The sequence below is a fragment of the Kitasatospora sp. NPDC001132 genome (assembly GCF_053598415.1).
Genome location: NZ_JBSFKF010000014.1, coordinates 1 through 190,258, shown reverse-complemented (window position 1 = coordinate 190,258; position 190,258 = coordinate 1). Strand labels below are relative to the sequence as shown.

Genomic DNA, 190,258 nt, shown 5'->3' with positions numbered 1-190,258 from the left:
GTTACATTCCGAACCCGGAAGCTAAGCCTCACAGCGCCGATGGTACTGCAGGGGGGACCCTGTGGGAGAGTAGGACGCCGCCGAACAATTCTTCTAGAGAAGCCCCCGCCGGGCGAACCGGTCGGGGGCTTCTCTGTTGTAGGGTCAACATGCAATTGTCGTCACACGGGACAGGAGGCCCCCGGGTGGAGGTCCAGGAGACGCGGGTCCAGACCGATCGCGTCCTCACCATCCCCAACATGCTGAGCATGGGCCGGCTGGTCGGTGTTCCGCTGTTTCTCTGGCTCATCCTGTGGCCGGTGTTCGACGGTCCCAACAACGATGGCTGGGCGCTGCTGATCCTGGCGTTGAGCGGGGTCAGCGACTACCTGGACGGAAAGCTCGCCAGGCGGTGGGGGCAGATCAGCCGGGTGGGGCAGCTGCTCGATCCGCTGGCCGACCGGCTCTATGTGCTCTCCACGCTGGTCGGACTGACCTGGCGTGAGATTCTGCCGTGGTGGCTCACCGCGATCCTGTTGGCCCGTGAGGTATTCATCGCGGCGCTGCTGCCGATTCTGAACCGGCACGGCTACGGCCCGCTCCAGGTGAGTTTCCTGGGGAAGGCCGCGACGTTCAATCTGATGTACGCGTTTCCGCTTCTGCTGCTCGGCAGTGTGGACAGCTGGATCGCGCGGCCGGCCGAGGTGGTGAGCTGGGCGTTCATCTGGTGGGGGACGACGCTGTACTGGTGGGCCGCGATTCTTTACGCGGTTCAGGCGAGGCGGATCGTCCGGGCGAGCGTCGCGGGTTCCGCGTCCGCAGTCTGAGACATGATCTGAGAGAAGCCCCACGCCTCATCGGTGCGTCGGACGATGCCTTCCGGGTAGAGAACCTTCTGGAACGCTTTGATGGACCTGCTGGTCCACCACCGCGAAGGAGGACGCACCCGTAATGAAAGCCGTTGTAATGGCAGGGGGCGAGGGCACCCGACTCCGCCCGATGACCTCCAGCATGCCGAAGCCGCTGCTTCCGGTCGCCAACAGGCCGATCATGGAGCACGTGCTTCGGCTGCTGAAGCGGCACGGTCTCTCCGACACCGTCGTCACCGTGCAGTTCCTGGCGTCGCTGGTCAAGAACTATTTCGGCGACGGCGAAGAGCTGGGCATGCATCTGACCTATGCCCACGAGGAGACGCCACTGGGCACTGCGGGGAGTGTCAAGAACGCAGAGGACGCGCTCAAGGACGATTCCTTTCTGGTGATCTCCGGTGACGCGCTGACCGACTTCGACCTCTCGGAATTGATCGACTTTCACCGCAGCAAGAACGCTCTGGTCACCGTCTGTCTCACGAGGGTGCCGAATCCACTGGAGTTCGGCATCACGATCACGGACGACGAGGGCAGGGTCGAACGTTTCCTGGAGAAGCCGACCTGGGGGCAGGTCTTCTCCGACACCGTGAACACCGGTATCTACGTGATGGAGCCCGAGGTCTTCGACTACGTCGCGGCGGGTGAGTCCGTCGACTGGTCGAGCGATGTCTTCCCGCAGCTGTTGAAGGAGGGCAAGCGGGTCTACGGCTACGTCGCCGAGGGTTACTGGGAGGACGTGGGCACCCACGAGAGCTACGGCAAGGCCCAGGCGGACGTCCTGGAGGGCAAGGTCGACGTCGAGCTCGACGGGTTCGAGATCTCCCCTGGCGTCTGGGTCGCCGAGGGTGCCGAGGTGGACCCGGAGGCGGTGCTGCGCGGGCCGCTGTACATCGGGGACTACGCCAAGGTCGAGGCCGGCGTGGAGATCCGCGAGCACACCGTGCTGGGCAGCAACGTGGTCGTCAAGCGCGGCGCGTTCCTCCACAAGGCGGTGGTGCACGACAACGTGTACGTCGGGCCGCAGAGCAATCTGCGGGGCTGCGTGGTCGGCAAGAACACCGACGTGATGCGGGCCGCGCGGATCGAGGACGGCGCGGTGATCGGGGACGAGTGCCTGGTCGGCGAGGAGTCGATCATCGGGGCGAACGTCCGGGTCTACCCGTTCAAGACCATCGAGGCCGGCGCCGTCGTCAACACCTCGGTGATCTGGGAGTCGCGCGGCCAGGAGCACCTCTTCGGGGTCCGCGGCGTCTCGGGCGTCCTGAACGTCGAGATCACCCCGGAGCTGGCTGTGCGGCTCGCCGGGGCGTACGCGACGACGCTCAAGAAGGGCGCCACCGTCACCATCGCGCGTGACCACTCGCGTGGCGCGCGTGCGCTCAAACGGGCGATGATCTCGGCGCTCCAGACCTCCGCGATCGACGTCCGGGACCTCGAGAACGTGCCCATGCCGGTGGCCCGGCAGCACACGGCACGGGGGAGCGCGGGCGGGATCTTCCTGCGGACCACGCCCGGTGTGCCGGACTCGCTGGACATCCTCTTCTTCGACGAGCGCGGGGCGGACCTCTCGCAGGCCGGCCAGCGGAAGCTCGACCGGGTCTACGCGCGCCAGGAGTACCGGCGGGCCTTTCCCGGTGAGATCGGGGACCTCACCTTCCCGTCCAGCGTCTTCGACTCCTACGCCGGCAACCTGCTGCGGACGGTGGACACATCCGGGGTCCGGGAGGCCGGGCTGAAGGTGGTCGTGGACACCGCGCACGGCAGCGCGGGCCTCGTTCTGCCGAGCATCCTCGGCCGGCTCGGGGTCGAGGCGCTCACCGTCTCCACCGGGCTGGACGAGGCGCGGCCGACCGAGGACGCGGAGGAGCGCCGGGCCGGCCTGGCCAGGCTCGGCGAGCTGGTCGCCTCCTCGCGGGCGGCCTTCGGGGTGCGGTTCGACCCGGTGGGCGAGCGCGTCGCGTTCGTGGACGAGCTCGGTCGGGTGATCGACGACGACCGGGCGCTGCTGGTGCTGCTGGACCTGGTCGCGGCCGAGCGGCGCAGCGGGCAGGTGGCACTGCCGGTGACCACCACGCGGATCGCCGAGCAGGTCGCCGCGTACCACGGAACCCAGGTCATCTGGACCACGACGACACCGGACGACCTCGCGAAGGCGGCCTCCGCCGAGGGCACGGTGTTCGGCGGGGACGGGCGCGGCGGCTTCGTGGTGCCCGAGTTCAGCGGGGTGCTGGACGGCGCCGCGGCGTTCGTCCGGCTGGTCGGCCTGGTGGCGCGGACCCAGCTCACGCTGAGCCAGATCGACGCGCGGATCCCGCAGGCGCACATCCGTCGCCGGGACATCGCGACGCCGTGGGCGGCCAAGGGCATGGTCATGCGCTCGGTGGTGGAGGCGGCCGGAAGCCGTCGGCTGGACACCACCGACGGCGTCCGGGTGGTCGAGGCGGACGGGCGTTGGACGCTGGTGCTGCCGGACCCGGCCGAGGCGGTCACCCACCTGTGGGCGGAGGGCCCCGACGACGAGGCCACTGAGGCGCTGCTGGACGAGTGGGCGGCCGTGGTCGACGGGGCGGGGCGGTGACGGCCCCGGCCGGGCCGAGGACCTGAGCCGGGCCCGGTCAAGAACCGGGCTCGGAACTGCCTCGAACGGCGGGGCGCACGGTGTGATCCGTGCGCCCCGCTGTCCGTTTTCACATCATTCGGAACAATCCGTCACTTTCCGTCATGTGTGCAGCGTGTGTGCAGCTCAGGGGCCGTGCAATGGCCCTCTCGGCGACGTGGGACGATGGTCTCCATGCCAGCGACGCCGACACCGAGTGCCCCGAACGGACGGTACAACCGTCCGGATGCCTCGATGTCCTTGCTGACCAACGTGATGGATCACAGCCTGGACGAGGGCTACGCGGAGGCGGCCGCCGCCCGCGGCGGTGCCCGCGACAGTCGGATACCCGGCACCTGGCAGGGGCTGCTCACGCTGGGCGTCGGACTGTCACTGGTCGGCGCGGTGGTGACGGTGGGCGCGGTGAACGCGCACAAGGCCGAGCCCTCGCTGGCCAAGGAGCGGGACGCGTTGATCCACCGGATCAACGACAGCAACACCTCGGCCGACCGGCTGCAGAAGCAGGTGCAGGAGCTGCGGCTCAAGGTCGACACGACGCAGCAGCAGGCGCTCGCGTCGGGGGCGGGCGACACCGGGGGGATGGCCGAGGCGGTGGGCCTGGGCCAGGTCACCGGGCCGGGCGTGAAGCTCGTCCTGGAGGACGCCGCCGGTACGGGCCTCGGCGGCAACGTCGACCCGCGGGCCGGGCAGGGCTTCTCCAACAGCGGCCGGCTGCGGGACCGTGACCTCCAGCTGGTGGTGAACGGCCTCTGGGGATCCGGGGCCGAGGCGATCGCGATCAACGGCCAGCGGCTGACCGCGCTGTCCGCGATCCGGGCCGCGGGCGAGGCGGTGCTGGTGGACAACCGGCCGCTGGTGCCGCCGTACAACATCCAGGCGATCGGGGACGGCTCGAAGCTCCTCACGGCCTTCGAGAAGGACATGGCCGGGCAGTACCTGCGGCTGCTCCAGGAGCAGTACGGCATCAAGTCGACGCTCTCGGTCCAGAAGAACCTGACGCTGCCGGCCGCGGTCGGGCTCACGCTGCGGACCGCGCAGCCGGTGACGCCCGAGGCTTCGCCCCCGGCGGCGCCGGTCGGTACGCCCTCGGCCGGAGCCGGAACCCAGGAGAGCCCCGGCGCGTCCGTCTCACCATCGGCCTCGCCTTCCGCCTCCGGGTCGCCGGCCGCCTCCGGCGGTACCCCCACCGCCAAACGGCGTCCGACGACCGGAGGCACCAAGACCACGACAGGGACAGGAGCAGCCAGACCGTGATTGCCGTACTGGGTCTTGTGATCGGGGTGGTCGTCGGCCTCTTCGTCCAACCCGAGGTGCCGGACGCCGTCGTGCCCTACCTGCCGATCGCGGTGGTGGCGGCGCTGGACGCCGTGTTCGGCGGCGTCCGGGCGATGCTCGACGGGATCTTCAACGACAAGGTGTTCATCGTCTCGTTCCTGTCGAACGTGGTGGTCGCGGCACTGATCGTCTTCCTCGGCGACCAGCTGGGGGTCGGCTCGCAGCTGTCCACCGGCGTGGTCGTCGTCCTCGGCATCCGCATCTTCTCCAACGCGGCCGCGATCCGGCGCCATGTCTTCCGCGCCTGAGCCGGGCCGCGGGGCGGCGGAGGAGAAGCGGGAGGCGGTGGCGGCGGAGCCGACCGCCGGAAAGCCGCGCGAGGAGTCGGTCGAGAAGCCTGTCGAGCAGGCCGTCGAGAAGTCTGTCGAGAAGGCCGCGAACGGACCCGAGCCGGAGCCGGACGCGGGGTCCGGGGCGGCGGACGAGGCTGTCGGGACGGCCGGGGAGGCCGCCGAGTCCGAGGAGTCAGGGGAGGCGTCGGAGGGGAAGCCCGACACCGAGGCCGAGCCTGACGCCGGTGCGGGGCCCGAGCCGACGCTGCGGCTCACGAAGCCCGCCGAGCCGGCGCCCGAGGCCGAGCCGGACGCCGAGTCCGTGGCCGAGCCCGCGGCGAAGTCCGCGCCGGCACCCGTGCCTGCCGCCGAGCCCGAGCACAAGCCGGAAGCATCGTCGGAGTCGGAGTCGGAGCCGGAGCCGGAAGCGGCAGTCGAGCCCGACCCCGCCGCGGACCGGAACGCCGGCCGACGGCGGCTGAAGGCGGCGATCTGGCCGCCGCGGCTGTCGCGCGGGCAGCTGGTGGTGGCGCTGCTGCTGTTCTCGCTCGGTCTGGGGCTGGCGATCCAGGTGCGGTCGACCAACGACCACCACAGTCAGCTGCGCGGGGCCCGACAGGAGGACCTGGTGCGGATCCTCGACGAACTGGACAGCCGGCAGCAGCGTCTCCAGCAGGAGAAGGCGGAGCTGGAGCAGTCCCTGGCGAAGTTGGAGAACAGCTCCAACCAGGCCAAGGAGGCCCAGGAGCAGACCAGGAAGAAGATGACGGAGCTCGGTGTGCTCGCCGGCACCGCCAAAGCCACTGGTCCGGGCATCGTACTCACGGTCGATGATCCCCAAGGGCAGGTGAAGGCGGATATGCTGCTGGACACCCTGCAAGAACTTCGAGCGGCGGGGGCGGAGGCGATTCAGATCAACGATGTGCGCGTGGTGGTCAACACCTACTTCACCGACCTGTCGGCCGGTGGGGTGCAGATCGACGGGAAGAAGGTCTCGCAGCCCTACCGCTTCACGGTCGTGGGGAACCCGCAGGACCTGACACCCGCGCTGAACATCCCGGGAGGTGTCGTCCGCACGCTGGAGAGCCACCAGGCGCGGGCGACGATCGCCCAGCAGCAGAAGGTGGTCGTCGACGCCCTCGTGGACCCGAAGTCGCCGCAGTACGCCAAGCCGGCTTCGAAGTGACGGGGCGCCCGACGAACGGCCCGTCAAGGGCGGGCGGCACCCGCTGCGGGGTGCCGCCGTCACATGGGCGAGACTGGTTCGCACCAGTACGCTCCGGAGCAACAACCGCAGCACCAACCGACGAAGTACCACTCCGGCGAGCCGCAAGGATCGGGCTCGCAGCATGTCCGAGGTTCTCACCCTGCCCCGCGGGCGGGTCTGTCACACGCAAGGGGATTCGCCCGTGAGTTTCTTCTCGAAGTTGTTCGGTCGCAACAAGGGCCGTGACGCGGCCGCCGTCGAGGCGCCCACCGCGCGTCACCGCCGGCCGGAGGACGAGCCCGCGGTGCCGGGCATGCGTCCGGCCCCCGAGGCCGCGCCGTACGGCCAGCAGCTCTACCGGGACGGCGGCGCCGCCCAGTTTGCGGCCAATCCGGCGGCCCACGGCGCGTCGGTTGACCCCTCCGGCGAGCCGCGCATAGGTTTCCCGTCAGGACCCTCAACCTCCGGTGGAGGGTTTGCCCCGGATCCGTACGCCGGGCACAACCCGTCAGGTGTGCCCCGCCAGGAGGCTGTGAACATGGCTGGCCCCACTCCGTGCCCCAGGTGCGGCAACCAGAACCCGGCCTCGGCCCGGTTCTGTTCAAACTGCGGCACGGCGCTGCGCGGCGGCCTGCTCCCGGAGGGGGCAGCGGAGACCACGTCGACCATCTCCATCTCCGGCCTGGAGTCGTACGACCCCAGCGCCACGACCGGCACCGGCGCCACGCCGGCCCTGTCGGCCGAGGTGCTGTCGGCGATCGACGCGCTGCCGCCGGGCTCGGCCCTGCTGATCGTGCAGCGCGGCCCGAACTCCGGCAGCCGCTTCCTGCTGGACTCGGACATCACCACGGCGGGTCGTCACCCGCAGGGTGACATCTTCCTGGACGACGTCACGGTCTCGCGCCGGCACGTGGAGTTCCGCCGCACCCCGGCCGGCTTCAGTGTCGCGGACGTGGGCAGCCTCAACGGCACCTACGTGAACCGGGAGCGGATCGACGAGGTGTCGCTGAACAACGGCGACGAGGTGCAGATCGGGAAGTACCGGCTGGTGTTCTTCGCCGGCCACCACCGGGGGTACTGAAAACGACGTCGGCGGGAGCCCGAGTGAATACGAATACCCCTTCCTCTTCTCTCGGGGCGGCCACCCCAACCCCGTCCGGTCCGCAGGCGGACCGCGGCGGGCGCGGGCTGGTCGCGGGCCCGCGGCAGCCGGTCCGGGCCGAACGGCCCGTCGGCCGCCGGCGCGGCGGTGACGAGCTGCTGAGCATCGGCGCGGTGCTGGCCTTCCTGCGCGACGACTTCCCCGAGGTCACCATCTCCAAGATCCGCTTCCTGGAGACGGAGGGACTGGTCGAGCCGCAGCGCACGCCCTCGGGGTACCGCAAGTTCAGCCCGGCCGACGTCGAGCGGCTGGCCTACGTCCTGCGCATGCAGCGGGACCACTACCTGCCGCTGCGGGTGATCCGGGAGCACCTGGACGCCATCGAGCGCGGCGAGAACCCGCCCGCGCTGCCCTCCGCCGCCGACACCCGGCCCGGACCGCTGGAGGAGGCGGACCGGGAGCTGGTGGCCGCCGGCGAGGTGCCCTCCGGCGTCCGGCTGGGGCGCGCCGAGTTGCTGGCGGCGGCCGAGGCCGGGGAGTCGGAGCTGGCGGAGTGGGAGTCCTACGGGCTGGTCGCCCCGGGCCCGGACGGCGGCTACGACGGCGAGGCGCTCCAGGTGGCCCGGTTGGTCGCGGAACTCGGGCGGTACGGGCTTGAGCCCCGCCACCTGCGGGCCATGAAGGCCGCGGCGGACCGCGAGATCGCGCTGGTGGAGCAGGTGGTGGCGCCGCTGCGCCGGCACCGGAACCCACAGACCAGGGCGCACGCGGAGGCCACCGCCCGGGAGCTCGCGACGCTGTCCGTACGGCTGCACGCGGCGATGGTCCAGGCCGGCCTGCGGGCCCGGGGATAGCGGCCTCCCGACGCGGCGGGGCGCGTCCGACACGCCCTGCGGCACCGGCCGCACCTCGCTGACCAGCGGCGTCGGCTCTGCGCTTTCATATCCGGGAGCGGAGCCATAGGGTTGCCTGTGTGAATGAGCTCGACGTCGTGGGTGTCCGAGTGGAGATGCCTTCCAACCAGCCGATCGTGCTGCTGCGGGAGGTCGGGGGAGATCGCTACCTGCCGATCTGGATCGGCCCCGGCGAGGCGACCGCGATCGCCTTCGCCCAGCAGGGCATGACCCCGGTGCGCCCGCTGACGCACGACCTGTTCAAGGACGTCCTGGAGGCGCTCGGCCAGCAGCTCACCGAGGTCCGGATCACCGACCTGCGGGAGGGCGTGTTCTACGCCGAGCTGGTGTTCGCCGGCGGGGTCGAGGTGAGCGCCCGGCCGTCCGACGCCATAGCGCTGGCGCTGCGCACCGGCACGCCGATCTACGGGAGCGAGGAGGTGCTCGCCGAGGCGGGCATCGCGATCCCGGACGAGCAGGAGGACGAGGTCGAGAAGTTCCGCGAGTTCCTCGACCAGGTCTCGCCCGAGGACTTCGGGGGCAGCGGCCCGCAGTAGCGGGGGCCGGGCGCACGGCCGTTTGGCCTTCCGTTTTGCCAAAAACCGTCCATCTACCCACACTAGGGGCACGAAAAACCACTCTCCTGAGTGATGTGGTTTGTCCGGTCCGGCGTGGCGATCGTTGACGGGTCATAGGGGACTGCCTACCGTCAGGAGTGGCTGTCCGGGTGGCCGATGCCCGTAGTCGGGTTGCCCGCAGCACAAGTGGACGGAGGCAGGCATGAGCAGCACCGGCGATGACGCGGCCGTGGGAGGCCGGTGCGCCGTGCACATGCCGCGCACCGCTCGCACCGTCACGGATATCCCGCGGATGGGCAGGTTCCCGGCCGTACAGCCGGGCCAGCCGAGCATCGAACGGCTTGCACCGACGTCCGAGCTGCTCGGCTTCCGCGGCCCGACCGCCTGCGCGGCGGCCGGCATCACCTACCGCCAGCTGGACTACTGGGCCCGCACCGGACTGCTGGAGCCCAGCGTCCGCACGGCGTACCCGTCGACCAGCCAGCGGCTCTACAGCTTCCGCGACATCCTGCTGCTGAAGATCGTGAAGCGGCTGCTCGACGCGGGTGTCTCGCTGCAGAACATCCGGGTGGCGGTCGCCCACCTGCAGGCCGCCGCCCAGGCCGACCTGGCCGGGATGACGCTGATGTGCGACGGCGCGACGGTGTACGAGTGCACCACGCCGCAGCAGGTGGTGGACCTGCTGAAGGGTGGTCAGGGGATCTTCGGCATCGCGGTCGGAGCGGTCTGGCAGGAGCTGGAGCTCACCCTCGGGAGGCTGCACGCGGAGCGCACCGACACCGGCGAGACGCTGGTCGGGCACGACCCGGCCGACGAGTTGGCGCAGCGGCGCAACCGGGCGGTCTGAGCAGGAGTTCGACGGGGCCGCGGGCCCGGACGGGGAACCGTTCGGACCCGCGGCCCCGTCGTGTTCCCTGAACTGGCGTGATCGAGGGAGGGCACGTGGGAGACGGCACCGGGATATCGGGGCTGCTGCGGCGCAGGGCCGGGCTGCTGGGGGCGCGGCTGCGGCAGCGGCGGACGCAGCGCAGGGTGTTCCAGCTCGGGACGGTGCTCTGCTCGCTCGCGCTGGCGCCGAGCGCCTGGGTGTGGTTCTCCGCGGGCGACCGGGTGGGCACGGTGGAGAGCGCGCCCGCGGCGCCGGTCGCGGTGGTGTTCGGCGCCGGGCTGGACGAGGGCAAGCCCTCGCCGTACCTGGAGCACCGGCTGGTCGCGGCGCTGGACCTGTACCGGGAGGGGAAGGTGCAGGCGATCCTGGTGACCGGGGACAACGGGCGGGTCGAGTACGACGAGCCCGACGCGATGTACACGTACCTGACCCGGCACGGGGTGCCCGAGGACCGGGTGGTCCGGGACTACGCCGGCTTCGACACCTGGGACTCCTGCACCCGGGCGCGCCGGATCTTCGGGGTGGACCACGCGGTGCTGGTCAGCCAGGACTTCCACGTCCGCAGGGCGCTGGCGCTGTGCGAGGCGGCGGGCATCCGCTCGTACGCGGTCGGGGTGCCGGAGTGGCACGACGCGACCTGGCTGTACGGCGGGCTGCGGGAGGTCGCCGGGGCGGCCAAGGCGGCGGCCAACGCCTGGCTGCGGCCGGACCCGTTGTTCCTCGGGCCCAAGGAGGACGGCATTCCGAAGGCGCTGGCGGAGGCGGCGGGGAAGTAGCGCACGTCCCGTGCCGCCGGTGGCCCGTCGCGGGCCGTCCGGCCCGGGTCGTACGCACTGTCGGACCCGTGCGCGATGATCGGCGGGTGCGATCTCTGCCGAGCATCATCCACCTCGACATGGACGCCTTCTTCGCGGCGGTGGAGCAGGCGGCCAAGCCGAGCCTGCGCGGCAAGCCGGTCGTCGTCGGCGGGCTCGGCGGGCGCGGGGTGGTCTCCACGGCCTCGTACGAGGCGCGGAGGTTCGGGGTGCACTCGGCGATGCCGATGGCGCAGGCGCGCCGGCTCTGCCCGAACGCCGCCTTCCTGTCGGGGCGGTTCGAGGCCTACCGGCAGAACAGCGAGATCGTGATGGGGTTGCTGCGGCAGCTGTCCCCGCTGGTGCAGCCGCTGAGCCTGGACGAGGCCTTCGTGGACCTGGAGGCAGGTGCGTACGGCCCCGCGCTGCTGGAGGCGGACCACGAGACCGGCGAGCGGCTGGTCCTGGCGCTGGCCGAGGACCTGCGGGCGGACATCCGGCGGCTGACCGGGCTGACCGGCTCGGTCGGGGCGGCCGGGTCCAAGCTGATGGCCAAGATCGCCTCCGAGCGGGCCAAGCCGGACGGGCTGGTCATGATCGAGCCCGGGCAGGAGCGGGCCGTGCTGGGGCCGATGCCGGTGCGGGCGCTGCCCGGGATCGGGCCGGCCACCGAGCAGGTGCTGCGCCGGGCCGGGCTGAACACGGTGGCCGACCTCGCGGAGGCGGGGGAGGCGGAGCTGGTGCAGCTGGTCGGACGGGCGCACGGGGCCGGGATCTTCCAGATGTCCACAGGCGTGGACGACCGGCCGGTGATCGCCGACCAGGACGCCAAGTCGGTGTCGGTGGAGGACACCTACGAGGTCGACCTGGCCGACCGGGAGCGGGTGCTGCGCGAGGTCGAGGCGCTGGCCGGCCGGTGCGTGCGGCGGCTGCGGGCGGCCGGGCGCTCGGGGCGGACGGTGGTGCTCAAGGTCCGGCGGTTCGACTTCTCGACGCTGACCCGCTCGGAGACGCTCGGCGGGCCCACCGACGACGAGGCGGTGATCACCGCGACCGCGCGCCGGCTGGCCGAGCAGGTGGACATCACCGGCGGGGTCCGGCTGCTCGGCGTGGGCGTCGCCCAGCTCGCCGACTACACCCAGGAGGACCTGTTCGCCCAGGCGCTGCGGGAGGAGGCCGCCGAGCACGCCGAGGTGGCGGCCGCGGCGCAGCAGGCCGAGGAGGAGCCCGAGGTCGTCGTGGTGCGGCGCTGGATGCCCGGACAGGACGTCCGGCACGAGGAGTTCGGGCCGGGCTGGGTGCAGGGCAGTGGCGTCGGGCGGGTCACCGTGCGGTTCGAGACGCCGTGGAGCGGGCCGGGGCGGGTGCGGACCTTCGCGGTGGACGACCCGGCGCTCGAACCCTCCCGGCCGCTGCCGCTGCGCCGGGAGGAGGGCGGGGACGAGGGCGGGGACGGCGCGTCGGACGGGGGTGGCTGAGCGGATGGGGAGGCGGGCCCGCGGAGCGGGCCCGGAACGCGAAGCGGCCCCACCCGGTGGGGGAGTACCGGGTGGGGCCGATCACCGTGCCGGACCCCGTACGTTCGTGATGCCCTCGCGACGTACGGGGACCGGGGCCCCGCGCCCTGTCCCTGGGCGCGGGGGCCGGACGCCTCGTCAGGCGTCGGTCTTGACCAGCGCGGGGCTGGAGTCCTGCTGGGCCGAGCCGCCGAGGGCGGTCGGGGTGGCGGCCGACTTGGCGCCGCGGATCAGGAAGGGGACGACGCCGGCGACGATGCAGACGACGGCCGCGGTCCAGAACGCGTGCTTGTAGGCGTCCAGGGTGGGCAGGGAGAGCGGGATCTGCGGCGGCAGCTTCATGGTGTCGCCGGTCAGGATGGCGGCCATGACGGCGGTGCCGATCGCGCCGCCGACCGTGCGCAGCACGGAGTTCATGCCGTTGGCGATGCCGCTCTGCTCGGCCGGGACGGCGCCGTTGATGTAGGCCGGCATCGCGGCGAAGGCGAGGCCGACGCCGAGACCGAAGATCGCCGAGGCGGTGTAGATGTCGCCCTCGCGGCCGTGGCGCACGGCGAGGTAGGCCATCGCGACGGCGCCGAGGACGCCACCGAGGACCAGCGGCAGGCGCGGGCCGCGCCGGGCGATCAGCAGGGCGCCGACCGGGGCGGCGACCATCGAGCCGATCGCGGACGGCAGCAGCATGATGCCGGCGTGCAGCACGGTGGCGGTGAAGCCGTAGTGGGTCAGCTTCTCCGGGGTCTGGGCGAAGTTGCTGATGACCATGAAGGAGCCGTACATGCCGAAGCCGATGAGCAGGCCGGCCACGTTGGTGAAGGCGACGGCCGGACGGGCCATCATCTTCATGTCCACCAGGGGGTGCGCGACCTTGGTCTCGATGATCCCCCAGACCAGGGCGACCACGGCGGCGACGGCGAAGAGGCCGAGCGTCTTGTTGGAGGTCCAGCCCCAGTGGTTGCCCTGGCTGACCGCGACCAGCAGCGCGGAGAGCCAGCCGGCCAGGGTGAGGGCGCCCAGCGGGTCGGCGCCGCCCTCCTTGTCGGTGACCGGGTCGGTCGGCACGCGGAAGGCGACCAGGGCGACGGCGATCAGGCCGAAGACCAGGCCCATCCAGAAGATCGACTTGTAGTCCCAGTGCTCCAGCAGGAGACCGGTGGCGACCAGGCCGAGGCCGGAGCCGACGCCCATCGAGGCGCTGATGGCGGCGACGCCGCCGGTCACCTTCTGCTTGGGCAGCTCGTCACGGACGATGCTGATCGCCAGCGGCAGGACACCGCCGCCGGCGCCCTGGAGGACACGGGCGACGACCAGCCAGGTGAAGGAGTGGGTGCTGACCGCCAGCGCCGAACCGGCGACCAGGCCGGCCAGCGAGATCAGCAGCATCGGCTTGCGGCCCCGGAGGTCGCCGAAACGGCCCAGGAGGGGAGTCAGCACGGCTGCGGAGAGCAGGTTGGCGGTCATCAGCCAGGTGATGCTGGAGGCGGAGACGTTCAGTTCCTTGGCCAGCGAGGGCAGGATCGGGACGACCGCGGTCTGCACCACGCTGAACGACAGCATCGCCAGGATGAGGGCCGGCAGGACCCGGGCGCTGCTCTGCTTCTCGGCCGCGGTGGTGGGCTGTGGTGCCTCACTCACGGTTGCTTCCTCCCGTACATAGTGAATGAACTGAAGTAATCCTGCAAGGAGATACTTCAGAGTGTCAAATATCGAGCGGTTAAGCTTTGGCAAAGTCGAAGGGTCGGGTGCGCGACAAGGGCCCCGGACGGTGTCCGGGGCCCTTGCTGGTGGGGGCCGGTCGGGCTGGTGGGGGCGGTCAGGCGAGTGGGCGTGCTGGGGCCGGGCGGGGCGCGTCGGGAGTGAGGGTGGACGGCGGGGTGTGGGGGGTCGTGGTGTCGTGGACCTCGACGTGCTCGCGGCGGAGTTCCTCCCGGATCACCTCCTCGGTCGTGTACCGCTCGACGACCAGGCGGATCCGCTCGACGGGCGCGAGGTACTTGCGGGCCACCGCGCGTTCCTCACGGAGAGTGACCTCCTCGACGGTCTCGGCGATCTCCTTGTCGGTGAGCGTGGCGCGCTCGGCCTCGCTGATCGGCGTCCGCTCGACCCGGACGCGCTCGCGGACCACCGGAACGCGGCGCTCGACCTGTTCGGTCGTCACGTACTTGCGCAGCTTCGCGGTGCCGAGGACGCGCCACTCGGTGGTGACGTCCAGCCGCTCCTCGCGGCAGGTGATCTCGACCGGGCTGCTCGGGGCGGCCGTGGGGGTGCCCGAATGCGCGGTGGCGGTCCTGGTGGCCGCCGCCGGGGCGGGCGTGGGGGCGGGGGCGGGGGCGGGCTGCGACTGCTTCGGTTCCGTGGGGGGCGCGGTGGGGGCGGGCGCCGCCGCCGGCGGGGTGGTGGCCGCGGGGGTGCCGGGGATCCGGGTGTCGGCCTCCGGGGCGGTCCTGGTGCTGGCGGGGGTGACGGGCGCGGCGGCGGCAGCGGGGGTCCTCGCCGGGGCGTGCCCGGGGGAGCGCTCGGAGCTGTGGAAGGTGAGCGGCTTGGCGGGGGCCGCGGCGGTCGTCGTGGCGGCGGCAGTGGCCGCCGTGGTGCCGAAGTCGAGGTCGGGCTGCTTGGTCCGGTTCCCGTTCTCGCCGTTCGGACGGCTGTCCATCGGGGTGTCGAGCCCGTAGTAGCGGTAGAGCTGCAGCTCCTGGGCGGGGGACAGGTGCTGGCCGACGCCGAAGTCCGGTGACTCCTTCACCAGCGACTTGTCGTACGGCACCCGCAGTTCGTCGCCCGCGAACTCGCTGGTGGTCAGCGGGACGAAGGCGTCCCGGCCGAAGATGCCGGTCCGGACCGCGGCCCACTCGGGCCGGCCGGTGGCGTCGTCCAGGTAGACCTCGTCGACCGTGCCGATCTTGTCTCCGTTGCGGTCGACGGCCTTGTGACCGATGAGGTCCCGGGGGTCGATGTCGGTCTGCACTTCTTTCCTCCCGCGCGGTGGGCCTGCGGAACTCCCGCAGCAGGGCGGCCGGAGCACCTGTCACGTCCGCCACTTCACACCAAATGCCATGAATCGGACGGGCGCGAGCGGGGTGCGCCGGACGGGGGCGCGCGATCGACCGTCCGGGGGACGCGCGTAGACCTCGAGTGACCCGACGCACCCGTGATCGGGCGGCCTCCCGCTGGTACCCTGGGCGGCGACCGCAGAGCCCGCTCGGGAGAGTCTCCGACAACGAAAACCGCTGGTCGGGGCGCCGAAGGAGCAACTCCTCCCCGGAATCTCTCAGGCATCCGTACCGTGTGGGGTAGGTCACTCTGGAAAGCAGGGCAGGAGCGTCGGCACGGAAGCCGGCGATCACCACCCTCACCGACGGTGCAAGCCGGCGGAGCGCCCACAGCGCCCCGTGCGGGTGAAGCTCTCAGGTCCCGATGACAGAGGGGGAGGCCTGTCGGGTCCGCCCGCCCAGGCTTGTCCGCCGCCCGCAGCGGCGAGGCCGGCCGGCGTGCGTACCCCCGCCGGTCCGTGACCAGGAGGCCTCGACCACCATGAACGCCCAGCCGAACGCGGGACGCCCCACCGGCGCCTCGACCCTCACCGAGCTTGAGCTGGCCAGTCCCTTCGAGAACCGCCACATCGGCCCCGACGCCGCCGCGCAGGAGAAGATGCTGGCGTCCGTCGGCTACGGCTCGCTGGACGAGCTCGCCGCCACCGCGGTGCCCGAGGCGATCCGTTCCATCACCGCCCTGGACCTGCCCGCGGGCCGGACCGAGGCCCAGGTCCTCGCCGAGCTGCGCGAGCTGGCCGGCCGCAACCAGGTGCTCCAGCCGATGATCGGCCTGGGCTACTACGGCACCTTCACCCCGCCGGTGATCCTGCGCAACGTCATGGAGAACCCGGCCTGGTACACCGCCTACACCCCGTACCAGCCGGAGATCTCGCAGGGCCGCCTGGAGGCGCTGCTCAACTTCCAGACCCTGGTCTCCGACCTGACCGGCCTGTCGACCTCCGGCGCCTCGCTGCTGGACGAGGGCACCGCGGCCGCCGAGGCGATGGCGCTCGCCCGCCGCGTCACCAAGGTCAAGGGCGGTGTCTTCCTGGTCGACGCCGAGACCCTGCCGCAGACCCTCGCGGTGATCAACACCCGCGCCGTGCCGACCGGTGTCGAGGTCGTCGTCGCCGACCTGTCCGAGGGCATCCCCGCCGAGATCGCCGAGCGCGGCGTCTTCGGCGTGCTGCTCCAGTACCCGGGTGCCACCGGTGTGGTTCGCGACCTCGCCCCGGTGATCGAGCAGGCGCACGGCCTGGGCGCGATCGTCGCCGTCGCCGCCGACCTGCTGGCGCTGACCCTGCTCAAGTCCCCGGGCTCGCTGGGCGCCGACATCGCCTGCGGCACCACGCAGCGCTTCGGCGTGCCGATGGGCTTCGGCGGCCCGCACGCCGGCTACCTGTCGGTGCGTACCGAGTACGCCCGCTCGCTGCCCGGCCGCCTGGTCGGCGTCTCCGTCGACGCCGACGGCAACCGCGCCTACCGCCTGGCGCTGCAGACCCGCGAGCAGCACATCCGCCGCGAGAAGGCCACCAGCAACATCTGCACCGCCCAGGTGCTGCTCGCCGTGATGGCCTCGATGTACGCCGTCTACCACGGCCCGGACGGCCTGGCCGACATCGCCCGCCGCACCCACCGCTACGCCGCCGCCCTCGCCGAGGGCCTGCGGGCCGGCGGCGTCGAGCTGCTGCACGGCGAGTTCTTCGACACCGTCACCGCCGTCGTCCCGGGCCGCGCCGCCGAGATCGCCGCCGCCGCCCGCGCCAACGGCATCAACGTGTACCAGGACGGCGAGGACCGGATCTCCGTCTCCACCGACGAGACCACCACCCGCGAGCACCTGGCCGGCGTCTGGGCCGCGTTCGGCGTTCCCGCCGGCGAGGTCGCCGAGGGCGCCGAGACGCTGCCCGCCGCGCTGCTGCGCGAGGACGAGTACCTGACCCACCCGGTCTTCCACAGCCACCGCTCGGAGACCGCCATGCTGCGCTACCTGCGCCGCCTGTCGGACCGGGACTACGCGCTGGACCGCGGCATGATCCCGCTGGGCTCCTGCACCATGAAGCTCAACGCGACCACCGAGATGGAGGCGGTGACCTGGCCGGAGTTCGGCCAGCTGCACCCCTTCGCGCCGATCGACCAGGCCCAGGGCTTCCTGACCCTGATCCGCCAGCTGGAGCAGCAGCTGGTCGAGGTGACCGGCTACGACGCCGTGTCGATCCAGCCGAACGCGGGTTCCCAGGGCGAGTTCGCCGGTCTGCTGGCCGTGCGCGCCTACCACCACGCCAACGGCGACACCCAGCGCGACGTCTGCCTGATCCCGTCCTCGGCGCACGGCACCAACGCGGCCTCCGCGGTGATGGCCGGCATGCGCGTGGTCGTGGTGAAGACCCTGGCCGACGGCGACGTGGACGTCGAGGACCTGAAGGCCAAGATCGAGCAGCACCGCGACAACCTCGCCGTGCTGATGGTCACCTACCCGTCCACCCACGGCGTGTACGAGACCCAGATCACCGACATCTGCGCCCTGGTGCACGAGGCCGGCGGCCAGGTCTACGTGGACGGCGCCAATCTGAACGCCCTGGTCGGCCTGGCCAAGCCGGGCAAGTTCGGCGCGGACGTCTCGCACCTGAACCTGCACAAGACCTTCTGCATCCCGCACGGCGGCGGCGGCCCGGGCGTCGGCCCGGTCGCGGTGCGCGCCCACCTGGCGCCGTACCTGCCGAACCACCCGCTGCAGGCGGAGGCCGGCCCGGCCACCGGCGTCGGCCCGGTCTCGGCCGCGCCGTGGGGCTCGGCGGCCATCCTGCCGATCTCCTGGGCGTACGTCCGGCTTATGGGCGGCGAGGGCCTCAAGCACGCGACCCAGGTCGCGGTGCTGAACGCCAACTACATCGCCAAGCGTCTGGCGCCGCACTTCCCGGTGCTCTACACCGGCCCGGGCGGGCTGGTCGCGCACGAGTGCATCATCGACCTGCGTCCGCTGACCAAGGAGACGGGCGTGACGGTGGACGACATCGCCAAGCGCCTGATCGACTACGGCTTCCACGCGCCGACGATGTCCTTCCCGGTGGCCGGCACGCTGATGATCGAGCCGACCGAGTCCGAGGACCTGCACGAGATCGACCGGTTCTGCGACGCGATGATCACCATCCGCGCCGAGATCGACAAGGTCGGCTCGGGCGAGTGGGCGGCCGACGACAACCCGCTGCGCAACGCCCCGCACACCGCCGCCACGCTGGCCGGCGACTGGGCGCACGGCTACTCGCGGCAGGAGGCCGTCTTCCCGGCGGGCGTGAACCCGGCGGACAAGTACTGGCCGCCGGTCAGCCGGATCGACGGCGCGTACGGCGACCGCAACCTGGTCTGCTCCTGCCCGCCGCTGGACGAGTACGGCGTCTGACCGGACCGGGCCCGCAGGCCCGATCGGACGGCAGGGCCCCGGCGGAGTCTTCCGCCGGGGCCCTGCCCGTTTCGCCGGCCGAGTCGGCGGCTGCCCCCGCCGTCCGGCCGGACCGGCCGGACCGTTCGGTCAGGCCGCGTGGGCGACGGGACGGCGCGGGGCGATCACCCGGCCGTCGGGCAGCAGTTCTCCGGTGTCCTCGAACAGGACGACGCCGTTGCAGAGCAGGCTCCAGCCCTGCTCCGGGTGGCGGGCCACCGAGACGGCCGCCTCGCGGTCCTCGGACTCGGCCGACGGGCACTCAGGACGGTGCTGGCACATACGCGTACCCTCGCTTCGCTCTGCGATCCTCCCCGTGATGCGGTCGCCGGAGGTGGTGCCGTCCGGGACCGCTGCGGTGGTCGGATCCTGTCCGCACGCCGGCCAAGTGTGGACCGGCGCTCAAGTGGGTAGGACAGGGGGTCCTTCCACGCTGGTTCCCAGTGTCGGCATCCTGGGACCCGCGCGCAGGGATTTCGTGACATGCGCCACAACTCCCGGGTAGAGATCACCCGTTCAGGTGGGGCCGACGGGAAAGAGCACACCGGTGGGTCAGCCGGGGCATGACCCGATGGGGCCATGCCGGATGGTCCGGACGGGTGGTCGCCGTTCGGGTGAGGGCCCGCGGGCGCACGGGCGCGGGCACGGGTGGGGGCCGCCGGGGCGGGTGGGCCCGGCGGCCCGTGGGACACCGGCCGGGTCAGGAGGAGCCGAGCAGCAGCGGCCTGGCGAGCGGGGTGCGGGCGAGCAGCGGCAGCAGTTCGGCGGCCGGGCGGGCGCGGTGCGCGGTGACGCCGAGCGGGGCCGGGGCGAGGGGGATCAGCAGATCGGCGGCCGGGTCGCCGTCGGGGCTGTGCAGCCAGAGCGCCGTGGCGTACTGGCCGGGGAAGGTCAGCAGCCGGGGCTGCCGGCGGGTCCGGGAGTTCTGGGCGAGCTGCCAGGCCTCGCGCAGTGCCCGGACCGTCGAGTCGAGGTAGGGGCCCGCGGTGAAGTGGGAGAAGCTGTGGCCCTCGGCGCTCTGCACCACCTCGGCGGCGGCGGCCACCTCGGGCCCGTCCTTGATCAGGAAGCGCCAGCCGGTGCGGCGGGCGGCCGGGAGTTCCGGGCGCGGGCCGTTCAGGACGTGCACCGCGAGCGGGTGGGCGGGGAGCAGTGGGCCGGTCGGATGGCGCAGTGCTGCGGCGGCGGGCTGGCGCAGCGCGGTCTCCGAGTCGAGGGCGCCCAGGACCGCGCGCAGCGCGCTCGGCGGGGGCTGGGGGGTTTGCAGAGTCATGGCGGGTCCGCCTCTCCAAGCGAGATCGGCGTGCGAGTGCGTCATACCGGCGTGGCGAGGCGACGCGTCTTCGGTGACGGGGCCCGGCCGTGTCCGGTTGTGCAGGATCGCGGAGCCGGCACGGTCGCCGCCGTCGACGAGGGCTTCTGGGCGGGGCGGACCGGCCGGAGCGCTATGCCAATTCGAACAGGTGCGCAGGGTGATCTGTTTATCACAGGCTGTGGTGCCGGGCAAGTCCACAGTTCGTCTGATTTTCCGTCAGATGCCTTGCAATGCAAGCCAGTACACGTGTTCGGGTATCGATCTTCGAGGTGGGCATGATGCTTGCACGGTCGGTCGACCGGGTGCTCGACGGGGTGGCTCTGGAGGAGGGGACCGTGGGCGAGAAGGTCGTGGCTACTCGGGCGGAACTGGCGGACCGGCAGCAGTACCGGCGCAAGCTCCACACGTGTCTCGAAACACTCGGACGGATGATCCGGGAGGACCGCTTCGACCGTCCGCGGGCGGTGATGGGCCTGGAGATCGAGCTCAACCTGGCCGACGAGCAGGGCCTGCCGGCCATGAACAACGCGCAGGTGCTGAGCGCGATCGGCTCCAGCGACTTCCAGACCGAACTGGGCCGGTTCAACATCGAGGTCAACATCACGCCCCACCGGCTCTGCGGGCACGTCTTCGAGGAACTGCGCGAGGAGATCGACACCGGGCTGCGCTACGCCGACCGGCGGGCCGCCGAGGCGGGCGCCAGGATCGTCATGGTGGGCATCCTGCCGACCCTGGAGCACGCCCACACCGGGCTGGACGCGATGAGCCACAACCAGCGGTACAGCCTGCTCAGCGACCAGATCCTGGCCGCCCGCGGGGAGGACATCGCGCTGGACATCGAGGGGGTCGAGCACCTCCAGCTGGAGTCGATCACCATGGTGGCCGAGGCCGCCGCCACCTCGCTCCAGCTGCACCTCCAGGTGACCCCGGAACGGTTCTCCTCGGTCTGGAACGCCGCCCAGGCGATCTGCGGGCCGCAGCTCGCGCTCGGCGCCAACTCGCCGTTCCTGTTCGGGCGGGAGCTGTGGCGGGAGACCCGTCCGGTGCTCTTCCAGCAGGCCTGCGACACCCGGACGGCGGAGCTCAAGGCCCAGGGGGTGCGCCCGATCACCTGGTTCGGCGAGCGCTGGGTGGACTCCGCGTACGACCTGTTCGAGGAGAACCTGCGGTACTTCCCCGCGCTGCTGCCGATCTGCGACGACGAGGACCCGCTGAAGGTGCTGGCCTCCGGCGGTGCGCCCAGGCTCGCCGAGATGCGGCTGCACAACGGCACCATCTACCGGTGGAACCGCCCGGTGTACGACGTCGCGGGCGGGGTGGCGCACCTGCGGGTGGAGAACCGGGCGCTGCCGGCCGGGCCGACGGTGGCCGACACGCTGGCCAACGCCGCCTTCTACTACGGACTGGTGCGGGTGCTCGCCGCGCAGCCCCGGCCGATCTGGACCCGGCTGCCGTTCGAGCGGGCGGACGAGAACTTCCAGCAGGGCGCCCGGTACGGCATCGACGCGGTGTTCCAGTGGCCGCGCTCGGGGCGGGCCGGGCGCGGCGGCGGGCTGCAGACCGTGTCCGCGGTCGACCTGGTGCTGAACGAGCTGCTGCCGATGGCCTACCAGGGCCTCGACGAGTGGGGCGTGGAGCCCGCCGACCGGGACCGCTACCTGGGCATCATCGAGCAGCGCTGCCTGCGCCGCACCAACGGAGCGTCCTGGCAGACCGCGACCTTCCACCGGCTGCGCGAGCAGTACGGGATGGACCGGCCGGCCGCGCTCGCGGCGATGACCAGGCGCTACGCCGAACTCATGCGCGGCGGCGAGCCGGTGCACACCTGGCCGGTGGGCTGAGACCTCCCCTCCGGGGCGGCCGCGCGGCTGTGTCAGGATGATCGCTCCGGCGGTCGGCCGACGGCCGGAGCGACCGCCCCGTCCGCTGGAGCCCCCGTGACCACCGTCCCGACCGCGCCGGAGACCGCGAAGCCCACCCGTCGGCTGCTCGGCGTGGAACTGCTGATCGTCCTCGGCCTCTCGCTCGGGGCCAGCGGGATCGGCGCGCTGATCAGCTTCACCGGTTCGCTCACCGAACCGCTCAAGCTCGGCCAGCAGGTCGCCACCCTGAACGGTTCGCGGGCGCCCGGGCGGCCCTGGCTGGACCTGGTGTGGCAGCTGTACTACATCGGGCGCGGGCTGATGCCGGTGGTGCTGGTCGGCTACCTGCTGGTGCGCGAGGGCTTCACGCTGCGGGTGCTGGGCTTCGACCTCGGGCAGAAGCTGCGCGACCTGGGGCGGGGCGCCGCCGTCGCGGCCGCGATCGGCGGGTCGGGGCTGGCGCTCTACCTGGTCTCGCAGGCGGCCGGGTACAACCTGACGGTGGCGCCGTCAGGGCTGCCGGACGTGTGGTGGCGGGTGCCGGTGCTGGTGCTGTCGGCCTGCCAGAACGCCGTCCTGGAGGAGGTCGTCGTCCTGGGCTACCTGCTGCGCCGGGTGGAGCAGTCGGGGTGGTCCTGGCCGGCGGCGGTGGCGGCGAGCTCGGTGCTGCGCGGCTCGTACCACCTGTACCAGGGGGTCGGCGGGATGGTCGGCAACATGGTGATGGGCGTGGTGTTCTGCCTGCTGTACCGGCGCTGGGGGCGGGTGATGCCGCTGGTGGCGGCGCACGCCCTGATCGACACGGTGGCCTTCGTCGGGTACGCGCTGCTGGCCGGGCACGTCAGCTGGCTGCCGACCCCCTGACCGACGGCGCCCGGCCGCGCGGCGGACGGGCGAGCAGCCGGTCGACGTGCCGGCGCTCCAGGCCCTGGCCCGGATCGACGGGCAGCAGCAGGCGGTCCCGGCGCCACAGGGAGCGGCGGACCAGGCGCGGCGGGATGACGTCGTCCACCCAGGCGAAGGGCCGGCCCCCGGCGTAGCGCAGCAGTGGGGCCCACTTGGCGGCGGAGAACAGTTCCATCAGCGGGACGCGCGGGTCGCCGGGCTGCGGGGTGTAGCCGGCGAGGGCGACCACCGGCAGCGGGTCCAGGCCGATCGCCGGGGCGATGTGGGTGTTGGCGTTCTCCTCCCAGGTGGTGGCCCAGACCAGGTCGTACGTTCCGGCGAGCTCGCGCAGCCAGCTGCCGTGCCGGGTGGACAGCAGGACGGTGTAGCCGAACAGGGTGTGCGAGTCGAACCCGGTGTCCGGGTGCGGACGGACCGGGTTCAGGACGCCGTCGACGTCCAGGAACAGCAGTGGCTTCGGCACCGGTGGCCCCCAGAGACTCGTGGTGTTTCCCGACTGTCCGGACGACACTCGCGCACCTCCGGTTGCTCCCGGACGGGCGCACGCCGGGCGCGCGCGGCGCTCACGGGGTGGGTGCGGGCTCACCGGCGGGCACCGGTGCGTCCGCCGTGCTCCGACGGCTCAGCCGGCGCACCTGGGGGTCCAGCAGGACGACCGCGCTGAGCACCAGGCAGGCGGCGGCGCACGTCCAGAGCGCGCCGGACAGGCCGAGCGCCACGGCGGCGGGGCCGGCCAGGGCGGTGCCGACCGGGGCCAGCGAGTAGGAGCCGAGTTCGTCGTACGCGGTGACCCGGGAGAACATCTCCGCGGGTATCTCCTGCTGGAGCGCGACCATCCAGTTGACGCCGAAGACGGTGACGCCGACGCCGGACAGGAACATCGCGACGACCAGCAGCGGCAGCGGCACCTCGGCGGCGAGGGCCAGGGCGGGCACGCCGAACAGGAAGACCCCCCAGTTGCCGACCAGCAGGATCCGGCGCGGCCGCCACCGCGTCATCAGCACGCCGGTGGCCACCAGGCCGACCCCGTAGGCGGACATCGCCAGGCCCCAGGCGCCCGCGCCGCCGAGCCGTTCCTCGGCGGCCGTCGGCCCGTACACCGACTCGACCGCGTTGATGCAGGCGACCAGGACGGAGAACTGGAGCACGATCACCCAGAGCCAGCGGCGGGAGGCGAACTCCCGCCAGCCCTCGCGCAGGTCGCGCAGCATGCTGGCGCCGGAGGGCGCGGGGGCCTGCTCCGGCTCGAGGAAGAAGCGGAGGGCGGCGGCGACCAGGAAGCACAGGGCGTCCAGGGCGAGCACCCAGCCGGGGCCGACGACGGCGGTGAGCGCGCCGCCGAGGGCGGCGCCGCCGATCTGGGAGGCGTTGAGGCCCATCCGGAAGACCGCGAAGGCGCGGGCGGCGTGCTCCTGGGGGACGGCCTGCATGATCATGCCGCCGGAGGCCGGAGTGTAGAGCGCGTAGCCGGCTCCGCCGGCCGCGGAGAGCGCCAGCATCTGCCAGAGCCGTACGTCCCCGGTCAGCACCAGGGCTGCCAGGACGGCCTGGGAGACCCCGCTGAACACATTGGCGGCGACCATGATCAGGTGGCGCGGCAGCCGGTCGGCGAGGGTGCCGCCGACCACCAGGAGCAGCACGGTGGGCACCAGTCGGGCGGCGGTGACGTAGCCGACCTCGGCGGTGGTGCCGCCGGTGCCGAACACGGCGAAGGCGGTGGCGATGGGGGCGCCGGCGTTGCCGAGGCCGCTGATCACGGTGGCGGCGGTCTGGATGCGGAAGTTGCGGCTCGCCCAGGCGAAGCGGCGCGGAGGTGGGGTCGGCACCCGGAGACTATGCCGAAAGGTCGTACAGGTGTCCATCCCGTTTTCACACCGGAGCCCGGGGCGGGAGGGGAGTCAGCCGAGGTGGCCCCAGAGGAAGGTGAGGGTCCGGCGCCAGGCGATCCGGGCCTGGAGCGGGTCGTAGGTGCCGATCAGGTTCTCGTCGTTCATGAAGGCGTGCCCGGCCGGGTAGAAGTGGATCTCCGGGCGGACGTCGGTGGCCTCGCCGATCCGGATCGCCGCCTCGTCCACGGCGGCCATCGGGATCGAGCCGTCCAACTCGCCGAAGTGGCCGAGCACGTGGGCGGTCAGGCCGCGGTAGTCGAAGTCCGGATCGGTCGGCAGGCCGTAGAACGGGACCACGGCGGCCACCTTGTCGCCGGCCCGGGCGGCCAGCAGCAGGGCGAAGCCGCCGCCCATGCAGAAGCCGACCACCCCGACGGCGTCGCCGACCACGGCGTCCAGTGAGAGCAGGTGGTCGACGGCCCCGGCCAGGTCCTCCACCGCCCGCTCGACCGGGAGCTCGCGCATGAACCGGGCCGCCTCGGCGCGGTCGTGGGTGGTGGCGCCGCCGAACAGGTCGGGGGCGAGGACGGTGAAGCCCTCGGCGGCGAAGCGGTCGGCCATGTCGGCGATGTGCGAGGTGAGCCCCCACCACTCCTGGACCACCACCAGGCCGGGCCCGACGCCCTGCGGCGGCCGGGCCAGGTAGCCGTGCGCGGTGCGGCCGTGGCTCGGGAAGGTGACGTTCTGCCGGGAGCCGCCCTGGTCAGGCATGGCTTCCTCTCGGTGGGTCGGGCCGCGAGCGGCGGGGGGTCGGCGGTGCGGGCCGTCTGCGGCGGGGGCGGTGGACGGGGCCGGGTCAGCCCATCTCCTCCAGGGCGCGGCCCTTGGTCTCCTTGATGCAGAAGGCCACGAACGGGATGGAGAGCAGCGCGAAGGCCGCGTAGATGACGTACGTCGCGGAGAGGTTCCAGTCGGCGAGGTCCGGGAAGCTGACGGTGATCGCCCAGTTGGCGATCCACTGTGCCGAGGCGGCGACGGACAGCGCCAGCGCGCGGATCCGGTTGGGGAACATCTCGCCGAGCAGCACCCAGACCACCACGCCCCAGGAGAAGGCGAAGCAGAGCACGAAGACGTGCGCGGCGACCAGGGCGACGGTGGCGTGGGTGTTGTCCAGGGTGGCGGTGTCGCCGGTGCCCTCCCGGTAGGAGAACGCCCAGGCGGCGGTGCCGAGCGCGGCCGCCATGCCGATCGAGCCGGCCAGGGCCAGCGGCTTGCGGCCGATCCGGTCAACCAGGACCATCGCGATCACCGTGCCGATCACGTTGATGATCGAGGTGGAGAGGCTGATCAGCAGGGAGTTGGCCTCGTTGATGCCGACCGACTGCCACAGGAAGGACGAGTAGTAGAAGATCACGTTGATGCCGACGAACTGCTGGAACACCGAGGCGCCGATGCCGACCCAGACGATCGGCAGCAGGCCGAACCGGCCGCCCATCAGGTCCTTCGCCCGGGGCTTGCGGGCGGACTCCAGCACCGAGCGGATCTCCGCCACCCGGGCGTCCAGGTCCACGCCCTCGCCCTCGACCTCGACCAGCACCCTGCGGGCCTGCTCCTCGCGGTGGTCGGCGATCAGGTAGCGCGGCGACTCCGGGATGGCGAGCGCCATCAGCCCGTACACCAGGGCCGGGATGGCCTCGACGCCGAGCATCCACTGCCAGGCCTGGATGCCGCCGAGGTGGTTGGTGGACTCGCCGCCGGCGGCCTGGTTGATCGCCCAGTTGGCCAGCTGGGAGACGGTGATGCCGAGCACGATCGCCATCTGCTGGAAGGAGGCGAGCCGGCCGCGGTAGGCGGTCGGGGCGACCTCGGCGATGTACGTGGGGGCGATCACCGAGGCGATGCCGATCGCGATGCCGCCGATCACGCGCCAGACGGCGAGGGTCTCGATGTTCGGCGGGAACATCGAGCCGATGCCGCTGGCCGCGAACAGTGCGGCGGCCAGCAGCATCGTGCGGACCCGGCCGAGGTGGTCGGCGAGCCGGCCGGCGAGCACCGCGCCCACCGCCGAGCCGAGCAGCGCGATGGCCACCACGAACGCGGTGGTGCCGTGGCCGACCGCGAAGTGCTTCTGGATGCCCGTCACGGCACCGTTGATCACCGCGCTGTCGTAGCCGAACAGGAAACCGCCCATGGCGGCGGCCGCCGAGATGAACACCACGTGGCCGAGGTGGGCCTCGCCGGACGCCCGTTGGCTGTTGACTGAGGACACACGCGCTCCCGGGAGTGGACGGACCCGCTCTGACGGTGAGTGGGCAGGGCTCGTCTCACATTCGAGCAGCGCCGCGGCCGACCTGCCCGAGTTGGCGGCCGATTGGCGGCCGACCGGGTGACCCGGAGTCAGCCGACGGCGCGCCGGCCGACCGCTGCGCGAGTGGTCGACGCGCGGGGCGTGGCCCGGGGGGCCGTCGGTGCCCCGCGGCGTTCGCGGTGCCCGGCTAGGCGGTGCGCCGTCGGTGACGGCGGAGCAGCTGGGTACGGGCGGCGGCGTACTGGTCGTGGCCGCGCCCAGGGCCGTCGGCGCGCTCGGCGAGCCGGTCGGCGATGGCGTACTGCACCTCGGCGGGCTTCTTGTCGTCGTACTTGAACTTGGCCCGCACCTCGTTCACCGTCAGCCGGAGCCCGCGCAGCCCGGGCAGCTGCCGGGCCAAGGCGCCGTCGCCGGGCACCACCCGGACCTCCGGTGTCTCGGGCTGGAAGTGCGCCAGCTGGCGGTTGAGGATCTCCGCCTTGTCGGCTGCGGCCTCCACCACCTCGGCGGTGCAGTGGAAGTGGACCGAGGCGTAGAAGCTGGTGGGCGTGCCCGGTTCGCCGCGCCAGTGGCCGGGGGCGAACGCGTAGCCGTCGGTGACCGCGAGGGTGACCTGGGGGTCGGCCCGGACGGCGGCCAGCAGCGGGTTGGGCGCGGCGAGGTGGAGCAGGATCTCGCCGCGTTCGGCGTCCAGCAGGAAGTGCGTCGGGACGAGCACCGGGCCCTCGCCGGGGCCGCCGTTGGCGGCGAGCAGGCCGAAGTCGCGGCCCTCGGCCAGCCAGGCGCGCCACTCCTGCTCGTCGCCGCGGTCCCAGGATCTGATCAGCACGGGTGGTCCTCCCGTCAGCGCGGGTAGCCGCGCAGGTGCGCGGGGAGCGGGACGGCGGTGCCGGGGTGCGGCTCGGGGGTGCCGTGCACGGTGGTGACCGGGATCAGACCGGACCAGTGCGGCAGGTCGGCGTCCTCGGGGTCGTCGTCGGCGCCGTCCTCGCGGGTCTTGGCCGAGACCTCGTCCAGCTCCAGCCGGAGGACGGCGGTGGCGGCGAGCTCCTTGGCGTTGGCCGGACGGACCTCGGCGGAGCGCCCCGGAACCGCGTGGTCGACCAGGGCGGCGAGCGCGACGTCCAGCTCCTCGGGGTCGGTGACCTGGTGCGCGGTGCCGTGGGCGACCACCGAGCGGAAGTTCACCGAGTGGTTGAACGCGGACTTGGTCAGCACCAGCGCGTCGACCTGGGTGACGGTGACGCAGACCGGCATGCCCTGCTCGCCGGAGGCGTTGCGCATCGGGCGGCTGCCGGTGGAGCCGTGGACGTAGAGCCGGCTGCCGACCCGGGCGAAGATCGTGGGCAGGACCACGGGGGCGCCGTCGACGACGAAGCCGAGGTGGCAGATGTAGGCGCTGTCGAGGATGGCGTGGATCGCCTCCTGCTCCCAGGTGGCCCGGTCCCGGTAGCGGGTGGGGGTGGTCCTCGGGGTGCGGGAGTAGCTGGGCGAACCTTCCGCGGTGGCTGACATGACATCCTCTATGTACTAGTGCATAATTTGCTTTGTGCTAGGAGGCTATCCGCTGAAAGGGCGACGCGCCAGCGAAATCGCGGCCCACATCGAGCAGGGCGTGAGCAGCGGGCAGCTCGCCCCCGGAACCGCGCTGCCCCCGCTGCGCGACCTCGCCGCCGAACTGGGCGTCAACCCCAACACCGTCGCCGCCGCCTACCGGCTGCTGCGCGACCGCGGCGTGATCGAGACCGCCGGCCGCAAGGGCAGCCGCATCCTGCCCAGGCCCGCCCTCACCCCGCGTGACCAGATCCGCATCCCCGTCCCGCCGCACGCCCGCGACCTGTCCACCGGCAACCCCGACCCGGCCCTGCTGCCCGACCTCGCCCCGGCCCTCGCGGCCGCCGCCGAGGCCGCGCGCACCGACCCGGTGCTGTACGGGCACGCCGCCGTCGACCCGCTGCTGCTCGCGCTCGCCCGAGCGTCCTTCGAGGCCGACCGCCTGCCCGGCGGCCCGATCGCCGTCGCCTCCGGCTCGCTGGACACCGTCGAACGCATTCTCGGCGCCCGGCTGCGCCCCGGCGACGCGGTGGCAGTCGAGGATCCGGGCTGGGGCAGCCTGCTCGACCTGCTGCCCGCGCTGGGGCTGAAGCACGCGCCCGTCCGGCTGGACGACGAGGGTCCGCTGCCGCACGCGCTGGCCGCGGCGCTGGCCGAGGGCGCGCGGGCCGTGGTGGTCACCAGCCGGGCGCAGAACCCGACCGGGGCGGCGCTCACCGCACGGCGGGCCGAGGCGCTGAAGGCCGTACTGGCCGAGCACCCCGGGGTGCTGCTGATCGAGGACGACCACGGGCACGGCATGGTCGACCAGCCGTACCACTCGCTGGTCGGCGCCGACACCCGGCACTGGGCGGTGGTGCGCTCGGCGGCCAAGGCGTACGGGCCGGACCTGCGGGTCTCGGTGGCGGTCGGCGACCACGAGACGATCGGACGGGTGGCGGGCCGGCTGCGGCTGGGGGCCGGCTGGGTCAGCCACCTGCTGCAGCGCACCGTCGCGGAGCTGTGGGCTGGTGACGCCGCGCCGGCCGGCCGGGTGGCCGCCGTCTACCGGGCCCGGCGGGACGCCCTGCTGGGCGAGCTGGCGGCCCGTGGGATCGCCGCGCACGGGCGGAGCGGGCTGAACGTCTGGGTGCCGGTGCCGGACGAGACCTCGGTGCTGGCGGCGCTGGTGCAGCGCGGCTGGGTCGCGGCGCCGGGCGCGCGGTACCGGATCCAGTCGCCGCCCGGGCTGCGGTTCACCACGGCGCGGCTGGAGGCGGCGCAGGCGCGGGAGCTGGCGGAGGACCTGGCGGCGGTGCTGGGGGCGGGCGGCGGCGGGTCGCGGCTGGTGTGAGTCCGGGGCGGGCGTCGGGAGCGGGGCCTGCACAGCGCCGAGATGCGCTCCCCGGAGAGCGGCTGGACCCGCTCCGACACCGGCGGCCGCCCGTTCTGGGAGGGGGACGCCGACTGGGCCCGAGACTCGATGGTGCCGCGGATCTCCGGGGCGCCGGCGGGCGTCGCCGCCGCCAAGGGTGCGCAGTTCCTGGACCTGTCGGACATGCTGCAGGGCCGCGAGGTCTGCGCGACGGCTACCAGGCAGCCGACCGCGAACTCCGGCTCGTCCGCGACCACGGGCGAGTGGGCGCGCTTCCTGGACGGCGGGCTCGACTCCACGCAGGGCGCGCTGCGGGAGTCGATGCACCCCGACCACTACGGCCGGCAGGAGGTCGGGCCGTGCCTGACGCTGCTGTGGGCGCGCCCGAGCGGTGACTACGCGTGCCGCGACGCGGCCGGGCAGGACGCGAGCGGGATGTACCTGACCGCGCGGTGATCGCGGTGACGGCGCGGTTCGGCGCCCTCGCGGCCGGTTCCGGCGGGGGCGCCGTTGCGTCGGTCTGCCGTGCTCAGCCCTTGGCGAGCAGCGACTGGGCGTGCGCGCGTACCTGATCCCGCGTCAGATAGGCGTCGGTGTACTCGAAGTCCCGCAGTCGGGCGGGTTGGCGGGCGAGGAATCCGATGCGGACGAACTCGTCGCCGGCGGTCGCGTTGAGCAGCCAGTTGGTGCCCACCCGGAACTTGGCCACGTTGGTGCGCATCGCCATCAGGTGGTAGCCGCGCGCCACCAGCTGCGCGGGCACGCCGCGGAGTTCCACGCCGAGCGGCTTGGAGACCGCGTCCTTGCCGCCGAGGTCGACCACCAGGCCCAAGTCCTTGTGGTAGTACGGCTCCAGGGGCTGGTTGCGGAGCGAGGCGATCACGTTGTTCGCGACCGCGCGGCCCTGGCGGGCGGAGTGCTGGGCGGTCGGCGGGCAGACCGCGCCGTCGCCCTTGGCGAGGTCGGGGACGGCGGCGGCGTCGCCGAGCGCGAACACGCTCTCGAACTGCGGCACCCGCATCTCCGCCGTCACGGCGAGCCGGCCGCGGACCGTCTCGGCGTCCAGCGTGCCGATCAGCGGGCTCGCGGCCACGCCGGCCGTCCAGATCAGGGTGCGGCAGGGGAGCACCCGGCCGTCGGTGAACTTGACGGTCTCGGCGCCGACTTCGGCGACCGAGACGCCCAGCGACACCTCGATGCCGCGGTCGCGCAGCACCTCCAGGGCGGACTCGCCGAGCGGGTCGCCGAGTTCCGGCATCAGCTTCGGGGCGATGTCGATCAGGTGCCACTTGATCTGCCGGGCGTCCAGGCGCGGGTAGCGATGGGCGGCGGCGGTGGTCAGCCGCTGGAGGCAGGCGGCCGTCTCGGTGCCCGCGTAGCCGCCGCCGACCACCACGAACTGGAGCCGGGACTCGCGCTCCTTCTGGTCCAGGGTGGTGGAGGCGAGGTCGAGTTGGGCGATCACGTGGTCGCGGACGTAGGCCGCCTCGGCGAGCGTCTTCATGCCGCGGGCGTAGTCGGTGAGGCCGGGGATGTCGAAGGTGCGGGTGACGCTGCCCGGGGCGAGCACCAGGACGTCGTACCTCAGCGCGACCACCTCGTCGGTGATCTTGCGGACGACGCACACCTTGGAGGTCGGGTCCACGCCGATGGCGCCGCCCGGGACGATGTGGGTGCGGCGCAGCGTGCGGCGCAGCGAGACGGCCACGGACTGCGGGGTGAGGACGCCGGCCGCGACGTGGGGGAGCAGGGGGAGGTAGAGCTGGTAGCTGAACGGCGTGACCAGCGAGATCTCGGCCTCCGACGGTGACAGCTTGTGTTCGAGGCGGCGGGCGCACTCCAGACCGGCGAAGCCACCGCCCACGATCAGGATCCGAGGTCGTTCCATCGCTCATCCCTTTGCCGTGAAGGTCCCCACTTACTGTCCGCCACACTCGCACGGAGCAGCGGGGGCTGCCACCGGGGCGGGGCTATGGAGTGGGGAGGAAAGGGTGGTGCGGGGGAGGCGGGGGCTGCCACCGGGGCGGGGGCGTGGGGGAGGGGAGGGAGGTGCCGGGGGGAGGTGCGGAGGTGAAGGGAGAGGAAGGGGCGCAGACACCGATAGGCTGTCGGCCGTGCTACCCGAGGTGACGGCGATCCGGTACGTGACGCCACTGCGAGAAGGCGGCTCGATGCCGGGCCTGGTCGAGGCCGACGATCGGCGGCTGTACGCGCTGAAATGGGTCGGTGCGGCGCAGGGCCGCAAGGCGTTGGTCGCGGAGGTGCTGGCCGGGGAGCTCGGCCGGCGGCTCGGGCTGCCGGTGCCGGAGCTGGTGACGGTCGACCTGGACCCGGTGCTCGCGCGCAGCGAGCCGGACCACCAGATCCAGGACCAGATGCGGGCCAGCGGCGGGACCAACCTGGGGATGGCCTTCGTCAGCGGCGCGCTCAACTTCGACCCGCTCTGCTTCGAGGTGGACCCCGAGCTGGCCGGGCAGGTGCTCTGGTTCGACGCGCTGATCGGCAACGTCGACCGCTCCTGGCGCAACCCCAACCTGCTGGTGGCGACCGGCGGGCTGCGGCTGATCGACCACGGCGCGAGCCTGATCTTCCACCACAACTGGTCCGGCGCCGCCGCCTGGATCCGCCGTCCGTACGACGCCTCCGACCATGCGCTGCTGCGCGCCCGGCCGGACCTGGCGGCGGCCGACAAGGCGCTCGCGCCGCTCGCCGAGGCGGCGATCGAGGGCGCGGTGGCGCAGATCCCCGAGGTCTGGCTGGCGGACGAGTTCGGCTTCGACTCGCCCGACGAGGTGCGCGCCGCGTACCGCGCCCAGTTGACCCGACGACTGGCCGGTCCGCGCGACTGGCTGCCGGAGGTGCCCGCATGACCGAGCCCGTGCTGTCCATGCTGCCGGTCGCCGTAGAGCTGCACGACTACGAGTACGCCGTGATCCGCGCGGTGCCGAGGGTCGAGCGCGGCGAGTGCGTCAACGTCGGGGTGCTGCTGTACTGCAGGCAGAGCTCGCACCTGGCCGCCCGGACCCACCTGGACCAGGCCCGGCTGCTGGCACTGGACCCGGTCGCGGACGTCCATGGCGTGCGACGGGCGCTGCACGGGATCGAGGCGGTCTGTCAGGGCGGCCCGCAGGCCGGTCCGGCGGCGGGGGACAGCCCCGGGCAGCGGTTCCGCTGGCTGACCGCGCCGCGCAGCGCGATCGTCCAGCCGGGGCCCGTGCACACCGGGCTGACCGCGGACCCGGAGGCGGAGCTGCGGCGGCTGTTCGACCAGCTGGTGCTCTGACCCCGGGGCGGTGTGAGGCGGCTCGCCGACGGTTGCCGTGGTCAAAGCTTGAGTTACTGAAGCACCTGGTCGTACGCTGACCCCATGGGTTCGACAGCGACGACGACCGTACCGACCAACGCCGAATTGATGGAGGTGTTGGCCGCCGTCGGTGCCGCATACTTCCAGGACTTCGCGGCGGCCGCCGCCCGGCACGGCCTCTCCTCCTCGCAGGCCAAGGCGCTGGGCGCGGTGCAGGAGCCGGTGCCGATGCGGGCGCTGGCCGGGCGGCTGGGCTGCGACGCGTCGAACGTGACCGGGATCGTGGACCGGCTGGAGTCGCTGCGCCTGGCCAACCGGGAGGCGGCGGCCGGTGACCGCCGGGTGAAGATCGTGGTGATCACGGCCGAGGGCCGGGAGATCCTGAACCGCATCCGGGGCGAGATGGCCCGGACCCACCAGGCCTTCGAGGCGATGACCGACGAGCAGCGGATCGCGCTGCACTCGATCTGCTCCCAGGTGCTGCCGGTGCTGGCCCGTACGGGCGGCGCGCAGTAGGACCCCGCGCCGCCCGCGCCACTCGTGCCGCCGGTGCCGGTCGGGCCGCCCGTCGGTCGCGCCGGTCAGAGCAGCCCGGCGAGCTCCGGCGGCAGCGGCCGGTGGTGGAGCAGGGTGAGCGAGCGGGTGGCCCGGGTCAGGGCGACGTAGAGGTCGCGCGGTGCGAGTCCGGCCGGCTCGACCACCACGACCGCGTCGAACTCCAGCCCCTTGGCGTCCGCCACGGTGAGCGCGTCCAGTTCCGCGGTCAGGGCGTCCGGTGCGATCACGCCCAGGGTGCCGGGGCCGGCGGGCAGCCGGGCGAGCGCGGCGGCGAAGTCGCCCTCGGGCACGTGGACGGCGCGGGGCCGCTCGGTGCCGGGGCGGATGGAGTCGGGCGGCCGGTGGCCGGGTACGGCGGCGCGCAGCACGGCGGAGGCGATGGCCATGAAGGGTTGCGGCGTACGGTAGTTGACGGTCAGCCGCTCCTCGCGCCAGCGGCCGGGCAGGTGCGGGTCGAGCATCTCGGCCCAACTGCGGGCGCCGGCGGGCGATCCGGTCTGGGCGAGGTCGCCGACGATGGTGAGCGAGTTGGTCGGGACACGTCGCAGGACGGCGCGCCAGGCCATCGCGGACAGCTCCTGGGCCTCGTCCACGACGACGTGGCCGTAGGCCCAGGTGCGGTCGGCGGCGGCGCGTTCGGCGGTGGAGCGGTACGGGCCGTCGTCGCGGAATCGCCCGGCCAGCGCGGCGGAGTCCAGCAGGGCGTCGCCGGTCTGCCCGGTGATGGTCAACACGCCCTGGGCGAAGGCCAGTTCGTCCGGATCCTGGTCGGCAGCGGCGGATTCCCTTGCCGTGCCGAGAAGTTCGGCGGCCTCGTCGAGCAGCGGGACGTCCTCGACCGTCCACCCGGAGCCGGGCGGACGGAGCAGGGCGGCCGCGTGTTCGGGGGCCGCCGTGGTGAGCAACTCCCGGTCGGTGAGAAGCCTTTCGAGGAGTTGTTGCGGGGTGAGCCGGGGCCAGAGCGGGTCGAGGGCGGCGCGGACGTCCGTCCGCTCCCACAGCTCGCGCGGGGCGTAGTGCGCCTCCTCGTCGTCGTAGGGGCGGCCGAGGGTGAGCGCCTGGGCGATGGCGAGGGCGTCGAGCAGGGTGCCGAGGAAGAAGCCGCGGGCCCGGTTGTGGGGCAGCCGCAGGCCGCGGGCGGCGTCGCGGGCCTCGGCGCAGGCCCGGGCGGAGACCTTCAGCCCCTCGCCGAGGTCCAGGCCGTCGGCCGGGGCCGTCTGGTGGGCGGCCAGGGCGCGCCGGAGCACCCCGGCCATCCAGGGGCCGCCCTTGGCGAAGGCGGTGGCGGGGGCGTCGGTGCCGGTGGCGGTGACGCCGGGGAGGAGTTCGCCGACGGTGCGCAGCACCACCTCGGTCTCGCCGAGGGCGGGCAGCACCTCGTCGATGTACCGCAGGAAGCCGGGGTTGGGGCCGATCACCAGCACGCCGCGGCGCTCCAGCGCGGCGCGGTGGGTGAACAGCAGGTAGGCGGTGCGGTGCAGGGCGGCCAGCGTCTTGCCGGTGCCGGGGCCGCCCTGGACCACCAGGGCGCCGGGCAGCGGGGAGCGGATCACCCGGTCCTGCTCGGCCTGGATGGTGGCGACGGCGGTGCCCATCCGGCCGGTGCGTTCGCGGTCGAGGGCGGCGAGCAGGGCGGCCTCGCCGACCAGGCCGCGCCGGTCGGATTCGTCCAGTCCGGCGAGGTCGAGCGCCTCGTCGTCCAGCCCGGTGAGGGTGCGGCCCCGGGTGTGCAGGTGGCGGCGGCGGACCACCGGGCCGGGGTGGGCGGGGGTCGCGGTGTAGAAGGGGCGGGCGGCCGGGGTCCGCCAGTCGAGCAGCAGCGGTTCGTACGCCTCGTCGGTCAGGCCGGTGCGGCCGATGTAGTGGACGGTGCCGTCGCGCTCGTCGAGCCGGCCGAAACACAGGCCGCGCTCGACCGCGTCCAGCCGGGCGGCGTGACGGGCGGCCTCGCGGGCGCGCACCTCGCGTTCCAGCCGGGCCTGGTGGGTGCCGCCGGGTGCGGCCTGGTCGTGGGCGCCGTCGGCGGTGCGGCGGGCGCGTTCGCGGACGGCGTCCAGCCGGGCGTAGAGCCGGGTGAGGTGGGCCTGCTCGGTGCGCAGGGCCGCGGCGAGGGCATCGCCGGGGTTCCCCGTGGCCGCTGGTGCTTCGCTCATCGATGTGATATCCTTGCGGTGAGGAGGCTTTGGAGTGTCATCTGAATGGCGCTCAATTAACCCAGCCTACCCCATCCGCCGACGTCCGGCGTGACCTCGGCTGTTACCCTTGCGAAGCGTGAGCGCGAAGCCCCAGATCCCCAATGTCCTGGCCTCCCGGTACGCCTCGGCGACCCTGGCCCAGCTGTGGTCCCCCGAGCACAAGGTGGTCCTCGAGCGCCACCTGTGGCTGGCCGTCCTGAAGGCCCAGCAGGACCTCGGCGTCGAGGTGCCGGCGACGGCCGTCGCCGACTACGAGCGGGTGATCGACCAGGTCGACCTCGGCTCGATCGCCGCCCGTGAGCGGATCACCCGCCACGACGTGAAGGCCCGCATCGAGGAGTTCAGCGAGCTCGCCGGGCACGAGCAGATCCACAAGGGCATGACGTCCCGGGACCTGACCGAGAACGTCGAGCAGCTCCAGATCCGCCAGTCCCTGGAGCACGTGCGGGACCGCACGGTGGCCGTGCTGGTGCGTCTGGCCAAGCTGTCCGCCCAGCACTCCGAGCTGGTCATGGCCGGCCGCTCGCACAACGTGGCCGCTCAGGCCACCACCCTGGGCAAGCGGTTCGCCTCGATCACCGACGAGCTGCTGGTCGCCTTCCGCCGCCTGGAGGAGCTGATCGCCCGCTACCCGCTGCGCGGGATCAAGGGCCCGGTCGGCACCGCCCAGGACATGCTGGACCTCCTCGGTGGGGACACCGAGAAGCTCGCCGAGCTGGAGCGCCGGGTCGCCGGGCACCTCGGCTTCGACCACGTGCTGACCAGCGTCGGCCAGGTCTACCCGCGCTCGCTGGACTTCGAGGTGCTCACCGCCCTCGTCCAGCTGGCCGCCGCGCCGTCCAGCCTGGCCAAGACCATCCGCCTGATGGCCGGCCACGAGCTGGTGACGGAGGGCTTCAAGGAGGGCCAGGTCGGCTCCTCCGCGATGCCCCACAAGATGAACACCCGCTCCTGCGAGCGCGTCAACGGCCTGGCCGTCATCCTGCGCGGCTACGCCTCGATGACCGGCGAGCTGGCCGGCGACCAGTGGAACGAGGGCGACGTCTCCTGCTCGGTGGTGCGCCGGGTCGCGCTGCCGGACGCGTTCTTCGCCTTCGACGGCCTGCTGGAGACCTTCCTGACCGTCCTCGACGAGTTCGGCGCCTTCCCCGCCGTGATCGAGGCCGAGCTGGACCGCTACCTGCCGTTCCTCGCCACCACCAAGGTGCTGATGGGCGCGGTGCGCGCGGGCGTCGGCCGGGAGACCGGGCACGAGGTCATCAAGGAGCACGCCGTCGCCTCCGCGCTGGCGATGCGGGCCGGCGCCCGGGAGAACGAGCTGCTGGACCGGCTGGCCGCCGACGAGCGGATCCCGCTGGACCGGGCCGCCCTGGACGCGCTGCTGGCCGACAAGCTGTCCTTCACCGGCGCGGCCGGCGCCCAGGTCGCCGAGGTCGTCCGCCAGGTGGAGGCCGTCGCGGCCGCCTACCCGGAGGCCGCCGAGTACGCGCCCGGCGACATTCTCTGACGGGCGGCATTCCCTGACGGGAAGCGCCTTCTGACGTAGCGTCAGCCCTTGGGTGAGGGCCCCGCCGCCGGACCGGTGGCGGGGCCCTCGCGCGTCACGGGGACGTGGCCCGGGTCGAGCGGCGGGGCGGTGGGCCCGCACGGCCAGTCGCAGTTCGGCTCGGCCACCGGCTGCTCCTCGGGGGCGAGCACGTTGCCCCGTACGGTCGCGGAGGCGATCAGCCCGCCGGCGACCAGCAGGCCCGCGCAGATCAGCATGGCGGTGTGGAAGGCGGCGTCGACCGAGGAGGGTACCCGGTAGGCGTCGCCGCTCAGCCCGGCCAGCGCCGGCAGGGCGGCCACCGCGAGCAGGCCGGCCGCGCGGGCGGCGGCGTTGTTGACCCCGCTGGCGATGCCCGCGTGGCGGACCTCGACGGCGGCCAGCACGGTCGCCGTCAGCGGTGCGACCAGCAGCGTCATGCCGCAGCCCATCACCGTGACGGCGGGCAGCACGTCCACCCAGTACGAGGAGTCCGGGCCGATGCGCAGCATCAACAGCACCCCGGCGGCGCACAGCATCGGGCCGACGGTGAGCGGGATGCGCGGGCCGATCCGCTTGCCGAGGCGTCCGGCACGGGCGGACAGCAGCAGCATCAGCACGGTGATCGGCACCAGGGCGAAGCCCGAGACCAGCGGCGAGAACCCGGACACGATCTGGAGCTGCACCACCAGCAGGAAGAAGACGCCGCTGAACGCCGCGTACACGCACAGGGTGACCAGGTTCACCGCGGTGAACAGCCGGGAGGAGAAGAGGCCGAGCGGCAGCATCGGTTCGGGCGCGCGGCGCTCGACGGCCACGAAGGCGACGCCGAGCACCACCCCGATCACTCCGCTGACCCAGACGGCGGGGGACAGGCCCTCGCCGGCCGCGGTCAGCGCGTAGGTGATCGCGCCGAGGGCGAGGGCAGCGAGCACGGCGCCGAGCACGTCGAAGCGGCCGGAGGCGTCCTTGTCCCGGCTCTCCGGCACCGACCGGGTGGCGACGGCGATCACGGCGGCGGCGAGCGGCAGGTTCAGCAGGAAGATCCAGCGCCAGCCGGGGCCGTCCACCAGCCAGCCGCCTAGGAACGGGCCGACCGCCGCCGACACCCCGCCCAGGCCGGACCAGAGGCCGACCGCCGCCGAGCGGTCGTCAGGGTGGAAGACGGCCTGGAGCATGGCGAGCGAGCCGGGGGTGAGCAGTGCCCCGCCGATGCCCTGGACGGCGCGGGCGGCGATCAGCACGTGGATGTTCGGTGCGGCGGCGCAGGCGGCGGAGGCGATGGCGAACCAGACCACGCCGATCAGGAAGACCTTGCGCCGTCCGTACCGGTCGCCCAGCGCGCCGCCGAGCAGGATCAGGCCCGCCAGGGTGAGCAGATAGGCGTTCAGGGTCCATTGCAGGGACGCGAGGGAGGCGCCGAGGTCGGCGCCGATCCGGGGCAGGGCGACGTTCACCACGGTGCCGTCGAGCATCGCCATGCTGGAGCCGAGCACCGTCGCCAGTAGTACCCAGCGGCCCTGCGCGGTGCTCAGGCGCAGGGTGCCGGCCTCTGAGGTGGCCACGGGCGAATCCTGCGCTGCCGGGGCGCACGTGACAAGGGTCACCGGTGGGTGTGTTGACGGTGGGCGGGGTGTGAGTGGGCGGCTGCGCAGCGTCGCGGATCTCGGCGCAGGGTCGTGGATCAGTGGCGGGGGGTGAATGGATTGTGTGCGGAACGTGTGCTCCGGCCTGCGGAGGGTCACCGGGGAAGGGGGAATGGTTGCGCTTTCAAAGATCGACATTGCTTCACCCGAACGGATGGGTTTTAGTTCAGCGACCGCCCGGCCAGTCCGGACGGATCCGCCGGGTGGAACGCCGAGTCCTGCCGCTGCCCGGTGGTTCGAAACGAACTCTGTACGGCAGGAGCGGGGGACCCACAGGTAAGTCGCCGGACCGGAGTTCGCGCCTCAGGGCGCGGGCGTCCAGGACCGGCTAGGGGTGAAGCCGCGCATGCGGCCGGGCAACTCCAGCCCGAACCCGACAGCTCACCTCGCAGGCGTCGGAGAGGAAACTTCCATGCCTGCTCAGGCTCGTCGTATCGCCCTGCCCCGCGCCGCCCGCATCGGCATCGCCACCGCCGTCACCGGCGTCTCCTTCGCCCTCCCGCTCGTCACCGCGATGAGCGCCCAGGCCCACACCGCTCCGGCCGCCCCGGTCGCGCAGGCCGCCGCCTCCGCCCGCGCCGAGTCGGCTGCTCCGGCCGATGCTCCGGCCGCCCAGGCAGTGCAGGAGAGCTACCGCGTCGTCAGCGGTGACACCCTGTCCAAGATTGCCGAGGTCAAGAACGTCGAGGGCGGCTGGCACGCCCTGTACGAGCAGAACCGCTCGGTCGTCGGTGCCGACCCGAACCTGATCTTCGCGGGCCAGCGGCTCGCGCTGCCGGGCCACGCCGTCGCGCCGTCGGCCGACTCCGCTCCGGCGAAGGCCGCCGCCCCGGCCGAGTCGGCCGCTCCCGCGACCCAGGCCGCCAAGGCGCAGGACCGGGTCCAGGTGCGGACCGAGGCCGCCAAGCCGGCCACGCAGCTGCAGACCCAGCTGCAGGTCGCCACCCCGGCCCAGGCCGTGACCGCCACTCCGGTCGCCGCCGCCACCTCCGGCTTCGTCGCCCCGCTGGCCAACCCGAGGCTCGGCACCGCCTACGGTGTGGCCGGCTCGATGTGGGCCTCCGGCCACCACACCGGCCAGGACTTCGTCGCCTCCACCGGCACCCCGCTGCGCGCCATCGCCAACGGTGTCGTGGTCAAGGCCGGCAACGGCGGCGCCTACGGCAACGAGGTCGAGATCAAGCTCGCCGACGGCCACTACGCCGAGTACGCGCACCTCTCCTCGATCGGCGTGAGGATCGGTCAGGCCGTCACCGTCGGCCAGCAGATCGGCCTGTCCGGTGCCACTGGCAACGTGACCGGCCCGCACCTGCACTTCGAGGTCCGCAACGGCTCGGAGTACGGCTCGGACATCAACCCGGTCGCCTACCTGCGCGCGCACGGCGTCGCGCTCTGACCCACGGCTGAGCTCCGAGGGTTTCCGGAACCACCGTCGCTGCGGGGCGAAACGATCCTCCGGGATGGTCATGTCGGGTGACCGCTCGACCGGGTGATCGCCGCACGGCGGACATGGGCGCGGGACACGCCCAGGCCGGCCCGGCCGTACGAGGACTCCTCGTGCGGCCGGGCCGGCCACTGCCGTTTCCGTGCCGCCCGGCTGTTCCCGGGTTTCGTTCGGACGGGTCGAACGCGGCGTCAACTCCGGTGTGACGGAGGGGTTCGGTGGCGTCGCCGGGTGGCCGTGGCACGTCATGCTGGCGAACGGTCAGCGCCCGGTCGGTCCGGCCGGGCGGGCGGGTCCGGAGGCGAGGAGGGCGGATGGCGGTCCGCAGTGGGGGCGTGGCGGGGAGGACGGCCGGCCGGGAGCGGCCCGGGGAGGACGGGGTCGACCGGCTGAAGGCCGATTCGGTCGGCCTGGTCGGCGTGGTGTTCATGGCGCTCGCCACCGCCGCCCCGATCACCGCGATGACGGGCAACCTGCCGATCATCGTCGGGCAGGGCAACGGCGTCGGCGCGCCCGCCGCGTACGTCGTGGCGACCGTGGTGCTGACGGTGTTCTCGGTCGGCTACGTCGCGATGGCCCGGCACATCACCGCGGCCGGCGCGTTCTACGGCTACGTCTCGCACGGGCTGGGCCGGGTGGTCGGGATGGCCTCGGGACTGCTGGCGGTGCTCGCGTACGTCGTCACCGAGGCCTCGGCCCTCGGCTTCTTCGCGTACTCGCTGCGGGGACTGGTCCGTTCGCAGCTGGGGGTGGAGCTGGGCTGGGGCTGGTACGCGCTGTCCGGGGCGGCGGTGATCGGGGTGATGGCCTGGTTCGACCTGCACCTGACGGCCAAGGTGCTCGGCGTCGCGCTGGTGCTGGAGATCGGGGTGCTGAGTGCGGTCTCGTTCGCCGTGCTGTTCTCCGGCGGCGGCCCGGACGGGATCGTGCTCGCGGCCGTGAACCCGCTGAACGCGCTGAGGGGGGTGGGGAGTTCGGCGGCCGCGGCGGGGCTCGGCCTGTTCTTCGCGTTCTGGTCCTGGGTGGGGTTCGAGTCCACCGCGATGTACGGCGAGGAGTCCCGCGACCCGAAGCGGGTGGTGCCGCGGGCGACGCTGGTGTCGGTGATCGGGGTCGGGCTGCTCTACGTCTTCGTGTCCTGGATGATCGTCTCCGGCAACGGGGTCGAACGGGCGATCGCGGTGGCGAACGGCGCGGTGCCGGGCAAGGACGGCAACAGCCTGTTCTTCGACCCGCTCGGTGCGCACCTGGGGGCCTGGGCGGTGAAGGTGTTCCAATGGCTGGTCGTCACCGGCTCGTTCGCCTGCGCGATGGCCTTCCACCAGTGCGCGGCCCGCTACCTGTACGCGATCGGGCGGGAGGGTCTGCTGTACCGGGGGCTCGGCCGCACCCATCCGCGGCACGGCTCGCCGCACGTCGCCTCGGTGGTGCAGTCGGTGATCGCGGTGGGGCTGGTGGCGGGCTTCCTGGCGGCCGGGATGGACCCGTACGCGCACCTGTACACGCTGCTGGCGCTGCTCGGGACGATGGCGATCCTGGTCGTGCAGACGCTCTGCTCCTTCGCCGTGGTCGGGTACTTCCACGTGCGGGGGCGCCACCCGGAGACCGCCCACTGGTTCCGGACGCTGGTCGCGCCGCTGGTGGGCGGGGTGGCGATGGCCGGGGTGGTGGTGCTGCTGGTCCTCAACAAGGACGCCGCCGCCGGGGCGGCGGCGCACACGCTGCTGTTCCGGCTGATCCCGTACCTGGTGATCGGGGTGTTCGCGGGCGGGGTGGCGCTGGCGCTCGCGGTGCGCCGGTGGCGGCCGGAACTGTACGTGCGGATCGGGCGGGTGGTGCTGGAGGACGCGGTCGAGCGGTGACGGGACGGGGGGTCAGTGCCGGTGGACCGGCGAGCCGTACTGCGCGGCGGCCAGCAGCTCGTGCATCCGGTGGCCGAACTCCTCGGTGTCCCGGGCGGGTTCGGGGAAGACCAGGCGGACGTCGCGGTGGCCGTACGGGTGGTCCAGGCGCAGCACCAGGCCGTGGCTGTCCAGGGCGAGCGGGCGGACCTCCGGGCCGTGGCCCAGCACGGCCGGGTCGAGCAGGCGGGTGAGGACCTCGAGCGCCTCGGCGTGGTCGTCGGCGAGGTGGGTGAGCATCGCGGCCTCGTGCCGGGCCATCGGGTCGGGGACGGCGACGGCGAGGTCCGCGGCGGTGACCGCGCCGGTGCCGTACGGGGTGGCGAGGACGGCGTGGGCGACGTCCACCCGCAGGTGGACGCTGAGGCCGTCGTCGGCGAGGTGGGCCAGGTGAAGTCGGCCGGCCAGGGTCAGGCGGGCACGGACCCGGTCACGGACGGCGACGGGGGAGACGTCGGTGACGTCGAGGACGACGGCGAGGCCGTCGGTGGCGCCGGCGGCGGCCGCGGTGAGCGGGTCGTCCAGGGCGGTGCGCAGCCGCAGCCGGGAGCCGTGGACGGAGACCGGGGTGTCCAGGTGGTGCTGCTCGCCCAGGGCTCGGACGGTGAGCGAGGAGGTCGTGCTGAGCAGGCTGTGGATCCGTTCGGCGGTGGTGGGCTCGGGGGCCTCGGTGTCGCCGGTGGGCAGGCTCATGGGCGGACCTCCAGTTAGTTAGGTGAGCCTAACCTAATATTTGGCTGGAGGTGTGGCAAGCGGGCGGTCGGCGGCGTGGCAAGCGGGCGGTCGGCGGCGTGGCGGGTGGGCGGTCGGCGGCGTGGCGGGTGGGCGGTCGGCCGGACAGGTCGAAGGGCCCCGGGCGCGCGGCAGGCGTCCGGGCCCTTCGGGGGCGGGGGTGGTCAGCCGACCACGGCCTGGGCGTCGATCTCGACCAGCATCGGCTCCTGCGGAAGCTCGACGAAGACGGTGGTGCGGCACGGCTTCACGCCGCCGGGCTTGATGTTCTCGTCGATGAACTCGGCGTAGACCTCGTTCATCAGCGGGAAGTCGGCCCGCTTGGTGAGGTACACGCGGAACATCACCACGTCCTCGATGGTGGCGCCGCCGGCCTCGACGATGGCCTTGACGTTCTCCAGCGTGCGGCGGGTCTGCGCCTTCACGTCGCCGTGGTGGAGGTACTCGCCGGTGGTCGGGTCCTGCGGGCCCTGGCCGGAGACCTGGAGGATCGGGCCCTTGCGGACGCCCTGGGAGAACATCCAGGCGGGGGCGGGGGCGCCGTCGGTGCGGATCTCGACCTTCCCGTCGGTCCGGGAGTGCTCGTCGGTCTGCGGGTGCTCGGAGGGCATCGGGTTCCTTTGCTGTTCTTGACGGTTCGTCAGGTGTGGTCGGGGCGGCCGCAGTCGGCCGAGACGGCGCGGGTGGTGGCGAGCAGCTGGGGGAGCAGGTCCAGCACCTGCTCGTACGGCAGGACCATGTCCGGGACGGAGATCGAGGCGGCGGCGACCACCCGTCCGCTGGCGTCCCGGACGGGCGCGGCCACGCAGTTGATGAAGGCCTCGTGCTCGGCGTGGTCCTGCGCCCAGCCCTGGGCGGCGACCTTCTCCAGCTCGGCGAGCAGCGCCTCGGGCGTGGTCAGGGTGCGCTCGGTGTGCGGGGTGAAGTCGATCCCGGCCACCACCCGGCGCCGCTCGGGCAGCGGTAGGCCGGCCAGCAGCACCTTGGAGACGGCGGCGCTGTGCAGGGCGGCGCGCAGGCCGATCCGGGAGTACATCCTGACCGGGTGGCGGGAGTCGAACTTGTCGATGTAGACCACCTCGCCGCCCTCGTACGCGGCCAGGTGCACGGTCTGGCCGGTGGCGGCGTTCAGCTCGGCCAGGTGTGGGGCGGCGATCCGGCGCACGCCGCGCTGCTCCAGGGCCAGGCCGGAGAGTGCGAAGAGGCCGGCACCCAGGTGGTAGCGGTAGGCCGCGTCGCGATAGACGAATCGTTCCTCCTCGAGGCTTTGCAGCAGTCGGAGCACGGTCGTCTTGTGGACGCCGAGCACCTCGGCGAGCTGGTCGAGGGAGCGCTCGCCCTCGCCGAGTTCGGCGAGGATGCGCAGCGCGCGGGTGACGGTCTGGCTCATCGTGCTCCGCTTCGAGGGCTGGGGTTCCTGCTCATTGTGCCCGGGCCCGATCGGCGGACGGGGGCCGGTCGGTGGACTGGGGCCGCTCGGCGGACGGCGCCCGGTCGGTCCGGCGCCGGTGGCCGGCGGGCAGGGCCGGGCCGGTGATGCCCGCCGCGGTGACCCGGGTGGCGGCCCACTGGGCGGGGGTGGCGTCGAGCAGTGCCGTCACCACGGCGGCGTCCGGCAGCTCTGCCTGGTCGCCGTGGGCGGTCAGGGCGCAGGCGGCGCTCAGGTGGCCGAGCCGCAGCCGGCGCCGCTGGTCCAGGCCCCGGACGGTGCCGGCCAGGTAGCCGGCCGCGAAGGCGTCGCCCGCGCCGGTGGCCTCGACCACCTCGACCGCGAGGGCCGGCTCGGTGACCGCCGTCCCGTCCCGGTCCAGGACGGTCACCTGCCGGGCGGCCTCCTTGACCACGACGGTGGCCGGGCCGGGGAAGCGGCGGCGCAGGGCGGCCGGGTCGCCCGTGCCGAAGGCGGCCTCGGCCTCGTCGGCCCCGAGTAGCAGCAGGTCGGCGGCGTCCAGCAGTGGTGGCAGCACGGCCGGGTCGCGCTCGCGCCAGAGCGAGGGACGCCAGTTGAGGTCGAAGCTGATCGTTCGGTTCGGGCGGCGCTCGGCGAGCAGGCCGCGCAGCAGGGCCAGGCAGCCGTCGGAGAGGGCGGCGGTGATGCCGGACAGGTGCAGCAGCCGGGCGCCGGTCAGCAGCGGGGCGGCGGCGGGGTCGGTGAGCAGGTCCGGGGAGAGCGCGGCGGCCGCGGAGCCCCGCCGGTGGTAGTGCAGCCGGCTGCGGCCGGGCCCGAGGTCGTGGCGGTCGCCGGTGGTGCCGCCGACCTCCTTGACGTAGAGGCCGGTCGGGCGGTGCGGGTCGACCGCGACCGCCGAGACGTCCACGCCCCGGGCGGCGACCTCGGCGAGCAGCCGGCGGCCGAAGCCGTCGTCGCCGACCCGGCTGATCCAGGCGGTCGGCACGCCGTGCGCGGCCAGCGCGCCCGCCACGTTGGACTCCGCGCCGCCGACGGACAGCCGGAAGCTCTCCACCGACTCCAGTGGGCCCGGGCGGTCCGGCAGCAGGACGGCCATCGACTCGCCCACGCACACGGCCGTCGGGGGAGGACCGGGGCGGGTCGGGCCCTGGGTGTCCTGTCGCGGCATGTGCGGGGCTCCTCGTCTGCGGCCGTTCCGTCGAGAGCGGGCCCACCGGGCCGACTCGTCGCACGCCGGCGCCGTGTCGTCGGTGAGCGCCGGACGTGAGTCGACCCCGTTGACCGGGAGTCAGGTCCGTTGACCGTGATCCGGCGCCGATGCTAGAACCGTGTTGCCAGCATGTGCAACCCTCGTTGCACATGTTGCAACTTGGGCGGATGGAGGAAGACGGTGGAGCAGACCTTCGCAAGCAGCGGCACCGGGCCGGGCATCGCCCGCGGGGCGGTGGCCGCCCTGGCCGACGAGCCGCTCGACTGGCGGTTCAAAGCCGCTCCGCCGCAGTCGTGGGGCCGCACCACGCGGGAGTGGCTCGCCACCGGCCCCACCCTCTCCACGCTCGGCACCCCGCTGCTCACCCTCGACGGCGCCGCCCTCGACCACAACGTCCGCACCATGGCCGACTGGTGCGCCGACGCGGGCGTCGCGCTCGCCCCGCACGGCAAGACCACCATGGCGCCCGCCCTCTGGCAGGCCCAGCTCGACGCCGGTAGCCACGGCATCACCCTCGCCAACCTGCCCCAGGTGCGGATCGCCCGGGCCTTCGGGGTGCAGCGCATACTGCTCGCCAACGCCCTGCTCGAACCCGCCGGACTGGCCTGGCTCGCCGACGAACTCGCCGCCGACCCGGACTTCGCCCTCCTCTCCTGGGTCGACTCCGCCGAGAGCGTGCGGCTGATGGACGAGGCACTGCGCGCCGCCGGCGCCGAGCGGCCGGTCGAGGTGCTGGTCGAGCTGGGCGGCCCGGGCGGGCGGACCGGTGCCCGCGGCGTGGACGCCGCCGCCGAGGTCGCCGCCGCCGTGCTGCGCGCCCGCACCCTGCGCCTGGCGGGCGTCGGGGGGTACGAGGGCGCGCTCGCGCACGACGCCTCGGCCGAGGCGCTGGCCACCGTCCGCGGCTACCTGCGGGACCTCGGCGAGCTGCACGGCCGGCTGGCGGACGCCTACCCGCAGGACACCCGGCCGGTGGTCTCGGCCGGCGGCAGCGCCTACTTCGACCTGGTGGTCGAGGAGCTGGCGAAGCTGCCCGAGGCCTTCGTGGTGCTGCGCTCGGGCGCGTACATCGCCCACGACGACGGCTTCTACCGGGGCATCTCCCCGCTGGCCCGGCGCGGCGGGCGGACGCCGTTCCGCAGCGCGCTGCACGGCTGGGCCCGGGTGGTCTCCCGGCCCGAGCCGCAGCTCGCGCTGCTGGACGCCGGCAAGCGCGACCTACCCTTCGACGAGGGTCTGCCCGAGCCGCAACGGGTGCGCGGCGGAGCCGAGTTGACCGGCACGACGGCCCGGATCACCGCGCTCAACGACCAGCACGCCTTCCTCCGCGACGCGGGCGACCTCGCGCCGATCGGCGCGGTGCTGCGGCTGGGCGTCTCCCACCCGTGCACGGCCTTCGACAAGTGGACGGCGATTCCGGTGCTGGACTGCGCGGACGCGGCCGAGCCGAAGGTCACCGGCCTGGTCAGGACGTTCTTCTGATGCCCGGGGAGAGAACGGCCCGCCCGGACGCGGGGCGCGGCAGGGGAGCGACGGTCTTCCGCGGTGCCACCGTCGTGGACGGCACCGGCGCGGACCGGTACCGGGCGGACGTCCGGATCGCGGACGGCCTGATCACCGAGATCGGCGAGGGCCTCGACGCCCCCGAGGCGGTGGACGCCGACGGGCTGGTGCTGGCCCCCGGCTTCATCGACATGCACGCCCACTCCGACCTCGCCCTGCTGCTCGAACCGGAGCACCCGGCCAAGGTCACCCAGGGCGTCACCTGCGAGGTGCTCGGCCAGGACGGCCTGTCCTACGCCCCGGCGGACGACACCACGCTGCCCGCGCTGCGCCGCCAACTCGCGGGCTGGAACGGCGACCCGGACGGCTTCGACTGGGACTGGCGGGACGTCGCCGGCTACCTGGACCGGATCGACCGCACCGGTGTCGCCGTCAACGCCTGCTACCTCGTCCCGCACGGAACCCTGCGGATGCTCGCCATGGGCTGGGCCAACCGCCCGCCCACCTCCGGCGAACTCGACCGGATGCGGCAGGTGTTGGCGAAGAGTCTGCTGGACGGCGCGGTCGGCATGTCCAGCGGGCTCAGCTACACCCCCGGGATGTACGCGGGCACCGCCGAGCTGGTCGAGCTGTGCACCGTCGTCGCGGCCTACGGCGGCTTCCACGCGCCGCACCAACGCTCCTACGGTGCAAGGGCGTTGGAGGGATACGCGGAGATGGTGGAGATCGCCCGGCAGAGCGGGTGCGCGCTGCACCTGACCCACGCCACGATGAACTTCGGGCTCAACCGGGGCCGGGCCGGCGAACTGCTGGAGCTCCTCGACCGGGCGCTCGCCGACGGCGTCGACCTCACCCTGGACAGCTACCCCTACCTGCCCGGATCCACCACCCTGGCCGCGCTGCTGCCGAGTTGGGCCACCGAGGGCGGCCCGGCCGCGACGCTGGAGCGGCTCACCGACCCGGCGCAGTGCGCGAAGATCCGGTACGAGGTGGAGGAGAAGGGCAGCGACGGCTGCCACGGGGTGGTCACCGACTGGACGACGATCCAGATCTCCGGCGTGCGCGCGGCCTCGCTCGCCGGGGCGGTCGGCCGCACCGTCGCCGAACTGGCCGAGGAGGAGCAGCGGACCGGCACCGAGGTGTTCCTGGACCTGCTGCGCCGGGACGAGCTGGCCACCACGATCCTCCAGCACGTCGGGCACGAGGAGAACGTCCGGGCGATCATGCGCCACCGCGCGCACACCGTCGGCAGCGACGGGCTGCTGGTCGGCGCCCGGCCGCACCCGCGTGCCTGGGGCACCTTCCCGCGCTACCTCGGCCACTACAGCCGGGAGTTGGGCGTACTGACACTGGAGGAGGCGATCGCCCGGATGACCGGACGCCCCGCCGCCCGGCTGGGGCTGGACCGGCGCGGCCGGATCGCCCCCGGCCACCACGCCGACCTGGTGCTCCTCGACCCCGGGAGGGTCCGGGATGCCGCCACCTTCGAGCACCCCCGGCTGCCGGCCGAGGGCATCGAGTACGTGTACGTCAACGGCACCGCCGTCGTCCGGCAGGGTCGCACCACCGGCGCCCGGCCGGGGCGCGCCCTGCGTCGAACCGACCGAGGAACCCTGGCCATATGACCGAGCTCTCCGCCCCGACCGATCCCTCGCCGCTGCGCGAGCCGTCGAGCGAGTCGCTGCGCGAGCTGCTGCGCGCCGAACCGGTGATCGCGGTGGTCCGCGCGCCCCGGATCCCGGACGCCGCCGCCCTCTGCGACGCCCTCGCCGAAGGCGGCATCACCCTGACCGAATTCACCTACACCACACCGAATGTGACGGAGCATCTGCTCAGGGCGTCGAGGGCGGGCCGGCGGGTCGGCGTCGGGACGGTGCTGACCGCCGAGCAGGCCCGGCGCGGGGTCGAGGCCGGGGCGTCCTTCCTGGTCACCCCGGGCTGCCGCCCCGAGGTGGCCGAGGCGGCGGCCGTCGCCGGGGTGCCGGCGATGCTCGGAGCGCTCACCCCGACCGAGGTGGCGCACGCGGTGGACCTCGGCGCCGCCGCCGTGAAGATCTTCCCGGCCCGGTCGTTCGGCCCCGGCTACTTCAGGGACCTGCGCGGCCCGTACCCCGACGTCCCGCTGGTGGCCTCCGGCGGGGTGAACGCGGGCAACGCCGCCGAGTTCCTGGCGCACGGCGCGCTCGCGGTCTGCGCCGGGACGGACGTGGTGCCGCCGGACGTGGTCGCGGCGGGGGGCTGGGCGGAGGTCACCCGGCGGGCCCGGGCGTTCACGGCGGCCTGCGCGGGGGCGTTCTCGTAGGGGGCGGGCTCGCGACGGCCCGGTGCGGGCCTCGCCGCGGTGCGGGCCCCGAGGCGCGGGCTGCGGCGGGGCGAGGCGGGCTGTCGGGACGGCCGGGATTGGACGAGAATCGGGGGCGCCCCGGCTCGGCCCCGGCCGAGCCCGTCCCGGCTCAGCCCCGCCCGGCCAGGCCCCGGGCCCCCGGACCCCGGTAGGAGGAACCGCCCATGACCTCGACCCGCCCCGGCCCCGACTGGCTCGCCGACGCCGTGCTGTACCAGATCTACCCGCAGAGCTTCGCCGACTCCGACGGCGACGGCATCGGCGACTTCGCCGGCATCGCCGAGCACCTGGACCACCTCGCCTGGCTCGGCGTCGACACCGTCTGGCTCAACCCCTGCTTCGCCTCGCCGTTCCGCGACGCCGGGTACGACGTCACCGACTACCTCACCCCCGCCCCGCGCTACGGCAGCAGCGAGGACCTGACGGCCCTGGTCGAGGCCGCCCGCCGCAGGGGCATCCGGGTCCTACTGGACCTGGTGGCCGGGCACACCTCCGACCGCCACCCCTGGTTCCTGGCCTCCGCCAAGGATCCGTCCGACCACCGGTACATCTGGTCCGACCGCCCGGTGGACGGCTTCGTCGCCTCGCCCGGCAGCCGGCCCGGCTGGTACCGGCCGAACTTCTTCGACTTCCAGCCCGCGCTCAACTTCGGCTACGCGCGCAGTAGTTCGGAGGAGCCCTGGCGCCAGGCGGTGGACGCGGACGGCCCGCGCGCCAACCGGGCGGCGCTGCGCGCGATCATGGCGCACTGGCTCGGTCTCGGGGTGTCCGGCTTCCGGGTGGACATGGCCTACTCACTGGTCAAGGACGACCCGGGCAAGGCCGAGACCGCCAAGCTCTGGACCGAGGTGCGCGACTGGCTGGACCGCGCCCACCCCCAGGCCGTCCTGCTCGCCGAGTGGGGCGACCCGGCCGCCGCCGTCGCGGCCGGCTTCCACGCCGACTTCTTCCTGCACTTCGGCGGAGAGGACGACGGCCTGCCCCTGCGATCGCTCTGGAACAACAACGGCGGGACGGTCGAGGAGTTCTGGCACCAGGAGGCCTGCTACTTCGAGGCCGAGGGCCGGGGCACCCCGCAGCCCTTCCTGGACGCCTGGCGCTGCGCCGCCGAACTCACCGAGGGCAGCGGGCACGTGGTGCTGCCCACCGCCAACCACGACTTCTCCCGCCTGGCCACCGGCCCGCGCACCGCGGAGCAACTCGCTCCCGCCTTCGCGTTCCTGCTCACCTGGCCCACCCTCCCGGCCGTCTACTACGGCGACGAGATCGGCATGCGCTACCTGCCGGGCCTTCCCGACACCGAGGGCAGCGTGCTCGGACCGCGGTTCAACCGGGCCGGCTCACGCACCCCGATGCAGTGGATGCCCGGCCCCACCGCCGGCTTCTCCAGTGCCCCGCCCGAGCGGCTGTACCTGCCGGTGGACCCGGACCCGCACCGCCCGGACGTGCTCTCCCAGCGCGCCGACCCGACCTCGCTGCTGCACACCGTCCGGCGGCTGATCGCGCTGCGCCGGGCGCACCCGGGGCTGGGCTCGGCCGGCGGGGTGGAGGTCCGGCACGCCGGCTACCCGCTGGTGTACACCCGGGCCGGGCGGTACCTGGTGGCGGTCAACCCGTGCCGGGAGCCGGCTTCCGTGCGGCTGTCGGGCCCGTCGGGCTTGTCGGGCCCGTCGGGTCGGTCGGGGGGCCTCCGGCCGCTGGACGTCCAGGGCGTGCGGCTCGTGGACGGCGAGCTGCGGGCGGACGGGTTCTCGTACGGGGTGTTCGACCTGGGCTGAGTGCGGGTGAGGGAGCCGGGCCGCGTCGATCGGCGTGCGGGGCGCGGCTTCCGATCGCCGCCGGATGGTTGTAAGCTACATCGATAGTTGGTTGCATTGGCCATCTGTATTGGTTGTATTTGCCACCTTCTGTCATCGAGAGACACCACCGGAGGACGGTACGAACGCCATGAGCACACCCCGGAACCCCGCCGCAGCGCCCACCCTGGGGCACTCGCTCAAGCACCTGGCCATCCACCTGATCACCCCGCTGCTGATGTGCCTGGGCATGGCACTCGCCTACCTGGGCGCCTTCCACCAGCCCGAGCCGCACCACCTCGAGGTGGCCGTGGTGGGCACCACGCAGCAGGCGCAGGGCCTGGCGCAGGCGATCCAGAGCAAGGCCGGGGACGCGCTCGACGTCCGCACCGTGGACGACCGGGCCGCCGCCGAGCAGCAGCTGCGCGACCGGGGCCTGGTGGGCGCCTTCGTGCCGGACGCCAGGAACCCCGAACTGATCGTCGCCAAGGGCAACTCGGAGACCTCGGTGGTGGCCGCCACGGCGGTGTTCACCAACGTCACCGACCGGCAGGGCGTGCCGCTGCACGTCACCGACCTGACCACCCCGGCCGAGGGCGACCCGACCGGACAGGGCCTGTTCTTCCTGCTGGTCGCGCTGAGCATAGGCTCCTACGCCAGCGTCGCGGTGATCGGTGCCGCCGGCGCCGGGCTGAGCATGAAGGTCCGGGCGCTGGTCGGGTTGGCGGTCTCGCTGGCGGTCAGTGTGATCGGGATCGTCACCGCCGGGCCGGTCTTCCACGTGGTCGACCATGACCTCGCGGCGGTCTGGGCGCTGGGCTGGCTCTACTCGGCGGGCATCGTACTGATCGGCATCGGTCTGCACAGCTTCCTGCGGAAGTGGACCACGCTGGTCATGATGGTGCTCTTCGTGATGCTGAACTTCACCTCCTCCGGCGGCATCTACCGGCCCGAGCTGCAGAACGGGTTCTTCGGCGGCCTGCACGGCTTCTGGACGGGCGCCGGCTTCCTGGAGGGCGCGCGCAGCGTCCTGTACTTCGACGGCGGCGCGGGCCTCGGCGGGAACGTCGTGACCCTGCTGGTCTGGCTGCTGCTCGGCGGGGCGGCCGTGGCGGCCGCGGCGATGTACGAGGGCCGCGGGCGCCGTCCGGTGGAGACGCCGTCGGAGGCCGAGGAGGAGATGGAGGAGGCGGTCGCGGTCTGACCGCGCCCGCTTCCTCGGAGGAGCTCCACCCGGTGCCACGGGCATCGGCACCGACGGTGGGGATCGAAGGCCCGCGCCCGGCTCTGGACAAGCCGGACGCGGGCCTCGGCGCGTGTCCGGACGGGCCCGTCGACCGGGCGGCCGACCCGGCGACCGGCGGGGCGGGTCCTACCGGTAGGCGGCCTGCCCGGTGAGCGCCTGGCCGACCACCAGTGTGTGGATCTCGCTGGTGCCCTCGTAGGTCAGCACCGACTCCAGGTTGTTGGCGTGCCGGATCGGCGAGTACTCCAGCGAGATGCCGTTGGCCCCGAGGACCGTCCGGCACTCGCGGGCGATCGCCAGCGCCTCCCGCACGTTGTTGAGCTTGCCGACGCTGACCTGCTCGGGCCGCAGCCGCCCGCCGTCCTTGAGCCGGCCGAGGTGGACGGCCAGCAGCGCGGAGTTGCCGAGCGCGAGCGCCATGTCGGCGAACTTGCGCTGGGTCAGCTGGAAGCCGCTGATCGGCCGGTCGAACTGGATCCGCGAGTCCGCGTACCGCAGGGCCGCCTGGAGCGAGTCCCGGCCCGCGCCGACCGCGCCGAACAGGATGCCGAACCGCGCCTCGTTCAGACAGGACAGCGGACCGCGCAGGCCCTTCGCCCCCGGCAGCTGCGCCTCGGCGGGCAGTCGGACGCCCTCCAGGTGCAGTTCGGAGGTGACGGAGGCCCGCAGCGACAGCTTCTGCCCGATGTCGCGGGTGGTGAAGCCGGGCGTGCCGCGCGGCACCAGGAAGCCGCGCACGCCGTCCTCGGTGTTCGCCCAGACGGTGGCGACGTCCGCGATGCCGCCGTTGGTGATCCACATCTTGGTGCCGTCGAGGATCCAGTCCGAGCCGTCGCGCACCGCGCGGGTCCGCATCCCGGCCGGGTTGCTGCCGAAGTCCGGCTCGGTGAGCCCGAAGCAGCCGATCGCGGTGCCGGCGGCGAGCCGGGGCAGCCACTCCTGCTTCTGCTCCTCCGAGCCCCACTGGTGGATCGAGTACATCGAGAGGGAGCCCTGGACGGAGACGAAGCTGCGGAAGCCGGAGTCGGCGGCCTCCAGTTCGAGGCAGGCCAGGCCGTAGGAGACGGCGTTGGTGCCGGCGCAGCCGTAGCCTTCCAGGTGCATCCCGAGCAGGCCCAACGCGCCCAGTTCGGGGGCGAGTTCGCGGGCGAAGTGGGCGTTGTCGAACCACTCCGGCAGGTGCGGGCGGACCCGGTCGGCGAGGAACCTGGCGACGGTGGCCTGGATCTCGCGCTCCTCGTCGGTGAACAGGGTGGCGAAGTCGATCAGATCGAGCGGGTCGGCCAGGGCGGTGCCGGTGCTGTGCGGGGTGCTCATGGGCGGTCCTCGAGGTCCTTGTCGTGCGGGGGCTCGTTGTGCGGGGGCTCGTTGTGCGTGGGCCCGTCGTGCGTGGGCCCGTCGTACGGGGCGTCCAGCCAGGCGGTCAGCTCGGCGGTGTGCTCGCCGAGCCGGGGCGGGGGCAGCTGGTAGCGGGGCGGGGTGCGGGAGAGGCCGATCGGGTTGGCGACCAGGTCCAGCGGCCGTCCGTCCGGGCCGGGCAGCGGCGCCCGGGGGCGCAGGCCGAGTGAGTCGGCGAGGTCGAAGGCCTCGGCCAGGTCGTTGACCGGGCCGCAGGGCACGCCGAGCGGGGTGAGCACGGCGAACCACTCGGCGGCGGTGCGGCGTTCGAGCCTGGCGGTGAGCTCGCGGGCCAGCGCGGTCACGTGCGCGACCCGGTCGGAGTTGGTGGCGAAGCGCGGGTCGTCGGCCAGTTCGGGGGCGCCCACGCCCTGGCAGAGCGCGGCGAACTGCCGGTCGTTGCCGACCGCGACGACCAGCGGGCGGTCGGCGGCGGTGAACACCTCGTACGGGGCGATGGACGGGTGGCGGTTGCCGAGGATGCCCGGCACGGCGCCGGCCAGGGTGTAGCCGGCGGACTGGTTGACCAGGCCGGAGAGCAGCGTGGAGAGCAGGTTCAGCTCCACCAGCTGGCCCCGGCCGGTGCTCTCGCGCTCGCGCAGCGCGGCCAGCACGCCGACCGCCGCGTGCAGGCCGGTCAGCACGTCCACCATCGCGACGCCGGTCTTCACCGGCTCGCCGGGGGCCGGCCCGGTCACCGACATCAGGCCGCCGACCGCCTGCACCAGCAGGTCGTAGCCGGGCAGTTCGGCGCCCGTGCCGGAGCCGAAGCCGGTGATCGAGCAGTAGACCAGGCGCGGGTTGAGGGCCTGGGCGCGCTCCGGGCCGAGGCCGTGGCGGGCCATCGTGCCGGGGCGGAAGTTCTCCACCAGCACGTCGGCGCGGCGGACGAGTTCGACGGCGCGGGCGTGGTCGGCCGGGTCGCGCAGGTCGAGGGCGAGGGAGCGCTTGTTGCGGTTGACGGAGAGGAAGTAGGTGGCCTCGCCCTGGGCGTGCGGCGGGCCCCACGCGCGGGTGTCGTCGCCGGTGCCGGGCTGCTCGACCTTGACCACGTCGGCGCCGAGGTCGGCCAGCAGCATGGTCAGGTACGGCGCGGCGAGGACCCGGCCGAAGTCGGCGACCAGGACGCCGTCCAGCGGGAGCCCGGTCACGTCCGGCTCCCGGTCGCTCCGGCGGTGGCCGTCGCGCCGTCCGCGGCCGTGGCATCGCCCGAGGGGGCGTCGCCACGCAGGTGCGGGCGGGCCAGCAGCAGGTAGAGGCCGCCGGCCGCGAGCACCACCACCGCCGAGAGCAGCACCAGGTAGTTGTCGTACCAGGCGGCGTCGGGGGTGCGGCCCCAGCAGATGTTGACGATCGCGGCGACGCCGTAGACCAGCGCGCCGACGTTCACCGCCAGGCCCCAGCGGCCGAGCCGGAAGTCCCCGCTCGGGCGCCAGCCGCGCAGCCGGGCCCGCAGGGCGGCCAGCACCACCATCTGGAAGGCCAGGTAGATGCCGATGCTGGAGAAGGAGATGATCTTCGTGAGGGCGCCCTCGGAGAGCGCCGAGGCACCCACGATGATCACGCCCGGCAGCGCCGCGGCGAGCAGCAGCGCGTACGGCGGCACCCGCAGCCGGTCCGAGACCGTGGCCAGCAGTCGGCTGCCCACGATCATCCGGTCCCGGGCGAAGGAGTACGTGAGCCGGCTCGCCGCCGCCTGGAGGCTCAGCACGCAGGACAGGAAGGAGATCAGCACCACGCCGATCACCACCCGGGCGCCGGCCGCGCCGAAGGCCTCGTGCAGCACCGTGGCCACCGGGTCCGTGTCGTCGCCGGAGACCACCGCCCCGATGTCCCGGATCGACATCACCAGGGCCAGGCTGACGCCGATCGCGGCCGCGCCGCCGACGTAGATGGTGCGTCGCATCGACTTGGGGATCTGTCGACCCGGGTTGGGCACCTCCTCGGCGACGTCGCCGCAGGCCTCGAAGCCGAAGAAGAGGAAGACCGCGATCAGCCCTGCGGCCAGGAAGGCGTCGGCGTAGTCGCCGTCGCCGCCCGCGCCGAAGCGGTCGAAGACCACGCCGAGGCCGTGGTAGCGGTGGGTCAGCAGCAGCCAGACGCCGACCGCCAGGGCGCCGAGGAGCTCGGCGGCGAAGCCGATCATCGCCGCCGCCGACAGCACCCGGGTGCCCTTGAGGTTGATCACGGTGGCGAGGGCCAGCAGGCCGAGCGCGCACCAGACGGTCGTCGCGGTGCTCGGCTCGACGCCCAGCAGGACGGCCACGTAGGGGCCGGCGCCGTAGGAGACCGCCGCGATGGTGGACATCAGCGCCAGCAGGTAGACCCAGCCGGTCAGCCAGCCCCAGGTGCGGCCCCAGAGCCGGCGCGCCCACGGGTACACCCCGCCGGCCACCGGGAACTGGGCGACCACCTCGCTGAACACCAGGGCCACCAGCAGCTGGCCGAGGCCCGCGATCAGGAAGCTCCAGACCATCGGCGGCCCGGCGGTCCGCAGCGAGGAGGCGAAGAGTGTGTACACCCCGACGACGGGGGAGAGGTAGGTGAAGCCGAGCGAGAAGTTCGCCCAGAGGCTCATGTCGCGCTTGAACTCGGAGGTGTAGCCGAGGGCGGCCAGCCGTTCGGCGTCCGGGTCGGGGGAGTGGAGGGTGGCACGGGCACGGGCATCGGTCATGACCTGCTCCTGGGAACGTGTCGTGATGCGTGGGGAGTGCTGCGGGGGTGCGGGGTGCTGCGCGGGCCGAGGTTGCGGGAAAACATACGAGATTGGGTTTCTAGCGGCAAGAGTGCGCGCTCGACCGGGAGGTACCCTGCGGGAAACATCCGGTCGGACGGTGAACCGGCGGCGACTCGGTGGCGAGCCGGTGGCGAGCCGACAGCGACCCGGTGGCGAGCCGGGCGACGTGCCCGGTGACGACCGGGTGGCGGCTTGGCGGTGGCTTGGCGGCGGCTTGGCGGCGGTGAACGAGGAGGGGCAGGCATGACGACCATCGGCAGTGCGACCCCGCTGCTCAGCGCCGTCCTCGCGCCGCTCGCCGACCTCGGGCGCGCCGACGCGGTGGCCCGCCGGATCACCGAGGCGATCGCCCTCGGGCTGGTCGCCGACGGGGACCAACTGCCCAGCGAGAACGACCTGGCCGACCAACTCGGCGTCGCCAACGGCACCGTCCGCGAGGCCCTCGCGCTGCTCCGCGAGGCCGGACTGATCGAGACCCGGCGCGGCCGCAACGGCGGCAGCTTCGTCCGCACCCCCGTCGAGGGCTCCCAGCACCTCCGGCTCGCCCGGCTGCGCGACCTCGCCACCGTCGACCTGCGCGACCTCGGCGACGAGGAGCTGGCCGTCTTCGGCACCGCCGCCCGACTCGCCGCCGAACGCGCCCCGGCCGACCTCGGCCCCAGGCTCACCCGGCTGGTGCACGACCTGCGGGACGCCGCCGGGCCCGCCGAGCAGCGCCGGGCCGACGCCCGCTTCCACATCGAACTCGCCGTCGCCGCCCAGTCGGTGCGGCTCACCCAGCTCGCCGTCCGGCTGCAGGCCGAGCTCGGCCCGCTGCTCTGGCTGCCCGCCCCGTACGGGCCGGACCAGGAGCGGTTCGCCGAGCAGCACCGGGAGATCCTGGTCGCCGTGCTGGCCGGCGACGCGGCCGGCGCCCGGGCCGCCGCCGAGGCGCACGCGGTGGCCTGCGTGCACCATCTGGTCCGGCGGCACCTGGAGTTGGCGGACGACGGCTGAGCCGGGGGCCGTACCGCCGTCCCGGAACCCTCACCGCCGCCGGAGCCCCCGATGACCAGCGCGTCCAGCACCACCCTGCCCGCCGCCGGGCTCGCCGCCGTCCGGCGGTGCGCCCGGCAGGTCGCCGCCGCCGTCGACGCGGTACTCACCGAACTGGACGGCCTGCGGGCGGCCGCGGCCGACTGCTGGACCCGGGCGGCCGCCGCGGGGCGCCGGCCCGCGGCCGCCGAACTCGCCGCGGTGCACGGCGCGGTGAGCGAGCTGCTGGCGCGTCCAGGATCGCGCTGGTTCGGCTGCGGAGCGGTCGTGGCGCCCGGCGCGCTCGCCGACGCCGACCTGCACGTGGAGTGGTGGTACCGCGGCGCGCGAGGGACGGGGGAACGGCGGCTGCGGCTCGTGCTCGACCCGGCGGACGCCGAGTTCTACGACTACCGGGCGCAGCCCTGGTTCGCCCGGCCCCGGGACGAGGGGCGGGCCGCGGTGGCCGGGCCGCAGGTCGACCTGCTCTGCGCCGACCGGTACGTGCTGTGCTGCGCCCGGCCGGTGGTCGTCCCGGGCGCGGGCTTCGTCGGGGTGGCGGCCGGGGACGTCCCGCTGGCCGCGCTGGAGCGGCTGCTGGTGCCGCCGCTGCGGGCGCTGCCCGGTGAGGCCGCGCTGCTCGACGGCGAGGGACGGGTGCTGGCGGCCACCACCCCGGCCCTGCCGGTGGGTTCGCTGGCGCGCGGGCTGCGGGTGGATCCGGCGGCCGAGCGGGCCTCGGTGCCGTCGGCGGCGGTGGACTGGACAGTGGTGCGGGGCTGAGGTGAACCGGCTGACCGGCTGACCGGCTGACCGGCTGACCGGCTGACCGGCTGACCGGTGCCGACCGGTGCCGACCGGTGCGGGCTGACCGGTGTGGCCTCCTGGGGCCGATATGACCTTCATTTGTGAAAGTATTAGCCGTTCCGCTTCCCGCGCCCGGGCGGCGTGCTGAAGCAGCAGTCCCCGCAGAGCCCGGCGCCCGGTCCGACCCGGTAGTAGAGGCAGCAGCTGTTCCGCCGGAACGCCGTGCCGCGCGGCCCGGTGCGCAGGGTGCCCGCGCCGGCCAGCGGTGGACGCTCCAGCAGCTCCGCCGTCAACGCCCGTGCGGAGACCGGTGCGTGGGCGTCCAGCACCCGCAGCGTCCCGGCCAGCGCGGACGCGGCGTTGCCGAGCAGCAGGCGCGGGGAGAGCGGGGCGAAGGCCCGGACGGCCGCCGCCAGCGGCTCCAACTGGCCGAGCAGAACGGCCTCGTGGAGCTGGTCGACGAGCGTCCCGGGGGTCGGTCCGCCGGCCGGTCTGCCGGTCGGTCCGCTGCCTGGCCCGTCGCCGGGCCGGGCGGTCTCCGGCGGGATCCACAGGTCGAGCGGGCCCTGGTCCGGGATCCGTACCCAGGCGTCCTCCAACGTCGGGACCGTTCCCAACAGCACGGCCGAGCCCAGCCCCACCGACCAGAAGCGGGCGGCCAGCCCCAGGTGCAGGATCGAGGCCGCGACCCGCGGTTCGCCCGTGCCGAGCCGCCGAGCCACCACCGGCAGCCGCGCCGCCAAGGGCGCGTCGGGCCCGGTACCGTACAGCTCGGCCAGCGGCCGGAAGCCCTCGGGTGGCCGTCCGTCCGGCGAGGTGTCCAGTGCGAAGTACGGCCCGACGGCCGCGAGTCGGGCGTACTCGGGCGGTCGCCGGTCGGGAGCGGTGCTCAACGGCCGTCCCCTGTGCGGTCGTTGAGAACCGCTCCCGCGGGTGACGGGGCGGTCGGGCGGTCGAGGGACAACGGTGCCTCCAGGTCTGCGGGTGCTCGGACGGTGGCGCGCGGCCCCGTCGGCCCCGGTCGGATCCGAGAGGTCCTGGCGGGCCCGGTCGGCCGGGTGTCAGCCGCGCACGGAGAAGTCGCCACTGGTCGTGCGGATGAACGGTACCGTGCCCTGGCAGTCCGAGACCGGCTGGCCGAACACGCCCCAGACCCAGCCCATCCGGTCCCCGCGCCGTCCGTTGTCCTCCACCGAGAGCGCGACCTTCTGGCCGGTCAGCTCCAGGCCCGGGAACCACGGAGCCTCGCCCTTGGTGACCACCCCGGTGGCGATCGCCTCCCGACCGCCGACGGCCAGGCAGGTGATGTCGCCCTCGAAGTCGGCGACCAGCCGGCCGTCGGTGTGCACGTGGCGGACGTGGAAGTGGCCCGCGGTGCTGCGCGGGTCGGTGTTGGTGGTGGCTCGGGCGTCCACCGAGATCTGCACCGGGTCGCCCTCGAAGCCGTGGAACGAGGCGGTGAGGACGGTGTTGCCGGTGCCGCGCACGCTGACCGGCCCGAAGTCGGGTGCCGTGGCGGCCGGTTGTGCGGTCAATGGCGGTGCGGCGGGGGTCGGCGCGGCGACGGCGGCCGGTGCGGCGGTGGCGACCGTCGCAGCCAGGAGGAGCAGCGAGGCGGCGGTGGTGGCGAGGCGGCGGTTCATGGCGGTTCGTTTCCCCTTCGGTGCGGGCGTTCCGGCGCGGTTGGTCCCCGCGCTGTTGTTCCGACGCCACCGATCCTGCTCCCGTCCGACCTGCCGGACCTCCCGCTGCGGAGGGGAGTTGGCGGCGGACGGCTCCCTCCGGAGGAGGAGCCCGCCTCCCCCGGGAGAGCTGCCCGTAGGCTCGGCCGGGTGCGCACCGACTCTCCCTTCGCCCGCTCCGAGGCCACCGACCCCGCGCGGCCGCGGCCGGCCGGGATCCGCCGACCGCTCGCCGCCGTCTCCGCGCTCGTCCTGCTGCCGCCCGTCCTGCTGGCGCAGCCCGGTGCCCGGGGAGCGGCCGCGCTGCTCGCCCTGACGGCGGTGCTCGCCGCGGTGGCGGCGCTACTGCCGTGGCCGGTCGGGCGGATCACCCTCGGTCCGGCCGCCGCGGTGGTGGCCGGGGCCTCGCTGCTGGTCGACGTGGTCTACCCGGGGCCGTACCGGCTGCCCGCGTTCTGGCTGCCCTTCGAATGGCTTGCCCTGCTCGGGCTGCTCTTCCGGGCCGTCCGCCGGCTGCCCGACCGATCCGTCTGGGCGATCAGCGGGCTGCTCGGGCTCGCGGCCGTGCTGCTGCCGCTGCGGTTCGCCCTGCGCACGCCGCCGGGCGGCGCGGCCGGGCCGGTGGTCGGGGTGCTGCTCTCGCTGCTGCCGCTGCTCGGTGTCGCGGCGGCGGCCCTCTACCTGCGGGTCCTGGACGCCCGCCGGGAGCGTGCCGTCGCCCGGGCACGGCGCGAGCAGCGCCTGGAGGTGGCCCGGGGGCTGCACGACTTCGTCGCGCACGAGATCACCGGCATCGTGCTGGAGGCCCAGGCCGGCCGACTCCCCGGCCAGGAACCGGAGGAGACCACCGAGCTGCTGCGCCGACTGGAGGAGGCCGGGCTGCGGGCACTGGACTCGATGGACGAGATGGTCGGTGCCCTGCGCGAGCCCGACGGCCGGGGCGGCGAGCCGGGGCAGGCGGCGCGTTCCTCCGTGGCGACCACGCGCCGGCTGGGCCTGGCCGACCTCCCCGAGCTGGTCGCCCGCTTCGGAGCCACCGGAGCCACCGGAGCCCTGCGGGCCACCGCCGAGCTGGCACCCGGCACCGCCGGCCGGCTCTCCGCCGAGGCCGAGGCGACCGCGTACGCCGTCGTCCTGGAGGCCCTCACCAACATCCGCCGGCACGCCCCGCAGGCCACCGAGGTCACCGTCCGGGTAGCGCTCGGCGAGGACGGTGCCGTCGAGCTGACCGTCACCGACGACGGCGGCCCCGCCCGCAAGCCGCTGCTGCGCCGCCGCCCCGGCGCCGGTGGCACCGGCCTGGCCGGACTCACCGCCCGCGCCGCCGCCCACGGCGGAACGCTGACCGCCGGCCCGGGCACGCCCGCGGGCTGGCGGGTCAGCTGCTCCCTGCCGGGACGCTGAGGAGCGCACGGAAGCGGGGGGGGGGGGGGGGGGTGGTGGGGGGGGGGGCGGGGGGGGGGGGGGGGGGGGGGGGGGTGGGGGGGGCGCTCCCGCGGGGGCCCTCCCCCGCCCCCGCCGGGGGGGGGGGGGGCCCCCGGCCCCCCGCCCCCCCCACCCCTCTGCCGTGCGGTTGAGTCGCTCAGGACTTCTTCACCGGCGGGACACCGGTGGTGGCGGGCGTCAGCGGGCCGAGGCAGAGCACGTACCGCTTCTTGTTCCAGCGGCGGCCGCTCTTGCCCGAGACCGCGCTCGTGGTCTGTGGCGTCTGCTTGCAGCGGGTCACGTCCGTGGTGCCTTCGAACTTCGCCAGGACACGGTAATTCGCTTTGCTGTCAGTGCACTTGACGATCTCGACGTCGCGCGAGCCGCTCGCCCGCACGCAGTCGCCGGGCTTGGCGCTGCTGACGCTCGGCCCGGCCACGAAGTAGCCCACCGCCAGTGCGACGCAGCCGCCGACCAGCCCGACGACCCGCAGCTTGGAGCGGATGCCGCGCTTGGCGGCCGGTGCGGGCGCCGTGGGCGGCATAGCGGGGGCGGGCTGCGGGGGGCCGTACGGGTTGGGGCCCGGCTGCTGCCCGTACGGATTGGGGCCCGGCTGTCCGTACGGCTGCTGCCCGTAGGGCTGTTGGCCGTGCGGCGGCTGTCCGTAGGCCGGTGGCGGGCCGTAGCCGGGCGGGGCCGGCGGCGTGGGCTGCCCGTAGGCCGGCGGCGGTCCGTACGGCCCGGCCGGCGGGGGAACGGGTGCCCCGTACGGAGGTGCCGCGGGCGGCCCCACCGGGGCCGGTCCGTACGGATTGGGTGGTGTGCTCATCAGTTCGTCCCCCGAGACAGAGTTCTGTCGATCCGACAGGTCCGATACCTTAGCGAGTCGGTGGGGCACCTTCGGCCGCGAACCCCCGAGGGCTCCCGGGAGGGCCTGGTCAGTGGGGGAGCGGGCGCCGGCGGGCGGAGCGCAGGTAGAGCACCGCCGTCAGTGCGTATACCCCGGCGACCCCGATCACCACCCCGACCGAGCGGCCGGACAGCGGCAGCACCAGCGCCGTGACCAGGGCGGCGGCCACGAAGGCGACGTTGAACAGCACGTCGTAGATGGCGAAGACCCGGCCGCGGTACTCGTCCTCGACCGACTCCTGCACCACCGTGTCGGCGCAGATCTTGGTGCCCTGGGTGACCACCCCGAGCAGCAGGGCGGCGATCAGACAGGGCACCAGCGTGAAGCTCAGGCCCAGCGCCGGGACGAAGAGCACCGGGGCGACCAGACAGGCCGTCATCCACCCGGCCAGGCCCAGCCGGCGGGTGCACCAGGGGCTGACCAGAGCGGCGACGAAGAACCCGGCGGCGGACAGACCGACCGCCTGGCCGAGGGTGACCAGCCCGGCCGCGCTGTCGGTCGGGTCGTTGAAGGTGTAGCGGGCGAGCATCACCACGACCACGATCAGCACGCCGTAGCAGAACCGGGCCGCGGTGACGGCGGCCAGCGCGTGCACGGCGGGCCGGCAGTCCCGGACCAGGTGGCGCACCGCGGCGCCGAGTTCGACGGCTGCCCGGACCAGCGCCTGGCCGAGCCCGGGGCGGTCCTCGTGCCGGTCCGGGCCGAGCAGGTCGCGGTCCATCCGCCGGGCGGCCAGCGCGGCCGACAGGTAGAGCAGCGCGGCCACCGAGACCAGTGCGGCGTCGGCCTTCGGCCCGGGGGCCATCAGCTGGTGCAGCAGGAAGCCGATGCCTCCGCCCGAGGCGGCCGCGACCGTCCCGAGGGTGGGGGAGAGGGCGTTGGCGGTGACCAGCTGGTCCTGCTCCACCACCCGGGGCAGGGCGGCGGACAAGCCGGCCAGGATGAACCGGTTGAGCGCGGTGACCAGCAGGGCCGAGGCGAAGAACAGCCAGGTCGGCGCCTCGGCCAGCAGCAGCGCGCCGGTGCCCAGGCCCAGCCCGAAGCGGGCCAGGTTGCCGAAGTAGAGCACCTGGCGGCGGCGCCAGCGGTCCAGCAGCACGCCGGCGAACGGGCCGATCACCGAGAACGGCAGCAGCATCACGGCCAGCACCGAGGCGATGTCGGCGGGGGACGACTGCTTCTCGGGGGAGAAGACCACGTACGCGGCGAGCGAGACCTGGAAGACGCCGTCCGAGAGCTGGGAGAGCACCCGGGCGGTCAGCAGCCGCCGGAAGTCGCGGCCCTTCAACAGGTCGAGGAGCGTGGCCCGGTGCGCGGACCGGTGGGTGCTGCCGTTCTCGGTGATCGCCACCTGCCCAGGGTGCCACGGAACCGGTCGCCGTTTCACGTGAAACATTGGCTGCGAGAACGTGAAGGGCCCACGGTCCCCAGACCGTGGGCCCTTCCTGCGAGCTACGGGGCAGCTCAGATCTCAAACCTCGGACTTCGGACCGCCCCTCAGTGCTCGAGCGCTCAGCGCTCGACCTCGCCGCGGATGAACTTCTCGACGTTCTCCTTGGCCTCGTCGTCGAAGTACTGAACCGGCGGGGACTTCATGAAGTACGAGGAGGCCGAGAGGATCGGGCCGCCGATGCCGCGGTCCTTGGCGATCTTCGCGGCGCGGACGGCGTCGATGATGACACCGGCGGAGTTCGGGGAGTCCCAGACCTCCAGCTTGTACTCCAGGTTCAGCGGGACGTCGCCGAAGGCCTTGCCCTCGAGGCGGACGTAGGCCCACTTGCGGTCGTCCAGCCAGGCCACGTAGTCCGAGGGGCCGATGTGGACGTTCTTGGCGCCCAGCTCGCGGTCGCGGATCTGCGAGGTGACGGCCTGGGTCTTGGAGATCTTCTTGGACTCCAGGCGCTCGCGCTCGAGCATGTTCTTGAAGTCCATGTTGCCGCCGACGTTCAGCTGCATGGTGCGCTCGAGGATGACACCGCGGTCCTCGAACAGCTTGGCCATCACGCGGTGCGTGATGGTCGCGCCGACCTGGGACTTGATGTCGTCACCGACGATCGGCACGCCGGCCTCGGTGAACTTGTCCGCCCACTCCTTGGTGCCCGCGATGAACACCGGCAGGGCGTTCACGAAGGCGACCTTGGCGTCGATGGCGCACTGGGCGTAGAACTTGGCCGCGTCCTCGGAACCGACGGGCAGGTAGCAGACCAGGACGTCGACCTGGCGGTCCTTGAGGACCTGGACGACGTCGACCGGCGCCTCGTCCGACTCCTCGATGGTCTCCAGGTAGTACTTGCCCAGGCCGTCGAGGGTGTGGCCGCGCTGGACGGTCACGCCGGTCGGCGGCACGTCGCAGATCTTGATGGTGTTGTTCTCGCTGTTGCCGATGGCGTCGGCCAGGTCGAAGCCGACCTTCTTGGCGTCGACGTCGAAGGCGGCGACGAACTCCACGTCACCGACGTGGTAGTCACCGAACTGGACGTGCATCAGCCCGGGGACCTTGCCGGCCGGGTCGGCGTCCTTGTAGTACTCGACACCCTGCACCAGCGACGCGGCGCAGTTGCCCACGCCCACGATGGCTACGCGAACCGAACCCATTCCGGTTGCTCCCTGTGATCTCATGAGGACCGCCGGGGTCGGCGGAACTCGTCCTGCTTCTTCGATGACTGCATGTGCGGGCGCGAGGCGCCCGATCCTGCCGCGCGGCACAGGGCTGGCGCGGTGTCAGCGCTCCTGGGCGGAGCGCCCCGGGCGGTCGTACGGTGGACCGGACGGGTCCTGGGACCCGCCCTCCTGGCCACGGCCGTCCGAAGTCTTGTGGGGGCCGGCGGCATCGGGGCCGGTCCGGGCGGTGCGGTTGGACCGCTCGGTCTCGATCAGCTCGTTGAGCCAGCGGACCTCGCGCTCCACCGACTCGAGTCCGTGCCGCTGGAGTTCGACGGTGTAGTCGTCGAACCGCTCGCGGGCGCGGGCCAGCGAGCTGCGCATCCGCTCCAGCCGCTCCTCCAGCCGGCTGCGGCGACCCTCCAGGACGCGCATCCGCACGGCCCGGTCGGTCTGGCCGAAGAAGGCGAAGTGCACGCCGAAGTGCTCGTCCTCCCAGGCGTCCGGGCCGGAGTCGGCGAGCAGCTCCTCGAAGCGCTGCTTGCCCTCGGCGGAGAGCCGGTAGACGATCTTGGACCGCTTGCCGTTGAGCGCGGTGGCCGGGACGTACTCGACGTCCGGGTTGTCCTCTACCAGGAATCCCTGGGCGACCAGGTTCTTCAGGCAGGGGTAGAGCGTCCCGTAGGAGAGCGCGCGGAACGTCCCGAGCAGGATGTTCAGCCGCTTGCGCAGCTCGTAGCCGTGCATCGGGGCGTCATGGAGCAGTCCGAGCACGGCGAACTCCAGCACTCCTGAGCGCCTGCCCATTGCCGTCCTCCTCCCGCTCGACGTCCGTCCGGCCGTCGCATTCGGCGGTATTCCGCTTCGATGTATCGGCTCGATATATCGAGAACAGTAAACCCGCCTCCGGACGGGGGCAAGAGGGGCACGCGTGAATGTGATCACAAGCCGACGCGCGGGTGGGGTTGGCAACGGGCGTGTAATGATCTGTCGTTGTTTTGTGCCCATTGGCAACTGATGTCCGATTAGTTGTATTTCAGTGCTGCGTACGCTGTCGCGTGTGCACGAGGACCACCTCCGGGATCAGGGCGGTTTGCGGGCATCGGACGTGAACCCTGCCTTCAGGCTGGAAACGCCTGGCGAGGAGTAGCTGGAAGATGAGCGAGCGACGGCGAAGGACGCCCGACCCGGGCGGTGACGGGCAGCAGCCCCCGGGAGGCGGCGGCCGTCGGGGCGGTGGCCAGGGGCCCGACGAGCTGCGCTCGGACGGTGTCGGCCGGCGACGCCCCTCGGGGGTCAGGGAGACCGCACAGCAGCCCCGGATGACCCGTGCGGAGTTGCGCAAGGCTGCCCAGAAGAAGGGCAAGGGGGGCGGCAAGCGCGGTCCCGCCGCGGCCTCCGCCTCCGCGGCCGCGGCCGCCGGCCCCGGCAAGAAGCGCTTCATCGACTACCCGCGGTTCGGCAAGACCGGCGTCCGGCGCTGGCTGCCGTCCTGGAAGCAGTGGCTGAGCGGCTTCCTGCTGGTCTTCGGCTGCTTCGTGGGCCTGGTGTTCTACCTGTACCAGACCACCCAGGTCCCCGAGCTGAACGCCCTGGTGAACAACCAGAACACCATCTACTACTGGGCCGACAACACGGAGATGACCCGCAAGGGCCAGACCAACCGTCAGATCGTCGAGCTCAACGACATCAGCCCCAACCTCCAGAACGCCGTCATCGCCGCGGAGAACAAGAGCTTCCGGACCGACAGCGGCATCGACCCCAAGGGCATGCTCCGCGCCGTGTACAACATGGCGAAGGGCGGCGAGACCCAGGGCGCCTCGACGATCACCCAGCAGTACGTGAAGAACGCCTACCTGAGCCAGGAACAGACCCTCACCCGCAAGGTGCGGGAGTTCTTCATCACGCTGAAGATCAACCAGGACAAGGACAAGAACGAGATCCTCAAGGGCTACCTGAACACCAGCTGGTTCGGCCGCGGTGCGAACGGTGCCCAGGCGGCCGCCGAGGCGTACTACGGGGTCAACGCCAAGGACCTCAACGTCTGCCAGAGCGCCATGCTGGCCGGCCTGCTCAAGGGTGCGACGTACTACGACCCCACCAACCCGGCCAACAAGGAACGGGCCCAGGGCCGGTGGAACTGGATCCTGGACCAGATGGTGGACACCAAGGCCATCACCCCGGACGAGCGCGCCAAGTGCAACGTGTTCCCGGACCCGATCCCGCAGAAGCCCAGCTCCAACATGAACGGTGAGATCAGCTACCTGGTCGACACCGCCAACAAGTACGTGATGGCCACCGACAAGACGATCACCCAGCAGATGATCGACCGGGGCGGCCTGAAGATCTACACCACCTTCGAGAAGGACAAGGTCGACGCCCTGAAGAAGGCCGTCGACGACGTCAAGGCGGAGAACCTCAACCCGCAGAAGCGGCCGGACAACGACACCAACATCCAGTTCGGCTCCGCCAGCATCCGCCCCGGCGACGGTGCGATCGTCGCCCTCTACGGCGGCGACGGCGTGGAGAACGGCCACTTCGACAACAACGCCGACGCCACCGGCGTCCAGGTCGGCTCGACCTTCAAGCCCTTCGTGCTGGCCACCGCGATGCAGACCGGCGTGCTCACCGCGAAGGACGACAAGGGCAAGCCGAAGCGGATCAACGCCGACAGCCGCTACCTGGCCGACGACATGTCCGAGATCCGCAAGCCGGACGGCTCGCTGGTGATCGGCGACGACGGCAAGCCGTACCGGCAGAAGAACGAGGACTCCGGCAAGCGCGGCTACGTCTCGCTGCGCCAGGCCATGCAGTTCTCGTACAACGTGCCCTTCGTCCAGCTCAACCAGGACGTCGGCGGCCAGAACGTGGCCGACATCGCGGTGCAGATGGGCATCAAGAAGGAGAGCCTCGCCGACCCGAAGACGGCGACCTTCCCGCTCGGCACCTCCACCATCAGCCCGATCCGGATGGCCACCGCCTACGGCACCCTGGCGGCCAGCGGCAAGGAGTCCGAGCCGTACTCGGTCACCAAGGTCGAGGTGAGCGGCGTGGAGCGCCCGGGCTTCGGCAAGAAGGACCCCAAGGTCGCGCTGGAGCCGGCCGTCGCCGACAACGTCACCGACGTGCTGGTGAACGTGGCCGCCAACGGCACCGGCAAGAAGACGAAGGACCTGGGCCGCCCGGTGGCCGGCAAGACCGGTACCACCGACCAGAACAAGTCGGCCTGGTGGGTCGGCTACACCCCGCAGCTGGTCACCAGCGTCGCCATGTGGCGCGAGGACCCGGCCAAGCACGAGCGGCAGTCGCTGAACGGCACCGGCGGCAAGGAGTCCATCCACGGTGGTGACATCCCGACCGACGTCTTCACCCGGTACATGAGGGCCGCGCTGGCCAACGAGAAGAAGATGGACTTCCCGACCCCGCAGCCGGTCGGCACCGAGGTGGACTCCTCCGGCGCGCCGTCCACGAACAGCCCGACGACCAGCCCGAGCGCGACCGACACCCCGTCGGCCCCGGCGCAGACCCAGGCGCCGGCGCAGCCGCCGGTACAGCCGCAGCCCACCCAGACCTGCGTGCCCGGCGTGGACTGCCCCGGTGACCAGCCGAGCACCAAGCCGACCAAGGACCCGCACCCGAGCAACACCTGCCTGCCGGTGGTGGGCTGTCCGACGCCGCCGGCGCCGACGGACAGCACCACGCCGGGCGGTGGCAACGGCGGCGGCCACAACGGCGGAGGCGGCGGCAAGCCGACGCCGAGCAACACCGGTGGCCTCCAGGGCGGCCCGGCCGGGCAGTAGCCCGGGCCGGGTGGAACCCGGAACGGCGGTGGCGGTCCTCCCCGGAGGGCCGCCACCGCCGTTTTCCGTCGGGGCCGTCGCCTCTTCGCCGTCCTCCGCCGCCTTTCCGTCGGGGGCCGCCGCCGCCGACGGGACCGCTGCCGGATTCGTCACGATTGCCACACCCGCCCGCCGTACCGGGGCGCGGACCGTTGCGGGGGCCTCCTCGTCCCGGCGGGGTCGGTGCGGCAGGATGTCCGGCATGACGTCGAGCGATCGTGACGAAACCGCCGGCCCGGTCGGGTCCGGCGCCGCCGCAGGGCCCCTCCCGGCTGCCGTCGCCACGGCCGCGCCGGCGGCCAACACCGTCGTCGTCCCGGCCGACGAGGACCCGGTGGCGGCGGCCGGCAGCGAGGTGTTCGGCGGGCCCCCCGGCCGCCGGGCGCTGCTCGGCGTCTCCTGGTGGATCCCGGCGCGCTTCCTGGCGCTCGCGGTGATCGTGGTCTCGGTGCTCGGCATGGTGCAGAAGCTGCCCTGCTACGAGCAGGCCTGGTTCCAGCCGGGCTCACCGCAGTACATCCACGCCTGCTACAGCGACATCCCACACCTGTTCTCCGGACGCGGCTTCGCGGCCGGGCTGCACCCGTACGTGGACCGCATCCCGGGCTCCTCGGGGGACCTCCAGTACCTGGAGTACCCGGTGCTGACCGGCCTGTTCATGCAGGTCGCGGCCTGGCTGACGCCCGGCGGCGGGGACCGGCAGAGCCAGGAGCAGTGGTTCTGGGCGATCAACGCCGGGATGCTGATGGCCTGCGCGGTGGTCGCCGTGGTGGCGCTCTCGCGCACCCACCGGCGCCGCCCGTGGGACGCGCTGCTGTTCGCGCTCGCCCCCGTCCTGCTGCTCAACGGCACCGTCAACTGGGACCTGCTCGCGGTCGCCCTGGCCGCCGTGGCGATGGCCTGGTGGGCCGGCGCCCGGCCGGGCTGGGCCGGCGTCTTCATCGGCCTGGCCACCGCGGCCAAGCTCTACCCGCTGCTGCTGATCGGCCCGCTGCTGGTGCTCTGCTGGCGGGCCGGCAAGTGGCGCGAGTTCCGGGTGATGCTGGGCGGCGCGGTCGGCTCCTGGCTGGTGGTCAACCTGCCGATCATGCTGGTCAACTGGCGGGGCTGGTCGACCTTCTACGTGTTCAGCAAGCACCGCGGCGAGGACTACGGCTCGTTCTGGCTGATCCTGATGCAGCGCCGCGGCGCCGGGCTGGCCGACCTCGACGTCTACATCGGCGTGCTGATGGTGCTGGGCTGCCTGGCCATAGCGTGGCTCGGCTTCTCGGCCCCGCGCCGGCCGCGCCTCGCCCAGCTGGCCTTCCTGGTGGTCGCGCTGTTCGTGCTGGTCAACAAGGTGTACTCGCCGCAGTACGCGCTCTGGCTGCTGCCGCTCGCGGTGCTGGCCCGGCCGCGCTGGCGGGACTTCCTGATCTGGCAGGCCTGCGAGGTGCTCTACACGCTGGGCATCTGGTCCCACCTGGGCCTGGTCACCGGCTCCAAGCAGCACGGGATCAGCGAGGGCTGGTACCACTTCGCGATCGGGCTGCACCTGCTGGGCACGCTCTACCTGGTCGCCCTGGTGGTCCGCGACGTCCTCCACCCGGACCGCGACCCGGTCCGCTGGGACGGCAGCGACGACCCCTCCGGCGGGGTGCTGGACCGGGCTCCGGACGTGGCCGTGCTGGGCACCGCCCGCCGGCTGCGCGAGGAGGAGAGCTACGCCGCGTACGCGCCGGCCGGCCCCGAGCAGTGGCTCGACGAGCCCGAACCGCCGGAGCCGGCCGAGAAGGCCTAGGCGCTGGCGCGAGCGAGCCGAGCGCCCAGGGCGGTGCTCAGCGGTCCACCACGCGGTCGAAGTGCGTGGTGGTGTGGCGGACCTGGAGGCCGAGCTCCTCGCCGATCGCCGGGGGCTTGGTGTCCCCGTCCAGGAACAGCAGCGAGACCTGCATGTGCGGCGGCTCGGCGAACCACAGCTGCTTGCCGGCCCAGTGGAACGGCGACTTGGTCTTGTTGACCGTCGCCAGGCCGGCCCGGGCGATGCCCTTGGCCCGGGCCCCCATGCTCGCCACGTACTTGGGCGCCTCCAGGCCGATGCCGTGCGCGGTGCCACCGGCGACCACCAGGATGTGGCCGTCGGCGGGCGCCGGGTGCTGGCGGTAGCCGTAGCGGTCGCCCTTCTGCAGCGGGGTGACGTCCAGGACGGTGGCCCGGACCTCCAGCGCGGCGTGGTCGCCCAGCCAGAGCCGGGTGCCGATCCGGGCCCGGAAGACCGTCTGCGGGTACCGCTGGGCGAGCTGGTCCATGCCCGCGGCGCCGAGGTGGCTGACGAACACCGTGTGCACCGGGATGCCGGCCGCCTGGGCGGTGTCCACCCAGTACGCGACCTCCTCGACCGGACTGGAGCCGTCCGGCCGGTCCATCGGCAGGTGCAGCGCCAGGCCCTCGAAGCCGACGCCCTCCAGCTCGGCGGCGACGGCGCGCAGGTCGGCCGCGCTCACGCCGTGCCGGCGCATGGTCGTCATGCACTCCACCACCACCCGGGCGCCGGGCAGCGTGCGGAGGGCGTCCACCGATGCCACCGTCCGGATCACCCGGGCGTGCGGCAGCGGGAGCACCTCCTCGCCGACCCGGTACGGGGTGAGCACCAGCAGCTCGCCGCCGTACCACTCGGCGGCGTCGGCCGCCTCGTACGCGGTACCGACGGCGAGCACCCCGGTGCCCAGCAGCGTCGCCTCCTCGGCCAGCCGGTGGTTGCCCAGGCCGTAGCCGTTCCCCTTGGCGACCGGCACCAGGCCGGGGAACTCGGCGAGGACGGAACGCTGGTGGGTGCGCCAGCGTTCGGTGTCGAGGTAGAGCGACAGCGTCATCGGGTCAGCCTCCTCAGCGGCGGGACATGTAGAGGTCGAGGGCCTTGTGCAGCAGCTTGTTGAGCGGGAAGTCCCATTCGCCGAGGTACTCGGCCGCCTGGCCGCCGGTGCCGACCTTGAACTGGATCAGGCCGAACAGGTGGTCGTTCTCGTCCAGGGTGTCACTGATGCCGCGCAGGTCGTACACCCCGCCGCCCAGGGCGTAGGAGTCGCGCATCATCCGCCACTGGATGGCGTTGGACGGCTTGACCTCGCGCTTGTGGTTGGCCGAGGCGCCGTAGGAGTACCAGACGTGCTCGCCGACCACCAGCATCGTGGTGGCGGCCAGCGGCTCGCCCTCGTGGTAGGCGATGTAGAGCCGCATGCGGTTCGGGTCCTCGGCCACGAGGGCCTTCCACATCCGCTGGAAGTAGGCCAGCGGGCGGGGGGTGAACTTGTCGCGCTCGGCGGTGACCAGGTAGAGCTGGTGGAAGATCGGCAGGTCGTCGTAGCCGCCCTGGATCACCTCGACGCCGCTCTTCTCGGCCTTCTTGATGTTGCGGCGCCAGAGCTGGTTGAAGTTCTTGTGGATGTCGTCCAGCGAGCGGTTGGCCAGGGGCACCTGGAAGACGTAGCGGGGCTGGACGTCACCGAAGCCGGCGCCGCCGTCCTCGCCCTGGAGCCAGCCTGCCTTGCGCAGCCGGTCGGCCACCTCGAAGGCGCGGGCCTCGTACCAGTCGGCCTCGACGTCGCGCAGCCGCTTGGCCTGCTTGGCGGCGATGGCCTCCTTGATGGTGGGGGCGTTCCAGCGGCGGATGACCACCGGCGGGCCCATCTTCACCGAGAACGCGCCCTGAGACTTGAGGTGCGCCAGCATCGGGGAGAGCCAGCGGTCGAGGTCGCGGTCGAACCAGTCGATGACCGGGCCCTCGGGCAGGTAGGCGAGGTAGCGCTTGAGCTTGGGCAGCTGGCGGTAGAGGACCAGGCCGGCGCCGACGAGCTGGTCGGCGTCGTCGAACCAGCCGATCGACTCGGACCGCCACTCGGCCTTCACGTCGCCCCACGACGGCACCTGCATGTGGCTGGCCGAGGCGCGGCTCCTGATGAAGGCGAGGTGCTCCTCGCGGGTGATCGTCCTCAGGCGCAGGCTCATGTGCTCGGTGCTCCTCGTCGGTCGGGCTGCGGTGGCCCCAGGTTCTGGGCTGACCTTATCGTCCGGGGCTCGGGCGCCCGCCGCTGCGGGCACGGCGCCGCCCCCGTCGGATACCTGTCTCCTCTTGCAGATACGCGACGGGGGCGGCGAGGGTTCCGGACGGGCGCTGTGGGCTCGGTCCCAGTGGGGCGACGGGGCGGGACGGGGTCAGGCGGGGGCGCCGGCGCGGGGCGGCGGCGCGGGGGCGGTCCGGGGGCGGGTCAGCCCCAGAGGCCGCCGCGGGCGATGCCGAGGTAGAAGCCGATGGCGGCGGCACCGAGTGTGATCATCAGGACGAAGCGCTCGGCGGTGGTGACCGAGACGAACATGCCCCACAGGCCCGTGATGATGCCGAACAGGCCGGTCCACGAGGTCAGCAGGTGCAGGTTGTGGAAGAACGAGGTGGTGAAGGCGATCATGCCCAGCAGGGCGGTGATGCCCACCAGGGCGTTCTCGCGGGGGTGCGGGTGGCCGTCGGTGTTCAGCGTGAGGGCGGGCATGCGGTGGACGGACTGGGCCATGGGTCCCACCTCCTGGCGTGGAGACGAACGGGCAGGGATCCCGTTCCGTCCAGATTGCGGTGCTTGGGTCGCTCTCACAACCCCTATGCGTTTTGTTCGGCCGTCCGGGTGCGGGTAGGCTGTGCCGTCTGCACTGGTGTAGTTGTGCCCCCTTTGCACCCTCTTCCGGGTGGAGCGGGGCCGACTGTCCGACCCTGCCGTTACGGTGGGCCGGAGTCGTCACTGCTCCGGTGCCGACGCTACGCACAACCCTCCTGCCACGGAGAGACCGTGGCCGCTGAGTCCAAAGGAGGTGGGTTACTCATGCGTCACTACGAGCTGATGGTCATCCTCGACCCCTCGGTCGAGGAGCGCGCTGTCTCCCCCCTGATCGAGAGCTTCCTCGCTGTCGTCCGCAACGCCGGCGGCAAGGTGGAGAAGGTCGACACCTGGGGTCGCCGCCGTCTGGCTTACGAGATCAACAAGCAGTCCGAGGGCATCTACTCGGTCATCGACCTCAAGGCCACGCCTGAGGTCGTCAAGGAGCTCGACCGCCAGCTGGGCCTGAGCGAGTCGGTTCTGCGGACCAAGGTCCTGCGCCCGGACACCCACTGAGCCACCTCTGAGGCCTTCGGGTCTCGGGTAGCTCGCGTCCGCTGTTTCACGTGAAACAGCGGTGAACGGACATCTTCCCGAGAGGTCATCACCACCATGGCAGGCGAGACCGTCATCACCCTCGTCGGCAATCTCGTCGACGACCCCGAGCTGCGCTTCACCCCGTCGGGTGCGGCGGTCGCGAAGTTCCGCATCGCGTCCACCCCCCGCACCTTCGACCGTCAGACGAACGAGTGGAAGGACGGCGAGAGCCTCTTCCTCACGTGCAACGTCTGGCGGCAGCCGGCGGAGAACGTGGCCGAGTCGCTGCAGCGCGGCATGCGCGTCATCGTGCAGGGCCGACTGCGCCAGCGGTCTTACGAGACCAAGGAAGGCGAGAAGCGGACGGTCTTCGAGGTCGAGGTCGACGAGGTCGGCCCGAGCCTGCGCTCGGCGACCGCCAAGGTCACCCGGGCCAACCGGTCCGGCGGCCCCGGTGGCGGCTTCGGCGGCCAGCAGGGTGGCGGCCAGGGCGGTGGCGGCTGGGGCGGCGGCGGTGGCGGCCAGCAGGGCGGCGGTGGCTGGGGTGGAAACTCCGGCGGCGGCCAGTCCGGCCCCTCCGACGACCCCTGGGCCTCCAGTGCCCCGTCCGGTGGAAACCAGGGCGGCGGCTGGGGTGCCCCGTCCGGTGGCAGCGGCTACTCGGAAGAGCCCCCGTTCTAAGAGCTGACAGATTTCGTGCGGTCCGGCAGCCGGCGTCCCCGGACGCCCGCCGGACCGTGAACCCCAAATGGAGCACACAATGGCGAAGCCGCCTGCTCGCAAGCCGAAGAAGAAGGTTTGCGTCTTCTGCAAGGACAAGGTCAACTACGTTGACTACAAGGACACGAACCTGCTGCGGAAGTACATCTCCGACCGCGGCAAGATCCGTGCCCGTCGGGTGACCGGCAACTGCACCCAGCACCAGCGTGACGTCGCCACGGCCGTGAAGAACAGCCGTGAGATGGCGCTGCTGCCCTACACCAGCACCGCGCGCTAAGAGAGGGTGACCGAGTAATGAAGATCATCCTCACGCACGAGGTGCCGGGTCTCGGCTCCGCCGGCGAGGTCGTCGAGGTCAAGGACGGCTACGCCCGCAACTACCTGGTCCCGCGTGGCTACGCCATCCGCTGGACCAAGGGTGGTCAGAAGGACGTCGACGCCATCCGTCGCGCCCGGAAGATCCACGCCATCCAGACCCTCGAGGCCGCCAACGAGGTCAAGGGTCAGCTCGAGGGCGTCCAGGTCAAGCTGGCCGTCCGCTCGGGCGACGCCGGCCGTCTGTTCGGCTCGGTGACCCAGGCCGACGTCGTCGAGGCCATCAAGGCCGCCGGCGGCCCGGCGGTGGACAAGCGCGCCGTCGCGATCGCCTCGCCGATCAAGACCGTGGGCTCCCACAAGGTCTCGGTCAAGCTGCACTCGGACGTCGTGGCCAACCTCGACGTCGCCGTCGTGGCTGCCTGAGCTCCGTAGCCCAGGCCCGAGGGCCGGACTCCTCCGGGAGTCCGGCCCTCGGTCTTTTCCGGTCGGTCCCCGCCCTCAGCCGCGCACCGCTCCGGTGACCAGCCACTTGCCGCCGCGGGCGCGCCAGACCAGGAAGCCGGCCCGCAGCAGCATGAACAGGTTCATCGCCCACCAGAGCCCGGCCAGTCCGGTGCCGGTGGCCGGCACCGCCAGGGCCACCGGGACGAACACCGCCAGGGTGGCGAGCCCGGCCCAGGCCAGGTAGGGGCCGTCGCCGGCCCCCATCAGCACGCCGTCCAGCACGAAGACCAGGCCGGCCACCGGCTGGGTGAGCGCGAGCAGCAGCAGGGCGGTGTCCAGCTGGGCCCGGACGACCGGGTCGGGCGTGAACAGCGGGACGTACAGCGGGCGGGCGAGCACCACCAGCAGCCCGAGGACCAGCCCGGAGACGATGCCCCACTCGACCATCCGCCGGGTGGCGGCCCGGGCGCCGGGGGCGTCCGAGGCGCCCAGGTAGCGGCCGATGATGGCCTGGCCGGCGATCGCGATGGCGTCCAGCGCGAAGGCCAGGAAGTTGAACAGCGTCATGGTGATCTGGTGGGCGGCCACCTGGTCGTCGCCGAGCCGGGCCGCCACCGCGGTGGCGGTCATCAGCACCGCGCGCAGGCTGATCGTCCGGACCAGCAGCGGGCCGCCGGCCCTGGCGCCGGCCCGGATGCCCGCCGGGTCCGGCCGCAGCGAGGCCCCCTCCCGGCGGGCTCCGCGGACCACCACGACCAGGTAGGCGGCGGCCATCCCGGTCTGGGCGAGCACGGTGCCCCAGGCCGAGCCGGCCACCCCGAGCCCGGCGCCGTACACCAGGCCGGCGTTCAGGCCGATGTTGGCGGCGAAGCCCGCGACCGCCACCACCAGCGGTGTGCGGGTGTCCTGGAGACCGCGCAGCACCCCGGTGGCGGCGAGCACCATGAGCATCGCGGGGATGCCCAGGGAGCTGATCCGCAGGTACGTCACCGCGTGCGGCGCGGCGGTCGCCGAGGCGCCCAGCGCGTCGGCCGCCCAGGGGGCCAGCAGCAGGGTGAGGAGGACCACCGGGACGGCCAGGCCCAGCGCCAGCCAGATGCCGTCGACGCCCTGCTGCACGGCGCCCCGGCGGTCCCCGGCGCCGATCCGGCGGGCGACCGCCGCGGTGGTGGCGTAGGCGAGGAAGACGAACACGCCGGTCGCGGTGGAGAGCGCGGCGGAGGCGACGCCCACCCCGGCCAGCTGGGGGGTGCCGAGGTGGCCGACGATCGCCGAGTCGGCCATCAGGAAGAGCGGTTCGGCGACGAGCGCGCCGAAGGCCGGGACGGCCAGGGCGAGGATCTCCCGGTCGTGCCGGCGGCGCGAGGGGGCCGGGGTCGGGGGCGAGGCGGTCATGGGCACCAGGCTACTCATCCACAGGTAATGGATGTAAGGGTCAGATGCCTATTACTCGAAACCCTGAGCGACGCGGTTCGCCCGCTCTGTGCCCACAGCCGTTCGGAGGTGTGTGAAGAATTTCTCATGCACAGGCCCGGAATGAGGTAATCCCAGGTCAACAGGTTGACGGTGGATCGATCGTCCGGTTATCCACAGGGACGTCCACAGGGGTGTCCACAGCTTTGCGGCAGTTCTCCACAGGACGGGGCCACTCATCCACACCCCCTGTGGATAACCGCCTTGGCGCGAGGGCGCCCGGCGCTTTAGCGTGGGCCCTCCGCCCGACACTCCCGCCGCCCCCGGCGTCCGATTTGTCGGAGCCGTGGCGTACAAAGAGGATCCGCTCCACCCAGCCACCGGCAAGCCCGCTCCAACTTCGCACCACTCGCTGATCGGGGAACACGCGTGACCGGCCCCCAGTACGACGACCACGACGCCCCGCCGCCGGAGGATGACTGGCAGACCGCCGAGGACCCCTTCCCGGTCGGCGCCTACGACGACGCCCCCTTCCCGGACGGCCCCGGCGACCGGCTGCCGGTCTCCCGCAACCGCGGCGAGGACCGTCAGGGCGGTGGCCGCGACGGCTTCCAGAAGGGCGGCAAGGGCGGCTTCCAGAAGGGTGGCAAGGGCGGCCGGCCCGAGGGCGGCTGGCAGCGCCGGGACGAGGGCGACGGCGCGGGCGCGGTGGACGGCTTCGAGCGCGTCCCACCGCAGGACCTGGACGCCGAGAAGTCCGTCCTCGGCGGCATGCTGCTCTCCAAGGACGCCATCGCCGACGTGGTCGAGGTGCTCAAGCCGGCCGACTACTACCGGCCCGCGCACGAGATGGTCCACGGCGCGATCCTCGACCTCTACGCCCGCGGCGAGCCGGCCGACCCGATCACCGTGGCCGGTGAGCTGACCAAGCGCGGCGAGCTCCAGCGGGTCGGCGGCGCCGCGTACCTGCACACCCTGGTCAACTCCGTCCCGACGGCGGCCAACGCCGAGTACTACGCCCAGATCGTGCACGAGCGCGCGGTGCTTCGCCGACTGGTCGAGGCGGGCACCCGGATCGCCGGCATGGGCTACGCGGCCGAGGGCGACGTGGACGAGATCGTCAACGCCGCCCAGGCGGAGATCTACGCCGTCACCGAGCAGCGCACCAACGAGGACTACGCGCCGCTCGCCGACATCATGGAGGGCGCCCTCGACGAGATCGAGGCGATCGGCTCCCGGCAGGGCCAGATGTCCGGCGTGCCGACCGGCTTCGCCGACTTCGACCAGCTCACCAACGGGCTGCACCCGGGCCAGATGATCGTCATCGCGGCCCGCCCCGCGATGGGCAAGTCCACGCTCGCGCTGGACTTCGCGCGGGCCTGTTCGATCCACCACAAGCTGCCGAGCGTGATCTTCTCGCTCGAAATGGGCCGCAACGAGATCGCCATGCGCCTGCTCTCCGCCGAGGCCCGGGTGGCGCTGCACCACATGCGCTCCGGGAACATGACGGACGACGACTGGACCCGGGTCGCCCGCCGGATGCCGGACGTCAGCGAGGCGCCGCTGTTCATCGACGACTCGCCGAACCTGTCGATGATGGAGATCCGCGCCAAGTGCCGCCGGCTGAAGCAGCGCAACGACATCAAGCTGATCGTCATCGACTACCTCCAGCTGATGCAGTCCGGCGGCTCCCGGCGGGCCGAGAACCGTCAGCAGGAGGTCTCGGACATGTCCCGAAACCTCAAGCTGCTGGCCAAGGAGCTGGAAGTGCCGGTCATCGCGCTCTCCCAGCTGAACCGTGGCCCCGAGCAGCGCACCGACAAGCGGCCGATGGTCTCGGACCTCCGCGAGTCCGGCTCGATCGAGCAGGACGCCGACATGGTCATCCTGCTGCACCGCGAGGACGCCTACGAGAAGGAGTCGCCGCGCGCGGGCGAGGCCGACCTGATCGTCGCCAAGCACCGTAACGGTCCGACCGCGACCATCACGGTGGCCTTCCAGGGCCACTACTCGCGCTTCGTCGACATGACCCGGGACTGAGCCCGGCCCCGGCGTCGGGGCGGGGAGTCAGACGGTGACGGTGGCGCGGAAGAGCGTGCTGCCGGAGCCGGAGAGGCGGGTCGGGGCGCCGGTGGCGGGGAGGAAGGCGGACTGGCCGCGGGCCAGGTCCAGCACGGTGCCGTCGGCGGCGGTCAGCCGGGCGCCGCCCTCGGTGCAGAGCAGGATCTGCGGGGTGCGGCCGTCGATCTCGCGCGCGGCGCCGTCCAGCACGAAGCGGGACAGCCGGAACTCGTCGATCGGGACGGGGTAGAGCTCCTCGCCCGGGGTGCCCTCGACCGGGACCGGCTCCAGCAGCTCGGGGGCGCCGGCCGCGAAGACCACGACCTCCAGCAGCTCCGGCACGTCGATGTGCTTCGGGGTGAGGCCGGCCCGCAGTACGTTGTCGGAGTTGGCCTGGAGCTCGACGCAGACGCCGGACAGGTAGGCGTGCGGCACCCCGGCGCCCAGGTACAGAGCCTGGCCGGCCCGCAGCCGGACGTGGTTGAGCAGCATGCCGGCGATCACGCCGCGGTCGTCCGGGAAGTCCTCGGCGATCCGGGCGTACGGGGCGTACTCCCCGTCGGGGTCGGTCGCCGCCAGCACCTCGACGGTCCGCCGGACGGTCTCCCCGTCCAGAGCGAGGGCGGCGGTCAGGGCGCCGCGCAGCGACTCGGACTCTCCCCCGGCCTTGGGCCGGGAGGTGCCCCCGCCGGAGGCCAGCCGATCGATCACCGGGGCGAGCCCGGGCACCGCGAGTCCGGCCAGCAGCCGGGCCGCGTCGGCGGGCCGGCGGAAGCCGCACAGGCCCTCGAACTCGCCCAGGGCGCAGACCATTTCGGGCTTGTGGTTGGCGTCCCGGTAGTTGCGCTCGGGGGCGTCCTGGGGGATGCCGAGGGCGTTCTCGGCGGCGAAGCCGGCCCGGGCCTGGTCGAGCGTGGGGTGGGCCTGGATGGACAGCGGGATGCCTGCGGCCAGCACCTTGAAGAGGAACGGCAGGGTCGGGCCGAACCTGGCCACGCTCGCCGCGCCCAGCTCGCCCTCGGGGTCGGCCGCGATCAGCTCGTCCAGCCGGCGCGGACCCTCGCCGCGGTCGGCGTGCGACGGGGCACCGGGGTGGGCGCCCATCCACAGCTCGGCCTGCGGCTCACCGGTCGGCCGCTGCCCGAGCAGCTCGGGCAGGGCGGTGAGCGACCCCCAGGCGTACGGGCGGACGGTGTTGACGAGCCTGTCCATGCGCGCGGTCCTACTCCTTCGCTGTCTGGGCGGCCCCGGACGTCCCGAGTCCGGATCGCCGGGGCGGGCCCGGCGGAGCGGGCTGTCCGGGCACGGGCAAGGGAAACGACCCTAGCCGACCGGTGTCACCCACGGGGAAACGGCGGGCGTCCGGTGGGAGTGCCGCGGTCGGACCGGCGGTTCCCGGCGCGGTAGTAGAATGCCAGGACGCAGTAGCCTCCGCCCTGCGTGCAATTCGCCACCGAGGTCCACCCCGGCCAGGTGGTGCCGGCGGAGCCGCGTTCCAGAGTGCGGGCGCCGGTGTCCCGGACACCCCCGCCACCGGCCGAGAGGTTTGTACGTGACCGTGAACCAGCAGAGTTTTGCTGATCTCGGCAAGGTCCTGGTGATCATCCCGACCTACAACGAGGCGGAGAACGTCGAGCGGATCGTCGGCCGGGTCCGTGCCGCCGTGCCCGAGGCGCACGTGCTGGTCGCCGACGACAACAGCCCTGACGGCACCGGCGAGCTGGCGGACAAGCTGGCGGTCGAGGACGAGCACGTCCACGTCATGCACCGCAGGGGCAAGGAGGGCCTGGGCGCCGCCTACCTCGCGGGCTTCCGCTGGGGCATCGACAACGGCTACGACGTCCTGGTCGAGATGGACGCGGACGGCTCGCACCAGCCCGAGGAACTGGACCGGCTGCTGGCCGCGCTGCGCGGCGCCGACCTGGTGCTGGGCTCGCGCTGGGTGCCGGGCGGCCGGGTGGTCAACTGGCCGAAGTCGCGGCTGCTGCTCTCGCGCGGCGGCTCGACGTACTCGCGGCTGATGCTGGACGTGCCGATCCGGGACGTCACCGGCGGCTACCGGGCGTTCCGCAAGGAGACCCTGCTGGGCCTGGGCATGGACGAGGTCGCCTCGGCCGGGTACTGCTTCCAGGTCGACCTGGCCTGGCGCACGGTGAAGGCCGGCTTCAAGGTCGCCGAGGTGCCGATCACCTTCGTCGAGCGCGAACTCGGGGCGTCCAAGATGAGCCGCAACATCGTGGTCGAGGCGCTGTGGCGGGTGACCACCTGGGGCGTCACCGACCGGCTGGCGCGACTGCGCGGCGCCGCCGCCACGCGCTGACGACCGAACTCCCGCGCACGGTGTGACGTGCACCGGAAGGCGTGCCCCGCCGGGCGCGCCTTCCGCGCATTCGGCCGCCCGTGCTCCCATGCTGTAGGGCGCAGGAAGTCCGACCGCCGACCAGAGGGAGCAGCCCGTGACGACGTCCCCGCCCGAGGAGAGCGCCGGCGCGGGTGCCGAGCCGCCGGAGTCCGGGCAGCCGGAGTCCGGGCAGCCGGTCCGGCCGCTGGAGGTCGCCGTCTTCACCGGTCCCGAGTCGGCCTTCTTCGCCACCTCCACGCTGATCCTCGGCGAGCGGACGGCGATCCTGGTGGACGCCCAGCTCACCCGCAGCGCCGGTCGCGAACTGGCCGAGTGGGTCGCCGGCAAGGGCAGACGGCTGCTCGCCGTCGTGGTCACCCACCAGCACCCGGACCACTACTTCGGCGCCGAGGAGGTGCTGCGGCTCTTCCCCGAGGCGCAGCTGCTGGCCGCCCCGGCCGTGGTCGAGGGCATCCGGCGGACCGTCGCCGCGAAGGTCGCGCAGTGGAAGCCGGTGTACGGCGACGACGTCCCGGACCACCCGCTGATCCCCGCCCCGCTGCTGCCGCAGCCGCTGATGCTGGACCGCCAGGTGATCCCGGTGCTGCTGCTCGGCCAGGCCGACTGCGGGGACTCCACGGTCGTCCACGTGCCGAGCATCCGCACCGTGATCGCCGGGGACTTCGTCCACAACGGCACCCACGTCTGGACCGCCGACACCACCCCGGCCCAGCGCACCACCTGGGGGCACAACCTCGGCCGGATCGCCGACCTCGGTGCGGAACGGGTGATCGCCGGCCACCGGGCCCCGGGCCAGGGCGACGACGCCGCCCGGGTGCTCGCCTTCACCGGCGAGTACCTCCAGGACTTCGACCGGCTGCTGGCCGCGCACCCGGACGACCCGGAGGCGCTGGTCACGGCGATGAACGAGCGCTACGGGGAGCTGACCCTGCCGTCCTTCCTGGAGCTGGGCGCGCGGGCCAACACCGCGCGCACGGCCGAGGACACCGTCGAGGCCGAACTCGTCGCCGAGCCCGAGGAGGGCCCGGAGGGCGGGGAGGGCCGGGACGCCGCGGGGCGGTAGGGCCAGGGGCGGATACTGGCCGCATGACGCCGTACGACGTGATCGTCCCGGCGGGCGGGGCCGCCCGGCGCCTCGGCGGGGCCGACAAACCGGGGCTGACGGTGGGCGGGACCACCCTGCTCGACCGGGTGCTCGCCGCCTGCGCGGGCGCCCGCACCACCGTGGTGGTCGGCCCGGCCCGGCCGAGCGGGCGGGCCGGCGTCCGCTGGACCAGGGAGCAGCCACCCGGTGGCGGGCCGGTGGCCGCCGTCGCGGCCGGGCTCGGCCTGGTCACGGCGGACGTCGTGCTGCTGCTCGCCGCCGACCTGCCGTTCCTGGACCGGCGGACGGTGGAACGGCTGGTCACCGCCCTCGACGAGGCCGGTGCGCCGGCGGACCGCGCGGTGTTGGTCGACGCGGCCGGCCGGGAACAGCCGCTCGCCGCCGCCTACCGGACCGCGGCACTGCGCGCCGCGCTGGCCGATCTCGGCGAGCCGGCCGGTAGGCCGCTGCGCCGGCTGGTCGGCGGGCTGAGCGGGCCGCGGGTGGCCGACACCGACGGCGTCGCCCACGACTGCGACACCTGGGAGGACCTGGAACGGGCCCGCGAGCGCGACCGGAGCTGAATCTCACCGGTCGCACCACCGCGGTGTGAGCGAAACGACGCGCGCCGCACTCGGGGCGAACACCTCGGTGAAACCGCCGATCGGGCAGCATGGGCGCATGGAGCGCACGCTGGATGACTGGATCGCCGAGGTCAAGGCCGACCTGGGCATCGACCTGGACGTCGACGTCCGTGGTCTACTCGACACGGCCCGGGTGGTCGCGCACGGGGTGGACCGGCCGGCCGCGCCGCTGACCGCCTTCCTGATCGGCTACGGGGCCGCCCAGCGGGGCGGCGGGGCGCAGGCCGTCGCCGACGCGGCCCGGCGGGCCGAGACCCTCGTCGAGGGCTGGGGAACTGCCGGCCGGCCGGGCGAGTCGTGAGCGCGGTCGGCCAGGCCACCGTGACCGCACCGGCCACCGGCCCCGGCGTGCTGAGCTGGCCCCGGGCCCGCGAGACCGCGCGCCGGGCCGGGCCGCACCCGCTGCCCGGGGTCGCCGTCCCGCTGGCCGAGGCGCTCGGCCGCACCCTCGCCGAGCCGCTCGGCGCGCTGACCGACCTGCCCGCCTTCGACACCTCCGCGATGGACGGCTGGGCGGTCGCCGGTCCCGGCCCGTGGCGGGTCGCCGGCCGGGTGCTGGCCGGACGGGCCGATCCGGCGCCGCTGGCCGACGGCACCGCCGTGGAGATCGCCACCGGTGCCCAACTGCCGCCCGGCGCCACCGCCGTACTGCGCCGTGAGCACGGGCGGACGGACGGCGCGCTGCTGCACGACAGCGGCCCGCGGCCGCTGGGCACCGGTCAGGACGTCCGCCCGCGCGGCCAGGAGTGCCGCCGGGGCGAGGAGTTGCTGCCGTCCGGCACCACGGTCGGACCGGCCGTGCTCGGCCTGGCCGCCGCCTGCGGCCACGACGGGCTGTCCGTGCATCGCCGTCCCGAGGTCCAACTGCTCGTCCTGGGAGATGAGTTGATCACCGCCGGGGTGCCCGCTCCCGGGCTGGTCCGGGACGCCCTCGGGCCGCTGCTGCCGCCCTGGCTGCGGGCCGCCGGGGCCGAGCCGGCCGAAGAAGTCGGCTACGTCCGGGACGACTTCGGGCTGCTCCGGGACGCGCTGCGGCACTCCACCGCCGACCTCGTGGTCACCACCGGCGGGACGGCCGCCGGGCCGGTCGACTTCCTGCACCGGGCGCTCGCCGAGGCCGGTGGCCGACTGCTGGTGGACGGCGTCGCCGTCCGGCCGGGGCACCCGATGCTGCTGGCCGAACTCCCCGGCGGCCGTCACCTGGTGGGCCTGCCGGGCAACCCGCTGGCCGCCGTCGCCGGGATGGTGACCCTCGTCCTGCCGCTGCTGCGCGCCCGCGGCGGGCGGCCGGCCGGCGTCCCCGTCCTCGCACCGGTCGCGGCCGACCTGCACGGGCACCGTACGGACACCCGGCTCCAGCCGGTCCGGCGGACCGCCGAGGGCGTCCTGCCGCTGGCCTTCGACGGGCCGGCGATGCTGCGCGGGCTCGCCCGGGCGGAGGCGCTGGCCGTCGTGCCGCCCGGCGGGGCGGGCGCGGGGGAGACGGTCGAACTGCTGGAGGTGCCGTGAGCGAGCGGTGGGGGTACCCCCGGCCGGAGGCCGGGGTAGAGGGAGCCATCAAGAGGTACGCGTCGGGAGAAGCGGCGGCCGGGCAGCGCGAGGTGGGCGCATGAGCCGGCTTCGACGCACGACGGCGCCCGGCACCGAGCCGTGGGCGGATGCCGGGATCGTGCTGCCCGCCCGACGGGCCGCGCCCGCCGTCCGGCAGGTCGGCTCCCGGCTGCTGCTGGCGCTCGCCGTCCTGGTCGCCACCTCGTTCATCGTCTACCTCGACCGGGAGGGCTACAACGACAACGCCGGTGGCGAACTCAGCTTCCTGGACGCGGCGTACTACGCCACGGTGACGCTCTCCACCACCGGGTACGGCGACATCACCCCGTTCAGCGACAGCGCCCGGCTCACCAACATCTTCGTGATCACCCCGCTGCGCGTGGTGTTCCTGATCATCCTGGTCGGCACCACCCTGGAGGTGCTCACCGAACGGACCCGCCTGCAATGGCGGTTGAACCGCTGGAGGTCCACCGTGCGCGAGCACACCGTCGTCATCGGCTACGGGACGAAGGGCCGCAGCGCCGTCGACACCCTGCTCGGACAGGGGGTGAAGAAGGAGGACATCGTCGTCGTCGACCCGCAGCGCAAGGTGATCGACCAGGCCGCCCAGCACGGCCTGGTCGGGGTGGTCGGCGACGCCACCCGCACCGACACCCTGGTGCGGGCCGCGCTGCCCACCGCCGCGCGGGTGGTGGTCGCACCGGAGCGGGACGACACCGCCGTACTGATCACGCTGACGGCCCGGCAGCTGAACAAGGCCGCCACCGTGGTCGCCGCCGTCCGGGAGGACGAGAACGCGCCGCTGCTGCGGCAGAGCGGCGCCGACGTCGTGGTGACCAGCTCCAGTTCGGCCGGCCGCCTGCTCGGGCTGTCGATGCTCAGCCCGCACGCCGGGGCGGTGATGGAGGACCTGCTGACGTACGGCAACGGGCTGGACGTGGTGGAGCGTCCGGTCACCCGGGCCGAGGCCGGGCACAGCCCGCGCGAGTGCGACGACCTGGTGGTCGCGGTGGTCCGGGGCCGACGGGTGCTCAACTACACCGAGCCGGAGGCCGCCGTGCTGCAGCTCACCGACCGGGTCATCGTCATCAAGTCCAGCGGAGTCGCGCCGACCGGCTGAGCCGCGCCGTGCAACCGCCCCGGACCGCAGTAGGTTCGGGGCATGCATGCGATGACGATTCCCGTACCCGGTGGTCCCGAGGCACTGGTCTGGGCCGAGGTGCCCGACCCGGTGCCCGCCGAGGGAGAGGTCCTGGTCGAGGTGGCGGCCACCGCCGTCAACCGTGCCGACCTCCTCCAGCGGCAGGGCTTCTACAACCCGCCGCCCGGCGCCTCGCCCTACCCGGGGCTGGAGTGCGCCGGGCGGATCGTCGCGCTCGGGCCCGGGGTGTCCGGCTGGGCGGTCGGCGACGAGGTGTGCGCGCTGCTGGCCGGCGGCGGCTACGCGCAGCGGGTCGCGGTGCCGACCGGGCAGCTGCTGCCGCTGCCCGCGGGGCTGTCCGTCGAGGAGGCCGCGGCGCTGCCCGAGGTGGCCTGCACGGTGTGGTCCAACGTCTTCCTCACCGCGCACCTGCGGCCCGGCGAGACGGTGCTGCTGCACGGTGGCGCGAGCGGGATCGGGACCATGGCGATCCAGCTGGCCAAGGCGGTCGGCGCGCGGGTCGCGGTCACCGCGGGCAGCCAGGAGAAGCTGGCGCGGTGCGCCGAGCTGGGCGCGGACATCCTGATCGACTACCGCGAGCAGGACTTCGTCGAGGCGCTCCGGGAAGCCACCGGCGGCGCCGGGGCGGACGTGATCCTGGACATCATGGGCGCCAGGTACCTCCAGCGGAACGTGGAGGCGCTGGCGGTCAACGGGCGGCTGGTGGTCATCGGCCTCCAGGGCGGGGTGAAGGGCGAGCTCGACCTCAACGCGCTGCTGCGCAAGCGCGGGGCGGTGATCGCCACCAACCTGCGCGGGCGCCCGCTGGCGGAGAAGGCGGCGATCGTGGCGGCCGTTCGGGAGCACGTGTGGCCGCTGGTCGAGTCCGGGGTGGTGCGGCCGGTCGTGGACCGGGTGCTCCCGCTGGCGGAGGTGGCCGAGGCGCACCGGGTGCTGGAGCGCGGGGAGCAGGTCGGGAAGGTCGTGCTGCGGGCCTGAGCGGGGGAGGTCCGGCGGAGGTCGAGGGGAGGTTCGGGGAAGGTCCGGGGGCGGGGCGGACGGCGGCGGAAAGGGCATGAATTGCCCGAAATGCCGTAACGGCCGGGGCGTGCGAGTCTGGTCCGGAGCAGTCCCGCCGCCGATGCCGCCCCCGGGCGCCGTCGGCCGTCGGAAGGACTCCGACCGTGGCCGCATCACCGCACGCACCGCTCGGGCCACTGCCCGTGGCGCCGCACCACCGTCGTACTTCCCGCCGCTCCCCCGGCCGCGCCCAGCGGCTGTTCGCGGCGGCCGTGCTCGGGCTCACCCTCCCGCTGGCCGCCGCCTCCGCGGCCGTCGCGCTGCCTTCGCCGGCGGCCCTGCCGCTGCCGACGGTCCTGCCCTCGCCGGAGGCGGGGACGGACGTCCCCGGGCCGGCGGCCGCGCCGCCGCGGCGGCCGGCGCCGCATCCGCACGGCGCCCGCGGGTGGGTCCGCCGGCACCACCCGGCCTCGTTGCCCGAGCGCTCCGACGCCGCCGTGGAACGGGCCAGGGAACGGGCCAGGGGACAGGCCAGGGAGCAGGTCCCCGAGCGGGTGCCGGAGCAGGCCCCCGAGCAGGCGCCGGGCCAAGCCGTCGAGCTGGGGCCGGAGCAGGCCCCTGAACAGGCTCCCGAGCAGGTCCCCGAGCACGCCCCCGAGCAGGCCCCTGAACAGGCTCCCGAGCAGGTCCCCGAGCAGGCCCCGGAGCAGGCCCCGGAGCAGGCCCCCGAGCAGGCACCGGAGCAGGCCCCCGAGCAGGCACCGGAGCAGGTCCCCGAGCAGGCCCCGGAGCAGGCCCCGGAGCTGGTCGCCGAGGCGGAGCAGCCGGAGGCCGACGGGGGCGCCGCGGAGACCGGGACACCCGGCGACACCGCCGCCGTCCCGGTCCCGGCCGCTCCGGACGCCGGCGCGGCGGCCACGGGGCAGCCGGTCGCCGCCGTCGCCGCCGTGCCCGCGATCTTCCCGGCCCACTGGCAGGACGCCTCCACCACCCAGCTCCCGCTGGGCGTCGGCCTGGGCCTGATCGGCTGCGGCCTGGGACTGGTCGGCCTGCGGCTGCGCAAGGGCTGAGGCCCGGGACGGCCCCGCGCCGGGTGCGGCACGCCCGGCGCGGGGCCGGGTCGTCGGCGGCTGCGGTTCGGCGGGCGGGGCCGGCCGGACCGGGCGCCGGCTGCGGTCGGCGGACGGACGGTCGGCGGTCGCGGTGCGGGAACTGAGTATCCGTACGGATACCCGCGTGGCGCCCGGCGGCGTACCGTCGTCAGGGGCGGCGCAGGACGGCGGGACGACCGGGGGCTTCCGCCCGGCCAACCCCAGTGAGAGAGAATGTTGTTCATGACGAATCCGATGAACGAGCGCCCGTCGCAGGAGCCCTTGCGGGCCGCCGGCGGGCAGTCGCAGGACGGCCAGAAGGTGCTGATCGTCGGACCGGACGGGATGCCCGTGGGCCAGGGGTTCGGCGGCCCGGTGGGGGAGGGGGAGCACGAGGGCGACGTGCCGCGCGAGCTCCCGGTGACCGAGATGGTCGAGCAGCCCGCCAAGGTCATGCGCATCGGCAGCATGATCAAGCAGCTGCTGGAGGAGGTCCGGGCGGCGCCTCTGGACGAGGCGAGCCGGGCCCGGCTGAAGGACATCCACGCGAGTTCGATCAAGGAACTCGAACTCGGTCTGGCCCCGGAGCTGGTCGCCGAGCTGGAGCGGCTGTCGCTGCCCTTCACCGAGGACTCCATCCCGACCGAGGCCGAGCTGCGGATCGCCCAGGCCCAGCTGGTCGGCTGGCTGGAGGGCCTGTTCCACGGCATCCAGACCGCGCTGTTCGCGCAGCAGATGGCGGCGCGGGCCCAGCTGGAGCAGATGCGGCGGGCGCTGCCGCCCGGCCTGCACAGCGGCGAGCCGGAGGAGGACGAGCCGGGCCAGGGCCGCGGCATCCGCTCCGGTCCCTACCTGTAAGTCGCGTCCGGCCCCACCCCCGGCGACAGGTGCGTCCGGTCCGCGTCCGGACCGGACGTACCGCGACGGTCCGCCCCCGGTCCCGGCCGTCGGGACCGGGGGCCGGGACCGGGGAGCGGGCCCGGCCCTGGACCGATCACCGTCGGCGCGAGCCGATACCCTGGCCCCTGTCGCCGGCCGGTGGAACCGCCGCGGCAGGGCCCGCCAGTCCAGCGGGCAGGGCCACCACGCACGGACGAGACCGAACGTCAGGCTGCGGCGAGCACGGCCGCGCCGAGGGGGAGCAGAGGACCATGAGCGAGCACGGCAACGCGGCGGTCGAGGGCTTCTCCCTGGGCAACGGCCGCTATGTGCTGCAGCGGCTGCTGGGCGAGGGCGGCATGGCCTCCGTGCACCTCGCCCACGACCGCGTGCTGGACCGGCAGGTCGCGCTGAAGAGCATGCACAGCGAGCTGGGCCGGGACGACTCGTTCAAGGAGCGGTTCCGCCGCGAGGCCCAGGCCGTGGCGCGGCTGGAGCACCCGAACATCGTCACGGTGTACGACAGCGGCGAGGACGTCGCCCCGGACGGTTCCAGCACGCCGTACATCGTCATGCAGCTGATCGACGGCATGGGCCTGCGCGACGCGATCAACGAGGCGATCGGCCAGTACGGCGCGATGCCGACCGAGCAGGCCCTGAAGGTCACCGTCGGCGTGCTGAACGCGCTGGAGGCCTCGCACGACATGGGCCTGGTGCACCGCGACATCAAGCCCGGCAACGTCATGTTCGACCGCAAGGGCAACGTCAAGGTCATGGACTTCGGCATCGCCCGCGCGCTGGAATCCGGCGTCACGTCGATGACCCAGACCGGCATGGTGGTCGGCACCCCGCAGTACCTCTCGCCCGAGCAGGCGCTCGGCAAGCCGGTGGACGCCCGCTCCGACCTGTACTCGGTCGGCGTGATGCTCTTCGAGATGATCACCGGGCAGCTGGTCTTCGACGGCGACTCGGCGTTCTCGATCGCCTACAAGCACGTCCAGGAGGAGCCGCCGGCCCCCTCCACCCTCAACCGCTCGGTCACCCCCGAGGTGGACGCGTTCGTCGCCCAGGCGCTGCGCAAGGACCCGGCGCACCGGTTCCAGAGCGCGGCGGCGATGCGGGACGAGGCGGAGCGGCTGATCGCGTCCGCCAAGGGCGGAGACAACGGGCACAAGCTGCAGGCCAGCACCCCGCTGGTGATCAACGAGGGCCCGCGCTCGGTGCACGCCGCCCCGCAGGCTCCGCAGACGCCGCACCCGCAGTTCCTCCAGCAGCCGCCGCAGCCGCAGTACCAGACCCCGCCGCCGGCCTACCAGGCGCCGCACCCGCAGGCTCCGCAGACGCCGCACCCGCAGTTCCTCCAGCAGCCGCCGCAGCCGCAGTACCAGACCCCGCCGCCGGCCTACCGGACGCCGCACCCGCAGTTCCTCCAGCAGCCGCCGCAGGCGCACACCCCGCCGCCGCAGCCGATGCCGCCGTACCAGCAGCCGAAGGCGCCCAGCGGCGGCGGTGGCTGCTCGACGGCCGTGGTCGTGATCGGGATCATCGTCGGCGTGCTGGTGCTCGCGGGCATCATCATCGCGATCGTGGTCAACAAGGCGAACGAGAAGTCCGGCGGCAAGCTCGGCCACGCGGACCGCCCCGCCAACGTGCTGGTCCTCGACCTCCCCGCCGACCGGAATGGCCTGCTCTGACGGTTTACGGCCGGTTGGGGGGTGCCGCGTCCTCCCGCCGGAAGCGGTAGCGTTCGGGGATACGAAAGCGACAGGGCACCGCGATCCGAGCGAACGCCCGGGGCGAGGAGCGATGGCACAGACGCAGCAGCCGGACGACGACGCGGGTGTCCGAGCGGTCGGCCGGACCGGCGGTACCCCGAGGATTCCCGAGCCCGCCGCCGAGGCGCCGACCTCGGCGCTGCCGCCGGTCACCGCGGGCGGCCCGCAGACCCCGGGCCGCGGCACAGCCGTGCCGCTGAGCACCGTCGGCGACGGCCGCTACCGGCTGACCCACAGGCTCGGACGCGGCGGCATGGCCGAGGTGTTCGCCGCCGAGGACGTGCGGCTCGGCCGCACCGTCGCGGTCAAGCTCCTGCGTGGCGAACTGGCCCAGGACGACGTCGCCCGGCTGCGCTTCACCCGTGAGGCACACGCCGTCGCGGCGCTCAACCACCACTCGATCGTCTCGGTCTACGACACCGGCGAGGAGTACGTCGGGGACGAGTCCACGCCGTACATCGTGATGGAGCTGGTCGAGGGCCGCACCGTCCGCGAGCTGCTGGCGGACGAGGAGGCGCCGCCGGTCGACCAGGCGCTGATCATCATCGCCGGAGTGCTGGAGGCGCTCGCCTACAGCCACCGCAACGGCATCGTCCACCGGGACATCAAGCCCGCCAACGTGATCATCACCAACACCGGCGCGGTCAAGGTGATGGACTTCGGCATCGCCCGGGCGCTGACCGGCGGCGCCACCACGATGACCCAGACCGGCATGGTCATGGGCACCCCGCAGTACCTCTCGCCCGAACAGGCGCTCGGCAAGCCGGTCGACCACCGCTCGGACCTGTACGCGGCCGGCTGCATGCTGTACGAACTGCTCACGCTGCGCCCGCCGTTCACCGGCGACACGCCGCTGTCGGTGGTCTACCAGCACGTCCAGGACCCGCCGATGCCGCCCTCGCAGGCCAACGGCCGGGTGCCGACCGGGCTCGACCCGCTGGTGCTGCGCTCGCTCGCCAAGAACCCGGACGACCGCTTCCAGGACGCCGACGAGTTCCGCGCCCACCTGCAGCACGCCCTGCGCGAGATGCACGGCGCGGCCGGGGACGGCTGGGTCGGCGCCACCTCGGGCGACACCGGCGCGACCCAGGTGCTGCGGCCGGACCAGACCGCGGCCACCGCGGCCTTCGGCGCGGTGCGCCCGGGCGACCAGACCTCCGTGCTGCCGTACTCCACGGGCGGCCCGCACACCCCCTCCTCGCCCTACCCGGCGGCCGGCGCCCCGTACGGTGGCGGCGCGGACGAGGCCGGGGATGGCCCCGTACGGCGGCGCGGGCCGTGGGCCTGGGTGGCCGGCGCGATTGCCGTGCTGGTCGCGGCCGGTGCGGGCATCGCGTTCGCGATCAGCGGCGACAAGACCGACCACGAGGTGTCCCCGACGCAGCCCCCGGCGGTCACCAGCACGGAGCCGAGCGCGCCCGCCCAGAGCGGCCTGACCACCCCGCCGGCCTCGGTCTCCGGCAGCAAGAAGCCGCAGGCCCCGACCGACCCCGGCAACAACAACGGGAACAACACCGGCAACAACGGCAACAACATGTCGCCGTCGCCGAGCACCGGCAAGCACGGCACGCCGACCCCGACGCAGACCACGCCCCCAAGCCACAGTGCGACCGGGAGCGCGCCGGCCACGACGCCGCCGGCGGCGACGACGCCGGCGGCGACCTCGGGCGCCGGCACGGGGACGGCGAAGCCGCCGGTGGACCCGAAGCCGACGGACGCGAAGTCGTCCCCCTGACGCGGTCAGTTGGCGAAGGCGTCCAGGACCTGCTCGTACTCCTGACACCACCACGCCAGCTGTCCCGCGGAGGCGGGGTAGAGCGGGTCGGCCCGGTGGTCGGCCCGCTGGTAGCGCCACTGCAGCATCCAGAAGTCGTTCAGCCGCTCCCACCAGACCCGGTGGACGGCGGCGGCCAACTGCTCGGCGGTGGCGGCGCCGGAGGCCCGGTAGGCCTGTGAGTAGCGGCGGACCCGGACCAGGTCGAGGACGCCGGACGAGCGGTCGTTGAAGAGCAGCGTGGCGGCCCGGACGGCCTCCTCGGCGCGTGGCTGCGGGCCGAGCTTGTCCCAGTCCAGGACGGCCGCCACCCGGCCGCCCCGCGGGCCGTCGTCGTAGAGCAGGTTGAGGCCGTGGAAGTCGCCGTGGGTCCAGCCGGTGGGCGGTGCGGCCTCCGGGGCGGGGCGGCGGTGGGCGTGCTCGGCGAGCAGATCCAGCCGTTCCGTGAGCCGTTCCACCACCAGGGCGTCCAACTCCTCTGCCGGGTGGTGCTCCCGGGCGCGGGAGCGCAGGTCGCGGGCGAGCTCGGCGCTGTCGACGGGGTCGGCGCTGTGATAGCCGGCGGGTTGTTCGATGGGGGCGCAGACGTCGTCGAGCGCGCCGTGCAGCCGGCCGAGCAGCGCGCCGAGCGCGTCGCACTGCGACGGGTCGAGCTCGTCGCCGTGCCGGTGCCGGCCGTCGACCCAGGGGAACAGCGCGAACAGCCGGCCGCCGCAGGAGGCCACCGTGCCGGACCGTCCGGCACAGGCCAGCGGGGGTGCGACGGGCAGTCCGAGGGTGTTCAGCGCGGCCATCGCGCGGTGGTGGGCGAGGATCTTCGGACGGCTGGCGGTGGCGGAGTCGACGTAGCACTTCAGGAAGTACGGACCGGCCTCGGTGGTGACCAGGTACCCCCGGTTCAGCAGGCCCTCGGCGACGGGTTCGGCGGTCAGCAGCCGGCCCACTCGGTAGCGGGCCAGGACCTCGGCTAGGGCGTCCGGCGGGACGGGTGGGCTGAGGGTTCCCATCGGCGGTGCGGAGATGTCGGGGCGGGCCGGTGCGCAGGCGAGGGTCTGGCTGAAAGTCACGTGCAGAGGTTATGGCCCCCTTGCGGGGGCCCTTGACAAACCGTCAACTCTGTGCAGCCGTCCGGTCAGTACTGGTGGTCGGCCTGGTGCCGCGCCACGAAGGCGGCCGCCTGGGTGCGCCGCTCCATGCCCATCTTGGCGAGCAGACTCGAGACGTAGTTCTTCACCGTCTTCTCGGCCAGGTGCAACTCGTTGCCGATCTGACGATTTGTCATACCTTCGCCGATCAGATCGAGGATCCGCCGTTCCTGCTTGGTGAGTTGGGAGAGCCGCTCGTCCTCCTTCTCCCCGCCGTCGCGCAGCCGGGCGAGCACCCTGCTGGTGGCGACCGGGTCGAGCAGCGAGCGGCCGGCCGCGACGTCCCGGACGGCGGTGATCAGGTCGGTGCCGCGGATCGCCTTCAGCACGTAGCCGGAGGCGCCGGCCATGATCGAGTCGAACAGCGCCTCGTCGTCCGAGAACGAGGTCAGCATCAGGCACTTGATCTCCGGCAACTTGGAGCGGACCTCGCGGCAGACCTCGACCCCGTTGCCGTCCGGCAGCCGGACGTCGAGCACCGCCACGTCCGGGTGGACCGCCGGGATCCGGGTGAGCGCCTCGGCGGCCGTGCCGGCCTCGCCGACCACCTCGATGTCGTCCTCGACCGAGAGCAGATCGTGCACGCCCCGCCGGACGACCTCGTGATCGTCGAGCAGGAATACCCTGATTTGTCCGTTATCAGTCACGTCCAAAGCCTCCCATATCACCGTACGAAAGACCTATCGTCCGGATCCCCGTGAGGGCGCGATCCGGCCAGGGCCGTCCAAAACCGATACCGAGAACCCCCTTACGCACGGGCGTCTGCCCGGATAACGTGCGCTGGTGTCCTGAAGGCGCTCGAATTGAGAGCTGCGTCACGCCGACCGTCACCCCCACCCATCCGACGGCGAGCCGACCGCGGCACCCTCGGGGTTGTAGACCCTGAACAAGTAGGACGTCCTAGCGCAAGCGCGCCGAGGGCGGACGCTGGGTAACGTTCTCGTGAGGGACGCCGTCGGAACAGGATCACCACCTGCCCCGCAGTGGGAGCGCACACCCACGCGCGCCCCGCGAGGCGGTGACCGGACCGGTCACCGGCGACCCCGGGCGGCCGGACAGACCGAGGAGTGAACGTGACCGTCAAAAGCACGGCGAGGGCTCGCAAGAAGGCGGCCCCCGGCGTCCCTGACACCCTCCGTGGCAAGGGCAAGGACGCCCAGCCGGAGCTCGTCCAGCTGCTCACGCCGGAAGGCGAGCGGGTCGAGAACCCGGACTATCCCCTCACCACCACTCCCGAGGAGCTGCGCGCCCTCTACCGCGACCTGGTGCTGGTGCGCCGGTTCGACGCGGAGGCCACCGCGCTCCAGCGCCAGGGCGAGCTGGGCCTGTGGGCCTCGCTGCTCGGCCAGGAGGCCGCCCAGGTCGGCTCCGGCCGCGCGATGCGCCCCGGCGACTACGCCTTCCCCACGTACCGCGAGCACGGCGTGGCCTGGTGCCGCGACGTCGACCCGCTGAACCTGCTCGGCATGTTCCGCGGTGTGAACCACGGTGGCTGGGACCCGAACGAGAAGAACTTCCACCTGTACACCATCGTGATCGGCGCGCAGGCCCTGCACGCCACCGGTTACGCGATGGGCATCACCAAGGACGGCGCCGACGACGCGGTGATCGCGTACTTCGGTGACGGCGCCTCCAGCCAGGGCGACGTCAACGAGGCCTTCACCTTCGCCTCGGTCTACAACGCGCCGGTGGTCTTCTTCTGCCAGAACAACCAGTGGGCGATCTCCGAGCCCACCACCACCCAGACCAGGATCCCGCTGTACCGCCGCGCCTCCGGCTTCGGCTTCCCGGGCGTCCGGGTCGACGGCAACGACGTGCTGGCCTGCCTGGCGGTCACCCGCTGGGCGCTCGACCACGCCCGCAGCGGCAACGGACCGGTGCTGATCGAGGCGTTCACCTACCGGATGGGCGCCCACACCACCTCCGACGACCCCACCCGCTACCGGCACGCCGAGGAGACCGAGGCCTGGAAGGCCAAGGACCCGATCACCCGGCTCCGCGCCCACCTGGACAAGGAGGGCCTGGCCGACGAGGAGTTCTTCGCCGCCGTCGACGCCGAGAGCGAGCAGCTGGGGCTGCGGGTGCGCGAGGGCGTGCGCGGCATGCCGGACCCGGACCCGACCCTGATCTTCGACCACGTGTACAGCGAGCCGCACGCGCTGGTCGATGAGGAACGGGCCGAGTACGTCGAGTACGCGGCCTCCTTCGAGGCGGGGGAGACCCACTGATGGCCGGTCAGCTTAGCATCGCCAAGGCGCTGAACGGAGCGCTGCGCAAGTCGCTGGAGAACGACCCGAAGACCGTCCTGATGGGCGAGGACATCGGCAAGCTCGGCGGCGTCTTCCGGATCACCGACGGCCTCCAGAAGGACTTCGGCGAGGACCGGGTGATCGACACCCCGCTCGCCGAATCCGGCATCATGGGCACCGCGATCGGCCTGGCCCTGCGCGGCTACCGCCCCGTCGTGGAGATCCAGTTCGACGGCTTCGTCTACCCGGCGTTCGACCAGATCGTCTCCCAGCTGGCCAAGATGCACGCCCGTGCGCTGGGCCACGTCAAGCTGCCGGTCACCGTGCGCATCCCCTACGCGGGTGGCATCGGCGCGGTCGAGCACCACAGCGAGTCGCACGAGGCGTACTTCGCGCACACCGCCGGTCTGCGGGTGGTCACCCCGGCCAGCGCCCACGACGCGCACTGGATGCTGCGGCAGTCGATCGAGTCCGACGACCCGGTCATCTTCCTGGAGCCCAAGCGCCGTTACTGGGACAAGGGCGAGGTCGGCGACGCCGCCGACCTGGGCCTGCACGACGCCCGGATCGTCCGCTCCGGCACCGACGCGACGCTGATCGCGTACGGCCCGATGGTCAAGGTCTGCCTGGAGGCCGCCGCGGCCGCCGAGGAGGACGGACGCCGGCTGGAGGTCGTCGACCTGCGCTCGCTCTCCCCGGTGGACTTCGCCACCCTGGAGGCCTCGGTCAAGCGCACCGGTCGGGCCGTGGTGGTGCACGAGGCGCCGGTCTTCATGGGCATGGGCGCCGAGCTGGCCGCCCGGCTCACCGAGAAGTGCTTCTACCACCTGGAGGCGCCGGTTCTGCGGGTCGGCGGCTACCACGCGCCGTACCCGCCGTCCCGGGTCGAGGAGGCGTTCCTGCCCGACCTGGACCGCGTGCTCGACGCCGTCGACCGCGCGCTCGCGTACTGATTCCGGGGAGCGAAGATGACCACCGAAGTTCGCTCGCTCCGCGAGTTCAAGATGCCCGACGTGGGCGAGGGCCTCACCGAGGCCGAGATCCTCAGCTGGTACGTCAAGCCCGGTGACACCGTCACCGACGGGCAGGTCGTGTGCGAGGTGGAGACCGCCAAGGCGGCCGTGGAGCTGCCCATCCCGTTCAACGGGGTGGTCGAGCAGCTGCACTTCCCCGAGGGTGCGACGGTCGACGTCGGCACCGTGATCATCTCGGTCGCCGTCGCAGGGGAGGCGGGGGCCGCGGCTCCGGCCGCCCCCACCGCGACGCCGGCTCCGGCTCCGGCTCCCGCCGAGGAGACCGAGCCCGAGCGGCGCGAGGTGCTGGTCGGGTACGGCCCGCGCACCGGCGCCGCCCAGCGCCGGGCGCGGCGGACGACCACCACGAAGGTCTCCGCGACCGTGCCGGCCGTGCCCTCGGCTCCGGCGCCCGCGGCCGCCCCGGCGCCCGCGGCCCCGGTCGCCACGGTCGCCGAAGTGCCGGGCGGAGAGCGGCCGTTGGCCAAGCCGCCGGTGCGCAAGCTGGCCAAGGACCTCGGCGTCGACCTGCGCGCGGTCACCCCGACCGGCCGGGACGGCGTGATCACCCGCGAGGACGTGCACGCCTTCGCCACGGCCCAGGCGGCTCCGGCCGTCCCGGCGGCCGCCGCGGCCCCTGCGGCCCCGGTGACCGAGGCCGTCGTGGCCGAGCCGGCCGCTCCGCAGGTGCCCGTGTCCACCGCGGGCGACGTCCGGGTGCCGATCAAGGGCGTCCGCAAGGCGACCGCGCAGGCGATGGTGGCTTCGGCCTTCACCGCCCCGCACGTCACCGAGTTCGTGCAGGTCGACGTGACCCGCACGATGAAGTTCGTCCGCCGGCTCAAGGAGAGCGGCGAGCTGGGCCGGGACGTCCGGGTCAGCCCGCTGCTGATCGTCGCCAAGGCGCTGCTCACCGCGATCAAGCGGCATCCCGAGATCAACGCGCAGTGGGACGAGGCCGCCCAGGAGATCGTCCTCAAGGGACAGGTGAACCTCGGCATCGCCGCGGCCACCCCGCGCGGCCTGATCGTCCCGAACATCAAGGACGCCGGGTCCAAGACCCTCGCGGGCCTGGCCACTTCGCTCGGCGAGCTGGTCGAGACGGCCCGTCAGGGCAAGACCTCGCCGGCCGACATGCAGGGCGGGACGGTCACCATCACCAACGTCGGCGTCTTCGGCGTCGACACCGGCACCCCGATCCTCAACCCCGGCGAAGCCGCCATCCTGGCCTTCGGGGCGGTCCGGGAACTGCCGTGGGTGCACAAGGGCAAGGTGGTGCCGCGTCAGGTGACCACGCTCGCGCTCTCCTTCGACCACCGCCTGGTGGACGGGGAGCTGGGCTCCAAGGTGCTGGCCGACGTGGCCGGCCTGCTGGAGCGCCCGAAGCGCCTGATCACCTGGGGCTGACGCCCCCGTAGGACCGCAGAAGGGGCCCTCCTCCGCACCGCCGTGCGGAGGAGGGCCCCTTCGTCGTACCGCCCCTAGCGCTGGGGACGGAGTCGACGGACGGCGATCAGGACGCCGGCTCCGAGGGCGAGGAAGAGGGCGGAGCTGAGGGCGAGGAAGGTGTTGGTGGCGGAGGAGCCGGTCTGGGCCAGCTCGGGGGTGCCGGCCGGGGCCGTGGTGGCCGGGGCGGCGGGCGGGGTCGCCGACGCTTCCGGGGCCTCGGCGGCCGGCGCGGGGACGGTGTTCTTGTCGGCGGCGGGCTTGGCCGGGGCCGACCGGGCCTCCTTGGTGGGCGTGGCGGTGGGCTTGGGCCTGGCCGGGGTGGTCGGCTTGGCGGTGGCGCCGTCCTGGGGGTGGGTCACCGTGACCGGCTTGAAGCCCGAGTCGCCCGGCCCCTCGGAGCCGGCCATCTCGGTCGAGGCCAGCAGGTCGATCGTGGTCACGCCGGCCGGGGTGCTGGGGGCCAGCGCGTAGCGGAACTCGACGGCCACCGAGCTGTTGGCGGTCATCCGCTCGCGCTGGGAGCCGGTGATGTCGACGACGCGGGCGCAGCCGTCGATCAGGCTGAGGTCCTTCCAGGCGCCGGTGTAGTCCTTGTACTGGATCTTGACGTCCTTGACCCGGGCGGCCGCGCCCGAACCCGGGGTGTGGATGGCGAGGAAGGGCTCCATGCCGTGGGCGTCCTCGGCGGACTTGTTCACGATCTTGAGGGTGACCTCGTTCCAGCTGCCGTCCGCGGCCACCGAGGACTTGGCGGAGGTGATGGAGGTGTTGGGGGAGAGCCCGGGTACGTCGGTCGGGGCGTGGTACGCGCCGGAGATCCGGTGGTCCCCGCAGGCCCAGGCGGTGTCGGTGGCGAGGAACTGGACGCCGCCGGCGAGGACCGTGGTGGCGGCGAGGACGGCGATGCGGCGGCGGCCGGAGAGCGCGCGCTCGTTCTTCGCGAAACGGGTGATAACGGACGTACGCATGACGTGACTCCCCAGGGTCATGGTGCTGACGGTGTGAGTGGGTGAAGACGACCGGCTCCGCTCCTCCTGGGCGGAAGCGCCCCCCGGCTCTGCCGGTCTCGCTCTCCGTGCCTTCACCTGTATGGACGCGCATCCCCGTCGGGGGTTGCGGGTGGGTTTCGAGAAATTTTCGCCCGGTGGGGCCGAGGGCCGCTCGGCCCCACCGGGCGGCCGGTCAGCGCTGGTGGCGGAGCCGGCGGACGGCGATCAGGACGCCGGCTCCGAGGGCGAGGAAGAGGGCGGAGCTGAGGGCGAGGAAGGTGTCGGTGGCGGAGGAGCCGGTCTGGGCCAGCTCGGGGGTGCCGGCCGGGGCGGTGGCGGCCGGGGCGGCGTCCTTGGCCCGGTCCGCGGCCGGTTCGACGGCCGTGGTGGGCGCGGCCGTGGCGGGCGCGGGCTTGGCGAGGGTGGTCGGCTTGGCGGTCTTGGCGGGCTTGGCGCCCGGGCGGACGACCTTGACGGTGGTGCTCGCCGACTTGCCGGTGGCGGCCTCCCCGCTCCACGCGTTGGTGGTGAGCGTCACCGAGGCGAGGTCCTTCGGGGCCCCGGCCGCCAGGGTGATCCGGAACAGCGCGCGGCCGGCGTGGCCGTCCGCCAGCGGCTGGAGCAGCGGGGAGGTGTCGACGCGAACGGCCTCGCCGGCGCAGCCGTTGTCGGTGCCGAGCTTCGTCCAGGAGCCGCCGCGCATGACCTCGACCGTCACGTCCTTGGGCAGGAGGTGGGTCTTGCCGCCGGTCGCCTTCAGGGTGAGGCCCGGGGCCACCTCGTCGAACGCGGCCCCGGTGAAGTTGGCGAACTCCACGCCGAACTCGGTCTTCTCGCCGGCGGTCAGCGAGGTCGCGACCGGGGCGATGAAGGCGCTGACCGGGGTCCCGCTGTGGTGCCGGGCCATGGCTGCCTCGGAGACGACCGGGTTGTTCGCGGAATACGGGCCGTCGCAGGCCCAGGCGGTGTCGGTGGCGAGGAACTGGACGCCGCCGGCGAGGACCGTGGTGGCGGCGAGGACGGCGATGCGGCGGCGGCCGGAGAGCGCGCGCTCGTTCTGCGCGAAACGGGTGATAACGGACAGGCGCATGACGTGACTCCCCAGGGTCATGGTGCTGACGGTGTGAGTGGGTGAAGACGACCGGCCCCGCTCCTCCCGAGCGGAAGCGCCCCCCGGCTCTGCCGGTCTCGCTCTCCGTGCCTTCACCTGTATGGACGCGCATCCCCACGAGGGGTTGCAGACGGGTTCCGAGAAATTCTGGGTTCTGTCCGGCGGGCCTTCCAAGCCTCTCGCGTGAAGGTTGGTATGACCAGAATGGTCCGGAAAGTGCGGATCGTTCGGCCAGGTCGGTGACTTTCTCGCGGCCGTATAGGGGAGTCCCGGCCGCCCGGGTACGTCTCCGCTCCACCACCCGGGCGACGCCGGGTGACCGGATCCGGGAGGACGCACCCGTATGGCGCCTGGCAACCCTGGCCGTCTCGTCCGGAGTCTGGCCGCCCTCGTGCTGCTGTCCTCCGCCGCCCTCCCGGGCGCCCTGGAGCTGGCCGGCCCCTCGCCGTTCGCCGTGATCGGCCCGGGGTCCCCGGCCGACCGCGCGGTGCCCCCGCACACGGCCCTCCAGGCCGACCGGCGGGCGTTCGCGGCCGCCCCGACCGTCGAGATACGCCGCACCGGCGACCCGGCCAACCGGATCACCCTGGTGCTGCTCGGCGACGGCTACACGGCCGCCGAGCAGGACCTCTTCCGGCAGCAGGCCGACAAGGCCTGGCACGCGCTGATGGACATCGAGCCCTTCCGCACCTACCAGGGCTTCTTCAACATCCGGCGGGTCGAGGTGGTCTCCCCGGTCTCCGGGATCGCCGAGACCGAGAGCCGCGGCCGCAAGCCCGCCACCCCGCTCGGCATGCACTTCTGGTGCGAGGGCACCGCCCGGCTGCTCTGCGCCGACGAGGCCGCCACCGCCCGGTACGCGGGGGACGGGGCCGGGCCCCAGTACCTGATAGCGCTGGCCAACTCCACCGAGTACGGCGGCGCCGGCGGCACCGGGGTGACCACCCTGGCGGGCGGCAGCCCGGACGCCGGGCGGATCATCCAGCACGAGATCGGGCACACCGTGGGCGACCTCGGCGACGAGTACGACAGCGCCCCGGACGACGCCGACTACCCGAACCTCGCCACCCTCAACGCCGACGACATGCGCAGGAAGCAGACCAAGTGGTGGCGCTGGCTGGGCGCCGAGTCCCCGGACGGGGCCGGCGTGATCGGGGCGTACCGCAGCGCCAACGGCCTCTACCGGCCGACCCGGGACTCGGTGATGCGCACCCTGGGCAGCGCGTACAACCTCCCCTCGCGCGAGGCGATCATCGAGGAGCTGTACCGCAGGGTCCGGCCGACCGACACCCCGGTGCCGCCACCCGGCGAGGTGTCCGGGCGGCCCCGGCTCGACGTCCGGCCGCTGCCGCTGAACGGCCCGCGGCAGCTGAAGGTGGAGTGGAAGGTGGACGGCGTCCCGGTGGCGCCGCAGTCCGCCGACGGCGCCTGGCTGGACACCGCCAGGCTGGAGCTGGCCCCGGGCCGGACGGTCACCGTGACGGCGACCGTCCGGGACACCACCGACTGGGTGCGGGACGAGGCCTTCCGGGAGCGCTACATGACCCGCTCGGTGTCCTGGACGCTGACCGGCTGAGGCGGGGCCGGGGCTGAGGCCGGGGCGCACGGGCCCCTGGTCCGAGCATCCGATCATGGGATGACTAGGCTGGTCGGACTATGACCGTGGAGCCCGCTCGTTCAGCCCCGTCCCCGACCGTCCCCGCTCCCCGGCCCACCGCCGAGCCCCCGGCCGCGCCCGCATCCGCTCGCAGCTCCGCGCTCGGCTCCGTGCCCGTGGCCGCGCCCGCGCCCGTGGCCGCACCCGCTCCCGGGCTCGTACCGCCCGGCGGCCGGGCGGCCTGGCTGGCCTGGTCCGTCGGCGTCAGCGTCTACATCCTGGCCGTCATCCACCGCACCAGCCTCGGCGTGGCCGGACTGGACGCCGCCGACCGCTTCGGCATCGGCGCCTCGGCGCTCTCCACCTTCTCGATCCTCCAGGTGCTGGTCTACGCGGCCATGCAGATCCCGGTCGGCCTGCTGGTCGACCGGTTCGGGCCGCGGCGGGTGCTGATGCTCGGCGTCGTGCTGCTGAGCGCCGGCCAGCTGGCCTTCGCCTTCAGCTCGGCGTTCGGCCCCGCGCTGGCCTCCCGCGCGGTGCTCGGCTGCGGCGACGCGATGACCTTCATCAGCGTGCTGCGGATCGCCGCCCGGTGGTTCCCGGCGGCCCGGAACCCGTTCGTGGCCCAGCTGACCGGCCTGGCCGGGATGGGCGGCAACCTGGTCACCACCGTGGTGCTCGCCCGGGCGCTGCACAGCGAGGGCTGGACGCCGACCTTCACCGCGATCGCGCTGCTGGGCGTGGCGGTGTTCGCGCTGGTCGCGCTCCTCCTCCGGGACGCGCCGCCGCAGGCCGCCGTCCGGCCGGGGGCGCCCGGGGCGCGGCCGAAGGTCGGCCGGCAGGTGCTCGCCTGCTGGCGGGAGCCGGGTACCCGGCTCGGGCTCTGGATCCACTTCACCACCCAGTTCCCCGGCAACGCCTTCGGCCTGCTCTGGGGCCTGCCCTACCTGGTGCAGGCGCAGGGGATGTCCCGGGCCGGGGCCGGCGGGCTGCTGACCCTGCTGGTGCTCAGCAACATGACCTTCGGCTTCGTCTTCGGCCGGCTGCTCTCCGCCTCGGCGCGGGCCCGGATGCCGATCGTGCTGACCGTCGTCGGGAGCACCGCGCTCGGCTGGGCGCTGGTGCTGGCCTGGCCCGGCGGCCACCCGCCGACCTGGCTGCTGGTCGGGATCATCCTGGTGATGGGCAGCAACGGCCCGGCCTCGCTGGTCGGCCTCGACTACGCGCGCGCCCGCAACCCCGTCGAGCGGCTGGGCACCGCCTCCGGGATCGTGAACATGGGCGGGTTCATCGGGACGATGATCACCCTGTTCGGGATCGGCGTGCTGCTGGACGCGCTCTCCCCGGCCGGCGCCGGCGCGTACTCGGCCGCCGCCTTCCGCTGGGCGTTCTGCTGGCAGTTCGTCCCGCTGGCGGTGGGCACGGCGATGATCCTGCGGCTGCGCCGCAGGGTCGCGGCGCAGCCGGGCTGAGCCCGGGCCCCGGGCTCAGCCCGGATCGCGGGCTTCGGGCTTCGGGCCTCAGATGGTGACCGAGAAGTTGGCCAGCACCCGTTCGGCCAGCTCCCGGTCGCCGTCGACGGTGACCGGGCCGGGGCGGCCGCGGCCGCAGGCGAGCCGCAGGTAGGTCTCCCAGTCCATGGTGAGCTGGACGTCCGGGGCCAGGCTGATCGACTCGTCCACGGTGCAGCGGCCGGTGGCGTCCACCCGGACGGTGCGCAGGAACTCCACCGGACCGGTGACGTCCAGCACCAGCACCGTCCCGGCCGGGGCCCCCGCCCTGTCGGTGACGGCCTTGGGCAGCAGCTCCAGCAGCAGGTCCCGGGTGATCAGGGCGGCCGGGGCGTCCAGGTTGCCCGGGACCTCCAGGGCCCGGCGCAGGTCCTGCTCGTGCACCCAGACGTCGAAGACCCGCATCCGCAGCAGCTCGTGGTACGGGAAGTCCCTGGCCAGCGGCCCGGCCGGCCAGCGCACCAGCTCCTCGGGCGTCTGCTTGGCGTTCCGCAGCGCCCGGGAGCGGCGGATGATCGTGTACTCCAGCTCGCTGGTCATCTCCAGCGCGGTGTGGCAGCGGCGCTTGTCCACCGGCAGTTCGATGTAACGGGCGAACTCGGTCGTCACGTGACGGAGGTCACGCGGCAGCGAATGGATCGGGCGGGGGTCGCCGAGCAGGTCGGACTCGACCGCGATCACGTGCGAGACGATGTCCCGGACGGACCAGCCGGGACACTCGGTGGCCCGGTTCCAGGAGCCCTCGGGAAGGGGGGCGACCAGCTCCGATATGGACTCGATGCTCTGGGTCCACGCTTCGGTGTAAGCCTGCACGGTCTGGTTGTCCGTCACGGGAATCTCCGGCCCTCCGTCAGCTTCCTTGCCGCCTGTGCCCCGCTGTCACGGCCGACCGGGATGGTCCGGCTTTCCGGGCGCACACGCTAACCGCACGTTACGCTGCCGGGTGACAGCTGGGCAGCGCTTTCGGGTGACGATCGTAGGACTCTTGCCGTGGACGGTGGTACTGTGCGCGCTTCATTGATCCAAATCGCGGTCTCCGACGCGGAGCCGCCCGCCGAGCGGAGGGCTCGGGCGGCGGCCCTGGTGCGGGCGCAGCAGGGCGCCGATCTGGTGGTGCTCCCAGAGCTGTGGCCGCTCGGCGGCTTCGCCCACGACCTCTGGTCGGACGGCGCGGAGACCCTGGACGGGCCCACCTCGGACGCGATGTCGGCCGCCGCCCGGGCCGCCGGGGTCTGGCTGCACGCCGGTTCGATCGTCGAACGCGATCCGGACGGGCCGATCTACAACACCTCGCTGCTGTTCTCCCCGGACGGCGAGCTGGTGCACACGTACCGCAAGATCCACCGCTTCGGCTTCGACAGCGGCGAGGCGGTGGTGATGGGCGCCGGGCAGGAGATCGTCACCGCGCCCACCGACTTCGCCACGCTGGGCCTGGCCACCTGCTACGACCTGCGCTTCCCCGAGCTGTTCCGGGCGCTGCTGGACGCCGGCGCGCAGCTGCTGGTGGTCCCGGCGGCCTGGCCGGCGCGGCGGCGCGAGCACTGGACGCTGCTGGCCCGGGCCCGGGCGGTGGAGGAGCAGGCCTTCGTGCTGGCCTGCAACACCGCGGGGACGCACGCCGGGGTCGAGCAGGCCGGGCACAGCATCGTGGTGGACCCGTGGGGCCGGGTGCTGGCCGAGGCGGGGGCGGACGAGGAGGTCCTGACGGTCGAGTTCGACCCGGCCGAGGTGGCGAAGGCGCGCGAGGAGTTCCCGGTGCTGCGGGACCGCCTGCTGGGGATCCCGGCACCGGTCCAGCGCTGAGCGGGGGCGGGGCCGGGGCGCGGTGGAGGGCGTTCCGGGAGGGTTGGTTCGTACCTGGGTCGGTCGGGTTTGAGAAGATGAGCACTCGTCGTGTTCCCCGCCGGCCCGTACGAGGGCCGGCACGGTAGGCCGCCCGAGGAGATCGCGCCCATGCCTGACGACGGCGCAGGCGACACCCCCCGCCCCGTCATCCACCGCAACAGCCTGCGCGAGCAGATCGCCGGCGCGCTGCGCGAGGAGATGATGGCCGGCCGACTCGCGGCCGGCCGCAACTTCACGGTCAAGGAGATCGCCGAGCTGTACGGCGTCTCCGCGACCCCGGCCCGCGAGGCCCTGGTCGACCTCGGGGCGCAGGGACTGCTGCGGGCCGAGCACCACCGCGGCTTCACCGTGCCCGAGCTGGGGTGGGACGACTTCCTGGAGATCTTCGAGTCCCGGGTGCTGATCACCGACAGCTTCCACCGCCAGTACGCCAGCCGCCGGGCGCTGCCCGACCTCAGCCGGCTGCCCTCGCTGCACCGCCGGGCCGACGCCGCGGTGCGGGCCGCCCGGGCGGGGAACCTGGACGTGATGGTGGGCTGCGACCGCAGGTTCTGGCAGGAGGTCGGCGGGCTGCTCGGCAACCGCCGGATCGCCGACTACCTGGACTGGCTGCGGGTGCAGTCCTGGATGTTCGCCGCGCGCTACCTGCGGGAGCTGCCCGCGCTGGGCGGGATCTGCTGGGAGCGCCACTGCGACCTGGTCGAGGCGATCGAGGCCCGCGACTCGCTCGGCGCGCACCGGATCATCTGCGAGTACAACCTGTACACCGTCCGGCTGCTCGCCGGGCTGGCCGGGCAGCCGCTGGAGTCGGTGACCGTCCTGGAGCTGCTCACCGAGTTCACCGGGGAGGACCCGCCGCCGGTGCCGGTCGAGCCCCCGCCCGCGCCGCCGGTGCCGGACGCGCCGTCGGAGCCGGCCACCGGGCCCGGCGCCGACCCCGGTGCCGAGCGGAGCCGCCGCGGCGACGAGGTGGGCCGGGAACTCGGCCGTGAGCTGGGCCTCGGCCTCGGACTGGTGCCGCAGCCGCGCACGATCCCGCACGGCCGGTTCGGCCGACGACTTCCGTAGGGCGTGTCCGATCCCGAAGGGCGTGTCCGACGATTCGCGCCGGGCGGGCGTTGTCGGACACGCCTGGATCGGCACGCGAGGAGGGCCCGAGTCGCCCGCGGCGCCGGGCCGGTAGGGTGGGCGGTCATCGGACCGGGCGCCTGGTGAAAGGGCCGTCCGGGTACCGACCCAACCCCGTCGTCGCCCCGTCTCCGCGGGCGATCCACGCCTCCGGAGAGGAACTGCCGGCCATGGCCTGCGACCTCTGGCTCGTCCCGCTGGTGGACGTGCTGAGCCACAGCCCCGACAACCCCTTCCGGGACGACCTCGCGCTCTACAACTCGGTGCTGGCCTCGCGCGGGCTGCCCGAGGTGCCGGTCTACCGTTTCGTCCCGGGCATCAGCGGTGCGGTCGAGCCGATAGCCGCCTTCGACTACGACTCGCTGCACTTCCTGCGCCGCGCCTACCTGTTGGGCCTCACCGGCCTGGACATCACCCCGGTCGACGCGCTCGGCGGCGACTACGAGCAGCTGCTGGAGATGTTCGAGAGCAGCGCCGAACAGTCGCACCTGGTCTGGCACTTCGACCACGCGGGGGCGTACGTGCCGGTCGAGTTCGCGGCGCCGCTGGTGGACGACACGCTGCTCGCCTCCGGCGGACCGCTCGGCTCCAGCCACGGGCTGCTGCGCGAACTCCAGGCCGTCGCACCGGCACTGGGCATCGACCCGTTCAACCCGCCGGGCCCGACCCGGCCGCTCGGCCCGACCGGCCTGGAGCAGCCGTTCGGGCCGCCGATCGACGACGTCCACCCCTTCGCCAGGGAGCGGCACGCCTGGTCGGGCCTGTACGCGGCGGCGACCAGGAGCGTCTCCCAGGGCTCGATGATCGTCTTCGCCTGACTCCGACCCCGCCCCCGGCTCCGATCCGGCACCCGTCCGGGACCCCGCCCCTGTCCGGGCACTTGACCCTCCGTATCCCCGATCACTACCGCAGCGGCCCCTCCGGCGGCCGCTGGCGCGGCATGGTGGGCCGGGTGCCCGGCGGCGGCAGCACCCGCACCTGGGCACCCACCCCGGGCTCGCTGCGCCCGCCCCAGGCCCCGCCGGACTGGGTGGGCAGCTGGGTCATCGAGGCGCGGAACTCCAGCATCCACTCCGAGGTCTCGGAGCGGACCATGTCCGAGACGTCCTCGCAGAACCGGCGCAGCACGCCCAGGCAGCGCTCGGCGGCCTCGCCCGCGGTGCCCTCGGTCGGGCCGAGCACCTCGCGCACGCACTCCGACGCCCAGTCGAACTGGAACGCCTCCAGGCGGCGTTGCAGCGCCTGCCCGGTGGAGACGTCCCGCATCCAGCCGGAGGTGAGCCCGAAGACCCGGTCGGCGGCCAGGCTCGCGGCGGAGAGCGCGAAGCCGACGTAGCCCCAGCCGGTGCCGTGCGGGAAGGCTCCGGCCAGGCCGAGCAGCGGGGCGGTCACCCCGCCCACCGCGAAGCCGGCCGCGGCGAACCGCAGCAGGCGCGCCCAGCGGCGCTTCCAGACCCGGTCCCGGCGGTACCACTCGATCGCCTCGACCGCCCGCTCCTCGGACCACCGGTAGAGCTCCTCCAGCCGTTCGGCGGGCTCGCCCCAGTCCCCGAGCGGGAACTGGCGGGTGCTCAGATCGGCTCGGTGTCGGGTGGAGGCGCGTCGGACGACGGCGGCGACGGGCTGGTCCTCCTCACCGATCTCCTTGCCCCAGGCACTCTCCTCGGGCTGCATTTCCGGCTGGCTCACCTGTGGGGCTCCCTGTGGCGGGCGGACTGCTGGTTCTGTCGGCGCAACGGCTGACGTGGTGTCCGCCGGTGGTTCTCCAACAGCACTTCTTACCGCCAAATGGCTGACCGTGGGGGCGCTTCTCCGGTGATCGTTACCGGTTTCGGCCAACGGAACCCGAGGTGGGCCGGTTGCGGGAGGCGGCGAGATTTCACCCGTCCGAGCGAGGGTCCGGTGACCCGCCGTCGTGACCCGGCCACCGACCGCCGAACCGCCTCCGCCGCACTTGGAGGATCCTCCGACGCGCCCGGCGTACGGAGCCCTCCGCCTGGACGATCCGACGGGACCGGAGAGCGGCCGGAACAGGCCACCGACTACGCTGCCAGGCGTGAAGGTCCTCGTCATCGGCGGCGGCGCCCGCGAACACGCCCTGTGCCGCTCCCTGTCCCAAGATCCTGCAGTGACCGAACTGCACTGTGCCCCCGGCAACGCCGGGATCGCGCAGATCGCGACGGTCCACCCGGTCGACCAGCTGGACGGCGCGCAGGTCGCCGCGCTGGCCGGCCGGCTCGGCGCCGCCCTGGTCGTGGTCGGTCCGGAGGCCCCGCTGGTGGCCGGCGTCGCGGACGCCGTGCGCGCCGCCGGCATCCCGGTGTTCGGCCCGTCCGCCGCGGCCGCGCAGCTGGAGGGCTCGAAGGCCTTCGCCAAGGACGTGATGGCCGCGGCCGGCGTCCCCACCGCGCGCTCCTACGTCTGCACCACCGCCGCCGAGGCCGCCGAGGCGCTGGACGCCTTCGGCGCCCCGTACGTGGTGAAGGACGACGGCCTGGCCGCCGGCAAGGGCGTCGTGGTCACCTCCGACCGCGAGGCCGCGCTGGCGCACGCCGCCGCCTGCGAGCGCGTGGTCATCGAGGAGTACCTGGACGGCCCCGAGGTCTCGCTGTTCGCGATCACCGACGGCACCACCGTCGTCCCGCTCCAGCCCGCCCAGGACTTCAAGCGCGCGCTGGACGGCGACGAGGGCCCCAACACCGGCGGCATGGGCGCCTACTCGCCGCTGCCGTGGGCGCCGGCCGGGCTGGTCGAGGAGGTCCTGGAGACCGTCCTCCAGCCGACCGTGGACGAGCTGCGCCGCCGCGGCACCGAGTTCTCCGGCCTGCTGTACGCGGGCCTGGCGCTCACCTCGCGCGGCACCCGGGTGATCGAGTTCAACGCCCGCTTCGGCGACCCGGAGACCCAGGTCGTGCTGGCCCGGCTGCGCACCCCGCTGGCGGGCGTGCTGCTGGCCGCCGCCGAGGGGACCCTGGACCAGCTGGAGCCGCTGCGCTGGGACGAGGGCGCGGCCGTCACCGTGGTCGTCGCCTCCGAGGGCTACCCGGCCGCCCCGCGCACCGGAGACCCGATCGAGGGACTGGCCGAGGCCGAGGCGGACGGCACCGCGTTCGTGCTGCACGCCGGGACGAAGGCGGACGAGGACGGTCGGGTGCTCAGCGCCGGCGGCCGCGTCCTGTCGGTCACCGCGACCGGCGCCGACCTGGCCGAGGCGCGCGAGCGCGCGTACGCCGCGGTGGGCCGGATCTCCCTCAAGGGCGGCCGGTACCGCACCGACATCGCGCTGAAGGCGGCCACCGCCTGAGGCGGGCCCGTCCACGCCCTCCGCGGCCCCCGTGCGAACCGCTCGCACGGGGGCCGCGGTGCGCGGGAGCAGGCGGTGCGCGGGGCGGCCCCGGCGGGGGCGGGCCGGCTCCGGACGAGCGGGTCCGCCGGTCAACCCCAAGGGCGCAGCCTCCCGGGCGTTTCGCGGCTGGAGCGGCCGCGGGGGCGGACGTACCGTTCGGCCGACGGATTCCAGCCCATCGGGTGACAGCACCCGCATCCGGCTGACGCGACCGGCCGCCCGGCCTTATGGTGCGCTGGATCGCGGTGCGCGGGGCCCGCGCGCCGGGGTCGCCGCCGGGTAGCGGTGCTCCCACGGGGGGATGCTGGACGGCGTCCGGCCGGGCGGTCGTCCGGGTGCTTCGCACCGGACCGGTCGCCGGCGGCCGGGCGGCGTCACCGGAACAACCGGGCGGTGTCACCGGGACGAGTGGAAACCGGGGTGATCCGGAACATCCACCCGGACCGGGGCGTCGAAAATGTCAGTAGCGCCACGCAGCATGCACTACCGGGGATCGGACACCTCCGCTTCCCGGTCGGAACTGATCGTTTCGAGTCGGCTCAGGGCCCGAAGCCGGGCGCCCGAGGGCTCCGAAGGGGGTGCCGCACCGTATGGCCGCAGTCGACACCGCGCGCGCTCACGCCCAGGCGGTCCTGCGGGTCCGAGGCCTCGCCCGGGCCGCCGCCGCCCTGCCCGCCGCCGTCGCGGTGGTCCTGCTCGCGGGCCGGTTCACCGGCCGGATCGGTGCGCCGGGGGCCGCCGACGCGGCGGGCTGGGACGCCGCACGCTGGGCGGTCTGCGCGATCGCCGCGCTGACCCTCCTGGTGGCCGGGTTCACCGCCCGCGCCCTGCGCCGGGCCGTCCCGCCGCGCACCCCGGCCGTCCCGCTGGACCGGGCCGAGGCCCCCGAGCTGTACCGGCTGATCGACGAGCTGGCGGACCGGCTGGCCGTGCCGGCGCCCTCGGCCGTCGCCCTCACCCCGGACTGCGACAGCTGGCTGGAGGACCTCCCGCAGGCCCGGCGGACGGCCGCACCGAGTCCGCCGAAGGGCGCCCCCGGGGCGCCCGCTCCCGTCCTGGTGCTCGGCTCGCCCTTCCTGTGGTGGATGCGGGCCGGCGAACTGCGCGCCCTGCTCGCCCCCGTGGTGGCCGGCACCGCCGCCTCCGCCGACCCGGAGATCGCCGCCGCCCGGCGCTTCCTGCGCAGCCTGGACGCCTGCCTGGACTCCGGCGGCGGCGCGGCCCCCGGCCTCGGCGGCGGCTCCCTGGCCGCCCCGCCCCGGCCGCCCCGGCGCGGTCCGGCCGCGTTCGCGGACCGGGTCGTCCGCCGGATCGTCCGCCGCCTGCTCGGTGCCTGCCGGGGCCACTCCGCCGAGCTGGAGCGCTCGGTCGCGAGCTGGGCCTCCGAGCATGCCAGGACGGTCGACTACGGCCTGCGGATCGCCGCCCAGGAACAGGTCGGCCTGGCCTACGCGGGCTGGGACCGGCTGCTCACCAGGGTGGCGCTGCCCGCCTGGCGGCTCGGCCGTCACCCGGCGCACCTCAACGCCGGCGTGGTCTCCGCGCTCACCGAGCTGTCCCGGCGCGACCGGCTGGCCGACGGCTACGGCAGCAGGCTCGGTGACCGCCCCGCCTGCGACCTGCTGGAGGAGCCCGGCACCGTCGACCGGGCGGTCTCCCGGCTCGCCGCCGAACTGTTCTTCGGCCGCCCGGCGGCCGGCGTCTGGCACGAACTGGAGTGGGCCGACTACCCGGCCGAGGCGGTGGACGCCGGCTGGCGGGCGGGCGCCGCCGCCCTGCAGACCGCCCTGGACCGGCTCGCCCCGCAGGCCCGCCCCGGCGCCCCGACCCTCACCCGGCTGCTGGGCCGGCTCGCCGAGGGCGACGGCGAGCTGCTGGCCGCCGCGCTCGCCGCCCAGCTGGCCCGCACCACCGCCCCGGCCCCGCTGCTCGAACCCGAGCGCAGCGGCCGCGACCTGCTGGTCGAGCACGTCACCGCGATGGTCTGCTGCGCCGCCGTGGACACCGCGGGCGGCACCCCCGGCCTGGACTGGCTGGACGGCCCGGTGCTGCTGCTCGGCGGGGTGCGCCGCACCGACCTGGCCGGCCCGGTCGCCCAGGCCGTCGAACAGGGCCAGGACGGTCCGCTGCGCGCCTGGCTGGACGCCGCCGACGTCCGTCTCGAGAAGCCCGTCCGCCTCTGACGTCCCAGGCGTCCCGGGAGGGCGCTCGGCACTCCCGTACGCGCCCCCAAATGGGTCGGCCGCCGGGAGTCTTCGCAGGCCGGAGGCCCTGTCCGGGAGGCGCGCGAGATTCCCTGCACCAATCGCTACCGGAGGGTGACGTTGCGCCAGCAGTCTGTGGTGTATTAGACCGCACGCACATCCGGGGGGCACGTGCCAACCGGGCGGAAGTGCACCTGGGAGGGGCGCGTGGGGACCGAACTCAACGGCCGCTGGGAGTCGGGGACGCACGCCTACAGCGTCTCCGACCCCTTCGGCCAGGGCCCGCTGCCCTGGCTGCGCAGCCCGGACCAGTACCTGGCCGGGGCGGAGGGCGCCGTCCCCTGGTACGTCTCGGTGGACGCGCCGGGCCAACAGCCGCTGGCCGCGGGGGCCCGGCCCAAGCCCACGGTCGGCAGCCCCCAGGGCGCCAACGACGTGGACCAGCAGATCAAGGGCTTCGCCTCGGCCGGGGTGGTCCGCCCCGGCGGCTCGGTGGACTTCCGGGTCACGGTGAACCCGCCCCGCGAGTTCACCGTGGACGTCTTCCGGATCGGCCACTACGGCGGCGACAACGCCCGCCACATGACGTCCAGCCCGCTGATCTCCGGCCTCGCCCAGCCCGCCCCGCTGGTGGTCGACCGGACGGTCTCCTGCCACCACTGGTGGCACTCCTGGCGGCTCCAGATCCCGGTGCACTGGAAGCCCGGCTCGTACGTCGCCGTGCTGACCACCGCCGACATGCTGCACCGCAGCCACATCCCGTTCACCGTCCGGGACTTCGAGGACCGGGCGCACACCGCCGAACTGCTCCTGGTGCTCCCGGACGTGACCTGGCAGGCGTACAACCTGTTCCCCGAGGACGGCCGCACCGGCGCCAGCCTCTACCACGCCTGGGACGGCCGGGGCGGCCTGGTCGGGGAGCCGGAGGCGGCCGTCACCGTCTCCTTCGACCGCCCGCACGCCACCGCCGGACTGCCGCTGCACGTCGGCCACGCGTACGACTTCATCCGCTGGGCCGAGCGCTACGGCTACGACCTCTCGTACGCGACCGCCACCGACCTGCACGCCGGCCTGGTGGACCCGTCCCGGCACCGGGCGCTGGTCTTCCCCGGCCACGACGAGTACTGGTCCGAGCCGATGCGCCGGGCCGCCGAGCGGGCCAGGGACGGCGGCACCTCGCTGGTGTTCCTCTCCGCCAACACCATGTACTGGCGGGTAGAACTGTCCGCCGCCGCTTCCGGCGAGCCCAACCGGCTGCTCAACTGCCGCAAGCGGCAGAAGGTCCCTCCCGGCAGCCCGGCCGCCGGGGCGCCCGGCGCGGCCAGCGCGCTGTGGCGGGACGCGGGCGAGCCCGAGCAGCAGCTGCTCGGGGTGCAGTACTCGGGGCGGGTCGCCGCGCCCGTCCCGCTGGTCGCCCGGCACACCGCGCACTGGCTCTGGGACGGCACCGGTCTCCAGGAGGGCGACGAACTGCCCGGGCTGGTGGCCGGTGAGGCCGACCGCTACTACCCCAAGGTGGCCCTGCCGGACCACATCGAGCGGGTGCTGCTGGCACACTCGCCCTATCAGGACCTGTCCGGCCGCACCCGCTTCCAGGAGACCTCGCTGTACCGGGCGCCCAGCGGCGCGTACGTCTTCGCGGCCGGCACCTTCGCCTGGTCGCCCGCGCTGGGGCGCCCCGGCCTGACCGACGAACGGATCCAGCGGGCCACCGCCAACCTGCTGGACCGGCTCTGCAAGAACTAGCGCGGCGGCCGGGGAACCGGCGGCCCGGGAACCGGCGGACGGTGGCCGGGGAACCGGTGTTCGGCGGCCGTGAAAGACTGCGGGGGCAGTGACCTCCCCTTTCGCGGTGCCCCCGCCCGCGAACGACCCCTGAGGACTGAACACCTTGAGCGGATTTGTCACCAAGCCCGAGCCGGTCCAGGTACCCGGCCTGGTCCACCTGCACACCGGCAAGGTGCGCGACCTCTACCGCACCGAGTCGGGTGAACTGGTCATGGTGGCCAGCGACCGGACGTCCGCCCACGACTGGGTGCTGCCGAACGAGATCCCGGACAAGGGCCGCATCCTCACCCAGCTGTCGCTGTGGTGGTTCGAGCGGATCGCCGACATCGTCCCCAACCACGTGATCTCCACCGAGGTCCCGGTCGGCGCCCCGGCCGACTGGAAGGGCCGCACGCTGGTCTGCCGCAGCCTGGAGATGGTCCCGGTCGAGGCGGTCGCCCGCGGCTACCTGGCCGGCTCCGGCCTGGCCGAGTACAACGAGAGCCGCACGGTCTGCGGCATCGCGCTGCCGGAGGGCCTGGAGAACAGCTCCGAGCTGCCCGGCCCGATCTACACCCCGGCGCTCAAGGCCGAGGTCGGCGAGCACGACGAGAACGTCTCCTACGAGGAGACCGCCCGCCGGATCGGCGCCGAGCTGGCCGCCCAGCTGCGCCGCACCACCCTGGACGTCTACGCCCGGGCCCGGGACATCGCCCGCGAGCGCGGCATCATCCTGGCCGACACCAAGTTCGAGTTCGGCCTGCTGGACGGCGAGCTGGTGATCGGCGACGAGGTGCTCACCCCGGACTCCTCCCGCTACTGGCCGGCCGACGACTACCAGCCGGGCCGCTCGCAGTCGTCCTTCGACAAGCAGCTGATCCGCGACTGGCTGGTCTCCCCGGCCTCCGGCTGGGACCGCCACAGCGAGCAGCCGCCGCCCGCGCTGCCGGCCGAGATCGTCGAGCGGACCCGCGCCAAGTACATCGAGGTGTACGAGCGGCTCACCGGGACCACCTGGGCCTGAGTCCGTCCGGACCGCCCGCGAGCGCCGGGGATCCCTCAGATCCAGCCGTGTTCGCGGGCGATCCGCACCGCCGCGTGCCGGTTCTCCGCGCCCAGCTTGGTGGCCGCCGAGGACAGGTAGTTGCGCACGGTGCCCTGGGAGAGCGAGGCCCGCTCGGCGATCCCGGCGATCGTGGTGCCGTCGGCGGCCAGCTCCAGGACGTCCGTCTCGCGCGGGGTCAGCGGGCTCTCGCCGGCGCTGATCGCGTCCGCCGCCAGCTCCGGATCCACGTACCGGCCGCCGGAGCGCACGGTGCGGATGATGCCGGCCAGGTCCGCCGCCGAGACGGTCTTCGGCAGGAAGCCGCGGATCCCGACCTCCAGCGCCCGCTTCAGGTAGCCCGGGCGGCCGTGGCCGGTGACGATCATGCAGCGGCAGTCCGGCAGCACCACGCGCAGCTGGGCGGCCACCTCGATGCCGTCCTTGCCCGGCATCTGGAGGTCCAGCACCGCGACGTCCGGGCGGTGCGCCAGCGCCATCGCCAGCGCCTCCGGACCGGAGCCGGCCTGGGCGACCACCTCGATGTCGTCCTCCAGCGAGAGCAGCGCGGCCAGCGCGCCCCGGATCAGGTGCTCGTCGTCGGCGAGCAGGACACGGACGGGCGCGGCGTTCTCGGTCATCGGGCGGGCCTTCCTCAGCGGGGGAGCGGGACGGTGGCGAGCATCCGGAAGACGCCCGCCTCGGCGGCCGGTACGGTCAGCTCGCCGTCGTGGGCGGCGAGCCGCTCGCGCAGCCCGCGCAGCCCGGTGCCGCTGCCCTGGGAGGGGAGCGGGACGTCGGGCACCCCGTCATTCTCCAGTTCCAGCACGGCCCGTCCGTCCTCGGTCCGCAGCCGGATCAGGCAGCGGCCGGCCTCGCTGTGCCGCAGCACGTTGGTGGTGGCCTCGCGGATCACCCAGCCGAACACCGACTGGACCGGGGGCGGCAGCTCGTCGGCGTGCTCGCCGAGGTCGATCTCACAGGCGACGTCGGCCGAGCGCAGCACCGCCCGGGCGCCGATCGCCTCGGCGTGCAGGTCGGCGGTGCGGTAGCCGCGGATGACGTCCCGGACCTCGCGCTGCGACTCCTGGGCGATCTTCTGCACCTCGACCATCTGGTCGGCGGCCTCCTCGCGCCCCCGGCGGGCGAGCTGGACGGCGAGCTCGCTCTTGAGCGCGATGGTGGTGAGGTTGCGGCCCATCACGTCGTGCAGGTCGCGGGAGAAGCGCAGCCGCTCCTCGGCGACGGCCAGCCGGGACTGGGCCTCGCGGGCGGCGTCCAGCTCCCAGACCACCGAGGTCAGCCAGGCGAAGCTGCGGCAGGTCCCGCCGAGGATGGGCAGCATGACCAGGCAGCCGATCAGCAGCCCGGCGGTACCGGCGAGGCCGTACCCGGCCAGCACCATCGCCGGCGCGGTCAGCAGGAACCCGCCGAGGGCGGCCAGCGAGGCCTGGGCGATCGACAGTCCGATGGACGCCGGGCCGAAGGCGACGGCGAGCAGGAGGGCCGCCATCGTGGAGGTGAACGCCATCCCGGACCGGCCGTCCGCCCCGTCGGCGTGCGGTCCGAGCAGCAGGACGGCCCAGGAGCCGGCCACCGCGAACGCACCGTTGACGGCCAGCCACCGCAGGTGGTCGGTGGGGCGCTTCAGGTAGTGGTCGAGCGAGGTGCGGCAGGCCCGCAGGCCCAGCAGCGTCGACGCGAGCGAGACCAGCAGGGCGATCCGGACCGTCCCGACGGAGTCCGGCAGGTCGGCCCGGGCCCCGGCGGAGAGCAGGGTGATCGGGAGCAGCAGCAGCGGCAGCGTGTAGAGCGACCAGCGGAAGTACAGCTCGGTGCGCCGGGGCTTGCTCAGGCTCGTCCAGCTGCGAAGCGGTGACCGCATTCTCAATTCTTCCGCCCCAGTTCGATCACGATCTTGCCGGTGTCTTCATATCAGAGGCACGGAAGGCGTTCATCCGACGGATGAACGCCTTCCGTGCGCGGTGCCCTTCGGGTCAGCGGCGCGGCTCCCAGTGGAAGTAGCGCACCGCGCCCCAGACGGCCAGGCCCAGCCAGATGGTCCCGGTGACCAGGTGCGAGCCGGCGGCGCCCCAGGAGCCGGCGAAGCCGGTCGCGGCGGCCGAGCCGTCAGTGCCGAACCAGCCGACCCGGATCAGCTGGAAGGCGGGGGTGGTCGGCAGCAGGCGGCAGATGTCGGCCAGCTGCTTGGGCATGACCTCCAGCGGGACGAACAGGCCGGAGCCGAGCTGCATCACCAGCATGATCGGCAGGGTGGTGATGCCCGAGCTCTCCACGGTCTTGGTGAAGGCGCTGGACAGCGCGGCCAGGGCGATCATGGTGGCCAGTGCCAGCAGCAGGCCGACCAGCATCAGCACCGGGTTGACCGGCACGGCCAGGTGCAGGCCGAGGCTGCCGCCGATCCCGATCAGGGCGGCCATCATCAGGCCGAGCGCGAGCGAGGGGACGGCGGTGCCGAGCAGGATTTCGATGTCCCGGGCCTCGCCGGTGCGCAGCCGCTTGAGGACCAGCTCACCGCGCCGCCCGACGTACGCGGCGGTCAGGTTGTAGTACACGACGAAGGCCAGGATCATCCCGACCGAGCCGTAGACCAGCAGCGAGTCGACGTCCAGCCCGGGGTTGGACTCGGCCTGCTTCGACAGCACGCCCTGGAGGGTGAAGACCAGCACCAGCGGCAGCACCAGGGCGGTGAACAGGGCCGTGCGGTTGCGCATCAGCAGGGTGGCCTCGGCCCGGCCGAGGGCGAGCAGTCGACGGACGGTGGTGCTCTGCGGACCGGCGGTGGCGGTGGCGGTGGCGGTGGCGGCGGTGGTCATCGGGCGGATCCGATCAGGCGGCGGCGGGCGGGGCGGGTGGCGGCGGGCGCCTGCGGGGGGTTCTGGTGGGCGGCCTCGGAGGCGATCGCGAGGAAGGCCTCCTCCAGCGAGGCGCTGCGGGCGTCCAGGGCGCCGAGCGCGATCCCGTGCTGCCGGGCCCAGCCGAGCAGGTCGGTCAGGGTGTCCTGGAGCCCGAGGGTCTGCACGGTGACCCTGCGGCCCTCGACGCCGATCTCGGCCCCGGCCAGGACGGGCAGTGCCGTCCCGGCGAAGTCGGGGAGCTCGAAGCTGATCCGGGCGGGTCGGCCGGCGATCACCTCGGCGACGGTGCCGGAGGTGACGACCCGGCCGCCGTGCATGATGGCCAGCCGGTCGGCCAGCTCCTCGGCCTCCTCCAGGTAGTGCGTGGTGAGCAGCACCGTGGTGCCCTGGGCGCGCAGCTCGCGGACCAGCTGCCAGACGGCGGCGCGCGCCTCCGGGTCGAGACCGGTGCTCGGCTCGTCCAGGAAGAGCACCTCGGGGCGGCCGAGCAGGGCCATCGCGAGGTCGAGCCGGCGCTTCTCGCCGCCGGACAGCTGCTTGACCCGGACGTTCGCGCGGTGGCCGAGGCCGACCAGCTCCAGCGCCTCCGCCACCGGGCGGGCGCCGCTGGTCATCCCGGCCCAGGCGCGGCCGGTCTCGGCGGCGGTGAGCTCGCCGGGGAAGCCGCCCTCCTGGAGCATGATGCCGATCCGCGGGCGGACGGCGGCGCGCTCCTTGAAGGGGTCCCGGCCGAGCACCCGGACGGTGCCGCCGGTGGGGGCGGCCAGGCCCTCGATGACCTCCATGGTGGAGGTCTTGCCGGCCCCGTTGGTGCCGAGCAGGGCGAACAGTTCGCCGCGGCGGACGGTCAGGTCGACGCCGCGCACGGCGTGGTACCCGGAGGTGCCGCCGCCGTAGTGGCGGTGCAGGTCGGTGACCTCGATCACGTCGTCGCTGGGGCGGGAGGGCCGGCTCGTTTCCATGCCTCAAGCCTTCCGCCGACCGGGCCGCGCGGGCAGTGCGCGCCGTCATGACATCGCGGTGCGGATGCACGGGTCGGCGATGACAAATGTCATGGGTCGTTTTGCCGGGGAATGCCGAAGGGCCCCCTCATCCGAGGGGGCCCTTCGTATCGGAGCGGACGACGAGATTCGAACTCGCGACCCTCACCTTGGCAAGGTGATGCTCTACCAACTGAGCCACGTCCGCAGGTCAAACTATTGAGTTGTGCTGTGCTCGCGCACTGCGAGCGGACGACGAGATTCGAACTCGCGACCCTCACCTTGGCAAGGTGATGCTCTACCAACTGAGCCACGTCCGCATGGTGCCTGGTGGGGCACCCGCCGCCTCTTCGGATCTCTCCGTTGCGGCGACGAGGAATACTCTACAGCATCTTTCGGGGTGGTCGCCCCACCCTTTCGGTCCGGGCGGGCGGGGCGACCGGGGAGCGGTGTCCCCGCGGGGCTCAGTTCGCCTCGGCGAACGCCTCGTACACGTGCTTGGGGATGCGGCCGCGGGCCGGCAGTTCCATCCCGCGGGACAGGGCCCAGGCGCGGACGGCGGCTGGGTCCGGGGTGAGGGCCGTGCGGCGGAAGGACTTTCCGGTGCGGCTCTGGCGGCGGCCGGCGGCGACGAACGGCGCGAGGGCCTCCCGCAGCTTTTCCGCGTTGTCCACGGACAGGTCGATCTCGTACGACTTCCCGTCGACGCCGAAGTGGACGGTTTCCGCGGCGGCGCCGCCGTCCAGGTCGTCGGAGAGCGTGACAACTACACGCTGAGCCATGGGTGTCAATCCTCTCGGGCAATTCGGCCGCCGGTCCGAGGGGGTACCGAGGCCTGATGTGCACCAACTCGCGCAAGCACGTACGGGCAGGCCGGGTGGCCCGCCTGATACGCAGCACTTGCCGCGACAGGTGGCCCCTATTCTGCACCCGAAGGGGGCCGAAATCGAAGAGTCCGGCATTTTTTTCCGGATATTCACGTCTCTTCGCGGGACTGCGGGATACCGATGTGCGGGACGGGCGGATCTGTCCCCAAGTGCCGTATTCGGGTGTTCTCCCGGCGGCGTCGTTCCGGGGCCCGAATCCGGGGAAACCGGTCGGCCCGGGTCGGTGGCGAGGGGCCTGGATCCCTTGCGGCGTAAGGGTCTGGAGTCTACGCGCGTCGCTATCCCCGGCCAGCAATCCTGCCCGAAACCACGGGTAGTCTGGGGTTCCCCCGCCTCACCGAAGACACCACCGGGAGTGCCAGTGGCACGCGTCGTAGTCGACGTCATGCTCAAGCCGGAGATCCTCGACCCCCAGGGACAGGCGGTGCAGCGCGCACTGCCCCGTCTCGGATTCACCGGGATCGCCGACGTCCGCCAGGGCAAGCGTTTCGAGCTGGATGTGGAGGGCCCGGTCGACGACGCGGCGCTCGCCCGTATCCGCGAAGCCGCCGAGACCTTTCTCGCCAACACCGTGATCGAGGACTTCACCGTCCGGGTCGAGGAGGAGGGCAAGTGACCACCCGCGTCGGCGTCGTCACTTTCCCCGGCTCCCTCGACGACCGCGACGCCCAGCGGGCGGTCCGTCTCGCCGGCGCCGAGCCGGTCGCCCTCTGGCACCGTGACAAGGATCTCCACCAGGTCGACGCCGTCGTCCTGCCGGGCGGATTCAGTTACGGCGACTATCTGCGCTGCGGTGCGATCTCCCGCTTCTCGCCGGTGATGGAGACCGTCATCGAGCAGGCGAAGCTCGGAATGCCGGTGCTCGGTATCTGCAACGGCTTCCAGGTGCTGTGCGAATCGCACCTGCTGCCCGGTGCGCTCCACCGGAACGACTCGCTGCACTTCATCTGCCGCGACCAGAAGCTGCGCATCGAGAACGCCGGCACCGCCTGGACCCGGGATTACTCGGCGGGCCAGGAAATCGTCGTCCCGCTGAAGAACGGCGAGGGCCGCTTCGTCGCCGACGAGCGGGTGCTGGACGAACTGGAGGCGGAGGGCCGGGTCGTCGCCCGTTACCTCGACGTCAACCCGAACGGTTCGTACCGCGACATCGCAGGCATCACCAACGCCGCCGGCAATGTCGTCGGCCTGATGCCGCACCCGGAGCACGCCGTGGAGCCGCTCACCGGTCCGACCACCGAGGGCCTGGGCTTCTTCACTTCCGTCCTGAAGCAGCTGGTGAACGCCTGATGAGCCTCGACACCGTCAAGATCGCCGAGCAGACCCCGGACGCCGCCCAGCCCTGGGCCGAACTCGGCCTCAAGCAGGACGAGTACGCCCGCATCCGGGAGATCCTCGGCCGCCGCCCGACCGGCGCCGAACTCGCCATGTACTCGGTCATGTGGTCGGAGCACTGTTCGTACAAGAGCAGCAAGGTCCACCTGAAGCAGTTCGGCGAGAAGAAGCCGGATTCGGACGCGATGCTCGTCGGCATCGGCGAGAACGCCGGCGTCGTCGACGTCGGCCAGGGCTACGCGGTCACCTTCAAGGTCGAGTCGCACAACCACCCGTCGTACATCGAGCCCTACCAGGGCGCGGCCACCGGCATCGGCGGCATCGTGCGCGACATCCTGGCGATGGGCGCCCGCCCGGTCGCCGTGATGGACCCGCTGCGCTTCGGTGCGGCCGACCACCCGGACACCCGGCGCGTGCTGCCCGGGATCGTCGCGGGCATCGGCGGCTACGGCAACTGCCTGGGCCTGCCGAACATCGGCGGCGAGGTCGTCTTCGACTCCTGCTACCAGGGCAACCCGCTGGTCAACGCGCTGTGCGTGGGCGTCATGAAGCACGAGGACATCCACCTCGCGCAGGCCTCCGGCGCCGGCAACAAGGTCATCCTGTACGGCGCCCGCACCGGTGGCGACGGCATCGGCGGCGTCTCGGTGCTCGCCTCCGAGACCTTCGACGACACCAAGCCGGCCAAGCGCCCGGCCGTCCAGGTCGGCGACCCGTTCCAGGAGAAGCTCCTGATCGAGTGCACCCTGGAGATCTTCCGGGAGAAGCTCGTCAAGGGCATCCAGGACCTCGGCGGGGCCGGCCTTTCCTGCGCCACCAGCGAGCTGGCCTCGGCCGGCTCCGGCGGCATGCGGATCGAGCTCGACACCGTGCACCTGCGCGACCACACGCTCTCGCCGGAGGAGATCCTCATGAGCGAGTCGCAGGAGCGCATGTGCGCGATCGTGGAGCCCGACAAGGTCGACCGCTTCCTGGAGATCTGCGAGAAGTGGGACGTCATCGCCAACGTCATCGGTGAGGTGACCGACGGCGAGCGCCTGGAGATCTACTGGCACGGCGAGCTCGTGGTGGACGTCCCGCCGCGCACCGTCGCCCACGAGGGCCCGACCTACCAGCGTCCGTACGCCCGTCCGAGCTGGCAGGACGCGCTGCAGGCCGACGCCCCGACCGCCGAGCGGCTGGCCCGCCCGACCACCGGCGAGGGCCTCAAGGCCGACCTGCTGAAGGTCACCAGCCACCCGAACCAGGCCTCCAAGTCCTGGATCACCAACCAGTACGACCGCTACGTGCTGGGCAACACGGTGCTCGCCTCCGGCGAGGACTCGGGCATGATCCGGATCGACGAGGAGACCAACCTCGGCGTCTCGGTCGCCACCGACGGCAACGGCCGCTTCGCCAAGCTGGACCCGTACACCGGCGCCCAGCTGGCTCTGGCCGAGGCGTACCGCAACGTCGCGGCCGGCGGTGCCAAGCCGCTCGCCGTCTCCGACTGCCTCAACTTCGGCTCCCCCGAGGACCCGGACGTGATGTGGCAGTTCGCCGAGGCCACCCGCGGCCTGGCCGACGCCTGCCTGGTGCTCGGCACCCCGGTCACCGGCGGCAACGTCTCGCTGTACAACCAGACCGGCGAGGTCGCCATCCACCCGACCCCGGTGGTCGCGGTGCTCGGCGTCATCGACGACGTCACCCGGCGCACCCCGCTGGCCTTCGCCGAGGAGGGGCAGCTGCTCTACCTGCTCGGCGACACGGCGGACGAGCTCGGCGGTTCGGCCTGGTCGCAGGCGGTCCACGACCACCTCGGCGGCCTGCCGCCCAAGGTGGACCTGGAGCGCGAGCGGCTGCTCGGCGAGATCCTGATCGCCGCCTCGCGCGACGGCATGATCGACGCCGCGCACGACCTGTCCGACGGCGGTCTCGGCCAGGCGCTGGTGGAGAGCTGCCTCAAGGGCGGTCACGGTGCGCGCATCGTCGTGCCCGAGGGCCAGGACCCGTTCGTCCTGCTGTTCTCGGAGTCGGCCGGCCGCGCCGTCGTGGCGGTGCCGCGCAGCGAGGAGCTCCGGTTCAACGACATGTGCACCGCGCGCGGCCTGCCGGCCACCCGGATCGGTGTCGTGGACGGCGACAGCCTGGACGTCCAGGGCCAGTTCAGCGTCTCGCTGGCGGAACTGACGGAGGCTCACACCGGCGTCATCGAGGCCCTGCTGGCCTGACGCACGGTTCCTGAGGGGCGGGCGGTTCTCTGGTGAACCACCCGCCCCTCGGCGTATGTTGACGCCCATGCCTGCCAAGTCCCGTACGTATCAGCCGCAGAAGGTGAGCGCCGCCTTGGTGGCGCAGAGCGAGGCGGTGCGCGATGTCGTGCACCGGCTGACGGATTCCGACCTCGACCGGACGACCCGGCTCGGCGCCTGGAAGGTGCGCGAGCTGGTGACCCACGTGAGCCTGGCGCTGAGCCAGCTGCTGGGCGTGCTGAACTCGCCGGAGCCGGACGGGCCGGCGCTCCCGCTGGCCGACTACGCGGCGATGGCCGCGACGATGGCCGAGTTCGTCGACAGCGCGACCACGGAGCACGCGGAGACCGGCTTCGCCGGCTCGGCCAAGGAGGTGGCCGCCGAGTTCGACCGGTCGCTCGACGCCGTGCGGGCGGTGCTCGACGGGCCGGCCGTGGCGGACCCGGAGCGGAAGGTCACCTTCCTGACCGGACATCCGATGCTCCTGACCGAGTACCTGGTGTCCCGGCTGGTCGAGGCCGTGGTGCACGCCGACGACCTGGCCGACGCGCTCGGCCTGGACGCCTTCCCGCACGACCCCCAGGCCCTCGCCGCCGTCTCCCGGATGCTGGCCGACGCCCTCGCCGGGCAGGTGCCCGGCGGCGCGGTCGAGCTGCGGGTCCCGCCGTACGCGGTGGTCCAGGCGGTGCCGGGGCCGAAGCACACCCGGGGCACCCCGCCCAACGTGGTGGAGACCGATCCGCTGACCTGGATCCGGCTGGCCACCGGCCGGCTCGACTGGGCGGCGGCGGTGGAGTCGGCCAAGGTGTCCGCCTCGGGGGAGCGCAGCGACCTGCGGGCCTACCTGCCGGTGCTCGGCTAGGACTTCGGCCGGCGGGCCGTCCGGATCCTGTCAGGGGACGGACGGCCCGCTGAGGTACACGCCCTCCGCCGAGTACGGCCAGGCGTTGGGCGCGCAGCCCTTGAGGCCGTAGATCTGCTGCATCATCGCGGGCGCGGGCTTGCCCTCGCCCGGGCAGCTCTCGTGGCCGTGGCCGATCCGGTGGCCCACCTCGTGGTTGACGATCAGCGCCCGGTACTCCTCCAGCGGTCCGCTGAACTGGGGTGAACCGGTGTTCCAGCGCTTGGAGTTGACGAGCACCTGGTTGCCGACGTTGCAGTTGACCTCGCCGTGGGTGTCCAGGCCGGACGCGCCGCAGATCCGGTCCACGGTGGCCGGGGAGGCGATCTTCACGGTGAAGTCATACGGGCCGCTCGCGACCAGCTGGAAGCCGTTCTTGTGGTCGTTGGTCCAGCCGCGCTTGTCGCCGAGGATGCCGTGGATCTGCGCGGCGGCGGTCGGGGCGTCGATGCCGATGCCGTCCTCGACCTCCACCCGGTAGCGGCGCACGTTGCCGCGCCCGACCGGTTTGGCGGTGGCGGGGGCGACGGTGAAGGTGCCCGCGCCCTTGGTGGGGCCGGGGTCGGGGCCGGCGGGGGCGGGCGGTGCCACGGGCGGCGGGGTGTCGTCCGGGGGCGGAGTCGGCTCCGGCGCGGCCGTGGCGGTCTGTTCGGCCGGCGGGGCGACCCGCGCCTGGGTGGTCGGGGTGGCGGCCGGGGTTCCCCCCGGGCGGTTCAGCACGACCGCCGTGGCACCCAGCACCAGCGCGGAGAGCACCAGCGCCATGAGCATGCCAGGACCGGGTCTGCGCCGCGGTCGGCGGCGTCGGCGACCGCCCTTCCGGGGCGGTGCGGTGCGCCTGCCGACGGATCGGGCTGCGGACATGATCTTCACACTGGCACGGCGAACGGGTGAATGTCTACGTGCCTGGTGGGAGAGGTTCGCCGCCCCGGGGGCGGTGCTCCGTCCGGGACGGCGGTTGACCCCTGCGTCTCGGGTGGCAGACTTCAGGGCATGGCGATTCACAGGAATCTTCTCGACGGTCCCGAACCGACCCTCCTCCCGGAGGAGGAGCGCCCCTACCGGATGCTCGCGGAGGAGTCGGCCTCCCCGACCCAGGTGGCGGCCGAGTTCCCGGCCTTCTGCCTGGCCTGGGCGATGCTCGCCGACGACGCCTTCGCGGCCGGCCGGTACGTCGAGTCGTACGCCTACGCCCGTACCGGCTACCACCGTGGCCTGGACGCGCTGCGGCGCAACGGCTGGAAGGGCCACGGCCCGGTGCCGTGGGAGCACCGCGGCAACCGCGGCTTCCTGCGCTGCCTGGCGGGGCTCGCCCGGGCGGCCGGCGCGATCAAGGAGACCGAGGAAGAGGCCCGCTGCTGGCAGTTCCTGAAGGACAGCAGTGCGGAGGCGTACGCGGAGCTCAAGCAGTAACCACCCCCGACGTGACGGGTGCCCCCGGCGGAGAAACCGCCGGGGGCACCCGTGTTTTCACGCTCGGGGCGCGGGTTCGCACGCTCGGGGCGGGCACTTCCGCGCTCGCGGCGCGGATCACTTCAGGCGCTTGCCCGCCGAACGCAGCTGCTCGGCGGCCTCGACCACACGGGCGGCCATGCCGGCCTCGGCCAGCTTGCCCCAGGTGCGCGGGTCGTAGGTGTTCTTCTTGCCGACCTCGCCGTCGACCTTCAGCACGCCGTCGTAGTTGGCGAACATGTGGCCGGCCACCGGGCGGGTGAAGGCGTACTGGGTGTCGGTGTCCAGGTTCATCTTCACGACGCCGTTCTCCAGCGCGGTGGCGATCTCCTCGGCGCTCGAGCCCGAGCCGCCGTGGAAGACGAAGTCGAACGGGTCGGTCTTGCCGTACTGCTTGCCGATCGCGTCCTGGAGCTCGCGCAGCAGCTCCGGCTTCAGCACGACGTTGCCCGGCTTGTACACGCCGTGCACGTTGCCGAAGGAGGCGGCCAGCAGGTAGCGGCCCTTCTCGCCCAGGCCCAGCGCCTCGGCGGTGCGCACGGCGTCGTTGACGGTGGTGTACAGCTCGTCGTTGATCTCGTGGGTGACGCCGTCCTCCTCGCCGCCGGTCGGGGTGATCTCGACCTCGAGGATGATCTTGGCGGCGGCGGCCTGGGCCAGCAGCTCCTGGGCGATGGCCAGGTTGTCGGAGAGGGTCTCGGCCGAGCCGTCCCACATGTGCGACTGGAACAGCGGGTTCCGGCCCTTGGCCACGCGCTCGGCGGAGACCGCCAGCAGCGGGCGGACGTAGCCGTCCAGCTTGTCCTTCGGGCAGTGGTCGGTGTGCAGCGCGACGGTGACGTCGTACTTGGCGGCGACGATGTGGGCGAACTCGGCGAGCGCGACGGCGCCGGTCACCATGTCCTTGTTGTGCTGGCCGCCCAGGAACTCCGCGCCACCGGTCGAGATCTGGATGATGCCGTCGCTCTCGGCCTCGGCGAAACCACGCAGCGCGGCGTGCAGGGTCTGCGACGACGTGACGTTGATGGCCGGGTAGGCGAACTTGCCCGCCTTGGCCCGGTCCAGCATCTCGTTGTAGACCTCGGGAGTTGCGATGGGCATGCGATCCGCTCCTGTCGGGTTGCGGCGTACGGACGGTGCTGTCCGACGCTGTGTACGCCTTCGTGACGACTCCGTGCCGGCCCGCCGACGCGCGGCGTTGCGGTGTGGCTCTCCGGCACGTTCGAGGCGACCTCCGCGGTACGGCCATGAGGGTGGTGTGCCGTTGCGGACCGGACGCCTGTGCCATCTTCCCAGACTCGTGCCCGCAGGTCAGCAGGAGCCCGGCATGCGGAACGGCGCACGGCACGGGCGCACGGCGGGCTCCGGGCGGGTCCCGGGCGGCCCCGACGGGGGCCGGGAGCGCTCCCGGCCGGGCACCGCAGGCGCGGTGCGCCCGCTTCGCCGGCAGGGTGCGCCCGCTATCCTGCGCCCGTGGACTACAACCAGCTGGCCGTCAACCTGCTCGACGCCAAATCCCTGATCTCGTCCCTCGGCGCCATCGGGCTGATCGCGATCATCTTCGCGGAGACCGGCCTGCTGGTCGGCTTCTTCTTCCCGGGCGACTCGCTGCTCATCCTCGCGGGTGTCGCCGCCTCGAACGCCGCCTCCTCGGTGCTCGGCGACGGCGCCAAGCTGCCGATCGCCGTGCTGCTGATCGGCTGCCCGATCGCGGCGATCGCCGGTGCCCAGCTCGGGCACCTGATCGGTGCCAAGGTCGGGCCGAAGATGTTCGACAAGCCCGATTCGAAGATCTTCCGCCGCGAGTACGTGGTGAAGGCGGAGGAGTACTTCAACAAGTTCGGCTCCGGCAAGGCCGTGGTGCTGGCCCGCTTCATGCCGATCATCCGCACCTTCCTGAACCCGGTCGCCGGCACCCTGGAGATGCCCGCCCGGACCTTCTTCGTCTGGAACGTGGTCGGCGGCGTGCTGTGGACCGAGTCCATGCTGCTGATCGGCTACTTCTTCGGTGACGCGCTCGCCCCGGTGATCGACAAGTACCTGATCCCGGCGGTGCTGCTGATCGTCCTGCTGTCGATCTCGCCGATCCTGGTCGAGGTCATGCGCGAGCGGAAGAAGAAGCGGGCCGGCGGTGCCGAGGCCGCCGGCGAGAGCCAGGTCCAGGTCGGCAACGGCCGGCACCGGCGGGGCTGAGTCCGACACCGGCCCCGGCGGGGCCGGGCGCCCGCCGCGCCGGACACGACGGAGGGCCGGTGCTGTTTCACGTGAAACAGCACCGGCCCTCCGTCGTTCGTCGTACCGGGCGGGGTCAGAGACCCAGGTCGTCCAGGGTGTACGCGGTCACGTACTCCAGGCCCTCGGCCTCGACGGCGGCCGCGCCGCCGCGCTCCACGATCACCGCGACGCCGACCACCTCGGCGCCCGCCTCACGCAGCGCCTCCACGGCGGTCAGCACCGAGCCGCCGGTGGTGGAGGTGTCCTCGACGGCCAGCACCCGGCGGCCCTTGACCTCCGGGCCCTCGATCCGGCGCTGGAGGCCGTGGGCCTTGCCGGTCTTGCGGACCACGAAGGCGTCCAGCTGCTGCCCGCGCGCGGCGGCGGCGTGCAGCATCGAGGCGGCCACCGGGTCGGCACCCAGGGTCAGACCGCCGACGGCGTCGTACTCCAGGTGCGAGGTCGCGTCCAGCATCACCCGGCCGACCAGCGGGGCGGCCACGCCGTCCAGCGTGATCCGGCGCAGGTCGACGTAGTAGTCGGCCTCCTTGCCGGAGGAGAGGGTGACCTTGCCGTGCACGACGGCCTTGTCCTTGATCTGTGCCAGCAGGGCGTCGCGGTCGTTGCTCATGAGCGTTCAGTCTAGGCCCTGGTGGTCCCGGCGGCTCTCCGGGCTCAGCGCCGGCGCAGCGCCCTGACCAGCACCACGGCACCGCCCAGCAGCGCCACCGAGCCGCCGATCACCCACGGCACCGCGCTGCGGCCGCCGGTGCCAGGCACCACGATCCCACCGGCCTCGCCGCCCCAGCGGGACGCCGCCCGGGCCCGCGCGCTGCGGGCGGGCAGCGCCGGGGCGTACGGGCCGCGCGGCGGGGCGTGGTCCACCTCCTCGGCGGACCGGCCGACGATGCTGCGGCGCACCGGGCCGGAGAGCACCGGCTCGTCCTCGTACGCGAAGAGCGGCTCGGCGGGGAGTTCCTCGGCGACGCCGTCCCGCTCGGCGGAGCCGTCCGCGCCCTCGCCGTCGACGTCGTCCTCGTCCTCGTCGTCGGCGGAACCGGTGGGCAGACCGAAGCGCTCGGCGTCGGCGTCGGAGAAGGCGATCAGGTCGGAGAGGTCGTCGTCCAGGTCGTCACCGGGCTGGTCCTGGCGCTCCTCGATGAAGACCACACCGGCGTCCGCCCCGGCGGGGGCGTCCTCCTCCTGGTCCTGGTCCTGCGGCTGCTCGTCCTCCGGGGCGACCAGCGCGGCGGCGAACCTGTCCAGCAGACGGCGGCCGGTGGCGTCGAGGGTCTCCTCGTCGAACTCGGTCAGCCGGCCGGTGGCGCTCAGGTCACCGGTGAAGCGGATCGCCGCGGTGCCGTCCCCGGGGCCGTCCGCGACGCTGACCCGGACCGTGGCGGTCGCCTCGCCGCTGCCCCGGGCCTCCTCGCCCTCGGCCAGCACCGTCAGCACGCCCTCCCGGCCCTCGATCAGCGACAGCACGCCCTTGTACGTGATCGTGGAGCCGCCGACCCGCAGCTTCAGCCGGCCGCTGATCTCCTCGGCCGCACCGGCGCCGACCGCGGCCGGCTCGGTGCTCAGCCCCGGCACACTCCGCGCCAGCAGCGCCGGATCCTGCAAGGCCTGCCGCACCAGCTCGGCGGACATCGGGACGACAACCTCATGCTCCATGCCACGGAGCCTACCGACTGCCCCCCGCCCGGTCCCTACCCACCACCATCCGATTTTCCCCACCCCGCCTGTTCCCCCGGCCGTCGCACCACCGCCCCGGCCCGGAGGCGGGGGTCGTGGCGCGGCCCGCCGCACCCGCGTGCCGGGAGCCCGTTCTCTTCCGCCCCGTCGCCGCTTCGGCGGGGCCGGAGCGGCGACGGCGTCGTGCGGCCCTCAGCGTGGGCCGAGGAGGGTGAGGGCGGCCGGGGGGTGGGTGGGGCGGAGGGCGGTGAGGCGGGCGGTGGTGGTGCGGAGGGTGTCGGGGGTGAGGGCGCGGGGTGGCGGGGCGTCGGGGGCGAGGGTGAGCCGGGGGCGGTCGGCGGCGGCGAGGAGGAAGTTCCGGGCATCGCCCGGCGGGCCGGGCCGGCAGGTGGCGGTGGGGCTGTCCTGGACGGCGTACGGGGCGGTCTGGAGGCCCGCCGCGCGCAGGCCGGACTCGACCTGCCAGAGGCCGTCCGGGTCGCTCCCGGCGCGGACGGCGATCCGCCCGCCGGGGGAGAGCAGCCGGGTGGCGAGGCCGTAGAACTCCTGGGAGTGGAACTTGACCGGCCCGCCGTCGGCCGGGGCCGGGAGGTCGGCGAGCACCACGTCGTACGGCCCGTCCCCGCCGGGGGCGTCGGCGCCGCGCAGCCAGGCGAGCGGGTCGGCCGCGGTGGTGCGGACCCGGGGGTCGTCCAGCGCGTGGCCGTCGAGGGCGGCGAGCCCGGGGTCGGTGCGGGCCAGTCGGGGGAGGACGGGGTCGGCGTCGACCAGCCGGACGGTGCGGACGCCCCGGTGCCGCAGCACCTCCCGCAGGGCCGTCCCGTCGCCGCCGCCGAGCAGCAGGACCCGGGTGTCCGGGCCGGCCGCCATGGCGGGGTGGACCAGGCCCTCGCTGCTCCGGTACTCGTCGGGCCCGCAGACCGCGAGCCGGCCGTCCAGGTAGAGCCGGAGGGGGCCCTCGGCGGGGCCGGTGAGCACGATCTCCTGGTGCCGGCTGCGGATCGCGTAGCGGACCTGGTCGCCGTACAGGGCGTGCCGGGCGGCGCGTTCGACGGCCTCGGAGCCGGCCGCGGCCGCCGCGAGCAGGCCGAGGACCAGCAAGCAGCCGCCCCACAGCAGCCGGCGCATCCGGGGGGCCGGTTCCTCGGGGAACAGCCAGAGCACCACGGCGGCCCCGGCGACGGCGTTGACGGCGCCGGTGAGCAACGCGCCGTCGCCCGGCCCGAGGGCGGGCAGGATCAGGAACGGGAAGGCGAGGCCGCCGATCAGCGCGCCCACGTAGTCGGCGGCGAACAGGTCGGCGACGGCCCGCCCGGCGTCCTCGCGCCGGATCCGCTGGATGAGGGTCATCAGCAGGGGGATCTCGGCGCCGATCAGGATGCCGATCAGGCAGGTGAGGCCGACCATGGCGGCCTGGTAGCGGCCGAGCCAGGCCCAGCAGGAGTAGAGCGCGAGGACGGAGAGTCCGCCGGTGAGCGCGAGCGCGCACTCGACGGCGGCGAAGGCGGTGGCGGGCCGGCTGGTGAGCCGTTTGGCGAGCAGTGAGCCGAGGCCCATCGCGAACACCATGACGGAGAGCACGACGGAGGTTTGGGTGACCGTGTCCCCGAGCAGGTAGTCGCCGAGCGCCACGAGTTCGAGCTCGTAGACGAGTCCGCAGGCCGCGCAGACGAACGCGGCCAGCAGGACGGCCAGGCGGGCGAGCCGGGGGCGGGAGCGCAGCCGGGATGGACGGCGGGCGGGCAGGAGTGGGGCGAGGCCTCGCCCGGGCCGGGGTGGGGCGCCGTCGTCGAGGTCCACTCGCGGGCGTGCGGGCGGACCGGCCGGATGGTTGATCACGAACAAACGCTAGGGGACGTGCGGGACGGATCGCTGCGCCCATCCGACGGACAGTGAGCGACGTCGGATTGACGAACCGTTCCTGCGTACGATTCGCAGGCCCGCGCTGGACGGCCTACGGCCGGATCGGTGTTCCGGTCCGGGCTTCGGGCGGTCATCCCCCGGACACCACCAGCGAGGAGCGGGTGCACACCAGCTGCCCCTCCTGCGGGTAGGCGTGCCAGGTGCGCCAGAGCAGCCGGTCCGCGCCGCCCTGGGTGACCAGCGCGGTGAAGGCGCTCGGGTCGCCCGGGAAGACCCCGGCGAGGCCGCGCGGGTGCCCCTCGACGAGGGCCAGCAGCTCCTGGGCGCGGGCCGCGAAGTCGTGCGGCGGCAGCGCCTCGATGCGGGCGGCGAACTCGTACTCCCAGCCGCAGACCTGCTTGGCCACCCGGGCCGGCAGCGGGGTGCGGCGGCCGGGCAGGCAGGCGACGGTCTCCAGGCACCGGCCGGGGCCCGCGTCGATCACCACCTGGTGGGAGGCGCCCAGCAGGCGCAGCTGGAGGGTGCCGGACGGGCCCGGGCGGCCGCCTCCGTCGAGTCTCAGGTCGCGGACGGCGAGCGCGGGCAGTGGGTCGCCGCCGAGGCACCAGGCGAGGTCACCGGCGCGGGTGTCCGTGTAGGAGGTCTGCAGTGTGGTGAGCATGCTCGGCTCCGCGTTTCAGCTCCGTGCGCGCCCGCCGAGCAGCAGCGACTAGGCCTAGGCGATGGCGAGGCTGTTCGTGGCTGTGCGGCCCTGGGCGCGGCCGACCGTGGAAGGAAGGATTCCGGCTGGAGATTCAGCAGCAGAGAAGCACGAATACGCCGGGTCCGCCGGTGATTTACCCAACTTTGTCAAGCATTCACCGTTTAGAGCACATCTGCTTCCCGGGTCTGATCGAGTCCATGTGCGAGTTTGCACAGCGCGCGCCCCTATCACCGGATCGTGCGCCGTGCGCGCCGGGTGTGCGCTGTTCGGGTGCAGCACACACCGCCGCCCTCCGGGCGCGGGGCGTGGAGGGCGGCGGGGGAACGCCTGGCGGGGCGGCCAGGATGTCTCGATTGAGGCAAACAGGCAAGCCGATCAAGGAAGTTGATGATCCATCAGAACTGGTGTCGGGGCATGGATGTTTTTGTTCGAAGGGAGTGAAAGGGGGCGTGCGGCCCCTCACAGGCGCTGTAGACGGGTGACGGCCTCCCGAAGAACCTCGTCCTTTTTGCAGAAAGCGAAGCGGACCAGGCTACGGCCGGCGTCCACGTCGTCGTAGAACACCGCGTTCGGAATGGCGACGACGCCGCAACGGCCGGGCAGGGCGCGGCAGAACTCGATGCCGTCCCTCTCGCCGAGCGGGGTGATGTCGGTGGTGACGAAGTACGTGCCCTCGGGCGTGAAGGCGCGGAAGCCGGCCGCGCCGAGGCCGTCGACCAGCAGGTCGCGCTTGCGCAGCAGGTCGGCGCGGAGGGTGTCGAAGTAGGCGTCGGGCAGCCGCAGCGCCTCCGCGACGGCGTACTGGAAGGGGCCGGCGCTGACGTAGGTGAGGTACTGCTTCGCGGTGCGCACGGCCGCGACCAGGTCCGGGCTCGCGGTGACCCAGCCGACCTTCCAGCCGGTGAAGGAGAAGGTCTTGCCGGCCGAGGAGATGGTGACGGTGCGCTCGCGCATGCCGGGCAGTGCTGCGAGCGGGTGGTGGACGGTGCCGAAGACGAGGTGCTCGTAGACCTCGTCGGTGATGACCAACAGGTCGTGTTCGACGGCAAGTTCGGCGATGCCGCGCAGTTCCTCGGGGGTGAGGACGGTGCCGGTCGGGTTGTGCGGGGTGTTGATCAGCAGCAGCCGGGTGCGCGGGGTGATCAGGGCGCGCAGCTCGTCGAGGTCGGGGCGGAAGGTCGGGGCCCGCAGGGTGAGCGGGCGGCGGGTGGCGCCGGCCATGGCGATGCAGGCCGCGTAGGAGTCGTAGAAGGGTTCGAGGGCGATCACCTCGTCGCCGGGCTCCAGCAGGGCCAGCAGGGCGGCGGCGATGGCCTCGGTGGCGCCGGCGGTGACCAGCACCTCGGTGTCGGGGTCGTACGAGAGGCCGTGGAAGCGCTGCTGGTGCTCGGCGATCGCAGCGCGCAGTTCGGGGACGCCGGGGCCGGGCGGGTACTGGTTGCCGCGGCCCTCGCGCAGGGCCCGTACGGCCGCCTCGCGGACCTCCTCGGGCCCGTCGGTGTCCGGGAAGCCCTGGCCGAGGTTGATCGAGCCGGTGGCCGTGGCCAGCGCGGACATCTCGGCGAAGACCGTCGTGCCCATCCGGGCCAGTCGGCGGTTCAGCAGTGGCCTGGTACCCATCGGTGGCTCCTCGCGGCTCGTCGTCAGGGCCATCCTGGGACAGCCGGGAGCCGGGGACAAGAACGGCCCGCCACCGGCGCGGAGGCGGTGGCGGGCCGGACCGGAGTGCCGGGAGCGGGATCAGGCCTCGTCGGTGCCCTCGGTGCCCTCGCCGTCCTCGCCCTCGATCTCGTTCTGGAGGCCGAGGCGCTCGACGATCCACTGCTCGAAGCCGACCGCGGCCTGGGTCCAGTTGGCGGTGGTGGTGACGAAGTAGTCCAGGTTGACGCCGGTGCCGACGATCATCTGGGCCTCGCCGATCAGGCGGACCACGCCGTCCTCGTGGGTGTGGGTGTACACCTTGGGCCAGAGGGTCTCGCGGTTCCACTCGTCGATCAGGTCGAGGATCTCGCCCTTCTTCTCCAGCGGGTACGCGCGGTCGTAGAAGGCGCGGACCGCGAAGAGCTCCTTCTGCTCGCCGCGGAACATGTAGTAGACGCGGAAGCCCTCCCAGGGGGCGGTGAGGTCGCCCTCCTCGTCCACGACGTGCTTGAGCTGCATCTGGTCCAGCAGCTGGGTGACCAGGGCCTGGTCCGGGACGATGACCGGCGGCGGGCCGGCCGGCCGACCGCCCTGGCCGCCGGGCTGGCCGCCCTGGGGAACGCCGAAGGACGGGATGGACGACGGGTCGATGCTCATGGGGGTCCTCTTCCTCAGTGCACGTGGTGGCCGGCAATGAGAGGCCGCCCTTTCCACCTCCCATCCTGCCTCATTCGGGGCTTCGCTCACAGGGGCAGCCGGGGGTGTGTGGATCTTCGTCCGGTGTTCGTCCCCCCGTTCTTCCATCCGTTCTTCCCGGCGTTCTTCCCCCGGTTCTCCCGGGTGCCGTCCGGCGGTTCCGGCGGCGGGTTCAAGGGGTGGCGGTCACGCAGGGTGCGCGGGGCGGGGGGCGGGCCGTCCGCGCCGGGCGCGTGAGTCACGTCACGCGCCCGGCGCGCCGGTTCGGCTGCCGCGCCGGCCGGTTGCGGTTAGCGTGCGACGGCACTCGCTTCGATCAAATCCCGGCCGGACCGGGGGAGTTGGGCCGTCCTGGGGTGGACTGGCCGGAATTGAGGGGGGAACAGGCGTGGGTGGAGCGGCGACGGGGGACGGCGCATCGCTCGGGGCGCTGCTGCGGAGCATCCGGCTGGACCGGGGCATGACGCAGGAGCAGCTGGGCGAGGCGACCGGGCTGAGCGTGCGGTCGATCAGGGACCTGGAACGGGGGCTCTCCTGCCCGCGGGTGTCCACGCTCCGGCTGCTGACCCAGGCCTGGGGCCTGCCGGACGCCCAGGTGGCCGAGCTGCACCGGCTGGCGCGCAGCCGGCGGGACCGGACGCGGCGGCTGCGGCAGGCGGCGAAGTGACGCCCGCCGGGTGAGGCCGCCCGGGTGACGCCGGGCGCGGAAGCGGAACGGGCCGCCCCGCCGCCGGAGCGGAGGGAGCGGCCCGTGCGCCGGACGCCCGGCCGTACTACTTCTCCAGCGGCCCCCGGCCGCGGACGGTGAGGCGGTCGCCCTCCTCGTCCCGCTCGACCACGACGGTGTCCCCGTCGTGCACCGCGCCGGAGAGGATCGCCCGGGCGAGCTGGTCGCCGATCGCGGACTGCACCAGCCGGCGCAGCGGGCGGGCGCCGTACGCCGGGTCGTAGCCGGTGAGCGCCAGCCAGTCGCGGGCGGCCTCGGAGACCTCCAGGGTGAGCCGCCGCTCCTGCAGCCGCTCGCCCAGGCGGGCCACCTGGAGGTCGACGATCCGGCTGAGCTCGTTGGTGCCCAGCGGTTCGAAGACCACGATGTCGTCCAGCCGGTTGAGGAACTCCGGCTTGAACGCGGACCGGACGGCGCCCAGCACCAGTTCCCGCTTCTCCGCCTCCGGGGTGGTCGGGTCGACCAGGTACTGACTGCCCAGGTTGGAGGTGAGGATCAGGATGGCGTTGCGGAAGTCCACCGTGCGGCCCTGGCCGTCGGTGAGCCGGCCGTCGTCCAGCACCTGGAGCAGGACGTCGAAGACCTCCGGGTGGGCCTTCTCCACCTCGTCCAGCAGGACCACGCTGTACGGGCGGCGGCGGACGGCCTCGGTGAGCTGGCCGCCCTCCTCGTAGCCGACGTACCCGGGCGGGGCGCCGACCAGGCGGGAGACCGAGTGCTTCTCGCCGTACTCGCTCATGTCGATCCGGACCATCGCCCGCTCGTCGTCGAACAGGAAGTCGGCCAGGGCCTTGGCGAGTTCGGTCTTGCCGACGCCGGTCGGGCCGAGGAAGAGGAAGGAGCCGGTCGGGCGGTCCGGGTCGGCGATGCCGGAGCGGGTGCGCCGCACCGCGTCCGAGACGGCCTGCACGGCCTCCTTCTGGCCGATCAGGCGCCTGCCCAACTCCTCCTCCATGCGCAGGAGTTTGGCGCTCTCACCCTCCAGCAGCCGGCCGGCCGGGATGCCCGTCCAGGAGGCGACCACGTCGGCCACGTCGTCCGGGCCGACCTCCTCCTTGACCATCGAGGCGGAGGCGTCCTGGTCGGCGGCGCGCTCCTGGGCGTCGGTGAGCTCCTTCTCGGCGGCCGGGATCTCGGCGTACATCAGCTTGGACGCCCGCTCGAAGTCACCGTCCCGCTGGGCGCGTTCGAGCGCGCCGTGCAGGTCGTCCAGCCGCTCCTTGAGCTCGCCGACCCGGTTGAGGCTCTTCTTCTCCTGCTCCCAGCGCGCCGTCAGCACGCTCAACTGCTCGTTCCGGTCGGCGAGGTCGCGCCGCAGCCGGGCCAGCCGGTCCACCGAGGCCGGGTCCGACTCCTTCTCCAGGGCGAGCTCCTCCATCCGCAACCGGTCGACGGAGCGCTGGAGTTCGTCGATCTCGACCGGGGAGGAGTCGATCTCCATCCGCAGCCGGGAGGCCGCCTCGTCGACCAGGTCGATCGCCTTGTCGGGCAGGAAGCGGGAGGTGATGTAGCGGTTGGACAGGGTGGCCGCGGCGACCAGCGCGGCGTCCGAGATCTGCACCTTGTGGTGCGCCTCGTACCGGCCCTTGAGCCCGCGCAGGATGGCGATCGAGTCCTCCACGCTGGGCTCGCCGACCAGCACCTGCTGGAAGCGGCGCTCCAGGGCGGGGTCCTTCTCGATCCGCTCGCGGTACTCGTCCAGCGTGGTGGCGCCGACCATCCGCAGCTCGCCGCGGGCCAGCATCGGCTTGAGCATGTTGCCCGCGTCCATCGCGGAGTCGCCGCCGGCGCCCGCGCCGACCATGGTGTGCAGCTCGTCGATGAAGGTGACGACCTGGCCGTCGGAGGACTTGATGTCGTTCAGGACGGCCTTCAGCCGCTCCTCGAACTCGCCGCGGAACTTGGCGCCCGCGACCATCGCGCCGAGGTCCAGCGCGACCAGCCGCTTGCCGCGCAGCGACTCCGGCACGTCGCCGGCCACGATGCGCTGGGCCAGGCCCTCGACCACGGCGGTCTTGCCGACGCCGGGCTCGCCGATCAGCACCGGGTTGTTCTTCGTCCGGCGGGAGAGCACCTGGACCACCCGGCGGATCTCGTGGTCGCGGCCGATCACCGGGTCGAGCTTGCCGTCCCGGGCGGCCTGGGTGAGGTCGGTGCCGTACTTCTCCAGGGCCTTGTAGGTGCCCTCCGGGTCCGGTGAGGTGACCTTGCCGCTGCCCCGGACGTCCTTGAACGCGGCGAGCAGCGCCTTCGGCGTGGCGCCCTGGTGCACCAGCAGCTCGGCCACGGCGCCGCCCTCGGCGGCCAGGCCGACCATCAGGTGCTCGGTGGAGACGTACTGGTCGTCCAGGTCGTCCGCGCGCTTGCCGGCCTCGGTGAGCACCGCGATGGTGTCCCGGGCGAGCTGCGGCGCGGCGACCGTCGAGCCCATCGCGCTGGGCAGCGCGGCGGCCTGGCGGCGGGCCTCGGTGTCGACCCGGGCGACGTCCGCCCCGACCGCCTCCAGCAGGGGCCGGGCGATGCCCTCGGGCTGCTCCAGCAGGGCGATCAGGATGTGCACCGGCCTGACGTCCGGGTTGCCGGCCGTGCCCGCCTGCCGGATCGCGGCGGCCAGGGCGTCCTGCGTCTTGGTGGTGAACTTGCTGGCGTCCACTGCTGGGGAGTCCTCCCTCGTCGTCCTTCACTACTGCTACGTACAGCATGCACTATGTTGAGTCTATTCCGCTCAACTTTTGCTCGTCGGATTCCGGACGGCCGTCCGCCGGGTCAGCCCCAGCAGCTCCCGGGCCGGCCCGCCCGGCCGCTGCCCGGCCGGCCAGACCGCGCGCAGCGGCCGCCGCAGGTCCAGTTCCCGCGCCAGCGGCACCTCGACCAGCCGTCGGGTGGCCAGCTCCTCCGTCACCGCCAGCTCGCTCAGGCAGACCGGCCCCGCCCCGGTCATCGCCGCCGCCTTCAGTGCGGTGGACGAGGCCAGCTCCATCCGGGGCCGCGCCACGCCCCCGTACGGCCGCAGGGCCGTCTCCAGCACCTCCCTGGTCCCCGAGCCGGGCTCGCGCAGCGTCAGTGGGGTGGCCGCCAGCTCGGCCCCGGTCAGCGGGGCGGGGCGCCGGGCCCAGGGATGGCCCGGCGCGACCACGACCACCAGCCGGTCCGCCGCGACCACGGCGCCGGCCAGCCCGGGCGGCGTGGACGGGCCCTCGACGAAGCCGAGGTCGGCGTCCCCGGCCAGGACGTGCCCGGCGACCTCCGCCGAGTTCGCCGTCCGCAGCGTCACCGCCGTCCCCGGGCTGGCCTCGGACAGGCTCAGCAGCCAGCCGGGCATCAGGTACTCGGCGACGGTCAGGCTGGCCACCACCCGCAGCTTGGCGTCCCGCCGCTCGCGCAGCGCGTCGATCCCGGCGTCCAGGGCCTGCGCCGCCTCCACCACCTGCCGGGCCCACTCGACCACCAGTCGGCCCGCCTCGGTCGGCCGGCTGCCCCGGGGCGAGCGGTCCAGCAGCGGGACGCCGATCTGCCGCTCCATGCCCTTGATCCGGGCGCTGGCGGTCGGCTGGCTGACGCCCAGCTCGGCCGCCGCCCGTCCGACGCTGCCCAGCCGGGCCACCGCGAGCAGCAGTTCCAGGGCGCCGAGTTCGGGGACGTGCGAGGAGAGGGCCATAGGTTCAGGCTATGCCCCCATAGGAGCCCTGGCGCTACCGGCCGCCCGGCCCACCGGCGACGGTAGGGGCATGTCCACTTTGGCCGGTATCCGCCCCCTCGCCCGCCCCGCCGCCGTCCGCCCCCGGCCGGACCTCGCCCAGCTCGGCCCCAACTGGTACGCCGCCGTGATGGGCACCGCGATCCTGGCGAACGGCGCCGCCGTCCTCCCGGTGCGGCTGCCCGGGCTGACCGGCTTCGGCGAGGTGATGTGGGCGCTCGCGCTGGCCGCCCTGCTGGTGCTGGTCGGGGCCCGGCTGGTCCACCTCACCCGGCACCGCGAGGCGGCCCGCGCCCAGCTGCTGGACAACCCGGCCACCGCGGTCTTCTACGGCTGCCCGCCGATGGCGCTGCTGGCGGTCGGACTGGGCACCCTGCTGCTCGGCTCCCGGGTCATCGGCACCGGCCCGGCGGTCGCCCTGGACGCGGTGCTGTGGACCCTCGGCACGGTGTACGCGCTCGCGGTGGCCGGCGGCATCCCGTACCTGATGATCACCCGGCACCCGGTCTCCGCCCTGGAGGCCAACCCGACCTGGCTGCTGCCGGTCGTCGCCCCGCTGGTCGCCTCCGCCTGCGGCCCCGCGCTCGTCCCCCACCTGCCGGCCGGGACGCCCCAGCAGGCCATGCTGTACGGCTGCTGGGCGCTGTTCGGGGTCGGCCTGCTGGCCACCCTGGTGCTGCTGCCGGTGGTGTTCACCGGGCTGTTCCACAGCAAGCTGCCCGCCCTGGCGCTCACCCCCTCGCTGTTCCTGGTGCTCGGCCCCCTCGGCCAGTCCGTCACCGCGGTCCACCAGCTCGCCGACGCCGCCCGCCCGGTGCTGCCCGCGCTGGCGCCCGCCATGGTCGACCTCGCCGAGCTGTACGGGGTGGCGGTGATCGGCGTCGCGATGCTCTGGCTGGCCGTCGCGCTCACCGCCAACCTGCGCGCCCGGCGGGCCGGGATGCCGTTCGCGATGACCTGGTGGGCGTACACCTTCCCGGTCGGCACCTGCGTCACCGGCGCCTCGGCGCTCGCCCGGCACACCGGCTTCGCGGGCTTCAGCGGGCTGGCCCTCGGCCTGTACCTGCTGCTGGCGCTCGCCTGGGTGCTCGCCGCGGGCGGCACCGCGGCCGGGCTGGCCCGGGGCCGGCTGCTCGGGCGGGTCTGACGGCCGGGGCGGGTCCGACGGCCGGGGCGGGTCCGACGGCCGGGGTGGGTCCGAGGCCTCCCGCCGTCGCGCCCCGACGCACGGCCCGGGAACACGCCGCCGGTGCAGGAACGTGCAGCGCCGGGGCACCGCGCCCGGCCGCCCGGCGCGGCCGCCGGGGGCACCGACACCCCTCACCGGCCGCGATTCCCACCGGAGTCCGCCCCACCGCCCGGGGCGCCGAAGCCGGGCCGGCTGCAGATAGCTGCAATTGCGCGAACCTGCACTCGGGCGACACTTGTTCACCGGCCGTCACGCTGTGAGGGTGGAGGCACGCCAAGTCGTCCGGGCAACCGCAGCCCGATGACGGCGGCTGGCTCTTCATGCTGACCGCAGGTGCGACTCGCGCACCGGTGGAACGGGGGGGAAGAGCACCGGACCGGGGGCCATGTGTGGTGATGGCCTCCGGACCGGACCCGTCGAGGCGTTGCTGCTCCGCCTCGACGGGAGCGCTTGGGCTTGGCGTACCGATGGCGGCCCCCGGACGAACCGGCGTGCGACGGCACCCGGCCCGGGGGCCCGCCGCACCAACCGGTACCGTGACCGCCGGTTCCATGATCACGCCGTACCGGCCCACCGGTACCGCGGGCCCCCGGCCCGTCGGTGCCACGGCCCGCGCGGCGGGGAGCACGGGCAGTACCAGGGGACAGGCGTCCGGCAGGGAGAGTGCGACGTGACGGGGGACCCGGCGGCCACACCGCACCACGGGCCGGTGGGCGAGGAACCCGACGAGGCCGCCCGGCAGCTCTACCTGGCCATCATCGCCGAGGGCGGCCGCGTCCCCACCGCCGAGGTCGCGGACGTCGACCGGGGCGCGCTGCAACAGCTCATCGACATCGGCCTGTTGATGGTCAACCGGATGGACCGCTGCTACACCGCGGTCAGCCCGCGTTCGGTCAGCGACCGCCTCGGCGCCGAACTGCGCAGCGAGGCCACCCGGCTGCTGGTCCGCGCGGAGAACCTCCCGGGCGCCCTGGACGGCCTCACCAGGGCCTACGACGCGATGCCCCGACCGACCGACCGGGCCGGCGCCGCCGTGCACGTCGAGGGGCACGTCCACATCCGCCAGCGGATCTCCCAGCTGGTCTCCGACTGCCGCTCCGAGGTGCTCACCGCGCAGCCCGGCCACCGGCCCGCCGACACCCTCCAGGTCGCCCTCCTCCAGGACGTCCAACTGCTGCAGCGCGGCTGCTCGTTGCGCACCATCTACCAGCCGGTCGCGTTCGCCGACCCGCCCGCGCTCGCCTACGCCGAGGAGGTCACCCGGCACGGCTCGCTCATCCGCGTGCTCGACGAGCCCTTCCAGCGGCTGATCGTCTTCGACCGCTCCGTCGCCGTGATCTCCGCCAACGACGACAACAGCACCGCCGCCTTCATCACCGACCCGGCCACCATCACCTACCTGGTCGGCGGCTTCGAACGCGACTGGGCCCGCGCCGACACCGCCGGGGCCGCCCTCGGCCAGGGACCCGCCCGCACCGTCCCCGACCGGGTCGGCCGGCTGCTCGCCCGCGGCCTCACCCAGCGGGCCGTCGCCACCCGGCTGGGCCTGAGCGAGCGCACCGTCGCCGCCCACATCTCCCGGCTGCGCGACCGCTACGGCGCTCAGACCCTCTTCCAACTCGGCTGGCTGATGCGAGGCGCCCGCGATGACCGATGAACCGGGCCCGGCCGAGCGGGCCCTCTACCTCGTCGCCGTCCGGGGCGGCGGCCGGCTGCGCCCGGACGACCTCGCCCCCGCCGACCGCCCGGCCCTGGCCGCGCTCGTCGCCCGCGGCCTGCTCACCCCCACCGCCACCGGCTGGACCGCCGCCGGCCCGCGCGCCCTCGGCGACCGGATCGGCGTCGAACTGCGCACCCGCGCCCTGCGGCTGCTGCGGCACGCCGAGCGGCTCCCGGCCGTGCTCGGCCCGCTGGCCCGCGCCTACGACGAGGCCCGCCACCCGGTCGGAGCCCCGCCCCCGGGCCCCTCGGCCGCGCGCCCCGGGACCGGCGCCGTCCTCGACGCCGCCGAGGTCCGCGGGCGGATCAGCGAGCTCGTCTCGGAGTGCCGCGAGGAGGTGCTGGCCGCCCAGCCGGGGCTGCGTCCGCTCGAAGGGCTTCGGATGGCCCTCGCCCAGGACCTCTCGCTGCTCCGCCGCGGCTGCGCGCTGCGTACCGTCTACCAGTCGGTCACCCTCGCCGACCCCGCCGTGCGGAGCCAGGTGGCCCTGCGCACCGGACAGGGCGCCCAGGTCCGGGTCCTCGCCGAACCGTACGAGCGGGTGCTGGTCTTCGACCGGGTGGTGGCCGTCATCCCCGCCGCCGAGGACCGCAGCCGGGCCGTCTTCCTCACCGACCCCACCACCGTCGCCTTCCTGGTGGCCCAGTTCGAACGCGACTGGGCCCGCGCCACCCCCGCCGACGGCCACCTCGATCCGCCGTCCGTCACCACCGTCCGGATCGGCCGGCTGCTCGCCCGCGGCCTCACCCAGCGGGCCGTCGCCACCCGGCTGGGCGTCAGCGAGCGCACCGTCGCCGCCCACATCTCCCGGCTGCGCGACCGCTACGGCGCCCGCACCCTCTTCCACCTCGGCTGGCAGCTGCGGGGCGAGCACCGTGACTGACCCCGCCGCCACCGCGCTCCGCGCCGCCCACCTTCCGGATCCGCCGGAGGGCCGCGTCCGGGCCCACGACGCGGCGACGGCCACGGAAGCGGGCCCGCGGATCCGGGTCCCCGGCGCCGGCTCCGGCCGGACGCCGGTGCTCGACCGCGCCGTCGCCGTGATCCCGGCGACCCCGGACGACGGGGTCGCCGCCATGGTGGAGGATCCGGCGGCGGTCACGTACCTGCTGGGCGTCTTCGAGCGGCGCCGGCGGCAGGCCCAAGTCGTGGACCGGGTCGCGCTGTTCGACGGTGCGAGGGGGCCCGCCAGCCACGAGGAGGCCGGACGGCCGCGCGCTCGGGGGCTCACGCAGCGGGCGATCGCCGGCCGGACGGGGCTGGGCGGGCGCACCGTCGCCGGTCACCTCGCCCGGCTGCGTGAGCCGTACGACGCGGAGGCGCCGTTGCGACCGGGCCGGCGGACACGGGCAGCCGGGCCGGGACGTGACGGTCGCTCAGCCGGTGGCGGCGCCGGTCGGCCAGTAGCCGGGGACCGGGGGCTGCTGCCGGGGGACGTTGAACTGCTCGCCGGGGGCGGTCCAGAAGCCCTCGCGCAGGGAGAGCGCCATGCCCGCCCAGTCGAGTGCGGTCTCGACCGTGTGGTTGAGGGCCTCCTGCGACCAGGTGTCGTCGAAGACCAGCGGCAGGACGGGGGCGACCTGCTCGATGGTGGCGATCAGCGGGTTGTGGGTGATGGCCTCGTCGACCAGGAGGACGATGGGCTTGCGCAGCGCCGACGCCCAGCCGAGCTCCAGGCTCACGCCGGCCGAGAGGGGGGCCCCGACGTAGGCGAACACGAGGTCGGCGGACTGGAGGGCGCGGAAGTCGGAGGGGACGCGGGGCTCCGGCGCGCGGCCGGAGACGGTCCAGGCGTCACTGTGGTGCGCGCTGTACACGGCGGCGCCGCTGCGCAGCAGGGTGGTGCGGAGCGTCGTCAGCCGCGTCCGGCTGGCGAGCGTCACCACACTGTCGGCCGGCCCGGTCAGTCGCATCAGGGGGGCGGCCAGGAACACACGTGCACGCCGACCCTCAGGGGCCTGGCTGTCGTGGTGACGCAGGTAGGGCTCGGTCATGTCGACTCCGGGGAAAGGCCGACCGGGTGGTGATGTGGTGCCGGCGGGCGCTGAGGACAGTGGTTTTTGAGTCTGCGAGCGGAAGAGATCCGGCAGATATTTGACGGTACAGCGGCAAGTTCGCTATCTGTGCTGGACCATTGGGAGCGAACTGATCGTCTATCAGCGCGCGCGGCCGCGTCCAGCGTCCCGCCCTGTCATCTGGATGCCTGGCAGAGAGATGACGCTCCGGCCGGGGGGAGTGGGGATGGCACTCTCGCGGAAGGTGCGGCATCATGTGGACGCCAGTGCTATTGATTCGGTCCTAGGTGTTCGAGAGTTTGGAGGGTGGGTCCGTGTCTCTGCGTCGACTCGTCTGCAAGGCTGCGCTTCCGATCCTCATCGGCATGGCGGTTCTGACCGGAGTCTCCTTCCCGTCCGACGGCGGGCACGCGGCTGTGAGCACCAGTGCGCTGGCGGCTGTCGCCGACGACCTGCACTGGGGCTGAAATCCGGTTCCACGGCTCGATCGGGACGGGGCGGGCGTGAAGGCTGAGCCTTTCGCGCCGGGTGGGGCGGGATTCGGCGGCCGCCCTCAGCCCAGTTCCGGTCTCGTCGACCGGCCGAGCGCGTAGCCCAGCTGGAAGAGGGAGTCGACGTGGTACTCCTCCCTCAGTTCCGCGATGTGGCGCGCCAGGGTGCGCTCACTGATGCCCAGCCGTCGTGCGATGACCCGGTGGTTCGTCCCGGCGAGCATCAGGTCGATGATCGTCTGGCGCAGTCTGGAGACGACTTGTTGGGGGACGGAACGGTCCCCGTCGAATTCCAGGGCCCGGTTCCAACTCCGCTCGAAGACCTCCTCGATGAGGAAGCTGACGATGGCCGGATCGTGGATGAACGCCGCCAGGTCGTCGTCCACCACCGGAATCACGGCCAGCTTGCGGTCCACGATGATCAGCCGGGCGTACGGCTCGTCCAGGGTGCGGAACTGCCACCCTTCCTCGGTCAGCTTCGCGACGTAGTCCCGGGTCGCCTGGTGGTAGCGGGTGCTCGCGTTGTAAATGGTGCGCATCGACGCGCCGTGGCGGAGAATCTCCAGGTCGCGCGCCAGGAAAGACGTCAGCATTTCCGCCGGGCGGGGTCCGCCGGGCTGCATCGACAGGCCTTCCGTGACTCCCGCGGCGGCCGACTGCTGAAGTCTCTGATTTATCCGCGCTTTCCCGTGGATGTATTCGATGGCCCCACCCGTCGTGTCGGGGGCGTGAAATGCCTCGGCGAGTTCGCTGAGGTCGCCGGGCAGCGATACCGCTCTGGAGAGCAGATCGAGGGCCTGACGCTGCCAGGTGGAACTCAGACTGTCGGCGAGTTGGGCCGGATCGACCGCGAGCAAAGCGCCCGGATCGTCGCTGTCGGGTATGAGCAGTCCGAGTTTCAACAATTCATCGAGGGCCGGGACACTGGTGGCCGGACACGCGCTCCGGAAGAGACGACCGTTCTCGTTGACGGCCTGCAGGTAGAGCTTTCGGGCGTCCTCGGACAGGACGCGCGATCCGCTGAATGCAGCCCCCGCGTGCTCTCGCCCACTCATCTCGGCTCCTAGTGTTGACCGGGAAGTAGTCAACGCGACTGTCGTCTTCTGTGGCAAGAATCCTAGGTGGCGCTGACCGGGTGCCTTGCCGCCCGCAGATCGACCGTGCCGGCCCGATAGAGCACTCTCTCACCAACACCGAGCCGCCGGCACCCCCCGAGAGGAGGGGCCGGCGGCTCGGTGGATCCGTCAGGTCAGCGCTTGGGACGCCAGACGACGAGCGCGCTGGACTGCGGGGTGGGGGGCTGGTACGGGACGAGGTCGCGGCGGTAGGACGCGTGGACGGCGGCCTCGCGCTGCTGGAGGGCGGCGGCGGCGCCTTCCAGCGAGTCGACCAGCTCCGCGACGCGGGACCGGAGGGCGGTGACCTGGTTCTCCAGCTCGATGATCCGCTTGATCCCCGCCAGGTTGATGCCCTCGTCCTGGGAGAGCCGCTGGACCTCGCGCAGCTGCTGGATGTCGCGCGCGGAGTAGCGGCGGCCCCGGCCGGCGGTGCGGTCGGGGCAGACCAGGCCGAGGCGGTCGTACTGGCGCAGGGTCTGCGGGTGCAGACCGGACAGTTCGGCGGCCACGGAGATGACGTACACCGGGGTGTCCTCGGTGAGCACGTACGTCGGCGGGGCCGCGGCGGCCCGGCGGGTGCGGCGGGCGCCGGCGCCGGGCAGGCCCTCGCCGAGGCCGGAGCCGATCGGGGTGTCGGGGTCGATCGGGTTCATCGGGGACATCTGGTCGTCACGCTCCCTTCGCCGCCCTGAACAGGTCGGCTCGCGGATCGTCGGAGGCGGTGGCCTCGCGGTACTGCTCCAGGGCGCTCAGCGCGTCGCCGGTGACGTGCTGCGGCACCACGACCTCGACGGTGACGAGGAGGTCGCCGCGGGTGCCGTCCTTGCGGGTGGCGCCCTTGCCGCGGGCGCGCATGGTGAGGCCGTTGGCGCTGCCCGGGGGCAGCTTGAGCTTCACGGCCGGGCCGTTCAGCGTGGGCACCTCGATGGTCGCGCCGAGCGCCGCCTCGGGGAAGGCGACGGGGACGGTGACGGTGAGGTTGTCGCCCTTGCGGCCGAACACCGGGTGCGGGTCGACGTGCACGGTGACGTAGAGGTCGCCGGGCTGCCCGCCGCGCTCGCCCTGGGCGCCCTTGCCCTTGAGCCGGATGCGCTGGTCGGCCTGGACGCCGGCCGGGATCCGGACCTGCATGGTGCGGGCCGAGCTGGCGCGGCCGCTGCCGTGGCAGTCGGGGCACGGGTCGTCGACGATCATGCCCCGGCCGCGGCAGTCCTTGCACGGCTCGGAGAGCGCGAAGGCGCCCTGGCCGCGGCTGACGGTGCCCGCGCCGACGCAGGTCGGACAGACCCGCGGGGTGGTGCCGGCCTTGGCCCCGGTGCCGTTGCAGCCGCGGCAGGGGGCCTGGCTGGTCATCCGCAGCGGGACGGTCGCGCCGTCCACCGCCTCCTCGAAGGAGAGCGTCACCTCGGTCTCGACGTCGGCGCCGCGCCGGGGCTGGGCCTGGCGGGTGCCGCCGCGGTTGAAGAGGCCGCCGAAGACGTCCCCGAGGCCGCCGCCGCCACCGCCGCCGCCCTGGCTGCCGCTGAAGAGGTCGCCGAAGTCGAAGCTGTAGCTGCCCGTGCCGCCGGGGCCGCCGGCCCGGAAGCCGCCGTTGGCGAAGAGGGTGCGGGCCTCGTCGTACTCCTTGCGGCGCTTCTCGTCGGAGAGGACGTCGTACGCCTCGGAGATGTCCTTGAACCGCTCCTCGGACTTGGCGTCACCCTTGTTGGCGTCGGGGTGGAACTCGCGCGCGAGCTTGCGGTAGGTCTTCTTGATCTCGGTAGCGGTGGCGTCCTTGGGCACGCCGAGGACCTTGTAGTAGTCCTTCTCGACAAAGTCCTTGCCACTCATGCGTCCACCTCGCTGCGCTCGGCAGCCGCTGAGCGGTTCACGCGCCTCTCGATTGTTCGCTCGCTGCGCTCGCTCACGGCTTCCGCCACCTCCCGAGTTCCATCGTCACAGAGCTGTCAACAGCCGCTGGGTGTAAGACCGTTGACAGAGCGCTGCGGAGCCGGCCGCCGTACTGGCCGGCGTACGACTCCGCAGCGCACTGGTTGTCAGCTGTCACAGGTTGTCAGCTGTCCGAGCCACCGTCGGACTTGTCCTTGTCGGTGGACTTCGCCTCGGCGTCCGAGGGCGCCTGGCTGCCGGGCTGGGGCTCGGCGACGGCCACCATCGCCGGGCGGATGATCCGCTCGCCGATGCGGTAGCCGGGCTGGAGGATCTGCACGCAGGTGTCCTCGGTGACGTCCGAGGAGTAGCTGTGCATCAGCGCCTCGTGCATGGTCGGGTCGAAGGGCTCGCCCTCCTTGCCGAACTGCTGCAGGCCCAGCTTGGCGACGACCGTCTCCAGCGACTCGGCGACGGACTTGAAGCCGCCCGTGACCTCGCCGTGCTCGCGGGCGCGGCCGATGTCGTCCAGGACCGGGATCAGCGACTCCAGGATGTTGGAGACGGCGATCTCGCGGACGGTCAGCCGGTCGCGCTCGACCCGCTTGCGGTAGTTCTGGTACTCGGCCTGGAGGCGCTGGAGGTCGCCGGTGCGCTCGGCGAGCTCCCGCTTGGCGGCGGCGAGCTCCTCCGAACCGGAGTCCCCGGAGCCGGCCGAGGCGGCCTCCTCGGCAGCCTTGATCACGGCCTCTTCGGCGGCGGAGTCGTCGCCGGGCTTGCCGCCCTGCGGCTTGTCCGTCATGCCGCACCGCCCTTGGGCTTCTCGTCGTCCACGATCTCGGCGTCGACGACGTCGTCGTCCTTGGCCTGGGCGGAGTCACCGGAGCCGGCGGCACCGGCGGTGGCGTCGGCGTTGGCGTACAGCGCCTGGCCGAGCTTCTGCGCGGTGGTGGAGACCTTCTCCGAGGCCTCGCGGATCTTCGCGATGTCCTCGCCCTTCAGGGCCTCCTTGAGCTCGCCGATGGCGGTCTCGACCTCGGTCTTGACGTCGCCCGGCAGCTTGTCGGCGTTGTCGGCGATGAACTTCTCGGTCGAGTAGACGAGCTGCTCGGCGGAGTTGCGCGTCTCGACGGCCTCGCGGCGCTTGTGGTCGTCCTCGGCGTACTGCTCGGCCTCGCGGCGCATGCGGTCGACCTCGTCCTTCGGCAGCGAGGAGCCGCCGGTGACGGTCATCTTCTGCTCCTTGCCGGTGCCGAGGTCCTTGGCACCGACGTGCATGATGCCGTTGGCGTCGATGTCGAAGGTGACCTCGATCTGCGGCAGGCCGCGCGGCGCCGGCGGCAGGCCGGTCAGCTCGAACATGCCGAGCTTCTTGTTGTACGCGGCGATCTCGCGCTCGCCCTGGTAGACCTGGATCTGCACGGACGGCTGGTTGTCCTCGGCCGTGGTGAAGATCTCGGAACGCTTGGTCGGGATCGTGGTGTTGCGCTCGATCAGCTTGGTCATGATGCCGCCCTTGGTCTCGATGCCGAGGGACAGCGGGGTGACGTCGAGCAGCAGGACGTCCTTGACCTCGCCCTTCAGGACACCGGCCTGGAGCGCGGCGCCGATGGCGACGACCTCGTCCGGGTTGACGCCCTTGTTGGCGTCCTGGCCGCCGGTCAGCTCCTTGACGAGCTCGGCGACGGCCGGCATGCGGGTCGAGCCACCGACCAGGACGACGTGGTCGATCTCGGAGAGCGAGATGCCGGCGTCCTTGATCACGTTGTGGAACGGGACCTTGCAGCGCTCCAGCAGGTCCGCGGTCAGCTGCTGGAACTGGGCGCGGGTGAGCTTCTCGTCCAGGTGCAGCGGGCCCTCGGCGGAGGCCGTGATGTACGGCAGGTTGATCGAGGTCTCGGAGGACGAGGACAGCTCGATCTTCGCCTTCTCGGCGGCCTCGCGCAGACGCTGGAGGGCCATCTTGTCCTTGGACAGGTCGACGCCGTGGCCGGCCTGGAAGACCTTGACCAGGTGGTCGACGACGCGCTGGTCCCAGTCGTCACCACCGAGGTGGTTGTCACCGTTGGTGGCCTTCACCTCGACGACCCCGTCGCCGATCTCCAGCAGGGAGACGTCGAAGGTGCCGCCGCCGAGGTCGAAGACCAGGATGGTCTGGTCGTCCTTGTCGAGGCCGTACGCGAGGGCGGCCGCGGTCGGCTCGTTGACGATGCGCAGGACGTTCAGGCCCGCGATCTCGCCGGCCTCCTTGGTGGCCTGGCGCTCGGAGTCGTTGAAGTACGCCGGGACGGTGATGACGGCGTCGGTGACGGTCTCGCCCAGGTACGCCTCGGCGTCGCGCTTCAGCTTCTGCAGCACGAAGGCCGAGATCTGCTGGGGGTTGAAGTCCTTGCCGTCGATGTTGATCTTCCACCCGGTGCCCATGTGGCGCTTCACCGAGCGGATGGTGCGGTCGACGTTGGTGACCGCCTGGCGCTTGGCCACCTCGCCGACCAGGACTTCGCCGTTCTTGGCGAAGGCGACGACGGACGGCGTGGTCCGCGCACCCTCGGCGTTCGTGATGACGGTGGGCTCGCCACCCTCCAGAACGCTGACGACCGAGTTCGTCGTACCGAGGTCGATGCCGACCGCGCGTGCCATCGTAGATACCTCCACGGAAGAGTTGAGCTTTACGGGCTCAAGGATGCACGACCCGATGGGCGGCGTCAACAGGCATGAGTGCGAGACGCTCAACTTTGCTGAGCCGGAGCCTCGGCCGCGGGGCTCGGAGGTGGGCTCCGAGCCCCCGGGAGCCCCCGCCACGCCGTGGCGGGGGGTGCGCCCACGTGACTGCCGCCATAGCTTGGGAATCTTCTGGAGAACTGTTGCCCACCGGTAATGTCCGGGCCGTCGGCCCGGCAAGTTACCGACCAGTACACTCAGTTCCAAAGACCCTGAGAACCGCAGAGCCTGCTCAACCGCAAAGCCGCAGGAGACGGAGAGCCGATGCAGCTAGCAGCGATCGTCATCTCGCTGGTCACATTCGTGATCGGCACCGCGCTCGCCGCCCGTGCGGCGCTGTACATCTACAAGGTGGTCCGCACCGGTGCGGACGACTCCACCCGCTTCGGGCAGCCCGCCCAGCGGGTGAAGACCGTCGCGACCGAGTTCGTCGGCCACACCAGGATGAACCGCTGGGGGGTCGTCGGCGTCGCCCACTGGTTCGTCGCGGTCGGCTTCTTCAGCCTGGTGCTGACCATCGTCAACGCGTTCGGTCAGCTCTTCGACGCCGACTTCGCGCTGCCGATCATCGGCCACTGGATGATCTGGCAGCTCTTCGTCGAGCTGATCGGCACCCTGACCACGCTGGGCATCCTGGTCCTGATCGTGATCCGGCTGATGAGCCTGCCGTCCAGGTCCGGCCGCAAGTCCCGGTTCGCCGGCTCGATCGCCTGGCAGGCCTTCTACGTCGAGTACACGATCCTCGGCATCGGCCTCTGCATCCTGATGCTGCGCGGCCTTGAGGGCGCCCTCAACGGCGTCGACTCGTACGGGCCGGAGCACCTGGTCTCGTACCCGCTGGTCTCCGCGCTGAGCGGCCTGTCGCACGGCACGCTGGAGAACCTGATCTACCTGTTCGCGATGCTGAAGATCTGCATCTCGTTCGCGTGGGCGACCACCATCGGCCTCAACCCCTCGATGGGCGTGGCCTGGCACCGCTTCCTCGGCTTCTTCAACATCTACTTCAAGCGCGAGGAGGACGGCGGCACCGCGCTCGGCGCCCTCCGTCCGATGACCAGCAACGGTCAGCCGATCGACTTCGAGGACCCGGCCGACGACGCCGTCTTCGGCGTCTCCCAGGTCGAGCACTTCTCCTGGAAGGGCATCCTCGACTTCTCCACCTGCACCGAGTGCGGCCGCTGCCAGTCGCAGTGCCCGGCCTGGAACACCGGCAAGCCGCTCTCGCCGAAGCTGCTGATCATGAGCCTGCGCGAGCACGCCTACGGCAAGGCGCCGTACCTGCTGGCCGGCGGCGGCAAGGACATGGAGGGGGAGGAGAAGGCCACCTCAGAGCAGCTCAAGGACGTCCCGGCGGCCGCCCTGGCCGAGGCCGAGCGCCCGCTGATCGGCACCGCCGAGGAGAACGGCGTCATCGACCCGGACGTGCTGTGGTCCTGCACCACCTGCGGCGCCTGCGTCGAGCAGTGCCCGGTGGACATCGAGCACATCGACCACATCGTCGACATGCGCCGCTACCAGGTGATGATCGAGTCCTCGTTCCCGACCGAGGCCGGGACGATGCTCAAGAACCTGGAGAACAAGGGCAACCCGTGGGGCATGGCCACCAAGGCCCGCCTGGACTGGGTCAAGGAGCTCAAGAAGGAGACCGGCATCGAGGTGCCGGTGATCGGCGAGGACATCGACCCCGCCGAGGTCGAGTACCTCTACTGGGTCGGTTGCGCCGGCGCCCTGGAGGACCGCGCCAAGAAGACCACCAAGGCCTTCGCCGAGCTGCTGCACACCGCGGGCGTGAAGTTCGCGATCCTCGGCAAGGAGGAGTCCTGCACCGGTGACTCCGCCCGCCGCCTGGGCAACGAGTTCCTGTTCCAGATGCTCGGCGCGCAGAACGTGGAGACGCTGAACGCGGCCCTGGAGGACGCCCCGGTCAAGCGGATCGTGGCCACCTGCCCGCACTGCTTCAACACCATCGCCAACGAGTACCCGCAGCTGGGCGGCCACTTCGAGGTCATCCACCACACCCAGCTGCTGCAGCACCTGATCGACGAGGGCAAGCTCGTCCCGGTCAACCCGGTCGAGGGCCTGATCACCTACCACGACCCCTGCTACCTGGGCCGCCACAACAAGGTCTACAGCCCGCCGCGCGAGATCATGGACAAGGTCCCCGGTCTGCGCCAGCAGGAGATGCACCGGCACAAGGAACGCGGCTTCTGCTGCGGCGCCGGCGGTGCCCGGATGTGGATGGAGGAGCGCATCGGCAAGCGGATCAACACCGAGCGCGTGGACGAGGCGCTGTCGCTCAACCCGGACATCGTCTCCACCGCCTGCCCGTTCTGCCTGGTGATGCTCTCCGACTCGGTCAACGGCAAGAAGAACGAGGGCGCGGCCAAGGAGCACCTGAAGGTGGTCGACGTGGCCCAGCTGCTGCTCGACTCGGTGAAGGCCCAACCGCCGGCCGGGAGCGAGGAACAGCCCGCGACGGTGGACGCGTAACAGCCGCCGCTGAGCCCGCTGTTCGACAGTTCTGCTACAACTGCCCGGCCCGGTGGACGCCGTGAACGCGCCCGCCGGGCCGGGCTTTCGGTTGGCGCGGACGGCCCCCGCGGGTACGGCGGGCGTACGGCGGGTGACGGCAATCGCACAGGCGCCGGACGGGCATTCGGTCGGAAGCAAATACAGTAGGCCCGGACCGGCTTCGTGCCGGTCCACCCGTTCCGGACGGAAGCCCCGGACGGGTGGCGACCCGCGCCGGCCGGACGGCCGGGTCCAGACCGACGACGAGGTGTCGGCCCACCGGGCCGGGCCGCAGAGACCACAAGGGGAACAGCGCAGACCATGACCGAGGCGATCATGCTGGTCGGTGGTAAGGGCACGCGACTGCGTCCGCTGACCACCCACACCCCCAAGCCGATGCTGCCGGTGGCAGGCGTCCCGTTCATCGCGCACCAGTTGGCCCGCGCGGCCGCCGCCGGCGTCACCCGCGTCGTGCTGGCCACCTCGTACCTGGCCGAGGTGTTCGAGGACCACTTCCAGGACGGCACCCCGTACGGCATCGAGCTGGTCTACCTGACCGAGCGCGAGCCGCTGGGCACCGGCGGCGCCATCCGCAACGCCGCCTCCGGCCTGACCTGCGGCCCGGACGAGCCGGTCCTGGTCTTCAACGGCGACATCCTCTCCGGCGTCGACATCGCCGCCCTGCGCGACGGCCACGTGGCCGCCGGGGCCGACGTCACCCTGCACCTGACCCGGGTCGAGGACCCGCGCGCCTTCGGCCTCGTCCCGACCGACGAGGACGGGCGGGTGCTGGAGTTCCTGGAGAAGCCGGAGACCCCGGAACAGATCGTCACCGACCAGATCAACGCCGGCTGCTACGTCTTCACCCGGTCCGTGATCGACCGCATTCCGGCCGACCGCGAGGTGTCCGTCGAGCGCGAGACCTTCCCCGAGCTGCTGGCCACCGGTGCGCTGCTGCGCGGCGTCGTCGACACCTCGTACTGGCTGGACCTGGGCACCCCGGCGGCCTTCGTCCGCGGCTCGGCGGACCTGGTGCTCGGCAAGGTCGACTCCCCGGCCGTCCCCGGCCCGACCGGCGACGCCCTGCTGCTGCCCGGCGCCACCGTCCACCCGGGCGCGGTGCTCAGCGGCGGCACCGTGGTCGCCGAGGACGCGGTGGTCGAGGCCGGCGCGATCGTCGAGGGCAGCGTGATCCTGCCGGGCGCGGTCATCGGCCCGGACACCCTGGTCAAGGACTCGATCGTGGGCGCCTTCGCCACCGTCGGCGACCGCTCGGCGCTGGACGGCGCGGTGATCGGCGACGGCGCGATCGTGGAGTCGGACAACGAGCTGCCGAACGGCATCCGGATCGCCTGCGGCACCCTGCTGCCGGTCGGCGCCGTCCGCACCTCGGCCGGCCCGGGCGGCTGCCCGGCCGGCACCAGCGCGGCCGCGGCGGTGCACGGGCCGTCGGTCGGCGCGCAGCGGTAACGCCCGCGGGGGCCGGGGCGTCCGCGGGGGCCCTCGGTCCCGTTCGTCTCAGCCTCGCTGCAAACCGGCCCCGGGTCCGTCCGGGGCCGACGCGGGCCGGGCCGGGCGGGTACCTTCGGACCGTGGCTGGTAATCGATACGACAGCGGTCAGGGCGCGAACCGTCCGCACGGCGGATGGTCTGCCCCTCCGCCGCCGCCCGGGGGGCACGCGGCGACGGACGGGCCGGAGTACTTCACGGCCCCGCACCCGGCGGCGCCGGGTCGGTCCGGTGGTCCCGGCGGCACGCCCGGCGGGCCCACCGGTGGGCCGGGGCGCCCGGCGGCGGGGGACGGGTACGACCCGTACGCGGCGGACCGCCCCGGGAACACCAGGGCCTTCCCGGTCGGCGACCCGTACGCGGGCGGCGGCCCGTACCCGCAGCAGCCGCCCTACCAGGGGCACCCGGGCCAGGAGCACGGCTACTACGACGACGGCCACGGGCAGCAGCCGCCGTACGGGCCCGCGCAGGGCTACGGCCCCGACGGGGGCTACGGGCCGGACCAGGGTTACGGCCCGGCCGCGGGCTACCGGTCGGACCAGGGTTACGGCCCGGACGCGGGCTACGGGCCCGACGGGGGCTACGACCAGCAGCCGTACGGCCAGGACAACGTCGCCGTCTACCGGGCCGGCGGCCAGTCCGCCCCGCACGTCGCCGGGCCCCGGCCGCACTGGCGCGAGCTGTTCACCGGCCTGTTCCGCAGCCCGACCGCGATCTTCGACCGCACCCGCGACCACCAGGTCTGGCTGCCCGCCCTCACCGTCTCGCTGCTGTACGGCGCGCTCGCGGTGCTCGGCATAGGGCTGACCCACGACGACATCGTCAACTCGACCTTTACCGTGGCACTGACCGGCATCCTCGCCGCCGCCGTCTGCTTCACCGTGGCCGGGGCGCTCTTCGGCGGGGTCACCTACGCGCTGGCCCGCCAGCTGGGCGGCGACGGCCCGTGGAAGGCGACCGTCGGCCTGGCCGCGCTGATCGGCTGGCTCACCGACACGCCCCGGCTGCTGCTCGACCTGGTGCTGCCCTCAGGCAGCGTCGTCGTCCAGGTCGTCGGGTGGGCCACCTGGGCGCTCTGCGCCTACCTGCTGACCAGCATGGTCCGGCGGCTGCACGACCTGCCCTGGGGCAAGGCCGCGGCCGCCTCGGCGGTGCAGCTGGTCGCGCTGCTGGTGCTGATCAAGCTGCCGACGCTGGGCTGAGGCCCTCCACGGACGAGGGGCAGAATGGGGGCGGGCCGCGGCCGAGCGCCGGGCCCGCCCCACCCTCGTCGTCCTACCTCACCGGAGCCAGGCCATGACCCTCCCCACCACCCACGTCAGCTTCCCGGCCGGGGCGGTGACCGGCGAGTCCCCGGTGCTCGCGGTGCACCCGCTGGCCGACGGACGGTACGCCGTCGTCACCGAGTCGACCCCGTTCCACCCGCTCGACCACACCTGGCCCGACCAGCCGGCCGACCACGGCACCCTGACCGTGGACGGCACCGAACTGGCCGTGGTCGACTGCCTGACCGGCGCCGTCGGCCCCGAGGGCGGGGAGCTGCTGGTCGGCGCCGACATCCCGGTCCGGCGCGGCGACGAGGAGTGGTCCTGGCTGGTCCTCCACGTCCTGGACAGCGACCCCGGCGACATCGTCGGCCGCACCGCCGCGCTCGCCGTGGACGCCGAGCGCCGGGGCGCCCTCAGCGCCTCACACAGCGGCTGCCACCTGCTCGCCCTCGCCCTGAACGCCGCGCTCGCCCCGCGCTGGCGCAAGGATCCGGGCCGCTCGGACGCCTTCGGCCACCCGGACTTCGACAGCCTCGCCATGGCGAGCTCGGTGATGGACACCGCGGCCAGCACCGACACCTACCGGCTCGGCAAGTCGCTGAAGAAGAAGGGCTTCACGGCGGACGCCACCGAGGAGTTCCCGGCCCTCGCCGACGCCCTGCCGGCCCTCACCGAGGCCGTCAACGCCCGGCTCGCCGCCTGGGTCGCCGCCGACGCCCCGGTCCGCATCGAGGTGCCCGGCCCCGAGCTCACCGCCCGCCGCCAGTGGCACTGCGAGCTGCCCGAGGGCGGCGCGCAGATCTTCTGCGGCGGCACCCACCTGCACCACCTCGGCGAGCTGGCCGAGCTGCGCACCGAGCTGCGGCTGTCCGAGGACGGCACCGAGCTGGTCGCCGTCACCAGCCCCAAGCGGGCCTGAGAACGCCGCGGGCGGCCACCCCTCGTCCGTCCTCGGATGGGGGTGGCCGCCCGTCGTGCGTGCGCTCCGTCGGCCCTGCGGGTCTCGCCGGCCCTGCGGGCCCTGCGGTCAGACCTTCGTCTGGTGGAAGTTCAGGTACGAGCGGGACGGCGTCGGGCCGCGCTGGCCCTGGTAGCGCGAGCCGTAGCGCTCGGAGCCGTAGGGGTGCTCCGAGGGCGAGGAGAGCCGGAACAGGCACAGCTGCCCGATCTTCATCCCCGGGTACAGCTTGATCGGCAGCGTCGCGACGTTCGACAGCTCCAGGGTCACGTGGCCGCTGAAGCCGGGGTCGATGAAGCCGGCCGTGGAGTGGGTGAGCAGGCCCAGCCGGCCCAGGCTCGACTTGCCCTCCAGCCGGGACGCGACGTCGTCCGGCAGCGTGATGACCTCGTACGTCGAGGCCAGCACGAACTCGCCGGGGTGCAGGATGAACGCCTCGTCGCCCTCCGGCTCGACCAGCCGGGTCAGGTCCGGCTGCTCCTCCGAGGGGTCGATGTGCGGGTACTTGTGGTTCTCGAACACGCGGAAGAAGCGGTCGAGGCGCACGTCGATACTCGACGGCTGGATCATCGCCGGGTCGAAGGGGTCGATGACGACCCGGCCCAGGTCGATTTCGGTCCGGATGTCCTTGTCAGAGAGCAGCACGCTTCGAGGTTACGTGCAAGAAAGGGCCCCGGACGAATCCGCCCGGGGCCCGTTCCGTCCTTCCGCGACCGTCAGGCCAGGAACTCGGCGGCCTCCAACCGCATCGCCCGCGCCAGTTGCGGCTCCGACAGCTCCCGCACGTCGGCCAGCACCGAACTCCGCATCCGTCCGCACTGCGGACAACGGATCAACCGCCCGGGGCCGAGCCGACCCGGACCGAGGTTCTGCATCGGGAACGTGGTGGTGCTGAACAGGTGCCCCTCGGCACAACGAACGACGGCGCGCTGCTCCATCGATCCCCTTCCCATCCCTAACCCAGTACTCACCCGTACTCACCGCCCCGGCGACCGAGCCCCGGGACAGCGTCACATTAGGGGATGTTCCGGACATTCCTCACCATGGCTCGCCGCCTCGGCCCCCACCCACCGGAGCACTCGCACGCGGCCCAAACAGTACGCCTCCGACACCCGCCCACCCCGCTCCGCCACGTCCCCCGGCCCCCTGTGCAACCACCGTCGCAGATGGGGTACAGTGACACTGGATCGAGCGGTCTCTGACGGCTCGTCAGGCGGGCGTAGTTTAATGGTAGAACATGAGCTTCCCAAGCTTAGAGCGCGAGTTCGATTCTCGTCGCCCGCTCCAGCGGTAAAGGCCCAGGTCAACGACCTGGGCCTTTCGCATTGTCTGGGCCAATCCACTCCGGCCGTAGCGGTGCCGATCCACAGGACACGGGTCCACTGTCGGCCGCAGTACGGCCGGCAGAAGCCGTCGACCCAGGTGTTGCCGTCGTCGGTCGCGGGTGGGTCGGGCACATCGCCGCGGGCGAACCCGGCGATGCCGGGGATCACTATGTGCGGCTCGGGCAGCACCGGATCACCGCCCCGGACTGAGTCCGTCGATCGATGTCCACTCGTGTTCCAGGATCGAGTAGGTGATCGAGTCGCGCCAGGCGCCGTGGACGAAGACGTGGTCCCGGATGCGGCCGTCCTCGGTCATGCCGGCCCGAAGAAGAGTGCGGGCAGAGGCTTCGTTGAGCGGGGAGCGGGCGGCCCAGATGCGGTGCAGGCCGAGGACGTTGAAGCCGAGGGCGCAGAGCAGGTGGACGGTCTCGATGCCGAGGCCCTTGCCCCACGCGGCGGGGTGGAGGGCGAAGCCGATGGTGGCGGCCTGCTGCGGCTCGGTGGCCAGGCGCGCGTAGCCGATCAGCCGCTGTTCGCCGAGGCGGGTGATGGCGAGGCAGTACTCGGTGCGCGGAGTGGCCAGCGCGGAGGCGATGGAGCGGGCGGTGATCGCCTGGACCTGTTCGCGGGTGCGGGGTTCGAAGCTGAGGTGCCGGGTGGCCTCGGGGTCGCCGTAGATGGCCAGGAGGTCGTCGGTGTCCTCGGGTTCGACTTCGCGCAGTGCCAGGTTGGGGCCGGTCAGGTGCACAGGATTCATGGCTGCGGAGCCTATCCGTGGGGTCACCGGACGAGGACCGAGGTCGGGGTGGCGGTGAAGGCCTCGATTTCCTCGCGCAGACCGGCCGCCGCACCGCTGCCGCTGCGACGGCCGTCGCCGTGCAGGGCGGCGTGCACGCGCTGGGCGCTGCTCACGATGCCGAAGTTCCTCAGTGCGACGGGGAGGTTGAGCACGGGGCGGACGGCCTCGGCGGCGCCCTCGATCTCGCCGCGGGCGATGCGGGCGAGGGCGAGGTCGGTCTGGGCGCCGGCCTGGTCGCCGAAGGCCCACTCGTCCTCGGTGGCACTGCGGTAGGCGGCGACGGCCGCTTCGGACTGGCTCTCGCCGAGCGCGGCGTCCTGGCCGAGCTGCACGGTGGACTCGGCGACGTAGTAGAGCTGGCGGGGCACCGGGAAGGTCATGATGCCGCCGAAGGCGTCGAGGTCGTCGGGTTCGACGGCGGCGCGGGCATTCTCGGCCCGTTGGATGGCCGTGCGGGTGGCCTCACCGTCGCCGAGGAGGGAGTGAGCGCGGGCGGAGAGGCAGGCCAGCCAGACGCCGGTGGTGCCGCGCACGTTGCCGGCCACGTTCTGCCCCAGGGCGGCGTACTCGGCGGCCTCGCCGGGGCGCCCGGCCCAGTCAAGACCGCCCTGGCCCCCGCCTCGTGGTTCTGGGGCTGGTACCAGCTGCGCGAGGAGATCGCCGTCACCCCGATCGGCCGCGCCTGCCTGGGCGACCTGGACGCCGCGATCAGCGGCCCGGCCATCCCGGAGGCGGCCGACGTCACCGAGGCGATCGAGCGGGTGCTCGCCCTGGCCGAGCGGGCCTGCCCGCAGGCGCTCGACGGCCTGCACGACGCCGTCGCCGCCTACCGCACCTACCAGGAGCTGGTGTGAACGCACTCCACCTCGCGGGCCCGGCCGCCAGCCGGGCCCGCGAGGGCCTGACCGCCGTCTTCTTTGGCGGCGTCGTCCCCGCCTCCGCCCAGGAGGAGACGCTGGCTGAGGAGATCGGCCGGGCCCTCGCCCAGGCCGGCTACCAGCTCCTGCACGGCGGCTACAACGGGCTCATGGAGGCCGCCGCCCGCGGAGCCGGAGGCCAGGGAGCCACGGTCACCGCCGTCACCCTGACCGGCAAGCACGACGAGTGGGGCGCGTTCAACCCCCACACCACCCTGTCCGTCCACCTGCCCGACCCCGGCGCCCGCCTCAACCACTACCTGGAGAACGCCGACCTGGTCGTCGCCATGGGCGGCGGAGTCGGCACCCTCCACGAGCTGACCGCCGCCCTCTACTACGCGACCACCATCCGGCCCGTGCCGGTCTGTCTCGCGGGCGCGTCGGCCCTGCGCCTGCTCGCCTTCCTGCGCGAGGAGCGGTGGCTGTACGAGACCCCGACCCGGCCGCTCGGCTTCCTCACCACCGCCGAGTCCGCCGACGCCTTCCGCGCCCACCTCGCCTCGCTCGACACCACCCCGATCGGAGGAGAATGACCACCCGCACCCCGTCGGCCGGCCTCGCCGCCCGACTCGCCGAAACCGCCTGCGTCAACGCCCCGTTCAAGCTCGCCGACGGCGGCCGGCTCGACGTGTACTTCGACGAGTACCGGCTCGCCTCCGACCCCGCGCTCCTGCGCGACACCGCCACCGCCATGGCCGACCTCGTCCCCGACGACGCCCAGGTGCTCGCCGGCATCGAACTCGGCGGCGTCCCCCTCGTCGTGGCGCTGTCCGCCGCCACCGGCCTGCCCGCCGTCTTCGTGCGCCGCAAGCCCAAGAGCTACGGGTCGTTCCACCAGGTCGAAGGCCGTCCCATCGACGGCCGCCGCATCGTCCTGGTCGACGACGTGGTCCGCTCCGGCGGCCAACTGCTCCACATGGCACGCATCCTGCGGATGGTGGGCGGACCGGTCACCCACGCGCTGTGCGTCCTGGAGCGACCGCTCGGCGGCCGGACGCTGCTGGCCGACCACCGCGTCACGCTGCGCTCGCTGTTCACCGAAGCCGACCTGCCGTCACCCCGGGGGGCGGTGCCGCGTGAAGCGGGCCATGCTCTTCGACCTCGACGGCGTCCTCGTCGACAGCCGGGACGCCCAACTCGCCACCCTGGCAGGCTACGCGACCGCCGCCCTCGGCAAGCGGGTGACCGTCGCCGATCTCCCGGCCGACGCCGCGACCACCCCGCGCGAGTACGTCCTCTCCGATCTCGGACTGGACGGGCCGGTCAACGAGGAAGGCTGGGCCGCAGCGAGCGCCACGGCCACCCTGACCGCCGAGGTGTTCCCGTACGTCGCCCAGACCCTTGCGGCGCTCCGCGAGGCCGGAGTCGGCACCGGCATCGTCACCCTGCGAAGCCGCCAACGGGTCAACTGGCTGCTGCCGCAGGACATCCTCGACCAGCTGGACACCGTCGTCTGCTACGAGGACGCCCAGCCCAAACCCGCCCCCGACGGCGTCCTGCTCGCCCTCGAACGGCTCGACGTCACCCCGAGAGCAGGCATCTTCGTCGGCGACACCGAGACCGACATCCACGCCGCCCACGCCGCGGGCGTCACCGCCGTCGGCGCCGGCTGGGGCTTCGCCGGCCCCGAAGCCCTCACCCGGGCCGGAGCCCACCTCGTGATGCCCCGCGCCGACCACGCCGCCTTCGTCCTGCCCCTCCTGGTCGGCATCGGCCGTCAGGAGGACAACTCCAAGCGATCTTGACCCCGGAGCCGCTACTGTTGGTGGCGTAGTCGCAGCAGACCGTTGCGTCCGTTGTCGGCTGCGCCACCTCAGAGCGACGGATACCGGAGTCATGGTCTACACCGTGGGGGCGCGAGCTATCTGCGCCGAGCTGGAGAACTGAGAACCACTCAGTCCTCGTTCTCGGCCCGGCTCGGCGTGTGATCACCCCCCACCTCTCCGCGACTTTTCCGTGAGGGCCATACCGCCATGCGCTCGACGCAGATCCGCTCCACCTTCCTGGACTTCTTCACCTCGCGCGGCCACCGCCACGTCCCGTCCAGCCCGCTCATCCCCTCCGACCCGACCCTGCTGCTGGCCAACGCCGGCATGAACCAGTTCAAGCCCTACTTCCTGGGCGAGGTCACCCCGGAGTACCCCCGCGCCACCACCATCCAGAAGTGCGCCCGCACCTCCGACATCGACAACGTCGGCCGCACCAACCGGCACGCCACGTTCTTCGAGATGATGGGCAACTTCTCCTTCGGCGACTACTTCAAGGCCGACGCCATCGCCTACGCCTGGGAACTCCTCACCCAGGGCTACAACCTGGAGAAGGACCGCCTCTGGATCACCGTCCACCAGAGCGACGACGAGGCCGAACAGCTCTGGCACAAGATCGGCGTACCCACCGAACGCATCCAGCGCCTCGGCGCGGACAACTTCTGGGACATGGGCGTCCCCGGCCCCTGCGGCCCCTGCTCCGAAGTCAACTACGACCGGGGCCCGGCCTTCGGACGCGAAGGCGGACCGGCCGTCGACGGCGAACGCTACGTCGAGATCTGGAACCTCGTCTTCATGCAGTCCATGCGCGGCGAGAACGACGACAACGGCACCTTCCCGATCCTCGGCGACCTCGCCCAGCAGAGCATCGACACCGGCCTCGGCCTCGACCGCCTCGCCGCGATCCTCCAGGACGTCGAGAACGTCTGCAGCACCGACCTCCTCCTGCCCACCCTGACCACCGTCCAGGAACTCGCCGGCCGTGACTACCCGGGCAGCGGTTCCGGTGGCGAGGAGAAGGTCTCCTTCCAGGTCGTCTCCGAGCACGCCCGCTCCATCGCCTACCTCATCGCGGACGGCGTGCTGCCCGCCAAGGACGGCCGCGGCTACGTCCTGCGCCGTCTGATGCGCCGGGCGATCCGGCACGCCCGCATGCTCGGCATCGACCAGCCCGTCCTCGCCCCGGCCACCGCCAGCGTCATCGCCAACCTCGGCGACGTCTGGCCCGAACTCACCGGCCAGGCCAGCCTCATCGAGCAGGTCGTCACCGCCGAGGAAGAATCCTTCACCCGCACCCTCACCCAGGGCACCCGGCTGCTGAACGCCGCCATCACCCGCAGCCGCGACAGCCGCTCCACCACCCTCACCGGGGACACCGCCTTCGAACTGCACGACACCTACGGCTTCCCCGTCGAGCTCACCATCGAGGCCGCCCGCGACGCCGGGCTGGCCGTTGACGAGGACCGCTTCACCGCCCTGCTCGCCGAACAGCAGAAGCGCGCCAAGGCCGGCGGCAAGGCCAAGACCGCCGAGGCCCTGCGCCACCAGGACGCCTACCGCGAACTATCCTCCCGCCACGGCCGCACCGACTTCACCGGCTACGACCGCCTCGACACCGAAGCCACCGTCCTCGGCCTCATCTCCGACGGCACCGCCGTGCCCGGCGCCGACCAGGGCAGCACGCTCGAACTGGTCCTGGACCGCAGCCCGTTCTACGCCGAGTCCGGCGGTCAGGTCGGCGACACCGGCACCATCCGTACCACCGGCGGCGCGCTCCTGGAGGTCCTGGACACCAGGCTCGGCCTGGAGGGCTTCCACGTCCACACCGTCCGCATCCTCGACGGCGAGATCCGCAGCGGCGAGCAGGCCGAAGCCCTCGTCGACGGCCCGCGCCGGGACGCCGTCGCCCGCTCCCACTCCGCCACCCACGTCCTGCACGCCATGCTCCGCCGCACCCTCGGCGACCACGCCCGCCAGCACGGCTCCCTCGTCGACGCCGGCCGCCTGCGCTTCGACTTCGCCCACTTCTCTGCGCTCGACCCCACCCAGCTCGCCGCCATCCAGGCCCTCGTCAACGACCACCTCCTCGACGACCCCGAAGTCCGCATCTGGCACGCCACCCGCTCCGAGGCCGAGGCCGCCGGAGCAACCGCCCTCTTCGGCGAGAAGTACGGCGACCACGTCCGCATCGTCGACATCGGCGACTTCTCCCGCGAACTCTGCGGCGGCACCCACGTCCCCCACGGCTCCAACGCCGGCCCCGTCCGCATCCTCGGCGAAGCCTCCATCGGCTCCAACCTCCGCCGCATCGAAGCCCTCACCGGCCGCGACGCCCTCACCTACCACGACACCGAACGCCGCCTCCTCGAAGAACTCTCCACCCTCCTCGGCACCCGCCCCCAGGACGCCCCCGACACCCTCCGCAAGCGCCTCGACGCCCTCACCACCGCCCAACAGGAACTCGCCCGCCTCCGCGATGCCGAGTTCCACACCCGCGCCCAGCAACTCGCCGCCTCCGCCCGCACCGTCCCAGGCGGCCGGATCGTCACCGAGAAGGTCACCGGCCTCGGCTCCGACGAACTCCGCACCCTCGCCACCAACACCGCCGACCTCCTGGGCAACGGCCACGCTGTCGTCGTCTTCGGCACCGAACACGATGGCAAGGCCCTCCTCGCCGCCGCCATCACCCGCAGCCTTCTCACTGCTGGCACTCAGGCCAGTCAGCTTCTCGCCTCCGCCGCCCGCACCGTCGGCGGCGGAGCCGGTGGCAAGGGCCCAGTTGCCAGTGCCGGCGGACGCCGCCCCGAGGCCCTCGACGAGGCCCTCACCATCGCCGCGCAGGACGCTGCGCGAGCCCTCGACCAGTAGCGTCGGCCGCCAGCGCGTGCGGTCGGTGCCTTCCAGTTGGGGAGGCACCGACCGCACGTTTTCACCGTTCCCGGCCAGCTGCGGCAAGGTCTTTCAGCAGGACCACGCTCTCGTAGTTGGTCACGTCCCACCGCCACGTCCCAACGGGGACGTACCCCCGTCGGCGATACCAAGCGACCAGCTCAGTGGCCTCGGCCGACGTATCGATGACCGCTTCCGCGGCCCCGAGAGCGACGATGCGGTCCTCCGCCACGGTCAACAGCCGTTGTCCGAGGCCCGTCCCCTGACACGCGGGATCCACCGCGAGCTGCCAGAATGAGCCCGCATCGGCTGGTGCCGGATACCCCACGGGCACCGTGTACGGTGCCGCTACCGTCACCGACCCGACCAGCTCAGCGCCTTGGAAGGCGAGCCAGCACTCCCCCCTCCCCATCCGGGTAGCCGTGTCCTGCACGGACTGGTACGACGCGAAGAAGACCCTGCCAGCCGCTGCATGAGCGGCGTATGCGCGGTGCAGGAGAAGGGTGAGTTCCTCGGCTGAATCACCATCGGTGAATCGCCGTATCGAGATGTCTCTTTCAGGGCCAGCCGACCGGCCGTGAACGTTGCGCAAGATCACAACGAACAGTTTCACTCCGATGCAGCTGGAGGGCCTCCGGGAACGCCTACCTGCCGGCCGGTGAGTGGTTGGCACGTAGCGACGGGACACCAGCAGGGCATGGCCGCACGTCCTCTCGCCGCTCCGTTCACCAGTCCAGGAAGTGTTCAGCGGGCAGGAATAGGTGGTCGCAGGGGTTGTTGTCGCGGTCGCAGTGGAAGACCAGCTGCCAGGAGTCTGCCATGCGCTTCCACCACAGCCGCTCCATCGCGTCCGCCAGGGCTGGCATCGGGATCGGCACCACCGGCCAGTAGCCAGCCATGAACGCCGAGGTCCGCTCCAGGTCCCCGGCCGTACCGGCACTCGTGGGCTGGCAGTCGGGCTGAGCCACCGACGGCGTCACGGAGCCGGCGCGGCGGCGAGGAGGCCGGTGGCGCGGTCCGCAGTGAGCACGCCGAGGATGTAGCCGTCCTCGTCGACGACGGGCCAGACCGCCAGGTGCTTGATCCGCATGACTATCGCGGCCAGGGCCAGGCCCATGGTCGGCCAGGCGAACGGGCCGCGCTGGTGGGTGGTCGCGCTGATCGCGGTCCGCTCGGTGTCCCAGGAGCGGGTGAGGAACGGGTGGAGTCCGGTGCGGGTGACCAGCCCCTCACACCGGCCGTCGTGGCCGCGGACGAGCAGGTAGTCGAGGTGGGCGCCGCGGAGGACGTCGTCGGCCTGGTCGACGGTGCTGTCGTCGGCTATCTGGTAGTCGCAGGGTTCCATGGCGTCGGCGACCGTGAGGCCGTGGCCGGGCCGTGCGGGCTGAGTCGAGTGAGTGGTCACGGTGTTCACCGTTCCCGTCTCCGGCTGCCCGCCGGAGCGGGATCTGCCGGGCTGTGCTTCACCCAGAACGAAGCCGGAACGGGGACCGGGATGCGGGATGCCCTGGATGTCTCCGAGACTACTCCTGCGGTGGGCAGCTCGGGGGAGGCCGTGGGGGAGTAGCGTGGAACACAACCGAGGACATTCCGCACACCGGCATCAGCGTCGACGTCGCCCTGGGTCATGACGGGTCCCTCGTGGACCGGACGGGCGGCTTCGCATGATGCCGATTCCTTTCCCGACTTCTTCCTCTTCCGGCCCGTGGACAGTGTCCGGTGCGCCGCTGCTGCCGCGCTTGGAGCTGGAGCCGACGATGGCGCGGGAGGGCGTCTTCGACGGGGCCTGGTGGCCCCGCTCGAACCACGTCCTCGCCGAACTGCCGGACCTGATCACCGCGCTCGGCGCCCACTTCGGGCGCATCGTCCGGGTCGGCCTCGACACCGCGGCCTGGGACAGTGTGCCCCGGTCCGTCGCGGCGAACGGCCTGACGATCAGGATCAACTGGTTCGCCGGCAGCGACGCGACGATCAGCGTCACCCGGGGATTCCAGGACCACTTCCTGCTGCTGGTGGTGCCGCCCGGCACCGCCCCGGACATGGCCGCCTCGGCGATGGCCGGCGCCTCCGTGACCGGTAACCACACCCCGGCGGCAGAACTCCTGCTCGCCTGAACGGCCGTTCCCGCGGCGGTCCGCGTCGGCATGCCGAGCAGGAGGAGGACGGCCGAGGCGGTGGGGCGGGGAGGAATCCGTCGCGAACGCCCGCCTCGGCGCGCACCAGGCGCGGTCGCCCGCCCGGCGAGCGACCACGCCGGAGCCGATCGATGATGGAAGTCCAGGGGCACGCGACGTTCGAGAGCGGCGTATGCGAGAGCGGCGTATGGCTGTGTGGCATGTCCGGGACTTCACACCGGACGACCTCGAAGCGATGGTCCGGCTCGACGCCGAGAGCGCCACCACGGATCACGCCGCCGTCTTCCGCCTCTCCGACGTGGTCGCCGCGTTGCAGGCACGGAATCCGAGCGTCGTCGTGGTGGCCGACGGACATCTCGTGGGCGCGGCGGTGGGCCGGGTGGACGGGGACCGGGCATGGGTGCTGCGCATCGCCCTGCACCCCGCCTGGCGGAACCTGGGCATGGGCACCGCCCTGCTGTCCGCGCTGGAGCATCGTCTGCGGGACGCCGGCGCCAGGATCGTCGCGGCGCTTCTGCCCGATGAGGAGACCGGCGCCACCGCACTGGTCAACTCCGGATTCCAACCCCACCGGGGGCTCACGTACTTCGAGAAGTCGGAGGCCGTCAGTGCCCAGGGCGCGACGGTCCTGGCGATGCTGGGCGCGGTCATGCCCGAAGCCCGTCTCTGGGAGCGGCTCACGGGCATGGCCGACGAGAAGCGGCTCATCGAACGGCGACTGGTGCTGCCCCTGGCGAACCCCGAGCTGGCGGACGCCCATGGAGTGGAACCGCCCCGCGCGGTCGTGCTGTTCGGTCCGCCGGGCACGGGCAAGAGCACGTTCGCCAAGGCCGTGGCCGGTCGGCTCGGCTGGCCGTTCATCGAGATCTTCCCCTCCCGGCTCGCCTCCGAGGACGGGCTGGCCACCGGACTCAGCCGCCGCTTCGAAGAGGTGGTGCAGCTCGACCATGTGCTGCTCTTCATCGACGAGGTCGAGGAGGTCGCCGGTACGCGCAGCCTCGCCGCCCCAGCGTCGGTCGGCGTGGTCAACGAACTCCTCAAGTCGATCGTGCGGTTCCGTGAGCGCGACGGCCGGCTCCTCGTCTGCGCCACCAACTCGGTGGCCGCCCTGGACCCGGCGTTCCTGCGCCACGGCCGGTTCGACTACGTCCTGCCGGTCGGGCCGCCCGATGTCACGGCCCGCGACGCGCTGTGGGCCGGCTACACCGCGAAAACGGGTACCGCCGCCGACACGGCGGTCCTCGCCGAAGCCAGCGAGGGCTTCACTCCCGCCGACATCAGGCAGGTCGCCATGGCGGTCGCCCAGAGCGCGTTCGAGCACACGCTGGACACGGGGGAGCGGACCCAACCCAGTACTCAGGACTATCTGGACGCCATCCACCGCACCCGTCCGACCGTTTCCGAGGAGATGGCCCGGGAGTTCGCCGACCAGGCGGTCCGTTACGGGCGCGTCTGAGGGGCCGCCCTCGTCGTCGCTCGGTGTCCGTCCGAAGGCGCCGGGCGGAAACCCGACGGGGCAACCGTCGTCGGGGCCTGCGGTTCGCCCGGAGCGGATCGCCGCCAGTACGTCCGTCAGTACTCGGAGCCGCTTCGCAGGTAGGTGCCCACGACCTGGAGCCACGCCCCGGAGCTGAAGCACGCCTCGATCCGGTGCGGCGTGTCCTCGAAGACCCGCAGGACGCGCAGCGCGCCGCTCGGGTGCAGGTCGTACTCGAAGGTGACGCCGTCGTCCGTGCCGTCCTCGTACTGCAGGTCCAGCGGTCCCTTCGACGGCTCCGCCGGGGCGCGGGCGTCGGCCGAGAGTTTCACGTAGACGGACATCTCTGCGTCCTGCCTTTCCTGTCCGCTGGAGGAGCCGGGCCCACGAGGCCGTTCCTCAGGTCTCTTCGCCCGGCGGTTCGGAGCCGATGCCGAGGGCGACGAGGATCTGCCGTGCCGAGTCGCTTCCGCCTGCCTCGACCGCGCGGGCCATCGCGGCCAGGGCCGCCTCCTGGCTCGCCTGCGGGGGGACGACGAGCAGGCTGAAGTGATCGCGGTCGCCCCGCGTGACGATCACCGTGTCGTCACCGACCGGGTACCGGTCGATGTGCACCGACCGGCCGTCGACGACCAGCCGGGCCGGTACGTCGTCCCAGGCTTCCGCGTCCAGGCCGACGCTCGCGACGGGGCCGAGGTGTTCGGTCAACGCGCGGACCAGACCAGGCAGTTCGGCGCCGACGTCCCGTGAACGCGGCCACCATGCACCGTCGAGCACACCCTCGCGCGACTGGGTGGTCTCCAGGCGCAACAGGACCGTCCCGGGCTTCGCGGCCTGCCGGAACCGGTCCGGCAGAAGTCCCGGGAACGCGGCACCGGCTTCGTCCGACATGGCCCGCCACCTATCCGCGGACGCGGCCCAGCCCCCGCTGAGCGAGGGCCGACCCTCGGGGGAGCGGCGGCTCCGGCCGCTCCGATATCCCCACGGTACTCCGCCCGCACCGGGCCGGCCCGGCCGGTCACGAAAGCCCTGGTCGGGGCCGGTGCGTCAGCGCCACTCGATCAGGAAGAGGGTGGCGTCGTCGCTCGTGCGCCCGCCCCGCTTCTCCTTCAGGACGTGGGAGAGCGCGCGGACCACGGCCCGCACCCCGTCCTGCGAGCGCTCGACGCGGTTGACCCAGTCGATGAGCTGCTCCTCCCCGAACTGCTCCCCGCCGGCCTCGCGCTCCTCGACCAGGCCGTCGGTGAAGCACAGCACCCGGTCACCGTGCCGCAGCACCCGCTCGCTGATCACCGGCTCCTCACCGCCGAACCCGACCGGCAGGGTGGTGGCGCTCTCCAACCGTTCGACGACGACGTGGTCGCGGATCAGCAGCGGCTGGGGATGGCCGGCGTTGACCCGCTGCAGGTGGCCGGTCCCGGTGTCCAGGCGCATCATCTGCGCGGTGACGAAGTGGTCCGGCCCGAACTGCTCGGCGATGGCCCGGTCCATGAACGCGTAGATCTCGGCCAGCCCGATGTCGGCGCGCCGGGCGTGCCGGTACGCGCCGATGGCCACGGTCGCCATGGTCGCGGCGTCCAGCCCGTGGCCCATCGCGTCGATCGTGGCGACGTGCAGGAGGCCGTCGTTGAGCGCGTAGTCGAAGCTGTCCCCGGCCACCTGGTAGGCCGGTTCGAGGATGCCGGCCACGGCGACCCGGGGAACGGCCATCGACAGCGGTGGCAGCAGCGACCACTGGATCTCGGCGGCCACGCTCATCGGTTCGAGGCGCCGGGCCTGGAAGATCCGGTCGGTGTAGCCGCTCTTGGTGACCAGCAGATCGGCGACCAGGGCGGCGAGGCGCCGCAGCCGCCGCCGGTCGTCCTCGTCGACGGCATCCAGGGTGAGGGCCAGTACCCCCACCTCGTCGCCGCCGTCCAGCAACGGCAGGTACACCCGCACCCCGTCGGCCTGCGGTTCCTCGACGGCGGCACCGCGCAGGAAGGCCGCACCCGCGGGGGAGCCGTCGATCGGCACCGGCTCCCCGGCGGCCAACCCCCGCCCCGGCAACGGCGCCAGCACCACTTGGCCGTAGTCCTGCAGCAGCAGCGCCGGGTCACGGCCGCCGAACCTGCGCACCGCGTCGGCGACCAGCGGGGCGATCAGCCGGGGCGGCAGCTCGTGGGCCTGATCGAGCAGTGCCCCCAGCAGGTGTTCGCCGTGCCCCTCCGACCGGTCCGGTCGCGCTGCGCCGGACAGCTGCTCGCCGCTCATCCTTGCTCACCGCCGTCCTACTCCCGCCGCGGGCACTCGACACCGGCTTGATCAACCCCGACACCCGGGTGCAGTTCGCCGGGGCAGGTCCTTCCATTACGCCCGACGGCGGTGCATCGCGCCCTTCGGCCACGTCTCGCGGACGCGGGCCTCCGAGCGGACGACTCCGGCGCGTGCCAGATGCGTGCCAGAACGGGCGGTGGTCGACGGGCAGCAGTGGTCTGCGCCGGGTGTCCGAAGGGGTCGACCGCGGCTGTATTCTCGCAGGTCATGGGCCATTTTCGGCCCGGAGGCCCAGAGATTCCCAAGCTTAGAGCGCGAGTTCGATTCTCGTCGCCCGCTCCACTACCGAAAGCCGCAGGTCACATGACCTGCGGCTTTCGCGTTGTCGGGGCTGGGGCGGCCCGGGCGGGGTCAGTGGGGGTGGACCCAGGTGGGGGTCCAGGTGTCCGGGGTGGCGGGGGCGGTGGCGAGGTGGGCGCGGAGAGTGGGGAGGGCGGGGTGGGGGTTGTCGCGGTGCCAGAGGAGTGAGTGGGGGTAGACGGGGGTCGGGTCGGTCACCGGGATGCGGCGCAGGCCGTGGCCGGCGGGCCAGACGAGGCGGGTCCGCTCGCTCATGAAGGTGGCCAGGGCCGGGGTGTCGGCGACGGTGTCGAGGAGGGCGTCGGAGCCGAAGTTGGGGCCGGTGGACTCGATGGTGAGGCCGAACTCGGCGACGAGGTCGTCGTAGTAGGCGCCCCACTCGCTGCCGGGGACGATGCCGGGCATCCAGATCCGGTGGCCGACCAGGTCGGCGACGGTCACCGCCCTGGCGTCCGCCAGGGCGTGGGCGGGGCCGGTGAGGAGCTGGAGGGGTTCGTCGAGGACCCGGACGGACTCGATGTCCTCGGGGAGCGGCCGGCCGGGCATGGCGACGGCGCGGAAGGAGGCGTCGATGGTGCCGGAGCGGATGGCGGCGACGGCGGTCTCGATGTCGAGCAGCATCAGCACGTCGAGCTCGATCCCGGGGTGGGCGCGGTGGAAGTCGCGCATCAGGCCCGAGGCCGCGCCGCGCGAGTTGATCACGTCGACGCGCAGCGGGCGGCGGCCGGCGCGCACGGACGCGACCGCGCGCTCGGCGGCGCGCAGCAGCTCGCGCGCGTGGGGCAGGAAGGCCTGTCCGTCGATGGTGAGTTCGGCGCCGCGCGGGGTGCGGGTGAACAGTCGGACGCCGAGGTCGCGCTCCAGTGCGGCGACGCGCTTGGAGACGGCCTGCTGGGTGACGGCCAGGTCGACGGCGGCCTTCTGGAACTGGCCGGCTTCGGCGATGGCGGCGAAGGTGCGCACTGCTTCGAGGTCCACGCCGACCCACCCTAGGGAACAACCACTGGTTGTGCAGGAGGGGTGAGGCGGTTGTTTGACCCCTTGTCCTGGCGTCGGATTGGCTCTCCCCGGTCAACCGCGGTTTGTGCGGTCGGACGTCGAGTCGAGGGGAGCGCACCGCGGATGAGGGGCGGGAGACGGTTGGGCCGGCCGTTCGGCCGGCTGTGGGCGGCGTACGCGGTGAGCGCGTACGGGTCCGGGCTGGGGTTCGGGGCGCTGCCGCTGATCGCGGTCCTGGTGCTGCACGCCGGGCCGGCCGAGGTGTCCGCGTTGTCGGCGGTGGGGCCCGCGGTGGGCGCGCTGGTCGCGGTGCCGCTCGCGCCGTGGGTGGAGTTCCGGCGCAAGCGCCCGGTCATGATCGCGATGGACCTGGTCCGGTTCGCGGCCATGGCGACGATCCCGGTCGCCTACGCCTTCGGCCTGCTCGGCTTCGTCCAGCTGCTCGTGGTGTCGGTGGTGGTCGCCGCGGCCAGGATCGCGTTCGGCGCGGCCAGTGGCGCGTACCTCAAGGCCATCGTCCGGCCGGACGACCTGCTGGTGGCCAACGCCCGCCTGGAGTCCACGAACTGGAGCTCCATCGCGGTCGGGCCGCCGCTGGGCGGGGCGGCGGTCGGCCGGTTCGGGCCGGTCACCACGGTGGTGGCCGACGCGCTCAGCTACCTGCTCTCCGCGCTGTGGATCACCGCGATCCGTGGCCGGGAGGAGGCGCCGCGGCGGGCCGGCGGGAGTTCGGTCCGAGCCGGAACGGTGCTCGACGGCTGGCGGCACATCACGGGTGACCCCGGGCTGCGGGCGCTCTACCTCAACAACCTGCTCGTCGCCGGTCTGATCATGGCCACCGAGCCGGTGCTCGCGGTGCTCCTGCTGCGCCAACTCCACTTCGCCCCGTGGCAGTACGGCCTCGCCTTCGCGGCGCCCTGCCTCGGCGGGCTGATCGGCTCCCGGCTGGCCCGGCGGGTGGTGGAGCGGTACGGCCGGGACCGGGTGCTCCGGACCGTCGGCACCCTGCGCGCCGTCTGGCTGATCGGCCTGGTCTTCGTCCGGCCCGGCGTGGTCGGCCTCGTCACCGTGATGGCCGTCGAGCTGGCGATCATCGTCAACATGAGCCTGTTCAACCCGGTGCTCGCCACCTACCGGCTCGAACGCACGCCCGAGCACCTCCTCGCCCGCACCCTGTCCGCCTGGTCGATCGGGCAGCAGGCGTCCGTCGCCGTCTGCACCGCGCTCGGCGGGCTGCTCGCCGACGCCACCGGCCCGCGCACCGCCCTCACGGTCGCGGGACTGCTCATCCTGGCCACCCCGTTCCTGCTGCCCCGGGCCGACCGGACGCGGTCGGAAGCCGTGCCGGACGACCCGGCGGCACGGAGGTCACCCGTCTGAGCGTCGACCGGCCGCGCTGCCAGAGGGACGGTACGGCGGCAGCCGCGGGTCGGTGGACCCGCGGCTGCCGCGGGCTCGGGCGCAGGAGCGCCCGAGCGGGGATCAGTGGCGGGCGGCGAGCTCCTCCAGCGTGGCGACCAGGGCGGCCGGGGCGGGCAGGGCGGTGTTGACGGACTGCAGACGCTGGGCGGCGTCGCGGAGCGCGGGGTCGGTGAGGACGCGTTCGAGCAGCGGGGTGTCGACGGCGTCGGAGGCGGAGCTCAGCGCGGCGCCGGTGGCGGTGAGGGCCTCGGCGTTGAGGAAGTGGTCCGCGCCCTGCGGGAGCAGCAGCTGGGGCAGGCCGGCCTGGACGGCGGTCAGCATGGTGCCCGAGCCGCCGTGGTGGATCAGCGCGTCGGCCTGGCTGAGCAGTTCGTTGAGCGGGACCCAGGGCAGGCCGCGGACGTTGTCGGGCAGGGTGCCGAGCGGAGCGAGGTCGGCGCCGCCGACCGCGAGCAGGAAGTCGGCGTCGACCTCGGCCGCCGCCTGGACCATGCGGACCACCGCGCGGACGCCGTCGAGCTCGGAGAGCACGGTGCCCAGGGTGACGACCGCCCGCGGACGGTCGGGCTTGCGGAGGAACTCGGCGGGGACGACGCCGCCGCCGTTGTACGGGACGTAGCGCATCGCGAGGCCGTCCGGGTCGCCGCCGAGCGGGCCGACGTTGAGCGTCGCGGCGATCGACGGCCCGGCCAGGCCCCACTCCTGGTACAGGTCGGGCACGTGCGAGGCCACCAGTTCGGCCATGGAACGGCCGGGACTGGCACCGAAGTTGTGCACGACCGACGGGATCCTGAGCCGGGTGGCGACCAGCGGGGCGGCGGAGTGGAAGGCATCGTGGACGATCAGGTCGGCGCCCCAGTCGGTGGCGGCCGCCAGCAGGCCGTCGACGTCGGGGCGGGAGGCGTACGCGAACATCGCGGCCGCCATGTCGAAGATCTCTTCCTGGGTCTTGTCCTGGTTGACGTACTGGACCCGGCCGCCGAGGCGCTCCTCGACGATCTCCCGCAGGGTCCGGCCGTCGCCGATCTCCACGACCGGGAAGCCCGAGGGCCGGATCATGTCGAGCGGCTGTGCGCCGGCGAACAGCACCTCGTGCCCTGCGGCGCGCAGCGCCTGGGCGGTGGGCACCATCGGGTAGAGGTGACCGGCCGCGGCGGGGCCGGTGAAGAGTATGCGCATGGTCTTCTCCTTGCGAATGTTTCCGACAAGGCAGTCTCACCTTTCAAGTTGACGTTCAGTCAATTCGATATGAATCACCATGCGTGGTAATCAGCCGTTCTGGGACGGGGCTTGCCTCTCGGGTGTCGGTGTGCTCCTCGCGTCGGTCGCCCGGTGCGGGCGGGCGGGTCGGATTGCTCGGGCGGCCGGATCGTTCAGGCGGCGGCGAGGAACTCCCGGACGGCGCCGGTGAACGCCCCGGTCTCCTCGGCGAGCACGATGTGGCCGGTGTCGAACTCGGCGTAGGCGCTGCCGGGCAGGGCGGCGTGCAGCCGGCGGGCGTTCTCCACCGGGACGGTGGCGTCCCGGGTGCAGCCGATCACCAGGGTGGGGGCCTGGACGCGCGGGAGCAGCGGGCCGAGGTCGAGGGCCAGGTTGAGGGCGATGTGCCGCAGGGTGCCCGGAGTCGGCCGCAGGTAGGCGGTGTTGGCCTGGACGGCGGCGCGCCCGATCCGGTCGAGGAAGCCGCGGCTGAAGGCGGTGAGGGTGGCGTAGCCGCCGAACGCGGTGGGGTGGTCGGCGAGCGAGAGCCAGGTGGCCATGGAGAGCCGCAGGTACTCGTCCTGCTCCGCGCTGATCCAGCCGGCCGCGGCGACCAGGCGGCGGACCCGCCCGGGGTGCAGGGCGGCGGTCGCGGTGGCGACGACGGCGCCGAGCGAGAAGCCGAGGACGTCGGCGGGACCGCGGCCGGCGTCCTCGATCACGGCGGCGACCTGGGCGGCCAGGGTCTCCAGGGCGAGCGGAGCGCCGTCGTCCTCGGCGGCCTCGCTGCCGGAGAGGTCGGGCAGCAGCACGGTGTAGCGGTCGGTGAAGGCGTCCAGCAGGCCGTCCCACATGGCGGAGCCGGGGCCGGTGCCGTGCACCAGGACGAGGGTGTCGGGGCCGTCGCCGACGACGCGGTAGGGGATGCGGGCGGTGTCGACGGTGATGACGGGCATGGCGGGTCCTCTCGATGGCGGGTCAGAAGGCTTGCCTGGGAGGCCGGTCGGCGGTTCGGGCCGCCCGGCCGGCGATAAGTAAACTACACAGTGCAGAGCAGTGATTCAACTGCACCGTGCAGTGCACTATGAACGTGTGGGAACGGTGAGGGACGGGACCGGGAGGGGAACTGCCCGTACCCGTCCGCCGTCCAAGCAGTGACGGAATGCCTGCCCGGGTTGAACACCGGGAGGAGTACGGAGGGCCCTGTGCAGTCAGGTGGTGCCGAACTGAACCTCGGACGCCCGGGTGGCGGCCCCGGAGGGGCGCGGATCGCGCCGGTTCGCCGACCGGGGTCGAACCCCGGGGTGACGGCCGATCAACTCGACGCCGCCGAACGCTGCGAGACGCTGCTCCAGGACACCCTGGACGCCGTCCGTCCGGCACCGGTCTGGCAGGGGGCGCCCGCGCGGGCCGGAGCGCGGCTGCCGCTGCCGGGGCGTGAGTCGGAACTGCTCTGGTACGTCACCCGCGGCCGGGACCTCCTCACCGTCGTCTCGCTGCCCCGGCGGGCGGTGCTGGCGGACGTGGTGGAGCGGCACTGGCGCCGGCGCGGCTGGACGATCACCTCGCTGAACGCCGACCGGGACCGCCCGGGTGTCGCCGCGACCACCCCGGACGGATACCGGCTGGCGCTGCGCTTCGGGGAGTCGGGCGAGGCCGGGCTGACCGCGAGTTCGCCCGGTGTGGCCCGCTCGGAGCGCGGCCCGGTGCTGTCCGGTGGTGTCGACCGCTGTGCGCCACCGCTGCCGTACGTCCGCTGTCCGCACTGGAGCGCACTGGGCTAGTCGCCCTGGTTGTTCCGGCCGCCCCGGTTGTTCTGACGGTTCCGCCCCGACTGTTCCGGCTGCTCGGGGCCGCTCTCCGGGTGGCGGGCCGGAGCCCAGCCGCAGGGCCGTGGGTGCCGACCGGGGGAGGCGTGGAGCGAGTCCCCCCGGACCCGCTCCACGCCGCCTCACCGCGCGGCTTCGGCGCTGCCGCTCCCCCCGACACCCCGGCAAACCCACCGATCCCCCCTGGCCACACCCTCCGGCGAGAGTGGTCCGCACAGGCCCCGGCGAGCCCCCACCCGGGGACGTCGTGATCTCACGCTAACAAACCGCGTGGTTGGTTTGTCAATAGTGAAATCCATGAAACATCCACATTGTGACGAAGGGCTCGGCAGTGGCCGGATAGGCCTCGTACCAGGGATTTGTGGCCGTGCCGGGGTAGTCCGCCCGCCCACCCCCGCCCGCGCCGGGCGGGGGTGGGCGGGGGCGCGCACCGGACGGAATCCGACATTCCGAGCATCATGGCAGCACGCAGTGACACCGGACGGGCGCCCAGCGCAGCCGGGGGAGGGGCGGAGCGGGCGGGCTCAGCGGAGCAGCCGGCGCTCCTTCGCCACCGCCACCGCGCCCGCCCGGGTGTCCACGCCCAACTTGTCGTAGATCCGGCCGAGGTGAGTCTTCACGGTGGCCTCGCTGATGAACAGCGCCCGGGCGATCTCCCGGTTTCCCAGCCCCTGAGCCAGCTGTTCGAGGATGTCCTGCTCGCGCTCGGTCAGCTGCGGCGAGGGAGCCCGCATCTGTGCCATCACCCGCGAGGCGACCGGCGGGGAGAGCACCGTCCGGCCCTGTGCGGCCGCGTGCACGGCGGCGAAGAGTTCCTCCGGGCGCTCGGCCTTCAGCAGGTAGCCGGTGGCACCGGCGGCGATGGCCCGGGTGATGTCGGCGTCGGTGTCGTAGGTGGTGAGCACCAGGACGTGCGGCCCGCCCGGGGCGGCGGTGATCCGCCGGGTGGCCTCCACCCCGTCGATGCCGTCGCCGAGTTGGAGGTCCATCAGCACGACCTGGGGCGCCAGCCGGGCGGCCAGCGCGACGGCCTCCTCGCCGGTGCTCGCCTCGCCGACCACCTCGATGTCGCCGGCGCTCGCCAGCAGTGCCAACAGGCCGGCCCGCACCACGGCGTGGTCGTCGCAGACCAGCAGTCGGACGGGAGCCGTCCGGGCGGGAGTCGTGCGGGCGGGGCTCGCGCTCATGGCTGCTCCAGGGTCATCGCTGTTTCTGACCGGTCGGTGCTATTGCTGATCGCCGCTCCGGGCTGATCGTCGCTCCGGGTTGATCGTCGCTCCGGGCTCACCGCTGCTCCAGGGGCACCGCGGCGGAGACGACGGTGCCCTCACCGGGCGCGCTCTCCACGGTCAGCCTGCCACCCAACTGCCGCAGCCGGGCACGCATGGCCGGCAGGCCGTACCCGCGCCGGCTCCCGCTCTCGCCCCCGCCCCCGCTCTCGCCCCCACCCCCGCTTTCGCCCCCACCCCCGGTGCCGACCGCGTCCGGGTCGAAGCCCCGCCCGTCGTCGGCGACGTCCAGCACGGCCTGGTCGCCGAGGAAGGACAGCGTGATCGCGGCGGCCGACGCCCCGGCGTGCTCGCGGACGTTGGCCAGCGCGCCCTGGGCGATCCGCAGCAGCGCGGACTGTGCGGCGGTGGGCAGCGGCACCGGCGTGCCGTCCAGGTGGAAGCGGACCGGCAGCCCGCTCTCGGTGGACTCCCGTTCGGCCAGCGCCCGCAGCGCCCGGTCGAGGGTGCGGCCGTCGGACAGCTCCACCGGGGCGAGGTCGTGGACGAAGCGGCGGGCCTCGGCCAGGTTCCGGGCGGCCACCTCGGCGGCGGTGCGGACGTGGGTGCGGGCGGTCGCCGGGTGGGTGTCCCAGGTGCGCTCGGCGGCTTGGAGCAGCATCTGCTGGCTGGACAGGCCCTGCGCCAGGGTGTCGTGGATCTCCATCGCCAGTCGCGCGCGCTCGGCCAGGGTGCCCTCCCGCCGCTCGGTGGCGGCGAGTTCGCGCCGGGTGCGGACCAGGTCGGCGATCAGCGCGCGCTGCCGGGCGGCCTGCCGGGCCATGAAGAGGAAGACGCCGGTGGCGAGCGCGGCCACCGCGGGCGGCAGCAGGACGAGGGTGGCGTCGACGCCGCCGGGCAGCCGGATCTCGGCGATCACCACCAGCAGGGTCAGCGCGCCGACCAGCGGGATGGCCGCCTTCGCGGGCAGCGCCCGCAGCGCGGTGTAGATCAGCGGGACGGCGCACCAGGCGAAGCTCGGCGCGAGCAGCACCAGCACCACCCAGAGCGCCACCACCAGGGCCAGCGGCCACCGGCGGCGCCGGCCCGGGGAGGTCGGCCGGTGGTGGTCGAGCCAGGACCCGGCCGGTCGGGCGACCGCGAGGGCCGCGCTCAGCCCGATCACCCAGGGCGCCTGGGCGTTGCCGGAGTGGTGGCTGAGGTAGCGGTTGAGCGAGGCGGCGAGCAGCAGCAGGAAGGCGGAGTCCAGCAGCAGCGCGAGCCGGCCCGCGTCCGGATCGCCGGCGTCGGGCCCGAGGACGCCGCGAAATCCGGCACCGGTACGGTCCGCAGCGCGGCGGCCGACGGTCGGGCGGGGCTGCTGCACGGGTGGCTCCTGGCTGAACGGGTGGTGCGTGCGCGGCCGGTGGGTCCGCACCGACCGAGGGGCGGCGTGCCGGTCGGCGCCGGCCCGTGCCGGTCGGCGCCGGCCCGTACCGCTCGGCGCCGGCCCGTACCGGCCCGTCCGGAACCGCACTGACCTGCGTCGATCCCTCGATGGTGACCCGTCCGGCCCGGGTCCGCATCAGCCGATCGGTTGACGCCGCCGTCCACCATCATGCCGGGACGCCCGCGCCGGACCGTTGATGTGGCGGCCCCTGCCCCGGCCGGAGGATCGAAGCACGCCGCCGGACGATCCCCCCGACGGTCCGGCGGCCCCCGAACCCCCACCCGACCCCGCAGATCCGCTGAGGAGCTGGACCATGAAGAAGACCTCCGTGCGCACCCGGGTGCTGACCGGCACCGTCGTCGCCGCCGCGGTCGCCGCCGCCACCATCGGCGCCGTCTCGGCCAGCGCCGAGTCCACCGACACCCCGGCCGTCCCGGCCGCGGCGAAGGCCGACACCCAGAACAAGAACCTGGCCCCGAGCAGCGGTCTGACCATCGACGCCGCCACCCGCGCCGCCCAGGCCGCACTGGACGCGGCCACCAAGGCCGGCCAGCACGTGTCGGTCGCGGTCGTCGACCGTGACGGTGTCACCCGGGTGCTGCTGAAGGGCGACGGCGCCGGCCCGCAGGCCCCGGTCTCGGCCGAGCGCAAGGCCTTCACCGCGGTGTCCTGGAACGCCCCGACCTCGGAGCTGGCCAAGCGCCTGGCCCAGGCCCCGAACCTGAAGGACATCCCGGGCACCCTGTTCCTGGCCGGCGGTGCCCCGATCCAGTCGAAGGGCGCTCCGATCGCGGCCGTCGGTGTCGCGGGCGCGCCCAGCGGGGACCTGGACGAGCAGTTCGCGCAGGCGGGCGTCGCCGAGCTGGCGAAGTGACGCGAGCCCGGCCGGTGGCCCGCCCCGCGCGGGGGCAGGGGCCGCCCGGCCGGCCCGGGGTCTCGTTCGGGTGAACACAGGGAGGGTCGCCGCAGAACACGGGATGACCCTTCGAAAAGCCGGTGCCACTGTCAGTGGCGCGTGGCAGGCTTCCCGGTATGACGGCGTGGACCCTCAACGACATCGAACGTGCGATCCGCTCCTCCTGGGGTGTCGACACCTGTGCGCCCGAGGATCTGGCCCACTGGCGTCCCGACAATCCCGCCCGCGGCCAGTGCGGGGTGACGGCGATGGTGGTGCACGACCTGCTCGGCGGCGAGCTCATGATGGGCGAGGTGTACGTCGACGGGGTGCGGACGGATCTCCACTGGTGGAACCGTTTCGCCACCGGCTTCGAGATCGACCTCACCCGCGAGCAGTTCGGGCCGGACGAGCTGGTCGGCCCCGGCCGTCCGGTCGCCCGCCCGGCCCGCCCCGGCCGCCTCCAGGCCCAGTACGAGCTGCTGCGCGGCCGGGTGGTCGCCGAGCTGGAGCGCGGCGCCGCCGCCGACCGCACGCGGGTGCCGGCCCGGGCCGCCCGGGCCGCCGCCACCCGGGCCCGTGCCTGCGCCTGAGCCGCACCCCGGCCACGGGTGCGCCGAGGCGTTCGGCAGCCGGTGTCGTCCGGCCCGCAAGGCCCCCTGACGTACAGTCGGTCGCATACGAGCAGTGGCGACCAGGGGAGTGCGCGGATGAGCGGGCGGACGATTGGCTTCGTCGGGCTGGGCGGGATGGGGCGCGGCATGGCCGGCAGCCTGCTGCGGGCCGGCCACACGGTACGGGTCTGGAACCGCTCGCCCGAGCCGGTGGCCGCGATGGTGGCCGAGGGCGCGCAGGCGGCCGACTCGCTCGCCGAGGTGTTCGCCGCCGACACGGTGGTCTCCATGCTCGCCAACGACGCGGCGGTCGAGCAGCTGCTGCTCGACCCCGCGCTGCTGGCCGGCGCCGAGGCGACCCTGCACGTCAACATGGCCACCGTCTCGCTCGCCCTCGCCGAACGGGCCGAGGCGCTGCACGGCGAGCACGGCATCGGCTACGTCGCCGCCCCGGTGCTCGGCCGTCCGCCGGTGGCGGCGGCCGGGCGGCTGAACATCCTGGCCGCGGGCGCACCCGACCTGCTGGAGCGGGCCGAGCCGCTGTTCGCCGCGATGGGCGAGCGCATCTGGTACTTCGGGGACAGCCCCCGGCAGGCCAACACGGCCAAGATCAGCACCAACTTCCTGATCGCCTGCGCGATCGAGTCGATGGCCGAGGCGTGCAGCCTGGCCGACGCGAACGGCGTCCGGCCGACCGAGCTGGTCGAGATGCTCACCGCCACGCTCTTCCCCGGGCCGATCTACGGCGGCTACGGCGCGATGGTGGCCGAACGCCGCTACGAGCCGGCCGGGTTCCGGCTGCCGCTCGGGCTCAAGGACGTCGGCCTCGCGCTGGAGGCGGGCGCCGCGCGCAACGTCCCGCTCCCGTTCGGCAGCATCCTGCGGGACGCCTTCCTGGACGCGCTCGCCCACGGCGACGGGGAGAAGGACTGGGCGGCCGTCGCCGCCGTCGCCCGCCGCCGGGCCGGACTGCCCGCCTGACCGCCGTCCGGTCTCCCGCGCCAACCCCAGTGCTCTGCAAGGGGGTTGGCGCGGGCGCGGAATAAACGGACCTTCGATGGCCGCTCTCTCCTCCGTCTGTTACCGCAACGACGGGGGAGTCATGATGGTCGATCAGCCGTCCGGCGCCGCGGCGCCGCGTCGTTTCCTGTTCCTCGACGCCAGCGCGCGCACCGACGGTAACTCCGTCCGGCTGGCCCGGCTGGCCGCCGGGTCGAGCCTGCCGCCCGGCGCCGAGCAGCACTGGCTGCGGCTGGAGGACCACCCGCTGCCGCCCTTCCGGGACCTGCGGCACGCCGGCGACGGCCGCTACCCCGAGCCGGTCGGCCACGAGCGGGCCCTGCTGGACGCCACGCTCGCGGCCACCGACCTGGTCTTCGTCGCGCCGCTGTACTGGTACTCGCTGCCGACCAGCGCCAAGCTCTACCTCGACCACTGGTCGGCCTGGCTGCGGCTGCCCGGGGTGGACTTCCGCGCCCGGATGCGCGGCCGCACGCTCTGGGGCGTCACCGCACTCGCCGCCGCCGAGGAGGACAAGGCCGAACCGCTGGTCGCCACCCTCCGGCTGACCGCCGAGTACATGGCGATGCGCTGGGGCGGAGCGCTGATCGGCAGCGGCAACCGCCCGGGCGAGGTGCTGGACGACGAGCGGGCGGTGATCGCGGCCAAGTCCTTCTTCGCGGGCTGAGTCGGGGCTCGGCCCGGCCCGAGCCCCGGGCGTACACCGCGGGCCGACCTTCGACGGGCCGACCTTTGACGGGCCGGGCGCGGCCGGACCCGGCCAGACGTCCACGTGCGTTCGCCCCCCGCCGGAGGAGGCCCTGCGGTACCGTCCCACGGGCGTGTACCCGTCACCGCGGGTCTACTTCAGGTGAGGTGCAAAAGACTTACAGCTGGCCAGAGTTGGGCGATTCGGGCATCGATTTCCCCGGTCCTGGGCGCAGCGTGCCACCCGCCTTCCGGACCGGTCGGATCGTTCGGTACTCTCCGTCGGACTTTCAGCTTCGCGGGGGGTACTGCGGCGTCTGCGGCCGCCCCCTCGCGCCCGGGCCTCGCCCGGACACTTCCGTGAGGTCTCCTTGTCCATACGTCGCAGTCTTGCCCTTGCCGGAGCCGCCGCGCTCGCGTCCTCGCTCGTGCTGGCGGGCGCCCAGGGCGCCATGGCCGTCGGCACCCCCGGCACCCCGTCCGCCGTCGCCTCCCAGGCCGACAAGGCGTCGCACGCGAGCCTCGACCTCTCGCTGAACAACGTGCCCGGCACCTTCATCGCCGGCGGTGACGCCCGCGAGTTCACCTTCAAGGTCGACAACCGGACGAAGCACGACTTCGTCTTCATCCCGCTGCTCAAGTTCAAGAGCAAGGCGGGGTCGCTCCAGGCGAAGGACCTCAAGGTCCAGTACCGGCTCCCCGGGGGCGAGTGGCAGACCGCCGTGGTCGCCCCCGACAAGAGCGGGGAGAAGAAGAACGACTCCGTCCTGATGATGCTCGGCACCCTCGACGCCGACGGCAACCCGGTCGGCGACGACCTGCTCGGGGTGAACCGCGGCAAGAACGTCCCGATCAAGGTCCGGGCGTCCTTCGCCGACGGCTCCCCGCTCGGCCGGGCCGGCGTCGTCCCGGTCGTCTTCGCCGCCCAGCTCGACGACTCCAGCCACCAGCCGGTCGACAACGGCCACCTCAGCTGCGACGGCGGCGTGGGCTTCGTCATCAAGGCGCCGGGCGGCAAGCCGACCCCGACGCCCACCTCGTCGCACACCGGCAAGCCCAGCCCGACGCCGACCCAGACGGGCAAGCCCAGCCCGACCGCGAGCAGCTCCCCGTCGGCCACCGCGACCACCACGCCGACCGAGAAGCCGACCGAGAAGCCCACCGAGACGCCCACCGGCAAGCCGACCGAGACCCCGACCGAGAAGCCCACCGAGCAGCCGACCACCCCGGCCACCGGTACGCCCTCCGGTTCGGCCACCGCCCCGGCCCCGGCCGAGAGCACCGGCGACACCGCGGGCCCGATCGACTTCCCGGTGGAGCCCCCGGTCATCACCCCGCCGCCGCTGACCCCGGCCGTGGTCGACAAGGCCAAGGCCGCCGCCGACGGCGCCGACAAGGCCCTGGCCCAGACCGGCGGCGGCGACAACACCACGGTCATCGCGGCCACCGGTGGTGCCGTCCTGGTCGCCGGCATCGGCACCCTCGTGGTGCTGCGCCGCCGCAAGTCCGCGCAGCAGGGCTGACCCGAAGCGCTGACCGGGGCGCTGCCCCGAAGCGCTGACCCGAGGCGCTGACCGAGGCGCCGCCCCGAAGCGCTGACCCGGGCGCGCCGCCGAGAGCGCGCAGGCCCGGTCCCGTGCCGCCCGTGCCGCCCGCACCGTCCCGTCGGACGGATCCGCGGGCGGCACGGGCGGTTCTCCTCCGTCACATAGGATGTCCGGCCGGAGGGGGGCGGAACGGCGGGGAGAGGACAGGTGCGGGTAGTACGCACGGCACGGACCACCACCGACTACGAGGCGACCACCGGGCGGATCGCCGGACTGCCGCTCCGCAGGCACCACGTCCTGCTGGCCGCCTGGACGGTGCTCTGGTTCCTCCTGGTCGAGCCCAGCGGCGGCTTCTCGTGGCACTACCTGCGCCAGGGCGAGCAGCTGCTCTTCAGTGACCAGCCCGACGGCGGCCTGTCGCTCTACGCCCGCCACCCGGAGCTCCAGATCGGCCCGGTCAGTCTGGCCGCGGCCAGGCTCACCGCCCCGTTCGCGCCGCACACCGGCGAGCTGATCGCCGAGGCGGTGAGTGCCGGGCTGGGCCTGGTGATGCTGGTCCTGGTCGGCCGCACCGCCGCCCTGTACTACCTCGGCACCGGGACCAACCACCGGCGTCTCCAGCAGCGGCTGCTGATCGCCGGGCTGGCGTTCATCCCGATGTGGGTCGAGGTCTCGGTCCGCTTCGCGCACCTGGACGACGTCCTGGCGCTGTTCTTCACCACCCTCGCCGCGCACGCCCTGGCCCGCGGCAAGCCCGTCCAGGTCGCGGTGTTCCTGGCGCTGGCGGTCGATTCCAAGCCCTGGGCGATCGCCTTCGCCCCGCTGATCCTGGCGCTGCCCAGGCCCGCCTGGCTGCGCACCGCGCTCTGGTTCTGCGCCCTGGTGGCGATCGCCTGGCTGCCGTTCTACCTGGGCAACCTGGACACCATGGCGGCCGCCAAGTTCACCATCCCGAACCAGCCCGCCTCCGCGCTGCGCTGGTTCGGGGTCACCGACCCGGCCACCCCCTGGTGGGACCGTCCGACCCAGTTCGCGCTCGGCATCGGGCTCGGCTGCGTCGCCGTCTGGCGCGGCCGCTGGCCCGCCGTGGTGCTGCTGGGCGCGGACGCCCGCATCCTGCTCGACCCCAGCGTCTACACGTACTACACGGCCTCGATCCTGCTCGGCACCCTGCTCTGGGACGCGGTCGGGCAGAAGCGGCTCGTCCCGTGGTGGAGCTGGATAGCGCTGGCCTCGCTGTACGGCGGCACGCTGTTCCTGCCGTCCGACGCGGCCCGCGGCTTCGTCCGGCTCGCCTTCGTGGTGGTCTCCGCCTCGTACGTGCTGCTCTGGCCCACCCAGCGGTCCCGCCGGCAGCGGCCCGGCGCACCGGGAGACGGCGGCGGCCGCAGGGGTGGTCGGCGGCGCGAGCGGGTGCCGGTCGGCGCCGGGGTCCGAGAGGGGCGCGCCCGCGCCGCCGCCACGGCTTGACCCTCACGCGACGTGAGAGCCGAGGGTGGTGGTCAGCACCAGGGAGGAACTCCGATGACCAGTGAGGGCTACTCGGTCGGCGCCGTGGCGAAGATCGCCAAGGTGACGGTCCGCACCCTGCACCACTACGACGAGATCGGCCTGCTGTCCCCGGCCGGCCGTACCCGCTCCGGCTACCGCCGCTACGGGGACGCCGACCTCGACCGGCTGCAGCAGATCCTCTTCTACCGAGAACTCGGGTTCCCCCTGGAGGAGATCGCGGCGATCCTGGACGACGACTCGGTCAGCCCGACCGAACACCTCCGGCGGCAGCACCGGCTGCTCACCGACCGGATCAGTCACCTCCAGGAACTCGCCTCAGCCGTCGAACACGCCATGGAGGCACGGAGAATGGGCATTCAGCTGACCCCGGAGGAGAAGTTCGAGATCTTCGGCGAGGGCTACCAGGAGGAGTGGGAGCAGGAGGCCGAGCAGCGCTGGGGCGACACCGAGGCCTGGGCCGAGTCGCAGCGCCGCACCGGCGGCTACTCCAAGGCCGACTGGCAGCGCATCCAGGCCGAGATGACCGGGATCAACGACCGCCTGGCCGAGGCGGTCACCGCCGGCGAACCCGCCGACGGCCCGGTGGCCACGGACCTCGCCGAGGAGCACCGCCAGCACATCTGCCGGAACTTCTACGACTGCACGTTCACCATCCACCGCGGCCTGGCCGAGCTGTACGTCTCCGACTCGCGCTGGACCGACACCTACGAGAAGCTCGCGCCGGGCCTGGCCCAGTGGCTGCACGACGCCATCCTCGCCAACGCGGACCTGCGCGAGGCCGACCCCGAGGCGAAGCGCGAGGCGTGACAGCGGGCGCGCTCAGGCCACCCCGCATGCTCAGGCCACCCCGCGCGCTCGGGCCGCACCGCACGCAGGCCACCCCGCGCGCTCAGGCCGCCCCGCGCCCGAAGGAGCGCCGGTAGGAGGTCGGGGAGGTGCGCATCACCCGACCGAAGTGGTGGCGGAACGTCGCGGCGCTCTCGAAGCCGACCGCCGCGGCGATCTCCTCCACCGTCCCCTCCGGCGACTCCAGTAGCGCCAGACTGGCCGCGATGCGCTGGGTGACGACCCAGCGCATCGGGCTGGTCCCGGTGCGGGCGGTGAAGTGCCGCAGGTACGAGCGGTCCGACATCCGGGCGGCGCGGGCCAGTCGGGAGATGGTCAGCGGGGACGACAGGTGGTCCAGCGCCCACTGCATGCTGCGGGCTATGCCGTCCTCCTCGTCCTCGACCGGGCGGACCGCCGCCTCGACGAACTGGGCCTGACCGCCGTCCCGGTGCGGCGCCACCACGAAGCGCCTGGCCACCGTGTTCGCCACCTTGGCGCCGTGGTCCCGGCGGACCAGGTGCAGGCAGAGGTCGATGCCGGCCGCGCTGCCCGCGCTGGTCAGCACGTCGCCGTTGTCCACGTACAGCACGTCCGGGTTGACCCGCACCGCCGGGTGGCGCTGTTGGAGCAGCTCGGCGTACCGCCAGTGGGTGGTCGCCTCCCGGCCGTCCAGCAGCCCGGCGGCGGCCAGCGCGAAGGCGCCCCCGCAGATCGACACGATCCGGGCGCCGCGACCGTGCGCGGTGCGCAGCGCCTCGACCAGGGCGGGGGAGACGCCCCCGGCACCGCGGCCGGGAGGTGCCCCGACGCCGCCGAACACGTTGGGCACCCCGGGGACGATCACGGTGTCGGCGGCCGCCAGCTCGTCCAGCCCGTACGGGGCGGTCAGCGTGAAGCCGCCCACCGCGTCCAGCGGCGTCCCGGGCTGCTCGGCGCACACCTTCAGCCCGTACCAGGGCGCCGCCAGCAGGCCCGCCAGCTCGGGCCGCGCGAGCCCGAACACCTCGACCACCACGCCGAGTTCGAAGGTCGCCATGCCCGGGAAGGCGTACACCGCGACGTCGTGCACGGGCTCCGGGCGCCGGCCGATGGTGACGGACACCGGCCGCGACGCGGTGGCGGCGGCCGCGGCCGCACCCACGGCCGTACCGGTTCCGGCACCGACCGGGCCGTCGATGTTCTGCTCGGCCATGCGAACCCCCTGCTCACGGGTGGCGGAATGCCGGTGAGTGTAGCCGTCCGGACCCCCTCGGAACTTTCTTCGAACCCACCTGCAACCTCCGCTCCCGTCACACGTCCTTGACTACGGGGGGTGGAGGGAACCCGGCCGAGGGCGGGCTGGGATGATCCCCCCGATCACGATCTTGATCAGGTGACCTGACGGAACGGCGGCCGCCGTCACCGTCCCGGGGGAAAGCGGAAACGCAGATGTCCATGGCCATCGGGCCGACCGCCGTGCAGTCGGGGGGACGCGGCTTCTCCGTCCGAGGAGTGGTCGCCGCGCTGTTCGGGGCGCAGGAGGTCGGCGAGCCGCTCGCCGGCGTCGTCACCGAACAGGACGCGAAGCAGCGCCGTTCCGGCTTCCGCCTGTTGCGCGGCGGCCGCAAGCCCGCCGAGGACCGGCCCACCCTGACCGACCTCTACCACGCCCACCGGCTCGGTCTGGTCCGGATGGCGGTCCTGCTGGTCGACCACCAGGACCTGGCCGAGGACGTCGTCCAGGAGGCCTTCACCCAGCTCTACCAGCGCTACGGCGAGGAACTGGACGACCTCGACAACGCGCTCGGCTACCTGCGCACGTCGGTGGTCAACGGCGCCCGTTCGATGCTGCGCCGCCGCAAGACCGCCCGCGAGTACGTGCCGCCGCACGTGGCCGACGCCCCGTCCGCCGAGGACCACGCGGTGCTCAACGACGAGCACCGCCGGGTGCTGGTGGCCCTGCAGGAGTTGACTCCCCGCCAGCGCGAGGTGCTGGTGCTGCGCTACTGGTCCGACATGTCGGAAGCGCAGATTGCCGAGACCCTGGGGCTGTCCCGGGGTGCCGTGAAGTCCACCGCCAGCCGCGCTCTGGACGCCTTGGAAAAGCACCTGGAGAAGGTTCGATGACCGACAAGCTCCCCCGCCGCGCCGGCGGCGACGGCGACGGGCCGGCCGAGACACCCACGGAACGGCTGCTCCGCGAGGCGTTGACGGCCCGCGCCTCCATGGTCACGGCGACCGGCCTGCGCCCGGCCGCTCCCCCGAAGAGCCGGATCCGCCGACTGCGCCCGGTGTACGCCGTCACCCTGCCGCTCGGCCTGGCCGCCGCCATGGCGATCGGCGTGCTCACCTTCCACGGCGAGCCGGTCGCCCAGGACCAGGTCCCGCCGCCGGCCGCCACGCTGACCTCCGTGCCGAGTCCGACGCCCGAGCCGACCGGCGCCCCCAGCCCCGCGCCCGACCCCACCGACCCGGGCACCCCCGCCGGCGATGCCGAGACCGGCGTCCCGCTCGCCGACGGTGCCTCGTCCACGACCCCCGCCCCCAACGCCGCGACCGGTGCGGCGAGTTCGTACACCCTTCGAGGCGTCAAGTTCAAGGTCCCGGGAGGCTGGAAGGTCGTGCCGCGCTCGGCCGACCGGGTCTGCGTGCTGAGCCCCGGAGCGCCGACCGAGCCGCAGCAGGGCTGGACGCAGGCGGACTGCGAGCCCTACGGCGTCATGGTCGTGGTCTACAGCACCCCGGACGAGACCGACATCGGTGCCTGGCCGACGATGAACGACCTCGCCGCCCCCGACGGCTGGGGCCACCAGCCGAACTGCCCGGTCTGGGGCCGGCCCTACTTCCCCGACAGCGGCTACTCCTCGATGGGCGCCCCGGTGCGGACCAAGTCCACGGTGGGCGGCAAGTCGATCGACAAGACCCAGTGGAACGTCACCTGCAAGCCCGGGGACAGCTTCACCGCCCAGCTGTGGGGCATGGGTTCGGACCAGGTCTTCGTGGTGGCGAACGGGCTCAGGAGCGACTACCAGGCGGGCCTGACGTCGATCGTCAACAGCCTGGACGTGAGCGGCCACAAGCCGCCGACCGGGGTCGCGCAGAGCGGCAAGGACATCGCCATCACCGTCGACGGCGGCATCGGCGCGGGGCAGAAGGTGTCCAACGGCGGCACTCCGGTGACCTTCTCGGTGACCTACCGGAACACCGGCCAGAAGAGCTTCGCGAAGGTCCAGCCGCTGGTCTACACGAAGGAGTACGCCGGGACGCCGCCCAGCGAGATGGTCATGATGAACCAGGGCAAGCTGGAGCGCCAGGACGGCGGTGGCTGGACGGCGCTCCCGCTGTCGATGGGCGGCGGCATGGACTACGCGAAGACGGGCGAGAGCGCCGCGTTCTCGCTCGCTCCGGGTGAGAGCAAGAAGGTGACGTACCGGATGACCCTCGACCCGGTGGACGGGCCCGGGACGATGCCGGTGGCCGTCCAGGTGACGCTGCCGTACACCGGCACCTCGCTGAACGTCCTGAACGAGCTGACCGTCCCGGTGACGGTCGTGAAGCAGTAGTCCCAAGCGGGCCGTCGAGGCGCCGTTGCCGGGGTTCTCCCCTGGTCACGGCGCCTTTCGGCGTTCCGGGGCGGGTCGCGGGAAATTTCTTCGAACCCGGGTGCAACCCCCCGGCGGGATGGACGTCTATCAGGGTGAGAGGCGGGGAGAGCGAGCCGGCGAAGCCGGGGGGCTCGGGCCGGCTCCTCGGGGCGCGACAGTAGGCGCCCGCTCATCCGATCAAAACCACCATCACCATGTCCTTTGGGGGGACTGTCACATGAACGCGTCCGTTATCGCCCGTATTGCGAAGATCGTCCCGCTGGCCGTCGTCGCCGCCGTCGGTGTCGCCGCCTGCGGCCCGACCAACGGCGGGTCGTCCGTCGCCGCCTCCGCCGCCACCCCCTCGGCCAGCTCCTCGGCCACCCCCGGCGCGGGTGCCGTCCCGACCACCCCCGCCCCGGCCGCGCCCACCACCGCCGCGCCGGCCGCCACGCCCACGGCCGAGGCCCCGGCGGCGGAGGCCCCCGCCGCCGAGCCCGCCAAGCCCGCCGCGAAGGCCCCGGCCAAGCCGGCCACGAAGGCTCAGGCCAAGCCCGCCGCCGCCAAGCCCGGCGCGCCGAAGCCCGCCGCCCAGTCCGGCGGAAGCGGCATCGGGATCACCTTCAGCGGCCTGAGCGAGGGCGCGCAGATCGAGCTGAACGACCTGGTGACCTTCTCCGTCACCTGGAAGAACAACGACGCCACCGGCACCCGCAGCGTGGCCCCGGTGGTGGTGACCCAGCAGTACGAGGGCGCCCCCTGCGCGCGGGTGTCGGGCCTCGCCGACGGCACCCTGGAGCGAAAGGACGCCTCGGGCTGGAAGCAGCTGGACCACCTCAGCCAGGGCGCCGGGATGGACTACGTGATGAACCGCAGCGACGGGGCCTTCACGCTCGCCGCCGGCGAGAGCCGGACCATCGAGTACCGGATGCGGCTGTCCACGGCCAACCGCCCGGGCCGGCTCGGGATCGAGGCGGACGCCCCCGTGCCGAACTCCACGGACTACCAGGGCATCGCGAAGGCCGTGCTGAACGCCTCGGTCGTCGACCACCTCAGCCCAGAGGTGACCGGCGTGTCGAAGACGGGCCTCACGGTCGGGACGACCCCCGTCGAGTTCGGCTTCGAGGCCAACGCCGCGGGGGGCACCGCGAACCTGCGCCCCGTGGTGGGTGTGTCGAGCGCCTCGTGGCTGGCGGTGGGCGACTTCACGCTGGAGGCGAGGGTCGGCGCTGACTGGAAGCCGGTCGAGGTGCAGCAGGACTGCGACGGTCTGACCGCGGTCCTCCCGACCGGGATGGAGAGCAACCGGTGGGGTGACACGCTCGAGTACACCTTCCGGATCACCATGAAGGAGACCCCGAAGTACCCCGTGGAGGTCCAGGTGGGTGCCCGGTCGAACGGCCACCAGTCCGCCTACTGGGACGTCTTCGGCGACCGGGCCTGACAACCGGCCCGCACCTGAAGCCGAAGGGCCCGGCCTCCCACCTTGGGTTCTAGGAGTCGTTGCAACACCCCAGTTCAGGGGATGCATTGGACTTCGAGATCCGCGAGGACCGGACGGCTCAGGGGCCTGTGAAGC

163 protein-coding genes, 3 tRNA genes, 1 rRNA gene, 3 pseudogenes and 3 riboswitches are annotated in these 190,258 nt (G+C 73.1%); of the genes and pseudogenes, 94 read left to right on the top strand and 76 right to left on the bottom strand.

Annotated features, from left to right (window positions below):
- The 12 genes from rrf to ACWDBE_RS20855 all read left to right on the top strand — a co-directional run.
- Positions 1–86 (top strand): 5S ribosomal RNA (gene rrf, locus ACWDBE_RS20910); the annotation flags it as partial.
- A gap of 99 nt (positions 87–185) precedes the next feature.
- Positions 186–806, top strand: coding sequence for a CDP-alcohol phosphatidyltransferase family protein (locus ACWDBE_RS20905; RefSeq protein ID WP_449792467.1), 621 nt, complete (start codon positions 186–188; stop codon positions 804–806).
- Positions 807–930: 124 nt separating this feature from the next.
- Positions 931–3,426 carry a sugar phosphate nucleotidyltransferase gene (locus ACWDBE_RS20900; RefSeq protein WP_449792466.1) on the top strand — a complete coding sequence of 832 codons (2,496 nt, stop codon included), beginning with the start codon at positions 931–933 and terminating at the stop codon, positions 3,424–3,426.
- A gap of 273 nt (positions 3,427–3,699) precedes the next feature.
- Positions 3,700–4,719 carry a DUF881 domain-containing protein gene (locus ACWDBE_RS20895; protein WP_449792465.1) on the top strand — a complete coding sequence of 340 codons (1,020 nt, stop codon included), beginning with the start codon at positions 3,700–3,702 and terminating at the stop codon, positions 4,717–4,719.
- Positions 4,716–5,048 (top strand): small basic family protein, encoded by a 333-nt coding sequence (locus tag ACWDBE_RS20890; protein WP_030062488.1) that lies wholly within the window; start codon positions 4,716–4,718, stop codon positions 5,046–5,048. The genes ACWDBE_RS20895 and ACWDBE_RS20890 overlap by 4 nt, the downstream gene beginning before the upstream one ends.
- Positions 5,032–6,258, top strand: coding sequence for a DUF881 domain-containing protein (locus ACWDBE_RS20885; protein WP_449792464.1), 1,227 nt, complete (start codon positions 5,032–5,034; stop codon positions 6,256–6,258). Before ACWDBE_RS20890 ends, ACWDBE_RS20885 begins: the two co-directional genes overlap by 17 nt.
- A 223-nt stretch (positions 6,259–6,481) precedes the next feature.
- On the top strand, positions 6,482–7,360 hold the full coding sequence (locus ACWDBE_RS20880; RefSeq protein ID WP_449808735.1) for an FHA domain-containing protein: 879 nt from the start codon (positions 6,482–6,484) through the stop codon (positions 7,358–7,360).
- Positions 7,361–7,539: 179 nt separating this feature from the next.
- Positions 7,540–8,235, top strand: coding sequence for a transcriptional regulator FtsR (ftsR, locus tag ACWDBE_RS20875; protein ID WP_449792470.1), 696 nt, complete (start codon positions 7,540–7,542; stop codon positions 8,233–8,235).
- A gap of 119 nt (positions 8,236–8,354) precedes the next feature.
- The gene (locus tag ACWDBE_RS20870; protein ID WP_030303568.1) at positions 8,355–8,831 is read left to right on the top strand and encodes a bifunctional nuclease family protein; all 477 of its coding nucleotides are present in this window, start codon (positions 8,355–8,357) and stop codon (positions 8,829–8,831) included.
- Positions 8,832–9,054: 223 nt separating this feature from the next.
- A complete protein-coding gene (locus ACWDBE_RS20865; protein ID WP_449792462.1) occupies positions 9,055–9,699 on the top strand; it encodes a MerR family transcriptional regulator in 645 nt (214 codons plus the stop codon).
- Positions 9,700–9,824: 125 nt separating this feature from the next.
- Positions 9,825–10,517, top strand: coding sequence for a SanA/YdcF family protein (locus tag ACWDBE_RS20860; RefSeq protein ID WP_449808737.1), 693 nt, complete (start codon positions 9,825–9,827; stop codon positions 10,515–10,517).
- Positions 10,518–10,603: 86 nt separating this feature from the next.
- Positions 10,604–12,013: a DNA polymerase IV gene (locus tag ACWDBE_RS20855; protein ID WP_449792460.1), complete on the top strand. Its 1,410-nt coding sequence runs from the start codon at positions 10,604–10,606 to the stop codon at positions 12,011–12,013.
- A 177-nt stretch (positions 12,014–12,190) separates the two neighbouring features.
- On the opposite strand, the gene ACWDBE_RS20850 is transcribed toward ACWDBE_RS20855, so the two are convergent.
- On the bottom strand, positions 12,191–13,687 hold the full coding sequence (locus tag ACWDBE_RS20850) for an MFS transporter (RefSeq protein WP_449792459.1): 1,497 nt from the start codon (positions 13,685–13,687) through the stop codon (positions 12,191–12,193).
- Positions 13,688–13,865: 178 nt separating this feature from the next.
- On the bottom strand, positions 13,866–15,017 hold the full coding sequence (locus tag ACWDBE_RS20845; RefSeq protein WP_449808734.1) for a PRC and DUF2382 domain-containing protein: 1,152 nt from the start codon (positions 15,015–15,017) through the stop codon (positions 13,866–13,868).
- A 225-nt stretch (positions 15,018–15,242) separates the two neighbouring features.
- A riboswitch (glycine riboswitch) is annotated at positions 15,243–15,346 on the top strand.
- Position 15,347: 1 nt separating this feature from the next.
- Positions 15,348–15,480: riboswitch (glycine riboswitch) on the top strand.
- A gap of 103 nt (positions 15,481–15,583) precedes the next feature.
- Here ACWDBE_RS20845 and gcvP point away from each other — a divergent pair.
- Positions 15,584–18,484, top strand: coding sequence for an aminomethyl-transferring glycine dehydrogenase (gene gcvP, locus ACWDBE_RS20840; RefSeq protein WP_449792457.1), 2,901 nt, complete (start codon positions 15,584–15,586; stop codon positions 18,482–18,484).
- Positions 18,485–18,613: 129 nt separating this feature from the next.
- On the opposite strand, the gene ACWDBE_RS20835 is transcribed toward gcvP, so the two are convergent.
- Both ACWDBE_RS20835 and ACWDBE_RS20830 read right to left on the bottom strand, forming a co-directional pair.
- Complete coding sequence (locus tag ACWDBE_RS20835) at positions 18,614–18,805, bottom strand: DUF5999 family protein (RefSeq protein WP_097235094.1); 192 nt, start codon at positions 18,803–18,805, stop codon at positions 18,614–18,616.
- A 418-nt stretch (positions 18,806–19,223) separates the two neighbouring features.
- Positions 19,224–19,796 carry a hypothetical protein gene (locus ACWDBE_RS20830; RefSeq protein WP_449792456.1) on the bottom strand — a complete coding sequence of 191 codons (573 nt, stop codon included), beginning with the start codon at positions 19,794–19,796 and terminating at the stop codon, positions 19,224–19,226.
- Between the two features lie 377 nt (positions 19,797–20,173).
- Here ACWDBE_RS20830 and ACWDBE_RS20825 point away from each other — a divergent pair, with 377 nt between their 5' ends.
- A complete protein-coding gene (locus ACWDBE_RS20825; RefSeq protein WP_449792469.1) occupies positions 20,174–21,679 on the top strand; it encodes a glutamate--cysteine ligase in 1,506 nt (501 codons plus the stop codon).
- Between the two features lie 96 nt (positions 21,680–21,775).
- Positions 21,776–22,564: a CPBP family intramembrane glutamic endopeptidase gene (locus tag ACWDBE_RS20820; protein WP_449808733.1), complete on the top strand. Its 789-nt coding sequence runs from the start codon at positions 21,776–21,778 to the stop codon at positions 22,562–22,564.
- On the opposite strand, the gene ACWDBE_RS20815 is transcribed toward ACWDBE_RS20820, so the two are convergent.
- From ACWDBE_RS20815 to ACWDBE_RS20790, 6 genes are all read right to left on the bottom strand, one after another.
- Positions 22,542–23,069, bottom strand: a complete 528-nt coding sequence (locus ACWDBE_RS20815) for an HAD domain-containing protein (protein ID WP_449808732.1) — start codon at positions 23,067–23,069, stop codon at positions 22,542–22,544. The two genes, ACWDBE_RS20820 and ACWDBE_RS20815, sit on opposite strands and share 23 nt — an antisense overlap.
- 100 nt (positions 23,070–23,169) lie before the next feature.
- Positions 23,170–24,432: an MFS transporter gene (locus ACWDBE_RS20810; protein ID WP_449792453.1), complete on the bottom strand. Its 1,263-nt coding sequence runs from the start codon at positions 24,430–24,432 to the stop codon at positions 23,170–23,172.
- 72 nt (positions 24,433–24,504) lie between these two features.
- Positions 24,505–25,206, bottom strand: coding sequence for a dienelactone hydrolase family protein (locus ACWDBE_RS20805; protein WP_449792452.1), 702 nt, complete (start codon positions 25,204–25,206; stop codon positions 24,505–24,507).
- Between the two features lie 85 nt (positions 25,207–25,291).
- Positions 25,292–26,704 (bottom strand): sugar porter family MFS transporter, encoded by a 1,413-nt coding sequence (locus tag ACWDBE_RS20800; protein WP_449792451.1) that lies wholly within the window; start codon positions 26,702–26,704, stop codon positions 25,292–25,294.
- 226 nt (positions 26,705–26,930) lie between these two features.
- Positions 26,931–27,572: an FMN-binding negative transcriptional regulator gene (locus tag ACWDBE_RS20795; RefSeq protein ID WP_449792450.1), complete on the bottom strand. Its 642-nt coding sequence runs from the start codon at positions 27,570–27,572 to the stop codon at positions 26,931–26,933.
- A gap of 14 nt (positions 27,573–27,586) precedes the next feature.
- On the bottom strand, positions 27,587–28,258 hold the full coding sequence (locus ACWDBE_RS20790; RefSeq protein WP_449792449.1) for a pyridoxamine 5'-phosphate oxidase family protein: 672 nt from the start codon (positions 28,256–28,258) through the stop codon (positions 27,587–27,589).
- Positions 28,259–28,292: 34 nt separating this feature from the next.
- Here ACWDBE_RS20790 and ACWDBE_RS20785 point away from each other — a divergent pair, with 34 nt between their 5' ends.
- Together ACWDBE_RS20785 and ACWDBE_RS20780 are read left to right on the top strand one after the other, a co-directional pair.
- Complete coding sequence (locus tag ACWDBE_RS20785; protein WP_449808731.1) at positions 28,293–29,630, top strand: aminotransferase class I/II-fold pyridoxal phosphate-dependent enzyme; 1,338 nt, start codon at positions 28,293–28,295, stop codon at positions 29,628–29,630.
- Positions 29,631–29,672: 42 nt separating this feature from the next.
- Entirely contained in the window at positions 29,673–30,107 is a 435-nt protein-coding gene (locus ACWDBE_RS20780; protein ID WP_449808730.1) for a hypothetical protein, read from the top strand.
- Positions 30,108–30,180: 73 nt separating this feature from the next.
- On the opposite strand, the gene ACWDBE_RS20775 is transcribed toward ACWDBE_RS20780, so the two are convergent.
- Complete coding sequence (locus ACWDBE_RS20775; protein ID WP_449792446.1) at positions 30,181–31,539, bottom strand: NAD(P)/FAD-dependent oxidoreductase; 1,359 nt, start codon at positions 31,537–31,539, stop codon at positions 30,181–30,183.
- Positions 31,540–31,765: 226 nt separating this feature from the next.
- On the opposite strand from ACWDBE_RS20775, the gene ACWDBE_RS20770 reads away from it, so the two are divergent.
- The 3 genes from ACWDBE_RS20770 to ACWDBE_RS20760 all read left to right on the top strand — a co-directional run bounded on the left by ACWDBE_RS20770 (position 31,766) and on the right by ACWDBE_RS20760 (position 33,471).
- On the top strand, positions 31,766–32,521 hold the full coding sequence (locus ACWDBE_RS20770; protein WP_449792445.1) for a HipA family kinase: 756 nt from the start codon (positions 31,766–31,768) through the stop codon (positions 32,519–32,521).
- A complete protein-coding gene (locus tag ACWDBE_RS20765) occupies positions 32,518–32,934 on the top strand; it encodes a DUF3037 domain-containing protein (protein ID WP_449792444.1) in 417 nt (138 codons plus the stop codon). The genes ACWDBE_RS20770 and ACWDBE_RS20765 overlap by 4 nt, the downstream gene beginning before the upstream one ends.
- A gap of 84 nt (positions 32,935–33,018) precedes the next feature.
- Positions 33,019–33,471, top strand: a complete 453-nt coding sequence (locus ACWDBE_RS20760; RefSeq protein ID WP_392870217.1) for a MarR family winged helix-turn-helix transcriptional regulator — start codon at positions 33,019–33,021, stop codon at positions 33,469–33,471.
- 65 nt (positions 33,472–33,536) lie between these two features.
- Here the strand turns inward: ACWDBE_RS20760 and ACWDBE_RS20755 are convergent, their stop codons facing one another.
- Positions 33,537–35,666, bottom strand: coding sequence for a HelD family protein (locus ACWDBE_RS20755; RefSeq protein WP_449808729.1), 2,130 nt, complete (start codon positions 35,664–35,666; stop codon positions 33,537–33,539).
- A gap of 118 nt (positions 35,667–35,784) precedes the next feature.
- Here ACWDBE_RS20755 and purB point away from each other — a divergent pair, with 118 nt between their 5' ends.
- Positions 35,785–37,215: an adenylosuccinate lyase gene (purB, locus tag ACWDBE_RS20750; RefSeq protein ID WP_449792442.1), complete on the top strand. Its 1,431-nt coding sequence runs from the start codon at positions 35,785–35,787 to the stop codon at positions 37,213–37,215.
- Between the two features lie 41 nt (positions 37,216–37,256).
- Here the strand turns inward: purB and ACWDBE_RS20745 are convergent, their stop codons facing one another.
- On the bottom strand, positions 37,257–38,798 hold the full coding sequence (locus ACWDBE_RS20745; protein WP_449792441.1) for an MFS transporter: 1,542 nt from the start codon (positions 38,796–38,798) through the stop codon (positions 37,257–37,259).
- A gap of 353 nt (positions 38,799–39,151) precedes the next feature.
- A riboswitch (cyclic di-AMP (ydaO/yuaA leader) is annotated at positions 39,152–39,289 on the top strand.
- Between the two features lie 2 nt (positions 39,290–39,291).
- On the opposite strand from ACWDBE_RS20745, the gene ACWDBE_RS20740 reads away from it, so the two are divergent.
- A complete protein-coding gene (locus tag ACWDBE_RS20740; protein WP_449808728.1) occupies positions 39,292–40,275 on the top strand; it encodes a M23 family metallopeptidase in 984 nt (327 codons plus the stop codon).
- Between the two features lie 362 nt (positions 40,276–40,637).
- Positions 40,638–42,185: an APC family permease gene (locus tag ACWDBE_RS20735; RefSeq protein ID WP_449792439.1), complete on the top strand. Its 1,548-nt coding sequence runs from the start codon at positions 40,638–40,640 to the stop codon at positions 42,183–42,185.
- A gap of 12 nt (positions 42,186–42,197) precedes the next feature.
- On the opposite strand, the gene ACWDBE_RS20730 is transcribed toward ACWDBE_RS20735, so the two are convergent.
- The 4 genes from ACWDBE_RS20730 to ACWDBE_RS20715 all read right to left on the bottom strand — a co-directional run bounded on the left by ACWDBE_RS20730 (position 42,198) and on the right by ACWDBE_RS20715 (position 45,535).
- A complete protein-coding gene (locus tag ACWDBE_RS20730) occupies positions 42,198–42,917 on the bottom strand; it encodes a DUF2470 domain-containing protein (RefSeq protein WP_449792438.1) in 720 nt (239 codons plus the stop codon).
- Positions 42,918–43,120: 203 nt separating this feature from the next.
- Positions 43,121–43,567 (bottom strand): RidA family protein, encoded by a 447-nt coding sequence (locus tag ACWDBE_RS20725; protein WP_449808727.1) that lies wholly within the window; start codon positions 43,565–43,567, stop codon positions 43,121–43,123.
- A gap of 29 nt (positions 43,568–43,596) precedes the next feature.
- A complete protein-coding gene (locus tag ACWDBE_RS20720) occupies positions 43,597–44,346 on the bottom strand; it encodes an IclR family transcriptional regulator (protein ID WP_449792436.1) in 750 nt (249 codons plus the stop codon).
- Between the two features lie 31 nt (positions 44,347–44,377).
- Positions 44,378–45,535 carry a sugar kinase gene (locus ACWDBE_RS20715; RefSeq protein ID WP_449808726.1) on the bottom strand — a complete coding sequence of 386 codons (1,158 nt, stop codon included), beginning with the start codon at positions 45,533–45,535 and terminating at the stop codon, positions 44,378–44,380.
- Positions 45,536–45,757: 222 nt separating this feature from the next.
- On the opposite strand from ACWDBE_RS20715, the gene ACWDBE_RS20710 reads away from it, so the two are divergent.
- The 5 genes from ACWDBE_RS20710 to ACWDBE_RS20690 all read left to right on the top strand — a co-directional run bounded on the left by ACWDBE_RS20710 (position 45,758) and on the right by ACWDBE_RS20690 (position 52,424).
- The gene (locus tag ACWDBE_RS20710) at positions 45,758–47,059 is read left to right on the top strand and encodes an amino acid deaminase (RefSeq protein WP_449792434.1); all 1,302 of its coding nucleotides are present in this window, start codon (positions 45,758–45,760) and stop codon (positions 47,057–47,059) included.
- The gene (locus ACWDBE_RS20705) at positions 47,059–48,705 is read left to right on the top strand and encodes an N-acyl-D-amino-acid deacylase family protein (protein WP_449808725.1); all 1,647 of its coding nucleotides are present in this window, start codon (positions 47,059–47,061) and stop codon (positions 48,703–48,705) included. The genes ACWDBE_RS20710 and ACWDBE_RS20705 overlap by 1 nt, the downstream gene beginning before the upstream one ends.
- Positions 48,702–49,382 carry a bifunctional 4-hydroxy-2-oxoglutarate aldolase/2-dehydro-3-deoxy-phosphogluconate aldolase gene (locus ACWDBE_RS20700; protein WP_449808724.1) on the top strand — a complete coding sequence of 227 codons (681 nt, stop codon included), beginning with the start codon at positions 48,702–48,704 and terminating at the stop codon, positions 49,380–49,382. Before ACWDBE_RS20705 ends, ACWDBE_RS20700 begins: the two co-directional genes overlap by 4 nt.
- A 206-nt stretch (positions 49,383–49,588) precedes the next feature.
- On the top strand, positions 49,589–51,202 hold the full coding sequence (locus ACWDBE_RS20695) for an alpha-amylase family glycosyl hydrolase (protein ID WP_449808723.1): 1,614 nt from the start codon (positions 49,589–49,591) through the stop codon (positions 51,200–51,202).
- A gap of 169 nt (positions 51,203–51,371) precedes the next feature.
- Complete coding sequence (locus tag ACWDBE_RS20690) at positions 51,372–52,424, top strand: hypothetical protein (protein WP_449808722.1); 1,053 nt, start codon at positions 51,372–51,374, stop codon at positions 52,422–52,424.
- 168 nt (positions 52,425–52,592) lie between these two features.
- On the opposite strand, the gene ACWDBE_RS20685 is transcribed toward ACWDBE_RS20690, so the two are convergent.
- From ACWDBE_RS20685 to ACWDBE_RS20675, 3 genes are all read right to left on the bottom strand, one after another.
- Positions 52,593–53,783 (bottom strand): acyl-CoA dehydrogenase family protein, encoded by a 1,191-nt coding sequence (locus tag ACWDBE_RS20685; protein WP_449792429.1) that lies wholly within the window; start codon positions 53,781–53,783, stop codon positions 52,593–52,595.
- A complete protein-coding gene (locus ACWDBE_RS20680) occupies positions 53,780–54,943 on the bottom strand; it encodes a CaiB/BaiF CoA transferase family protein (protein ID WP_449792468.1) in 1,164 nt (387 codons plus the stop codon). The genes ACWDBE_RS20685 and ACWDBE_RS20680 overlap by 4 nt, the downstream gene beginning before the upstream one ends.
- Positions 54,944–55,011: 68 nt before the next feature.
- Positions 55,012–56,538, bottom strand: coding sequence for an APC family permease (locus ACWDBE_RS20675; protein ID WP_449792428.1), 1,527 nt, complete (start codon positions 56,536–56,538; stop codon positions 55,012–55,014).
- A gap of 306 nt (positions 56,539–56,844) precedes the next feature.
- Between ACWDBE_RS20675 and ACWDBE_RS20670 the strand changes: the two genes are divergently transcribed.
- Both ACWDBE_RS20670 and ACWDBE_RS20665 read left to right on the top strand, forming a co-directional pair.
- Positions 56,845–57,597, top strand: a complete 753-nt coding sequence (locus ACWDBE_RS20670) for a FadR/GntR family transcriptional regulator (RefSeq protein WP_449792427.1) — start codon at positions 56,845–56,847, stop codon at positions 57,595–57,597.
- Positions 57,598–57,648: 51 nt separating this feature from the next.
- A complete protein-coding gene (locus ACWDBE_RS20665) occupies positions 57,649–58,398 on the top strand; it encodes a cache domain-containing protein (RefSeq protein WP_449808721.1) in 750 nt (249 codons plus the stop codon).
- A 134-nt stretch (positions 58,399–58,532) separates the two neighbouring features.
- Here ACWDBE_RS20665 and ACWDBE_RS20660 read toward each other — a convergent pair whose 3' ends face one another.
- Both ACWDBE_RS20660 and ACWDBE_RS20655 read right to left on the bottom strand, forming a co-directional pair.
- The gene (locus tag ACWDBE_RS20660; RefSeq protein WP_449792425.1) at positions 58,533–59,315 is read right to left on the bottom strand and encodes a (2Fe-2S)-binding protein; all 783 of its coding nucleotides are present in this window, start codon (positions 59,313–59,315) and stop codon (positions 58,533–58,535) included.
- A gap of 168 nt (positions 59,316–59,483) precedes the next feature.
- Positions 59,484–60,065 carry a hypothetical protein gene (locus ACWDBE_RS20655; protein ID WP_449808720.1) on the bottom strand — a complete coding sequence of 194 codons (582 nt, stop codon included), beginning with the start codon at positions 60,063–60,065 and terminating at the stop codon, positions 59,484–59,486.
- 189 nt (positions 60,066–60,254) lie between these two features.
- Between ACWDBE_RS20655 and ACWDBE_RS20650 the strand changes: the two genes are divergently transcribed.
- The gene (locus ACWDBE_RS20650) at positions 60,255–61,508 is read left to right on the top strand and encodes a sensor histidine kinase (RefSeq protein ID WP_449808719.1); all 1,254 of its coding nucleotides are present in this window, start codon (positions 60,255–60,257) and stop codon (positions 61,506–61,508) included.
- A 178-nt stretch (positions 61,509–61,686) separates the two neighbouring features.
- On the opposite strand, the gene ACWDBE_RS20645 is transcribed toward ACWDBE_RS20650, so the two are convergent.
- The 4 genes from ACWDBE_RS20645 to ACWDBE_RS20630 all read right to left on the bottom strand — a co-directional run bounded on the left by ACWDBE_RS20645 (position 61,687) and on the right by ACWDBE_RS20630 (position 65,847).
- A complete protein-coding gene (locus ACWDBE_RS20645; protein ID WP_449808718.1) occupies positions 61,687–62,358 on the bottom strand; it encodes an LppU/SCO3897 family protein in 672 nt (223 codons plus the stop codon).
- A gap of 109 nt (positions 62,359–62,467) precedes the next feature.
- Positions 62,468–63,790: an MFS transporter gene (locus ACWDBE_RS20640; RefSeq protein ID WP_449787878.1), complete on the bottom strand. Its 1,323-nt coding sequence runs from the start codon at positions 63,788–63,790 to the stop codon at positions 62,468–62,470.
- 161 nt (positions 63,791–63,951) lie between these two features.
- Positions 63,952–65,034: an inositol-3-phosphate synthase gene (locus ACWDBE_RS20635; RefSeq protein WP_449787877.1), complete on the bottom strand. Its 1,083-nt coding sequence runs from the start codon at positions 65,032–65,034 to the stop codon at positions 63,952–63,954.
- Positions 65,035–65,160: 126 nt separating this feature from the next.
- Positions 65,161–65,847, bottom strand: coding sequence for a PadR family transcriptional regulator (locus ACWDBE_RS20630; protein ID WP_449787876.1), 687 nt, complete (start codon positions 65,845–65,847; stop codon positions 65,161–65,163).
- Between the two features lie 515 nt (positions 65,848–66,362).
- Between ACWDBE_RS20630 and ACWDBE_RS20625 the strand changes: the two genes are divergently transcribed.
- Positions 66,363–68,840, top strand: coding sequence for a transglycosylase domain-containing protein (locus tag ACWDBE_RS20625; RefSeq protein WP_449808717.1), 2,478 nt, complete (start codon positions 66,363–66,365; stop codon positions 68,838–68,840).
- Between the two features lie 241 nt (positions 68,841–69,081).
- On the top strand, positions 69,082–70,659 hold the full coding sequence (locus ACWDBE_RS20620) for a glycosyltransferase family 87 protein (protein WP_449808716.1): 1,578 nt from the start codon (positions 69,082–69,084) through the stop codon (positions 70,657–70,659).
- Between the two features lie 37 nt (positions 70,660–70,696).
- On the opposite strand, the gene ACWDBE_RS20615 is transcribed toward ACWDBE_RS20620, so the two are convergent.
- From ACWDBE_RS20615 to ACWDBE_RS20605, 3 genes are all read right to left on the bottom strand, one after another.
- A complete protein-coding gene (locus ACWDBE_RS20615) occupies positions 70,697–71,731 on the bottom strand; it encodes an alanine racemase (protein WP_449808715.1) in 1,035 nt (344 codons plus the stop codon).
- Positions 71,732–71,744: 13 nt separating this feature from the next.
- Complete coding sequence (locus tag ACWDBE_RS20610; protein ID WP_392868645.1) at positions 71,745–72,863, bottom strand: lipid II:glycine glycyltransferase FemX; 1,119 nt, start codon at positions 72,861–72,863, stop codon at positions 71,745–71,747.
- A gap of 260 nt (positions 72,864–73,123) precedes the next feature.
- Positions 73,124–73,423 (bottom strand): hypothetical protein, encoded by a 300-nt coding sequence (locus ACWDBE_RS20605; protein ID WP_449808714.1) that lies wholly within the window; start codon positions 73,421–73,423, stop codon positions 73,124–73,126.
- A 303-nt stretch (positions 73,424–73,726) separates the two neighbouring features.
- Between ACWDBE_RS20605 and rpsF the strand changes: the two genes are divergently transcribed.
- The 4 genes from rpsF to rplI all read left to right on the top strand — a co-directional run bounded on the left by rpsF (position 73,727) and on the right by rplI (position 75,499).
- Positions 73,727–74,017, top strand: a complete 291-nt coding sequence (gene rpsF, locus ACWDBE_RS20600; protein WP_188298654.1) for a 30S ribosomal protein S6 — start codon at positions 73,727–73,729, stop codon at positions 74,015–74,017.
- 96 nt (positions 74,018–74,113) lie between these two features.
- Positions 74,114–74,719, top strand: coding sequence for a single-stranded DNA-binding protein (locus ACWDBE_RS20595; RefSeq protein WP_449787872.1), 606 nt, complete (start codon positions 74,114–74,116; stop codon positions 74,717–74,719).
- 79 nt (positions 74,720–74,798) lie between these two features.
- Entirely contained in the window at positions 74,799–75,035 is a 237-nt protein-coding gene (gene rpsR / locus ACWDBE_RS20590; protein ID WP_030059640.1) for a 30S ribosomal protein S18, read from the top strand.
- 17 nt (positions 75,036–75,052) lie between these two features.
- Positions 75,053–75,499 (top strand): 50S ribosomal protein L9, encoded by a 447-nt coding sequence (rplI, locus tag ACWDBE_RS20585; RefSeq protein ID WP_359822975.1) that lies wholly within the window; start codon positions 75,053–75,055, stop codon positions 75,497–75,499.
- Positions 75,500–75,574: 75 nt separating this feature from the next.
- Here the strand turns inward: rplI and ACWDBE_RS20580 are convergent, their stop codons facing one another.
- A complete protein-coding gene (locus tag ACWDBE_RS20580) occupies positions 75,575–76,915 on the bottom strand; it encodes an MATE family efflux transporter (protein ID WP_449787871.1) in 1,341 nt (446 codons plus the stop codon).
- 573 nt (positions 76,916–77,488) lie between these two features.
- Between ACWDBE_RS20580 and dnaB the strand changes: the two genes are divergently transcribed.
- On the top strand, positions 77,489–78,973 hold the full coding sequence (gene dnaB, locus ACWDBE_RS20575; protein WP_402415171.1) for a replicative DNA helicase: 1,485 nt from the start codon (positions 77,489–77,491) through the stop codon (positions 78,971–78,973).
- Positions 78,974–79,000: 27 nt separating this feature from the next.
- On the opposite strand, the gene manA is transcribed toward dnaB, so the two are convergent.
- Entirely contained in the window at positions 79,001–80,206 is a 1,206-nt protein-coding gene (gene manA / locus ACWDBE_RS20570) for a mannose-6-phosphate isomerase, class I (RefSeq protein ID WP_449808713.1), read from the bottom strand.
- Between the two features lie 340 nt (positions 80,207–80,546).
- On the opposite strand from manA, the gene ACWDBE_RS20565 reads away from it, so the two are divergent.
- The 10 genes and pseudogenes from ACWDBE_RS20565 to ACWDBE_RS20520 all read left to right on the top strand — a co-directional run bounded on the left by ACWDBE_RS20565 (position 80,547) and on the right by ACWDBE_RS20520 (position 92,276).
- Positions 80,547–81,314 carry a polyprenol monophosphomannose synthase gene (locus ACWDBE_RS20565; protein ID WP_449787869.1) on the top strand — a complete coding sequence of 256 codons (768 nt, stop codon included), beginning with the start codon at positions 80,547–80,549 and terminating at the stop codon, positions 81,312–81,314.
- 136 nt (positions 81,315–81,450) lie between these two features.
- Positions 81,451–82,419 carry an MBL fold metallo-hydrolase gene (locus ACWDBE_RS20560; protein WP_449787868.1) on the top strand — a complete coding sequence of 323 codons (969 nt, stop codon included), beginning with the start codon at positions 81,451–81,453 and terminating at the stop codon, positions 82,417–82,419.
- A 23-nt stretch (positions 82,420–82,442) separates the two neighbouring features.
- Positions 82,443–83,385: pseudogene (locus tag ACWDBE_RS20555) on the top strand (NTP transferase domain-containing protein).
- Complete coding sequence (locus ACWDBE_RS20550; RefSeq protein WP_449808712.1) at positions 83,382–84,593, top strand: molybdopterin molybdotransferase MoeA; 1,212 nt, start codon at positions 83,382–83,384, stop codon at positions 84,591–84,593. The pseudogene ACWDBE_RS20555 and the gene ACWDBE_RS20550 overlap by 4 nt, the downstream one beginning before the upstream one ends.
- 100 nt (positions 84,594–84,693) lie before the next feature.
- The gene (locus ACWDBE_RS20545) at positions 84,694–85,755 is read left to right on the top strand and encodes a potassium channel family protein (RefSeq protein WP_449787866.1); all 1,062 of its coding nucleotides are present in this window, start codon (positions 84,694–84,696) and stop codon (positions 85,753–85,755) included.
- Between the two features lie 42 nt (positions 85,756–85,797).
- A complete protein-coding gene (locus ACWDBE_RS20540; protein ID WP_449787865.1) occupies positions 85,798–86,775 on the top strand; it encodes an NAD(P)H-quinone oxidoreductase in 978 nt (325 codons plus the stop codon).
- A gap of 185 nt (positions 86,776–86,960) precedes the next feature.
- Positions 86,961–87,866 (top strand): hypothetical protein, encoded by a 906-nt coding sequence (locus ACWDBE_RS20535; protein WP_449808711.1) that lies wholly within the window; start codon positions 86,961–86,963, stop codon positions 87,864–87,866.
- A 264-nt stretch (positions 87,867–88,130) separates the two neighbouring features.
- Positions 88,131–88,745: a bacterial proteasome activator family protein gene (locus tag ACWDBE_RS20530; protein ID WP_449787863.1), complete on the top strand. Its 615-nt coding sequence runs from the start codon at positions 88,131–88,133 to the stop codon at positions 88,743–88,745.
- Positions 88,746–89,038: 293 nt separating this feature from the next.
- Positions 89,039–90,460: a protein kinase domain-containing protein gene (locus tag ACWDBE_RS20525; RefSeq protein WP_449787862.1), complete on the top strand. Its 1,422-nt coding sequence runs from the start codon at positions 89,039–89,041 to the stop codon at positions 90,458–90,460.
- Positions 90,461–90,794: 334 nt separating this feature from the next.
- Positions 90,795–92,276, top strand: coding sequence for a protein kinase domain-containing protein (locus tag ACWDBE_RS20520; protein ID WP_449788095.1), 1,482 nt, complete (start codon positions 90,795–90,797; stop codon positions 92,274–92,276).
- A gap of 5 nt (positions 92,277–92,281) precedes the next feature.
- Here the strand turns inward: ACWDBE_RS20520 and ACWDBE_RS20515 are convergent, their stop codons facing one another.
- Complete coding sequence (locus tag ACWDBE_RS20515) at positions 92,282–93,382, bottom strand: phosphotransferase (protein ID WP_449787861.1); 1,101 nt, start codon at positions 93,380–93,382, stop codon at positions 92,282–92,284.
- A 65-nt stretch (positions 93,383–93,447) separates the two neighbouring features.
- Positions 93,448–94,107 (bottom strand): response regulator, encoded by a 660-nt coding sequence (locus tag ACWDBE_RS20510; protein WP_449808710.1) that lies wholly within the window; start codon positions 94,105–94,107, stop codon positions 93,448–93,450.
- Positions 94,108–94,533: 426 nt separating this feature from the next.
- On the opposite strand from ACWDBE_RS20510, the gene pdhA reads away from it, so the two are divergent.
- Genes pdhA through ACWDBE_RS20495 form a run of 3 tightly spaced genes read left to right on the top strand, consistent with a single transcriptional unit; the run spans position 94,534 to position 98,129 of the window.
- Positions 94,534–95,688, top strand: coding sequence for a pyruvate dehydrogenase (acetyl-transferring) E1 component subunit alpha (gene pdhA / locus ACWDBE_RS20505; RefSeq protein WP_392921220.1), 1,155 nt, complete (start codon positions 94,534–94,536; stop codon positions 95,686–95,688).
- Positions 95,688–96,662, top strand: coding sequence for an alpha-ketoacid dehydrogenase subunit beta (locus ACWDBE_RS20500; RefSeq protein ID WP_392868612.1), 975 nt, complete (start codon positions 95,688–95,690; stop codon positions 96,660–96,662). The genes pdhA and ACWDBE_RS20500 overlap by 1 nt, the downstream gene beginning before the upstream one ends.
- 15 nt (positions 96,663–96,677) lie before the next feature.
- On the top strand, positions 96,678–98,129 hold the full coding sequence (locus ACWDBE_RS20495; protein WP_449808709.1) for a dihydrolipoamide acetyltransferase family protein: 1,452 nt from the start codon (positions 96,678–96,680) through the stop codon (positions 98,127–98,129).
- 74 nt (positions 98,130–98,203) lie between these two features.
- Here ACWDBE_RS20495 and ACWDBE_RS20490 read toward each other — a convergent pair whose 3' ends face one another.
- Both ACWDBE_RS20490 and ACWDBE_RS20485 read right to left on the bottom strand, forming a co-directional pair.
- A complete protein-coding gene (locus ACWDBE_RS20490; RefSeq protein ID WP_449808708.1) occupies positions 98,204–99,139 on the bottom strand; it encodes a hypothetical protein in 936 nt (311 codons plus the stop codon).
- A 214-nt stretch (positions 99,140–99,353) separates the two neighbouring features.
- Positions 99,354–100,250, bottom strand: a complete 897-nt coding sequence (locus ACWDBE_RS20485; RefSeq protein ID WP_449808707.1) for a hypothetical protein — start codon at positions 100,248–100,250, stop codon at positions 99,354–99,356.
- Between the two features lie 364 nt (positions 100,251–100,614).
- Here ACWDBE_RS20485 and ACWDBE_RS20480 point away from each other — a divergent pair, with 364 nt between their 5' ends.
- Positions 100,615–101,847, top strand: coding sequence for a M64 family metallopeptidase (locus ACWDBE_RS20480; protein ID WP_449787856.1), 1,233 nt, complete (start codon positions 100,615–100,617; stop codon positions 101,845–101,847).
- An 80-nt stretch (positions 101,848–101,927) separates the two neighbouring features.
- Positions 101,928–103,340, top strand: a complete 1,413-nt coding sequence (locus ACWDBE_RS20475) for an MFS transporter (RefSeq protein ID WP_449808706.1) — start codon at positions 101,928–101,930, stop codon at positions 103,338–103,340.
- Between the two features lie 48 nt (positions 103,341–103,388).
- On the opposite strand, the gene ACWDBE_RS20470 is transcribed toward ACWDBE_RS20475, so the two are convergent.
- The gene (locus tag ACWDBE_RS20470) at positions 103,389–104,210 is read right to left on the bottom strand and encodes a maleylpyruvate isomerase family mycothiol-dependent enzyme (RefSeq protein ID WP_449787854.1); all 822 of its coding nucleotides are present in this window, start codon (positions 104,208–104,210) and stop codon (positions 103,389–103,391) included.
- Positions 104,211–104,384: 174 nt separating this feature from the next.
- On the opposite strand from ACWDBE_RS20470, the gene ACWDBE_RS20465 reads away from it, so the two are divergent.
- From ACWDBE_RS20465 to ACWDBE_RS20455, 3 genes are all read left to right on the top strand, one after another.
- Positions 104,385–105,182, top strand: coding sequence for a carbon-nitrogen family hydrolase (locus ACWDBE_RS20465; RefSeq protein WP_392868598.1), 798 nt, complete (start codon positions 104,385–104,387; stop codon positions 105,180–105,182).
- A gap of 150 nt (positions 105,183–105,332) precedes the next feature.
- Positions 105,333–106,292: a GntR family transcriptional regulator gene (locus ACWDBE_RS20460; RefSeq protein ID WP_449787853.1), complete on the top strand. Its 960-nt coding sequence runs from the start codon at positions 105,333–105,335 to the stop codon at positions 106,290–106,292.
- Positions 106,293–106,522: 230 nt separating this feature from the next.
- Positions 106,523–107,170: a hypothetical protein gene (locus ACWDBE_RS20455; protein WP_392868594.1), complete on the top strand. Its 648-nt coding sequence runs from the start codon at positions 106,523–106,525 to the stop codon at positions 107,168–107,170.
- An 85-nt stretch (positions 107,171–107,255) separates the two neighbouring features.
- On the opposite strand, the gene ACWDBE_RS20450 is transcribed toward ACWDBE_RS20455, so the two are convergent.
- Entirely contained in the window at positions 107,256–108,041 is a 786-nt protein-coding gene (locus ACWDBE_RS20450; RefSeq protein ID WP_449787852.1) for an SLATT domain-containing protein, read from the bottom strand.
- 367 nt (positions 108,042–108,408) lie between these two features.
- On the opposite strand from ACWDBE_RS20450, the gene purD reads away from it, so the two are divergent.
- From purD to ACWDBE_RS20430, 4 genes are all read left to right on the top strand, one after another.
- Positions 108,409–109,656, top strand: a complete 1,248-nt coding sequence (gene purD, locus ACWDBE_RS20445) for a phosphoribosylamine--glycine ligase (protein ID WP_449787851.1) — start codon at positions 108,409–108,411, stop codon at positions 109,654–109,656.
- A 632-nt stretch (positions 109,657–110,288) separates the two neighbouring features.
- The gene (locus tag ACWDBE_RS20440) at positions 110,289–111,881 is read left to right on the top strand and encodes a hypothetical protein (RefSeq protein ID WP_449808705.1); all 1,593 of its coding nucleotides are present in this window, start codon (positions 110,289–110,291) and stop codon (positions 111,879–111,881) included.
- Between the two features lie 228 nt (positions 111,882–112,109).
- A complete protein-coding gene (locus ACWDBE_RS20435; RefSeq protein ID WP_449787849.1) occupies positions 112,110–113,648 on the top strand; it encodes a N,N-dimethylformamidase beta subunit family domain-containing protein in 1,539 nt (512 codons plus the stop codon).
- 145 nt (positions 113,649–113,793) lie between these two features.
- Positions 113,794–114,693 (top strand): phosphoribosylaminoimidazolesuccinocarboxamide synthase, encoded by a 900-nt coding sequence (locus ACWDBE_RS20430; RefSeq protein WP_449787848.1) that lies wholly within the window; start codon positions 113,794–113,796, stop codon positions 114,691–114,693.
- Between the two features lie 35 nt (positions 114,694–114,728).
- On the opposite strand, the gene ACWDBE_RS20425 is transcribed toward ACWDBE_RS20430, so the two are convergent.
- The 7 genes from ACWDBE_RS20425 to ACWDBE_RS20395 form a co-directional block, all read right to left on the bottom strand.
- The gene (locus ACWDBE_RS20425; protein WP_449787847.1) at positions 114,729–115,352 is read right to left on the bottom strand and encodes a response regulator; all 624 of its coding nucleotides are present in this window, start codon (positions 115,350–115,352) and stop codon (positions 114,729–114,731) included.
- A 14-nt stretch (positions 115,353–115,366) separates the two neighbouring features.
- Positions 115,367–116,596: a sensor histidine kinase gene (locus ACWDBE_RS20420; protein ID WP_449808704.1), complete on the bottom strand. Its 1,230-nt coding sequence runs from the start codon at positions 116,594–116,596 to the stop codon at positions 115,367–115,369.
- A 112-nt stretch (positions 116,597–116,708) separates the two neighbouring features.
- Positions 116,709–117,548 carry an ABC transporter permease gene (locus ACWDBE_RS20415; RefSeq protein WP_449808703.1) on the bottom strand — a complete coding sequence of 280 codons (840 nt, stop codon included), beginning with the start codon at positions 117,546–117,548 and terminating at the stop codon, positions 116,709–116,711.
- Positions 117,545–118,552 carry an ABC transporter ATP-binding protein gene (locus ACWDBE_RS20410; protein ID WP_449787844.1) on the bottom strand — a complete coding sequence of 336 codons (1,008 nt, stop codon included), beginning with the start codon at positions 118,550–118,552 and terminating at the stop codon, positions 117,545–117,547. The genes ACWDBE_RS20415 and ACWDBE_RS20410 overlap by 4 nt, the downstream gene beginning before the upstream one ends.
- A gap of 153 nt (positions 118,553–118,705) precedes the next feature.
- Positions 118,706–118,778 (bottom strand) — tRNA-Gly (locus ACWDBE_RS20405).
- A 39-nt stretch (positions 118,779–118,817) separates the two neighbouring features.
- Positions 118,818–118,890 (bottom strand) — tRNA-Gly (locus ACWDBE_RS20400).
- A 144-nt stretch (positions 118,891–119,034) separates the two neighbouring features.
- Entirely contained in the window at positions 119,035–119,352 is a 318-nt protein-coding gene (locus ACWDBE_RS20395; RefSeq protein WP_030056585.1) for a histone-like nucleoid-structuring protein Lsr2, read from the bottom strand.
- 466 nt (positions 119,353–119,818) lie between these two features.
- Between ACWDBE_RS20395 and purS the strand changes: the two genes are divergently transcribed.
- From purS to ACWDBE_RS20375, 4 genes are all read left to right on the top strand, one after another.
- Positions 119,819–120,073: a phosphoribosylformylglycinamidine synthase subunit PurS gene (purS, locus tag ACWDBE_RS20390; protein WP_049654013.1), complete on the top strand. Its 255-nt coding sequence runs from the start codon at positions 119,819–119,821 to the stop codon at positions 120,071–120,073.
- Complete coding sequence (gene purQ, locus ACWDBE_RS20385) at positions 120,070–120,747, top strand: phosphoribosylformylglycinamidine synthase subunit PurQ (protein ID WP_392868575.1); 678 nt, start codon at positions 120,070–120,072, stop codon at positions 120,745–120,747. Before purS ends, purQ begins: the two co-directional genes overlap by 4 nt.
- Entirely contained in the window at positions 120,747–123,002 is a 2,256-nt protein-coding gene (gene purL, locus ACWDBE_RS20380; RefSeq protein ID WP_449787843.1) for a phosphoribosylformylglycinamidine synthase subunit PurL, read from the top strand. Before purQ ends, purL begins: the two co-directional genes overlap by 1 nt.
- 67 nt (positions 123,003–123,069) lie before the next feature.
- The gene (locus ACWDBE_RS20375; protein WP_392921195.1) at positions 123,070–123,885 is read left to right on the top strand and encodes a maleylpyruvate isomerase family mycothiol-dependent enzyme; all 816 of its coding nucleotides are present in this window, start codon (positions 123,070–123,072) and stop codon (positions 123,883–123,885) included.
- Between the two features lie 30 nt (positions 123,886–123,915).
- Here the strand turns inward: ACWDBE_RS20375 and ACWDBE_RS20370 are convergent, their stop codons facing one another.
- Positions 123,916–124,695: a DUF3152 domain-containing protein gene (locus tag ACWDBE_RS20370; RefSeq protein WP_449787841.1), complete on the bottom strand. Its 780-nt coding sequence runs from the start codon at positions 124,693–124,695 to the stop codon at positions 123,916–123,918.
- 222 nt (positions 124,696–124,917) lie between these two features.
- On the opposite strand from ACWDBE_RS20370, the gene ACWDBE_RS20365 reads away from it, so the two are divergent.
- On the top strand, positions 124,918–125,337 hold the full coding sequence (locus tag ACWDBE_RS20365; RefSeq protein WP_449787840.1) for a DUF3151 domain-containing protein: 420 nt from the start codon (positions 124,918–124,920) through the stop codon (positions 125,335–125,337).
- Between the two features lie 117 nt (positions 125,338–125,454).
- Here the strand turns inward: ACWDBE_RS20365 and fbaA are convergent, their stop codons facing one another.
- A complete protein-coding gene (gene fbaA / locus ACWDBE_RS20360) occupies positions 125,455–126,477 on the bottom strand; it encodes a class II fructose-bisphosphate aldolase (RefSeq protein WP_392868566.1) in 1,023 nt (340 codons plus the stop codon).
- A gap of 372 nt (positions 126,478–126,849) precedes the next feature.
- Between fbaA and ACWDBE_RS20355 the strand changes: the two genes are divergently transcribed.
- Positions 126,850–127,569 carry a DedA family protein gene (locus tag ACWDBE_RS20355; protein WP_449787839.1) on the top strand — a complete coding sequence of 240 codons (720 nt, stop codon included), beginning with the start codon at positions 126,850–126,852 and terminating at the stop codon, positions 127,567–127,569.
- A 115-nt stretch (positions 127,570–127,684) separates the two neighbouring features.
- On the opposite strand, the gene pyrE is transcribed toward ACWDBE_RS20355, so the two are convergent.
- From pyrE to ACWDBE_RS20325, 6 genes are all read right to left on the bottom strand, one after another.
- Positions 127,685–128,221 carry an orotate phosphoribosyltransferase gene (pyrE, locus tag ACWDBE_RS20350; RefSeq protein ID WP_392868562.1) on the bottom strand — a complete coding sequence of 179 codons (537 nt, stop codon included), beginning with the start codon at positions 128,219–128,221 and terminating at the stop codon, positions 127,685–127,687.
- A gap of 44 nt (positions 128,222–128,265) precedes the next feature.
- Positions 128,266–129,264: a CoxG family protein gene (locus ACWDBE_RS20345; protein ID WP_449787838.1), complete on the bottom strand. Its 999-nt coding sequence runs from the start codon at positions 129,262–129,264 to the stop codon at positions 128,266–128,268.
- A 213-nt stretch (positions 129,265–129,477) separates the two neighbouring features.
- Complete coding sequence (locus ACWDBE_RS20340) at positions 129,478–131,124, bottom strand: polyamine aminopropyltransferase (RefSeq protein ID WP_449787837.1); 1,647 nt, start codon at positions 131,122–131,124, stop codon at positions 129,478–129,480.
- 154 nt (positions 131,125–131,278) lie between these two features.
- Positions 131,279–131,809: a DUF2617 family protein gene (locus ACWDBE_RS20335; protein WP_449787836.1), complete on the bottom strand. Its 531-nt coding sequence runs from the start codon at positions 131,807–131,809 to the stop codon at positions 131,279–131,281.
- A gap of 501 nt (positions 131,810–132,310) precedes the next feature.
- Positions 132,311–133,471 carry a pyridoxal phosphate-dependent aminotransferase gene (locus ACWDBE_RS20330; protein WP_449808702.1) on the bottom strand — a complete coding sequence of 387 codons (1,161 nt, stop codon included), beginning with the start codon at positions 133,469–133,471 and terminating at the stop codon, positions 132,311–132,313.
- Between the two features lie 120 nt (positions 133,472–133,591).
- The gene (locus ACWDBE_RS20325) at positions 133,592–134,149 is read right to left on the bottom strand and encodes a YbjN domain-containing protein (RefSeq protein WP_449787834.1); all 558 of its coding nucleotides are present in this window, start codon (positions 134,147–134,149) and stop codon (positions 133,592–133,594) included.
- A gap of 427 nt (positions 134,150–134,576) precedes the next feature.
- Between ACWDBE_RS20325 and ACWDBE_RS20320 the strand changes: the two genes are divergently transcribed.
- A complete protein-coding gene (locus tag ACWDBE_RS20320; protein ID WP_449787833.1) occupies positions 134,577–134,855 on the top strand; it encodes a helix-turn-helix domain-containing protein in 279 nt (92 codons plus the stop codon).
- A gap of 106 nt (positions 134,856–134,961) precedes the next feature.
- On the opposite strand, the gene clpB is transcribed toward ACWDBE_RS20320, so the two are convergent.
- Entirely contained in the window at positions 134,962–137,568 is a 2,607-nt protein-coding gene (gene clpB, locus ACWDBE_RS20315; RefSeq protein ID WP_449808701.1) for an ATP-dependent chaperone ClpB, read from the bottom strand.
- Positions 137,569–137,640: 72 nt separating this feature from the next.
- Entirely contained in the window at positions 137,641–138,573 is a 933-nt protein-coding gene (locus ACWDBE_RS20310; protein WP_449808700.1) for a LysR family transcriptional regulator, read from the bottom strand.
- A 70-nt stretch (positions 138,574–138,643) separates the two neighbouring features.
- Between ACWDBE_RS20310 and ACWDBE_RS20305 the strand changes: the two genes are divergently transcribed.
- From ACWDBE_RS20305 to ACWDBE_RS20295, 3 genes are all read left to right on the top strand, one after another.
- Positions 138,644–139,759, top strand: a complete 1,116-nt coding sequence (locus ACWDBE_RS20305; protein WP_392868544.1) for a TDT family transporter — start codon at positions 138,644–138,646, stop codon at positions 139,757–139,759.
- A 712-nt stretch (positions 139,760–140,471) separates the two neighbouring features.
- Positions 140,472–141,458: a LuxR C-terminal-related transcriptional regulator gene (locus ACWDBE_RS20300; RefSeq protein WP_449787830.1), complete on the top strand. Its 987-nt coding sequence runs from the start codon at positions 140,472–140,474 to the stop codon at positions 141,456–141,458.
- Positions 141,448–142,404: a LuxR C-terminal-related transcriptional regulator gene (locus ACWDBE_RS20295; protein WP_449787829.1), complete on the top strand. Its 957-nt coding sequence runs from the start codon at positions 141,448–141,450 to the stop codon at positions 142,402–142,404. The genes ACWDBE_RS20300 and ACWDBE_RS20295 overlap by 11 nt, the downstream gene beginning before the upstream one ends.
- Before the next feature lie 493 nt (positions 142,405–142,897).
- Here ACWDBE_RS20295 and ACWDBE_RS20290 read toward each other — a convergent pair whose 3' ends face one another.
- The 6 genes from ACWDBE_RS20290 to dnaK all read right to left on the bottom strand — a co-directional run bounded on the left by ACWDBE_RS20290 (position 142,898) and on the right by dnaK (position 149,654).
- Entirely contained in the window at positions 142,898–143,515 is a 618-nt protein-coding gene (locus ACWDBE_RS20290) for a hypothetical protein (protein WP_449787828.1), read from the bottom strand.
- Between the two features lie 574 nt (positions 143,516–144,089).
- Positions 144,090–145,082 (bottom strand): hypothetical protein, encoded by a 993-nt coding sequence (locus tag ACWDBE_RS20285; RefSeq protein WP_449787827.1) that lies wholly within the window; start codon positions 145,080–145,082, stop codon positions 144,090–144,092.
- 194 nt (positions 145,083–145,276) lie between these two features.
- The gene (locus ACWDBE_RS20280; protein WP_449787826.1) at positions 145,277–145,807 is read right to left on the bottom strand and encodes a heat shock protein transcriptional repressor HspR; all 531 of its coding nucleotides are present in this window, start codon (positions 145,805–145,807) and stop codon (positions 145,277–145,279) included.
- Between the two features lie 7 nt (positions 145,808–145,814).
- Positions 145,815–146,975 carry a molecular chaperone DnaJ gene (dnaJ, locus tag ACWDBE_RS20275; protein ID WP_449787825.1) on the bottom strand — a complete coding sequence of 387 codons (1,161 nt, stop codon included), beginning with the start codon at positions 146,973–146,975 and terminating at the stop codon, positions 145,815–145,817.
- Positions 146,976–147,198: 223 nt separating this feature from the next.
- A complete protein-coding gene (gene grpE, locus ACWDBE_RS20270; RefSeq protein WP_449787824.1) occupies positions 147,199–147,816 on the bottom strand; it encodes a nucleotide exchange factor GrpE in 618 nt (205 codons plus the stop codon).
- Positions 147,813–149,654 carry a molecular chaperone DnaK gene (gene dnaK / locus ACWDBE_RS20265; protein WP_449787823.1) on the bottom strand — a complete coding sequence of 614 codons (1,842 nt, stop codon included), beginning with the start codon at positions 149,652–149,654 and terminating at the stop codon, positions 147,813–147,815. Before dnaK ends, grpE begins: the two co-directional genes overlap by 4 nt.
- 345 nt (positions 149,655–149,999) lie before the next feature.
- Here dnaK and ACWDBE_RS20260 point away from each other — a divergent pair, with 345 nt between their 5' ends.
- The 4 genes and pseudogenes from ACWDBE_RS20260 to ACWDBE_RS20245 all read left to right on the top strand — a co-directional run bounded on the left by ACWDBE_RS20260 (position 150,000) and on the right by ACWDBE_RS20245 (position 155,942).
- A complete protein-coding gene (locus ACWDBE_RS20260; RefSeq protein ID WP_449787822.1) occupies positions 150,000–152,225 on the top strand; it encodes a heterodisulfide reductase-related iron-sulfur binding cluster in 2,226 nt (741 codons plus the stop codon).
- 342 nt (positions 152,226–152,567) lie between these two features.
- Positions 152,568–153,641: pseudogene (locus ACWDBE_RS20255) on the top strand (sugar phosphate nucleotidyltransferase); the annotation flags it as partial.
- A 197-nt stretch (positions 153,642–153,838) separates the two neighbouring features.
- Positions 153,839–154,957, top strand: a complete 1,119-nt coding sequence (locus ACWDBE_RS20250; protein ID WP_449787821.1) for a YIP1 family protein — start codon at positions 153,839–153,841, stop codon at positions 154,955–154,957.
- Between the two features lie 94 nt (positions 154,958–155,051).
- A complete protein-coding gene (locus ACWDBE_RS20245; protein ID WP_449808699.1) occupies positions 155,052–155,942 on the top strand; it encodes a metal-dependent hydrolase in 891 nt (296 codons plus the stop codon).
- 108 nt (positions 155,943–156,050) lie between these two features.
- Here the strand turns inward: ACWDBE_RS20245 and dcd are convergent, their stop codons facing one another.
- Positions 156,051–156,626 carry a dCTP deaminase gene (gene dcd, locus ACWDBE_RS20240; RefSeq protein ID WP_449787819.1) on the bottom strand — a complete coding sequence of 192 codons (576 nt, stop codon included), beginning with the start codon at positions 156,624–156,626 and terminating at the stop codon, positions 156,051–156,053.
- Between the two features lie 71 nt (positions 156,627–156,697).
- A complete protein-coding gene (locus ACWDBE_RS20235; RefSeq protein WP_074001850.1) occupies positions 156,698–156,919 on the bottom strand; it encodes a hypothetical protein in 222 nt (73 codons plus the stop codon).
- 275 nt (positions 156,920–157,194) lie between these two features.
- On the opposite strand from ACWDBE_RS20235, the gene ACWDBE_RS20230 reads away from it, so the two are divergent.
- A tRNA-Gly gene (locus tag ACWDBE_RS20230) sits at positions 157,195–157,268 on the top strand.
- A gap of 231 nt (positions 157,269–157,499) precedes the next feature.
- Here ACWDBE_RS20230 and ACWDBE_RS20225 read toward each other — a convergent pair.
- Together ACWDBE_RS20225 and ACWDBE_RS20220 are read right to left on the bottom strand one after the other, a co-directional pair.
- Positions 157,500–158,063: a GNAT family N-acetyltransferase gene (locus ACWDBE_RS20225; protein ID WP_449808698.1), complete on the bottom strand. Its 564-nt coding sequence runs from the start codon at positions 158,061–158,063 to the stop codon at positions 157,500–157,502.
- A 23-nt stretch (positions 158,064–158,086) separates the two neighbouring features.
- Positions 158,087–158,638, bottom strand: coding sequence for a hypothetical protein (locus ACWDBE_RS20220; protein ID WP_449808697.1), 552 nt, complete (start codon positions 158,636–158,638; stop codon positions 158,087–158,089).
- Here ACWDBE_RS20220 and ACWDBE_RS20215 point away from each other — a divergent pair.
- The 5 genes and pseudogenes from ACWDBE_RS20215 (at position 158,588) to alaS (ending at position 163,656) form a co-directional block, all read left to right on the top strand.
- The gene (locus ACWDBE_RS20215) at positions 158,588–158,959 is read left to right on the top strand and encodes a hypothetical protein (RefSeq protein WP_449808696.1); all 372 of its coding nucleotides are present in this window, start codon (positions 158,588–158,590) and stop codon (positions 158,957–158,959) included. The two genes, ACWDBE_RS20220 and ACWDBE_RS20215, sit on opposite strands and share 51 nt — an antisense overlap.
- Positions 158,956–159,555, top strand: coding sequence for an SLOG cluster 4 domain-containing protein (locus tag ACWDBE_RS20210; RefSeq protein WP_449808695.1), 600 nt, complete (start codon positions 158,956–158,958; stop codon positions 159,553–159,555). The genes ACWDBE_RS20215 and ACWDBE_RS20210 overlap by 4 nt, the downstream gene beginning before the upstream one ends.
- Positions 159,552–159,992: pseudogene (locus tag ACWDBE_RS20205) on the top strand (orotate phosphoribosyltransferase); the annotation flags it as partial. The gene ACWDBE_RS20210 and the pseudogene ACWDBE_RS20205, both read left to right, overlap by 4 nt.
- A 118-nt stretch (positions 159,993–160,110) precedes the next feature.
- Positions 160,111–160,767, top strand: coding sequence for an HAD family hydrolase (locus tag ACWDBE_RS20200; RefSeq protein WP_449808694.1), 657 nt, complete (start codon positions 160,111–160,113; stop codon positions 160,765–160,767).
- 228 nt (positions 160,768–160,995) lie between these two features.
- Positions 160,996–163,656 (top strand): alanine--tRNA ligase, encoded by a 2,661-nt coding sequence (gene alaS, locus ACWDBE_RS20195; RefSeq protein WP_449808693.1) that lies wholly within the window; start codon positions 160,996–160,998, stop codon positions 163,654–163,656.
- Positions 163,657–163,717: 61 nt separating this feature from the next.
- Here alaS and ACWDBE_RS20190 read toward each other — a convergent pair whose 3' ends face one another.
- The 3 genes from ACWDBE_RS20190 to ACWDBE_RS20180 all read right to left on the bottom strand — a co-directional run bounded on the left by ACWDBE_RS20190 (position 163,718) and on the right by ACWDBE_RS20180 (position 165,082).
- Positions 163,718–164,275 (bottom strand): GNAT family N-acetyltransferase, encoded by a 558-nt coding sequence (locus tag ACWDBE_RS20190; protein ID WP_449808692.1) that lies wholly within the window; start codon positions 164,273–164,275, stop codon positions 163,718–163,720.
- A 127-nt stretch (positions 164,276–164,402) separates the two neighbouring features.
- Positions 164,403–164,645 (bottom strand): hypothetical protein, encoded by a 243-nt coding sequence (locus ACWDBE_RS20185; RefSeq protein ID WP_449808691.1) that lies wholly within the window; start codon positions 164,643–164,645, stop codon positions 164,403–164,405.
- Positions 164,646–164,653: 8 nt separating this feature from the next.
- Positions 164,654–165,082: a CBS domain-containing protein gene (locus tag ACWDBE_RS20180; RefSeq protein WP_449808690.1), complete on the bottom strand. Its 429-nt coding sequence runs from the start codon at positions 165,080–165,082 to the stop codon at positions 164,654–164,656.
- A 307-nt stretch (positions 165,083–165,389) separates the two neighbouring features.
- On the opposite strand from ACWDBE_RS20180, the gene ACWDBE_RS20175 reads away from it, so the two are divergent.
- Together ACWDBE_RS20175 and ACWDBE_RS20170 are read left to right on the top strand one after the other, a co-directional pair.
- Positions 165,390–165,791: a DUF5994 family protein gene (locus tag ACWDBE_RS20175; protein ID WP_449787793.1), complete on the top strand. Its 402-nt coding sequence runs from the start codon at positions 165,390–165,392 to the stop codon at positions 165,789–165,791.
- Between the two features lie 208 nt (positions 165,792–165,999).
- A complete protein-coding gene (locus ACWDBE_RS20170; protein ID WP_449787792.1) occupies positions 166,000–167,268 on the top strand; it encodes an ATP-binding protein in 1,269 nt (422 codons plus the stop codon).
- A gap of 116 nt (positions 167,269–167,384) precedes the next feature.
- On the opposite strand, the gene ACWDBE_RS20165 is transcribed toward ACWDBE_RS20170, so the two are convergent.
- From ACWDBE_RS20165 to ACWDBE_RS20150, 4 genes are all read right to left on the bottom strand, one after another.
- Positions 167,385–167,633, bottom strand: a complete 249-nt coding sequence (locus tag ACWDBE_RS20165) for a hypothetical protein (protein ID WP_449787791.1) — start codon at positions 167,631–167,633, stop codon at positions 167,385–167,387.
- Positions 167,634–167,688: 55 nt separating this feature from the next.
- Positions 167,689–168,180 carry a DUF5994 family protein gene (locus ACWDBE_RS20160; RefSeq protein WP_449808689.1) on the bottom strand — a complete coding sequence of 164 codons (492 nt, stop codon included), beginning with the start codon at positions 168,178–168,180 and terminating at the stop codon, positions 167,689–167,691.
- Positions 168,181–168,336: 156 nt separating this feature from the next.
- On the bottom strand, positions 168,337–169,542 hold the full coding sequence (locus ACWDBE_RS20155) for a PP2C family protein-serine/threonine phosphatase (protein WP_449808688.1): 1,206 nt from the start codon (positions 169,540–169,542) through the stop codon (positions 168,337–168,339).
- 414 nt (positions 169,543–169,956) lie between these two features.
- Positions 169,957–170,883 (bottom strand): LysR family transcriptional regulator, encoded by a 927-nt coding sequence (locus ACWDBE_RS20150; protein ID WP_449787788.1) that lies wholly within the window; start codon positions 170,881–170,883, stop codon positions 169,957–169,959.
- Between the two features lie 144 nt (positions 170,884–171,027).
- On the opposite strand from ACWDBE_RS20150, the gene ACWDBE_RS20145 reads away from it, so the two are divergent.
- Complete coding sequence (locus ACWDBE_RS20145) at positions 171,028–172,284, top strand: MFS transporter (RefSeq protein WP_449787787.1); 1,257 nt, start codon at positions 171,028–171,030, stop codon at positions 172,282–172,284.
- 102 nt (positions 172,285–172,386) lie between these two features.
- On the opposite strand, the gene ACWDBE_RS20140 is transcribed toward ACWDBE_RS20145, so the two are convergent.
- Both ACWDBE_RS20140 and ACWDBE_RS20135 read right to left on the bottom strand, forming a co-directional pair.
- Positions 172,387–173,505 carry a nucleotide disphospho-sugar-binding domain-containing protein gene (locus ACWDBE_RS20140; protein WP_449787786.1) on the bottom strand — a complete coding sequence of 373 codons (1,119 nt, stop codon included), beginning with the start codon at positions 173,503–173,505 and terminating at the stop codon, positions 172,387–172,389.
- A gap of 194 nt (positions 173,506–173,699) precedes the next feature.
- Positions 173,700–174,482: an alpha/beta fold hydrolase gene (locus tag ACWDBE_RS20135; RefSeq protein WP_449808687.1), complete on the bottom strand. Its 783-nt coding sequence runs from the start codon at positions 174,480–174,482 to the stop codon at positions 173,700–173,702.
- Between the two features lie 348 nt (positions 174,483–174,830).
- Between ACWDBE_RS20135 and ACWDBE_RS20130 the strand changes: the two genes are divergently transcribed.
- Positions 174,831–175,310, top strand: coding sequence for a hypothetical protein (locus ACWDBE_RS20130; protein ID WP_449787784.1), 480 nt, complete (start codon positions 174,831–174,833; stop codon positions 175,308–175,310).
- Between the two features lie 569 nt (positions 175,311–175,879).
- Here ACWDBE_RS20130 and ACWDBE_RS20125 read toward each other — a convergent pair.
- Positions 175,880–176,542, bottom strand: a complete 663-nt coding sequence (locus tag ACWDBE_RS20125) for a response regulator (protein WP_449808686.1) — start codon at positions 176,540–176,542, stop codon at positions 175,880–175,882.
- A gap of 97 nt (positions 176,543–176,639) precedes the next feature.
- Positions 176,640–177,950, bottom strand: coding sequence for a sensor histidine kinase (locus ACWDBE_RS20120; protein ID WP_449808685.1), 1,311 nt, complete (start codon positions 177,948–177,950; stop codon positions 176,640–176,642).
- Positions 177,951–178,326: 376 nt separating this feature from the next.
- Between ACWDBE_RS20120 and ACWDBE_RS20115 the strand changes: the two genes are divergently transcribed.
- The 7 genes from ACWDBE_RS20115 to ACWDBE_RS20085 all read left to right on the top strand — a co-directional run bounded on the left by ACWDBE_RS20115 (position 178,327) and on the right by ACWDBE_RS20085 (position 185,095).
- Complete coding sequence (locus ACWDBE_RS20115) at positions 178,327–178,887, top strand: GlcG/HbpS family heme-binding protein (RefSeq protein ID WP_449787781.1); 561 nt, start codon at positions 178,327–178,329, stop codon at positions 178,885–178,887.
- A gap of 158 nt (positions 178,888–179,045) precedes the next feature.
- Positions 179,046–179,501, top strand: a complete 456-nt coding sequence (locus ACWDBE_RS20110) for a YunG family protein (protein WP_449787780.1) — start codon at positions 179,046–179,048, stop codon at positions 179,499–179,501.
- Between the two features lie 18 nt (positions 179,502–179,519).
- Positions 179,520–180,503 carry an NAD(P)-dependent oxidoreductase gene (locus ACWDBE_RS20105; protein WP_449787779.1) on the top strand — a complete coding sequence of 328 codons (984 nt, stop codon included), beginning with the start codon at positions 179,520–179,522 and terminating at the stop codon, positions 180,501–180,503.
- Positions 180,504–180,627: 124 nt separating this feature from the next.
- The gene (locus ACWDBE_RS20100) at positions 180,628–181,209 is read left to right on the top strand and encodes a flavodoxin family protein (RefSeq protein ID WP_449808736.1); all 582 of its coding nucleotides are present in this window, start codon (positions 180,628–180,630) and stop codon (positions 181,207–181,209) included.
- Between the two features lie 391 nt (positions 181,210–181,600).
- Entirely contained in the window at positions 181,601–182,752 is a 1,152-nt protein-coding gene (locus ACWDBE_RS20095; protein ID WP_449808684.1) for an LPXTG cell wall anchor domain-containing protein, read from the top strand.
- A 231-nt stretch (positions 182,753–182,983) separates the two neighbouring features.
- On the top strand, positions 182,984–184,246 hold the full coding sequence (locus ACWDBE_RS20090) for a hypothetical protein (protein ID WP_449808683.1): 1,263 nt from the start codon (positions 182,984–182,986) through the stop codon (positions 184,244–184,246).
- A gap of 54 nt (positions 184,247–184,300) precedes the next feature.
- Positions 184,301–185,095 (top strand): MerR family transcriptional regulator, encoded by a 795-nt coding sequence (locus ACWDBE_RS20085; RefSeq protein ID WP_449808682.1) that lies wholly within the window; start codon positions 184,301–184,303, stop codon positions 185,093–185,095.
- A gap of 82 nt (positions 185,096–185,177) precedes the next feature.
- Here the strand turns inward: ACWDBE_RS20085 and ACWDBE_RS20080 are convergent, their stop codons facing one another.
- Positions 185,178–186,185 (bottom strand): helix-turn-helix domain-containing protein, encoded by a 1,008-nt coding sequence (locus ACWDBE_RS20080; protein ID WP_449788094.1) that lies wholly within the window; start codon positions 186,183–186,185, stop codon positions 185,178–185,180.
- Between the two features lie 359 nt (positions 186,186–186,544).
- Here ACWDBE_RS20080 and ACWDBE_RS20075 point away from each other — a divergent pair, with 359 nt between their 5' ends.
- The 3 genes from ACWDBE_RS20075 (at position 186,545) to ACWDBE_RS20065 (ending at position 190,123) form a co-directional block, all read left to right on the top strand.
- Positions 186,545–187,222 (top strand): RNA polymerase sigma factor, encoded by a 678-nt coding sequence (locus ACWDBE_RS20075; RefSeq protein ID WP_449808681.1) that lies wholly within the window; start codon positions 186,545–186,547, stop codon positions 187,220–187,222.
- Positions 187,219–188,658, top strand: a complete 1,440-nt coding sequence (locus ACWDBE_RS20070; RefSeq protein WP_449808680.1) for a hypothetical protein — start codon at positions 187,219–187,221, stop codon at positions 188,656–188,658. The genes ACWDBE_RS20075 and ACWDBE_RS20070 overlap by 4 nt, the downstream gene beginning before the upstream one ends.
- A gap of 259 nt (positions 188,659–188,917) precedes the next feature.
- Positions 188,918–190,123: a hypothetical protein gene (locus ACWDBE_RS20065; protein WP_449808679.1), complete on the top strand. Its 1,206-nt coding sequence runs from the start codon at positions 188,918–188,920 to the stop codon at positions 190,121–190,123.
- Positions 190,124–190,258 lie beyond the last annotated feature (135 nt).

Bases quoted from the DNA above. Each gene is read 5' to 3' on its own strand.
- ACWDBE_RS20900 (WP_449792466.1), top strand. From the start codon at position 931: ATGAAAGCCGTTGTAATGGCAGGGGGCGAGGGCACCCGACTCCGCCCG.
- ACWDBE_RS20895 (WP_449792465.1), top strand. From the start codon at position 3,700: ATGTCCTTGCTGACCAACGTGATGGATCACAGCCTGGACGAGGGCTAC.
- ACWDBE_RS20885 (WP_449792464.1), top strand. From the start codon at position 5,032: ATGTCTTCCGCGCCTGAGCCGGGCCGCGGGGCGGCGGAGGAGAAGCGG.
- ACWDBE_RS20865 (WP_449792462.1), top strand. From the start codon at position 9,055: ATGAGCAGCACCGGCGATGACGCGGCCGTGGGAGGCCGGTGCGCCGTG.
- gcvP (WP_449792457.1), top strand. From the start codon at position 15,584: ATGAACGCCCAGCCGAACGCGGGACGCCCCACCGGCGCCTCGACCCTC.
- ACWDBE_RS20835 (WP_097235094.1), bottom strand. From the start codon at position 18,805: ATGTGCCAGCACCGTCCTGAGTGCCCGTCGGCCGAGTCCGAGGACCGC.
- ACWDBE_RS20830 (WP_449792456.1), bottom strand. From the start codon at position 19,796: ATGACTCTGCAAACCCCCCAGCCCCCGCCGAGCGCGCTGCGCGCGGTC.
- ACWDBE_RS20805 (WP_449792452.1), bottom strand. From the start codon at position 25,206: ATGCCTGACCAGGGCGGCTCCCGGCAGAACGTCACCTTCCCGAGCCAC.
- ACWDBE_RS20790 (WP_449792449.1), bottom strand. From the start codon at position 28,258: ATGTCAGCCACCGCGGAAGGTTCGCCCAGCTACTCCCGCACCCCGAGG.
- ACWDBE_RS20780 (WP_449808730.1), top strand. From the start codon at position 29,673: ATGCGCTCCCCGGAGAGCGGCTGGACCCGCTCCGACACCGGCGGCCGC.
- ACWDBE_RS20775 (WP_449792446.1), bottom strand. From the start codon at position 31,539: ATGGAACGACCTCGGATCCTGATCGTGGGCGGTGGCTTCGCCGGTCTG.
- ACWDBE_RS20765 (WP_449792444.1), top strand. From the start codon at position 32,518: ATGACCGAGCCCGTGCTGTCCATGCTGCCGGTCGCCGTAGAGCTGCAC.
- ACWDBE_RS20760 (WP_392870217.1), top strand. From the start codon at position 33,019: ATGGGTTCGACAGCGACGACGACCGTACCGACCAACGCCGAATTGATG.
- ACWDBE_RS20755 (WP_449808729.1), bottom strand. From the start codon at position 35,666: ATGAGCGAAGCACCAGCGGCCACGGGGAACCCCGGCGATGCCCTCGCC.
- ACWDBE_RS20740 (WP_449808728.1), top strand. From the start codon at position 39,292: ATGCCTGCTCAGGCTCGTCGTATCGCCCTGCCCCGCGCCGCCCGCATC.
- ACWDBE_RS20735 (WP_449792439.1), top strand. From the start codon at position 40,638: ATGGCGGTCCGCAGTGGGGGCGTGGCGGGGAGGACGGCCGGCCGGGAG.
- ACWDBE_RS20730 (WP_449792438.1), bottom strand. From the start codon at position 42,917: ATGAGCCTGCCCACCGGCGACACCGAGGCCCCCGAGCCCACCACCGCC.
- ACWDBE_RS20725 (WP_449808727.1), bottom strand. From the start codon at position 43,567: ATGCCCTCCGAGCACCCGCAGACCGACGAGCACTCCCGGACCGACGGG.
- ACWDBE_RS20720 (WP_449792436.1), bottom strand. From the start codon at position 44,346: ATGAGCCAGACCGTCACCCGCGCGCTGCGCATCCTCGCCGAACTCGGC.
- ACWDBE_RS20715 (WP_449808726.1), bottom strand. From the start codon at position 45,535: ATGCCGCGACAGGACACCCAGGGCCCGACCCGCCCCGGTCCTCCCCCG.
- ACWDBE_RS20705 (WP_449808725.1), top strand. From the start codon at position 47,059: ATGCCCGGGGAGAGAACGGCCCGCCCGGACGCGGGGCGCGGCAGGGGA.
- ACWDBE_RS20700 (WP_449808724.1), top strand. From the start codon at position 48,702: ATGACCGAGCTCTCCGCCCCGACCGATCCCTCGCCGCTGCGCGAGCCG.
- ACWDBE_RS20695 (WP_449808723.1), top strand. From the start codon at position 49,589: ATGACCTCGACCCGCCCCGGCCCCGACTGGCTCGCCGACGCCGTGCTG.
- ACWDBE_RS20690 (WP_449808722.1), top strand. From the start codon at position 51,372: ATGAGCACACCCCGGAACCCCGCCGCAGCGCCCACCCTGGGGCACTCG.
- ACWDBE_RS20685 (WP_449792429.1), bottom strand. From the start codon at position 53,783: ATGAGCACCCCGCACAGCACCGGCACCGCCCTGGCCGACCCGCTCGAT.
- ACWDBE_RS20680 (WP_449792468.1), bottom strand. From the start codon at position 54,943: ATGCTGCTGGCCGACCTCGGCGCCGACGTGGTCAAGGTCGAGCAGCCC.
- ACWDBE_RS20675 (WP_449792428.1), bottom strand. From the start codon at position 56,538: ATGACCGATGCCCGTGCCCGTGCCACCCTCCACTCCCCCGACCCGGAC.
- ACWDBE_RS20670 (WP_449792427.1), top strand. From the start codon at position 56,845: ATGACGACCATCGGCAGTGCGACCCCGCTGCTCAGCGCCGTCCTCGCG.
- ACWDBE_RS20665 (WP_449808721.1), top strand. From the start codon at position 57,649: ATGACCAGCGCGTCCAGCACCACCCTGCCCGCCGCCGGGCTCGCCGCC.
- ACWDBE_RS20655 (WP_449808720.1), bottom strand. From the start codon at position 60,065: ATGAACCGCCGCCTCGCCACCACCGCCGCCTCGCTGCTCCTCCTGGCT.
- ACWDBE_RS20645 (WP_449808718.1), bottom strand. From the start codon at position 62,358: ATGAGCACACCACCCAATCCGTACGGACCGGCCCCGGTGGGGCCGCCC.
- ACWDBE_RS20635 (WP_449787877.1), bottom strand. From the start codon at position 65,034: ATGGGTTCGGTTCGCGTAGCCATCGTGGGCGTGGGCAACTGCGCCGCG.
- ACWDBE_RS20630 (WP_449787876.1), bottom strand. From the start codon at position 65,847: ATGGGCAGGCGCTCAGGAGTGCTGGAGTTCGCCGTGCTCGGACTGCTC.
- ACWDBE_RS20625 (WP_449808717.1), top strand. From the start codon at position 66,363: ATGACCCGTGCGGAGTTGCGCAAGGCTGCCCAGAAGAAGGGCAAGGGG.
- ACWDBE_RS20620 (WP_449808716.1), top strand. From the start codon at position 69,082: ATGACGTCGAGCGATCGTGACGAAACCGCCGGCCCGGTCGGGTCCGGC.
- ACWDBE_RS20615 (WP_449808715.1), bottom strand. From the start codon at position 71,731: ATGACGCTGTCGCTCTACCTCGACACCGAACGCTGGCGCACCCACCAG.
- ACWDBE_RS20610 (WP_392868645.1), bottom strand. From the start codon at position 72,863: ATGAGCCTGCGCCTGAGGACGATCACCCGCGAGGAGCACCTCGCCTTC.
- ACWDBE_RS20605 (WP_449808714.1), bottom strand. From the start codon at position 73,423: ATGGCCCAGTCCGTCCACCGCATGCCCGCCCTCACGCTGAACACCGAC.
- rpsF (WP_188298654.1), top strand. From the start codon at position 73,727: ATGCGTCACTACGAGCTGATGGTCATCCTCGACCCCTCGGTCGAGGAG.
- ACWDBE_RS20595 (WP_449787872.1), top strand. From the start codon at position 74,114: ATGGCAGGCGAGACCGTCATCACCCTCGTCGGCAATCTCGTCGACGAC.
- rpsR (WP_030059640.1), top strand. From the start codon at position 74,799: ATGGCGAAGCCGCCTGCTCGCAAGCCGAAGAAGAAGGTTTGCGTCTTC.
- rplI (WP_359822975.1), top strand. From the start codon at position 75,053: ATGAAGATCATCCTCACGCACGAGGTGCCGGGTCTCGGCTCCGCCGGC.
- ACWDBE_RS20580 (WP_449787871.1), bottom strand. From the start codon at position 76,915: ATGACCGCCTCGCCCCCGACCCCGGCCCCCTCGCGCCGCCGGCACGAC.
- manA (WP_449808713.1), bottom strand. From the start codon at position 80,206: ATGGACAGGCTCGTCAACACCGTCCGCCCGTACGCCTGGGGGTCGCTC.
- ACWDBE_RS20545 (WP_449787866.1), top strand. From the start codon at position 84,694: ATGAGCCGGCTTCGACGCACGACGGCGCCCGGCACCGAGCCGTGGGCG.
- ACWDBE_RS20540 (WP_449787865.1), top strand. From the start codon at position 85,798: ATGCATGCGATGACGATTCCCGTACCCGGTGGTCCCGAGGCACTGGTC.
- ACWDBE_RS20530 (WP_449787863.1), top strand. From the start codon at position 88,131: ATGACGAATCCGATGAACGAGCGCCCGTCGCAGGAGCCCTTGCGGGCC.
- ACWDBE_RS20525 (WP_449787862.1), top strand. From the start codon at position 89,039: ATGAGCGAGCACGGCAACGCGGCGGTCGAGGGCTTCTCCCTGGGCAAC.
- ACWDBE_RS20520 (WP_449788095.1), top strand. From the start codon at position 90,795: ATGGCCGAGGTGTTCGCCGCCGAGGACGTGCGGCTCGGCCGCACCGTC.
- ACWDBE_RS20500 (WP_392868612.1), top strand. From the start codon at position 95,688: ATGGCCGGTCAGCTTAGCATCGCCAAGGCGCTGAACGGAGCGCTGCGC.
- ACWDBE_RS20495 (WP_449808709.1), top strand. From the start codon at position 96,678: ATGACCACCGAAGTTCGCTCGCTCCGCGAGTTCAAGATGCCCGACGTG.
- ACWDBE_RS20490 (WP_449808708.1), bottom strand. From the start codon at position 99,139: ATGCGTACGTCCGTTATCACCCGTTTCGCGAAGAACGAGCGCGCGCTC.
- ACWDBE_RS20485 (WP_449808707.1), bottom strand. From the start codon at position 100,250: ATGCGCCTGTCCGTTATCACCCGTTTCGCGCAGAACGAGCGCGCGCTC.
- ACWDBE_RS20480 (WP_449787856.1), top strand. From the start codon at position 100,615: ATGGCGCCTGGCAACCCTGGCCGTCTCGTCCGGAGTCTGGCCGCCCTC.
- ACWDBE_RS20475 (WP_449808706.1), top strand. From the start codon at position 101,928: ATGACCGTGGAGCCCGCTCGTTCAGCCCCGTCCCCGACCGTCCCCGCT.
- ACWDBE_RS20460 (WP_449787853.1), top strand. From the start codon at position 105,333: ATGCCTGACGACGGCGCAGGCGACACCCCCCGCCCCGTCATCCACCGC.
- ACWDBE_RS20455 (WP_392868594.1), top strand. From the start codon at position 106,523: ATGGCCTGCGACCTCTGGCTCGTCCCGCTGGTGGACGTGCTGAGCCAC.
- ACWDBE_RS20440 (WP_449808705.1), top strand. From the start codon at position 110,289: ATGGCCGCAGTCGACACCGCGCGCGCTCACGCCCAGGCGGTCCTGCGG.
- ACWDBE_RS20425 (WP_449787847.1), bottom strand. From the start codon at position 115,352: ATGACCGAGAACGCCGCGCCCGTCCGTGTCCTGCTCGCCGACGACGAG.
- ACWDBE_RS20420 (WP_449808704.1), bottom strand. From the start codon at position 116,596: ATGCGGTCACCGCTTCGCAGCTGGACGAGCCTGAGCAAGCCCCGGCGC.
- ACWDBE_RS20415 (WP_449808703.1), bottom strand. From the start codon at position 117,548: ATGACCACCGCCGCCACCGCCACCGCCACCGCCACCGCCGGTCCGCAG.
- ACWDBE_RS20410 (WP_449787844.1), bottom strand. From the start codon at position 118,552: ATGGAAACGAGCCGGCCCTCCCGCCCCAGCGACGACGTGATCGAGGTC.
- ACWDBE_RS20395 (WP_030056585.1), bottom strand. From the start codon at position 119,352: ATGGCTCAGCGTGTAGTTGTCACGCTCTCCGACGACCTGGACGGCGGC.
- purL (WP_449787843.1), top strand. From the start codon at position 120,747: ATGAGCCTCGACACCGTCAAGATCGCCGAGCAGACCCCGGACGCCGCC.
- ACWDBE_RS20375 (WP_392921195.1), top strand. From the start codon at position 123,070: ATGCCTGCCAAGTCCCGTACGTATCAGCCGCAGAAGGTGAGCGCCGCC.
- ACWDBE_RS20370 (WP_449787841.1), bottom strand. From the start codon at position 124,695: ATGCTCATGGCGCTGGTGCTCTCCGCGCTGGTGCTGGGTGCCACGGCG.
- ACWDBE_RS20365 (WP_449787840.1), top strand. From the start codon at position 124,918: ATGGCGATTCACAGGAATCTTCTCGACGGTCCCGAACCGACCCTCCTC.
- fbaA (WP_392868566.1), bottom strand. From the start codon at position 126,477: ATGCCCATCGCAACTCCCGAGGTCTACAACGAGATGCTGGACCGGGCC.
- pyrE (WP_392868562.1), bottom strand. From the start codon at position 128,221: ATGAGCAACGACCGCGACGCCCTGCTGGCACAGATCAAGGACAAGGCC.
- ACWDBE_RS20345 (WP_449787838.1), bottom strand. From the start codon at position 129,264: ATGGAGCATGAGGTTGTCGTCCCGATGTCCGCCGAGCTGGTGCGGCAG.
- ACWDBE_RS20335 (WP_449787836.1), bottom strand. From the start codon at position 131,809: ATGCTCACCACACTGCAGACCTCCTACACGGACACCCGCGCCGGTGAC.
- ACWDBE_RS20330 (WP_449808702.1), bottom strand. From the start codon at position 133,471: ATGGGTACCAGGCCACTGCTGAACCGCCGACTGGCCCGGATGGGCACG.
- ACWDBE_RS20325 (WP_449787834.1), bottom strand. From the start codon at position 134,149: ATGAGCATCGACCCGTCGTCCATCCCGTCCTTCGGCGTTCCCCAGGGC.
- ACWDBE_RS20310 (WP_449808700.1), bottom strand. From the start codon at position 138,573: ATGGCCCTCTCCTCGCACGTCCCCGAACTCGGCGCCCTGGAACTGCTG.
- ACWDBE_RS20305 (WP_392868544.1), top strand. From the start codon at position 138,644: ATGTCCACTTTGGCCGGTATCCGCCCCCTCGCCCGCCCCGCCGCCGTC.
- ACWDBE_RS20295 (WP_449787829.1), top strand. From the start codon at position 141,448: ATGACCGATGAACCGGGCCCGGCCGAGCGGGCCCTCTACCTCGTCGCC.
- ACWDBE_RS20290 (WP_449787828.1), bottom strand. From the start codon at position 143,515: ATGACCGAGCCCTACCTGCGTCACCACGACAGCCAGGCCCCTGAGGGT.
- ACWDBE_RS20285 (WP_449787827.1), bottom strand. From the start codon at position 145,082: ATGAGTGGGCGAGAGCACGCGGGGGCTGCATTCAGCGGATCGCGCGTC.
- ACWDBE_RS20280 (WP_449787826.1), bottom strand. From the start codon at position 145,807: ATGTCCCCGATGAACCCGATCGACCCCGACACCCCGATCGGCTCCGGC.
- dnaJ (WP_449787825.1), bottom strand. From the start codon at position 146,975: ATGAGTGGCAAGGACTTTGTCGAGAAGGACTACTACAAGGTCCTCGGC.
- grpE (WP_449787824.1), bottom strand. From the start codon at position 147,816: ATGACGGACAAGCCGCAGGGCGGCAAGCCCGGCGACGACTCCGCCGCC.
- dnaK (WP_449787823.1), bottom strand. From the start codon at position 149,654: ATGGCACGCGCGGTCGGCATCGACCTCGGTACGACGAACTCGGTCGTC.
- ACWDBE_RS20260 (WP_449787822.1), top strand. From the start codon at position 150,000: ATGCAGCTAGCAGCGATCGTCATCTCGCTGGTCACATTCGTGATCGGC.
- ACWDBE_RS20245 (WP_449808699.1), top strand. From the start codon at position 155,052: ATGACCCTCCCCACCACCCACGTCAGCTTCCCGGCCGGGGCGGTGACC.
- ACWDBE_RS20235 (WP_074001850.1), bottom strand. From the start codon at position 156,919: ATGGAGCAGCGCGCCGTCGTTCGTTGTGCCGAGGGGCACCTGTTCAGC.
- ACWDBE_RS20225 (WP_449808698.1), bottom strand. From the start codon at position 158,063: ATGAATCCTGTGCACCTGACCGGCCCCAACCTGGCACTGCGCGAAGTC.
- ACWDBE_RS20200 (WP_449808694.1), top strand. From the start codon at position 160,111: ATGCTCTTCGACCTCGACGGCGTCCTCGTCGACAGCCGGGACGCCCAA.
- alaS (WP_449808693.1), top strand. From the start codon at position 160,996: ATGCGCTCGACGCAGATCCGCTCCACCTTCCTGGACTTCTTCACCTCG.
- ACWDBE_RS20170 (WP_449787792.1), top strand. From the start codon at position 166,000: ATGGCTGTGTGGCATGTCCGGGACTTCACACCGGACGACCTCGAAGCG.
- ACWDBE_RS20165 (WP_449787791.1), bottom strand. From the start codon at position 167,633: ATGTCCGTCTACGTGAAACTCTCGGCCGACGCCCGCGCCCCGGCGGAG.
- ACWDBE_RS20160 (WP_449808689.1), bottom strand. From the start codon at position 168,180: ATGTCGGACGAAGCCGGTGCCGCGTTCCCGGGACTTCTGCCGGACCGG.
- ACWDBE_RS20155 (WP_449808688.1), bottom strand. From the start codon at position 169,542: ATGAGCGGCGAGCAGCTGTCCGGCGCAGCGCGACCGGACCGGTCGGAG.
- ACWDBE_RS20145 (WP_449787787.1), top strand. From the start codon at position 171,028: ATGAGGGGCGGGAGACGGTTGGGCCGGCCGTTCGGCCGGCTGTGGGCG.
- ACWDBE_RS20140 (WP_449787786.1), bottom strand. From the start codon at position 173,505: ATGCGCATACTCTTCACCGGCCCCGCCGCGGCCGGTCACCTCTACCCG.
- ACWDBE_RS20135 (WP_449808687.1), bottom strand. From the start codon at position 174,482: ATGCCCGTCATCACCGTCGACACCGCCCGCATCCCCTACCGCGTCGTC.
- ACWDBE_RS20125 (WP_449808686.1), bottom strand. From the start codon at position 176,542: ATGAGCGCGAGCCCCGCCCGCACGACTCCCGCCCGGACGGCTCCCGTC.
- ACWDBE_RS20115 (WP_449787781.1), top strand. From the start codon at position 178,327: ATGAAGAAGACCTCCGTGCGCACCCGGGTGCTGACCGGCACCGTCGTC.
- ACWDBE_RS20110 (WP_449787780.1), top strand. From the start codon at position 179,046: ATGACGGCGTGGACCCTCAACGACATCGAACGTGCGATCCGCTCCTCC.
- ACWDBE_RS20100 (WP_449808736.1), top strand. From the start codon at position 180,628: ATGGTCGATCAGCCGTCCGGCGCCGCGGCGCCGCGTCGTTTCCTGTTC.
- ACWDBE_RS20085 (WP_449808682.1), top strand. From the start codon at position 184,301: ATGACCAGTGAGGGCTACTCGGTCGGCGCCGTGGCGAAGATCGCCAAG.
- ACWDBE_RS20075 (WP_449808681.1), top strand. From the start codon at position 186,545: ATGTCCATGGCCATCGGGCCGACCGCCGTGCAGTCGGGGGGACGCGGC.
- ACWDBE_RS20070 (WP_449808680.1), top strand. From the start codon at position 187,219: ATGACCGACAAGCTCCCCCGCCGCGCCGGCGGCGACGGCGACGGGCCG.
- ACWDBE_RS20065 (WP_449808679.1), top strand. From the start codon at position 188,918: ATGAACGCGTCCGTTATCGCCCGTATTGCGAAGATCGTCCCGCTGGCC.